Genomic DNA, 196,208 nt, shown 5'->3' on the forward strand with positions numbered 1-196,208 from the left:
TCCCCAATCCCCGCCTCAAGGCGCCTCGCCCCGTGCCTGCGCACGCGCATTGGCGATCAAGGCCTTGAGCAAGACGCGATCGGTGTGACGGGAGATGGCGATGGCACCGAGCGCGATGGCTTCGGTGCGTAGCGGTGCGGGCACGTCGTAGTGCGCGCCGCTGAGTTTGTTCTGGAAGGCGCGGCGGGGAATGCCCAGCCGCGCCGCCATTGCATGCAGCTCGTCCAGCGTATCGCCGAGCAGATGCGCCCAGCGCTGCTCGCGCCACAGATGCACCGCATCGTCGACGTAGACGGCCACCGGCAGACCCTCAGGCCTTCTTGGTCTTCTTTTTCTTGCTGCCGTCGCTTGCGTCGTCGGCATCGCCCTGCGGCGCGTCGTCTGCGGTTTCGGCAGCGGCGTCTGCGTCGCTGGCGTCGGCGTCGGCGTCAGCATCTGCCTGGGCATCGCTTGCCTCGGCATCTGCGTCTTCGGCTTCGCCGTCGTCGCCTTCGGCGTCGCTGTTCTCGAACTCGGACACCAGCGTGGTCAGGTATTCCTCGGCGGTCTTGCCGTCTTCGGCGGCCAGGTCGTCGATCATCTGCTGCAGCTGGGTGGAGTATTCCAGCGAGATGGTCTTGCCTTCCTTCTCCTGCAGATTGGCCAGGTGCTTGAGCATGGCCAGCATCGGCACCGGATTGTCGGCGCTGCCCATGGTCTGGCCGCCGATCGACAGCAGCCATTCGCTGTCGTTCTGCAAGCCAATCGCCGCGACCACGCGGCCATCGGCATCCTGCAGCACGGCATGGTTGGCGATCTGCGGCGCCTGGCCCAGACGGACGATCGGGCGCTTGGGTTGGGACTTCTTGCGCTTGTCGCGCTTGGCCTTGGAATTGCGGGACACGGTGTTCTCGACGCTGGGAATGGCCGACCATTCTAGGCGCTTGTGCGCAGCCCGGCTCGGGTACCGCCATCGGGCCGGTGAACGCCCGCCGCGCCAGTCCACGCTCCTGTGGGGCCCTCCAGCGTGTCGAAGGCGCCGACGCCGGTATTTCGGACAGGCTGCAGCGGCCGACACCACGCCTGTGCCCGAGCACGAGCGCGCCGCTGCTGGTCGGGACCGGAATGCAGCCGGAGCGGCCGGCCGCAGGATGCTGGAATTCGGCATGCACCTCAGTCAGGTCTGCACGACAACCTGCCGCCTCCAGCTTTACAGCCGTCAGCAACCGCTAGCCGCCGCCAGGCAACCGCCAGGCAACCGCCAGGCAACCGCCAGGCAATCACCAGGCCAGATGCCCTCAGCCGCCGTCAGCGCCGCTGGGGCGCTTCGCCGACGGCAGTGCGCGGCGCCGCCACGGCAGCTTCGGCAGCCTTGGCCAGGGCCGTGGCCGAGGCCAGCTGGGTGCGCGTGGAGACGCGCGGCGCGGCCGGCGCGGTGCTGCCGACCGTGGTGGTTGCCGCGGGCGGTTTGGCGTTCTCAGCAGCTGCAGGTCCGCCCGCCGCCGCGGTGGGCCCTGCCGCAGGCAGCGCGGCCGGTGTCCCCACCGCCGTGGTGGCCGCAGTCGCCGCGGCACTCAGGTCCGGCACATGGGTGTCGGCATCGTGGGTGGGCTTGCCCAGCGCAATGCCCTGGCCGGCGCCGGCCAGCGCGGCCTGTTCGGCATCCTGGGTCATCACCACGATGCTGATGCGGCGGTTGATCGGGTTCTGCGGGTTGGTCTTGTCGAACAGCACCGACGAGGACAGCCCCACCACGCGCGTCACCTTGGCATCGTCCATGCCGCCGCCCACCAGCGCGCGGCGCGCGGCGTTGGCGCGGTCGGCGCTGAGTTCCCAGTTGGTGTAGCCGGCATCGCTGCTGTAGGCGGTGGTGTCGGTGTGGCCGGTGATGCTGATGTGGTTGGGCACCTGGTTGATGAAGCTGGACAGCTCGCGCAGGATCGCCACGGTATACGGCTTGAGCTGGTCGCGGCCCATGTCGAACATCGGCCGGTTCTGTTTGTCCACGATCTGGATCCGCAGGCCGTCCGGGGTGAGGTCGAGCAGCAACTGGTCCTTGAACGGCTCCAGCGCCTGGCTCTTGTCGATGGCTTCTTTCAGGTCCTGCATCAGCGCTTCCAGGCGCTTCTTGTCCTTGGCGCGGCTGTCCTGGTTGGTGTCGGCGGCGTTGTCGCGCTTGCGGCCCATTTCGTCCTTCTGCCCCTTGGCCATGTCGGCGGTGCCGCCGAGCTTGATCATCGAGGTGCTGGCGCCGCCGGGGCCGTTCATGCCCGGCGAGGGCGCCGGCGATTTGCCCGACAGCGGGCTGGGATTGCGGAAGTATTCCGAAATCGCCGCGCGCTGCTCCTTGGTGGTGGCGGCCATCAGCCACAGCACCAGGAAGAACGCCATCATCGCGGTCACGAAGTCGGCAAACGCCACCTTCCAGGCGCCGCCGTGATGGCCGCCGCCCTGCACCTTCTTGACCCGTCGGATGACGACGGTGGATTTGCCCTCGGCCATGACCGCGGCCCTACTTGATCGTCTTCAGGTGCGTTTCGAAATCCGCAAAGCTCGGACGCACGTTGGAGGGCAGTGTCTTGCGCGCGAATTCCAGCGCAATCTTCGGGTTGTAGCCGCGCAGGCAGGCCAGCAGCGCGGTCTTGACCGCCTCGTACATGCGCCCGTCCTGCTCGGCGCGCGCTTCCATCGCCGCGGCCAGCGGCGCGACGAAGCCATAGGCCAGCAGGATGCCCAGGAAGGTGCCGACCAGGGCGGCGCCGACGTGGTGGCCGATCTCCTCGATCGGCCCGCCGATCGAGCCCATGGTGATCACGATGCCGAGCACGGCCGCCACGATGCCGAAGCCGGGCAGGCCGTCGGACACCTTGCTCAACGCATGCGAGGGCGCCAGCGCCTCGTGGTGATGTTTTTCCAGCTCCAGCTCGAGTAGCGGCTCCAGCTCGTGCGGCTCGATGTTGCTGCCGATCATCAGGCGCAGGCAGTCGGTGATGAAGTCCAGCAGGTGATGGTCGGCAACCACCTTGGGGTAGTTGCCGAAGATGGTGCTGTCCTGCGGTTTTTCGACGTGGTCTTCCAGCGCCATGAAGCCGTCGCGGCGCGCCTTGTTGAGCAGCTCGTAGATCAGGCTCAGCGTGTCCTTGTAGTCGTCGGACTTGTACTGCGGGCCCTTGAACACGCCCATGATGCTGCTGAAGGTTTCCTTGACGATCTTGCCGGGCGTACTGACCAGAAACGCGCCGAACGCCGCGCCACCGATGATCATCAGCTCGTACGGCTGCCAGAGCGCGCCCAGCTTGCCATGCGACAGCACATAGCCGCCCAGGACACTGACGATGACGACGATGAAGCCGATGATGATGAGCATGGCGCAGCCAGAAGCAAACAGGGTTGCTGTTGTTTCGGCTTGCGCGGCAGATTCTTGAAGCGCACGGCGTGAAGGTGTGCGGTGTAGCTGAACGATCAACTGGCGCGGCGGATCTTCACACGGGAAATGGGCGGCAACAGCGCTGCACGCGCCAGGTGGCCCGCGGGCCGCTTCAGCCGGGGATCACGGGGTTCCGCGGTGCAACCGCCCATGCCAAGCAGTCTCTGCAACACGCGTCCTGACGCAACCCGGCTCAGGCGAGTCGCGCCGGGTGGCCGGAATGGATCAACGCCTCGTCGCGTACCGCATGCGTTGGCGATGCGGCAGCGCCTGCCGGTGTGTGCATGCGGGGCGCAGGTGTGCGCCACGGCGTCCGGCACGAAGTCCCTGCGTGCCGGACGGCACGCGTCGGCTCAGGCCGGTTGCGCCTCGGCGCCTTCGCGCTGCAAGGGGTTGGGCAGCGCCTGGCCGTTTTCGGTAAACCCCAGCGAGACCGAGTTCAGGCAGTGGCGTTCGCCGGTCGGCGGCGGGCCGTCGGGGAAGACGTGGCCCAGGTGGCTGTCGCAGCGCGCGCAGACGATCTCGGTGCGGATCATGCCGTAGCTGATGTCGCGGATCTCGCGCACATGGGCGGCGTCGTAGGGCGCGAAGAAGCTCGGCCAGCCGGTACCGGATTCGAACTTGGCGCTGGAGCGGAACAACGGCAAGCCGCACAGGCGGCAGGTGTAGACGCCGTCGAGCTTGTTATCCAGGAACACCCCGCAGAATGGCGCTTCGGTGCCATGGTGCAGCAGCACGCGCTGTTCCTCGTCGCTGAGCCCGGCGATCAGGGCGTCGCGCTGGGCGGGGGAGGGAGGGGTCAGATCGAACTGGCTCATGGGGCTCTCGCATGCGCGCGCTGGCAGGGGTGCCGCGCCTGCACCCGTGATGTGGGCGTTGTCGGCGTGGTTCAAGCGTGCGGGTGACCAAGCCCCTCTTCCGCCGGGGCGCCGAGCGAGGTTGGGCTGAGGGTACGGCGGCGAGGCCATGGCCCCGTACTGATTGCCAGGCGTTGCACGCACCCTCATCCGGCGCTGCGCGCCACCTTCTCCCGCTGGGAGAAGGATGCTTTCGCGCCGCGATCACCTCGCGAACGCGTTCATCCCGCAGCCAATCTCCCGCATTGCCGCAGTACATCGGCGCCCCCATCCAGTCGGTACTCCTCGATCAAGCACGGTGTCCGTCATGGCGATTCCTTCTTCGATGCGCGGCCTGCTGCTGTGTGGTCTGTTGCTTGCCGCAGGCGCGGCAACGGCGCAATCGGCCACCAGCACACGCGCGTCCAATACCTTGCAACCGATCACCAGCCCCACGCCCGCCCAGCCCACGCTGACCGCACCGCGCGCCGTGCAGCCTGCGCCGGGCACGGCTCCGGTGCCCTCGCAGCTCGGCCAGCGCCCGTCCGCGCCCACCATTCCGACCCGTGGCCCGGCACAGACGCCGGTGGCCCCGGCCGGCAGCCAGGTTGCGCCGGCCAGCGCGCCGATGGTCTACGACCGCAATGGCCGCTTGCTGCAGGGCATGCAGCCGGCCGGCGCCAACCGGGTGCTGGATACCAAGACCGGGCGCTATTACGACGCGGTCCCGGCCGGCGACGGCATGCGCGTGGTGCGCTGACCCACGCTGTCACGAATCCCGAATCCCAGCCATCGGCCATCAGCCCTCGATCGGCAACGCCAGGGTCTCCTTGACCTCTTCCATCACGATGTAGCTCTTGGATTCGCGCACATGCGGCATGGTCAGCAAGGTACTGCCGAGCAGCTTGCGATACGACGCCATCTCGCTGATGCGCGCCTTGAGCAGGTAGTCGAAATCGCCCGACACCAGATGGCATTCCAGCACGTTGGGCAGCTTGAGCGCGGCGCGGCGGAACTCCTCGAAGATGTCGCCGGACTTGTAGGCCAGGCTGATCTCGACGAACACCAGCAGGCTGGCCTTGAGATAGTGCGGGTCCAGCCGCGCGTAGTAACCGGTGATGGCGCCATCGCGCTCCAGCCGGCGTACGCGCTCGGTGCAGGGGGTGGTCGACAGACCCACCCGCTCGCCCAGTTCGGTAAAGGAAATCCGCCCCTCCTGCTGCAGGATGCGCAGGATCTTGCGGTCGATCTTGTCCAGCTCGCGCGTGCGGGTCGTCATCGGGTCTGCTTCCACAAGTTTTGACAGGAGGATTCACTGCCAAGGTGCGCTGATTCCAGAAATGGCACTGCCTGGCTCGCAATATACTGCGTCTAACTATCCCCCTCGGCGCATGGTTATGGGGGAATACCCTTTCCAGGAGAACGACATGCGGGTGCTCATTCTCGGTAGCGGCGTCATCGGAACCACCACGGCCTGGTATCTGGCGCAGGCCGGTTGCCAGGTCACCGTGGTCGACCGCCAGCCGGCGGCGGCGCTGGAGACCAGCTATGCCAACGCCGGCCAGCTGTCGTTCGGCTACACCTCGCCGTGGGCTGCGCCGGGTGTGCCCGGCAAGGCGATGAAGTGGCTGTTCGAGCAGCATGCACCGTTGTCGATCCGGCCCACCCGCGACCTGCGACAACTGGCCTGGCTCAGCCAGATGCTGCGCAACTGCACCGCCGAGCGCTATGCGGTGAACAAGGCGCGCATGGTGCGCATGTCCGACTACAGCCGTGATTGCCTGAACGCATTGCGTGCCAGCACCGGCATCGAATTCGAAGGCCGCCAGCTCGGCACCACCCAGCTGTTCCGCACCCAGCAGCAGCTGGATGCCGCCGCGCAGGACATCGAGGTGCTGGCCCAGTACGGCGTGCCCTACGAGCTGCTGACCCCGGCGCAGATCGCGCAGTTCGAACCGGGCCTGGCCGGCGGTGGCGCGCAGATGGCCGGTGCCTTGCGCCTGCCCGAAGACCAGACCGGCGACTGCCGGCTGTTCACCCAGCGCCTGGCCGAACTGGCCACGCAGGCCGGGGTGGAGTTCCGCTACGGGCAGCAGATCGAGCATCTGCAGCACGCAGGCGGGCGCGTCACCGGCGTGCAGATCGATGGCCGCATCGAAACCGCCGACCGCTACGTGCTGGCGTTGGGCAGCTATTCGGCCGACCTGCTGCTCTCGCTCGGCCTGCATCTGCCGGTGTATCCGCTCAAGGGCTACTCGCTGACCATTCCGATCGTGGACGCGCAGCGCGCGCCGACCTCCACGGTGCTGGACGAGAGCTACAAGATCGCGCTGACCCGCTTCGACGACCGTATCCGCGTCGGCGGCATGGCCGAGGTAGCCGGCTTCGACCTGTCGCTGAATCCGCGCCGCCGCGCCACGCTGGAGATGGTGGTCAACGACCTGTTTCCCGGGGCCGGCGATCTGGCCCAGGCCGAGTTCTGGACCGGCCTGCGCCCGGCCACGCCGGACGGCACGCCGGTGGTCGGCGCCACGCCGTATGCCAACCTGTTCCTCAATACCGGCCACGGCACCCTGGGCTGGACCATGGCCTGTGGGTCTGGCCGCTACTTGGCCGACCTGATGCAGGGCCGCACGCCCGACATCGATAGCGAAGGCCTGGACATCTTCCGTTACCTGTCGCCACGCAGCGCACGCGCGCAGCAGGAGGCCGCGTAGTGCGTCCTGCGCAAGCGTTGATCGACCTGGACGCACTGCGTCACAACTACCGCCTGGCCAGGCGGCTGGGCAACAGCAAGGCCCTGGCGGTGCTCAAGGCCGATGCCTACGGCCACGGCGCAGTGCGCTGCGCGCAGGCGCTGGACGGCGAGGCCGACGGCTTTGCGGTGGCCTGCATCGAAGAAGCGCTGGAGCTGCGCCAGGCCGGCATCCGCGCGCCGATCCTGCTGCTGGAAGGGTTCTTCGAACACGACGAACTGCGCCTGATTGCCGAGCACGATCTGTGGACGGTGGCGGCCACGCCGCAGCAGGTGCGCGCGCTGGCCGAGTTCCAGAGCCCGCGTCCGTTGCGGGTGTGGCTGAAGCTGGACAGCGGCATGCACCGGCTGGGCCTGTCGCCGGAAGATTTCCGTGCGGCGTGGCTGCGTCTGCGCGGGCTGCCGCAGATCGCCTCGCTGGTGCTGATGACCCATCTGGCGCGCGCCGACGAGCTGGAGTGCAGCCGCACCGACGAACAGGCGGTGGCGTTCGCGCTGACCGCCGGCGGCATGCCTGCGGAAACCAGCCTGCGCAATTCGCCCGGCCTGCTTGGCTGGCCGGCGCTGCGCAACGACTGGTCGCGTCCGGGGTTGATGCTGTACGGCGCAAACCCGTTCCCGCAGGACAGCGACATCACCGCGCAGCTGCGTCCGGTGATGACGCTGCGCTCGCGCATCATCTCGGTGCGCGAGCTGCCGGCCGGCGAGCCGGTGGGCTACGGCGCACGTTTCGTCGCCGAACGGCCGACCCGCGTCGGCGTGGTGGCGATGGGCTATGCCGACGGCTATCCGCAGTTCGCCCCCAACGGCACGCCGGTGCTGGTGGATGGACAGGTCTGCCCGCTGATCGGCCGCGTGTCGATGGACATGCTGACCGTGGATCTCACCGAGCATCCGCAGGCCGACATCGGTGCCAGCGTGCAGCTCTGGGGAGACGCGCCGCGCGTCAGTCCGCTCGCAACGCAGTGCAATGTCAGCGCGTATCAGTTGCTGTGCGGACTCAAGCGCGTGCCGCGGGTGTATGTGGGCGAGGCTGCAGTGGGCGAGGGCCTCACGCGGTGAGGTGTGTCCCTTCTCCCATCGGGAGAAGCTACCCCGAAGGGGAGGATGAGGAGACGTGCGAAGCCACAGGCACTTGGAACAACACGTGGGCTTCGCCCCGTACCCTCACCCCAACCCCTTTTCAGTCGGGAGAGGGGCTTTAGCGTGGCTCACAGCCCGGCCGTGCTCCGGTCGCCGCGGAACTGCTTGCGCACCCAGTCGTCGATCATCGCCTTCTCGAAGCGCAGCGGGTCGCTGTCGGTCAGGCGCGGCCCGCTCATCAGAAAGGCCGAATCCACCAGCTTGCGTTCGCCCTGGTCGATCACCTGGCCATCGGCGCCGGTCAGCGTGTAGTTGAAGCTCAGGCGCGGCGGGTAGATGTCCTTGACGATGCGCACGTCCTGCATGCGTGGCCCGCGCCAGGGCTCGTACTGGCCGGCGCGGCGGATGTCGGTGATGGTCACGCTCAGGCGCTGGCCGTCGGGGAGTTTGCGCGCGGCGCTCTGCTGGAAATAGCTCGCCAGCTGGGTGACCCAGTCGCCACGCTGTGCTTCCCAGCGGTTGCCGCTGAAGCGCACTTCGGAAAACTGTGCCGGATCGGTCCAGCGGACATCGACCTTGCCGTCGCCGCTCACCGCGCGCGGCGCCTGTGGATCGGTGACGTTACGTACACGTGCCTGCGCGCCGGTTGCCGCGAGCAGTCCTGCCAGCAACAGGCTGGCGCCGCAAAGGCTGGAACGTTTCATGGAAAGTCTCCAAGCGGAAGGTACGTGGAAGTACCGGGCGTTTCTGCAGTGTGGGGGCGCGTCTGCTTGCCGGCAACGCTTGCCGCGCAAGGCCTGGCAGGCCATTGCCACGCGGTTAATCCGCGGCGTCGGCACCATGACGGCGGGTTCACTGCGCCTGCGCCTGCGCTTCACGGCGCAGCCGGGAAGATCGCCAGCATGGACACCCACTCTTTCCGCACAAAATCAGCCTCTTCGGCGCCGGCACACATGCCGTCGGACGTGCGCCTGCAGTTCATCGACTGGGCGAAGCAGCACGGCCACAACCCCGCTACCGGGGCGGCCGCTTTCGTCGCCCTGCAAAGCGAGGTGGACCTGGACCTGGCAACGCGCACGCTGCGCCTGGCACCGGGGGCCTCGCCGCGCGATGCCTTGCGCGAGCACCTGGCCGCACTGGCGCGCCAGGGCGATGTGGCGGTGCAGTTCCCGCCGGTCTATGCCTACACCGCTGCCAACGGGCTGGAGTATCGCTACTCGCTGATGCTGGTGATTGCCGAGGATTGCGTTGAGTGGACCGGGCGGGTGTGGCAGGACCTGGATTACCAGGGAATGCTCACCGGCCGGGGCCAGGGTCCGCGTGCCAACTACACCCAACTGGCGCGGATGGCGCTGGAACACGAGCTTGATCAGGAGCGTCCCCGTTATGTCCAGGCATGAACTCGAACTGCAGCTGCCGCTGGGCGCACAGGTCGCCACCGGCGAAGATGGTTTCAGCGAGCGCTGCCGCAGCGAATGCGCCAGGCTCGGCCTGTCGCGGGTGAGGCTGCTGTTGCTCGATGCCGAGTACGCGCGCTCCACCGCCTGGCGCGAAGAAGCGCAGTGCTGGATGGACGAGCAATTGCGCCGCGAAGGCGAGTGGGTGTTCCGCGGCGTGATCGCCGGGATCGTGGTGCTGGCGGCATGCATCGCGCTGTGCGCGGCGCTGTTGTGGTGATCGCCGGGGAACGGGCTGGATGCGTGTGAACCGGGTCGGCTGGCTGTGCACCCGCTGACGACACCGTGCGTGCTTTCATCTGCCCGTCATCCGCCCTGGCATCACCCCTGGATCCCGATTTGAGCACCTCGACCACCCGCCCCGATCTGGCCACCGGCCTCCCGGCAGCATCCGCCGAGCCCTTCCTCGACCCGGGGATGTACCACGAGATCTTCCATAACCTGGATGCGGGGTTTTGCGTCATCGACATGGTGTTCGACGGCGACCAGGCCGTCGATTACGTGTTCCGCATGACCAATGACGCGTTCGAGCGTTACACCGGTCTGTCTGACGTAGTGAACGTGTCCATTCGCGGCATGCTGGCCGATCACGAACAGGAGTGGTTCGACCGCTACGGTCATGTCGCCCGCACCGGTAACCGCATCCACTTCGAAATGCAGGCCAAGGCGCTGCGCCGCTGGTATTCGGTGGATGCGTTCCGGGTCGGTCAGCCGGAGCAGGCGCGGGTGGCGGTGTTGTTCATGGACATCACCGAGCGCAAGCGGGTGGAGCGCGAGCTGGCCGAAAGCGAAGCCCGCTTCAGCGCGCTGGCCGACGGCCTGCCGATGCCGGTCTGGGTGCTGGACGCGCAGGGCGTGGTGCGCTTCGTCAACAGTGCGTATGGCGAATTCTTCGGCATCGACATTTCCAGCGGCACGGTCTCGGCCTGGAGCGAGTTGCTGCATCCGGACGACCTGTCGATCTTCCAGTTCGAACTCGCCGCCGCGCTGGACGAACAGCGCGGCCTGCACGCGCTGGTGCGTGCGCGTCGCCATGACGGGCAGTGGCGCTGGATCGAGATGACCGCCACGCCGCGCTACTCGGCCGACGGGCGCTTCATCGGCCTGGCCGGCAGCAGCCCGGACGTGACCGAACAGCGCGAGATCGAACTGGCGCGCGAGCAACTGCTCGAATCCGAGCGCAGTGCGCGCAACGAAGCCGAGAGCATGGCGCGGCTGAAGGACGAATTCCTGGCCACCTTGTCGCACGAATTGCGCACGCCGCTGACCACCATCCTGGGGTGGAGCGAGCTGTTGCTGCAGCGGGTCGAGGAAGGCCATCCCAACTACAAGGGCCTGTCGGTGATCGCCAGCAGCGCCCGTGCGCAGAAACGCCTGATCTCGGACATGCTCGATCTCAGCAGCATGTTGCTGGGCAAGGTGCAGCTGGAGGTCGAGTCGCTGGACCTGGCCGAGCAGGTGCGCGAAGCCTTGAACACCCAAGAGCTGGCGGCCGAGGGCAAGGACCAGGTGCTGGAGGTGCATGCCCCGTCCACGCCGTGCCTGGTGCTGGGCGATGCCACGCGGCTGCAGCAGGTGTTGTGGAATCTGCTGTCCAATGCGATCAAGTTCACTCCGGCGCATGGCCGCATCGACGTCACCATCGAGCGCGACGACGGCCACGTGCTGGTGTCGGTGCGCGATTCGGGCGACGGCATTGCTGCCGAATTCCTGCCGCATCTGTTCGGCCGGTTCCGCCAGGCCGACGGCACCACCACGCGCCAGCACGGCGGCCTGGGCCTGGGCCTGGCGATCGTGCAGCAGCTGGTGGAAATGCATGGCGGCCAGGTCAGCGCCACCAGTGGCGGGCGCGGCAAGGGCGCCACGTTCACGGTGCGCCTGCCCGAGCATGTTCCCGACCAGGCCAGGCGTCCGCGGCGCGAGCTGCGCCGGCGGCTGATGTCCGAGCAGATCATCGAAGCGCGTGCGCTCAACGGCCTGCGCCTGCTGGCGGTGGAAGACCAGCCGGACATGCTCGACTACCTGCGCCGCCTGCTGGAAGAGCAGGGCGCCGAAGTGGTCACCGCCGGCAGCGCCACCGATGCGCTGGCGTTGATTGATCATCGCGGCCACGCACGCTTCGATCTGATGCTGACCGACATCGGCATGCCGGGCATGGACGGCTACGGGCTGATCCGCACCGTGCGCGACAACCTGGGGCTGGACGCGACAGCACTGCCGGCGGTGGCCGTTACCGCACTGGCACGCGACGACGATCGCAAGCGCGCGCTGGACTCCGGTTTCCAGGAGCATCTGGCCAAGCCCTACAGCGTCGCCCAGCTGGTCACCGCGGTACGCGCCGCGCGCGAATCGGTGGAGTGAGGCCGAAGGCGGGTCTGATGCCGCGCCGTCGCGGCGACAGATCCGCAACCGGCCGAAGGGGGCTGTTTGCTGCCTCTTTCACAGCGTGTGGCCTAGCGTGATGCACTCCCTCGATGGAGATGACGCCATGTCCAGATACGCCCCGCACGTCTATTCGGAACAAGTGCAGATCGCCACGCTCGAACATTGGGTCTCGCTGCTCGGTGGCCAGGAGCGCGTCCGCGTCGAACTCGACGACGGCAGCATGATCAGCGGCACCGTCGCGGTGCGCCCGAGCATCCAGACCTACCTGGACGACCAGCAGCGCGAAGGGCTCAACGGCCAGCTGCGCATCGACCAGCTGGACGCCGCACAGGAGCCGCACTGGATCTGGATGGACCGCATCGTGGCCGTGCATCCGTTGCCATTGGGCAGTGATCCGCAAGCCGCGCCCTGAACGATGCATTGACGATGTGTTTACTTCTCGTCGTGACGGTGACGGCATGATGGCCGATTGTCGCAACTGTTCAGGATTGCCCGCGCAATGAATGCTCCCGCGTTGAAGCTTGCCCGCTGGCCGCTGTCGTTACTGACCGTCGCCGTCCTCGCCGCCTGCGGCGACACCGCCACGCTTGCCATCGAACAGGGGACCGGGCCGAACCCGCAATTGCCCGAGCCGGTCAAACGCCTGATCCCCACCGTCAAGGTGGCGCCGGTCAAGCGCTGGACCGAGAACGCCAAGCCGATCGCCGCCGACGACCTGCAGGTTGCCGCGTTCGCGCGTGATCTGGACCACCCGCGCTGGATCTATGTGCTGCCGAACGGTGACGTGCTGGTGGCCGAAACCGCCGAGCCGCCAAAACCGGACAGCGCCGAAGGCGGTGGCATTCGCAAGAAGGTGCAGGGCGCGATGATGAGCAAGGCCGGTGCCGTGGTGCCCAGCGCCAACCGCATCACCTTGCTGCGCGATGCCGATGGCGATGGCGTGGCCGAAGTGCGTACCCAGTTCATCAGCGGCCTGTTCTCGCCATTCGGCATGGCCCTGGTCGGCGATCGTTTCTACGTGGCCAATGCCGATGCGCTGGTGAGCTTCCCGTACAAGCCCGGCGAGACGCATATCACCGCCAAACCGACCTTCGTGGCCAATCTGCCTGGCGGGCTGAATCACCACTGGACCAAGTCGCTGCTGGCCAGTGCCGATGGCAGCAAGCTGTACGTCGGCGTCGGCTCCAACAGCAATGTGGCCGAAAACGGCATGGAGGCCGAACTCAACCGTGCGGCGATCCTGGAGATCGACCCGGCCACCGGCAGCAGCCGCGTGTTTGCCAGCGGCTTGCGCAATCCAGTCGGCACCGCCTGGGAGCCGCAGAGCAAGTCGCTGTGGGTCGTGGTCAACGAGCGCGACGAGATCGGCAGCGATCTGGTGCCCGACTACCTCACGTCGGTGCGCGATGGCGGCTTTTATGGCTGGCCGTACAGCTACTACGGCCAGCACGTGGACGAGCGGGTCAAGCCGCAAAACCCCGAGCTGGTGTCCAAGGCGCTCAAGCCCGATTACGCGTTGGGCCCGCATACCGCCTCGCTTGGTCTGAGCTTTGCCAGCGGAAGCCTGCTGCCGGAGCGCTTCCGGCAGGGCGCCTTCATCGGCCAGCACGGCTCGTGGAATCGCGATCCGCCCAGCGGCTATAAGGTGTTGTTCGTGCCGTTTGCCGACGGCAAGCCCAGCGGCACGCCGATCACCGTGCTGGATGGTTTCCTGGACGCCGAGGGCAATGCACAGGGGCGCCCGGTGGGCGTGAGCCCGGACAATACCGGCGCGCTGCTGGTGGCCGACGATGTCGGGAACGTGATCTGGCGGGTGACACCGAAGACGCGCTGATCCAGACCGTCAAACAGGAAAAACCGGGCCCAGGCCCGGTTTTTTCATGCGCGTTCTGCTATCGCGCGTGCTGTCGCGCTGGTGCGCTCAGCGCGGCGATTCGGGCGACGCGCTGAAACGTCGTGCATAGCCGCGCTCCTCGGTGATCCGGCTGATGTCTTCATCGGCCATCTCCGGTGCGCCATAGACCGCATACGCCACGCTGCCGTCATCGCGCTCGCCGACCTGGTGCAGGCGATAACGCGGCCGGCCCGCGCCGGTGTTTTCGGGGTAATGCATCGGTGGCGGGGTGTCATCCAGATCCATTTCGCTGTTGTCGACCACTCCACCTACGAACAGGGCTCGCATCGCGTCTCTCCGGTATTGGTGTGATTCCAGCCTAGGTGGGCGGATGTTGCGTGCGCATCAATAGTCCGTATAGACATTGGAAGGGCCGCGGTCTGCAGGTCACGCAATCGAACGCCCGTTCAAGCCAGCACCAGGGCGGGGGGACAGGCAGTGCTCCCTTACAATGGCTGCCTGTTCCTGACCCGATGATCCGATGGCTGGCCCGCACGATGCCCCGCTTCAAGCCCTGTTTCTGCCCTTCGCCCAGGGCGTGCTGCCGTGGCCCAGCGGCCCGGTGCTGTTCCTGCGCGCGCGCGACGGCTTTCCGCTGCGCGCTCATGCGGCGGCCGATGCACTGACCTGCGAGCAGAGCTTTCGCCCGTTCGCCGAAGCGCTGGAGCGCAATGGCTGGAGCGTGCGCGAAGAGAGCCAGATCGAGGCCGACAGCACCCGTTACGCCCTGGTGCTGGTGCTGCCGCCGCGGCAACGCGAGGAAGCGCGTGCCTTGTTTGCGCGCGCGGTCGCGCTGGCTGCGCCGGGCGGCCGCGTGGTGGCCTGCCAGTCCAACAACGAGGGCGCGCGCTCGGGCGAGGCCGATCTGCGTCAGCTCACCGGCCTCGCCGGCAGCCTGACCAAGCACCATTGCCGCACCTACTGGAGCCCGCCGCTGCCCGCCGACACCGATGCGGCGCTGCAGGCGCGCTGGGCCGCGCTGGATGCGCCGCGCCCGATCCTGAACGGGCGCTTCGTCAGCCGCCCCGGTGTGTTCGCCTGGGACCGCATCGATCCTGCCTCGGCGCTGTTGGTCGAGCATCTGCCGGGCACGCTGGCCGGGCACGGTGCCGACCTGGGCGCGGGCTTCGGCTATCTGTCGGCCGAGGTGCTGGCGCGTTGCCCCAAGGTCACCGGACTGGATCTGTACGAGGCCGAGGCGCGTGCACTCACCCTGGCGCAGCGCAATCTGCAGGCCATCGCGCATCCGGCGCAGCTGCAGTACCACTGGCGCGACGTCACCGCCGGCCTGGCGGCGCAGTACGATTTCATCGTCAGCAACCCGCCGTTCCACACGCCTTCGCGCGCCGACCGCCCGGATATCGGTCAGCGCTTCATCGCCGTGGCCGCGCAGGCGCTGCGCCCGGGTGGGCAGCTGCTGCTGGTCGCCAACCGGCATCTGCCCTACGAATACGTGCTCAACGAAAGCTTCGGGCAGGTGCGCGTGGCCGCCGAACGCGACGGGTTCAAGCTGATTTCCGCCATCCGCGGCCGCGGAGCGCGCGCATGAAGCTGGTCAAGCACATCGCCAATCTCGGCTACGGCAGCCGCAAGCAGGTGACCCAGCTGTTTCGCCAGGGCGCGGTCACCGATGCCGCCGGCGAGGTGCTGTATGCCGACGACCAGGTGGAGCACGATGCGATCCGCATCGATGGCGAGCCGCTGGATCCGCCACCGGGTCTGAGCCTGTTGCTGCACAAGCCCGGCGGCTACACCTGCTCGACCAAGGACACCGGCCGGCTGATCTACGAACTGCTGCCGCCGCGCTTCCGCTCGCGCGCACCGGTGCTGGCGCCGGTGGGGCGGCTGGACCGCGAGACCAGCGGCCTGTTGCTGATGACCGACGACGGCGCGCTGCTGCACCGGATCATTTCGCCCAAGTCGGCGCTGGACAAGGTCTACGACGTCACCCTGGCCGAGGACCTGCGCGGCGACGAAGCGGCGCTGTTTGCCAGCGGCACGCTCCTGCTGGAAGGCGAAACCAAACCGCTGCTGCCGGCCGAACTGGACGTGCTCGGCCCATGCCAGGCACGCCTGACCTTGCACGAAGGCCGCTATCACCAGGTGCGGCGCATGTTCGCCGCCGCTGGCAACCACGTGGTGGCCTTGCACCGCAGCCGCATCGGTGGCTTGTCGCTGGATGGCCTGCCGTCCGGGCAATGGCGCGCGTTGGCGGCGGAGGATCTTGCGGTGTTGTTCGGCCGCGGTGCGCAGGCCTGAGCCGCCGCGGCCGTTGAGTGTGCATGCGCCGATCCTGGCATGCGCGGCACTCCCTAGACGTACTGCATCTTGCGCGACATGCCGCCATCGATGATGAAGTCCTGCCCGGTCACAAAGCCCGACAGCTGCGGCGACAGCAGATAGACCGCCAGTTGCGCGATGTCGTCCGGCGTGCCAACGCGTCCGGCCGGATGCTGGGCATGGTCGCGTCGCGACAATTTCGGTGCGCGCCGGCGCTGCGGCGCGCGCCAGGCGTCGGTGCTGATCCAGCCCGGGCTGATGCTGTTGACGCGTACCTGCGGGCCTTCGCTCAGCGCCAAGGCGTGGGTGAAGGCCACCAGCCCGCCCTTGGCGGCGGCATAGGCCTCGCTATGCGGCTCCGATTGCCAGGCGCGGGTGGAGGCGATATTGACGATCGCGCCGCCGCCCGGGGCCTGCGCCAAGGCGGGCAAGGCCTGCTTGCTGCACAGGAATGCGCCGTGCAGGCTGGCCAGCCTGCGATTCCACTCCTGCCAGTCCAGTTGCGGCAAGGGCGCCACATGCGGATCGGCCACGCCTGCGTTGTTGACCAGGCCATCGAGCCGCCCGAAGCGCCTGAGCGCGGTGGCGATCAGGCGCGCTGCCTGCGGTTCGCGCGCGGCATCGCAGCGCACGAAGGCACTGCGCCGCGGCAACGCCCACTCCTGCAGGCAGGCCTTGCCGGCATCGGCATCCAGGTCGCCGATCACCACGCTGCCGCCGGCGCCCAGCACCGCCTGCGCGATGCCACGGCCGATGCCCTGGGCACCACCGGTGATCACCACCACGCGGTCCTGCAACGGGGAGGGGTTCCATGCGGAGACGGCGGGAGTCAGCGGCATCGGGCGCACCATGGCAGTGAGGTCGCGCGCACTGTAACGCGGGCGCCGTGGTGGCCGTAGCAACGCGATTCCCGCGTGCGGCCCGGGCATGCTGGCGCCTCCTGGTGCCTTACCGCGCCGTCATCGGGGCGCCGAGCTAGGGCGCGCCGGCACGGCGCCACGTGTCTCCGACGCGGCCGTCCGGCACCGCTGGTGCCGCCGCACGCGCTGTGGCGGTCAGTGCTGCGATGCGCTCAACAACCGTTCCCAGCCGTCCTGGCCCAGGCGTTCCAGCGTCTGGATATTGCGTTCGACGATCACGTCCGGGTCCGGGAACGTGGCCACCGCGCGCTCCACGCTGTCTTCGCGCAGCAGGTGCAAGGTGGGGAAGGGCGAGCGGTTGGTGAAGTTGGCCACGTCATCCACCGCCGCGCCTGCGAACTGATAGTCCGGATGGAAGCTGGCCATCTGCAGCACGCCGTCCAGATCCAGTGCGTCCACCGCCGCATCGGCGTTGTCGAGGAAGTCGTTGTAGTCCAGGAAATCGGTGAGCACGTCCGGATGCACGATCAAGGTGGTGTCGATCTGCTCGGCCGGCGTGTCGCGCAGCAGCACCAGCTCCTCGGCCAGTTGTTCGAGCAGCGCCTCGGGCGTGCTGGCATCGCTGAGCACCAGCCGCACCTGCTCCTTGACGTAGACCGCCTTGGCGAACGGGCACAGGTTCAGGCCGATCACCGCGCGCTCGATCCACTGGCGGGTGGCGGTCAACGGATCAAGCGTGGCAGGGGTGGGCGTCATCGTGGCGGCGGCGTGATGGTGGGCCAGTGTATGCGATCGCCGCCGGCGCGGCCGCCCGTGCCGCTGCGGCGCCGCGCCGAGCAGGCGCGGCCGACACGGCGAGCGGAGTGCGGGGAAAACCCGCGGCAGTTGCAGCGCTCACGCGACCCGGCGTCAGCGACGTGCGCCATTGAGGCCGACATGCGCGCGCAAGAATGCAATCGAGGCCCGCGCAACCGTATCGGCGTGCGGGGTCTTGTGCGGCGAGCCGATCGCATGCGCGCCGGTGTCGAAGGCCATCGCGCAGGTGTGTGCCGGCGCGCTGCCGAGCGCGGCGAACATGGCCAGCATCGCCGGCACCGAGGCGGTTGGATCCTCCTCGCCGTTGGCAGCGCGGTAATAGCCCAGAAACACCGGGCAGCGCACGCGTGGCCACGGTGGATCGGCGGCAACCGCGTCGAACAGGCTGCGCAGCGCGCGGAAGCCGTCCGGGTGGATGGTGCTCGACCAGAACGCCAGGGACGCGGCGGTGCGCGGGCGTGGGTCGGTCAATGGCGTTTGCGCGGCGCAGACCTGATCCAGCAGCGCCGGGTCGGCCGGCCGGATGCCCGGTGACCAGGCAATCACTGCGGCCACCGCATCGGGCCGTTGCGCCGCCAGCCACAAGCCCAGCGTGGCGCCCATGGACGAGCCGACGATCGCCACGCGCGCGCCCATGCGCTGCGCCTGCGCCAGCGCATCCAGTGCCGAGGCCTGCAACACCGCCGGCGTCAGCCCCTGCATCGCGTCGGCCGCGCTGCGGCCATGCCCTGGCCACCGGTGCACGTACAGGTTGGCAGCCAGCGCATCGGCGATCTGCTCGGGCAGGTCGCCGGCTTCTCCCGGGCTGGCGGTGAACCCGTGCAGATACAGCAGCGCCAGCGGTGTGCGCGTCTGCGCGCCGGCATGCCAGTGCTGGCGCGCCGCGTTGCCCGGTTTCAGGTCAGCCGGTTGCATGGGGGGCCTGCGCGCCCAGGATGGCCAGCAACTCGTGCGCGTTGATCGGCTTGGACAGATAGCCGGCAACGCCGGCGGCGGTGGCCTCGCGCATCGAATCGGTGCGGGTGTCGGCGGTCAGCACGATGATCGGCGGCAGGGCGGCGATCGCCTCGCGCGCCTCGCGCAGCGCGTCCCAGCCCGAGGTGCCGGGCATGTGCAGGTCGAGGAACACCAGGTCCGGCGCCGCTTCGCGGATGCGCTGCACCGCGTTGCTGCCATCGCTGTGAAAGCTCACCCGATGCCCGGCGCGGGAGAGCAGGTTGCCGATCACCAGCCGATTGGTGTCCAAGTCCTCGAACACCAGGCAATGCAGCGGCGGCACCGTCGCGGCATGCTGCTGCAGGGCCTCGCGCAGCGCCGGCGGTCGGCTGCGGTGCGCCGCGGCGGCAGCCAGTTCGAAGGTCCAGCGAAACACGCTGCCGCCGCCGGGATTGTCGCGCACGCTCAGGCTGCCGCCCATCGCGTCGGACACCGACAGCGCAATGTACAAACCCAGGCCGACCCCGCCCTCGGTGCGGTTGAAGCCGGTGCTGAGCTGGGTGAAGGGGGTGAAGATGTAGGCCTTCTGGTCGTCGGCAATGCCGATGCCGGTGTCGGTCACGGTCACCGAAATCGCCCAGCGCTGCTGCACCTGCGTGGTGGCGAGCAGCACATCGACCGACCCACCGGCCGGGGTGAACTTGATCGCATTGATGACCAAGTTGGTGATGACCTGTTCGATACGCCCCTCGTCGCCGATGAGGTCAGGCGTCTGCGCCGCATCGCTGCGCAGTTCCAGCGCCACGCCCTTGGTGGACGCGGCACTCGCACACACCGCTTTGACCGTGGCCAGCACATCGAGCAGGCTCAGCGGCTTGCTGTGCAGCTGCAGCCGGCCACCGTCGATGCTGGCGACGTCGATCACTTCGTTCACGCGGTGGCGCAGCGCGATCGCATTGACCGTCATCGCCTGCATCAGTTCGCGTTGTTGTGCCGACAAGGTGTCGCCATCGATCAGCTGCGCGCAGTTGATGACCGCGTTCAACGGTGTGCGCAGTTCGTGATTCATGGTGCTGATGAAGCGGCTCTGCGCATCGCGCGAGGCCAGCGCCTGCAGGGCGATCTCCTGCATCGCGCTGACGATGCGCGCCACCAGCAGCGGCAGTACCACGCTCAGCGCCACCGCATACACGAAGTACGCAGGGCGCGAGAGCCAGTAGCCGGCCGGCGCGGTCAACAGCATCAGCACGAAGGTGCTGAGCAGCACCGGCAGCGTCGCCTTCTGCCCGTAGCGCGCCACCGCGGCGATGGTGATGAAGGGCAGGAAGGCATTCAGCGACATCAGCAGGATGAAGGCCAGATAGGTCTGGATGCCGATGAACAGCAGGTTCATCGCAAACCCGACCGCATCCAGCCACTCGCCCGGCGGGATGAGCCTGCGTCGCACCAGCACCATCCAGACCACCGCCAGCCCCCACAGCATCGCCGCGGTGGGGAACACCGCCTGCGCATCCCTGACCAGCACCGGCTGCGGCCCGTACAGCCAGCCGAAGCACCACAGGGCCACGATGGTCTGCACGATCACCCGGCCGACGCAGGCGCGGTATTCCAGGAACGATTCGAACAGTCGCACGAGCCGGTCGTTGCGCAGTTGCCGGGCGGCCAGAATCAGGCCGGGCGCTGCACGGTTGGATCCACTACGCATCGGGGCCGGTGTCGTCGTTGGGGAGGGTGCGTCGGTAATTCTTGACCAGCAGGCCGGCCGCGGTCGCAATCGCGGTGTAGCGCTGCGCAAGCGCGCACCCGAGTTCGCCGCAGTCGACATCGCCGCGCAACTGGTCGCAGGCGTTCAGCAGTTCGGCAGAGCCGGTCAGCGAGAGCGTGTTCTTGAGCGAATGGATCTGCTCCAGTGCCTGCGCCTGGGTGGTGCTAGCCCGGCCGAGCGTGCAGCTGGCGATGGCGCGCTGCACTTCCGCCGCAAACGCATCGGCAAAGGTCGCAGCCGCCACCGGGTCCAGCCCGGCCAGCGTGTGCAGCGTCGAGCCGGTTTCGATGCGCGGCTGTGCGTGCGTCATGGCGCACGCCGTCCCGGCAGCGGGCGGCGCCTGCGGCACCGTGGCCAGGTGCGCGCGTTGCAACAGGCTGGAGAGCAGGGCACGCATGCTTGCATCAGCTCCGTAACGCGCTGGCGCGCGCGTGGCCGATGCCTGGGTAACGGGCGGCCGACACACCGCGCTGCGCGGCCCGCCTGCACAGCGCGGCACAACAAGGCGCCGTGTCAGCCACAACGCGTGCTCAGTCGCGGAAGTTGTCGAACTGCAACGGCAGCTCGAAATCGGCCTTCTTCAGCAGCGCCATCGCATCCTGCAGGTCGTCGCGCTTCTTGCCGCTCACGCGCAGCTTGTCGCCATTGATCTGCGCCTCGACCTTGAGCTTGGCCTCCTTGAGCTTGGCGACCAGCTGCTTGGCCTGTTTCTGCTCGATGCCCTGCTTGACGGTGACCTTCTGGCGCGCACCGGCCAGGTTGGTCTCCATGTCGCCGAACTCCAGGCAGCGCACGTCGATGCCGCGTGCCAGCAGGCGCGCGCGCAGGATGTCGGTCATCTGCTTGACCTGGAAGTCGCTGGGCGCGGACTGGTTGATCGCCTTGCCGTCCTCCAGCTCGAACCTGGCTTCCACGCCCTTGAAATCGAAGCGTGTATCCAGCTCGCGATTGGCCTGGTCCACCGCATTGGTCAGTTCGTGCTTGTCGACTTCGGACACCACGTCGAAGGAAGGCATGCAAAGCTCCTGCTCTCTATAAACAGCCGCCATTCTAGGGCATCGCGTCGTCGCCCCGGTCCACACGCGGTTGGCAGTCTGCGCGCAAGCGCAGCGATAATGGCCCATGCCCACCACCCGCTCTCCGCTTCCCGCCATCACCTGGATGATGGCCGCCGTGGCCTGCTTCTCGCTGATGGACGCGGGAATGAAGCTGCTGTCGGCGCATTACCCGCCGCTGCAGGTCACCTTGCTGCGCGGCGCCGCCTCGCTGCCGTTCGTGCTGGTGTGGGTGCTGGCCACCGCGGGCCCGCGCTCGATCGTGCCGGTGCGCTGGGGCCTGCACCTGCTGCGCGGGGTACTGGGCATGGTGATGATCGGCTGCTTCGTCTACGGCCTGAAACGCATGCCGCTGTCCACCGCCTACACGCTGTATTTCGTCGCCCCGTTGCTGGTGGCGGCGCTGTCGGTGCCGTTGCTGGGCGAGCGGGTCGGGCCACGCCGCTGGACGGCGATCGGGATTGGCCTGGTCGGGGTGATCGTGGTGTTGCGCCCGGGCGTGGACGGGCTGATCTCGCTGCCCGGCCTGATGGTGCTGCTGGCGGCCACCGCCTATGCCATCGCCGCCATCAGCGTGAGTCTGCTGACCCGCACCGACACCCCGCAGGCGATGGTGGTGTCGTTCCTGCTGTTCATGGCGGTCGGCGCCGGCCTGCTGGCCATTCCCGACTGGGTGCCGTTGCGGGGCGAGCACGCCTGGCTGATCGCCGGCATGGGCCTGGCTGGCGCACTGGGGCAGATTGCGCTGACCCAGGCCTTCCTGCGCGGCGAGGCCTCGATGATCGCGCCGCTGGAATACACCGGCCTGGTCTGGGTGATCGGCTTGGACTGGCTGCTGTGGCAGACCCTGCCCGATGGCTGGACCTGGACCGGCGCCGGCATCATCGTCGCCAGCGGGCTGTATTTGCTGCGGCGGGAGCGGATACGGCAGGCGGATCGCCCGGCGGCGTTGGATAGGCCGTGATTCTGAAGTCGGGATTGGGGATTGGGGAGTCGGAATTCGCAAAAGTCAGGGCGCCTTGCGGTTGCTCTAACGAATCCCCAATCCCGACTCCCGAATCCCCATGGTTAGAACCTAATGGAATATCGTCCGCAAACATTGACTGGTAGGCTTCACGGCCCCCCAATCGGCCACGCGCGGTGATCCAGTTTCAGCGCCTGCACAAGTCTTATTCCGTTGACGGTCGCCAGGTCGTGGCGCTGCATCCCCTCGACCTGCGGATCGGCCCCGGCGAGGTGTTCGGCATTATCGGCCACTCCGGTGCCGGCAAATCGACGCTGATCCGGCTGATCAACCGGCTGGAAGAACCCAGCGGCGGGCGGCTGCTGATCGGCGAGGAGGACGTCACCGCGCTGGACAGCCAGGGCCTGCGCGCGCTGCGCCGGCGTGTCGGGATGATCTTCCAGCACTTCAACCTGCTGTCCTCGCGCACCGTGGCCGGCAATGTGGCGTTTCCGCTGGAACTGGCCGGTACCCCGCGCGCCGAGGTCGATGCGCGCGTGGCCGAGCTGCTGGCGCGGGTCGGGCTGGAGCAGCACGCCGGCAAGTATCCGGCGCAGTTGTCCGGCGGGCAGAAGCAGCGCGTGGGCATTGCGCGCGCGCTGGCCACCCGGCCGCAGATCCTGCTGTGCGACGAAGCCACCAGCGCGCTGGACCCGCAGACCACCGCCTCGGTGCTGCAGCTGCTGGCCCAGATCAACCGCGAGCTGGGCCTGACCATCGTGCTGATCACCCACGAGATGGACGTGATCCGCCGGGTCTGCGACCGCGTCGCGGTGCTCGATGCCGGCAAGCTGGTGGAAACCGGCCCGGTGACCGAGGTGTTCCTGCATCCGCAGCACCCCACCACCCGGCGCTTCGTGTCCGAGGCCGAACACGTGGACGAGGCCGAGCTGCATCGCGACTTCGCTGCGGTGGGCGGGAGCATCGTGCGGCTGACCTTCCTGGGCAACGGCACCTATGAACCGGTGCTCGGCCGCATCGCCCGCGAGACCGGGGTGGACTACAACATCCTGTCCGGGCGCGTGGACCGCATCAAGGACACCCCGTATGGGCAGCTCATCGTCGCCCTGACCGGCGGCGACCATAACGCGGCACGCGCCGGCTTCGTCGCCGCCGGCGTGCATGTGGAGGATCTGCGCGCATGACCCTGTCGATCGCGACAACCAGCGGGTTTTTCCGCAATCTCGACGCCGGCAAGTGGGGCGACATCGGCCAGGCCACCCTGGACACCCTGCTGATGCTCGCCGGCGCACTGCCGCTGACGCTGTTGATCGGCCTGCCGCTGGGGGTGGCGCTGTTCCTGTGCGGCGCCCCGCAGCTGCGCCGCCGACCGGTGCTGTACGGCGTGCTCGCGGCAGTGATCAACCTGCTGCGCTCGGTGCCCTTCATCATCCTGATGATCGCGATGATTCCGCTCACGCTGACGCTGATGGGCACCTCGCTGGGTGTGCGCGGCGCAATCCTGCCGCTGGTGGTCGGTGCCGCGCCGTTCTATGCGCGGCTGGTGGAAACCGCCTTGCGCGAAGTGGACCGCGGGATCATCGAGGCCAGCCAGGCGATGGGCGCCACCACCCGCCAGCTGGTGCTGCGCGTGCTGCTGCCCGAAGCCCGCCCGGGCCTGATCGCCGGTGCCACCGTGACCACCATCGCGCTGATCGGTTTCACCGCGATGGGCGGTGCGATCGGCTCCGGCGGGCTGGGCGATGTCGCGTACCGCGAGGGTTATCTGCGCTCGCATTCGGACGTCGCGCTGATCACCGTGATCGCCCTGCTGGTGCTGGTGCAGCTGCTGCAGATGCTGGGCGACTGGCTGGTGGCGCGCTACAGCCGGCGCTGAGGTCTGCCGCGACCGGGTGCCGCGTGGCGCGGAGGGCCGCGCATGCGGCATGCGCTTGCGAATCGCCGCTGCACCCGCGGTCTGCTAGGTTTACCTCTTGCGGCAGTGCCGCATTCCTCCTCCCACGGACCCCTACATGAGCACATTCGCGTTTCGTTCCCTCCTGGCTGCGGCCACGCTGGTCCTGGCTTCCTGTGGCGGTAGCGGCGGCAGTAGCGGCGGCGACACGCTGACGGTGGCCGCCACCGCAGTGCCACACGCCGAGATCCTGGAGGTGGTCGAACCGCTACTGGCCAAGCAGGGCGTCAAGCTGGACGTGCGCGTGTTCAACGACTACGTGCAGCCCAACGACCAGGTCGTGCAGAAGCAGATCGACGTCAATTACTTCCAGACCGAGCCGTATCTGGATGCCTACAACCGCGACCGCAAGAGCCAGCTGGTGACCGTGGTCGGCGTGCATATCGAACCGTTCGGCGCGTATTCGCGCCGGTTCAAGGCATTGGCCGAACTGCCCAACGGTGCCGACGTGGTGATTCCCAACGACCCGAGCAACAACAGCCGCGCGCTGATCCTGCTGGACAAGGCGGGCGTGATCAAACTCAAGGATCCGAGCAACGCCCTGTCCAGCCAGCGCGACATCGTCGAGAACCCCAAGCAGCTGAAGTTCCGCGAACTCGACTCGGCGATGCTGCCGCGCGTGCTCGACCAGGTCGACCTGGCGCTGATCAACACCAACTACGCGCTCGACGCCGGCCTCAACCCGACCCGCGACGCGCTGGCGATCGAGAGCAAGGATTCGCCGTACGTGAACTTCCTGGTCTCGCGCCCGGACAACAAGGACGATCCGCGCGTGCAGAAGCTGGCCAAGGCCTTGACCAGCCCGGAAGTGAAGGCGTTCATCGAGCAGAAGTACAAAGGCGCGGTGTTGCCGGCGTTCTGAGAGCGGCTAACGAACCGACCGCGCTGTCCACGTCCACCTGACGGCCGCGCGCTACGTCGTGCTGGTCACTCCTTGCCGCCACCGAGTATCCGATGCCACTTCTCCTCGCCATTCCGCTGGCCGTGATCATCGCCCTGGCGGTACTCGCGGTGCTGCTGCCGTTGTCGCTGGTGCAGCGCTTCCGTGTCGGTACCGCGCGGCGGCAGGCGCGTGGCTGGCTGTTGATGATCAATCTGGTCTCGGCCGGCCTGTCCACCGTGTTGTTCGTGATCTTCGTACTGATCGCTGCCGCGTTCTGGCCGGGCGCGATCAGCCACGCCGCCTTCGGCTGGGCCTGCGGGCTGGCGCTGGGCTTGCTGGCGTTGCGCCTGACCCGCTTCGAGCGCACCCAGCAGGGCCTGTTCTACCGGCCCAACCTGTGGCTGGTGCTGGCCCTGACCGCGCTGGTGGTGGTGCGCGTGATCGCGGGCATGGTGCAGGGGTGGCGCAGCACCTGGCAGGGAGCGGCCTGGCCCACGGAAGGGTGGCTCAGCCACGCCAGCCTGTTGGGCGCGGCCGGCGTCTTGCTCGGCTACGCGCTGGCCTATGCCACCTTGCTGTGGTGGCGCTGGCGCAGTGCGCGCCTGCGCGGCAGCGTCTACTGGCGGTGAGCTGGCGCGCGTACGTAGCGAATGGCGGTGCTTCACTGGCACTGGCACCACCGTTATCACCCGCACCGGCAATCGCAATTGCACTGGTATGGAAGGGCACGGACGCGGGCGGGCTACCCGTCGCACGCAGCGTTCCCACGCAGATCGCGTGCGAGATTCAGCGCTTCGCAATCGATGCAGCACCGCGCTTTCCACACGCATAAAAAAACGGGCCTTGCGGCCCGTTTTTGTTCGACTGAAACGTCGCTTGCCTGCGCGTGCTTAGAAGCGCGCGCCGACGCCGAAGCCGACGGTCCACGGATCCAGTTCCAGCTCGCTGCCGGTGCCCTGGCCGCCCACGCGCAGTTCCGGACGCGAACGCATGTAGCGGGCGTCGGCACGTGCGAACCAGGTGGAGTTGATGTTCATGTCCACGCCGACGGTGCCGATGACACCCTTGGCGGTGTCCAGGCCCACGTGCTGGCCGGTGGCCGACGCCGCGTCGATCTTCTCGTTGCTGAAGTTCGATTCGTAGTAACCCACACCCACGAACGGACGGAACACGTTATCGGCCTGGCCGAAGTGGTACTGGCCGCTGATGGCGATCGGCTGCTGCTCGACGGTGCCGATCTTGCCCACGCCATCGGCGTTGACACGGTGGTTGAACTTGTCGGCGGCGCCCCACAGCTCAACGGCCCAGTTGTCGTTGATGTAGTAGCTGGCGCTCAGCGTCGGCGCCGGGCCGCCATCGACGTCCAGGCCCGGGGCCGGATCGTTCTTCGGCTTGATCAGGGCAACACCGCCGACCACTGCCCAATGCTTTCCGGAGGCGCTGTCGGCGCTGGCGGAAGCCGAGGAGGTGTCGCCGGTGTAGGTGGTGTCTTGTGCAAATGCAGACGGGGCAAACGCAAGTGCGGATACGGCAGCCAGGCTCAGGATGGAAATGGCACGCATTGGGGGTCTCCTCAGTATTCTTGTTGGGCCCGTGGAGTGGGCCGCGCCAAAGCTATTCCTGAAAATCTGAATCCACGCCCACCCGTGGCTCGCTAAAATTTCGTTTGTTCAGCAAGTTTCCGGAGAAGGCCGTGGCTGCAATGGGCAAGCTGAAAAAGGCATTCACGCAGATGCGACCGTTGTGATGAAAACCGACATCTTGCAGGGCCTTCCAGCGCACATTCCTAACGATTGCCGTGTCCTGGTACTCGGCTCGATGCCCGGCAACGCCTCGTTGCAGGCATCGATGTACTACGCCCATCCGCGCAACCGTTTCTGGCCGCTGATGCAGGCATTGCTGGGCATCGATGCCGGCTTGGCGTATCCGGCCCGGCTGCAGGCGCTGGCCGGCTGCGGGATCGGCCTGTGGGATGTGATCGGCCAATGCGCGCGGCGCGGCAGCCTGGACACGGCCATCGTCGCCAGCAGCATCGTGGTCAACCCGCTGGCGGCGCGGCTGGCCACGCTGCCGCAGCTGCGCGCAGTGGCCTGCAATGGCGCGGCCGCCGCGCAGGCATGGCGCCGGCATGTGTGGCCGCTGCTGCCGGGTGCGCTGCATGCAGTGCCGATGTGGGCGTTGCCATCCACCAGCCCGGCCAATGCGGCTTGGTCGCTGCCACGGCTGTGCGACGCCTGGCAGCCGCTGCGCGACGCGCTGGATTAACGAGGTTGCATCGCCACCCAGCCACTCCACGATCGAGGCATCCGTGGGGCGAAGGGCGCCGTTGGCGCCAGCTGCCCGCATGCAGCCGGTCCAGCCAGCACGTGTGAGCACCGCAGTGCCGGCCGTGCTGGCGACGGCGCAGCCAGCGGCCGGAAGTCATGCCAGCCTCCGGCACGGGCAAGTGCGCCTCCTGCGCAGGCATGCTGCCCTCAACGCATAACGGAAACGACCAGATGGCGATCAAGCACGCACGACCGAGGGCAGCGGGCCTGCTGCTGGGCCTGCTGGTCGCCGGACAGGCCGCCAGCGCCGACGATCTGCACTGCAACGTCAGCAGCGACTACGACCTCACGCTCAACCCGCGCAGCGTGATCCTGGTCCGCACCCCGGGTACCTCGGACACGTCGGACACGTCGGGCGCGCCGCAGCGGCTGGTGCTGCGTCAGGGCGCGTTGTTCGTCGACGACCGCTGGGTCGCATTGAGCGCGGACGATCGCGCCCGGTTGATCCAGTTCGAGCGGCAGACCCGCGAGGTAGTGCCGCTGGCGCAGGAGGTCGGGCGCGAAGCGGCCGATATCGCCGTCACCGCGCTGGGCGAGGTGGCGGCCGGCTTCAGCCGCAGCCCCGAGGCCACGCGCGTGCAACTGGCGGCCGTGCGCGAAAAGATCGACACGCGCCTGAAGCAGAGCTTCGGGAAAAGCCAGCTGACCTCGATCGATATCGATGACGACATCGGCGCGATGGTGGCCGAGCTGCTGCCGCAGCTGATCGGCGATGTCGTCGCCGGCGCGGTGCAGTCGGCACTGACCGGAAACGATCTGCAGCTGCGGTCGCTGGAGGGGGGGGAACGCGCATCGAGCGCCTGATCGAGCCGCAGGCGCGTGCACTGCGACCACGCGCGCAACAACTGTGCGCACGGGTCGAAGCGCTCGACGGCCTGGACAATGCGCTGGCGTATCGTTTGCCCTCGGGCGAGCCATTGCAACTGTTGCGGGTCGATCGCCACGCGTCGAAATGATCCGGCGCCTGCGCCTGCGAACGCTGCGTCCCGCCCGATGCGCGACTTTTTCCACGGCAATGGTTGGCGCTGCGGGCCGCAGCCGGCCACAATAGGGGTTTCCCCATTCTGTTGCCGGAGTTCCCCGTATGGCCGAAATCAAGGAAGCACTTGTCCCCGATATCGGTGACTACAGCGATGTCCCGGTAATCGAGGTGCTGGTGTCGGTCGGCGATACGGTCAGCAAGGACCAGAGCCTGGTCACGCTGGAATCGGACAAGGCCACGATGGAAGTGCCTTCGTCGGTGGCCGGCGTGGTCAAGGAGATCAAGGTCAAGGTCGGCGATTCGCTGTCGCAGGGCGCGCTGGTCGCGCTGATCGAAGTGGCCGACGCCGGCGCCGAAACCGCCGCGGCACCTGCACCGGCCGCCGCTCCCGCCGCCCCGGCCAAGGCCGCTGCCGCGCCGGCGCCTGCCGCCAAGGCCGAGCCGGCCGCGCCCGCCGCGTCTTCGGACGGCGGCCTGGTCGAGGCCCGCGTGCCCGATATCGGCGACTACACCGACATCCCGGTGATCGAGGTGCTGGTCGCCGTCGGCGATACCGTCGCCAAGGACCAGAGCCTGGTCACGCTGGAATCGGACAAGGCCACGATGGAAGTGCCGTCCTCGGCCGCCGGCGTGGTCAAGGAACTCAAGGTCAAGGTCGGCGACACGCTCTCGCAGGGCAACGTGGTGGCGATCATCGCTGCCAGCGATGGCGGCGCCGGTGCGGCGCAGTCCCCGGCCAAGCCCAGCACCGACACCGCCGAAACCGCCGGCAAGGTCGAGCCGGTCGCGGTGTCCGCGGTGCCGGACAAGCTGGCCCAGCGCGAGATCGCACAGGTGCAGGGCGCTCGCTCCAGCGAGGCCGCGCAGCCTGCGCAGGGCGGCCAGCCGTCCGCCGGCAGCCCGTCCAGCCCGCCGGTGACCTTCGACGCCGACAGCGTGCTGCCGTCCAAGGTGGCCTACGCCAGCCCGGTGGTGCGCGTGTTCGCACGCGAGCTCGGCGTGGACCTGAACCAGCTCAAGGGCAGCGAAAAGGGCGGCCGCATCACCCGTGAGGACGTGCAGCGCTTCGTCAAGGCCGCACTCAGCGGCGGCGCGCCTGCCGCAGCCGGTGCTGCGCCGGCCGGTGGCGGCAATGGTCTGAGCCTGCTGGCCTGGCCGAAGGTGGACTTCAGCAAGTTCGGCGAGACCGAGACCCAGCCGCTGTCGCGCATCAAGAAGATTTCCGGTGCCAACCTGGCGCGTAACTGGGCGATGATTCCGCACGTCACCCAGTTCGAATCGGCCGACATCACCGACCTGGAAGCCCTGCGCGTGGCGCTGAACAAGGAAAACGAGAAGGCCGGCATCAAGCTGACCATGCTCGCCTTCCTGGTCAAGGCCAGTGCCGCGGCGTTGAAGAAGTTCCCCGAGTTCAATGCCTCGCTGGATGCGGCCGGCGAAAACCTGACGTTGAAGAAGTACATCAACGTCGGCTTCGCCGCCGATACGCCGAACGGCCTGGTCGTGCCGGTGATCCGCGACGTCGACAAGAAGGGCGTGCTGCAGATCGCGCAGGAAAGCGGCGAGCTGGCCAAGAAGGCGCGCGACGGCAAGCTCGGCCCGGCCGACATGAGCGGCGGCTGCTTCTCGATCAGCTCGCTCGGCGGCATCGGTGGTACCGCGTTCACGCCGATCATCAATGCGCCGGAAGTGGCGATCCTGGGCGTGTCCAAGTCGGCGATGCAGCCGGTGTGGAACGGCAAGGAGTTCGCACCCAAGCTGATGCTGCCGTTGTCGTTGAGCTACGACCACCGCGTCATCGACGGCGCGCTGGCCGCACGCTTCACCACCTACCTCAGCCAGGTGCTGGCCGACATGCGCCGCGTCCTGCTGTGAGAGCAGCGCTGCTGACGCTTGCCCTGCTGGGCGTGTTGCCGTGGACATCGGCGGCGGCACGCCAGTGCGAGAGCACGCTCGGGCGCGGCTGGCCGCCGGCGGTGGGCAACTACGGCACCGCGGTGACCACGCTGCTCGACGCCGGTACCAGGCCGAACCTGGCGTTGCTGACGCTGCCTACCCGCGGCGTGGAAAGCGGGGTGTCGCTGGTGCCGGGCAAGGATGGTGCCGACTGGACCCTGCGGCATAGCCGCGCCGATGAGCGCGTCTACAGCTGGGTCAGCCAGAGCGACCGCGGCAGCGTGCAGTTCCGCACCGAGCAGACCCCGGAAACGGTGGAGATCCCGATCCCGGCGGCATTGGCAGAGCGTCTTGTCAGCCACTGGAGTGGCGCACTGATGCAATTGGCGCCAGCCGGCCGCAGCGCGCCGGTAAGCGAGGGCGAGGTGCTGTCGTTCCAGGTCGATGGCGTGCGTTACAGCGGCACCCGCCCCAGCTGCGGCGCCGGCGAGCTGCTGCTGCAGCAGGCCGCGTTGCTGATCGAAGCCAGCGAAAGCAAGCAAAACAAGCGCGACAAGCGCTGGACCCAAATCGAATCGTCGCTGGATGAACTCCAGCAGACGCTTGCCGGCACGGCCGGTTGAGCCACAGGAGAAGCAAATGGCGGTCATTGAAATCAAGGTTCCCGACATCGGCGATTACAGCGATGTCCCCGTCATCGAAGTGCTGGTCGCCGTCGGCGACAGCGTGGTCAAGGACCAGGGCCTGGTGACGCTGGAGTCGGACAAGGCCACGCTGGAAGTGCCGTCCTCGGCCGCCGGCGTGGTCAAGGAGCTCAAGGTCAAGGTGGGCGACACCCTGTCCGAAGGTGCGCTGGTGCTGCTCCTGGAAGCCGAAGGCGAGGCCGCTGCCGCACCCGCCGAGACCAAGGCCGAGACCAAGGCCGCTGCGCCTGCTGCGGCCCCCGCCGCTGCCGCGCCCGGCAGCAAGCCGCCGGTGACGCCGTCGCATCGCGCCCCGGCCGAACCGGCGCCGTCCAAGCCGGCACTGGCCAGCGGCAAGCCGGCCGATATCGAATGCAAGATGGTGGTGCTCGGCGCCGGCCCCGGCGGCTACACCGCCGCGTTCCGTGCCGCCGACCTGGGCCTGGACACGGTGCTGATCGAGCGCTACGCCAGCCTGGGCGGGGTCTGCCTCAACGTCGGCTGCATCCCGTCCAAGGCGCTGCTGCATGCCGCCGCGGTGATCGACGAAGTGGCGCATGCCGGCGACTTTGGCGTGGACTTCGGCCAGCCCCAGATCACCCTGGACAAGCTGCGTGAGTATAAGGAAAAGGTGGTCGGCAAGCTCACCGGCGGCCTGGCCAGCATGGCCAAGCAGCGCAAGGTGCGTACCGTCACCGGCGTGGCGTCATTCGTGTCGCCCAACGAGCTGGAGATCGTCGGCGACGACGGCAAGACCCAGCTGCTGCGCTTCGAGCACTGCATCATCGCCGCCGGTTCGCAGGCGGTGAAGCTGCCCAACTTCCCGTGGGACGACAAGCGCGTGATGGATTCCACCGACGCGCTGGAACTGCATGACATCCCCAAGACCCTGCTGGTGGTCGGCGGCGGCATCATCGGCCTGGAAATGGCCACGGTGTACAGCGCGCTCGGCAGCAAGGTCACCGTGGTCGAGTTCATGGACCAGCTGATGCCAGGTGCCGACAAGGACCTGGTCAAGCCGCTGGCCGATCGGCTGAAGAAGCAGGGCGTGGAGGTCCATCTCAAGACCAAGGCCACCGACGTCAAGGCCGACGCCAGCGGCATCACGGTGTCGTTCGAAGCGGCCAGCGAAGGCGACAAGCCCGGCCTGCAGGCCACTGCGTTCGACCGCGTGCTGGTGGCCGTGGGCCGCTCGCCCAATGGCAAGAAGATCGGCGCGGAAAAGGCCGGCGTTACCGTCACCGATCGCGGCTTCATTCCGGTCGATCGGCAGATGCGCACCAACGTGCCGCATATCTTCGCCATCGGCGACATCGTCGGTAACCCGATGCTGGCGCACAAGGCCACCCACGAAGGCAAGCTGGCCGCCGAAGTGGCTGCCGGCGAGAAGAAGGAGTGGGTGGCGCGGGTGATCCCGTCGGTGGCCTACACCAACCCGGAAATCGCCTGGGTCGGCGTCACCGAGACCGAGGCCAAAGCCAAGGGCCTGAAGGTCGGCGTGGCCAAGTTCCCATGGGCGGCCAGCGGCCGTGCGATCGGCATCGGCCGTACCGAGGGCTTCACCAAGCTGATCTTCGACGAAGACACCCATCGCATCATCGGTGGTGCCATCGTCGGCGTGCATGCCGGCGACCTGCTGGCCGAGATCGGGTTGGCGATCGAGATGGGCGCCGAAGCCGAAGACATCGGCCACACCATCCATGCGCATCCGACCCTGAGCGAGTCGGTCGGCATGGCCGCCGAGGTCTACGACGGCACCATCACCGACCTGTACATCCCGAAGAAGAAGTAGGCGCCGTTCCGCACGGCCTTGCCGCCGCGTGTGGTGCGGTCGCCGCGGTGGGTGAGTCGACGCATGGAGGTTCGTGATGGGGCAGGGCGATCTGTGTCCTGAACTGCAGGCGCTGCTGCAGCGCGAACTGGCCAGCGGCAACCGGATCGCCGAGCCGCCGCGGCGGACCGACTGGCCACATCCGGGCTCGGTGTTCGTCTCGCTGAAGCGCGACTTGCGCAGCGACGTGGCGTCGCTGCCGGCAACGGTGCAGCATGCAATCTGCACCGATCCGCACTACGGTTGGCACGACGAGTGCTACTGCACCACGCACCAGCATCTGTTGGTAGCGGGTGCGACCAAGCCGCCCTGAGCGTGTGTCCGCTGCTGCCCTGGGTTGCAGCCGCGTCGGTTACTTGCCACGCATCCGTTAAACGACAGAACCCCGCATCGCTGCGGGGTTCTGCATGAAGCTGCTTTTTCGGGTCCCGGGTCCCGGGGCCCGAAACAATCAGAACGCGAACGTCACGCCGGCCACCGGGCCCTTGAACTCCTGCTTCAGGCCGATCAGGCCGTCGCTGCCGCGCTGGTCGACGTCGAGCTTGAACCAGTCGTAGCCGGCGAAGATGCCGAAGTTCTTGGTGAAGCGGTATTCGGCCATCGCGTTGGCACGGCTCAGGTCGCCCGAATAGTCGCCGAAGTCGCCCCAGCTGGTGTTGAGGTACTGGCCCTGCACGTTGAACAGCCAATGCTCGCTCGGACGTGCGGTGAAGCGGATACCGACCACCGGCGCCACGCCGTCTTCGCTTTCGTCCAGCACGTCGCCGGTGAACACGTCGCCCAGGTCGGCATAGGCATTCGCCTCGACCTTGGCGTATTCGGCACCGATCTGCAGGCCCAGGCTGAATTCCGGGGTGTCGACCACGGAGTAGTCATACACCAGGCTCGCCACCTGATACTTGAGCTCGCCCTTGATGAAGCTGCCGCTCGGCACGGTGAAGCCACCGGCGCTGACGTCTTCACCCAGGGTCTCGCGGCGATCCTTGTCGTACTTGAAGTAGTCGAAGATCAAGCGCTGACGGGTGCTCATGCGGAACACACCATCAATGCGCGGCTCCCACTCCTTGCCACCGAAATCGAAATCCTGGTCCAGCGCGATTTCGTTGCCGGCCACCACGGTGTTGCCACGCAAGGTGTTGTCGTTGTCGATGTTCATCGCGCCCAGACGGATCTGGAAGCGGTCATCGGTATCTTCGGCGTGCGCCGGCGCGGCATAGGCGGCAGCCAATACGCACGGGATGGCCAATGCGAGGAGGTGTTTCATGGGGAGCTCCGATTCTTGGAATGGTCAGGCGATTTGGCCTGTGCCGCGCATCTTCGATAAGACGGCGTCTTCCATAAGTGAAGGAGCTGTCGCATACGCGTGAAGGGCAAGATAGCAATCGGACAAAACGGTCCGCTGCCGCAGGCGCTCCGATATTAGTCGTGCGCTGCGCAATTAGGGCGCCAACGGTGACGCGATACTACCGGCGTCGCGCGGCGACTGCTCTGATTGGACCGCCGATGGGAAGGTTGCGGGGTGCGACAAAATGCGTAAAAAAGCAGGAGCCCCGGTGGCCCGGGGCTCCCATACGCGACCTGCGGCGGAACCTTTCGACGAGGATGTGCAGGCCTCGGCGGTTATGACCGCCAGTTTGTGGCAAAGTTCCCACCCGCTGTGGCGCCCCCTGTCTGGTGCGCCGCAGCAACGGATGACCTCTGCCGGTTGTCTCGCAATTTGTCCCATTGCTATACTTTCGCGGCTCGACGAGGCGCATCTGCGCTTCCCACTCATTCACACGTAAGGTAACCGTAGTGCTGAACTCCGTTGACGCGGGTCGGCGGTTGATGCTGCGCGCTGCGGTATATCCGCTTGCCGCCGTAGCTATAACCAGTCTGGGGTTGCTGTTGGTCGGTCCCCGTTACTCTGCCGGTCTGGCATTGACCGGGTTTGCGACGGTGCTGGGCGGTTGGGTGGCAGCACGTACCGCGCTAGGTGGCGGTATCCAGGCAGCCGGCATTGCCATGGTCCGGCTGATCCTGGCGATGGTGTTGAAGTGGGTGTTGGTTTTCGTGGCGCTGGCGCTTGGCTTCGGCCTGTGGCGGCTGCCTCCTCTGGCCTTGCTGGCGGGTATCGCCATCGGGCTGATTTTTCAGGTTCTGGCTCTGGCCAGGCGTTGATTCGAACTTAAAGGGCTCCGGACACATGGCGGGCGAGGCAGCAACACCTACCTCCTATATCCAGCATCACTTGCAGAACCTGATCTATCCGGTTCGCGAGGGTGGCGGCACGTTTTGGACCATCCACGTCGACACCCTGGTCATGGCGGTGCTGATGGGCCTGGTGATGGTCTTCGCGTTCTGGACGGCGACCCGCAATGCCACCGCCGGCGTGCCGGGCAAGTGGCAGGCGTTTGTCGAAATCTGCCTCGAGTTTGTCGACCGCCAGGCCAAGGACACCTATCACGGCAGCAGCAAGCTGGTGACGCCGATCGCGATCACCATCTTCTTCTGGATCCTGTTGATGAACCTCATCAAGATGATCCCGGCCGATTTCATCGCCATCCCGCTGGGCTGGGCCGGCATCCACGCCTGGAAGCCGGTGCCCACCGCCGACGTCAATGCCACCCTGGGCATGTCGATCAGCGTGTTCTTCCTGATGATCGTCTTCTCGCTGCGCTCCAAGGGCGTAGGCGGCATGACCAAGGAATTCCTGACGGCGCCGTTCGGCAAGTGGATGATGCCGTTCAACCTGCTTTTGAACATCGTCGAGTGGCTGAGCAAGCCGATTTCGCTGGCGATGCGACTGTTCGGCAACATGTTCGGCGGCGAGATCGTCTTCCTGCTGATCTGGGTGCTGGGCGGTGCGGGCATCGCCGGCATGGTCGCTGGCGGCGTATTCGGCCTCGGCTGGATGCTGTTCCACCTGTTGGTGATTCCGCTGCAGGCCTTCATTTTCATGATGCTGTCGATCGTGTATCTGAGCCTTGCCGAAGACAGTCACTGAGTTTCGCTGCACCCTTCATACGCTTCATCCCGATTCATCCATCACCCTTAGAAACTTTCGTTCGGAGATCACCATGTACCTCGCCGTCCTGACCAACCTCGCTCAAGTCCAGAGCTCCACCGTCCTCGCCGTCGGCATCATGATCGGCCTGGCCGCGCTGGGTGCCGGCCTCGGTCTGGCCATCATGGCTGGCAAGTTCCTGGAATCGGCTGCGCGCCAGCCGGAACTGATCCCGGTGCTGCAGGTCCGCATGTTCATCACCGCCGGCCTGATCGACGCCGCGTTCATCATCAGCGTCGCCGTCGGCCTGCTGTTCGCCTTCGCCAACCCGCTGGCCCAGGTGTTCATCGAGCGTCTGTCGCAGGCTGCCGGCTGATCCAGCGGTAGCAGGATGTGGAGGCAACCGTGCGCGGTTGCGTCCGCGGATGAAGGTCGGAAAGCGTCGCCATGCGGTGGCGCTTTCACCCCTAAACAGCGATTGAGCGACCCATGGATATCACCCTTACCATCTTTGCCCAGGCGCTGGCCTTCGCCGGTCTGATCTGGATCGTCGCGACCAAGATCTGGCCGCCGCTGCTGCAGGCGATCGAAGAGCGTCAGCAAAAGATCGCTGAAGGTCTGGCTGCGGCCGATCGCAGTCAGAAGGATCTGGCGCAGGCGCAGGAAAAGGTCAACGAAGCACTGAAGGACGCACGCACCAAGGCCAACGAGATCATTGATCAGGCCCATGCGCGCGCCAACCAGATCATCGAAGCGGCCAAGCACGAGGCAATTGCCGAAGCCAACCGTCAGAAGGATCTGGCGCAGACCGAGATCGACGCGTCCGCCACGCGTGCCCGCGAGGAACTGCGCAAGCAGGTGTCCGTGCTGGCCGTCAGCGGTGCCGAAAAGCTGCTCAAGCGCGAAATCGATGCCAACGCCCACAAGGCGCTGCTCGACGAGCTGGCGGCGGAGATTTAATCGATGAGTCAGGCCCTCACACTTGCCCGTCCGTACGGCCGCGCCGCGTTTGCGATCGCGCGTGAGGGCGGCAACTTCGCGCCCTGGTCCGATGCGCTGGCGTTTTCGGCGCAGGTGGCCGGCGACCCGCGCGTGGCCGCGCTGCTGCTCAACCCGGCCCTGGGCCAGGATCAGGCAGTGACGTTGCTGGCGCCGCCACAGGCGAGCGAAGACTATCTGCGTTTCCTCGGCCTGCTGGCCGACGCGCAGCGGCTGTCGCTGCTGCCGGAAGTGGCAGGACTGTACGAACAACTGCGGGCCGAAGCCGAACACGTCGTCAAGGCGACGGTGACCTCGGCGGCTGCAATGAGCCAGGCGGAACTGGACACGATCGCTGCTGCGCTGAAGAAGCGTTTCGGCCGCGAGGTGGACATCACCACCGCGGTGGATGCTTCGTTGATCGGCGGCGCGGTGATCGACACCGGCGACGTGGTCATCGACGGCTCGCTGAAGGGCAAGCTTGCGCGTCTGCAAAGCTCGCTCGCCCACTGAATTCACATAAACGCATGGCCCTCGCGGCCGGCACCTAGGACTGAACGATGGCAACCACGCTCAACCCCTCCGAAATCAGCGACCTGATCAAGACCCGCATCGAGGCGGTCAAGCTGTCCGCAGAGTCGCGCAACGAAGGCTCCGTGACCAGCGTGTCCGACGGCATCGTGCGCATCTTCGGCCTGGCCGACGTGATGCAGGGCGAAATGATCGAACTGCCGAACAACACCTTCGCGCTCGCACTGAACCTGGAGCGCGATTCGGTCGGCGCCGTGGTGCTGGGCGATTACGAGAACCTGCGCGAAGGCGACGTGGCCAAGACCACCGGCCGCATCCTGGAAGTGCCGGTCGGTCCGGAACTGCTCGGTCGCGTGGTCAACGCGCTGGGCGAGCCGATCGACGGCAAGGGCCCGCTGGGCGCCACCCAGACCGCACCGGTGGAGCGCGTTGCGCCCGGCGTGATCTGGCGCAAGTCGGTCGACCAGCCGGTGCAGACCGGCTACAAGTCGGTCGATGCGATGATCCCGATCGGCCGCGGCCAGCGCGAGCTGGTCATCGGTGACCGCCAGACCGGCAAGACCGCGCTGGCGATCGATGCGGTGATCAACCAGAAGGGCACCGGCATCAAGTGCGTGTACGTGGCGATTGGCCAGAAGGCCTCGACCGTTGCCAACATCGTGCGCAAGCTCGAAGAGAACGGCGCGCTGGCGCACACCGTGGTGGTGGCTGCGACCGCGTCCGAGTCGGCCGCGATGCAGTACATCAGCCCGTATGCCGGCTGCACCATGGGCGAGTACTTCATGGACCGCGGCGAAGACGCGCTGATCGTGTACGACGATCTGTCCAAGCAGGCCGTGGCCTACCGCCAGATCTCGCTGCTGCTCAAGCGCCCGCCGGGCCGCGAAGCCTATCCGGGCGACGTGTTCTATCTGCACTCCCGCCTGCTCGAGCGCGCTGCGCGCGTGTCCGAGGAATACGTGGAGAAGTTCACCAACGGTGCAGTGACCGGCAAGACCGGTTCGCTGACCGCGCTGCCGATCATCGAAACGCAGGCCGGCGACGTGTCCGCGTTCGTGCCGACCAACGTGATCTCGATCACCGACGGCCAGATCTTCCTGGAAACCGACCTGTTCAACGCCGGCATCCGCCCGGCCGTGAATGCCGGTATCTCGGTGTCGCGCGTCGGTGGTGCGGCCCAGACCAAGATCATCAAGAAGCTGTCCGGCGGCATCCGTATCTCGCTGGCGCAGTACCGTGAGCTGGCCGCGTTCGCGCAGTTCGCCTCGGACCTGGACGAAGCCACCCGCAAGCAGCTCGAGCGCGGTCAGCGCGTCACCGAGCTGATGAAGCAGAAGCAGTACGCGCCGATGTCCATCGCCAACCAGGCGCTGTCGATCTATGCCGTCAACGAGGGCTACCTCGACGAAGTGCCGGTCAACAAGCTGCTGGCGTTCGAAGAAGGCCTGCACGCGCACTTCGCCAACACCCAGGGTGAGCTGGTCTCCAAGATCAACAGCACCGGCGGCTGGGACAACGACATCGAAGCTGCCTTCAAGAAGGGCATCGAAGAGTTCAAGACCACGGGCACCTGGTAAGGGCGCCGGGATTCGGGATTGGGCATTCGGGATTCGTAAGAGCAGTGATTCGGGGATTGGCTAATGCCGAATCCTCGCTCTCAAATCCCAGAAGTTAGGCATCCGGGGTTCTCGGAAGCGGTGAGGCGGGGGGGCTTTTGCCAATCCCGACTCCCGACTCCCGAATCCCACTAAGCGAGCGAAGCGAGCGAGTATGGCAGGCGGACGCGAAATCAAAACCAAGATCAAGAGCGTGCAGAACACCCGCAAGGTGACGCGCGCGCTCGAAATGGTCTCGGCCTCCAAGATCCGCAAGGCGCAGGACCGTATGAAGACCTCGCGTCCGTACGCGCAGGCGATGAAGCAGGTGATCGGGCATCTGGCGCAGGCCAGCACCGATTACCAGCATCCGTTCCTGGTCGAGCGCGAGCAGGTCAAGCGGGTCGGTTACATCGTGATCTCTTCCGACCGCGGCCTGGCCGGCGGCCTGAACAACAACCTGTTCCGCAGGATGCTGGGCGAAGTGCGCCCGTGGCAGGACAAGGGTGCCGAGATCGACGTGGTGACCATCGGCCAGAAGGCTTCGGCGTTCTTCCGTCGTATCAAGGTCAACATGGTCGGCAGCGTCACCCATCTGGGCGACAGTCCGCAGATCGAGCAGTTGATCGGTGTGATCAAGGTGATGCTGGATGCCTTCGTCGAGGGCAGGGTGGACCGCGTGTATCTGGTCTACAACCGCTTCGTGAACACGATGACGCAGAAGGCCAGCTTCGATCAGCTGCTGCCGCTGCCGGCCGCCGAGCACAAGGTGGCGCACCACGATTGGGATTACCTGTACGAACCCGATGCCGCGACCGTGCTGGAGCACGTGATGACGCGTTACATCGAGTCGCTGGTGTACCAGGCCGTGCTGGAAAACGTGGCCTCCGAACATGCTGCGCGCATGGTGGCGATGAAGGCCGCCAGCGACAACGCCAACAAGATGATCGGCACCTTGCAACTGGTCTACAACAAGGCGCGTCAGGCGGCGATCACCCAGGAAATTTCGGAAATCGTCAGCGGCGCGGCCGCCGTATAGCCGGGAATAGGGAATGGAGAATCGGGAATGGTCGAAGCAGCAGCACTTGATCTTCCCATTCCCGACTCCCGTTTCCCTATTCCCGACACAAGAATCGAACAGACATTAGTGGAGTTATCCAAATGAGTCAGGGCAAGATCGTTCAGATCATCGGCGCGGTCGTCGACGTCGAATTCCAGCGCAATGAAGTGCCGAAGGTCTATCACGCGTTGAAGGTCGAAGGCACCGAAATCACCCTGGAAGTGCAGCAGCAGCTCGGCGATGGCGTGGTGCGCACGATTGCGCTCGGCTCCACCGACGGCCTGAAGCGCAACCTGCTGGCCACCAACACCGAGCGCGCGATTTCGGTGCCGGTCGGTGCCGGGACGCTGGGCCGCATCATGGACGTGCTGGGTCGTCCGATCGACGAGGCCGGCGACGTGCAGGCTTCGGACCATTGGGAAATCCATCGCGCTGCGCCGTCGTATGAAGACCAGTCCTCCAGCACCGAGCTGCTGGAAACCGGCATCAAGGTCATCGACCTGATGTGCCCGTTCGCCAAGGGCGGCAAGGTCGGCCTGTTCGGCGGCGCCGGCGTCGGCAAGACCGTCAACATGATGGAACTGATCAACAACATCGCCAAGGCGCACTCGGGTCTGTCCGTGTTTGCCGGCGTGGGCGAGCGTACCCGTGAGGGCAACGATTTCTACCACGAGATGAAAGACTCCAACGTGCTGGACAAGGTCGCGATGGTGTACGGCCAGATGAACGAGCCGCCGGGCAACCGTCTGCGCGTTGCGCTGACCGGCCTGACCATGGCTGAGTACTTCCGCGACGAGAAGGACGAGAACGGCAAGGGCAAGGACGTGCTGCTGTTCGTGGACAACATCTACCGCTACACGCTGGCCGGTACCGAAGTGTCCGCGCTGCTCGGCCGCATGCCGTCGGCAGTGGGTTACCAGCCGACCCTGGCCGAGGAAATGGGCGTGTTGCAGGAGCGCATCACCTCGACCAAGAGCGGTTCGATCACCTCGATCCAGGCCGTGTACGTGCCTGCGGACGACCTGACCGACCCGTCGCCGGCGACCACCTTCGCCCACCTGGACTCCACCGTCACGCTGAGCCGTAACATCGCTTCGCTGGGTATCTACCCGGCGGTGGATCCGCTGGATTCCACCAGCCGCCAGATGGACCCGCTGGTGATCGGCACCGAGCATTACGACACCGCCCAGCGTGTCCAGCAGACCTTGCAGAAGTACAAGGAACTGAAGGACATCATCGCGATCCTGGGCATGGACGAGCTGAGCGAAGAAGACAAGCAGTCGGTGTCGCGCGCACGCAAGATCGAGCGCTTCTTCAGCCAGCCCTTCCACGTGGCCGAAGTGTTCACCGGCTCGCCGGGCAAGTACGTCTCGCTGAAGGACACCATCCGCGGCTTCAAGGCGATCTGTGACGGCGAGTACGACCACCTGCCGGAGCAGGCGTTCTACATGGTCGGCAGCATCGAAGAAGCCGTCGAGAAAGCCAACAAGATGAGCGCCAAGGCGTAACAGCCGGGATTTGGCATTCGGGATTCGGGATTTGGTACGGCGGTGAGCGGGGTGCGGAGACGAGGTGAGTGGCCACAGTGAAAGCTGCGGTTGCCAATCCCGAATCCCCAATCCCCAATCCCCGCCTCACAACGTGAGGCACCATGAGCACTATCCGTTGCGACATCGTCAGCGCCGAGAAGGAAATCTTCCACGGTGAGGCGACGCTGGTCGTGGCCACCGGCGAGCTGGGTGAGCTGGGCATCGCGCCCAAGCACGCGCCGCTGATCACGCGCCTGAAGCCGGGCAAGGTGGTGGTCACCACCGCCAATGGCGAACACCTGGACTTCGCCATTTCCGGCGGCATCCTGGAAGTGCAGCCGCAGGTGGTGACCGTGCTGGTCGACACCGCAGTGCGTGCCCAGGACATCGACGAAGCCGCCGTGCGCAAGGTCAAGGAAGAGGCCGAGCGTCTGCTGGCCAACCGTGGCGACACCGTGGACGTGGCCGATGCGCAGCGTCGGCTGGCCGAAGCGACCGTGCAGCTGCAGGCACTGGAACGGCTGCGTCGCACCCTCAAGCACTAAGCACGCGGGCTCGCGCCCGTGTGCTCGTTACGCGATACCTGCTGCACCGCCACACCCAGGTGTGGAGTGAAACGCCGACCCTCGTGTCGGCGTTTTCGTTTCTGGCGCTGCGCATGCGTGGGGCGGCTTGCAGGCTCGGGGACTGCAGGCACACTGCGTGGCTTGTGCTGTGCTGCCGGCGGCGCGGCATCTCACCTGCATATCGAGGAACACCCGATGACCCGGACGATCAATGACTTTCGTGGCTACGCGCTGAGCGGCCTGCTGGCCGTGGCGTTGCTGGGGTGCGCGCTGCCGGCACGCAGCCAGCCGCCGCTGGATCCGTTGCTGGACCGCATCGTGCACCGCAACGCCATCGGCGATGCGGTGGCGCTGAGCAAGTGGGACAGCGGCAAGCCGGTGCTGGACCAGACCCGCGAGGCGGCGGTGCTGCAGAGCGTGCGCGAGCAGGCGCCTGCGCACGGGCTGGATGCCGACGATGCGGCGCGCTTCTTCGCTGCGCAGATCGAGGCCAACAAGTCGGTGCAGTACGCACTGCTGAACCACTGGCGCGAACGTGGGCGCGCGCCGGACACGGCGCGTCCGGATCTGGCGGGCCTGCGCACGCGTCTGGATCAGCTGCAAGGCGAACTGCTCGACGCACTGGCCGATGTCGCGCCGGCACGTGCAGCGCCGCAATGCCCGGCCAATACCGCGCATGCCGCCGCCCGGTATGCGGCGCAATGGCAGCTGGACGCGCTGCATCGCGCGGCGCTGGTCCGCAGCCTGGGCGATTTCTGCCACTGATTCGCGTGGTGTCCAAGGCGCGCCATGCACGGCGCAGGCCTCGGCGGTGCGGGTGACGGCAACGCGGATCGTGTTTTCTGTCAGTCCAATGCAGCACCGTTGTCGGCGACTGCGCTGACGTCAGCGCGCTCGCTAGCGATACACCACGTGCCGGCCCAGGAAAAACGACACGATCGCCAGGCCACCTTCCACCAGCGGTTTGGCCAGCCAGGCTTGACGCAGGCCGACTAGGTCCACTGTCGCCGACAACAGCCATGTGCTGATGAGGGTCAGTGCCAGCCACATCAGCGCAAAGCGACGGAAACGCGGCCAGCCCAGGCGTGCACCGCCGTCCTGGGCGAAGGTGTAGCGGCCGTTGAGCCAGAAGCCCAGCACCGCGCCGCTGATCCGCCCGAGCAGATTGGCCGGCACGGCAGGCATGCCGGCCGCGGTGGCGGCGATGAAGATGCCGCAATCCACCGCCAGCTGCAGGGCGCCAATGATCATGAATTGGCTGCCTTGGCGGAACAGACTCATGCAGGCCGGGTCATCGTGGAGGGGCGCTCATGCTAACGGCAGCGGCGCTTGAAAAGTGTCATCGTCGCGCGTGCTGCAGGCGGGACACGACGCATTGCCGGGACAGCGACTAGAATTTAGCGCTCCCACGTTCTGGAACGCTTCGATGACTCTGCCCCTGCACGTCGTGATCCTGGCCGCGGGCGAGGGCAAGCGCATGCGCTCGTCCCTGCCCAAGGTGCTGCAGCCGCTGGCGGGCCAGCCGATGCTGGCACATGTGATCGCCACGGCGCGGCAGCTGCAGCCGGCAGCGATCCATGTGGTGCACGGGCACGGCGGCGAGCAGGTGCAGGCGGCGTTTGCCGCGCAGGGCGATCTGCGCTGGGCCGAGCAACGGCAGCAACTGGGCACCGGGCATGCAGTGCAGCAGGCGATGGATGCGATTCCGGATGCGGCCACGGTGCTGGTGCTGTACGGCGATGTGCCGCTGATCCAGTCCCAGGACCTGCTGCAGCTGCTGCACGCACCCGGGCGCATGGCGGTGCTGGTGGCCGATGTGCCCAATCCCACCGGTTATGGCCGCATCCTGCGCGATGCCGAGGGCAAGGTCGCCGCGATCGTCGAGCAGAAGGATGCCAACGACGAGCAGCGCCGCATCCGCACCATCAACACCGGCATCCTCACTGCCGAGTCCACGGCGCTGCGCCGCTGGCTGGCCGGCCTGTCAAACGAGAATGCGCAGGGCGAGTTCTACCTCACCGACGTGTTTGCCAGCGCCGCCGCCGATTTCACCCCGGCCGACATGGTGCATGTGGCCGACGTGCAGGATGTGGAAGGCGCCAACGACCCCTGGCAACTGGCGCAGCTGGAACGCGCCTGGCAGCTGCGTGCCGCCCGTGCGCTCTGCCTGCAGGGCGTGCGCCTGGCCGACCCGGCGCGCGTGGAGCAGCGCGGCACGGTGACGGTGGGCAGCGACGTGCAGCTGGATATCGACGTGATCCTGGAAGGCGATGTGACGCTGGGCGATGGCGTGGTGGTCGGTCCGTTCGTGCGCCTGCGCGATGTGACGCTCGGCGCCGGTACGCAGGTACGCGCACATTGCGATCTGGAAGGCGTGGTGACGGAAGGGGCGGTGCAGATCGGTCCGTTCGCGCGGCTGCGTCCTGGCACCGTGCTGGCCGATGGCGTGCATATCGGCAACTTTGTCGAGACCAAGAAGGTCACGATGGGCGTGGGCAGCAAGGCCAACCATCTGACCTACCTGGGCGATGCGGTGATCGGCAGCAAGGTCAACATCGGTGCCGGCACCATCACCTGCAACTACGATGGAGTGAACAAGTCGCAGACCAGCATCGGCGATGGCGCCTTTGTCGGTTCCAACAGCGCACTGGTGGCACCGATCGAGATCGGCGCCATGGCCACCATCGGTGCGGGCTCGGTGATCACGCGCGATGCGCCGGCCGGCCAGCTCAGCGTGGCGCGCCCGCGGCAGACGGTGATCGAAGGTTGGGAACGCCCGACCAAGAAATAGCGTGTTTTCCAGGCGTGTGGCGTGGCTGCACGTCGCTGCAAGGGGCGGGCCGCCGCTGTGCAGCGGTGCCGTGCACAGGCCACGCCCGCCACGACCGATCACGAGGTGCACGATGCAAACGTCACGTTGCGCGTTGCGGGTGACATTACTGCTGACATTGGCGGCACTGCTGCCCATGTCAGCCCATGCGCAGACCTACCGGCTGTATCTGGCGCCGGACGGCAACGATGCGGCGGCAGGTACCAGCGCAACGACCGCGTTGCGGAGTCTGGCGGCCGCCCAGCAGCGGTTATTGGAGCAGCGGCCCAGCGGTGCGGTGGACGTGGTGATCGCTGCAGGCACGTATCTGCGGCAGTCGGTGCAATGGACGTTCACCAACGGGGCGCCCATTCGCTTCATCGCCGTGCCCGACGCTGCCACGCCACCGTGGTTCGACGGGCGCGGTGGCGCGACCTGGTTCACGCTGAAGGGCGGCGGCGATGTAGCCACCCGGCTGACCTTCACCGGGTTGAAGGTCAGCAATTACTGGATGGCGATGGACCTGGGCAGCAGCAAGCGCAGCGCGGACGGCAACAGCGGCAACATCATCCGCAACATGACCTTCGAGCGGATCGGCGGGGTCCACGGCAGCAGCAGTGAGGCCGCCTATTCGTTCGCGGCGATCCGCCTGCAGAACTCGCGCGACAACCGCATCGAACGCAATCGCTTCGTGTCGATCGAAAACGACACCCGGACCTCGGGTTTCGTGCACGCGATCTACCTGGCGCGCCACTCGTCCGGCAACCGTATCGAAGGCAATATCTTCACCGACGTCAACGGCGATGCCGTGCGTACCCGCGATGCCTCCGACAACACCTACGTGGCGTCCAACCGTTTCGTCCGGGCCGGCAAGTACGCGGCGTTTTCGGACTGGATCAAGCCCGATGGCGAATGTCCGTCGCAAGGCGGGCAGTTCGTCGACAACACCGTGGGAGCCGGCTATTACGGCGCCATCGCCGCCACCCGCACCAGCGGTGCCGACGATGCCTGCGGTGCGTTGAAACAACCGCGGATCCAAGAGCGCGGAACGATGCGCGGCAACTAGCCGGCTGCCGCAGCCGGCAGCAGCAAGGTGACGCACAACCCGCCGTGTTCGCGGTTATGCAGCGAGATGCGCCCGCCGTGTGCTTCGGCGATCTCGCGGGTGAGCGCAAGCCCGAGCCCGGTGCCATTGCGCTTGGTCGAGTAGAACGGCATCAGTGCGTTATGCAGCACGGCCTCGTTCATGCCGTTGCCGCGGTCCAGCACTTCGATCCGCAGCCATTGCGGCACGCGCGTGACGCGCACGGCGACATCGCTGTTGGGCGGCTGTGCTTCGCTGCAGGCTTCGTGCGCGTTCTTGAGCAGGTTGAGCAGCGCCTGCTCGATCTGCGCGGCATCGATGCGGCTGGAGACATCGTTCAGTGCGCCCTGCAGCTGAAACGGAATCTGCTGCCGCAAACGCTCCAGGAACGGTGCCCATTCGATGGTCTGCAACTGTGGCTGCGGCAACTTGGCAAAGCGGGCGTAGCCGCGGATGAAGCCTTCCAGATGACGTGCGCGTTCTTCGATGGTCTCGAACACCGTGCCGAGCCGGTCGGTGCGTTCGCGGCGCAGCAACTCGGCACCGGAATGCGCCAGCGAGGCGATCGGCGCGAGCGAGTTGTTCAATTCATGGCTGATCACCCGGATGACCTTCTTCCAGGTCTGCACTTCCTGGCGCCGCAGTTCGGTGGTGAGGGTGCGGATCAGCAGCAGCTCGTGACCGCGTCCGTTGAGATGGAAACTGCGGCGTGACAGGTGATAGATCTGCTCGTCGTCTTCGTCATCGCCGTCCTCGCGGACCGCAAACAGGCAATCGCCGCCGCGGGCCAGCGCATCGCGCAGTTCGCCGGGCATGCGCGCCAGCACGTCGTCCAGGTGCTGGCCTTCGAGCTTGCGGCCATCGTGCAGCAGCTTGCGTGCGGCGTTGTTGGAAAAGCCGATGCGGCGCACGCCATCGCCACCGGCCACCACCAGCAGCATCGCCACCGGGGTGTTCTGCAGCATGGTGTCGAGCATCAGTTCGCGCTGCACCAGGTTGCGCCGTTGCGCGCGCAGCACCTCGCCCAGTTCCGCGTGCGCCTGCACCAGCTGCGCCAGCTCGTCGTTGCCGCGCCAGTACACGCCGAAGTTGTATTCGCCATCGCGGTAGCTGCTGGTGGTGCCGGCCAGGGCACGGAACAGCGAGCGCATTGGCGCAGTGGCGCGGCTGAGGCTGAACCACATGGCCGACAGCAGCACGACTACCGACACCGCGGCCACTTGCCAGCCACGGTCCATCCAGTACGCCATGAACCAGGGCAGCGCGGCGGCCAGCGCCAGCACCGGCAACAGCCGCAGGAACAGAGAGAACGTGAAGGAACGTTGCCACATGTCGGGAATCACTCCGAAGTGATGCCGTAGCGGTCCATGCGCCGGTACAGCGCCTGCCGGCTCAGCCCCAGCTCGGCAGCGGCCTGGGCGATGACGCCCTGCGCGCGCGCCAGTGCCTGCTCGATACGGGCGCGATCCGGCTCGCCGGTTGCCGGCGCGGCCGGGCGCGACGCGGCTGCGCGCGGCAGGTTCAGATCGCCGGCCTCGATGCGCACGCCTTGCGCAAGCAGCGACGCGCGTTGCAGCACATTGCGCAGCTCGCGCACGTTGCCGGGCCAGGCGTGCCGCTGCAAGGCATCACGCGCCTGCTTGGACAAGGGTTTTTCGCCGGCCAAGAAGTGCTCGGCCAACGGCCCGATATCGCCGGGGCGTTCGGCCAGGGCGGGCAGCGCGATTTCCACCGTGTTGAGGCGGTAGTACAGGTCTTCGCGGAAGCTGCCATCGCGAATCATGGCCTGCAGGTCGGCATTGGTGGCGCTGATCACCCGCACCTTGGCGTGGCGTTCGCGGTTGGAGCCCAGGCGCTCGTAGCGGCCGGTTTCCAGCACGCGCAGCAGCTTCATCTGCCCGGCCAGCGGCAGGTTGCCGATTTCGTCCAGAAACAGCGTGCCGCCATCGGCGGCTTCGAACTTGCCTTCGCGCGCTTTGTTGGCGCCGGTATACGCGCCGGCTTCGGCGCCGAACAGCTCGGCTTCGATCAATTCGCCCGGCAATGCGCCGCAATTGAGCGCAATGAAGGGGCCGTGTTTGGCGGGAGAGTTGGCCTGGATGATCTCGGCGATCTTCTCCTTGCCGCTGCCGTTGGGGCCGGTGATCAGCACCGGCAGATCCGAGCGTGCGACCTGGCAGGCGAGCGCGATCGCGCGTTCGCTGGCGGGGTCGGCGAACACCGCGCCACGCAGGTCGTAACGTTGGGTCAGCTGCTCGCGACCGCGCCGCTCGCGCTCGCGCCGACGTTCCAGCTCGCGGCGCGCTTCGGACAGCTCCAGCAGGTTGTTGACCGTGGTCAGCAGCTTGGTGTCGTCCCAGGGCTTGGCGATGTAGTCGGCCGCACCGGCCTTGACCAGGCCCACCGCGCTGCCCAGGTGGGTCCAGGCAGTGAGCAGGATCACTGGCAGGTCCGGGTGGCGCTGACGGATCTGGGTGAACAGCGCTTCGCCTTCCTCGCCGGAGGTGGTGTCGGCGGTGAAGTTCATGTCCTGGATCACCAGGTCGAACCCCTGCTCGTCCAGCAGCGCCAACCCGGCCTGCGGCGAGTGCGCATGCCGCGCCTCGATATCGTGCAGCGAGAACAGCACCTCCAGCGCAGTGGCCACAGCGGTGTTGTCGTCGATGATCAGGATCTGCGGCATCGCGATGCTCGGTGAAAGGCGCGGGAGGGAAGGGCTATCAGAACAGGATTCGGCGCGTGGCGGAACTGTGCGAGCAATAGGGAGGGCGTGCGACTGACAGGCCTTTGCCAGACGGAGCTGATTCCGGCAATGCAGTGATGGTCTGATCGGTGCGACGAGGCTGGCAGCGGGCGTGCGTCGATGCCGAGCTCAAGCGAAGGTCCCGGCGCAACGCTGGATATCAGCACGGGGCAGGCGCCTGCGACACAGGCGCCTTGGTAGACAGGGCGGTGGTGACGGAATCGGCATTGCCCAGGCCGCCGACGGCAAAGTCGCTTGTAGCGATGCTGCCATCGCGCAGATCTGCGCAACATGGCCGTGTGCCGTGTGCCGTGTGCCGTGTGCCGTGTGCCGCGTACCGCGTACCGCGTACCGCGTACCGCGTACCGCGTGTCAGCGGGTCGACAGCGACCGCTGACGCGCAGCGTGCGCATTACGCGCTGCGCGTGGCCACCGCCGGCGGCACCATCGCGGCGCGCCGTGCGGGCCAGTACACGGCGATCTGACCCAGCGCCCAGAGCAATAGTGCGCCGATCGGCAGATACAGCACCGGCAGGCGCGGCAATTCGTAGCGGGCCATCAGCCAGACATTGATCGAGTACGCCAGCAACATGCCGAGCACGATGCCGACTGAGGCCAGCAGAAAATTCTCGATCTGGAAGTAACGCAGGATCTGGCCACGTGTGGCACCCAGTGCACGGCGGATGCCGATCTGCTTGGTGCGCTGCTGCACCCAGAAGCTGGCCAGGCCGATGATGCCCAGCGCGGTGACGATCAGCAGCGCGATGCTCATGGTGATCAGCAGCCAGGCCATGGAGCGATCCTGTCGATAGAAATTGCGCCGCATCTGCTCGAACACCTTCGGTTTTTCGATGATGCGGCTTGCGCTGTTCTTTTCCAGCGCTGCCACTGCCTGACGCAGCACCTCGTCACGACGCGCCGGATCGGTGCGTAGCAGATAGCGGCCGCCGTCCTTGTAGGTCATCTTGATCGGGGTCAGCATCGAATCGTCGTAAACAGCTGCGCCGCCATAGTCGTTGACGCGCGCCAGATGCTCCACGATGCCGACGATCTTCATGGGCGTGTCGCCGCGATAGATCGACTTCCCCAGGGCTGACTGGCCGGGGAACAGCTTGTCGGCTGCACTTCTGGTCAGGATGGCACTTGGGACGTTGGCCGTCTTGTCATCGGACCAGGTGAATTCGCCTTCCGTGAAACGGCGCCCCTGTACCAGCGTCAGGCCCATCGTATCCAGGGTCTGACTGTCCCCGGTGTAGTCGTTGACGTTGATCGTGGAGTTCTTCTGGTCAGCCGTCAGTTTCAGGCCGCTGACCCACATATTGTCGCCATAAGGAATCTGGCTGACGCTGGAGGCATATTTGACGCCGGGAATGCTACGCAGTGCAGCCAGGTCTGTCTCAGTGAGTGCGCGTGCGTCTTCATCGCGCCCGATACCGCTGATGCTGAGCGTCACCAGTTCGTTCTCTGCCAGACCGCTGGGGCGTTGTGTGCGCTCCAGGCGATCGCCGATCAGGAACAAGGCATTGGAGATGATGGCGCAACTGAGTGCCACCTCGAGCACGATCAGGGCAGCCGCCGTTTTGTGGCGCCGCAGGGTGGACAGAATGGGACGGATTTCCATGGGCGATTCCTTGAGAGGGGCTGGCGAAACGCTGCGAGAGGGCGCGCGGTTCGGAGGTCAGCTCACTGCGCTTTGAGTTGGATGGCCGGTGGCACGGTGCATGCGCGCCATGCGGGCAGCAGCCCGGCCACGATGCTGGCCACCAGCGCGAGGGCAAACGTTGCCAGCAACATTGCCGGATCCAGCCTTGCCAGGTCGGCATATTGAGCGGGTTGTTGACGCACCCCCCACAGCCCCAACGCGGCAAGACCGAGCCCCAGGATGCCGCCGACCAGACCGATGGTTCCTGCCTCGACCAGGGACTGCGCGAAGATGCTGCGCTTGGTTGCGCCCAGTGCCCGGCGCACGCCGATCTCTCCACTGCGTCGCATGAACTTGGCCAGCAACAGGCCGACGGTATTGACCAGGCACACCAGCAGGAACCCGAACGCCAGCCAGGTCTGCAGGCGCACATCGCTGGGAACGACCTTCTTGAAGTCCAGCCACTCCATCACGCTGCGCAGCTGGACGTTCGTGGGTTGCTCGAAGCGCCCGGCCCGTCGCTGTTGATCCGAATAGTTCTCCAGGTACTGACGGTACGTGATGACCTTCTGCGGAGTATCCAGTTGCACCCAGTACTGGACCCAGGAACAGGCTGCGTTGATATCTTCCGGCGAACTGCTTTCGCCCCAGCACGAACGCTGTCCACTGTTTGAGAGTTTCAGTTCCATTGCGGTACTGAACGGCAGGAAGACCTGCTCGGACTTGTCGTAGGCCTGGCCACCCAGGTTGTAGAACGCTGGGGTCAACCGCCATTCGCGAACAACACCCACAACCCGCATGATGTTGCGATTGACGTTCACCGTGCGGCCGACGCTGTCCTCACCATGGAAGAGCTTCTTGTTCAGTGCTTCGGAGATCACCACCACCCGTGCACGGCTGCCATCATCATTCACCGTCCAAGGGCCGCCATAAAGGAAGGGCACATTGAACATGGGGAAGAAATCAACGGACGTGTAACGCGCGTCCAGCATCATTGGCCGCAACGTGGTGTTGTCCGGTTCCAGCGGAACGGTGCCTGCGGTCATCATGACCTGACGGTCTCCACGCTTTTCCCGTAGCAGCGCCTCGGCATCGAAGCGGGTCAACTGATCCAGTGCATCGTCTTCTTGGTAGCCCAACGAACGCGCATCGAGCTGCGGATGAAACAGCGTGCCGCTTTTCCCCGGCAACGGATCGCCAGACAGGATGTAGAACACCGTCAGGGTGGTCATGCTGGCGCCGATGCCGAGCGCGATGGCCAGCACCATCAGCGCGGTGAGCACCTTGTTGCGGCGGAAGCTGCGTAAGGCAAGATTGAAGTAGTAGCCGAACATGGATGTGCCTCTTACTCGGCCAGGGTGGGGGCGCTGTGGCGCGCGCGCATCAGGGTGGGGTTGCGTTCCAGGTCGGTGGCCTGGCCGTCGACGATATGCACGTTGCGCTGCGCGCGTGCGGCCAGTTCCGGGTCGTGGGTGACCATGACGATGGTGGTGCCCTGGCTGTTGATCTCTTCCAGCAGTTCCATCACCCCGCGTGCCATCTGCGAGTCGAGGTTGCCGGTGGGTTCGTCGGCCAGCAGCAGGCGCGGGCTGCCGGCCAATGCGCGGGCGATGGCGGCACGTTGCTGCTGGCCGCCCGAAAGTTCGGTGGGGTAGTGCTTCAGGCGCGAGCCCAGGCCGACCTTGGTCAAGGCTTCTTCGATGCGCTGCTTGCGCTCGGCCGCGGCCATGCCGCGATAGCGCAGCGGCACATCGACGTTGTCGAACAGGTTGAGATCGGGAATCAGATTGAAGCCCTGAAAGATGAAACCGATCTTGCGGTTGCGCAGGCGCGAACGCGCGTCGTCGGACAGGTGGCTGACGTCTTCGCCGTCGAGCAGGTACTGCCCGCTGGTGAAGGTCTCCAGCAGCCCGGCCAGGTTGAGGAAGGTGGTCTTGCCCGAGCCGGAGGGGCCGGTGACCGCAACGAATTCGCCTTCGCGCACATGCAGGTCCAGCGAGCGCAGTGCGTGCGTTTCCACCTGTTCGGTGCGGAAGACCTTGGAGACCGATTGCATCTTGAGCATTGCCGATTCCTTTACGAATGAGGTGTGTGCGAAAGAGATTGAGAGTGGCTGACAAACCGTGGCGAGCAGCCTGACGGCTGCGCAGCAGGTGCTGGCCGCCTTTAGTGAACGGTGACGCGCGGTGCATCCCCGAAGTTGTCTGCACCGGAGACCACCACGCGGTCGCCGACCTGCAGCCCGGACAGCACCTGCACCTCGCCCAGGCTGCTGACACCCATGCGCACCGGACGGCGCACCGCGGTGTTGCCATCCATCACATAGGCGTAGCTGCCGCCGGACTGTTCGACGAACGGGCCGCGCTCGACCTTGAGCACGTTGCGGCGCGTGTCCATCACCACGCGTGCGCTCATGCGTTGGCTCTGGCGCAGGCCCGGCGGCTGCTTGTCGGCAAAGCGGATGCGCGCGGTGACTTCGCCATTGACCACTTCCGGCGACACCGCCGAGATCGCGCCAGGGAATGGCTCGCCACTGCCGCTGGTGAGCTGCGCCGGCATGCCGATTGCCAGATCGCGCGCAAAACTTTCCGGCACCTTGATCTCCACTTCGAACTTGGACAGGTCCACCACGCCCAGGATCGGCGCGTTCGCCGCGACCTGGGTGTGCTGCACCGCCTGCACCTGGCCGACCTGGCCATCGAACGGCGACAGCAGCGTGAGCGCATCGACCTGGCGCTGCACCTCGGCCACCACCGCGCGCTGGCGGTCGGCGAGCAGGCGCTTGTTGCGCGAATCCAGGTCCGCGCCCTGGCTCTTCAGCGACGCATCCCGCTGGGCGTGCTGCAGGTCGATGTCGGTCTTCTTCAAGGTGTCCTGCGCCTTGGCCAGCTCCACCTGCGGCACCGCGCCGCCATCGTAGCCGCGCTGGTAGCGCTCCAGGTCGCGCGCGGCGGCCTGCTTGTCGATCTTGGCCTGGTCGGTGAGCTTGCTGGCCGTGGCGCGGGCCAGGGTGGCATCCAGGGCGGCGCGGCTGGACTCGGCTTCCAGCCCGGCCAGCGTGGCCTGCTCCTGCGCCAGCTTGCTGCGCAGCTCCGGGCTGTCGATACGGGCCAGCTCCTGGCCCTGCTTGACCACGTCGCCGGCCACAACGCTCAGCGTCACCGTGCCGGCCGAGATGGCGTACAGCACCGGGCTGTTGGCGGCGATGACGCGCCCGTCGGCGGCGATGTCGCGCACCAGGTCGCCCTGGCTGACCGTGGCGATCCGCACCCGGCTGGCATCGAACGAGCGGCTGCCGGCGCTCCACGCGGTGACTGCCCAGCCGATGCCGGCCAATACCGCGACCACCGCGATGCCGGGCCATAGCCAGCGGCGCCAGGGCGCGCTCTGGGCGGGTGTACGGAGAACCTGGTCCTGGGCGGAGGTATCGCGAATCATGGGCGGCTGGCTCGGTGGCGTCACTGCGATAAAGCAGGACGTGTGCCAACCTCCAAGTCATTGAATGCATTCGCTTTTAGATGTTTGCGGCCAGTGTCCGCAATGTCCGCGGACACTGCTGCGGACACGCTGTCCGGGCACGGTCATGCAGCGGACAAGAGCGGACACGCTAAAATGCCCGGCTTCGTCCTCAAGGGTTGTCCTATGTGCGGCATTGTCGGAGCGATCGCCGGGCGCGATGTGGTCCCGGTCCTGATCGAAGGACTCAAGCGCCTTGAGTACCGCGGCTACGATTCCTCCGGCATCGCCGTGCTCGATGGCGCGCAGGTACGCCGCGTGCGCCGCACCGGGCGCGTGGCGGAGATGGCGCAGGCGGCGCAGGCCGAGCGGTTCGGCGCGACGCTGGGCATCGGCCACACCCGCTGGGCCACCCATGGCGGCGTCACCGAGGCCAATGCGCACCCGCACATCAGTGACGGCGTGGCACTGGTGCACAACGGCATCATCGAAAACCACGAACAGCAGCGCGAGAAGCTGCGCGCGCTCGGCTACACCTTCGAGTCGCAGACCGATACCGAAGTGATCGCGCACCTGATCCATCACCATCTGGGCAGCGCAGGCGACCTGTTGACCGCGCTGCAGCGCACCGTCAAGGAGCTCACTGGTGCCTATGCGCTGGCGGTGATGAGCCAGGCCGAACCGGAGCGCTTCGTCTGCGCGCGCATGGGCTGCCCGCTGCTGATCGGCGTGGGCGAGGGCGAGAACTTCGTCGCCTCCGATGTCTCGGCCATCGTGCAGGCCACCCGCCAGGTGATCTTCCTGGAAGAGGGCGACACCGCCGACCTGCGCCGCGATGGCGTGCGCATCTTCGATGGCAACGACGCGCCGGTCGAGCGCCCGCTGCACCTGTCGGATGTGTCGCTGGCATCGCTGGAACTGGGCCCGTTCCGCCATTTCATGCAGAAGGAAATCCACGAGCAGCCGCGTGCGCTGGCCGATACCATCGAAGCGGCGATCGATGCCAAGGGCTTCCCTGCGTCCCTGTTCGGCCCGACTGCCGAAGCGGTGTTGCGCGACATCGAAGGCGTGCAGATCCTGGCCTGCGGCACCAGCTATTACGCCGGCATGACCGCGCGCTACTGGATCGAGGCGATCGCCGGGCTGCCGTGCAGCGTGGAGATCGCCAGCGAGTACCGCTATCGCGCCGCCTACGCCAACCCGAAACATCTGATCGTCACCATCTCCCAATCCGGTGAAACGCTGGACACGATGGAGGCGCTGAAATACGCCAAGTCGCTGGGGCATCTGCACACGCTGTCGATCTGCAACGTGCCCGAAAGCGCCATCCCGCGCGCCAGCGAACTGGTCTGCTACACGCGTGCCGGTGCCGAGATCGGCGTCGCCTCGACCAAGGCATTCACCACCCAGCTGGCGGTGCTGTTCCAGCTGACCATGGTGCTGGGCAAATTGCAGGGGCGCATCGGCGACGCCGAAGAGGCGGACTATCTGGAGCAGCTGCGTTTCCTGCCCGGCAGCGTGCAGCACGCGCTGAATCTGGAGCCGCAGATCATGGCCTGGGCCGAGCGTTTCTCGGTCAAGGAAAACGCACTGTTTCTCGGCCGCGGCCTGCATTACCCGATCGCGCTGGAAGGCGCGCTCAAGCTCAAGGAAATCTCCTATATCCACGCCGAAGCGTATCCGGCCGGCGAGTTGAAGCACGGCCCGCTGGCGCTGGTGGACGCGGCGATGCCGGTGGTGGTGATCGCACCCAATGACCGCCTGCTGGAGAAGGTCAAATCCAACATGCAGGAAGTGCGTGCACGCGGCGGCGAGCTGTTCGTGTTCGCCGACCAGGACAGCCACTTCAGCGAATCCGAAGGCGTGCACGTGATCCGCACCCCGCGCCATGCCGGCGTGCTGTCGCCGGTGATCCACACCATCCCGGTGCAGCTGCTGGCATATCACACCGCACTGGCGCGCGGCACCGATGTGGACAAGCCGCGCAACCTGGCCAAGTCGGTGACGGTGGAGTAGGTAGGCGCAGCTGATCGAAGGGCTGCGCTCGGTGCAACGCGAGCGCAGTTGCTGCCAGCTAAAGAATCCACCCGCGTGCATGGCGGTTCTCCACCTCACCTGCAGACGACTGCCCGCCGCGTCTGGCCAGCCTCCCCTTGGTTGCGCCCTGGTATCGGGCGACGGTGCGGCGGCATGCGTCGCCATGACCCACAGGTTGAGGGTCATCGGGTCGCGCCAGCGGGCGCAGGACGCTATCGGTGCGGCAGCGATGGAAGATTGGCAGACGACCGGTCCGGCTGCCAACGCGATGGCCCAGGTTATGCATACGCTTGCTGCGAGGGTCCCATCACGCAGGAGGACGTATGCACGAGTCTTTCAAACAGGGCGCGCCGGCCGAGTTGTGGCAGGCGTTGGTACGTGAGGCCGGGCAGCGGATCGCACATCCGCTGGACGAATCGCGCGAGCACTATCTGGTGTTCGTGCTGCTGCGCCTGCAGCGCGATGCGCAGCTGGTCTCGCGCACCCAGGCGCTGGCCTGGCTGCACGCGCAGGACCAGACCGGCAGTCTGCGGGCGGATGCATTGCGCGACATCGGAGATCAATGCCTGCTGATTGCAGGCCTGTTTCCCGGGATCGCGCAGCGCCGCCGGCTCAGCGTCGACTACTTCATCGAACTGGGCCGCGGCGCATATTTCGAAGTGGCCGACACCCGCTACAGCGATGCAGGCCTGTTTGCACAGTTGGCCGGGACCTACCGCGAACTGGTCCGCACGCTTGCCGCACTGCGCCCGCCGCGCCAGTGGCAGCGCAGTCACGGCGGACTGCTGCATGCGTAGCTAAGCGCCACTTCCGGGGCGGTCCCGACAGATGTGGGGACCGCCCCGACTGCCAAGTGCGCACGATGCGCTCACACTCAGCCCGCAACTGAGCGTTCTAGCCGACTGCGGACCGTTGTCTGATGGACCAAAGCACTGTGCGGTTGATCGCTGTCCGCGCGATCTGACAGTGCCATGTCGCATTGCGTGGGGGACACGCAATGCGACGCTGTTTCCAGGGGAAGGAATCCATGAAAGCGTTTATTGCGGTGGCGGCCTCGGCGCTGAGCGGCGCCGCAATGGCTGGCGATGTCCCGCCCGGCGTCGTGGCGCACGATGGCACCCGCATCTGGGTGCATGGCGCGCGGACACATGCGTGGGCGGTGGTCTCCGCTGGCGCAGCCTGTTCGCGCGCGGCGTTTGGTGGCAAGTGCCGGTAGCGTAATGCTTGAAATCGTCGGTGCCCGGGAACTCCGGGCACCTTGCCATGCGGCGTTATGCGTTACGCCAGCGGCGTATTGGAGATGATCTCCACCCAGTAGCCGTCCGGGTCCTTGATGAAGGCCAGGTGCTTCATGCGGCCGTCTTCCAGGCGTTTCTGGTACGGCACGTTGAGGCTGTCGAAACGCGCGCAGGCGGCGTGGATGTCCGGTACCGAGATGCAGATGTGGCCGAAGCCGCGTGGGTCGCTGTTGCCGTCGTGGTAGACCGGGCCGTCCTGGGTTTCGGTGCCGTGGTTGTGGGTGAGTTCGAGCACGCCGGGGATGCCGGCCATCCACAGCCGACGCGCGGCATCGTCGTCGGGGATCGCGGTGCCGTCGGGCAGCAGGGCCAGGAAGTACAGGCTGAACTGCGCATCGGCAAAATGGCGCGCATCCAGCAGGCGGAAGCCCAGCACGCGCGTATAGAAATCCAGCGAACGCTGCGCATCCTTGATGCGCAGCATGGTGTGGTTGAACACGAAGCCGGCGGTGTCGGCAGGTGCGGCGCTGGCGCCGGGGACGTGTTGCAGGTCGGTCAAGGGCATTGTGGTCTCCTCGGTGGAATGTGGTGGCAGGTCGGGCTGCGCTGGGTGCCGATGGTAGCGGGGCAGGGGTTGTCGGTATGTCTGCAGGGTGCGCATCGGTGATCTGGCGTCGCGCTCCGATCGATCGCGCGCGACAGCACGACTTGCGCTGGTCAAGCGCGTGGCATGGGCCTGCATTGGAATCCCAATGGCCAGGCCCATGCGCACACCGGCTGTCTCAGAACCAGATGCGCACGCCGGCGACGAACCGGCTGTCGCGTGCAGGCTCATCGTCGATCGCAGCGCGGCGGGCGGTGTCGCCGAAGCTGCGGCTGTGCACCCAGCCGATATAGGGCGCGAAGCGGCGGGTGATCTCGTAGCGCAGCCGCAGGCCGACCTCGACCTGCTCCAGGCCGCTGTCGACGCCGCGCCGGTCATCATCGGTGAGGGCGATGCTGGCTTCCACACGCGGTTGCAGGATCAGCCGGTTGGTGAGCAGCACCTCGTACTCGCCCTCCAGCCGCAAGGCGGCGCGGCTGCCACTGCCGACGTAGAGCGTGGCTTCGGTCTCGAACTTGTAGGGTGCCAGTCCCTGCACGCCGAAGGCGGCCCAGCTGCGATGCTCGCCCGCCCCAATGTCCTGGCGTGCACCGACCAGCAGATCCCACCATGGCGAGATGGCGTGGCCATAGAACGCCTCCACCGATGCGGCCTGCGTGCGCCCGTCCTGCCGCTCACCTTCGCTGCGCAACCAGAGCCGGTCGATATCGCCACCGATCCAGGCGCGTGCTTCCCAGTCCTGGCCACTGCCACGCGTGGTGTCGAAGGCTTCCAGCCGATCGAGCAGGACGTAGTGATTGATGCCTGGCGCGTGCATCGCATGGTGCTGCAGGGGTGCGAATGCCGCAGCGATTTCCTCGGCCGTGGGCTCGGGGATCGGCATGCGTGGCACTGCGCTGGCGGTGGGTGATGCCGGTGTTTGCGTGGTTGCTTCGGGATGCGGCGCGTGTTCCATCGCGGCGTGATCCATCGCCCCGTGCTGCGCCTGTCCATGTTGCATCGACGCATGCTCCATGGACGCGCGCTCCATCGACGCGTGCTCCATCGCGTCGTGGTCGCTGTCTACCTGTGATTGCAGGGTGGGGTCCAGGTGTGGATCGGCGGAGGTCTGGTGTACGGCATGCTGGACATCGGCGTGCTGCATGCCGGCGTGGTGCGTCGATGTCGGCACTGCCGAAACGTCGGCGTGTACCGCGCGTTGCGCAGGCGTGCCGTCAGCAGCGGTTGTCGATGCCGATGCCGATGCCGATGTGGTGCTGGAGTGCTGCACGTGGTGCAGATGCGCATGATCCATCTGCATTGCATCTGCGCTCACCTGCGCGGATGACGGCGATGTCTCTGTCGCGATGGATGTCTGCGGCTGGGAACCCGTTGCCTGCTCAGCCATCTGCATTGCATGCGCGTCATCGGCATGCGCGGATGACGCCATCGCTGCATGCTGATGCTCCTGTGCAGCAGCCGATGCGCTCAGCAGTAGTGCGAGCAGCGCCACGTGTTGCGTATGCAGTGCGCTCATGCCTCCACCCGCACTTCGCGCATCATGCCCGCTTCCATGTGGTACAGCAGATGGCAATGGTAGGCCCAGCGGCCCAGCGCATCGGCGCGCACGCGATAGCTGCGGCGCGTGCCGGGCGGCATGTCGATGGTGTGCTTGCGCACCTGGAAGTTGCCGTCGGCGTCTTCCAGATCGCTCCACATGCCGTGCAGGTGGATGGGGTGCTGCATCATGGTGTCGTTGACCAGCACGATGCGCAGCCGCTCGCCGTACTGCAGCCGCAAGGGCTCTGCCGAGGCGAAGGCGATGCCGTCGAACGACCAGGCGAATTTCTCCATATGCCCGGTCAGATGCAGTTCGATCTCGCGCCCGGGCTCACGGCCGTCCGGATCCTCGAACAGGCTGTGCAGGTCGGCGTAGCACAGCACCCGGCGGCCGTTGTCGCGCAGGCCAACGCCGGGGTCGTCCAGGCGCGGCGCGGTGGCATTGCTGCGCATGTCGATCAAGGGATTGCCCTGTTCGCTGGCATGGTGGTGCGGTGTCTTGCTTTGCGCATCGCCGCTTGCATGCCCGTGCATCTGCGCGGTCGGCATCGGCATCGCCATCGCGTGCGCTGCATGCGGGTCGCTGTGCGTCGTGTCGGCATCGTGCATGGCGTGACCTGCATGCGCCATGCCATCGCCGTGCCCCATGTCCTGCATGGTGAGGATCGCGCGCGGATCCAGCGCCGGTATCGGCGCCTGCAATCCCTGCCGCACCGCCAGCGTGCCGCAGGCGAAACCGGTGCGGCCCATGTCCTGCGCGAACAACGTAAACGCATCCTGGCCGATGGGTTCGACCAGCACGTCGAAGGTTTCGGCGGCGGCGATGCGCAGCTCGTCAACGCTGACCGGATGCACGTACTGGCCGTCGGCGGCCACCACGGTCATGCGCAGGCCGGGGATGCGGATGTCGAAGTAGGTCATCGACGAGCCGTTGATGAAACGCAGCAGCACCTTCTCGCCGGGGGTGAACAGTCCGGTCCAGTTGCCTGCCGGGGCGACGCCATTGAGCAGGTAGGTATAGGTGTTGGCGTTGACGTCGGACAGGTCGGTCGGGGTCATGCGCATGCGCCCCCACATGCCGCGATCGGCCAGTGTCGCGCGCAGGCCTTCTTCGCGCGCATCGCGCAGGAAATCGCCCACCGTGCGCTGCGCGTAGTTGTCGTGGCTGGGCATCTGCTTGAGCCGCCGGAACAGCGCGGCCGGGTCCAGGTCGGTCCAGTCCGAGAGCAGCACCACATGCTCGCGGTCGTGCCGATACGGCGGCGGCGCCAGCGGGTCGATGACGATGGCGCCATACAAGCCAGCCTGCTCCTGGAACATCGAATGGCTGTGATACCAGTAAGTGCCGGACTGGCGCAGCGCGAAGCGGTAGTGATACTCCTGGCCCGGCGCGATGCCGTCGAAACTCATCCCCGGCACGCCATCCATGTTGGCCGGCAGCAACAGGCCGTGCCAGTGCACCGAGGCGGGTTGGTCGGCCAGCGCATTGCGCACGCGCACGCTGACCGTGTCGCCCTCGCGCCAGCGCAGCGTGGGCGCCGGCAGGCTCTGGTTGACGGTGATGGCGCGGCGCGTGCGCCCGGTGAGGTTGACCGGCATGCGGCCGATCTGCAGCGATTGGTTGCTGCCGCGCAACTCGGGCGTCGCCGGGGGCGCGGCACGTGCAGCGCCGCGCCACAGCCCGCCGGTGGCGGCAACGCCGCCCAGGGCAAGGCCTTGCACGAAGCGGCGTCGGCTCAGGCCCCCATTGGAGGGTGGATCGAAAGAAGTTGGATCGAAAGACATGGCATCTCCACTGCGGCCCACCCACGAAGGCGGGCGCATGCATCGCTGGGAAACCCACGCAACACGCGCGGGACCGAGGACGGCCAAGGCCGTCGGCGCTCAGGCGATGGGAGGTCGAACCGGTTGCTCGGGCACCGGGCTGCCGCGCCCTTCGGCCAGGGTGGCAGGCAGCGTATGGCGGCCAGGCAGGCCGGCGGGCACCGCAGGCAGGGTCAGCAGGGCGAGGCTGCAGTGCTGCAGGCAATCGCAGCTGCCCAGCTTGCAGCAATCGGCCGCGTGCGCGTGCTTGGCCTGGTCCGGGGTATGCGCCGCAACGGGTGGCTGCGTGTCCTCATGGCACGGCAACGCGGCCGGCATCGCCGCGTGCGCCATCGCTGCGGCCGACGCCGTCCCGGCCGAGGCCATGGCCGGCAGCGCCATGCCCACCGACGCCCAGGCGCCGGTGGCCGTATTGGCAACCAGGCACAGGCACAGCAGCAGGCGGAGCAGGCAACGCAGCACGGGCAGTCAGGGCGGCGGACAGGTGCGGCCAGCATAGCACCGGCGCCCAGCTGTCCGCCCGATGACCCGCCCGCCGTGGCCGCGCGCCAGGCAGCGGTAGAATTGGCGCTTCCTTCGCCGCACAGTCCTGCCATGTCGCAGCGCCAGTGGGTGGCCGCCGCCATCCAGAAGATCGAGGCCGATTTCAACCGTTCGGCCGACACCCACCTGATTCCGATGGACCTGCCGGGCTTTCCGGGCATCGACCTGTATTTCAAGGACGAGTCCAGCCACCCGACCGGCAGCCTCAAGCACCGGCTGGCGCGCTCGCTGTTTTTGTATGCGCTGACCAACGGCTGGCTGCGTGCGGGGCGGCCGGTGATCGAGGCGTCCAGTGGCTCGACCGCCATTTCCGAGGCCTATTTCGCGCGGCTGCTGGGTGTGCCCTTCATCGCGGTGATGCCGGCGTCGACCTCGCCGGAAAAGATCGCCGCGATCCAGTTCCAGGGCGGCCGCTGCCATCTGGTCGAACGTGCCTGCGATCTGGACAGTGCCTCGCACCAGCTCGCACGCGAGACCGGTGGCCATTTCATGGACCAGTTCACCTACGCCGAGCGCGCCACCGACTGGCGCGCCAACAACAACATCGCCGAATCGATCTTCAAGCAGCTGGCCGAGGAGCCGCATCCGATTCCCGACTGGATCGTCTGCAGCCCCGGCACCGGCGGCACCAGCGCCACGCTGGGCCGCTATGCGCGCTATCGGCGCCACGCCACCCGCATCCTGTGCGCCGACCCGGAAGTGTCGGTGTTCTTCGACGGTTATTGCCGCGCGGTGGACGGGCAGTGCCCCAAGGAGCTGGCCATCACCGGCGGCTCGCGCATCGAAGGCATCGGCCGCCCGCGGGTGGAGTCCAGCTTCATCGCCAGCTGCGTGGACATGATGATCAAGGTGCCCGACGCCCTGAGCCTGGCGGCGATGCGCCATGTCAGCGCCACGCTCGGCCGCCGCGTCGGTGGTTCCACCGGCACCAACTTCGTCGGCGTGCTGCAGGCCGCCCAGCGCATGCGCCAGGCCGGCCGCAGCGGCTCCATCGTCACCATCCTGTGCGATGCCGGCGAGCGCTACGCGCACAGCTACTACGACCCGGCCTGGTACGCGGCGCGCGAGATCGACGTCACCGACAGTGATGCGGCCATTGCCATCGCCGTCAACGGCGGCGACTTGCCGGCGCTGCCTTGTGCAGCGCTGGAATGACCGCCATATCCTGCACGCCGCTGGCAAAACCGTTGCGTATCGCAACCTCTGCCAGCACCTCATCCTGATTCCTGATCCAGTCCACTGCCGGAGCGCCCCATGACCAACCCGCTGCTCGACCTGTCCGGACTGCCGTCCTTCGATGCGATCCGCCCCGAGCACGTGGGCCCAGCGATCGATCAACTGCTGGCCGACGCCGAGGCCGCAGTGAAAGCGGCCGAGCAGGTCAGCCCGGTCAGCTGGGACAGCTTCGTGGTGCCGCTGGACGATGCCACCGAGCGGCTGTGGCGCGCCTGGGGCCAGGTCGGCCATCTGCAGGCGGTGGTCAACACGCCGGAGCTGCGCGAGGCCTACAACAGCAACCTGCCCAAGCTCAGCCGCTTCGGCAGTGCGCTGGCGCAGAACCTGGCGCTGTACGCGCAGTACAAGGCGCTGGCCGACGCGCCGGAAGCGGCGCACTACGACGCCGCGCGGCGCAAGGTGCTGGAAAACGCGCTGCGCGATTTCCGCCTCGGCGGTGCCGAGCTGGATGACGCGTCCAAGGCCCGGTTTGCGCAGGTCCAGGAAGAACTGTCCGCGCTGGCCGCCAAGTTTTCGCAGAACGTGCTCGATGCCACCGATGCATGGTCGTACGTGAGCGAAGACGAAAGCGAGCTGTCCGGCCTGCCGGCCGAAGTGGTCGCCGCGGCACGCGCCGCCGCCGAAAAGGACGGCGTGCCGGGCTGGAAGCTCACCTTGCAGATGCCGTGCTACCTGCCGGTGCAGACCGATGCGGACAATCGCGAACTGCGCGCGCGGCTGTATCGCGCCAACGCCGAGCGCGCCTCTGAGTTCGGCGATGCGGCGCTGGACAACAGCGCCAATATCGATCGTATTCTGGCCCTGCGCGCCGAGCTGGCGCAGCTGCTCGGGTTTGCCAGTTACGCGGAGTATTCGGTCGCCACCAAGATGGCGCAAAGCCCGGACGAAGTGATGGGCTTCCTGCGCGATCTGGCGGTGCGCGCCAAGCCGTATGCGCAACGCGATCGCGCCGAACTCGAAACCTTTGCACGCGATGCGCTGGGCCTGGACGAACTGCAGGCCTGGGATCTGGCCTACGCCAGCGAAAAACTCAAGCAGGCGCGCTACAGCTTCTCCGAGCAGGAGGTGAAGCAGTACTTCACCGAGCCGAAGGTGCTGGCCGGCCTGTTCGATGTGATCCACAGCCTGTATGGCCTGACCGTCAAGCTCGATCGTGCGCCGGTCTGGCATGAGGACGTGCGCTTCTATCGCCTGGAAGATGCGCAGGGCGCGCTGGTCGGCCAGTTCTATCTGGACCTGTACGCGCGCGAAGGCAAGCGGGGCGGTGCGTGGATGGACGATTGCCGCAACCGCCGCGACACCGCCAATGGCGTGCAGACGCCGCTGGTGTATCTGGTGTGCAACTTCGGCCGCGGCAGTGGCGATGCCCCGGCCACGTTCCGGCATGGCGAAGTCACCACGCTGTTCCATGAAATGGGCCACGGCCTGCATCAGTTGCTCACGCGCATCGGCGAACTGGGCGTGGCCGGCATCAACGGCGTGGAATGGGACGCGGTGGAGCTGCCCAGCCAGTTCATGGAGAACTTCTGCTGGGAATGGGAGCGCGTGCAGGCGATGACCGCGCACGTGCAGACCGGCGAGCCGCTGCCGCGCAACCTGTTCGATCGGCTGCTGGCCGCGCGTAATTTCCAGAGCGGCATGTTCACCGTGCGCCAGTTGGAGTTCGCGTTGTTCGACATGCAGCTGCACAGCAGCTTCGACCCGACCCAGGACAACGTGCTGCAGCTGATCGAGCGCGTGCGCGACGAGGTGGCGGTCAACCGCCCGCCGGCATGGAATCGCTTCCCGCACCAGTTCAGCCACATCTTCGCTGGCGGATACGCGGCCGGTTACTACAGCTACAAGTGGGCCGAGGTGCTCAGCGCCGATGCCTACGCTGCCTTCGAGGAAGCGCCCGAGCAGGTGGCCGACACCGGCGCGCGTTTTCGCCATGAAGTGTTGTCGCGTGGCGGCAGCCGCAGCGCGGCCGACAACTTCCGCGCTTTCCGTGGGCGCGCGCCGAGCATCGATGCGCTGTTGCGGCATAACGGCATGGCCGGCTGAGCCGGGATTGGGGGATCGGGAGCGGGGAGTGCCAAGCGTGCGCTCTCGGCACACCGCCCCCAATTTCCGGTTCCGCGCGGCGCCTTGCGCCGTGCCACTACAACCGGCCGAACACCAGCGCCGCGTTGGTGCCGCCGAAGCCGAAGCTGTTGGACATCACCGTATTCAACGTGGCGTCCCGGGTCTGCCGCAGGATCGGGAAGCCTTCGGCGCGCGGGTCGAGTTCGTCGATATGCGCCGAGCCGGCCATGAAGCCGTCACGCAGCATCAGCAGGCTGTAGATCGCCTCGTGCACGCTGGCGGCGCCCAGCGAGTGGCCGGACAGTGCCTTGGTCGAGGACAGCGGCGGCACGTTGTCGCCGAACACCTCGCGCACCGCGCCCAGTTCGGTGACATCGCCCAGTGGCGTGGAGGTGCCGTGGGTGTTGAGGTAGTCGATCGGCTGCGTCAGGCCGTGCATGGCCATGTGCATGCAGCGCACCGCACCTTCGCCGCTGGGCGCGACCATGTCGGCGCCATCGGAGGTCACGCCATAACCGAGCAATTCGGCATGGATGTGCGCGCCGCGCGCGATGGCGTGGTCGTAGTCCTCCAGCACCAGCATGCCACCGCCGCTGCCGATGACGAAGCCATCGCGCTGCGCATCGTAGGGGCGCGAGGCCACCGCCGGGCGGTCGTTGAAGCCGGTGGACAACGCGCCCATCGCATCGAACATCACGCTCATGGTCCAGTGCAGTTCTTCGCCGCCGCCGGCGAACATCACATCCTGCGCGCCATGCCGGATCAGATCGGCGGCCGCACCAATGCAATGCGCCGAGGTCGCGCAGGCCGCCGACAGCGAATAGCTCAGGCCGCGGATCTTGAACGCGGTTGCCAACGAGGCGGAGACCGACGAGCACATCGTGCGCGGCACCATGTACGGGCCGACCTTGCGCACGCCGCGGTTGCGCAGCAGATCGGCGGTTTCCACCTGCCACTGGCTGGACCCGCCACCGGAGCCGGCAATCAGGCCGGTGCGCAGGGCGCTGACCTGCTCGGCATCCAGTCCGGCATCGGTGATCGCATCGCGCATGGCCAGATAGGCGTAGGCCGAGGCATCGCCCATGAAGCGTTTGAGCTTGCGGTCGATCAGGCTGTCCAGATCCAGCGCCACCGCGCCGCCCACCTGGCTGCGCAGGCCGGCCTCGGCATGATCGGGCAATGCGGTGATGCCCGAGCGGCTCTCGCGCAAGGCGCTGGAGACGGTGTCCAGATCATTGCCCAGACAGGACGTGATGCCCATTCCGGTGACGACGACACGACGCATCAGAAATTCTCCGTTGAGGTGAACATGCCCACGCGCAGATCGTTGGCCGTGTAGATTTCGCGCCCGTCCACCAACATGCGTGCATCGCTCTGCGCCATCACCAGCTTGCGGTTGATCACGCGGCTGACATCGATTTCGTAACTGACCAGTTTGGCGCTGGGCAACACCTGGCCGGTGAACTTGACCTCGCCGCAGCCCAGTGCGCGGCCGCGGCCTGCGGCACCGATCCAGGTGAGGAAGAAGCCGGTCAGCTGCCACATCGCGTCCAGGCCCAGGCAGCCGGGCATCACCGGGTCGTCGATGAAATGGCAGCCGAAGAACCACAGGTCCGGGCGCACGTCGAGTTCGGCGCGGATCACCCCCTTGCCGTGCGCGCCGCCGCTGTCGCTGATCTCGGTGATGCGGTCGAACATCAGCATCGGATCGTTGGGCAGGCGGGCACTGTCGGGCCCGAACAATTCCCCGCGCGCGCTGGCCAGCAGCTGGTCGCGCGAGTACGCACTTTGACGAGTCATGACGAACGTTTCCTGCAAGAAGCGAAAGGCGAGGCGGGCAAGGGTGCATGAGGGCGCGCGGTTCAATCAAACGTTTTATCCGTACGCATGCGTGCTGTTTTCAGCCGCGCGCGCAGTGCGGCAAGCGCGTTGTGCCGACAATAGCGAGCGCAGGCGACGGCCTTCGGCCAAGCGCGGCCAGGCGTGCGTACTCGGGGCGGGACGCTGGGAAAAAAAGACGCAGTGGCGCGTCCTGCCGACGCTTGCGTCCGTTCGCGCCCGGGCTGCCTGAGCCGGCGCAAGGCGTGAGACGCGGCTGATTTATCATTGCCGGTACGCTTTCGGAGAGATGCCAGCTTGATGCGCAAGATCGTGCACGTGGACATGGATGCGTTCTACGCGTCCGTGGAGCAACGTGACGACCCATCGCTGCGTGGCAAGCCGGTGGTGGTGGCCTGGCGCGGTGCGCGCTCGGTGGTGTGCGCGGCCTCGTACGAAGCGCGCACCTATGGCATCCGTTCGGCCATGCCGGCGCTGCGTGCCGAGCGCCTGTGTCCGGATGCCGTATTCGTGCCGCCGGATTTCGCGCGCTACAAGGCGGTGTCGCGGCATGTGCGCGAGATCTTTCATCGCCACACCGATCTGGTCGAGCCGCTGTCCCTGGACGAGGCCTATCTGGACGTCACGCAGGCCAAGACCGGCATGCAGCTGGCCACCGAAATCGCGCAGCTGATCCGCACCCAGATCCGCGAGGAAACCCGGCTCACTGCATCGGCCGGCATCGCACCGAACAAGTTCCTGGCCAAGATCGCCTCGGACTGGCGCAAGCCCGATGGGCAGTTCGTCATCGCGCCCAGTCGCGTGGATGCGTTCCTGCTGCCGCTGCCGGTCAACCGCATTCCCGGCGTGGGCAAGGTGATGGATGGCAAGCTGGCGGCGTTGGGCATCGTCACCGTGGCCGATCTGCGGCTGCGCCCCCTGGAAGAACTGCAGGCCCATTTCGGCAGCTTCGGGCAGAGCCTGTACCGGCGCGCGCGCGGCATCGACGAACGCCCGGTCGAGCCGGATCAGGAGGTGCAGTCGGTGTCCTCGGAAGATACCTTCAGCGAGGACATCGCATTGGAGGCACTGGATCCGCACATCCTGCGCCTGGCCGAGAAGACCTGGCTGGCCACGCGCCGCACCGAGCGTATCGGGCGCACCGTGGTGCTCAAGTTGAAGACCTCCAACTTTCGCATCCTGACCCGTTCCTACACGCCGGATCAGCCACCGGCCTCGCTGGAGGCATTGGCGGAGATCGCGCTGGCGCTGACCCGGCGCGTGGAGTTGCCCGACGACACGCGCTATCGCCTGGTCGGTGTGGGCTTGAGCGGTTTCAGCGACGCGGAAGCGGGCGCGGTGCAGGGCGAGTTGTTCGGCGAGATGCCGCAGGCACAGTGAGTGCGCGTGCCGTACCCGCGTTGCTGCGTACGTGGCGTGCAGCGTGCAGCGATGACGGCAACCACGCGCGCCTGCGCACCTGCATCGGCGCCTGCATTGAGCATCCGCAGTGCGCCACGGTGACGCGCCCTGAATCCCGTCGCTCGTACACTGCAGGCCGCTCCCCCAACGAGACTGTGCGCATGTTTCCGTATCCGCTGGTGATCTTCGACCTGGATGGCACGCTGGTGGACAGCGCACCCAATATCGCCGAAGCGCTCAATGCCACCTTGCAGGAACTCGGGCTGCAGCAGTTCAGCGAGGCGACGATCCGCAGCTGGATCGGTGAAGGAGTGCACGTGCTGCTCGCCACCGCCTTGCGCGAAGCCGGCGGCACGCACGATGCCGATACCGAGATGCCGGTGATGATGCGTCACTACCAGGCCAGCCTGCTGCACAACCCGCAGCTCTATCCCGGTGTTGCCGAGGCATTGGTTGGCCTGCGCCAGGCCGGTGCCACGCTGGCGTTGTGCACCAACAAGCCCGCGCGCTTCATCGCGGCGCTGCTGGAGCATCTTGGCATCGCTGCGCATTTCAGCAGCGTGCTCGGTGGCGATTCGCTGCCGCAGCGCAAACCCGATGCGGCGCCGCTGCTGCACCTAGCCAGCCAGTTCCGGCTCACCCCGCAGCAGTGCCTGATGGTCGGCGATTCGGCCACCGATGCGGCGGCGGCAAACGCCGCGGCGATGCCGCTGGCGATGGTGCGTTACGGCTATCTGCGCGGCTTCGATGTGCACAGCGCCGGGGCGGTGGCGATCATGGATGACATGCGCGAGCTGCTTGCCTTGAAGCAGAACGCGCAAGGGGATCGACACCGGGTGTAGGCAGCGTCCAGCATGGCTTGCAGCAGCAATGCCGCACTCGGCTCGCCGCCCTGGATCAACGTCGCAGGCATGAAACCGGCAGCGTAAGCCAGCCGGCATGCGCACCTGTCTGCAGTGGTGCGCAGCGCCTTGCGACAAAGCGCTGCTCTGGTTCCGCCAGTGCCGCATGCCGCTCCGCTAGCGCGTTCGTTCCATTTGAGAATGAATCGCATCCGTGTAGAATGTGCGGACAATTTTGACTGCGTCAGCGCCTGGCAAGCACATCATGCGCCTGCTGCACGCAGCTTCCCCACGTATCACCTCAAGCCGTCGCCAGAGGTCCATCGCCTGTCGAGAGGTTTGAGAATGTCCGCATCACGCCGGTCATGGATGTCTGCGTCTGCACGTCGGCCCGTGTTGTCCCACCGTCAGCTGGTGCTGGCCATTGCGCTCGGCTGTGGCAGCGGCATCTGCAGCGCATCGGCCGAAGACGCCGCGGCCGAGCCGCAGTCGCTGGACACCGTGCACGTCACCGCCGCGCAGATCGCCCGCCAGGCCCTGGGGTCATCGGTCATCACCGCCGAGGACATCGAACGGCGTCCGCCGGTCAACGATCTGTCGCAGTTGCTGCGCACCATGCCGGGCGTCAACCTCACCGGCAACAGTGCCTCCGGCCAGTACGGCAACAATCGCCAGATCGATCTGCGCGGCATGGGCCCGGAAAACACGCTGATTCTAGTCGATGGCAAACCGGTGGGATCGCGCGATGCGGTGCGCATGGGCCGCAGCGGCGAGCGCAATACGCGCGGCGACACCAACTGGGTACCGGCCGAAGCGGTGGAGCGTATCGAAGTGCTGCGCGGCCCGGCGGCGGCACGTTATGGCTCCGGTGCCTCCGGCGGCGTGGTCAACATCATCACCAAGAAGCCCACCGGCGATCTGACCGGCTCGATGAGCATGTTCGGCCTGGTGCCGCAGCACAGTGCCGAAGGCGGCGGCCAGCGTGCCGGCTTCCAGCTCAGCGGACCGCTGAGCGATACGTTCTCCTTCCGCCTGTATGGAAACCTCAACAAGACCGATCCGGATTCGCTGGAGCTCAATCGCCGCTTTGCCAGCAGTGCCGCCGCGGTGCCGCCGGCCGGGCGCGAGGGCGTGCGCAACAAGGACATCAACGGCCTGCTGCGCTGGGATCCGGTCGAAGGCCAGGTGATCGAACTCGATGCCGGCGTCAGCCGCCAGGGCAATCTGTATGCCGGCGATCGTGCGGTCAGCGCCGATGGCCTGGCCGGTGCCGACCTGGGCGCCTTGTTCGGCAGCGAAACCAACACCATGATCCGCCGCACCGCCTCGCTGACCCATCGCGGCACCTGGGCGCTCGGCACCTCGCGCCTCACCGCCGCCTATGAAGGCACCGACAACACCCGCCTCAACGAAGGCCTGGCCGGCGGGCCGGAAGGCTCCATTGCCGCCAGCCTGCTCAACTCCACCGCCACGCTCGACAATCTCAACATCGACGGCGAGTTCAACCTGCCGCTGCAGGCCTGGGCCGAGCAGGTGCTGACGCTGGGCTTCGAGCGCCGCCAGAGCCGCCTCAGCGATGCGTATTCGATGTCGCAGACGGTGAGCGCCGGCGGCGGCTTTCCCGGTCTTGCCAATGGCACGCGCAGCCCGCGCAGCGAGGCCACGCTCAGCGCGGTGTATCTGGAAGACAACATCTACGCCAGCGAGCGGCTAACGCTGACCCCGGGTGTGCGGCTGGATCACCACAGCCAGTTCGGCAACAACCTCAGCCCCAGCCTCAACGTGCAGTACAAACTCAGCGAAGACTGGTTGCTCAAGGGCGGCATCGCGCGCGCCTTCAAGGCACCCAACCTGTACCAGTCCAACGCCAATTATCTGTATTACACGCGCGGCAATGGCTGCCCGGTGCTGTTCCCCAATCTCGGCTCGGGCTGCTATATCCAGGGCAACGACGATCTCGATCCGGAGACCAGCATCAACAAGGAAATCGGCATCGAGTGGGCGCCGCAGACCGGTCACCATGCCTCGCTGACGTATTTCCACAATGCCTACGACGACAAGATCGTCGCCGGAATGGTGCCGGTCGGGGTCACGGTCGACCGGCGCGGGCAGGTGTTCCAGTGGACCAACGCATCGGAAGCGATCGTGCAGGGGGTGGAAGGCAATCTCACCCTGCCGCTGCTGGGCGAGCAGGGCCGCGTGTTGAAGTGGAATACCAATGTCACCTACATGATCGAGAACAAGAACACCGCCACCGATCAGCCGCTGTCGGTGATCCCGGAATACACGGTCAACACCACGCTGGATTGGCAACCGACCCAGGCCTTGTCGTTGCTGCTCACCGGCACCTTCTACGGCAAACAGGAATCGGCCACGCAATCGAGCACCAGCGGCGGCGCCATCGCCCCCGACTCGCGCGACCCCTACGATCTGTGGGGCGTCAGTGCGCGTTACCGCATCACCCGCAAGGTCAGCGTGGGCGTCGGTGTGGACAACCTGTTCGACACCCGTCTGTTCCGCGAAGGCACCAACAACACCAGCGGTGCAGCGGGTGCAGCTACCCACAACGAGCCCGGTCGCGCGTATTGGGCGAGCCTGAGTTTCGGTTTCTGACAGCAATGCGGCAGCGCGCGCGAACGTGGGCGCACGACGAGGAGAACATGCAGTGACGCGACATGATTCCTGGTGGCTTGCCTGTGCCGGCGTGCTGACGTGGATCGTCGGCACGGTGCCGGCTTTCGCACAGCCGGACCTGAGCCGCACGATCGGCAGCACTGTCGCCGATCGCCCCAGTGCCTCGTATGTCTTCAGCGCAGTGCGCCTGGATTCGGCCGATGGCCAACGCCATTACCGCGTGCGCATTGCCACCCCCAAAGCGGCGCCACCGCCGGCGGGATATCCGGTGGTGTATCTGCTGGATGGCAATGCGGCATTGATGGAACTGGATGAGCGCCTGCTCGACAGCCTGTCCACCCACGGCGATGCGCCGGTGCTGGTGTTCATCGCCGACGACAGCGCATTGCGCATCGATGCGGTGGGGCGCAGCCTGGACTACACGCCTGCGCGCTACGACGACGGGCGGGTGGAAACCGATCCGCTGAATCCACAGCGCAGGACCGGCGGTGCGGCGGCATTCACGCAGCTGATCGCCACACGTATTCGCCCGCAGGTGGAAGCGCGCGTGGCGGTGGATCGTCAGCGGCAGACGCTCTGGGGCCATTCGTATGGCGGGCTGTTCGTGCTGCAGGTAGTGCTGACGCAGCCGCAGCTGTTCCAGCACTATGTCGCGGTCGATCCGTCGCTGTGGTGGGGCGATGGGTTTATCGTGCAGCAGGCGCAGCGAGTGGTCGAGCAAGCCTGGGACGCCTCGGCAGACATACAGCAAGCCACGCGTCGTCTGACGCTGCTGGCAGGCGAGGGCGGAGCACCGGCGAACCCTGCAAGACCGGATCGTCCGGGGCGGCCGCGTGCAGATCCACGTGCCGCACAACACCTCGTAGCGCTGCTGTCGGCGTTACCGGGCCTCACCGCCGAGTACCGACCGCTGCCCGGCCTCAGCCATGGCCAGACGCTGGGTGCATCGCTGGCACCGACGTTGCGCGATGCAGCGGCGCGTTGACGACACTCCATCAAGCAGGCGATCGAAGCGACGCCGCGCTGGGCATCAACAGGTGCGCTCTCGCCGATCGCAGCGCTGGCGACGCACGCATGCGGCGGCGGCCACCCGGCACAGGCGCTCAGTCGTCGTGCGTCTGGCCCAGGTCCGCAGCGTCGTCGGCAGCCTCGATCAGGTCGCCATGTGTGTCGTCGTTATCGGCACGTGCGTAGTGCACGGTTTCCACCGGCCCGGCGACCGCGCGGCCGCGCACCGGCAACAGCGCGCTCGCCGCTTCGTATTCGGCCAGCAAGGCATGCCGGCGCGCTTCCGGCACGTCCTGCCAATGGCAGTCGGTCAACGCGCCTTCCAGCGAATACAGCAGGTTGAGACTGGGCTTGAAGCCGGCGCGGCGCACCTTGACGAATGCGCCCACCGCGCCTACCGCCTGCAGATCCTGCTGCGTGCGCAGGCCGACCTGGCGCAGCCACGCTGCACTTTTCGGGCCGATGTTGCGCAGCCGTTCGGTGGTCACGTCAGCGCGCCGACAAAGACCTGCGCAATGGCTTCCAGGCCGCGCTGATCGTCGGCGTCGAAGCGATCCAGCTCCGGGCTGTCCAGATCCAGCACGCCGATCAGCACATCGCCCTTGACCAGCGGGATCACCAGCTCCGAGCGCGAGGCCGAATCGCAGGCGATATGCCCGGGGAAGGCATCCACGTCGGCAATACGCTGACTCTGCCGGGTGCTGGCGGCCGCGCCGCACACGCCCTTGTCCAGCGGAATGCGCACGCAGGCCGGCAAGCCCTGGAACGGCCCCACCACCAGCTCGCGGCCGTCGTAGAAATAGAAGCCCGCCCAGTTGAGCGACGGTAGCGAATTGAAGATCAGCGCAGCCAGGTTGGCGGCATTGGCGATCCGATCCGGCTCGCCGTGCACCAGTGCCTGGGCCTGGGCGGTGAGCTGGGCGTATTGTTCCGGCTTGCTGCCGGTCAGCGAAGAGGTGGCGAACATGGCCGAAGTTTAGCAGCGGCCGTCCGCAGCGGCATTGCGACTCAGCCGCGCGTTCGGATCCGCACGCTATGCTGCGCGCCCCCACGGCAACCGCGGCGCGGCCGCAGGAACAGACGCATGCAGCTTCCGGCGTTGTATGTCACCGGCACCGACACCGGCATCGGCAAGACCATGGCCAGCACCGCGCTGCTGCACGCACTGCGCGCGCAAGGCCGCACGGCGGTGGGCATGAAGCCGGTGGCCAGCGGTTGCGAAAACACACCGCAGGGCTGGCGCAACGAGGACGCGCTGGCGCTGCAGGCCGCCAGTGCCCCGCAACCCCACTACGCCACCCTCAATCCCTATGCCTTGCCGGCACCGCTGGCACCGGAACTGGCTGCCGCCGATGTCGGTGTGACCCTGGCGCTGGAGCCGATCGCCCAGGCCTTCGCGCAACTGCGTGCGCAGGCCGAGGTGGTGGTGGTGGAAGGTGTCGGCGGCTGGGCTGCGCCGTTGAGTGCCGAGCTGGACCAGGCCGACCTGGTGCGCGCGCTCACGCTGCCCGTGGTGCTGGTGGTCGGCATCCGGCTGGGCTGCATCAATCACGCGCGCCTGACCGCTGCGGCGATCGCCGCCGACGGGCTGGACTGCATCGGCTGGATCGCCAACGAGATCGACCCGCAGATGGAGCGCATCGAGGAGAACATCGGCATGCTGCACCAGCGCCTGGCGATGCCGTGCTGGGGCCGGATCCGCTGGGCACCCGATGCCGACGCCGCCCGCCAGGCGCAAGGACTGCAGCTGCCAGCCTAGTTAGAGGCGGTCATTGCATGTTCTGCTGTTGCGGACAGGCTCTTCATCGGCCCGGGCTGCGGCCCGCGCGCGCGCTGTCGCAGAGATCAGGGCCGTGCTTCAGCTCGCCGCGCCTGCACTTCCGGCAAATGGGCGGTACGCCGTCGTTCCCGTGCACCCGGCTCCGGTACGCTGACTGCGGCGGCCCGCATGCCGGCGCTGGATCGAAGACGCCCGCACAGAAAGCAATAAAAAAGCCCGACAGAGGGAGGGATCTGTCGGGCCGGATTGCATGGGGGGAGGGACCCATGCAAAGACGCTGAATGTTGGCGGCCGTTACCTGCGCCGGTTCTTGCCTGTTGCGCCGGCCTGTTCGCTGCCGGTGTCGAACTGCTGCTTTGCAAACTGTCCAAGCTCGCTGGACATCTTCAATCCCATCCCAACCACTTCCTGATTGGCCGAAGCCAGGCGTTCCAGGTTGTCGCGGGCCAGCTGCAGGCCTTTTGGCCAGAGCGTCTGGTAGGCACCCAGGTCGCGTGCCTGCGCAAACTCACCGAAAAACGTGGTGGTTGCGTTGACGTTCTGCTCCAGCGTGTCCAATGCCAACTGGTTGGCACGTGCTGCGACAGAGGCGAACTGACTGGTGAAGCTGTTTTCGAACTGCGCCGACATTGCGAACCCCTCGGGGAAAGCCGTGACCGTTTGTTGCGTTGCAGCATACGCGGATATTGCTGCGATGCAACACGTTTGCTGAAAATTTCCGAAATCGCCCGGAAAATCGCGTGGAATCAATCAATTATCCGTGCCGCAGAAATGGCAAGGCCGCCCGGGAGGCGGCCTTGGGTCGCAGACTGCGCTACGTGATCAGCCGCGATAGCGGCAGCCGGAGGTGCAGGTTTCGTGCACCACGATTTCGCTCAACTGCGGCAGCGCCGGCTTGAGCTGGTTCCAGATCCAGATCGCCAGCCGCTCGCTGGTCGGGTTTTCCAGCCCCTCGATGTCGTTGAGGTAATGGTGGTCCAGGCGGTCGTAGATCGGTTGGAAGGCGGCCTTGATGTCGCCGAAATCCATGATCCAGCCGGTCTCGGCACCGGGTTCGCCGCTGACATGCAGCTCGACCCGGAACGAATGCCCGTGCAAACGGGCGCACTTGTGGCCGGGCGGCACATTGGGAAGCCGATGCGCGGCCTCGAGCGTGAAGACTTTGAAGATATCCATGCGCGCCATTGTAAGTGCGCTGGTGCCTGCCGGCTGCTCCGATCGCGGCGACACAGCGCCACGGTGCATCGACCTTGCGTGAACCAGAGCAGGCGTTGGCCGCGTCACGCCTGAGCGCCACGCCCGATCCATGCGCTCACATGCGGTCCGGCGCGCCTACCGTTTCGGACCGCCGGCGTGTGTCACCGCGCGTCATATCTCTATGCAGATCTGTAATTTTTGTTAATCGATTGCGCGTGGCCCACTGCAGCACCCCCATTCATGGAGGCCGTGCGTGAAGCGCCCGATGCCTTATCTGCTGTCCGCTGCCGTTCTGTCCGCGCTGATTCCCCTCGCCCATGCCGATGACGCGACACCTGGCGCGGGCAAGACCCTGGCCACCGTCAGCGTCACCGGCTCCAACATCAAGCGCACCGATAGCGAAGGCCCGAACCCGGTGCAGGTGATCGACCGCCAGCAGCTGGAGCAGTCCGGCAAGGTCACCGTTGCCGACGCGCTGCGCGCGATTTCGGCCAACACCGGAAACGCCACCAACGAAACCACCAACAACGGGTGGGCCTCCGGCTCGGCGGGCATCGGCCTGCGCGGGCTGTCGCAGAAGAACACGCTGGTGCTGCTCAACGGACGCCGCCTGGCCAACTACGGCTTTCCTGCCAATGGCCTGGGCGACACCTTCGTCAACCTCAATGCGCTGCCGCTGGTGGCGGTGGAACGCATCGAGGTGCTCAAGGACGGCGCCTCCGCCGTATACGGCTCCGATGCGGTGGCCGGCGTGGTCAACATCATCACCCGGCAGGATTTCCAGGGTGTCGAGCTGGGCGTGAGCGGCGGCAGCTCCGATCAGGGCGGCATGGACACCCAGCGTGCCAAGTTCATCGGCGGCATCGGCGATCTTGACCGCGACGGCTACAACATCCTTTTCAGTTTCGACGCCTACAACCGCGACCGGCTGGATCAGGACCAGCGCGCGCTGACCCGCTCGGGCATCTACACCGACCTGCCCGGCGGGCGCTGGAACGGCTGGTCGGCCAAGGGCGCCCGTTACCTGGTCGGTGGCCGCTCGGTGCCGATGCTGGATCCGCAAGGCAACTGCCCCGCCGGGACGGTATTGACCGCCAGCGCACCGATCGACGGCCTGGCCGGCGACACCTGCGGCTTCAACCAGGCCCCGTTCACCACGCTGATCCCCTCGACCAAGCGCTATCAGGCCTACACCAACGCCACCTTCCGCCTCAGCGACACCGTCGAAGCCTTCGGCGAGGCGCTCTACAGCGAGGTCAAGGGCGTGTCGATCTTCGGCTCCAGCCCGTACTTCACCCTGGAGGGCGGCCGCTTTGCGTTGAACGCCAGCAGCGGGCTGGCCGAGCCGGTGTCCAACCTGCTGCCGGCCTCCAGCCCGTACAACCCGTACGGCAGCGCGGTGCCGATCGAATACACCTTCTTCGACCTGGGCCAGACGGTCAAAACCAATCGCTCGCAGTCCTACCGCTTTCTCGGCGGCGTGCGCGGCAAGACCGAGCGCTGGGATTGGGAAGCGGCGGCGTTCGCCGCGCGCAGCACCGAGCATGAGACCGTCTCCGGCGGTTTCGCCAATCGCTTCACCCTGGCGCAGGCGCTGGCCGACGGCAGCTACAACCTGTTCGATCCATCGGCCACGCCGCAGTCGGTGATCGACGGCATCAACCTCAGCACCTTGCGCCCGGCGCAATCGACGCTGCGCGGCGTCGATGCCAAGGTGTCCGGCAACCTGTTCGAGCTGCCGGCCGGCAGCGTCGGGTTCGCCGCCGGCGCCGAGTGGCGGCAGGAGGAACTGGTCTCGCGCAATCCCTGGCAGATCGATCAGGGCCTGCAGATCCGCCCTGCCATTGCCGCGGTGGATGGCGAGCGCAGGGTGTCGGCGCTGTATGCCGAGGTCAACCTGCCGCTGCTGCAGTCGCTGGAACTGCAGCTTGCCGGGCGCGGCGATCATTACAGCGATTTCGGCGAGGCGTTTTCGCCCAAGGCCAGCCTGCGCTGGCAACCGCTGGACGCCGTGCTGGTGCGCGCGGCCGCCTCGCGCGGATTTCGCGCACCTTCGCTGTCGGAGAATGCAGCCAGCACGAATATCTCCTACGGCTCGGTGGTCGACCCGTTCGATCCGGACGTGCCGGGCTCGCGCCAGAACCCGACCTTCTTCACCGTCGGCAACACCGCGCTCGAGCCCGAGCGCACGCGCAGCTACAACCTCGGCGTGGTGCTGTCGCCATGGGCCGACACCAGCCTGAGCGTGGACTGGTACAAGATCGAGCTGGAGAATCTGGTCGGCACCGGCAACAACGCCACCATCGTGCAGAACAACGACCCGGCCGACGTCATCCGCGACGCGCGCGGCACGCTGGTGGCGGTGTACAACCGCTACCAGAACCTCAGCGAACTGACGACCTCGGGCATCGATGTGGAACTGCGCCAGCGCTGGCGCACCGAAGCAGCTGGCGACTTTGGCCTCAACACCGCCTATACCCACGTGCGCGATTACCGTCGCCCCACCGTGGTCGGTGGCCAGTTGCAGGATTACGCCGGCAGCAATCTCGGCCCGTCGCTGCCACGCAACAAGGCCACCACCACGCTGGACTGGAACCTGGGCACCGTCAGCGCCGCACTGACCTGGTACTACACCGGCGGCTACGACCAGAAGGCCAGCGCGGCGGCCAGTGCGGTGCAGTCGCGCGTGGGCGACTACAACCAGTTCGACCTGTATCTGGGATACACCGGGATCGACAAGCTCACCCTGTATGCCAAGGTCGAGAACCTGGCCGACACGCAGCCGCCGGTCGATGCCTCGTTCCCGGGCATTCGCGCCCCTTACGACTTCACCCAGTACGACCTGCGTGGGCGCTACTTCACCGTGGGCCTGGACTATCGATTCTGATCGGCACACGCACGGCCCATGCACGCCCGTGCGATGGTGCGTGCTCCAGCGTGCTGTCTCAACCCAATCGCCGTTCGCCCCCGGACACTCTTCAAGGAACTCCGATGACGTCTTCGCAGCATGCCTGGCTGCTCGCCCTGGCCTTTGTCGCACCTTCCCTCGCCGCCCAACCTGCGGCCCAACCCGCTGCGCTGCCGGGTTACGACACCGCCGCCGCACAGGCGCAGCGCGCGCTGGAAGCGCGTTTCGATAGCGGCCTGAAGGACGCCGATTATCGTGGCTGGTTGAAGCAATGGGCGTCGGCGCCGAACCATGTGGGCGCGCCGCACAACCTGGAGAACGCCCGCGATCTGCAAAACCGCTTGCGCGGCTACGGGTGGGATGCGCGCATCGAAACCTTCCAGGTGCTGTGGCCCTCGCCCAGGAGCTCGCAGCTGGAACTGCTCGGTCCCAAACCGTATGTCGCGCGTTTGAAGGAGCCGCCGCTGCCAGGCGACAGCACCTCCACTCAAACCGAGAACGTCTTGCCGCCCTACGTCATCTACGGCGGCAATGGCGATGTCACCGGCGACCTGGTCTACGTCAATTACGGCATCGCCGAAGACTACGAAGCGCTGGCGCGCAACGGCGTGGATGTGCGGGGCAAGATCGTCATCGCCCGCTACGGCAAGGGCTGGCGCGGGCTCAAGCCGCGGCTGGCGCAGGAGCATGGCGCGATCGGCGCGATCATCTATTCCGATCCGCGCGACGACGGGTATTTCCAGGATCGGGCCTATCCGGATGGCCCGGCGCGCAATCAGTGGAGCGTGCAACGCGGCTCGGTCGCCAATTTCGCCATCTATCCCGGCGATCCGCTCACTCCGGGCATCGGCGCCAGCAAGGGCGCCAAACGCCTGAAGATCGACCAGGCCGGCAGCGTGTTGAAGATTCCGACCCTGCCGATCAGTTGGGGCGACGCGCAGCCCTTGCTGGCCGCGCTGGGCGGGCCGGTGGCACCGGAGGACTGGCGCGGCGCGCTGCCGATCACCTACCGCATCGGCGGCGACGACACCGCGCGCGTGCATCTCAAGGTGGATGCGGAGTGGGGTAGCAAGACCATCTACAACGTCATCGCCACCCTGCGCGGCAGCGAGTATCCGGACCAGTGGGTGGTGCGCGGCAATCACCGCGACGGCTGGGTGTTCGGTGCGGCCGATCCACTCTCGGGCACCACCGCCTTGCTGGCCGAAGCCAAGGCGATCGGCGAGCTGGCCAGGCAGGGGCAGCGCCCCAAGCGCACGCTCGTCTATGCCAGTTGGGATGGCGAGGAGGCCGGACTGCTCGGCTCCACCGAATGGGCCGAACAACACGCCGACGAACTGCGCCGCAAGGCGGTGCTGTACGTCAACACCGACGGCAACGGGCGCGGCTTTCTCAATGCCGGCGGCAGCCATGCGCTGCAGCGTCTGGTCAACGGCGTGGCGGCGGACCTGCGCGATCCCGACAGCGGCGTGAGCGTGCTCGAACGGCAACGCGCCCGCGCCCGTATCGATGCGCTGGCGGCCACCGCCAAGCCGGCGCAGAAGGACATCGCCAGGCAGGTCGCGGCCGGCGGCGACGTGCCGCTCAAGGCGCTGGGCTCGGGCAGCGACTACAGCCCGTTCCTGCAGCATCTGGGGCTGACCACGCTGGATCTGGGCTATGGCGGGCAGGGTGGCGGCAGCGGTGTCTATCACTCGCTGTACGACTCCTACGATTACTTCGCGCGCTACATCGATCCGGATTTCAGCTATCTGCCGCTGTTGTCGCAGACGGTCGGCCGCACGGTGCTGCGCGTGGCCAACGCGCCGGTGTTGCCGCAGCGCTTCGGCGACTTCGCCGATGCGGTGGCCGGCTATGCGCAGGAACTCAAGCAGCAGGCCGACAGCGACCGCACTGCCGCACGCACCCAGGCCGAGTTGTTGCAGGCCGGCGCCTATGCGGCTGTCGACAACCCGAACCGGCCGCAACGCGCACCGGAGCCGAAAGCCGCGGTGCCGCAGATCGACTTCGCTGCACTGGAGCAGGCGATTGCCCGCCTGCAGGCCAGCGCCAAGCGCTATGACGATGCACTGGCATCGGGCGGCGGCGCGTTGGATGCACGCGCGCGCGGCAAGCTCAATGCCTCGCTGCAGCGCATCGACCAGACCCTGCTGGCCGAAGGCGGTCTGCCGGGCCGGCCGTGGTACCGCAACCTGATCTACGCCCCCGGCCTGGCCACCGGTTACGAGGTCAAGACCCTGCCCGGCATCCGCGAAGCGCTGGAAGACCGGCGCTGGGAGGATCTGAGCGCCTACATCGTGCAGACCGCCGCGGTGCTGGATCGGTATCGCGAGGCGATCGATCGCAATACGGCGTTGATCGAGGGTTAGGGACGTGACGGACTGCGTCGGGTGTCTACGCGCAGTCCTGTTCGCACCGCATCGCCTGCGCCGTGCCCACAAAAAAAGCCGCCCCGAGGGGCGGCTTTTTCAGTGCAACGCAGACCTGGGCGCCGGTCGTGCCGGCGCACGGGATTTTCAGCGCGTGCCGCCCGGACGCTGACCGCCACGGCCGCCATCGCGACGGCCTGCGCCGGCACCGGCAGCAACACCGGCCTGACGCGGACCGCTGCTACGCTGGCCACCGGGCTTCTTCGGGCCGGCATGCGCATGCGCCTGACGCGGTGCATCGCCATGCGGACGACGGGCGTGGCTCTTGCGCGGCGCGCGATCGCCGCCCGGCTGCTCGGCACGCCCCGGCGCGCTATTGCCCCAACGGATCGGGGTCTGCGGCTCGTAGCCCGGCACGTCGCGGATTTCCACATCGCGGCCCAGCATGCGCACGATCTGGCGCAGCAGCTTGGCTTCGTCCTGCGCCACCAGCGAGATCGCCTCGCCGGTGGAGCCGTTACGGCCGGTGCGGCCGATGCGGTGCACATAATCCTCGGCCACCATCGGCAGGTCGTAGTTGATGACCTTGGGCAGCTGGTCGATGTCGATGCCGCGCGCGGCGATATCGGTGGCCACCAGCACGGTCACGCGGCCGGCCTTGAAGTCGCTCAGCGCACGCATGCGCTGGCCCTGGCTCTTGTTGCCGTGGATCGCCGCGGTCTTGATGCCGGACTTTTCCAGGAACAGCGCCAGCTTGTCGCTGCCATGCTTGGTGCGGGCGAACACCAGGGTCTGCTCGCGGCTGTCCTGCGCCAGCAGGTGCAGCAGCAGGTCGCGCTTGCGCGCGCCATCGACCGGGTGCACGCGGTGGGTGATGCTCTCGGCCACGGTGTTGCTCGGGGTGACCTGGATCTGCATCGGGTTGCGCATGAACTCCAGCGCCAGCTGCTTGATGTTCTCTTCGAAGGTGGCCGAGAACAGCAGGGTCTGGCGGTCCTGGCGCGGCAGCTTGGTCAGGATGCGCTTGATCGAGGGCAAAAAGCCCATGTCGAGCATGCGATCGGCTTCGTCCAGGATCAGCACTTCGATGCCGGACAGGTCCACGCTGCGACGCTCGATATGGTCGATCAGCCGGCCCGGGCAGGCGATCAGCAGGTCCACGCCACGACGCAGCGTGTCCAGCTGGTTGCCCATGCCCACGCCGCCGTAGATCACCGCGCTCGGGATGCGCAGGTACTTGCTGTAGCCGCGCAGGCTGTCGTGCACCTGGGTGGCCAGCTCGCGGGTGGGGGTCAGGATCAGCGCGCGCGGCTTGCGCGGGCCGTTGACCGGCTGCGGCGAGGTGCCCAGGTGCTGCAGCAGCGGCAGGCCGAACGCGGCGGTCTTGCCGGTACCGGTCTGTGCGCCGGCCAGCAGGTCATGGCCTGCCAGCACCAGCGGGATCGCCTGCTGCTGGATCGCAGTGGGGGTTTCGTAGCCCTGCTCGGCCAACGCGCGCAGCAGGAAGGGCGCCAGGCCCAGGGATTCAAAAGACATCAGGAAGCTCCAAGTAAAGCGTCGCCACCAGGACAGGCCCGGAGCGCAAACGCATTGCAGATGCAAAAAGGTGAGGCTCGGAGCGTTCCCGTGAACCGCGCTGCGAGATGGTGGAACAACCCAATCAAGGAACGATGGGTTTGTCGGCACCACGAAAGGCGTCGGGTGGGGCGGGCGAGCGGATCGATCGATCCTGGCCTCGCCGGCTGTCCCTAAGGGAAACGGACGGCCGCATGCAGACCGGGCCAGTGTACGCGCGTTTGGCGCGCTGCACAAAAGGTCAGTTCCCCGGTTGGGCTACGGGTCAGTTGTTTCAGGTGCAACCACCCTTGTGGCAGGCCGTACAATCGACCGATCAGCCACAGCAATGGACGGTCATGAAGCTAGGTTCCCTGAAGGAAGGCGGCCGCGATGGCAGCCTGATCGTGGTCGCGCGCGACCTGCGCACCGCGGTTCGCGCCACCGGCATCGCGCCCACGCTGCAACGCGCGCTGGAAGACTGGAGCAATGTCGCGCCGCGCCTGAATGCCTTGTCGGCCTCGCTCAACGAGGGCAGCGCCGATGGCGTGTTCGACCTGGATCTGCAGGCGCTGGCCGCACCGTTGCCGCGCGCCTACGAATTCGTCGATGGCAGCGCCTACCTGCCGCACGTGGAGCGCGTGCGCCGCGCGCGCAATGCCGAGGTGCCGGAGAGCTTCTACACCGACCCGCTGATGTACCAGGCCACCAGCGCCGGGTTCTACGGCCCGCGCGATGCGATCAAGGTGATCAGCGAAGACCACGGCATCGACCTGGAGGCCGAAATCGTGGTGATCACCGACGATGTGCCAATGGGCGCCTCGCCCGAGCAGGCCGCCGCGCATATCCAGCTGGTCGGCCTGGTCAACGACGTGTCGCTGCGCAACCTGATTCCGGCCGAGCTCGCCAAGGGCTTTGGTTTTCTGCAATCCAAGCCGCGCTCGGCGCTGTCGCCGGTGTTCGTCACCGTCGATGAGCTGGACGAGGCCTGGCGCGACAACAAGGTGCACCTGCCGCTGGTCACCCACGTCAATGGCGCCTGGTTCGGCGCGCCGGAGGCCGGCAACGACATGCAGTTCGACTTCGCCCAGCTGATCGCCCACGCCGCCAGGACCCGGCCGCTGTCGGCCGGCACCATCGTCGGCTCCGGCACCATCGCCAACCAGGACACCACGCTGGGCGCCTCGTGCTTTGCCGAACAGCGCGTGGTGGAAACCCTGCGCGACGGTGCACCGCGCACGCCGTTCCTGTCCTTCGGCGACGTGGTGCGGATCGAGATGGTCGCCGCCGATGGCGCCAGCATCTTCGGTGCGATCGAACAACGCGTCGAACGTCAGCCGCTGCCATGACATCGGCGCGTGTGCACGCACAACAGCGCATGCGGGGCCGGGCATGAGTGCGCCACTGGAATTGTTCTCGTACTGGCGCTCCAGCGCCGCGTACCGCGTGCGCATCGGCCTGCACCTGAAGGCGCTAGCCTACCTCGCGCATCCGGTGCATCTGGTCCGCGATGGCGGCGAGCAACACGCCCCGGCGTATGCGCAGCTCAACCCGCAGGAATTGGTGCCGACGCTGCGCCATGGCGGCGTGGTGATCGCGCAGTCGCTGGCGATCCTGGAGTATCTGGAAGAGGCGTTCGCGGACACCATGGCCCTGCTGCCGGCTGCGCCGGCCGAGCGCGCCCGCGTGCGCGCCCTGGCGCAGCTCATCGCCTGCGATGTGCATCCGCTCAACAATCTGCGTGTCACCCAGCTGCTGGAGCGCGCGTTCGCGCTGGACGTCGCGCAACGTCAGCACTGGACCCGGCACTGGATGCAGCGCGGGTTCGCCGCGCTGGAAACGCAACTGGCGCGCGATGCGCACACCGGGCGCTTCTGCCATGGCGATACGCCAGGCCTGGCCGATTGCGTGTTGATTCCGCAGCTGTACAACGCGCATCGCTTCGAGGTCGATCTGGCGCCGTATCCGACCTTGCAACGCATCGAGCAGGCCTGCCTGGCGCTGCCGGCCTTCGATGCGGCACGGCCGGAAATGCAGGTGGATGCGGTGGCGTGAGGGCAGGGTATCAAGCCCTTATCCGCCCTGCGGGCACCTTCTCCCGCAGCGCGGGAGAAGGGTATGCCAGGAACCGATGCGCTAGCTTCTGTCCAGGTATTCCCGGAACTGGCTCGCCGCTGGCGCATCAAGCCCCTCATCCGCCCTGCGGGCACCTTCTCCCGCCGTGCGGGAGAAGGGTATGCCGGGGAGCCGACGCGTCAGCTTCCGGCCAGGCATTCCGGGCGAATGACGCGCCGTTTTGGGCGACCGCCGATCCTGGTGTCGCCATCAATTGAGAGGAGAGGCTCGAAACGCCGGTCCAGGTGCTTCGGAGAGTGCGGAGTGGGGGCCTTGGAGAAACGCAGGATGCGCTCTGCAGAAGCGGATGACGTGCTTCGGAGCAGGTGAGGCGCTCTGGAGAAGCCGGATGATGTGCTTCGAAGTAGGTGAGGCGCTTTGGACAAGCCGGATAATGTGCTTTGGTGCAGGTGAGGCGCTCTGGAAAAGCCGGATGATGCGCTTCGGAGCAGGTGAAGCGCTCTGGAGAAGCCGGATGACGTGCTTTGGAACAGGTGACGCTCTAGAGAAGGCAGGTGATGTGCTTTCGAGCGGGTGATGTGCCTGGAGAAGGCAGCGGCGCTAGAAAAGGTGCCGCCGACCGCGATGGTGCCCGCCCTGAGCCCTTGGGTGACGTTCCGTGTTATCGGCGTCTTTCTCCTTCTCCCGCGCGCGGGAGAAGGTGGCGCGCAGCGCCGGATGAGGGTGCCTGCGGCAGCGCCAGCACGCCGGAAACCCAGCGCCGGCAGCCGTGATCCATCAGTGCTGCCGCATGCCGCGTCTCGCTACCGAATCCATCAGATAAAGCCGTGGCTGATCTTCGGTGCCGCTGCCGTTTCGTAGTCCGCATACGGGTCGTGCTCGCCGGAGCCGCCCTCGGACAGGCGGAACTTCAGCGCCAGCCCGTCGCGCGAGTCGGCCGCGCGCAGCGCTTCCTCCTGCTCGATTTCGCCGGACTTGACCATGCGGAACAGGCATTGGTCGAAGGTCTGCATGCCTTCTTCCAGCGATTCTTCCATCGCCTGCTTGACCTCGTGCACCTGGCCGCGGCGCAGCAGGTCGCGGATCATCGGCGTGTTGAGCAGTACCTCGGTCGCCGGCCGGCGGCGTCCGTCCACGCCCTTGACCAGGCGCAGCGACACCACGGCGCGCAGATTCAGCGCCAGGTTCATCAGCACGTTCTTGTGCGCGCTCTCGGGAAAGAAATTGAGGATGCGCTCGATGGTCTGGTCGGCATTGTTGGAGTGCAGCGTCGCCAGGCACAGGTGGCCGGTCTCGGCGAAGGCGATCGCCGCCTCCATGGTCTCGGCGTCCAGGATCTCGCCGATCAGGATCACGTCCGGCGCCTCGCGCATCGCGTTCTTCAGCGCACTCTGGAAGGCATGCGTGTCCAGGCCCACCTCGCGCTGGTTCACGATCGACATCTTGTGCTTGTGCAGATATTCGATCGGGTCCTCGATGGTGAGGATGTGCCCGGTGGTGGTGCTGTTGCGGTGGTCGATCATCGAGGCCAGCGAGGTCGACTTGCCCGAGCCGGTCGAGCCGACCACCAGCACCAGCCCGCGCGGGGTCATGATGACGTCCTTGAGCACCTGCGGCAGGTTCAGCTCTTCGATGCTGGGAATCCGGCTGCGGATGGCGCGGATCACCATGCCCACCTCGCCACGCTGCTTGAACACGTTCACGCGGAACCGGCCGGCGTCTTGCAGGGCGATGGCCATGTTGAGTTCCAGCTCGCGCTCGAACTGCGGCACCTGGCCTTCGTCCATCAGCGAGTAGGCGATTTTCTTGACCATTCCCGGCGGCAACCCCGTATTGCCGAGCGGGTAGAGCTTGCCTTCGATCTTGATGTACACCGGCGCGCCGGTGGTCAAGAACATGTCCGAGGCATTCTTCTCGGTCATCAGCTTCAGGAAGTAGCCGATATCCATGCGCAATGGTTCCCCAACAAACAGCAGCGTCTCGTTGCAAGTACGCCGCAGGCTTCCGACAATGGCCGTGCTCGAGACTTCTCGCTACGGCTCCCCTAATGACGGCTAGCTTCGCATACTTGCGGCGATCCCTGTATGGCATCGCCTGTTTCATGGTTCTTTCCTCTCCTGCTGCTGCCCAGGTGGCACCGGAGCTCACCGCCGCCGAACAGGCCGTGCAACGCGCCACCCAGGCCGATGCCGACCAATACGCCCCCGACCTGGTCAACCTGGCCCGCCAGGAACTGATGCAGGCCCAGCAGGCGCAACTGGACAAACGCCAGCGCAAGCAGGTGCCACAGATCGCCTTGCGCGCAGCGGCCGACGCCGACCTGGCCAAGGCGCGCAGCGAAGAGGCGGTGGTCACCGCCCAGCTGGAACAGCGCCGCAAGGAAGTGGCGCAGCTGCAGAACAGCCTCAATACCGGGGAGGCCGGCCGATGAAACTGCGTCCGCTTCTCTATCTCAGTGTGCTGAGCCTGGCCACGCTGCCGCCGCTGGCGATGGCAGCCAAGGACGACCCGCAGGCCGATGCGCTCAACCGGCGCCTGGCCGCGCTGCAGAACGACCCGCAGACCAACGACCTGGCCCGCTACGAGCGGCTGCAGGCGCAGCAAAGCGTGGTGGCGCTGGCCGAGGCCAAGCGCCGCGACCGCGACGAACTGGTGTTCCTGGCCGACCGCCGGGTCGAAATCGCCGAACTCACCGCCCGCACTGCGCTGGCCCGGCGCGAACTGGATCGGCTGGAGGGCACCCGCAACGACCTGCTGATCGAAGCCAGCCGCCGTGACGCCTCGCGTGCGCGCCAGGAGGCCGAGCGTCTGCGCGTGCAGGCGCAGATCCAGGCCGAGGAGGCCGAGCGCATGCGGCAGGCGGCCGAGCAGGAGACCCTGGCCCGCCAGGACGCCGAGCTGGCGCTGACCAGCGTGGCCGGCAAGCAGACCGCCAAGCTCAATGCGGCCCAGCAAAAGGCCGTGCAACTGGCGCATGAAGAAGCCGAGCTGGTGGCCGGGGCCAAGTTGCCATCCGCCAGGTTCGACAGCCGCGGCGAAGTGTTTTCGCTGGGCAGTGGCGCGTTTGGTGGCAAGGCGGCGCTGTCCGGCGATGCCGCAGGGCAGGCCAAGGCGCTGGCCGAATACCTGAACATCGGCAAGAAGGGCCGGGTCAGCATCGTCGGCTACGACAGCGATGCGGCCACGGCCAAGAAGCGGGCCGAAGCGCTGCGCGACGCGTTGGTGGCTGCCGGCGTTGCCAGTGCGCGTCTGCAGGTCAATGGCACCAAGGCCGCTGCCAGCAAGACGCGCGCTGCCGAGGTCGTTGTCTCGCCGTGATGCAAGTGGTTGGAAGTTAAGGTCTTTTAACCCGGGCATGACGCCCGGTTGAACCGCGGTCACTGATTGGCACAGGGAACGGCAAAAGCGGCCGTTCCGGCCTTGAACCCCCTCCGCGACCGGCGTAGGGTCGTACTCCCGGGCAGCACTCCGCTGCCTGGACGTACGGAGGGCCGGGCCAGTGACGCAAGGGCACGCATCAACGCAATTCGGCAGACAGCATGTGGGTTCCGCCAGTGCGCCTGCCATTGTGATCCGTGAGTCTTCCATCCCCAAGCAGCGCCCCGTGCCGCCCGCGGCCGGGGCGTTCTTGTTTTAAGTGTTTCAAGTGAAGGAGGTAACGCCATGTTCGAAGGGCAACCGCAGACCGAAATCGACGCATTGGTCAAGTCCGATCCCGAGTTCAAGCAGCTGTACCAACGCCACAAGCTCTTGAACAAGAAATGCATGGATGCCGAACTCGGGGTGCTCCCCATCGACGACGTGACCTTGGGCCAGATGAAGCGCGAGAAGTTGCAGGCGAAAGAGAAGCTCACCCGGATGTACGACCAGCTCACCCACTGATCCTTCCCCACCGTTAGAACAAGTTCACCGTCGCGGGCGGTGGCGGCCTCCTCGTCGGCTTGCCACCGTCCGCGTCTTTCTATGCGCAACCCGTGTCACGCGGCTAGCAAGATGGTGCGAACGCCTGCCTGACGGCCTTGTAGTCAGGTCGTCGGTCGTCGTTGTAGTGCTTGTTGAGCCCGCTCGTTCATGGGCAGGCGCGATCGGGTCCAGTCTGAATGAGCATTCCCCAGCCGTTCGTCGGATAATGGGCGGCCAAGCCCCGCGCGACGCAGTGACGATATTCCGATGGCGATCCATTCCTCCGTACTCGAACTGATCGGCAACACGCCGATCGTCAAGGCACAGCACCTGGACACCGGCGTCTGCGAGCTGTTCCTCAAGCTGGAGGCGGCCAACCCCGGCGGATCGATCAAGGACCGCATCGGCCTGTCGATGATCGAAGCGGCCGAACAGCGCGGCGACCTCAGCCCTGGTGCGACCCTGGTCGAAGGCACTGCCGGCAACACCGGCCTGGGTCTGGCACTGGTCGCCCAGCAGAAGGGCTACACGCTGATCCTGGTGGTGCCGGACAAGATGAGCCGCGAGAAGATCTTCAACCTCAAGGCCATGGGCGCCCAGGTGGTGCTCACCCGTTCGGACGTGGCCAAGGGCCACCCGGAGTACTACCAGGACCTGGCCGCCAAGATCGCCGCCGAGACCCCGGGCGCCTACTTCATCAACCAGTTCGGCAACCCGGACAACCCGGCCGCGCACGAATTCGGCACCGGCCCGGAAATCCTGGCGCAGATGGACGGCAAGCTGGACGCGATCGTGTTCGGCTGCGGCAGTTCCGGCACCATGACCGGCCTGTCGCGCGCGTTCGCCACCGCATCGCCGCAGACCGAGCTGGTACTGGCCGACCCGGCCGGCTCCATCCTGACCCAGTACATCGAAGAGGGCACGGTCAGCGAGAAATCCGGCAGCTGGCTGGTCGAAGGCATCGGCGAGGACTTCCTGCCGGATATCTCCGACTTCTCGCGGGTCAAGAAGGCCTATTCGATCACCGACGCGGAAAGCTTCCACACCGCGCGCGAGCTGCTGGCCAAGGAGGGCATCCTGGGCGGCTCGTCCACCGGCACCCTGCTGGCCGCCGCGCTGAAGTACTGCCGCGAGCAGACCACGCCCAAGCGCGTGCTGGTGTTCGTCTGCGATACCGGCAACAAGTACCTGTCCAAGATGTACAACGACTACTGGATGCTGGACAACGGCTTCCTGGAGCGTCCGCAGCACGGCGACCTGCGCGACCTGATCCTGCGCCCGTACAACAAGCGCGACACCGTGGTGGTCGGGCCGAAGGACCTGTTGACCACCGCCTACCAGCGCATGAAGCTGTACGACGTCTCACAGCTGCCGGTCATCGATGACGGTGAGCTGGTCGGCATCGTCGACGAGAGCGACGTGCTGTTGCATGTGTACGGTGACGAGGCGCGCTTCCGCGACCCGATCTCCACCGCCATGGTCAGCAAGCTCGATCGCCTGGATGTCGCCTCGCCGATCGAAGCGCTGCTGCCGGTGTTCGACCGCGGCCAGGTCGCCATCGTCATGGACGGCAACCAGTTCCTCGGCCTGATCACCCGTATCGACCTGCTGAACTACCTGCGCCGCCGCGTGCAGTGATCGCAGGCAGGGTCGGGTAGCGCCGCGCGCCCGGATGAGACGCGCGGCACCGGCCATTCAGACCTGCTTGCTACAATCCGCCACTTTTTCCGGGAACCTCCATGTCCAATCGCACCCCACCCAGCCACGATGGCGAGCGCGCACTGTCGCTGGCGACGCTGGCGATCCATGGAGGGCAGTCGCCGGATCCCAGCACCGGGGCGGTGATGCCGCCGATCTATGCGACGTCCACCTATGCGCAGTCCAGCCCGGGCGAGCATCAGGGCTTTGAATACTCGCGCACCCACAACCCCACGCGCTTTGCCTATGAGCGCTGCGTCGCGTCGCTGGAAGGCGGCACGCGCGCGTTCGCGTTCGCCTCCGGCATGGCTGCCACCTCCACGGTGATGGAGCTGCTGGATGCCGGTAGCCACGTGGTGGCGATGGACGACCTGTACGGCGGCACCTTCCGCCTGTTCGAGCGCGTGCGTCGCCGCACCGCCGGCCTGGATTTCAGCTTCGTCGACCTGACCGATGCGGCCGCCTTCGAAGCCGCGATCCGCCCCGAGACCAGGATGGTGTGGATCGAGACCCCGACCAACCCGATGCTCAAGCTGGTCGACATCGCCGCCATTGCCGCGATCGCACGCAAGCACGGCCTGCTGATCGTGGTCGACAACACCTTCGCCTCGCCGATGCTGCAACGCCCGCTCAGCCTGGGCGCCGACATCGTCGTGCACTCGGCCACCAAGTACCTCAATGGCCACTCGGACATGGTCGGCGGCATCGCGGTGGTCGGCGACAACGCCGAGCTGGCCGAGCAACTGGCCTTCCTGCAGAACTCCATCGGCGGCGTGCAGGGGCCCTTCGACAGTTTCCTCGCCCTGCGCGGCCTCAAGACCCTGCCGCTGCGCATGCGCGCGCATTGCGACAACGCGCTGGCGCTTGCGCAGTGGCTGGACACCCACCCCGCGATCGAAAAGGTGATCTACCCCGGCCTGGCCTCGCACCCGCAGCACGCCCTGGCCCAGCGCCAGATGTCCGGCTTCGGCGGCATCGTCTCGATCGTCCTCAAGGGCGGCTTCGACGCGGCCAAGCGTTTCTGCGAGAAGACCGAGCTGTTCACCCTGGCCGAATCCCTGGGCGGTGTGGAAAGCCTGGTAAACCATCCCGCCGTCATGACCCATGCCTCCATCCCGGTGGCCCGCCGCGACCAGCTCGGCATCAGCGACGCGCTGGTGCGGTTGAGCGTGGGGGTTGAGGATGTGGGGGATTTGCGCGGGGATCTGGAACGTGCCCTTGAGGCGTCTCGTTCTTCATGACTGCTTCGCCGCAACGACAGGACGTGTTCGCGTATTGGCGGAGTGGGCTGGCCGGCCTTCGCCTGCAGTCGTGGGTACGCCAACAGTCCTGGTTGCAGCGTATCTATCGCATTTTCCCGCAGCGTTGGCGCGACCGCGTTTCTTCCACGCTGTCCGCCCGCTCTTTGGTTCAAACGCGGTTTCAGCGCACCGCCGCCTGGGAGCTGTGCGCGAAAGGCGCTGAGGCTTCCTTGCCGATGGACGCTGATATCTCCGTCACCCGGATTCCATCGGTGGGGATCAACATTGTCGGCTATCTCCGCGGCGAATTCGGGCTGGCGGAGAGCGCAAGGATGTATGCGCGTGCGCTGATCAGCGCGCGCGTTCCCGTGTCGTTGTATGACCTGGACATGGGACTTGCGCACTCCTGGGACGACCGGAGTCTGGATGGTCTCATCGACCAGCGCATGCCGCACCAGGTCACCGTCGTCTTCGTCAACCCCGACTACCTCCAAGCCGCGTTCGAGAAGATCGGCCGGGCCCGCATGGACGGGCATTACGTCATTGCGTGCTGGTTCTGGGAACTTGAAGTGATTCCGCCAAGTTGGCTGAGTGCCATTGCGCTGGTGGACGAGATCATGGTGGCCTCACGATTCATCGAGGATGCGTTCCGCAGCGTGACCGACAAACCGATCATGCGACTTCCGCTGCCGCTCTCTGACCAGCCTGATAGCGGTTTGCAGAGGCAGGACTTCGGGCTGGACCCGGAAACCTTCGTCTTTCTTTTCACGTTTGATTTCCACTCCTTCGTGGCCAGGAAAAATCCCCAGGCCGTGGTCAATGCATTCAGGCATGCGTTTCCCGTCGATCGCAACGATGTGCGTCTGGTCGTGAAGTCAAGCAATGGGCATATGTACCCCGAACAGATGGCGGAACTCCTGAGCCTGGTCGCGGCTGACAAGCGGATCCTGCTGCGGGACGAGGTGATCGACAGGATGCATGTGCGCGCGCTGCAGCGATGCTGTGACGTGTATGTATCGCTGCATCGGGCCGAAGGCTTCGGGTTGGGGCTTGCCGAGTGCATGTCACTCGGTAAGCCGGTCATTGCAACGGGCTGGTCCGGCAACATGGAGTTCATGACGGACAGCAACTCCTGCCTCGTAGACTACGACCTGGTGCCGGTTGCGGGCCGATATCCGGAGTCGGATGGCGCGCGCTGGGCAGAGCCGCGCATCGCATCTGCCGCAGCTGCGATGCGTCGGCTTGCGGACGACACGTTACAGGCGCGGCGGCTGGGCGAAGCAGCCAGGGACGATATCTGCGCAAGGCTTGCTCCCCGAAGCGTAGCGGAGCACCTGCTGGCAAGGGCTGCGAAGGTGGTCGCGTCAGCGCACTGACGGTGGCTGGTTTTGTCGACCCTGTGATGTAGCGATCTGGTTACCCCGCTTCACCAAAGTAGTGAACACTTTCAGAGGTAGCAACGTTGGACATGATCCGGTCCGTATGGGCCTTCCGATACTTCATCCTGTCGTCGATCAGGAATGACCTGCGTCTGCGCTTCCTGCGCAGCAAACTCGGCGCATTGTGGATGATCATTCACCCGCTCATGCAGGTGCTGATCTTTGCGACGATTCTTTCCGAGGTGCTGGCCGCGAAGCTGCCAGGCGTCAATAACAAGTTTGCTTACGCCCTGTATCTGATGGCCGGAACGCTTTGCTGGACCCTGTTTGCCGAATGCATTGGCAAGTGTGTTTCATTGTTCGTGGATAACGGCAATCTGATGAAGAAGCAGGCCTTCCCGCGGATATGTCTCCCACTCATTGCCGGCGGCACCGTCATGGTGAACAACCTGCTGCTGTTCCTGGCAATCATCATCGTGTTCGCGATTCTGGGGCACACCTTGGGGCCGCAGGCAGCCTGGCTGCCGCTGCTGATGCTGCTGACATTGGCTTTCGCGATGTCGATCGGATTGCTGCTCGGCGTCTTCAATGTCTTCGTGCGTGACATTGGGCAGGTCGTGCCGGTTGTTCTGCAGGCAATGTTCTGGGTGACGCCTATCGTTTACACCATCGATATCCTTCCCGCGCAGACCCAGGAACTCTTCAAGCTCAATCCGCTGTTCCCGCTTGTCAGCGCTTATCAGGGAGTACTTCTTTACGGGCGTTCCCCGGCGTGGATCGAGCTTGTCCCGCTCATGCTGGCGACCCTCGTCCTGTGTGTCCTGTCGTTGGTCGTTTTTCGCCGCGCGAGTGCCGAAATGGTGGATGCCCTATGAGCCCTGTGTTGATGGTTGAGGGGCTGGGGAAGTCCTACCGTGTCTGGGGTAGCGAGTGGCTACGCGCCGCCAGCTGGTTCGGGTTGAAGGTCAAGCCGCGAGAAGAGCACTGGGTTCTGCGGAATGTCGGGTTTTCGGTCGCTCCGGGTGAGTCGATCGGGATCATGGGGCGCAATGGCGCCGGAAAGAGCACATTGCTCAAGCTGATCACCGGTACCTCGCAACCTACCGAAGGACGCATCATCCGGCATGGCCGTATCGCCGCGATTCTCGAGCTCGGCATGGGTTTCAATCCGGACCTGAGTGGCAGGGAGAATGCCAGACATTCTGCCGGGCTGATGGGTTACACATTGGAACAAATCGACAAGGTGTTGCCCGAGATACAGGAGTTTGCCGAGATCGGAGAGTACTTCGATGAGCCGGTACGCACCTACTCAAGCGGTATGCAGGTGCGCGTCGCGTTTGCGGTGGCCACCGCATTTCGGCCCGATGTACTCATCGTCGACGAAGCATTGTCGGTGGGCGATGCGTATTTTCAGGCGAAGTGCTTCAAGCGCATCCAGTCTTACAAGGACGAGGGCATGACGCTCATCCTCGTCAGTCACGCGGTCGGAGATGTTGTCAAACACTGCGATCGTGCCATTTTGATCAAGGACGGTAGCGTGCATGCCGATGGGCCCTCGCGTGAGGTCTCCAACCTTTATCTGGACGAGTTGTTCGGCAAGAAGCCTGCATCGCTTCAGGCACAGGCCGATGATGCGCCAGGCCAGATGCACGCTGGCGATGAGGATATCTTTCATACGCGCCCTTACTACAATGCCGGTGAACATCGCTGGGGGCAGGGCGGTGCGCGAATACTCGATTATGTCGTTGTCAGCGGCGGGGAAGAGTTTCCTGCTCGCGTAGAGAGCGGTACCAGGACGGTATTTTACGTCAAGATCGCCTTCGATCAGGATTTTGACAGTGTAGTGCCCGGGTTTTTGATTAAAACCCTCGAGGGTCTATTCCTCTACGGCACCAACTCCTTCCTTTCCAGTGAGGGGCGGTCCGGGATTTCGGTAAAAGCGGGACAGGTCATCGTCTGCAAGTTCAGCATGCCTCTCGACCTCAATGAAGCGAACTATCTGGTCTCGCTCGGCATTTCCAGTGGTGACCCGCTTGTGGAATTGACGCCGCTGGATCGTCGTTACGACGCCATCGTGCTGAACGTCGCAAGAGGGATGCAATTCTGGGGGATGATGGACCTCAAGGCCGATTTCGAAATCGTAGAAGCGTTGTCATGACGGCGTCAGGATCTACCATCACATCAGAGAACATCAGTCATGACTGAAACAATGCATATTGGCGCGCGCGTGGCCGCTCTGCCTGAGAAATATCAGCCGATTTTCGGACACCCCGAGCTTTCGGAAGGAAGTTCGCGCGGCTGCGAAGACAGGTTTGTGCTGATTCGCGAATGTGCGCAAAGGCTCCAGGGAGAGCTTGGTCGCCCACTGCGGGTGCTGGATCTCGGCTGCGCCCAGGGATTTTTTTCATTGAGCCTGGCGGCCGGGGGGCATCAAGTCCACGGTGTGGATTTTCTGGACCTCAATGTCGATGTGTGCCAGGCGTTGGCCCAGGAGCACCCGACGTTCGCTGCGTCATTCGAGCACGGCACCGTGGAAGACGTCATCGCGCGGCTTGATCCAGACCAGTACGACCTTGTCCTGGGGCTGAGTGTCTTCCATCATCTGGTGCATTCCCAGGGAATTGCGCGCGTGGCGGGATTATGCCGCAAGCTCTCCGAGGTCACCGACGCCGGGATCTTCGAGCTGGCATTGCGTGAGGAGCCGCTGTACTGGGGGCCTTCTCTGCCGCACGACCCTGCGGAGTTGTTGACCGATTATGCCTTCACCAGATTGTTGTCGAGGCAGGCAACCCATCTGTCTTCGATTTCCAGGCCGCTGTACTTCGCCAGCAGCAAGTTCTGGTACGTGGGCGAGGCTGTCGGCAGGTTCAGTTCCTGGTCGGGCGAGGCGCATGCCTATGGGCGCGGAACGCATCAGTACAGCAGGCGCTATTATTTCGGCGACAAGGTGTTCGTCAAGAAGATGACGATGGGCATCGGTGGGCGCGCCGAAATCAACTGGCAGGAATTCAATAACGAGGTCGAGTTTCTCAGAAATCCTCCTGCATCGTATCCCGTACCACGGCTGATTGCGGCCTTGGACGATGCATCGGATTTGTTCCTCGTCAGGGAGATGTCCGGCGGACGCCTGCTTTCGGAGTTGATCGATGACGGCTCGCCCTACGATCCGGACAAAGTAGTCTCCGAATTGCTTGAGCAATTGGTAATGCTCGAGCGCGTGGGTCTCTATCACAATGATGTGCGTTGCTGGAATGTTCTGATGTCGCAGGAAGGCAAGGCCATTCTGATCGACTACGGCGCCATTTCTGCCGAAGCCACCGATTGCTCCTGGCTGGGCGACTTGTTGCTGTCCTTCCTGATTACGGTCAAGGAGATCCTGCAACGTCGCATTGTTCCGGCCAGTCCCGGTCGGGAACCGGCTTTGGACTTCATGACGCTTCCTCCTCGTTATCGCAATGCCTTCATCCAGGCATTTGGGGGAGACCAGGCACGCTGGACGTTTGCAGAGCTGCAAGAGTGCCTGGCGCGCTCTGAACCGGCTGCATTGCATGAGCCTGAGTGGACATCGCTTTACAGCCACATGCAACAGGCGTTGCTGAGCTACAACACACGCCTTGGCGCCCTCTATACGCAGAACGAGCATGACCGTGTTGAACTTGCGGCACGCGCATCCTTGATTGAGCGCCTGCAGGTAGGTGCTCAGCAGGCCCAGGACAAGCTTGCAACCCTTCAGCTGGAAGCAGAAACGGCCGATAACCGTTACCGCGATCTGGAAAAGGTGAGTAGCGAACTGCAGGAGTGGGCAAAAGATCTGGAAAAGCGCACTGCCGAAGCCGAGGACAGGGAGAAACAGCTCAACAAGGGCCTGGCGGATCGGGAGGCCGAGAATGCAAGGCTCGTCTCGCAGATTTCGGTGCTCGAGTCCGAGCTGGAAGAGCGTCAACGCGTTCGTGAACTGTCGGAACTGCTTGCCGCTGACCTCAGTCGACTGGTCGAAGAGCGCGATGGCATGCAGGTCAGCATGTCGGAGATGGAGCGCGTCAACACGCAGCAGCAGTCAACCATCGATGAACTGCAGGCGAAAATTGTTTCGCTGGTTCAGCGCGTCAATAGGTCGGAGACTGCCGGCGCCGCGGACGCACGCAGGGTGAAGGAGCTGCAGCTGGATCTGTCCCATCGCTTGCAGGCCCTCGAGGACGCACGTAGCCGCATTCGTGAACTTGAGTTGGCAGTGGATATGCTGGAGGGCCAGATCGGAGAGCTTCATACGAGCCGCTCATGGCGTGTGACAGCACCTTTGAGATGGGTCACCATGAAGGTGACCAAGCGTGGCGGACCTCTCGTGGTTCATGCGCCGCAGCGGCTGGAGCGCACAGAGCCTGTGCTTGCGGAGGATGAGGTGGCAACGCCCGCCGATGTGGCCATCGACAAGCAGCTGGCAGCGCTGGATCAGTTGGGTAGCCGGATCAGGAAATCGAAGAATTAAGGACAGGGATTGCCATGTACCGGCAAGGACATCATGAAGGGGAATGTAGGTGAAGAGAGTTATTGTGCTTGGCGCGCAAGTGCCTTTTGTCAGAGGCGGTGCGGAGCTGCTCAACGAAGAGCTTGTCAAGCAGATCAATCTGTGGGGAAAGCAGCGCCAGGTCGTCGCAGAACTGGTGCAGCTACCCTATAAGTGGTATCCAGAAACAGAAATTCTGTCTTCCATGCTGGCATGGAGGTTATTGAATTTGAACGAAAGCAATGGGCAGAAAATCGATCTGTGCATTTGCACCAAGTACCCGACGTACGCGGCCTCGCATGCCAACAAGGCGCTTTGGCTCGTGCATCAGCATCGAGTGCTTTATGACCTGGAACGTACGCGCTTCGATCAGCCCCACCTGACCGCGAAGGATTCGGCGGTGCGTGATGCCCTGCGGGCGTCCGATCGGGAGCTGCTGGCGGAGATCGAGCCTCGGTATACCATTTCTCAAACAGTTACCGATCGGCTGCAGCAATACAGCGGTCTGGGCTCGGAGGTTCTCTATCCGCCGTCCAAGCTGGCGCCATTCATTACCTCGGGAGACTACGGCGACTACGTGCTGTGTATCGGTCGTCTTGAGTCGATGAAGCGTCCCGATCTGCTGATCCGGGCTGCAAAGCATGTCCCTCATGCAAAGGTGGTCATCGCCGGAACCGGTGCCAGCGAGTATGCCCACTCGCTGGCACCGCTGATCCGGGAGCTGGGCCTGGCGGATCGCGTCCAGCTTGCAGGTTTTGTGGAAGACGAGAAGCTGCTTGAGCTGATTGCCAACTGCCGTGCGGTCTTCTACTCGCCGGTGGATGAGGATTACGGATTCGCGACGTTGGAAAGCTTCGCCGCCTACAAGCCGGTCATTACGGTGGACGATAGCGGTGAGGTTGGCAGGATCGTCGAGTCCACCGGCAGCGGTTGGGTCACAAGTCCCACGCCAGAAGCGATCGCTGAAAGCCTGCTCGATTGTTATGCGAAAGAACCTGCGCAACTGCGTGCATTGGCCGAGGCTGGTCAGCACATGAGTACCTCCATTACCTGGGATCGCGTGATAAGCAATCTGGTGGAGAGCCGGCTTTGAGTACGCCGTTTCGCGTCGCGATGGTCGGGCCGCATCCTCCGGAGCGCTCAGGCATTGCAGAGTACACGGCAGGCCTGTCGGATTTGCTGCGAGACCAAGGCCTGCAGGTCGATGCGTTTACTCTGGACGATCTCACTCGATCCGGCGTGAACGTCGTCGTCGGCAGATTGCTAGACGCCGATGCGATCGTGTACCAGATGGGGAACCATCCAGCCTTCCACGGCTGGATGCTGCCCCTGATGGCAGCAGCGCCGGGAATCGTGCACCTGCACGACCTTGTCCTGCATCACATGGCTGCCGGAGTGCTTAACGACGAAGGCCGTCTACTGAATGGCGACTATCTGGGTCTGCTGGAAAAGTGGTGTTCGGTCACCGATGTCAGGAGCGCGAGTCTAGCGCTTCGCACTGGATCGCCTGTATGGAATCGGGAAGACGTGGTGCGTTTTCCGCTGCATCAAGTGGCCACTAAGCTGGCCACCGAGGTAGTGGTGCATTCACAGTATGCGGCCGATCGCGTCACCAGGGATTTCCCTTGGCTTCCCGTCACGGTAGTGCCGCAACTGTATCCAGTCGTTGCTCCGCGCCGCGTCCGCGATGGCCTTCGCACCATCGCACTGTTGGGCGGCGGACAGGCCAATCGCCGCTTTGACTGGGTCGTACAGGCATTGGCGATGATCGACGCCGATCTGGATGAACCGATCACGCTGGAGATTGCCGGCCAGGTGGAGGAGTCCGTACTTTTACAGCTGGAAGCCCTTGCCGACCTGCGTAACGTGCGGCTGGTCAACCACGGTCATGTTGACGATGATCAGTTCTGGAAGGTCTTCGAGCGCGCGGATCTGATGATCGCGTTGCGCCAACCGACGATGGGCGAGGCTTCGGCAGTCGTGTGCAAGGCGATGCAAGCTGGCCTTCCGAGCGTCGTCTCCGATCACGGGTGGTATGCAGAGCTACCCGCTTCGGTCAAGAAGCTCGCGCCGGACACGGAGTGCCCGCAAGCCCTGGCCGCCTTGCTGCGCCAACTGGCGCTTGACCCGGCAGCGTATGTCGCATGGGCCGAGGAATGCTCTGACGCAGCGAGGCGGCCGGCGCTGGATCCGTATGTCGCCACCGAACAGTATGCGCGTCTGCTGAGACGGCATCGTGTCGTCTCCGACTTCAGGGACCAGGTTGCTGACGCAGTCGTGAGCCTGAAAGTCGAAATCGACTCGCCGCTAGTCGAAGAGCTGCATCGAATCGACGTGTTGAGCAGCCTGCGGGGGGATCGCTGGGTGAATCCCGCCCTGGCAGCGTTGAAGGATCAGGAACTGGATTCGAATGCGCGTGTGGTAGGTGCAACGGTAGGACCCTATCCATACAGTCAGCCGTTGCCGGAAGACGCCTTTCAAGGCAACGCTGCCGTTCCCGAGCAGGAGATGCTGGTTGCCCAACCATCCAGCATGGTCTCCTTGCGCGTCGAGTTGACCAACAATAGTGCGTACTCATGGTTCAGTCCGCTCGGTCACGCACTGCGGCCGTTCGGTATTTACCTCGGACACTTCTGGATTCATGCCGAAACACCGACGGCAGTAGCCGAACAGCCTCGTCATTTTATTTACGATGCGGTCGCGCCAATGTCTTCTGCAGTTTACGATCTCACCGTCCGCGCTCCGGCAGTTGCAGGCGACTATTACCTGGAGGTTGATCTAGTCCAGGAGTCGGTTTGCTGGTTCAAAAGCCGTGGCTTCTCACCGGCCCGGCTTCTCATTCGGGTAGAAGCCGCTCAATAATGAGCGACGTACTCATCCACCACAGGTCCTTATCCATGAAAAACATTATGAAATCTCCGGTTTCCTTCGGTTCCGTTGCCGTACTGGCGACGGTGATCGCGTTTACTGGTTGCTCAAAGGCCCCGGAGGCAGAACAGCCAGTGAAGGCAGAGCCGCAGCAGGCTGCGCAGACCACCGAAGCGGGCGGCATGTCGACTCCGTTGACGCAAGAGCAGGTTGGCGCACGCTACGCCATTGCCTCGGAGCCGGTACTGGTCAACAACGGCGAACTGGTACGGCTTGCAGTGTCGGTCACCAACTCGGGCAAGGTCGCGATTAACTCCAAGGGCACACTGCCGGTCAATCTCGCCATTTCCCTGGTGGATAATTCCGGCAATTTCTCAAATCGGGACTTCCTGCGCGCACCGCTTCCTGCCGAGGGAATTCCGGCGGGTGGTTCCGCTGAAGTGATCGCAGATGTGCCCAGCCAGGCAGTGATTGGCAAAACACTGCGACTCGGTCTCGTCCAAGAATCGGTAGCGTGGTACAGCGACTTCAAGGTGGATTCGCTCGATTATGGCCCCCTGACTTCGTGCCAGGACCAGGGCAAGGAAACGGTTTGTGGTGCGGGCGGAAAGCCTTTGGCCACGCGCTGAGACTCAATGATCATCGGAACGAGCCGCGTTCAATCCCGGCTCGATTCCGTAACTTATAAGTAACCAAGAGAGGGATGATGAAAACTGCGTTGATTACCGGCATTTCCGGCCAAGACGGTGCCTACCTGGCCCAGCTGTTGTTGGATAAGGGCTACCGCGTGTTCGGCACATACCGCCGTACCAGTTCGGTCAATTTCTGGCGGATCGAAGAGGTGGGAATTGCAAATCACCCTAATTTGCACCTGATCGAGTACGACCTGACCGACCTCGGTTCGAGTATCCGCATGCTCGAGAGCACGGGCGCCACCGAGGTTTACAACCTGGCGGCCCAAAGTTTCGTGGGCGTATCGTTCGACCAGCCGACGACGACCGCGCACATCACCGGCATCGGCCCGGTCCACCTGCTGGAAGCCATTCGGCAGGTGAACAAGGACATCCGGTTTTACCAGGCCTCGACATCGGAAATGTTCGGCAAGGTGCAGGCGGTCCCGCAGATCGAAAGCACGCCGTTCTATCCTCGCAGCCCTTATGGCGTTGCCAAGCTGTACGCGCATTGGATGACGGTCAATTACCGTGAGAGCTATGGCATCTTCGGCTCCAGCGGAATTCTGTTCAATCATGAAAGCCCGCTGCGCGGCCGCGAATTTGTGACGCGCAAGATCACTGACTCGGTGGCCAAGATCAAACTTGGACGCTTGGAATGCCTGGAGCTGGGCAATCTGGATGCCAAGCGCGATTGGGGTTTTGCGCGCGAGTACGTGGAAGGGATGTGGCGCATGCTTCAGGCCGATGAGCCGGATACCTTTGTTCTGGCGACAAATCGCACTGAAACCGTCCGTGATTTTGTCAGCATGGCCTTCAAGGGGGCCGGAATCGACGTCGAATTCCGCGGCAAGGATGCAGATGAAACTGCAGTGGATGTCGCTACCGGCAAGGTGGTGATGCGCATCAATGCGAAATTCCACCGTCCTGCAGAAGTGGATCTGTTGATCGGCGATCCCGAGAAGGCAACGCGCGTCCTCGGCTGGAAGCCTGAAACCACGCTGGAGCAGCTCTGCCAGATGATGGTCGAGGCCGATCTCAAGAGGAACGCGCATGGCTTCTCGTTCTGATCTGAACGGCAAGCGCGTTCTGGTCAGCGGAGCGTCCGGGTTCACCGGGCGCTATCTGACCCAGGAACTCAAAGAGCAGGGCTGCACCGTGATCGGAGTGGGAACCCGTGCGGAAAGCGCGGGTTCGGCGACTACAGATGAGTTTCTCCCGATGGACCTGCGCGACGCAGCGGATGTTGCACGCGTCGTTGCAAAGGTGGACGCCGAATACGTCGTCCATTTGGCTGCGGTGGCCTTTGTCGGACATGGCGAAGCCGACGATTTCTATCGTGTCAATCTGATCGGTACGCGAAACCTGTTGCAGGCACTGGCCTCGGCCCGACGCCGTCCAGAGAGAGTGCTGATTGCCAGCAGTGCAAATGTCTACGGTAATGCGACGGAGGGCATCATCGAGGAATCGGTGGAGCCGGCGCCGGCGAACGATTACGCGGTAAGCAAGCTCGCCATGGAATACGTGGTAAGGCTGTGGCACGAGCGTCTTCCATTGGTGATCACTCGCCCGTTCAACTACACCGGCGTCGGTCAATCAGCCAATTTCCTGGTGCCGAAGATTGTTTCGCACTTCGCGTCACGGGCTCCTGCAATAGAGCTCGGCAATACCGAAGTGTGGCGTGATTTCGGCGACGTCAGGTCGCTCGTGCTTGCCTATCGGCAGCTTTTGCAGACACCCGATGCCGATGGACAGACCGTCAATGTCTGTTCCGGGGTTGCCAGCTCGCTGGGCGACATCATCAGGATCTGTTCGGAAATCACCGGCCATCAGATCGACGTGCAGGTTAACCCTGCCTTTGTCCGTCAGAACGAAGTCAAGAAGCTGCTTGGCAGCAATGCCAAACTGCAGCGCCTGATCGGCGACTGGCGCTGCCCTCCATTGGAGGAAACGTTGCGGTGGATGCTTGAAGACGCTGTCCGCACGCACTGAGCGTATGGACAGTGGCAGGTCATGGCGGGGCGTACCGCACGCGAGCTACCTTGCCATCGCTAGGATGGCAGGTGTCCTGATCGGCTCGCCATCGTCTGAAAAAAGAGGCGCCGACTGCCCTGCAGACGCGCGCCTCCGAGTTCATTTAGCGCATGCACCCGTGCATAGCTCGAAGTTGGTCAAGCCGAAGGCGAGAGGCCGCTGATCGCTGGAAACGCCGATCTGCGCGGGGGACACCGGTACCTCGTAGCTCAAAACGACGCGTATTACCTCGCCTGGCTGGCGTGTGGAGACAGGAATCCTGAGCTCCAATGGCGACGGCTGCCCGGCAGTGACGCGGGTATCCAGGGCTTGGACGCCGTTGACTTTGGCACGGATACGCAGCGTTCGCTGGGAGCCCGCGAGAAAGGGATTGCCACGCAGAATCAACGTTGTCCTGCCAGTGGTTGCAGCGCCGACGCGGTAGCGCAATGAAGATGTCATGCCTACTGACCAGACTCCCCAGGCCTCATCCGTCGACCAGCCTTCCGCCAGAAAATTGCGCAGTGAGGGCAGTGCAATCGTGGTGTTTGCTGCAGGCTCGCCGATCAGGCCCTCCCTGGCAGCTTCGGCGCTCGAGGGTTTTGTACCGCCAGGCAGGCGAAAGACGACGACGGCACCATCTTCACGAACCATCGTCGGCGGCGTACCGAGCGCTTGTTCCCACTCGGCGACGACCCCGGCACCTTGGTCGACATACCCTCTTTTATCGATATAGACGGCGTCGAACCCGTAGCGACGAAGCGCATCGAGTTGCGCATTGGCAGGTCGTGTTTCGAGATTCCGATAAAACAGGTCGCCTTCGCGCCCCTTCATGCCGCCATAGCTCCATTTGAGCTGCCGAGAATGCACGAATCCAACAACATGGTCATACGCATTCAACCCGTTCTTCGGTGGCACTTCCGGGAAAGGCATGTACGGCAGCTGGTAGATCGCAGCACCGGCGGGCAGGGACGCTTCGATGCTGCCGATGAAGCGCTTGTCTCGCTCATACGCACCGCGTGCTCCAGCCTGGCACTCGCCACACACCGCTGGGGTCTGGTCCCATACGCCAAAGATCAACATGACAACGGCTGCGACCGAGGCAATGGTGACGCCGTGCCGACGTCCCAGCTTGTCGGAAAGCGTCTGTACCGCGATTGCCACCGCCGCAAGGGTACTGAACGTCAGGAAGATGCTGGCCCGATTCCAGCCGCGGATGGACGGTGAAACGACGTGTGCGAAGAGTGATCCAAGACCACCGATGGTCATGAAGGCGAGCAGCACGCCGGAAAGGATAGCAAGCAGCGCGATGCGCTCTTCAGCATGGCGCTCGGCCAAGCGTGCAAACATCACCAACGCAAGAATGGCCAGGCCGAGGGAGCCTATCAGGCCAAGGGAGGCAGTCCTGTTTTCATTGACCAAGGGCGTGCTGGCCATGTACTGGGCGGTCACATTGGACAGTTTTGCAGACCGATGTTCCGGCTGGGGCAGGATCAACTGCATGAATTTCACCCCGTACAGCTCAGACTCTGCGGGTGTACGTGCGGCAACTTCCGGGTTGCTACCATTAATCCGTTCGTTGATCACGTTTGGTGCAATGTTCGCCAGCGTTCCAAGGGCAAGGAAAAAGATCGCAGGTGCCGCTATACGTGCAATCGACGTCCAATTCCTCTGGTAAAGCGCGATCAGGCAGCTGGTTCCGATCAGGATCAGGCCAAAAACCGTGTAGTAAACGCCGAAACAGCTCAAAACAAGATAAAGCATGGTAAGGGCGATCTTGCGCGCAGGCCGCGCACGCAGGAAATCCAGCGAAGCATCCGAGCGTGCGATACGCACGGCGATCATGAAATAGATCGGGATGCTGAAGTAGCAGGTGTAAAAAATGTGCCGAAGTCGGAGGAAATGAAAAGGCGCCAGCGTAAAAAGTATGGCGGTAGCGAAGGACAATGATCGGCCGACTCGCAGCCAGCGCATCACCCAGTACGCAGCCAGAAAATTCGCAGCGAAGCCTGCGAGGAAAAACAGGTTATGCGCCGCAGCGTTGCTGCTGGTCAGTATGCCAGCAAGCTTCAGGAAGAGAAAACTGCCGGCATCGGCCCCAGGATAGTCAAGAAAGGATGCGCCGAAAGGAAAGCCGCTCCGATCATTCTCGAAGATCCATCCTTCCATGGCGCGCTGCGTCAGCCAGAGACTGCTCAGGGAGTCGTCGCTGTATGAAAAAGGGTAGGCAAGAATCGAAGACAGGCCGGCACGCCAGCCGACGACCAGGACGCTGCCGGCGATGACTGACAGCACTGCGCCGAATAGTAAGGCCAGCCAATCCGTCTTCAGGAGGAGGCCGGGCCGCGTCATTTGAGAAAGTGGGGTGCTCATGTAATCAATAAGTAGGAATGGGGTGCTGCTCGGTCATGCGGCGGATCGCTTTTGGCCGGTTGACTGGACTCAATTGCGTGCCGCACGTTGTTTGTCGCCCTGTAGCAGCAGTTTGCTCAGAACGAATGACACGGGCAGGGTCACTGCAATGGAAATCAGCGGTCCGATTGCTGCAGGCACCCCGAGATGCCCGACGGTGAGCTTCAATGCCAACGCCCCGAGTGCATAAGTCACGGCATAGATAAGCGGGAACGCCGCAAATTTCAGCCAGCTATGTGTAGCGCGGAAGACGTAGCGGGTATTTATGAGGTAGCTGAGCAGGATGCCGGCGCAAAAACTCCCCAGATACGCCCATTGGTAATGAACGAAGCGCAACAACACCCAGTACAGAACAAGGGTAACGCCCGTATTGAGCGCTCCGCCTACCAGAAAACGAAGCGCAACAACGACCCACGACCGGTCCCGTCCCCGTTGGACGGAGCCGGCGGCCTTCAGCTCATCCGGCCGCATTCGCCAGACTCTTGAAGTCCGCGTAGTCGCGAATGTATTCGTCCGAGTCGTAGGGCTCGGAAGCAAATACCAGGAGAACGGCGTCCTTCGAGTACTTGTATTGTGTTCCCCAGATCATCGGCGGCAGGTGGATGCCCTGGTTCGGCGAGTTGAGTTCGACGTCGATGCGGCGGGTGCCGTCATCCGCAAGGACTCTGACCGAGCCGGAGACACAGATCAGGAACTGATGGCAGCGCTTGTGCGCGTGTTCGCCACGGGTCTCCTGGGTGGGGACGCCGTAAACCAGGAAATACCGTCTTGCATTGAAAGGTAGGAAACTATCGAAATCTCCCACGGAGAGCGAGCCACGCATGTCGGCGAAACTGGGCATCCGGTACAGCTTGACGCCCGGAACGGCAGTGTCGGTGATTCCCTGATCAACCGGCAATGCGGCAGGCTGGTTTGCGTCCTTGTCGGAAACGTAGCCGACAATGCGTGCGGGATTGCCAACCACAATGGCATTGGGCGGCACAGAGCGCGTAACGACTGCGCCAGCGCCGATCATCGCACCACTGCCGATGGTGGTGCCGGCCAGGATGGTTGCATTGGCGCCAATCGAGGCACCCGACTCGACCACGGTGCCGAGGAATTTCTCGGGATACACCCTGCTGCGCGGGAACAGGTCGTTGGTGAAGGTTGCGTTCGGCCCTACGAAAACGTCGTCGCCCAAACGCACGCCGTCCCACAGTTGCACGCCGCATTTGACGGTGACGCGGTCACCTACGATGACATCGGATTCAACGAACACGCCGTCGCAGATATTGCAGTCGCGGCCTAGGCGCGCTCCGGGAAGCACGTGCGCGAATGCCCAGACGCGGGTGCCCTCGCCGATGTTCTCGCTCTCGCAAAGGGCATTGGGATGCACGAAATAACTCACGGTTTATCCTTTTTGAAGTTTTCGACCGACTGAATGATCGACAGCGGACGTGCCTTGGTATTTTCGAACGCATGCCAGGCGTAGGTACCCACGATACCCAGGCCCAGTGAATTGAGCGCGCCGAAAAAGAGAATGGTCAGGATGGTCAGGGTATAGCCCGGCACTGCGACGAGTCCGGAAAACTTCGCGGCCAGCACCAGTGCACCGAGCAGCGTGGTAAATGCCAGCGCGATCAGGCCCAGCGCCGTCAGCATGCGGACCGGCAGGTCGGTGAAAGCAAAGACGCTGTCGGACAGATACCGCAGTTTCTTGTTGAGGGTCCAGGCGCTCTTGCCGTGCTGCCGCTCGCGCCGCTGGTAGCTGACGAATTCGCGCTTGCCGCCCAGCCAGAACAGCTGCGCAAGCAGGCTGGAATGGGCTTCGTTCAACAGCAACAGCCGCTCGAGGAAACCACGGCTGACAGCGAAGATATCCACGCCACCCTTGGGAATGTCCTTGATGACCATGCGCCGGTAGGTTGCCCAGAACAAGGTCGACGCCAGCTTCGAGGCCGCCGGATCGCTGCGCGCTTCGCGCACGCCGAAGGCCACGTCATAGCGCTCGCTGGCGTAGCGTTGCCAGAAGTCGATGACCAGCGTTGGGGGTTCCTGCAGATCGGCGGCCATGACCGCCGTCAGCTCCCCGGAGCTGAGCTGCAGCCCGGTACGGATCGCCGGAAATGCGCCGAAGTTGCGGGTCAGCGTTGCCAGTTGCGAGCGGAACGCGCAGCCAGGCAACTTTTCGCGCAGCAGGGCGTAGCTGCGGTCAGGGCTGCCGTCCACCACGAAAACCGCTTCGAAATCCCCACCCACGCTCCGTGCGATGAAGTCGACGGCCTGTAGCAGTTCATCGATCGAACCCTCGTTGCCATAGATCGGAACGACGAGGCTGAGAGAAGGCAATTGCACGTCGCTCAGAACCGGTTGCATGCTTCGATGACCCGGTCGACTTCCGCGTCGGTCAGCTCGGGGAAGCAGGGCAGTGTGGTGACGCGCGCCGCATCGGCTTCCGTGTTTGGCAGTACCACTGAATCAAATGCACCCGCATGGCAGGGCTGACGGTGGTCACACAACGGGTAATGGACTTCCGTCTGCACACCGGCGGCCTGCAAGTGTGCACGCAGTTGCTCACGGTCATCGCAACGCACGACGTACAGATGCGCCACGTTGTCAGCGCCCACCTGGCCGGCTGCTTCGATCCTGGGGTTGGACAGCCCCTGGGCGTAGCGGTTGGCGATCTCCCTGCGACGCTGGTTCCAGCCATCCAGCAGGGGAAGCATGTACCGCAGCATGGCGGCCTGCAGCTCGTCGAGACGACTGTTGCGGCCACCCCGCAAGCTGTTGGTGTACTTGGCTGTCCATCCGTACTGACGCAGTTGCGCAGCTCTGGCGGCCAGCTCGTCGTCGTTTGTCACGATCGCGCCACCATCGCCCAGTGCACCCAGATTCTTGGTCGGATAAAAGCTGAAGCAAGCGATATCGCCGAAGCTGCCTGCGCGATGGCCATTTCGCTCCGCGCCGTGGGCCTGGGCGCAGTCTTCCAGGACCTTGATGCCACGCGGTTGGCAAAGCGCGACGATCGCTTCGATGTCGGCAAGTTGGCCATACAGGTGGGTCACGATGACGGCTGCTGGCGCACTGCCGCCAGCGAGCATTGCTTCCAGCGCAGGTACGGACATCAGCCCAGTGCCCGCACCTGTATCGACAAACGCAGGCGAAGCGCCACATGCCAGGACTGCGCTGGTGCCATACATCGCGGCATTCGCAACAACGGCCACCGTATCACCGGGACCGACGCCCAAGGCCTTCAGGGAGAGCTCTAGGGCGTCGGTTCCATTGGCGACGCTGACGCAATGACGGACGCCGCAATAGTTGGCGAACTCCTGCTCAAAGGCCTTCACGTTCGGACCGAGCACATAGTAGCCACTTGCGACGATAGTGCTTGCGATCTGAGACAGGGCATCCTGTACGGGCGCGATGTGGCGGGACAACGAGTTGACGGGAATCAGAGCGTCCATGGAATCCGAGGTATCAAGTGATGTGTGGATGGAGTTGAAATGCTGCGGCAGCGATGCACGGCCGAGGAATCTTTGAGCAGAAGGATATCGCGTTCGACCGCTGGTCAGCGGGCAGGCCTGGCCCAGGGGGACGATTGGGGGAGCCAACATGGCTTGTTTGGTATGGCGCCGGACTTTCGGTGCAGCGCAGGAGGTTTGAACGAACACAAGCGTCGGCCCCGCAATCGATGCCGGCAGTGCATGGGCAGCGCTGGCTGCCAGATCCGCCTCCTTGCAGCGCGGGCTATCGCGTATCCGTCTTCATTCGCAGCACCGGGACTTGTCGACGCACCGGTTCCGGCGACGAGGGGCGACACGGAGCTGACGACCTTCAACCCACGTGTGGCCGGAACCTCGAAGCTCAAGGGCATCTACGGTATCCCGATAAGTGACGCCAATTATAACGACACGTGCTGTTGTGGCGGACAGTTTGTCGGCCGCCCCCGCGATCCTGACCGGCGCCGCGCAGCCGATTGGCCACGCGGCGCGCATCGCCGTATCAGCTCAACGCCTGTTCCAGCTCCGGCAACAGCGTGAACAAATCCCCCACCAACCCGATATCGGCAATCTCGAAGATCGGCGACTCCGGGTCCTTGTTGATCGCCACGATCGTGCCGGCGTCCTTGATGCCGGTCAGATGCTGGATCGCCCCGCTGATGCCGATCGCCACGTACAGCTCGGGGGCGATGATCTTGCCGGTCTGGCCGACCTGCAGTTCGTTGGGCACGTAGCCGGCGTCCACGGCGGCACGCGAGGCGCCCACGGCGGCGCCGAGCTTGTCGGCCAGGCTATAGATGTGCTGGAAGTTCTCGGCCGAGCCGACGCCGCGGCCGCCGGAGACCACGCGCTTGGCGCTCTGCAGGTCGGGGCGGTCTGAGCTGCCTGCGGCCAGCCCGATGAAGCGGGTGTGGGTCGGCAGCGCGGCATCCACAGCGACGGACTCGATCGTTGCGCTGCCACCGGCTGCCGCTTCCGGCCAGGAGGCGCTGCGCACGGTTGCGACCACGACCTGGTCGGCCGGTGCCTTCACCGTGATGATCGCATTGCCGGCGTAGATCGGGCGCTTGAAGGTGTAGGCATCTTCGACCGCCATCAGGTCCGAGACCTGGTTGACGCCCAGCAGCGCGGCCACCACCGGCATCAGGTCCTTGCCGAAGGTGGTCGAGGGGCCGAACACGTGGGTGTAGCCCTGGCCGGCGAGCTGGGCGATCTGCGGCCCCAGGACCTGCGCGATGGCATGTTCGTTGGCGGCGTTTGCCACCGTCAGGACGCGGGCAACACCCGCCAGGTGCGCGGCCTGCGCCGCAACCGCGGCTGGGTTGGCCGCCAGCACGACGACGTCGATGGCCTCGGCCGACACGGCCAGCGCGGCGCTCAGGGTCTTGGCGGTGGCCGCGTTGAGCTGGCCGTTGAGATGTTCGGCAACGATGAGAACCTTGGCCATTACAGCAACCCCTTCTGCTTGAGTGCGGCCACCAGTTCGGCGGCATCCTTGACCATCACCCCGCGGCTACGCTTGGACGGCGGCGCATAGTGGGTGGTGCTGAGGCTGTCGTGCGCAGCGACGCCGAGATCGGCAAAGGCCAGCGTTTCCAGCGGCTTGCTCTTGGCTTTCATGATGTCCGGCAGCTTGATGAAGCGCGGCTCGTTCAGGCGCAGATCGGTGGTGATCACCGCCGGCAGGTCCACTTCCAGCGTTTCCAGGCCTGCGTCCACCTCGCGGGTCACCGTGGCCTTGCCATCGGCGACCACCAGCTTGCCGGCGAAGGTCGCCTGTGGGCGCCCCCACAACGTAGCGAGCATCTGACCGGTCTGGTTGGCGTCGTCGTCGATCGCCTGCTTGCCCAGGATGACCAGGTCCGGCTGTTCCTTTCCGACCAGCTTGAGCAGGGCGCGCGCGGCGGTCAGCGGCTGGATCGCCGCGTCGGTGACCACGTGGATGGCGCGGTTGGCGCCCATGGCAAGCCCGTTGCGCAGATGCGCGGCCGCATCGGCCGGCGCCAGGGTGGCGACCACCACCTCGGTGGCGATACCGGCGTCGCGCAGGCGCAGCGCCTCTTCCAGGGCGATTTCGTCGAACGGGTTCGGCGAGAGCTTGACGCCGTCGGTGACCACACCGGAGCCATCGGGCTTGACCTGAATGCGGACGTTGTAGTCCACCACGCGCTTGTAGGCGACGAGGATTTTCATCGTGTACGAGATCCTTCAGCTGTTGCGGGAAGGCCCGGCCGCGGCGGCAGGCTCGGGAGTGGGGCCATTCTAACCGGGCAAGCAGTACCATGCGATGGCGTATGGGTGCTGCGGCGCAACAGCTTCGCGCAGTTGTTCGGGCAATGCTTAGGCCCGGTATTGCCCGGACCGTATATCCTGTGTGGTTTGAAAATGCGGCGCCGCGCGCGCGCGACCAGGAGGGGTAGACAGTGGCGACTTGGCTAGTAACCGGCGGGGCCGGTTTTATCGGCGGAAATTTTGTTCTTGAGGCAGTCGCGCGCGGGGTCCGCGTGATCAATCTCGACGCGCTCACCTATGCGGGGAACCTGAACACGCTGGCGTCGCTGGAGGGCAATGCCGACCATGTCTTCGTCAAGGGCGACATCGGCGACGGCGCGCTGGTGACCCGGCTGCTGCAGGAACATCAGCCGGATGCGGTGCTGAACTTCGCTGCCGAAAGCCATGTGGATCGCTCGATCGAAGGCCCCGGCGCGTTCATCCAGACCAACGTGGTCGGCACCCTGGCCTTGCTCGAGGCCGTGCGCGATTACTGGAAAGCGCTGCCGGACGCGCGCCGCGAGGCCTTTCGGTTCCTGCATGTGTCCACCGACGAGGTCTATGGCACGCTGGGCGAGACCGGCAAGTTCACCGAAACCACGCCGTATGCACCCAATTCCCCGTATTCGGCATCCAAGGCGGCCTCCGATCACCTGGTGCGCGCGTTCCACCACACCTACGGGCTGCCGGTGCTGACCACCAACTGCTCGAACAACTACGGCCCCTACCATTTCCCGGAAAAGCTCATTCCGCTGGTGATCGCCAAGGCGCTGGCCGGCGAGCCGTTGCCGGTGTACGGCGATGGCAAGCAGGTGCGCGACTGGTTGTTCGTCAGCGACCACTGCGAGGCGATCCGCACCGTGCTGGCCAAGGGCAGGGTCGGCGAGACCTACAACGTGGGCGGCAACTCCGAGCGCCAGAACATCGGGGTCGTGCAGGCGATCTGTGCGCTGCTGGATCAGCATCGCCCGCGTGCGGACGGCAAGCCACGCGCAAGCCAGATCACCCATGTCACCGATCGCCCCGGACACGATCGTCGCTACGCGATCGATGCCTCCAAGCTGAAGAACGAGCTGGGTTGGGAGCCGGCGTATACCTTCGAGCAGGGCATCGCGCAGACGGTGGCGTGGTACCTGACCAACCAGGCCTGGGTTCAGGGCGTGCTGGATGGCAGCTACCGGCTCGAACGGATCGGCGCCGCGGCCTGACGCGACCCCCTAGCAAGCGCCCGCGCATGTCTGCGTGTGCGGGCCTCAACAGGACACCCTGATGACACAACGTAAAGGCATCATTCTGGCGGGCGGCTCCGGCACGCGCCTGTACCCGATCACCAAGGGCGTCAGTAAGCAGCTGTTGCCGGTGTACGACAAGCCGATGATCTACTACCCGCTGAGCGTGCTGATGCTCGCGGGCATCCGCGACATCCTGATCATCAACACCCCACACGAGCAGGCGCTGTTCCAGTCGCTGCTGGGCGACGGTTCCCAGTGGGGCGTCAATCTCCAGTATGCCGTGCAACCCAGCCCTGACGGCCTGGCGCAGGCCTATCTGATCGGTCGCGAGTTCATCGACGGCAAGCCGAGCTGCCTGGTGCTGGGCGACAACATCTTCCATGGGCACGGCCTGACCGACACCTTGCGCCGCGCGGATGCGCGTGAGCAGGGAGCGACCGTCTTCGGTTACTGGGTCAACGATCCCGAACGCTACGGCGTTGCCGAATTCGATCAGCAAGGCAAGGTCATCGACATTGCCGAAAAGCCGGCAAAGCCCCGTTCCAACTACGCGGTCACCGGCTTGTATTTCTATGACGGCCAGGCCAGCGACTACGCGGCTGCATTGAAGCCCTCGCCGCGCGGCGAGCTGGAGATCACCGATCTCAATCGCTGCTATCTCGAAGCCGGCAACCTGCACCTGGAGCCACTAGGGCGCGGGTATGCATGGCTGGATACCGGGACGCACCAGTCATTGCATGAAGCGGCCAATTTCATCGAGACCATCCAGATGCGGCAGGGTCTGCAGGTGTGCTGCCCGGAGGAAATCGCATTTGGCCAGGGCTGGATCGATGCCGAGCAGCTGGAGCGCCTGGCGGCGCCGTTGTTGAAGAATGACTACGGCAAGTATCTAACTGCATTAGCCAAGCGTGGGGTCGTCCATTGAAAGTGATCGAAACGACGTTGCCCGGCTGCGTCGTCATCGAGCCTGCGGTCTTCGGCGATGAGCGCGGTCAGTTCTTCGAAACATGGAATGCAGAGCGCTTCGCGCAGCATGGGCTGCCGACGAGTTTTGTGCAAAGTAACGTCTCCACGTCCACCAGGGGCGTGCTGCGCGGTCTGCATTACCAGTGGCCTCGGCCACAGGGCAAGCTGGTGAGCGTGCTCGAAGGTGAGGTCTATGACGTTGCGGTGGATATCCGCGCCGGCTCTCCCCACTTCGGGCGTTGGACCGCCGTTTTACTGAGCGCAGAAAACCGGCGCCAGGTCTGGATACCTGAAGGCTTTGCACATGGCTTTGCAGTGCTTTCAGAGAAAGCGTTGTTCAGTTATTTGTGCACCGACGTGTACGTCAAGGAAGCAGATGCAGGCGTGCGTTGGAACGATGCGGCGATCGGTATCGATTGGCCGATCAGCGATCCATTGCTGTCGGCCAAGGACGCCAAGGCGCCGTTTCTGGATGAGGTGCCAGCCGACCGACTGCCGGTGTATATGCCGTGACCACGTTGGTGTTTGGTGCGAACGGGCAGGTGGGTGCGGAACTGTTGCGCGCATTGGCCGCCGATGGCTCGGTGCAGGCAACGACACGCAGTGGTCAGCTGCCTGACGGCAGCGCCTGCGAGACGGCGGACTTCGACGCACCGCAAACGCTAACTGCCTTGCTGGACCGGGTTTCCCCGTCGCATGTGGTCAATGCCGCCGCCTATACCGCGGTGGACCGCGCCGAGCAGGATCGCGCCAGCGCATTGCGTGTCAACGCAACCTCGCCTGGTGTCATCGCCGCCTGGTGCGCATCCCGTGACGTACCGCTGGTGCACTACTCGACCGACTACGTCTTCGACGGTCGGGGCACAGAACCGTATCCGGAAGACGCGCCGACCTCGCCGCTGGGCGTGTATGGCGAGACCAAGCTTGCGGGTGAGCAGGCCATCCGTGCTTCCGGCGCGCAGCATCTGATCCTGCGGACGGCATGGGTGTATGCCTCGCATGGCGCGAATTTCCTGCGCACCATGTTGCGTGTGGGTGCCGAGCGCGATGAGCTGCGGGTAGTGGCCGACCAGGTCGGAACACCGACGCCCGCGGCCCTGATCGCCGATGTCACCGCGCAGTTGCTGCGTCAACGCAGACCAGGCACCTCTGGCACATGGCACCTCACGGCAGCAGGGCAAACCAGCTGGCATGGCTTTGCCGAGGCGTTCTTCCAGGAGGCGGTCAGCGCAGGCCTGTTGTCGCGCGCGCCGCGTGTGGTGCCCATCACGACCGCCGACTACCCGACGCCCGCACAGCGGCCGGCATACTCGCGGCTGTCGATCGACAAACTGCAGCGCGATTTCGACATCGTGTTGCCGGACTGGCAAGTCGGCCTGCAGCGCGTGATTGCCGAAATCGCCGCTGCCAGGCACTAGATACGCGACTCTGGCCGGTGGCGATATTTCCGCCGACGCATTCAAGCCGCAAACGCAAACAGCCGGGAATCCCCGGCTGTTTGCTTATGTACTGCAGAATCCCGAAAGCGACCGATCAGGTACGCCCGTAGGTATCTTCGAAACGCACGATGTCGTCTTCGCCCAGATAGCTGCCGGACTGCACTTCGATCAGTTCCAGCGGCAATTTGCCCGGATTGCGCAGGCGATGGGTCACGCCAAGCGGAATATAGGTACTCTGATTCTCGGTGAGCAGCAGCACCTCTTCGCCACGCGTGACTTCTGCGGTGCCGCTGACGACGATCCAGTGTTCGGCGCGGTGGTGATGCATCTGCAGGCTGAGCACGGCACCGGGCTTGACGGTGATGCGCTTGACCTGGTGACGGTGACCCATGTCGATCGAATCGTAAGCACCCCACGGACGATAGACCTTGCGATGCCAGGTCGCCTCGGAGCGACCGTCGGCTTTGATCCGGCCGACCACATCCTTCACTTCCTGGATGCGATCGCGGTGACCGACCAGAACGGCGTCTGGCGTTTCCACCACAACCACGTCTTCCAGGCCGACCATGGCGATCAGGCGCGAGCCATACGCATAGGTGTTCTTGCAGTCCAGCTTGATGACATCGCCGTGGTGCGCATTGCCCTGGCCGTCCTGTTCGGAGACGTCCAGCAGCGACGACCACGAACCGACATCGTTCCAGCCGGCATCCAGCGGCACCACCACTGCATCGGCGGTCTTTTCCATCACCGCATAGTCGATCGAATCCGATGGGCTGGAGGCGAACGCATCCTTGTCCAGACGGGTGAAGTCGGCATCGCGCTTGCCGCCTTCCCACGCCTTCTGGCAGGCATCGGCAATGGCCGGCTGGAACTTGCGCAATTCTTCCAGGTAGCGCGAGGCACGGAACAGGAACATGCCGCTGTTCCAGTAATACTCGCCGCTGGCCAGATACCCCTGCGCGGTGGCCAGGTCGGGCTTTTCGACGAAGCGTTCGACCGCAGTGGCGCCGGTGCCGGCACCGGCCTTGATGTAGCCATAGCCGGTTTCAGGCGCGGTCGGCTTGATGCCGAAGGTGACCAGCTTGCCCTGCTCTGCGGCGGCGGCTGCGACGGTGACTGCCGCCTGGAAAGCAGCCTCGTCACGAATGACATGGTCCGAAGGAAGCACCAGCAGCAGCGGATCACCACCGTTACGGGTGGCTTCCAGCGCAGCGACGGCAATTGCCGGGGCAGTATTGCGGCCCTTGGGCTCGAGCAGGATGGCCGACGGCTTCACGCCCAGCTGCTGCAACTGCTCGGCGGCCATGAAGCGATGCTCCTCGTTGGCCACCACGATGGGGGCATGTGCCGCCACCGGAGCAGAGCGCAACCAGGTAGCCTGCAGCATGCTGTGCTCGCCGACCAGCGGCAGGAACTGCTTAGGATAGGATTCGCGCGACAACGGCCAAAGGCGCGTGCCGGAACCGCCGGACAGAATAATCGGAAGGACATCGCTCATGAGCGGGGGAAACTCCAATGCGTCAAAGTGGGGGACGATGTTAAATCAGCCGCGCAGCAGGTTGGAAATTTCCTGCGTACGCGTTTCCAGCAGTGCGGCGTCGCCGCGCGTTTCCACGTTCAGACGCAGCAGCGGCTCGGTATTGGAGCTGCGCAGGTTGAAGCGCCATTGGCCGAAATCGGCACTGATGCCGTCGGTGTAGTCCAGTTCCGGCGACTGGTCGCCGTAGTGCTCCATCACGCGGGCAACCGCCGCCTTGGCATCGTCCACCTTGAAGTTGATCTCGCCGCTGCAGGGGAATTTCTGCATGCGCGCTTCGACCAGATCCGCCAGCGAGCGACCCGACTGCGACACCAGCTCGGCGATCAACAGCCACGGAATCATGCCGGAGTCGGCATAGGCGAACTCACGGAAATAATGGTGCGCGCTCATCTCGCCGCCATAGACGGCATTTTCGCTGCGCATCTTTTCCTTGATGAAGGCGTGGCCGCTCTTGCACAGCACCGGAATGCCGCCGGCGTCCTCGACCATCTCGACGGTGTTCCAGGTCAGGCGCGGGTCGTGCACCACCTTGCCGCCGGGCTGCTTGGCCAGGATCGCCTGCGCCAGCAGGCCGACCAGGTAATAGCCTTCGATGAAGCGGCCGGTGTGATCGAAGAAGAAGCAGCGATCGAAGTCACCATCCCAGGCGATACCGAAATCGGCGCCGTGTTCCTTGACCGCCCTGGCTGTGGCGTCGCGGTTTTCCGGCAACAATGGGTTGGGAATGCCATTGGGGAAGTTGCCATCGGGTTCGTGGAAGACGCGGACGAACTCGAACGGCAGCTGCGGTGCAAGCAGGTCGACGATCAGGCCGGCGCCGCCGTTGCCGGCGTTGACCACCAACTTGAGCGGCTTGAGCGTGCTGCGGTCCACGTAGCTGAGCAGGTGCTCCAGATATGCGGTCTTGTCGGTGCGGCTGTGCTCGCTTGCCGTGGGCTCGCCGGGGGCGGCGGTGTCGGCAGCGACGGTGTCGCGAATCGCGAACAGGCCGGTGTCGGAACTGATCGGCCGCGCCTGCTCGCGCACCAGCTTCATGCCGTTGTAGTCCATCGGGTTATGGCTGGCGGTGACCATCACGCCGCCGGCTGCCTTGAGGTGATCGGTCTGGAAATAGACCTCCTCGGTGCCGCACAGGCCGATGTCGATCACTTCGCGGCCGCTGGCGCGCAGGCCGGCCGAGAGCGCTTCCTGCAGGCCGGGGCTGGCCAGGCGCACGTCGTGGCCCAGGACCACCGGCCCTTGCTCCAGCTGCGCCGCCAATGCCACGCCGATGCGGCGCGCCAAGTCCTCGTTGAGTTCATCCGGCACACGGCCGCGAATGTCGTAGGCCTTGAAGGCGGGTAGCGTCATGGGCAATTCCTGGGGTGGGGGAAATCCCGAGTTTAGCGGCTGCGCCGTGTCTTGGGTGTGGCGGAATTGCGATCGGGGACAGGGAACAGTCAGCGGCTAGAATGGCCGCTTCACATCAGCGAGGCGAGGGCGGTGATGAGCAATGGTGGGCGTGGTGCGGCAAGCGGCAAACGCTATGCCGATGCCGGGGCGGCGCTGGATGGGGTGCTGGCCGATGGCCAGACCCTGGCGGTCGGCGGCTTTGGCCTGTGCGGAATTCCGGAGGCGCTGATTGCAGCGGTGCGCGAGAGCGGGGTCGGCGGGCTGACCGTGATTTCCAACAACGCCGGCGTCGATGGATTCGGGCTGGGCCAATTATTGGCCACCCGGCAGATCCGCAAGATGATTTCGTCCTACGTGGGCGAAAACAAGGAATTCGAGCGGCAGTATCTGGCCGGCGAACTCGAGCTGGAGTTCAACCCGCAAGGCACGCTGGCCGAGCGTCTGCGCGCGGGCGGTGCGGGAATCCCCGCGTTCTACACCGCAACCGGCTACGGCACCATCGTGGCCCAGGGCAAGGAAACCCGCGAATTCGACGGCAAACAGTACGTGATGGAAACCGCGCTGCAGGCCGATGTCGCGCTGGTCAAGGCCTGGCGTGCGGACACGGCCGGCAATCTGGTGTTCCGCAAGACCGCGCGCAACTTCAACCCGGCCTGTGCCATGGCCGGTCGCGTCTGCGTTGCCGAGGTCGAGGAGATCGTCGAGGTGGGCGCGATCGATCCGGACCAGGTGCATCTGCCCGGCATCTATGTCGACCGGCTGGTGCTCAACGCCACGCCGGAAAAACGCATCGAACAGCGCACCGTGCGCGAAGGACAGCACTGATGGCCTGGACCAGGGACCAGATGGCCGCACGTGCGGCGCGCGAATTGACTGATGGCGCCTACGTCAACCTGGGCATCGGCCTGCCGACGCTGGTGGCCAATCACATTCCCGATGGCATGGACGTCTGGCTGCAATCGGAAAACGGCCTGCTCGGCATTGGCCCGTTTCCCACCGAGGACGAGGTGGATGCGGACCTGATCAATGCCGGCAAGCAGACGGTGACCGCGCGTGCCGGTGCCAGTTATTTCGGCAGCCACGACTCGTTTGCGATGATCCGCGGCGGGCACATCGATCTGGCGATTCTCGGGGCGATGCAGGTCACCGACCGAGGCGACCTGGCCAACTGGATGGTGCCCGGCAAGATGGTCAAGGGCATGGGCGGCGCAATGGACCTGGTGGCCGGCGTCAAGCGCGTTGTCGTGCTGATGGAACACGTCGCCAAGGACGGCAGCCACAAGATCCTGCCCGAATGCGATCTGCCATTGACCGGCGTCGGCGTGGTGGATCGCATCATCACCGACCTGGCGGTATTGGATGTCACCGATGGCGGGCTGGTGCTGGTGGAGGCGGCCGATGGGGTAGAACTGGAGGAGTTGCGCCAGAAGACCGGCGTGGCACTTCTGACGCCTCAACCGTGAGGCCAGGCCGGATGACCGTCAGGTCATCCGGCCCGAACCGATCCGCGTCCGGTGAAACGGTCGTCGAGTTGCAGATCCGCCAGCCACGGCGCCTGCCAGCGTCCGGAGCCGACGCACTGCAACGGGATCTGGACCGCGGCTCGATCGAAGTCCAGCAGGTAGCTTTCGTCCTGCGCAACCTTGCAAACGTCTGCAATGAACGCCAATGCACCTTCGTGCACCTGGGCGATCGTCGCCCATTGCGCTGGCGACAGCTCCGCACTGGCGTAGACCGCAGTCGGAACGTTGGTGGCGTCTGCAAAATAGGAAAACTGCGGCGAAGGAGCGGTGAGAAGTGTCTCCAGAAGCAGGTCATGGCGCAGGATCGTCGACTGCTCCGGAGCACCTTCGGTACGGCCATCAAAATAGCGGGCGGCGGCCCAGCTCTGGGCAGCGATCTTCGTGGCGCGCCCGTTCAGTGCAAAATACGCGCCACCCAGCGGCTGCCCGGTCACTCGCGCGAGGTTGGCCTGGATGGTGCCGGAGTACCCTATGTCGGCCACCATGGCGGCACTGTCGCCTGCGGTCGCCGTCCAGTAACGCAGGTAGGCCGTCCTTTCAGTTTCGGCAAGCGCCAGCAGGTCATTGATCGCTGGGGCAATGAGTTGCAGCAGCTCGGCATGCATCTCCGGCAGGTAGACATCGCGTTGCATGACCGGGCGCCCCAGGCGACGTTCCAGAACAGCTGCGGCAGCATCTCCCAGGCGCGCCTGTATCAGGCCGCTCAACGTGCCGGTGTAGGTGCTGTCCAGCAGCAATGCAAGATCATCCGGCGCATGCAGCGAGGGTGTTCCGGTTCCACGCCGAGATGCCAGCAGATACTTGCCCTGAAGCTGCTGCAGCAAAGGCGAGGTTTGCCTTACTAGCCGAAAACCCTGCTCCAGCAGGTGGCCTTCTCGGCTCAAAAACAGGATTTTTTCGATATTGGCTTGCTTCGCCATGCGGATCAGCCAGGCGAGATAATCGAAGATCAGCGGGCCGATGACCAAGTAGCCGAGAGATGCCGGTGAAAGAATCGGCAGCGGCATCAAGGTTTCCGGGTGCCGGTCGGCAAGATCGGCGAACCGGTTGGCCAATAGGCCAAGCCACAACTGGTCCTGCCACCGCGTTGCGTCACCCGACGGCGGTCTGAGCGGGCGCAATGCGGGGACCACCTCAAACAGCGCGGATGGGCGAAGCACATGCACCGGCGTCAACAGCTTGTGCATCTGTGGACGCTGGACATCTGCATGTTCGTTGTCGCCGACATGCAGCCAGTGCGATGTCTCGATGTTTTCGATGCCTGGCAGTTCCTTCCAGGCGCTGTCAGCATCCTTGCGCCAGCCCGTCTCGCACGACACATACCAGGCAGCTGGCAACGCGCTGACGTCGGCCGGCAGGACCTGCTGCAGCAACGTGCTATCCAGATACATGTCCGAAAGCGCAACCAGGCGGGTGCCACGTTGTTGCAGGTGCGCCGCCGCTGCGATCACGCCTCGCCGTGGTTGCAGCAATCTGGCCTCCAGCGCCACTTCCAGTGCCTGCAAGGCACCGATGGGAAGTCCTCCCGCACCGGGCAGGCCAGACAGCGTGGTGTAGATGCTTGATAGATCGACATCGGCGCCACGTTGATGGCGTGCCTTTGCCTCGGCAAGCTCGCGGAGTTCGAGAAAATTTCCGACCCCGAATCGGTCCGCGACCAGATGGGCAAGATAGGCGCGCGCACCCGCTGGAAACAGGAACGGCCTCACTACCAAGGTATCGAAGATATCCAGCGACACCAGCCGAGCTTGAAGAGAGGACAGGGTCAACCGCGTGGCGATCGGTGTTTCGAACGCCGCCTGCCAGTTGCGTCCACCTTCGCCGCTGAGTGCCAGCGTGCCATCTTGCGGCAATATGCCAATCCGATACTGCTGGTGGCGCACAACAGCGCCGAAGATGCGCTCCACTGCGTGGTGCAGGGTGCCATCGATCTGACCGTGTTCTTCCGGAAAATCCTTGAGTTCCAGATCCAGCGCGTACAACGGCCGCAATGCATCCACCTTTGCCCAGAACATCGATCCGGCAGGAAAATCGATGTACTCCGAGGGACTGATGTCGAATCCGAGTCGCTGGGCAAGCGCGCGACACACGCTGAAATTGCTGAGCCAGGTATGCGCCCACAGCAACACCCGCTCGTAACTCTCGGGATAGAGCATGCCAAGCCGCGGCTCGGCCTGAAACATTCCCAGTTGCCAGGCGATGCGCTCCGGGCTCCCCATCAGGGATGACACCAGGTAACGGCGCCATTGGCCTTGCTCGCTGCCTGTATACAGCGACTTTTTCGTGTGCAGATGGCCAACGACATCCAATGCCAGGACCTGTTCGCGAAATGTCACCAATAGCGGCGCGATGTCACGGCCACGGTTGGGCACGATGCGGATATCGAGCTTGTCCACCCGCGGCAACCTTGAAAAACGGTCTCGCACCTGGACGGCGGCGGCTTCATCCATCACCGATACCAGCAGGTCGTAACCCACCGGCATGTGCTGAAGTGACCGTGCGAATTCGTCGATCAGGTCGGGATAGAAGACGTGCAGCATCACGCCAGTCTTGAGCCGCAGCTGCGACAGCGGCGCAGGCGCGAGGAAAGGTTCCTGGTCAGACAGGTGATGGACCGCCGGCTGCGTACGCCCGGCCAGTTGCAGCCGCCCCAGCAGGCCGCGTATGCCCAGGGCGCGGATGACCTTGAAGGCCCGTATTGCGACCGTGGCTACGCCGGCGAAACCGCCGCCATGGAGCTCTACCGAGCGACGTGCCGCGGCCAGGAGTTTGGAGAGACTGCCGCTCACGCGGTATGCCGACCGTTGCTCACAGATTCTGGTAGTTCGGGCCCGAACCACCCTCCGGCGTGACCCAGGTGATGATCTCGTACGGGTCCTTGATGTCGCAGGTCTTGCAGTGCACGCAGTTGGCGGCGTTGATCTGCAGGCGCTTGCCGGACGGGCTGCCGGCGTCTGCGACCATTTCGTAGACGTTGGCCGGGCAGAAGCGGGTGCAGGGATTGTCGTATTCCTGCACGCAGCGGGTAGCGCACACGTCGGTATCGAGTACCTTCAGATGCACGGGCTGGTCTTCGTCGTGCTCGGTGGCAGCGAAGTACACCGCCTGCAGCCGGTCGCGCGGAGCGAGCTCGCGCGTGCCGTAGTGGCGCGTGGGTTGCTCGTACTCGCCGATCTTGTGCAATGCCGACCAGTCGGGCTTGTTCTTCAGTGTCCATGGTGAGGCGCCCTTGAGCGCAGTTTCCCAGGCGGCGTTGAGCAGGCCGAACCACAGGCCCTTCTTGAAGCCCGGTTTGATGTTGCGCACCTGCTTGAGCTCGGCCATCGCATCGGAGGCGCGCAACTTGGCGTCGAAGCCTTGCGGCGCCAGCTGCGATTGCACCAGATGCTCGGCCGCCAGCATGCCGCTGCGGATCGCCTGGTGGGTGCCCTTGATCTTGGGCACGTTGAGCAGGCCGGCAGTGTCGCCGATCAACAGGGCGCCCGGCATTTCCACCTTCGGCAGCGACTGCCAGCCGCCGGTGACGATGGCGCGCGCGCCGGCCGAGAGGATGCTGCCGCCTTCCAGCAACGGCTTGATCAGCGCGTGGTTCTTCCATTGCTGGAAGGCTTCCCATGGCTGGTATTGCGGGTCGCTGTAGTCCAGCCCGCTCACATAACCGAGCGCGATCTGGTTGTTGTCCAGGTGATACAGGAAGCTGCCGCCGTAGGTGCGGTTGTCGGCCGGCCAGCCCAGCGTATGCACGATCTTGCCGGGGCTGACGCGCCCCTCCGGTACCTGCCACAGTTCCTTGATGCCGATCGAGTAGCCCTGCGGGTCGGCGTCGGCGGTGAGGTCGAAGCGCTTGAGCAAGCGCTTGGTCAGGTGCCCGCGTGCGCCTTCGGCCAGCACGGTGACCTTGGCACGGATGTCGATGCCGGCGGTGTAACCGGGCTTGTGCGATCCATCCTTGGCCACGCCCATGTCGCCGATACGTACGCCGATGACCTGGTCGTTGGCGTCGTGCAGCGTTTCGGCAGCGGCAAAGCCCGGATAGATCTCCACGCCCAATGCTTCGGCCTGCGGCGCCAGCCAGGCGCACATCGCGCCCAGGCTGACGATGAAGTTGCCGTGGTTGCGCATGCCCGGCGGCACCACCGGGAACTTGCGCGCGCTGTCCTTGCCGAGGAACCAGAACTCGTCGTCGGTGGCGGCCACGCAGATCGGCGGCGGGTTGTCGCGCCAGCCCGGCAGCAAGGCATCCAGCGGGCCCGGCTCGATCACCGCGCCGGACAGGATATGCGCACCGATGGTGCTGGATTTTTCGATCACGCAGACGCTGATGGCCGGATCCAGCTGCTTGAGCCGGATCGCAAAAGCCAGCCCGGCCGGGCCGGCGCCGACGGTGACGACGTCGTACTCCATCACGTCGCGCTCGACCGTCTCTGGCGCACTTGCGCCGACTCCTGCTTCCGACATTGCTCCGCTCCCGTTGGCTCGATGGCTACCGCGCATTTTCCGGGATTCGATGTGACGGCGGCAAATCGGATCGATTCATCCGTGGCGCCCAGCCTCCACGCAGCCGGAGCGTGCTAGCGTTTGAAACATGAAGATTCGGGTTGCCTTGCCGCATGCAGAGATCGCCTGGTGCCGCGGCTGGTTGCCGCGCGCGCAGGCCGATGCGCTGCTGCAGGTGCTGCTGACGCAGGTGCAGTGGGAGGTGCATCGCATCCGCATGTTCGGGCGGACGGTGGATTCGCCGCGTCTGAGCAGTTGGATCGGCGATGCTGAGGCAAGTTACCGCTACTCGGGCACGCAGTTCGCGCCGCAGCCGTGGCTGGAGGTATTGCAGCCTCTACGCGCGCGCCTGCAGGCCGAGACCGGGGCGCCATTCAACAGCGTGCTGGCCAACCGTTACCGCAGCGGCAACGATGCGATGGGCTGGCACAGCGACGACGAGCCGGAGTTGGGCGCGCAGCCGTTGATCGCTTCGGTGAGCCTGGGTGCGACGCGGCGCTTTGCCTTCAGGCATCGCGAGGATGCGGCGTTGAAGCAGGCGCTGGAACTGGGGCACGGCGATTTGCTGCTGATGGGAGGCGATACCCAGCGCCACTACAAGCATGCGTTGCCGCGCACCGCAAAACCGGTCGGCGAGCGCATCAATCTGACGTTTCGCCAGATTGATGCGCGTGGCCCCAAGCGCTAGTCCGGCTGTCGCGGTGACAGCGGACGCGGCAAGCGCTGGCTATCCTGCTGGCCATTGAGCAGGGTCCAGCCGACCAGTTCGGTGGTGACCTGCGTCATCGCCTGTTCGAATGCCGCTGCCACTGCCGCCGTGTCGGTGCCGCTGGACGGGCGTGCCACCAGGAAGGTGCGCGAGGCCACCACGCGCTGGTCGGCGGCGTGCAGCAGCTTGGCATTGAGTTCGATGGTGGCCGAGGGCAGCGCCTGGCCGGCGTAATCGGACTCGAAGCGGCGCAGGTCGATCGCCAGCTTGTAGTCGGAGCGGATGCCGGTGCCGATGCGGGCGACCGCGGCGATCTTGCCGGAGTCCTCGAATGCGCGCACCACGCTGTCTTCCAGCATATCGGTGGCCGGCTGCGCCCAGCCTGCGCCGTGGTAGACCTGCAATTCGCTCGGGGTCGGGCGCACGTTGATGCGCGGGCTGTCGATGATGCGCGCCGCGCTCGGCTTGGCCACCGCCAGTTGCCAGGTCACCTGCGGCCAGGACGGATTGGGCGTCACCCGCACGGTCGGCGCGTAGATGGTGGCCGGCTTCTGGTCGCCGCCGGTCAGCAGCGAGCAGCCGCCCAGCGCCAGCAGGGAGACGCACAACACGGGACGCAACAGGCGCATGGCAGTCATTTCGGTTCGAACTCCTTGGGTGCGTCGCGGCCGAGCAGGTAGCGCGCAGGGTTGTTGTCCAGTTTGTCGCTGACCCGGCGCAGGTCGCGGATCAGGCCGCGCAATTCGGTCAGCGTGGGCCCGAGCTGGCCCAGCCCGTCATTGGCAAAGCTGTTGATGGCCGCGCGGTTCTCGCCAAGGATGTTGTCGGCGTTGCCGGCAGCCGAATCCAGCTTGACCAGGGTGGCATCGAGCTTCTCCAGGATGCCCGGCAGCTGCTGCACCAGGTTCTGGTCCAGCCGCTTGATGGTGCCGTTGGTGGTTGTCAGGGTGGTGTCCAGATTGCGTGCGGCATCGCGCGCGCTGACGATCAGCGCCTGCATGCCTTCGTCGCGATCGGCGATGCCGCCGCTGATCTTTTCCAGGTTCTGCAAGGTGGCAGTGATGCTGGCCACGTTCTTGTCCGATAGCATCTGGTCCATGCGCTCGACGATGCGGTTGGCGGTATCGGTGATGTTCTGCAGCGCCGACGGCGTGGTCTGGATGATCGGCGCGTCGCTCTTGTCGATGGTGGTCAGCGACGGTGCCTCGGGTGTGCCGCCGGAGAGCTGGATGATCGACGGGCCGGTCAGGCTGGTGATGGCCAGCTTGGCACGCGTATCGCTCTTGATCGGCGTGGTGGAGTTCACCCGCACGTGCGCGACCACCTGGCGCGGGTCGTTCGGCGCCAGCGTCAGCTCGGTGATCGAGCCGACCGCGATGCCGTTGTACTGCACCGGGCTGCCGACCGACAGGCCGGTCACCGCCTCGCGGAACACCACCCGGTACTGCTGCCAGGTGCGGTCGGAGGAATACTTTGCGGCCCATAGCCCGAACAGCAGCAGGGCCAGGCCTGCCACGATGGTGAAGGCGCCGATCAGGACGTAATTGGCTTTGGTTTCCATGCTCAGGCGGTCTCGGTGGAGTCGGTCTTGGCCGCGCGCGCGGCGCGGGCGCGCGGACCGTGGAAGTATTCCTGGATCCAGGGGTGGTCGACCTGTTCGATCTCGGCCAGCGGCGCGTTGGCAATCACCTTGTGATCGGCCAGCACCGCGATGCGGTCGCAGATGGCGTACAGCGTATCCAGGTCATGGGTAATCAGGAACACGGTCAGGCCCAATGCCTGCTGCAAGGTGCGGATCAGGCGGTCGAAGGCGGCCGCGCCGATCGGGTCCAGCCCGGCAGTGGGCTCGTCCAGGAACAGCAGCGGCGGATCCAGCGCCAGCGCCCGCGCCAGGCCGGCGCGCTTGCGCATGCCGCCGGACAGCTGCGAGGGCAGTTTGTCCAGCGCATCGGCCGGCAGGCCGGCCAGCTTGATCTTCAGCAGCGCCAGCTCGAAATACCAGCGCTCCGGAAACTCGCCGTGATGCTCCTTCAGCGGCACCTGCACGTTTTCGCCGACGGTCATCGACGAGAACAGCGCGCCGTCCTGGAACAGCACGCCGGTATTGCGGGTGATGTGCTGGCGGTCGGCGAAGCGGCCCGAGCGCGCATCCGCCCCCAATACCTGGATGCTGCCGGCATCCGGCTCGCGCAGGCCCAGGATGCTGCGCATCAGCACCGACTTGCCGGTGCCCGAGCCGCCGACCACGCCCAGGATCTCGCCGCGCCGCACGTCCAGATCCAGGTCCTCGTGCACGACCTGGCTGCCGAAACGGTTGGTCAGCCCGCGCACGGAAATCGCCAGCTGGTCGTCGTCGGCCTCGGCCTCTGTGCCGGGATTGGGGAGTGGGGATTCGGGATTGGTCACAGCACAGCTCTCCCGGGTGTCAGGGCGCCAGCTGCGCTTCTGCCTTGCACGCATCCCGAATCCCGAATGTCCAATCCCGGCTCCATCACCACCCCATCTTCATGAACCACAGCGCGGCGACCGCGTCGAGGATGATGACCAAGGAAATCGTCTGCACCACCGAGGAGGTGGTGCGCTCGCCCACCGATTGCGCGGTGCCGCTGACCTTCAGGCCTTCCAGGCAGCCGATCAGGCCGATCACCAGCGCAAACAGCGGCGCCTTGGACAGCCCGACCAGGAAATGCCGCAACTGGATGGTGTCGTGCATGCGCGCCAGGTACATCTGCGGCGGAATGTCCAGGTCGAACGCGCCCACGGTGACGCCGCCGGCCAGGCCGGCGATCATCGCGATGAAGGTCAGCAGCGGCAGGGTGAAGATCAGCGCGAGCAGGCGCGGGATCACCAGCAGGTCGATCGGGTCCAGGCCCAGGGTGCGGATCGCGTCCACTTCCTCGCGTGATTTCATCGCGCCGATCTGCGCGGTGAAGGCGCTGGCAGTGCGCCCGGCCAGCACGATGGCGGTCAGCAGCACCGCGAACTCGCGCAGGAAGGCGATGGACACCAGCTCCACCACATAAATTTCCGCGCCGAAGTCGCGCAGGATGGTCGAGCCCAGGAACGCGATCACCGCGCCAACCAGATACGACAGCAGCACCACCAGCGGCACCGCATCCAGGCCGACCTGCTCCATGTGGTGCACGGTGGCGGTCAGGCGGAAGCGGCGCGGCTCGTGGATCAGCCGCCCGATCTTGACCAGGTTCTCGCCCAGAAAACTGTTCAGTTCCAGGATGCCCTGGCCGACGCCATGGGTGGTGCGGCCCAGACGGTCCAGCGCGGCGACAAAGCCGTAGTCGCGTTTGGGCTTGGGGCGTTCGTCGTTGAGTTCCTCGATGGTGCACACCAGGGCCTGGTGCTCATCGCGGAAATCGATCGCATCTTCCTTCAGGCCCATGCGGCCGGCAAAGCGCAGCAACTGCAGCACGCCGGCCGAATCCAGTTGGCCGATGCCGCGCGCGTCGATGCGGCGCACCCCGTCGGGCACGGCCTGCAGCTGTTCTGCCTGGGACAGGGCGGTTGCCAGCACCCAACTGCCGGCGAGGCGGAGCTGGGTCTGATCCTGCGAGTCTTGGTCGATGCGGGGAGGTTGCGGTTTGATCATGGGTGGCCTGTCCGTGGCGCCAGCATACCGCGCCCGGCGTGAGCGAATGATGGGGACGCTTCGCACTTGCGGTCCCGGCACAGACGATCGGCACGCCGGCCAGGGGCGCTGCGGCATACACTGGCGGCCTCGCCAGACGGCGTTTCTCCGATCCGACCCGCCACGCATGTCCGCTGCCACCGTCGTCCAACCGTCCGCCAGCGCCACCTATGCCCAGCGCGTCGCCTTTGTTTCGGAAATCGCCGGACGCCTGCATTCCTACGGCACCACCGCGCAGCGCCTGGAGGCCGCCGTGGTCGGACTGTCGCAGAAGCTGGGCCTGGACTGCGAGCCCTGGTCCAATCCCACCGGGATCATCTTGAGCTTCAGCGATCCGACCAAGGCCATCGGCTCCAGCGACATCACCCGGGTGATCCGGCTGGCCCCGGGCGAGAATGACCTGTACAAGCTCAGCGTGGCCGATTACGTGGCCGACAGCGTGGCCAACGGGCGCATGAGCATCGCGCAGGGCCACACCGCGCTGCGGCGGCTGGACCGCGAGGTCGATCGGCGCGGCAAGACCATGCAGGTGCTGGCATTCGGGCTGGCCGCCGCCGGCGTGGCAGGGCTGTGGAAACTGCCCTGGCTGGACATCGCCACCGCCGGTGCGATCGGCATGTCGATCGGCCTGCTGACCCAGTACACCGACAAGCGGCCGGCGACCAAGGAGGCCGGCGAGGCGCTGGCCGGGCTGTTGGCCGGGGTCGTGGCTGCGGTGGTGGCGTCGCTGCTCGGGCCGCTGAACCTCAATACGGTGATCATCGCCTCGCTGGTGGTGCTGCTGCCCGGCATGTCGTTGACCAATGCCTTCAACGAGCTGGCCAGCCAGCACTGGGTCTCGGGCACGGCGCGGCTGGCCGGTGCGGTGACCACGGTGCTCAAGCTCACCGTCGGTGCGGTGATTGCGGTGACGCTGACCCAGGTGGTCGGCCTGCATCCGCAGGTGGCCGCATTGCGCCCGCAGGCCAGCTGGGTGGAATGGGCCTCGCTGCTGGTGGCCGCTTATGCATTTGCGGTGTTGTTCAAGGCCAATCGGCGCGATTATTTATGGATCATGGCAGCGGCCATGTCCGGGTATGTCATTGCGCGTTATGCCGGACATGCCTGGGGTGGTCCGGCCGGTGTCTTTGCATCGGCGATGGCATTGACCGCCGCCGGTAATCTGTTCGGGCGGGTGGTGCAAAAACCCGGTGCATTGATCCGTTTGCCCGGCATCATCATGCTGGTTCCGGGCAGTGTCAGCTTGCGTGGCTTTCTGACCCTGGTACAGCAACAGGATGTCAGTGTCGGGCAGGCCGCACTATTGGCGGTGACCAATATCGTGATGGCCTTGATGGCCGGGTTGCTGTTCGGCAATCTGTTGATTCCGGCCCGCAAGAATTTATGACAGATAAAAACGCGCAATAAAAACCCCGGCAATGCCGGGGGTTTTATTGCGGTGAATCAGGCGGCCTTGGACTTCTTGGGCGCGCGCTTGGTGGCGGCCTTGCGCGGGGCGGCCTTCTTGGCCGGAGTCTTCTTGGTGCTGACCTTGCTGATCAGAAAGTCTTCGACTTTCTTGCCGGCGGCGGTCAGTTCGGCCAGCCAGCGCGGCTGCTTGCCGCGGCCGGTCCAGGCTTCCTGGGGATTGGCGGGGTTGCGATACTTGGGCGGAACCTTGCCCAGCTTGCGGCCGGCGCGCGGGCCCGGCTTGGCAGCGGCAGCAGGACGACCCGGGCCGGCGCTGGTGCCAAACAATTCTTCGATGGAATAACCCTGGGCTTTTGCCGCGCGGGTCAGTTGCGTGCGGACCTTGGCAATCGGAGCACGCTTGGCAACCACGGTCTGCTGCTTCTTCGCGTTTTTGATCAGGGCACCCAACTGCTTGGCCGACAGGCCGCTAAGATCGATCGACATCACTACTCCGGAGGATGAGAGAGAAAAGAATGCCGGTCCGTGGCAGCGCTGGCCATCATAATGTCAGAAAACCCGGGTGACAAATGCGCCGAAATAATTCGGCGCCTTGTGTTCATCCAATCCAAGTAGTTTCGGCTGATTTGATCAACAACCCAGGCGGGAGAATAACCCGGCCTTATCCAGGTTTTCTGCTGCCTCTGCAGTGCGGGCACGATATTCAAATGTGCCGGCGGCCAATCCGCGTTCGGAGACCACCACCCGATGCGGAATGCCCAGCAGTTCCATATCGGCAAACATGGCGCCCGGGCGCAGGCCGCGATCGTCCAGCACCGCGTCGATCCCCGCGGCGATCAATTCGTCCAGCAATGCCTGGGCGGCGGCAACCACCTGTGCATCCTGCTTGGGGTTGATGATGCAGATCGCCACCTGCCACGGTGCCATCGGTGCGGGCCAGACAATGCCGGCATCGTCATGGTTCTGCTCGATCGCCGCAGCCACGATGCGCGAAATGCCGATGCCGTAGCAGCCCATCTTCATCACCGCGGGCTTGCCGTTCTCGTCGATCACGGTGGCCTGCAGTGCCTGCGCATACTGGTCGCCGAGCTGGAACACATGGCCCACCTCGATCCCGCGCGCCAGACGCAGTTCGCCGCCATCGGCCGCGCGTTCGCCGTCGATGACGTTGCGCACATCGGCAACGGTGTCAGGTTCGGGCAGGTCGCGGCCCCAGTTGACCCCTGCCAGGTGTTCGCCGGGCACGTTGGCACCGACCACGAAATCGGCCATCGCCGCGACATCGCGGTCGGCCACCACGCGCACCGGGCGGGCGGTGTTCACCGGGCCCAGGAAGCCCGGCTCGCAGCCGAGGTGGTCGCGGATCTCGGTCTCGTTGGCCAGGCGGTAGCCGGCCAGGCCGGCGACCTTGCCGAGCTTGATCTCGTTGACGGCGTGATCGCCGCGCACCAGCACCAGCACGAAGCCGGCCTCGGTCATCACCGCCACCGACTTGACCGTGCGCTGTAGCGTGATGCCCAGCAACCCGGCGACGTCTTCGCAGGTCTTCTGGGTGGGCGTTGCGACCTGGCGCATCGCCTCATCAGCCTCGGCGCGCGGGGCGGGCAGGGCGGCGCTGGCGGTTTCCACGTTGGCGGCGTAATCGGAGCCGGTGGAGAATGCCAGCGAGTCTTCGCCGGAAGCGGCAATGACGTGGAATTCCTGCGAGGCATCGCCGCCGATCGCGCCGGAGTCGGCCTGCACGGCGCGGAATTCCAGCCCCAGCCGGGTGAAGATGCGGGTGTACGCCGCGCGCATGTTGTCGTATTCGCGCGCCATGTCGGCATCGGTGAGATGGAAGGAGTAGGCGTCCTTCATCAGGAATTCGCGCGCGCGCATCACGCCGAAGCGTGGACGGATCTCATCGCGGAACTTGGTCTGGATCTGGAAGAAGTTCAGCGGCAACTGCTTGTAGCTGTTGATTTCCTGGCGCGCGAATTCGGCCGCGGCCTCTTCGGCGGTCGGGCTGTAGCAGAACTCCTGTTCCTTGCGATCCTTGATCTTGAGCAACTGCCCGCCGAACTTTTCCCAACGACCGGTGGCATCCCACAGTTCGCGCGGCTGGATGGTGGGGAACAGCACTTCCACCGCCCCGGCGCGGTTCATTTCCTCGCGCACGATGGCCTCGACCTTGCGCAGCACGCGCAGACCCAGTGGCGACCAGGTGTACAGCCCGGAGGCCAACTTGCGGATCATGCCCGCGCGCAGCATCAGACGGTGGCTGACCAACTCGGCGTCGGCCGGGGTTTCCTTGGTGGTGTGCAGGTGGAACTGGGAAAGACGCATCGGGCTTCGCTTGGGCGGAAAGCCCATAGTTTGCCAGTCTCGCGCCCTGCCGGTCAGTGGCGCCAGCCGATCGGCCGGACGCATGGGCCGGTAGGTGGCCGCTCCCGGGCCGGCTCAGGAGGCCGGAGTGCCGCTCGCTGCCGGCTTGCAATAGGCCTTGGCGGCCGCTTCGGCGAGGTTGCGTTGCGCCGCGCGGGCATCCGGGTCCAGCGGGGTGCCGGGCTTGCCATCGGCGCCGGCACCCATGGTGACCTCGCCCTTGCCACTGAGCAGTTCCAGGTTGCGGCGTGCGGTCAGGCAGTCGGCCGATTCGGGCGTGGTGGTGTCCGGCGCGGCGATGGCGGCGGTGCCGCTGCGTGCATCGATCCGGCGCGCTTCGTAGCGCTGGCCGGACGGTGGCGGGGTTTCGGTGTAGTGGGTGACGCCCTTGGCGTCCTTCCATTTGTACAGATCGGTCGCGCCGGCGGCGGCGCTGACCAGCATCAACAGGGCGCAAAGCCCGGACGACAGGTGCATGTGGCTTCCCCTGGATGATTCCCGCGGCGATTGCAGCATCCGCGGCCGGCGCTGGCAAGTGAGGCTGCACGCCGCCGGCGCGCTACCGCCGGATGGACCTCAGGCCCTACACTTGCCGGATGGATGAGATGAGACCGCCCCCGCGCTCGCGCACGATCTACCTGCTGCCGAACCTGTTCACCACCGCCGGGCTGTTTTCCGGTTTCTACGCCATCATCGCCGCCGCCAACGGGCAATTCGTCCAGGCCGCCATGGCGGTGTTCGTGGCCGCGGTGATGGACGGGCTGGACGGCCGGGTCGCGCGCCTGACCAATACCAGCAGCGAGTTCGGCGTGCAGTACGACTCGCTGGCCGATCTGGTCAGCTTCGGCATGGCCCCGGCGCTGGTGATGTATCACTGGTCGCTGTCGGCGCTGAAGTACGACAGCAACGTGATGGGCCGGGTCGGCTGGTCGGCCGCGTTTCTGTATGCGGCCTGCGCGGCACTGCGCCTGGCGCGCTTCAACACGCAAGTGGGGGTGGTCGACAAGCGCTGGTTCATCGGCCTGGCCAGCCCGGCGGCCGCCGGCTTGATGATGTCCTTCGTCTGGGCGTTTGCCGACGACAGCCTGGGCTTCGATGGCGAGCAGCTGCGTTACCTGGCGCTGGCGGTCACGGTGGTATCGGCCTTGCTGATGGTCAGCCGGATCCGGTTCTGGAGTTTCAAGGGCGGCGCCCGTGGTCCGCGTGCCGACCGTGTGCCGTTCCTGGCGCTGGCGATCGCCACGGTGGTGATCGCGCTGCTGGTGATCGATCTGGCCCGTTCGCTGCTGGTGATCGGCGTGCTGTATGCACTGTCCGGGCCGGTGATGTGGCTGTGGCGGCGCTGGCGGCGCACGCCCGAGCTGCCATGAGCCAGATGCCATGAGTCAATTGGCCTCCGAGCCGATGTGGTCCGATCTGCAGGTGTCGTATCTGCAGGCGTTGGGACACACCGTCTATCTGGACCGCGACACCGTGGACGCGGCGGCGGTGCCTGAGGAGACGATCGAGCGTGCGCCGGCGGCTGCACCGCCGCGCGTGGAGCGCACGCCACCAATGCCGGCGCCAGCGGTAGCGCCGGCGGTCCGCCGCAGCGCACCGGTGGCGCCGGCCCACGCGCCGGATGCAGTCACGACTGCGCCGGCAGCGCCGCCGCGGCGCAGCCGGGTCGGCATGCCCGATCGCCTGCAGATGGCGTTGCTGCGCGCCTCCGGCTGCAACCCCGGCGATCCGAATACGCAAGCCTTGATGGCGTCCTGGCCGCTGGCCGAGCTGCGCGGCAACCCGGCCGCCAAGCGCGCGCTGTGGCCGCAACTGCGCGCGCTGCGGCGGCGTCGGAACCCGGCATGAGCGCCTTGAACGCGCCACTGCCCACCTCGCTGCGCGCCATGCGCGAGAGCGATCTGGATGTGGTGATGGACATCGAACATCGGGCCTATCCGTTCCCGTGGACGCGCAGCATCTTTCGCGACTGCCTGCAGGCCGGCTATCCGGGCTGGGTGATGGAGCAGGGCGGGCAGGTCATTGGCTACGGAGTGATCAGCATCGCTGCCGACGAGGCGCACGTGCTCAATGTCTGCATCGCACCGGAGGCGCAATCCCGCGGGCATGGCCGCGTGCTGTTGCGCGCGCTGATCAAGGGTGCCTGCGATCGCGGCGCGCGGCGCGCGTTTCTGGAAGTACGCCCGTCCAATCCGTCGGCGATTGCGCTGTATCACTCCGAAGGCTTCAATGAGATCGGGCGGCGCCCACGCTACTACCCCTCCAACACCGGCCGCGAAGATGCGCTGGTGATGGCGATCGAGTTGTCCTTCGAAGGGTTCTCCTGAGCCTCATCGGCCGAGGCTGATGGAAGCGTTCTCCCGCGTCCGGCTGGTTCTGCCCCGACGCACCTGATACGCGTCGCGCGGTTGCATCGGTGAGGCACGCGTCACGACCCGAGACACCAGGCCGGCTCCTGCATAGCCGCCAGGCGACCGTGCTGGCGCCTTGCTGTTTCGCCCCGAAGCGGCGTTGTGGTGATGCACCACGATCAGGTCATCAAGCAACGCACCCGCTGTGCGCCGAGCTGTTGCGCATCGCTGCAATCGATCGCAACAGGGTGAATGTTTTTCCCATTTGCATCGCCCGAGGTGTCGCCTGCGCGGCGCCATCCGGCAGGACGCACCGGCAGCCGCGACGGTGATCATGCCGCCACGTGCCACCCGTGTTTTCCAGCAGCGCCAATCGACTGTGTCCATGTGCCAGGCGCACTGCGATAGCGATGCAATTGCCGTGCGCGCCGAAAAAAAACACGCATGCATGTGATGGCGGCGGCACACCGTGCTGGAGCTGTGTCGGTCTGCGTTGCGCTGCAGAGCATGCTGCGCTGCAGTGTCCTCATGCCTGTCTCCGCGTGTCTTGATTACAGCGTTTTGTCTTCTCCTGGATGTCCCGCAACCGTTTGCGTGACTGCGCGTGCACATCGATACATCGGCTAGATACAAGCCATTGCGATGCTCCTAGTATCGGCGTCGCGGAACTGAACATTACAGAGATGAAAAGTATGTTCCGCGCCTGCTAGACGAGGGGTGTGCCGCCGCGCGGCGCATCGAACCTATCCGAGGGAGAGATCAAGATGAAGCCGAAATTTTCAACGGCGGCCGCCGCGTCGCTGTTTGTCGGGTCGTTGCTGGTTGTTGGCGTTGCCTGCGCCGATCCTGCACTGGAAGTTGCAACCACTGGTTGGGCAACACAGAACGGAGGGACCAAAGGCGGTTCCAAAGCGGCCGCAGCCAATATCTACACGGTCAAGACTGCCGCCGAGCTGAAGAGCGCGCTGAAAGCCAGCGTGGGCAGCAACGGGCGCATCATCAAGATCAGCGGCATCATCGATATCAGCGAAGGCAAGCCGTACACCACGACCTCGGATATGAAGAGCCGCGCGCGGTTGGACATCCCCACCAAGACCACGCTGATCGGCATCACCAGCAATGCGGAGATCCGCGAAGGCTATTTCTACGTCAAGGCCAACGACGTCATCATCCGCAATCTCACCATCGAAAATCCGTGGGATCCGCAGCCGGTCTGGGACCCGGATGACGGCAGCGCCGGCAACTGGAATGCCGAGTACGACGGCCTGACGGTCGAGGGCGCAACCAATGTGTGGGTGGACCATGTCACCTTCACCGACGGTCGTCGTACCGACGATCAGAACGGCACCGCCAACGGCCGTCCCAAGCAGCATCACGATGGCGCGATGGACGTCAAGAAGGGCGCCAACTTCGTCACCATTTCTTACTCGGCGTTCAAGTCGCACGAGAAGAACGACCTGATCGGTTCCAGCGACAGCGCCTCCAGCACCGACAGCGGCAAGCTCAAGGTGACCATCCACAACACCTTGTTCGAGAACATCTCCGCACGCGCACCGCGGGTGCGCTTCGGGCAGGTGCATCTGTACAACAACTACCACGTCGGCAGCACCACCCATCCGGTCTACAAGTTCTCGCACGCGCATGGCGTGGGCAAGGAGTCGAAGATCTTCTCCGAGCGCAACGTGTTCGACATCAGTGGAGTGAGCAGCTGCGACAAGATTGCGGCCGACTACGGCGGCAGCGTCTATCGCGATCAAGGCTCACTGCTCAACGGCAAGGCGCTGACGTGCTCGTGGAACAGCAACATCGGCTGGACCCCGCCGTACACCTATAGCCTGCTGTCGGCCGACAAGGTCGCTACGGACGTCAAGGCGAAGGCCGGCGCCGGAAAGCTGTAAGCCTTATCAATGCACCACGCAAATGCAGTGCCCGCAAGACGGGTACTGCAAATGCGTTCGACATCGGTGGTGTGAGCAGCTGCGACAAGATCGCCGGCGACTACAAGGGCAGCGTGTATCGTGACCAGGGTTCGCTGATCAACGGCAAGGCGCTGAATTGCTCGTGGAACAGCAACATCGGCTGGAAGCCGCCGTATACCTACAGCCTGCTGGCCGCCACCAAGGTGGCGGCAGACGTCAAGGCAAAGGCCGGGGCGGGCAAGCTGTAAGGCCCCTGCGGTACGCAACGCCGCGATGCGTGCAGCGTTGCACGTCTTTTCATAACGCCCGCAGCACTGTGGGCGTTGTGCGTTTGCGTAATGTCCTTATCGATGTCTCATTGTCCGGCGACATACGCTGTTTCGACGCCTGGCGCGTGCGCGCAGCATCACGCGTCTTCAGTTCTCTGCGCAGCCGGGCGCAGGATCCATGCAGGGCCCTTGCCCGCCCACCATTACTCGGCATCGATGCCGCGTAAGGTCCCGCGACGGTGGGCGGGCAAGGACCAGTCGAGATGATCGGTGTGCATGGTTTTCAGTAAAGCAGCCGACCAACTGTCTGGCGCGGTGTCTTGCCGGTTGCGGGACCGTGTGGCGGCATGGATGCCGCCACCGAGCCCCCAGGGACGGGTTCACGGCGTGTCCCGCAAGCGGTGAGGGCACCGCGGCCTCGACGCTGCGAGTTTGCTGCGCGGCCCTTGCCCGCCCACCATCGCAGGACACGCCGCAAGTACGTCCTTGTAGGCTCTGGCGCGGCATCCATGCCGCTCAAGGTCCCGCGACGGTGAGCGGGCAAGGACCAGTCGAGATGGTCGGTACGTAACGTAGAGCAGTGCTGGGTGCGCCTTGTTCGATCGTGAAGCATCGCCTCTACGTCTGATGCGCACCGCGCGACAGACAGCTTTTCAGATGAGCGCCGACCAATTGTCTGGTGCGGTGTCCTTGTCCGTTGCGGGACCGTGTGGCGGCATGGATGCCGCCACCGAGCTCCCAGGGGCGGGTTCACGGCGTGTCGCGCACGCGGTGAGGGCACCGCGCCCTCGACTAACCAGGCTGTTGACCCCGTCCCGGCCAACAGTGATTGGCGGTCCTAGAGCTTGGCGCGTTGCTCGCGCAGGCCGGTCAGCTGCGTGGTCCAGTCGTTCAGGCGCGCGCGTTCCTGCTCGACCACCACGGCCGGTGCGTTCTGCACAAACGTGGCGTTGCCCAGCTTGCCATTGCACTTGCCGATCTCGGCTTCCACGCGTTTGATTTCCTTGTCCAGGCGCGTGCGTTCGGCATCCATGTCGACCAGGCCTTCCAGCGGCACCAGCAGGGTGAGCTCGCCGACGATGGCCGTGGCCGACGGAGGTGTGTCCTGGCCGGCGTCGAGCCAGTCGATCGCTTCGAGCTTGAGCAGGAACGACAGCTGCGAGGCGAAGCGGCCGACACGGGCGCGATCGTCGGCAGTGCCGGCCTGCAGCAGCAGACGTACCTGCTTGGACGGCGGTACGTTCAACTCGCTGCGCACACGACGCAGTGCCGACACCATCGACTTCAGCCATTCGACATCCGCCTCTGCGCTGGTGTAGCCCGCAGTGTCGACATCGCCGGCCTGCGGGAATGCCTGCAACGAGATCGTGGCGGCGCTGATGCCCAGGCGCGGTGCAACCTGCTGCCACAGTTCCTCGGTGACGAACGGGGTGAGTGGGTGCAGCAGGCGCAGCAGCGCTTCGAGCACGTACAGCAGTGTGTGGCGCGTGCTGGCGGCTGCCTCGCTGTCCTGGCCGTTGAGCGCGGGCTTGGCCAGTTCGACGAACCAGTCGCAGAACGCATTCCATGCGAATTCGTACAGCGATTGCGTCAGCAGATCGAAGCGGTAGCTGGCGTAGTGTGCGTGGGTTTCTGCAGTCACCTTGTCCAGGCGCGCCAGAATCCATTGCTCGGCTTCGGTACGCGGCTGCGGCACGCCGGCAAAGCGTGCGCCTTCGGTGTTCATCAGCACAAAGCGCGTGGCGTTCCACAGCTTGTTGCAGAAGTTCTTGTAGCCTTCGGCGCGGCCCAGATCGAACTTGATGTCGCGGCCATGCGTGGCGAGTGCGGCGATGGTGAAGCGCAACGCGTCGGCACCATGGGCGATGATGCCGTCCGGAAACTCCTTGCGCGTGGCTTTTTCGATCTTCTCGGCCATGCGTGGCTGCATCAGCCCGGTAGTGCGCTTGGCAACCAGGTCTTCGATGCTGATGCCGTCGATGATGTCCAGCGGGTCGAGCACGTTGCCCTTGGACTTGGACATCTTCTGGCCCTGCGCATCGCGGATCAGGCCGGTGATATAGACATCGCGGAACGGCACCTGGCCGGTGAAGCTGTCGGTGGCCATGATCATGCGCGCCACCCAGAAGAAGATGATGTCGAAGCCGGTGACCAGCACCGACGATGGCAGATAGCGCGCGAAACCGCGCTCGGCCATCGCGTTCGCGTCCGGCCAGCCCAGCGTGGAGAACGGCCACAGTTGCGAGGAGAACCAGGTTTCCAGCACGTCGCTGTCCTGGTGCAGTGCGACGTCGGCACCCAGGCCGTGCTTCGCGCGCACCTCGGCTTCGTCATGGCCGACATAGCACTTGCCTGCCTCGTCGAACCACGCCGGAATGCGATGCCCCCACCACAGCTGACGGCTGATGCACCAATCCTGGATGTTCTCCATCCAGTGGCGATAGGTGTTGATCCAGTTCGGCGGGACGAACTTGACCTGGCCGCTTTCGACCAGCTCCAGGCCGCGCTTGGCCAGCGCGTCCATCTTCACGAACCACTGGTCGGTGAGATACGGCTCGATCACCTGGCCGGTACGGTCGCCGCGCGGCACCTGCAGCTTGTGTGGCTTGGTTTCGACCAAGACGCCCAGGTCTTCCAGTTCGGACAGCACCAGCTTGCGTGCGTCGTAACGATCCAGACCGCGGTACCGCTCCGGCGCATTCTCGTTGATGGTGGCGGTGACGGTGAACAGGTTGATCAGCGGCAACTCATGCCGCACACCCACCTGGTAATCGTTGAAGTCATGCGCAGGCGTGACCTTGACCACGCCGGTGCCGAAGGCGCGGTCGACATAGTCGTCGGTGATCACCGGCACTTGCCGGCCGGTCAGCGGCAGCACGATGCGGGCGCCGTGCAGCGTGGCATAGCGTGGGTCTTCCGGATGCACCATCACTGCGGTATCGCCCAGCATGGTCTCCGGGCGCGTGGTGGCGACCACCAGGTAATCGCGGGTCTCGCGCAGCGTCTCGGCGCCGTCGGCATCGTGCTCGACGTGCTCGTAGGTCACGCCATCGGCCAGCGGATAGCGGATCGACCACAGGAAGCCGTCTTCCTCGACGTTTTCCACCTCCAGGTCGGAGATCGCGGTCTTCAGCACCGGGTCCCAGTTGACCAGGCGCTGGCCGCGATAGATCAGGCCCTGCTCGTACCAGAGCACGAACGCTTCGTTGACCGCGGCCGACGGCTGCGGGTCCATGGTGAAGGTGCTGCGCGACCAGTCGCTGGAGGTGCCCAGGCGGCGCATCTGGCGCTCGATGGTGTCGCCGGATTCGGCCTTCCACTCCCACACCTTGGCGATGAAGCCCTCGCGCCCCAGCGAGTCGCGCGTTTCGCCCTTGCCTTCCAGCGCCAGGTTGCGCGACACCACCATCTCGGTGGCGATGCCGGCATGGTCGGTGCCCACCTGCCACAGCGTGTCGAAGCCGCGCATGCGGTGATAGCGCACCAACGCATCCATCAGCGTCTGCTGGAACGCATGGCCCATGTGCAGCGTACCGGTCACATTCGGCGGCGGCAGCAGGACCGTATACGGCTCACCCTGGCCGGACGGCACGAAATACCCGGCAGCCTCCCACTGCGCGTACAGGCGCGATTCGAAGGAAGAGGGGTCGTAGCTGGAGGCGAGGGTGGTCATAGTGGGGCGGGGATTCGTTGTTCGGGATTCGGGATTGGTTGCGTCATGGGGCCGGCGAGAAGCACTGGCAATCCACTCATCAACGTCAGCAGTGGTGGTGTGGAGCGAAGATCGGCTACTTGGAATGCGTGGCTGGATGCAGCCTAGGGACGCGCAAAAAATCTGCTTTTACGAATCCCCAATCCCAACTCCCAAATCCCCGCCCCTCTCACATGTCGTACTTGGTCAGTTCCAGGCCCAGGGCCTTGTACTGCTTCCAGCGTTCGCGCAGCGGTTCGCGGGCCGCCGGGTCGGCGGGGACGACTTCCAGCACGCGGTCGCAGGCGCCCAGATAGGGATCGTCGCGCAGGTTGATCACCAGCGGGCGCGAAGGAGCATCGAACTCCGGGGAGGCGATCAGTACCGGTGCCAGCTCGTCTTCCTCGTCGGTGCCGGCAATCTGGTGCGGGATGTAGGCCTCGTCGTCGAATGCCCACAGCAGGTCGTCCAATGCCTCGGCCTGCGCGGCGTCGCGCGCCAGGATCAGCGTAGGCAGGTTGGCGTCGTTGGCCTTGCGCGCCAGCTCGCAGACCAGCCGCAGCGGTTCGTTGAGGAAGCGCGGTTTGGCGATCAGGTAGAAGTCGGCACGGGGCATCAGGGCAGGGATTCGTTGAGGGGGATTCGGGATTGGCGACAGCGGGTCACTGTCTGCCTGCAGGTGGCTAAGGACGGCGGGATGCGTGCGCTCGCACGAATCCCGAATCTCCACTCCCCAATCACGCCGCGCCGCTGGCGGCGCGGTCCAGCAACCACTGCGTCAACAGCCCCACCGGGCGTCCGGTGGCCATGCCGCGCTTGCCTTCGTCGCTGGCGACGCCGGCGATGTCCAGATGCGCCCAGCGCTGGTTCTCGGTGAAGCGCGACAGGAAGCAGCCGGCGGTGATCGCGCCGCCCCAGCGGCCGCCGATGTTGTAGACGTCGGCGAAGGTGGAATCCAGCAGGCCCTGGTACTCGTCCCACAGCGGCAGGCGCCAGGCGCGGTCGAACACGTGCTCACCGGCGGCCAGCAGTTCGTTGGCCAGGTCGTCGTGCTTGCTCATCAGGCCGGCGGTCTGGTGGCCCAGCGCCACCATGCAGGCGCCGGTCAGCGTGGCCACGTCCACCAGGGCTTCGGGGTTGAAGCGCTCGGCGTAGGTCAGCGCATCGCACAGGATCAGGCGGCCTTCGGCGTCGGTATTGCCGACCTCGATGGTCTTGCCGGACATGCTGGTGATCACGTCGGAGGGGCGATAGGCATTGCCGTCGATGGCGTTCTCCACCGCCGGCACCACCACCACCAGGTTGATCGGCAGCTCGGCCTTGACCGTGGCCACGAAGGTGCCGATGACGTTGGCGCCGCCGCACATGTCGTACTTCATTTCCTCGATGCCGCCCTGCGTCTTGAGGTTGACGCCGCCGGTGTCGAAGGTGATGCCCTTGCCGACCAGCACGTAGGGGCGCGCGTCGCCGCCGCCGTTCCACTTCAGCACGATCAGCCGCGGGCGGTTGGCCGAGCCACGCGCCACCGACAGCAGCGAGCCCATGCCCAGCGACTCCATCTGCGTCTCGTCCAGGATCTCGGCCTCGGCGCCGGGGAACTTGCCGGCGAAGGCGGCCGCGGTCTCGGCCAGGTAGGCCGGGGTGCAATAGTTCGGCGGCAGGTTGCCCAGCTCGCGGGCGAATTCCACGCCCTCGGCGGTGGCCACGCCCACGGCCAGGGCACGGGCGTCGTCGCCGGCGATCGCCAGCGTGGTCAGGCCGGTCTCGTCGACCTTCTTCTTGCCCAGCGTGGCGGTGTAGCGGTAGGCGGCATGGTCGCTGACGATGATCGCCTGGCGGATGTTCCAGGCGCTGTCGCGCGCCTTGACCGGCAATTCGGTCAGGGTGAGCAGGGCGGTGCCGACCGGGCCGGTCTTCAGCGCGCGGGTCGCATCGCCCACCGCCTTGAGGTACGGCGCCACGCCGAACTTGCCGGCCTCGCCCAGGCCCACCACCAGCACGCGCGGGGCGGCAACGCCCGGCAGGTCGTGCAGCAGGCTGGTGCTGCCGGTCTTGGCAGCCACGTCGCCACGTGCCACCAGGGCCGTCAGACGGCCCTGGCTGGCACTGTCCAGCGCCTGGGCGGCGGGCGACAGGGTCTTGTCGGCGAACACGCCAACCACGATGCAGTCGACGGCGGCGCTTGCCGGCGCGTCTTGGTTCAGGGTGAATTGCAGGGCCATTGATCAGATTCCGTAGGCAAATCCGTACAATCGCGGGCTGTTTACGCCAACCGGACTAGGCTGGCGCCGCCGCGAACGAATCCGAGAGTTTAAAACAAGCCCACCCCATGCCGAAGCTCGATCGATACCTGCTTAGCGATTTCACCCAGAGCTTCCTGGCCACCTTGATCGTGCTGCTGGTCGTCAGCGTGGGCGGTGTGCTGGTGGATATCCTCGGCAATATCGCCGATGGCCGCATCCCTGCTCGCTTGCTGCTGTCCCAGGTGGGCCTGCAATTCGTGGCGTACCTGCCGATCATCCTGCCGCTGGCGCTGATGCTGGGGCTGTTATTGGCACTGGCGCGGCTGTACCGCGATTCAGAAATGGCGGTCATCACCGCCATCGGCGTGGGCCCGCGGCGCATGTTGCGGCCGATGTTGATGCTGGTGGTGCCGGTCGTGGTGGTGATCGGGTTGTGCTCGCTGTGGCTGGGCCCCTGGGCCAGCCGCACCGCCGAGACCATGCTGGAGGACGCCAACCGCAGCATCGTGATGGCCGGCCTGGAATCGGGCAAGTTCACGCCGCTGTCCGGCGGCGGGGTGGTCTACCTGACCACGATCTCGGCCGACGGCAAGGGCCTGGGCAAGGTGTTCCTGCAGCGCCAGAAGGACGACCGCATCGACGTGGTCACCGCCGACCGCGGCGCGATGTTCTTCGAAGGCAAGGCCGACCGTTACCTGCGCCTGGAGGACGGCTACCGCATCGAAGGCCCGGCCGCCGGCAACACCCTGGACTACCGTTTGATGAAGTTCGCCAGCAACGACGTGGCCTTGCCCGACCGGGCCCAGGTGCACGATGCCAACGATCCGGAAGTGATGTGGACCACGCAGCTGCTCTCGGACCAGCGTCCGGCGGCGCGCGCGCAGCTGCATGAGCGCCTGGCGCCGCCGTTGCTGGCGTTGGCCTTCGCGCTGCTGACCCTGCCGCTGTCGCGCAGCGCGCCGCGGCAGCAGCGTTACGGCCGGATCATGCTGGCCTTCCTGGCCTACATGGTGGGTACCAATCTGATGATCGTCGGCACCCAGTGGATCGCCAATGGCAAGACCCCGGCTGCGCTCGGTCTGTGGTGGCTGACCTTGCCGCTGCTGGCGGTGGCGATCTGGGCGTATGCGCGCGATGGCCGCGTGCGGCGGCCGAGGGTGCGCGCATGAGGCTGATGCCGCGGGTGCATGACTGGTACGTCGGGCGTGCGGTGCTGTTCACCGTGCTGCTCACCTGGGCGGTGCTGCTGGGCCTGGATCTGGTCAATGCCTTTGCCAGCGAGGCCAAGAACATCGGCCAGGGTGCCTACACCTTTGGACACGCGATCGCGTATGTGGCCTACACGGTGCCGCGCCGGGCCTACACCTTGTTTCCGACCGCTGCGGTGATCGGCGCCTTGATGGGCCTGGGCCAGCTGGCGGCGACGTCCGAACTCACCGCGCTGCGTGCACTCGGCGTGTCGCGCAAGCGCATGTCGGCTTCGGTGGTGGCGGCCATGGCGCTGCTGACCGCCACCATGGTGATCAGCGGCGAGACCGTGGGGCCGTGGGCACAGAACCAGGCCGATACCCTGAAAACCAGCGCCCGCTACAACAGCGACATGGCAATGGCGCGCTATTCCGGCCTGTGGGCGCGCGAGGGCGACACCTTCCTCAATGCGCTGAGCGGCGAAGAGAAGCTGCTCGACGGCGGCGGCACCGCATTGGATCTGCACGATGTGCGGCTGTATCACCTCGATGCCGGCGGCCGTCTGGCGCAGCTGACCTACGCGGCGTTGGCCGAGAATCGCAACGGGACCTGGACGCTGCGCCAGGTGCGCCGCGATACCTTCCAGGAACGCTCGGTGCAGCGCGAAACCTTCCCCGAGCTGGCATGGCAGTCGCAGCTCAGCCCGGCAGCGCTGGCGGCCGGGCTGGCCAAGCCGCGCAACCTGTCTGCGCGCGATCTGCAGCAGAGCATCGAATACCGCCGCCGCAACGGCCTGGATGCGCGCGACTACGAAGATCAGTACTGGAGCCGCTGGTTCTACCCGCTCAACGTGCTGGCGCTGTGCATGGCGGCGATCCCGTTCTCGTTCGGTTCGCTGCGCAGCGGCGGGCTGGGCAAGCGCCTGTTCCTGGGCATCCTGTTCGCGCTGGGGTTCTGGCTGCTGCAGCTGTTCTTCGGCCGCATGGCCGGTGCCCTCAAGCTGGACTACCGCATCGCCTATGCGCTGCCACCGATGGTGATGCTGGGCGTGTCGGTGTGGTTGTTCCGACGGCGCAGTAGCTGACGCGGCTGCGCCGGTTCAGCGTCTTCGGAACCGTGCGCTGCCTGCGCTAAACGGTGGTACCGGTTTGCGCGTGTGGCTGCCAGGGCTTTGCACGGCGGCCGCATTCCAGCACTGCCTGCCGGGGAGGTCGGCAAGCTGCCGGCCCAGGCGTTTCAGCGCTTGGGCGTGCGCTGCAGCCGGGTGCCGCTGGCACGGTCGTGCCAGGCCAGCCGATCGCGGTCCAGCCAGGCCCACCAGAATCCCGCGCCAGCCAGGGCCAGCGACAGCGTACCGACGGCATAGCGGATCCATAGTGCGCGCCACGAGGCTTGCGGCCCGACCAGCGACAAGCGCCACGGGCGCATGCCCAGGGTCTGGCCACCACGTCGCCAGCTGACGGTGGCGTAGACCCCGGCCGCGATCCAGCAGCACAGCCACAACAGCCATTGCCAGCCGCTGAAGGGGGCAATGTTCTCGCGGGCCGGATGCCCGGCAAGCGTAAATCCCAGCGTGAACGCGGCGGAGATCAGCATCCACAGCGCGAGCACCGGCCAGGCGTCGTAGCACATGGCCAGCAGTCGCCAGACCACCAGGGCAGGTGCGCGCGCGCTGCGCGCTGAGGGGGGCGAAGTCATGCCGCGAGCATAGCCGGCGCAGGCGAGCGAGCAACGTCGCGCTGCGGCAATCCGTGCCAGGCGGGGCCTGGGTGTCGCGCTGAGAGCCACGTGGTGTGTGGCCGATCGAGGCAGTCTGCGTTGCAAAATCCCGCTCCTGGCTGACATGGCGCGCCGCAAAACGCATGCCACGCTCTATGCTGTTGCGATGTCAGCCAGCAGTCCTGCCGAACGCCGCCAACTGGCGCAACACCTGCCGCCGGTGCAGGCCGCCGATGCCGCCGCCATCGAACGCTTTCTGGACCGGTTGTGGGCCGAGCAGGGCGTGGCGCGGCAGACTCTGGACAGTTACCGGCGCGACCTGGAAGGGCTGGCGCGTTGGCGCGACGGTGCCGGCGGCGGCTTGCTGGGTGTCGATCGGGCGGTGTTGTTCGACTATCTGCGCTGGCGCACCGAGGCGCGCTATTCGCCGCGCAGCAATGCCCGGCTGTTGTCGACCCTGCGTGCGTTCTACGGCCTGTGTCTGCGCGACGGCGTGCGCGGCGACGACCCCACCGCATTGCTGGACCCGCCACGCCTGCCGCGCTCGCTGCCCAAGGCGCTGACCGAGACGCAGATCGAGGCGCTGCTGGCTGCGCCCGATATCGCCACGCCGCTGGGCCTGCGCGACCGCGCGATGCTCGAGCTGATGTATGCGGCCGGCCTGCGCGTCAGTGAACTGGTCAACCTGCCGGCGGTGGGGGTCAACCTGCGCCAGGGCGTGCTGCGGGTCACCGGCAAGGGCAGCAAGGAGCGCCTGGTGCCGTTGGGCGAGGAATCCCAGCACTGGCTGGAGCGCTATCTGAGCCAGGCGCGCCCGCTGCTGGCCAGCCACAAGGCGGTGGCAGCGGTGGACGGGCAGGTGCCGTTGTTCATCGATGCGGCGCGGCAGCCGCCCAGCCGCCAGCAGTTCTGGGCGGTGGTCAAACGCTATGCGGCGGTGGCCGGGATCGACCCCGCCACGGTCAGCCCGCACGGGCTGCGGCACAGCTTTGCCACCCATCTGCTCAATCACGGCGCGGACCTGCGCGCGCTGCAGATGCTGCTCGGTCACAGTTCGCTGTCCACCACCCAGATCTATACGCTGGTCGCGCGTCAGCACCTGCAGAAGCTGCATGCCGCCCACCACCCGCGCGGGTGATGGCGGGTGCGCCGCAGGCGAGGCAACGGTCCAGAGAAAGAAGAAAGCGTTTCAGCCGCTGTCTGGCTTCATCTGCGCTGTGCGAGAATCCAGACACCCCATTCCACTGGATGCGTGAATGTATCGTCTTGCCATCGCCGCGCTGCTGGGCGCACTCAGCCTCACCGCCTGCGCGCAATCCTCGCAGCCTGCGGCAAGCAACGCCGGCGCCAAGCCAGCCGCTGCTGCCGCCCCCGCCGCCGCGGGCAACGTGGACCAGCGTGTGAGCGTTGCGCTCAAGGCGCTGGATCCGGATTTCAAGCCGGACTACATCGGCGCAGCGCCGTTCCCCGGTTTCCGCGAAGTGGTGGTCGGCGGGCAGGTGCTGTACGTCAGCGACGACGGCCGTTACCTGATCCAGGCGCAGCCGTTCGACATCCAGAACAAGCAGTTTGCTGCCAGCCCGGGCCTGCTGGCCTACCGCCGCAAGCAGCTGGAGACCGTGCCCAAGGCCGACCGCATCGTGTTTGCGCCGGCAAACCCCAAGTACACCGTGACGGTGTTCACCGACGTGGAATGCGGCTACTGCCGCAAGCTGCACAGCGAGATCGGCGAGCTCAACAAGCAGGGCATCGCGGTGGAATACCTGGCGTTTCCGCGTATGGGCCTGGGCAGCCAGGACCACAAGGAAATGATCGCGGTGTGGTGCGCCGCCGACCGCAAGCAGGCGCTGACCGCCGCCAAGTCCGGGCAGCCGGTCAATGCCAAGGACTGCAAGAACCCGGTGTCGATGGAATACACGCTGGGCCAGCGCCTGGGCGTCAACGGCACCCCGGCGATCTTCGCCCCGGACGGCACCCAGCTCGGTGGCTACCTGCCGCCGGCGCAGCTGCGTGAAGCGCTGGAAAAGCGCGCGGTCACCACCGCCGGTGGCAGCCGCTGACGTGTTCGACGGCAGCGCCGTGATGCTGCGCTGACGCTGACGCTGGCCGCCGCGACGGTCGGCGTGATCGATCAACAGGCCGGGATGCGCATGCATTCCGGCCTGTTGCGTTTCAGGACCGGCTGGCCGCAGGGTTTGGCAGCACGGTTTGTCGGGTGAGAGCGGCGATGGACCGGCGTGGTGGCCAGCGCTGCGGACATCGCCCCCGCGCGCAGATCCGGCCCAAGGCAGGTGCGCGCGCGAATCCGGGTCGGCATCGCCATCCGCCGCTGCCGCTGCCGCTGCCGCATCTGGCCGGAACGTGCCGAATCCGCGCCGGGCGGTGCGAGTCACCACCGCACAGATCGCTGGCCGCCACATCCCGGGTCCGGCGCCGATGCATCAGCTCCGTTACAATCTGCAGCCCCGTTTCTGACACGGTTCCCCGGACATGATGGTCCTCGAGGGCGCTTCCGCCCTTTCGCCGTTCCGCCGCGCTCGGCTCGAAACCCGCCTGCAAACCCTCGTTCCCGCGCTGCGCATCACCGGCGCCTGGCACGTCTATTTCATCCGCGCCGAGGCCGGGCAAGCGCCCGACCAGGCCACCTTGCAGCGGATCCTGCAGGCCGAAGCCGCCCCCGCGCCGCGGGCCGAGGAGGCTTCCTCGCGTTACGTGGTGCCGCGCCTGGGCACGCTGTCGCCATGGTCGAGCAAGGCCACCGAACTGGTGCGCGGGGCCGGGCAGCCGATCCAGCGCGTGGAGCGCGGCACCCGCATCGATCTGGCCGGCTGGCCGGCCGACGACGCGACGCAGGCCGCCGTGGCCAAGCTGCTGCACGACCCGATGACGCAGTCGCTGCTTGGCTCGGCCGCGGCCGCCGAGGCGCTGTTCAACGTGCCCGATCGCGGGCAGTTGCAGCGCGTGCCGCTGGCGGCGCTGGAGCAGGCCAACCGCGACCTGGGCCTGGCCCTGGCGCAGGACGAGATCGACTACCTGCGCGAACGCTTCGCCGAGCTGGGCCGCGACCCGGCCGATGTCGAGCTGATGATGTTCGCCCAGGCCAACTCCGAGCACTGCCGGCACAAGATCTTCAACGCCAGCTGGACCATCGACGGCAAGCCGCAGGAACGCTCGCTGTTCCGCATGATCAAGCACACCCACCAGCAGACCCCGCAGCACACCCTGTCGGCCTACAGCGACAACGCCGCGGTGGTGGAAGGCGTGCCGGCCGCGCGCTATCGGCCGGATCCGGCCAGCGGCGAGTACCGCGCCGAGGCGGTGCTGCCGTCGGCGTTTGCGATCAAGGTGGAAACGCATAACCACCCGACCGCGATCGCGCCATTCCCCGGCGCCGCCACCGGTGCCGGCGGCGAGATCCGCGACGAGGGCGCCACCGGCCGCGGCGGCAAGCCCAAGGCCGGCCTGACCGGGTTCACGGTCTCGCACCTGCGCATCCCGACCCTGCCGCAGCCGTGGGAGGCGCCGCGCGCGCTGAACCCGCGCATGGCCCCGGCGCTGGACATCATGCTCGACGGCCCGCTCGGCGGCGCCGCGTTCAACAACGAATTCGGCCGGCCGAACCTGCTCGGCTATTTCCGCAGCTTCGAGCTTGCCGAAGGGCAGGGCCTGACCCGTGCCTACGACAAGCCGATCATGCTGGCCGGTGGCCTGGGCGCGATCGATCGCAACCAGGTCGAGAAGCTGCGCCTGCAGCCCGGCGATGCGGTGATCGTGCTGGGCGGCCCGGCGATGCTGATCGGCCTGGGCGGCGGTGCGGCCAGTTCGGTGGCCGCCGGCGACAGCGCCGAGGCACTGGATTTCGCCAGCGTGCAGCGTGAGAACCCGGAGATGGAGCGCCGCTGCCAGGAGGTCATCGACCGCTGCGTGGCGCTGGGCACCGACAACCCGATCCGCTGGTTCCATGACGTGGGCGCGGGCGGCCTGTCCAACGCCATTCCCGAGTTGCTGCACGATTCGGGCGTGGGCGGCATCATCGACCTGGGCCGCGTGCTCACCGACGACCCCTCGCTGTCGCCGCTGGAACTGTGGTGCAACGAATCGCAGGAGCGCTACGTGCTGGGCGTACCGCAGGCGCGCCTGGACGAATTCGCCGCCATCTGCGCGCGCGAGCGCTGCCCGTTTGCCGCCGTCGGCGTGGCCACGGCCGAGGAGCGGCTGGTGGTCGGCTATGGCGTGTTTGGGGACGGGATTGGGGAGTCGGGATTCGAGATTCGCAAAAGCGATTCGTCAGTTACCGCGTCTGCCGTTGCTTTCAACCAATCCCCAATCCCCAATCCCGAATCCCAGCTGCCGATCGATCTGCCGATGGACGTGCTCTTCGGCAAAGCGCCGAAGATGCATCGCGATGCGGTGCATCCGCCGGCGCCGCAATGGCCGGTGCTGCAGACCGCCGCGCTGGATCTGCAGCAGGCCGGCCTGCGCGTGCTGGCGCATCCCACGGTGGCGTCCAAGAGCTTTCTGGTCACCATCGGCGACCGCAGCGTGGGCGGCCTGACCGCGCGCGAGCAGATGATCGGGCCGTGGCAGCTGCCGCTGGCCGATTGTGCGATCACCCTGGCCGGCTTCGATACCTTCGCTGGCGAGGCGATGTCGATCGGCGAGCGCACCCCGCTGGCGTTGTTGAACGCCGCCGCGTCGGCACGCATGGCGGTGGGCGAGGCGATCACCAACCTGTGCGCCGCCCCGGTGCAGACGCTGGACAGCATCAAGCTCTCGGCCAACTGGATGGCCGCGGCCGGTCATGCCGGCGAAGACGCCTTGCTGTACGACGCGGTGCGTGCGATCGGCATGGAGCTGTGCCCGGCGCTCGAACTGAGCGTACCGGTGGGCAAGGACTCGCTGTCGATGCAGGCGCAGTGGGTTGTCGGGAATGGGGAATCGGGAATCGGGAATGGCGAAACGCCGCAGCCCGCCGCTTCCACCATTCCCGATTCCCCACTCCCCATTCCCGGTGGAACGCACAAGAGCGTTTCACCCGTCTCGCTGATCATCAGTGCGTTCGCGCCTGTCGCCGATGTGCGCACACAGTTGACGCCGCTGTTGCGTAGCGACGAAGAGAGCGAGCTGTGGTTGATCGGGTTGGGCGGCGGCAAGCAGCGTCTGGGTGGCTCGGTGCTGGCGCAGGTGTATGCCGACGATGCCGCGCTGCCGGCATTCGGCGGCGAGGTGCCGGATCTGGACGATGCGCAGCGCCTGCGCAGTTTCTTTGAACTGATCCGCGCCGCGCGCGAGAGCGGCCTGTTGCTGGCGTACCACGACCGCAGCGATGGCGGTGCGTTTGCGGCACTGTGCGAAATGGCGTTCGCCTCGCGCCAGGGCCTGGATATCACACTCGATGCCTGGGGCGACGACGCGTTCCGCAGCCTGTTCAACGAAGAACTGGGCGCGGTGGTGCAGATCGCCAACGAGGATCGCGCCGCGTTCGCCGATCTGGTCGAGCGGCATGCCTTGACCGAATGCGCGCAGCGCATCGCACGTCCCACCGGCGCGCCGCGCATCCGCGTGAGCGGGCAGGGCCGCGTGCTGGCCGAGTGGCGTTGGGAAGCCTTGTTCGATGCCTGGTGGTCGGTGAGCCACGCCATGCAGAAGTTGCGCGACAACCCGGAAACCGCCGACGAAGAGCGCGCGCAGGCGCGCGACTTCCAGGCGCCGGGATTGCGTCCGAAGCTGGTGTTCGATCCGTCCGAAGACGTGGCCGCGCCCTTCGTGGCGACCGGTGCGCGGCCCAAGGTGGCGATCCTGCGCGAGCAGGGCGTCAACGGGCAAATCGAGATGGCCTACAACTTCGAGCGCGCCGGTTTCCGTGCGTTCGACGTGCACATGAGCGACCTGATCGAAGGCCGGGTGGATCTGGCGCAGTTCTCCGGGTTTGCGGCCTGCGGCGGCTTCAGCTACGGCGACGTGCTGGGTGCCGGCCGCGGTTGGGCCACCTCGATCCTGGAACGGTCGGCCTTGCGCGATGCGTTCGCCGCGTTCTTCGCACGCAGCGACACCTTCGCGCTGGGTGTGTGCAACGGCTGCCAGATGCTCAGCCAGCTCAAGGACATCATTCCCGGTGCCGAGCATTGGCCGCGGTTCCTGCGCAATCGCAGCGAGCAGTTCGAAGCGCGCACCGCCTTGCTGGAAGTGGTGGAGTCGCCGTCGATCTTCCTGCGCGGCATGGCCGGCTCGCGGATTCCGGTGGCGGTGGCGCATGGCGAAGGCCGCGCCGAGTTCGACACCGTGGTGGATCAGGCCGCTGCACGTGTGGCCCTGCGCTTCATCGATGGCGATGGCGCGGTGGCCTCGCAGTACCCGCTCAATCCGAACGGCTCGCCGGACGGCATCACCGGGCTGACCAGCACCGACGGTCGCGCCACCATTCTGATGCCGCATCCGGAGCGCACCCCGCGCACGGCAAACCTGAGCTGGCACCCGGCCGACTGGGGTGAGGACTCGCCGTGGCTGCGCATGTTCCGCAATGCGCGGGTCTGGTGCGGTTGATGATGTGGCGCGGTACGGCATGAGCTGAAGCGCCGTACCAACGGTGCCATTGGACGGCCGTGTGCAGCGATGCACACGGCCGTTGTCGTTTCCGGTCCTGCAAGAAAGTAAGTAATCAACGCTGGGACATGGTTTACTTCAGGTCACTATAAAAACTACTAGTTATTTACTTGCAGTATACGGTGATGCTGCTTGTGTGATGTCAATCCCAATTGAATCTTTGGTTTTTCAATAGATTCAGACCACGTTTTGAATCATCGATTCATGGCGTTTCTGCAGCACTTTATGTTGCGATTCGTGGGTTCTTTTGCGCGGGTAATCTCCGGCGCAGACGCAGTGCCAGTGCATTTTAGATAAACCTCAGGGGGACCGTGCGATGCAATCGCGCGGTGGTCGGTTTTTACATGCCAGACCAATGGGGAGTAAGTCGTCGATGAAACCAATGTACTTGGATGGCGGCGGTGGGCAGCATGCACATTGCCGAACGGGCAGGCTTGCCTGCGATGTGGGGAATCAGCGGTTGAATCGATCGCCGGTGCACGCGCGCGGCAGGCTGGCGGCAGCGATGCTGCTGGCACTTGCCGGCGTGGCCGCAGCTGCCCAGGCCACCACGCATGCCGATGCGCTTGCGCATTGCACGGTGGTCGAGGGCCAGCAACGTTGCGACACCGATGCGGCGACCCGCAACGACGTAGTGCCTGCAACCGCGAGCGCGCAGGTGACCGCAACGCCTGCGGCCGATACCGATGCACCGGGGTTTGCGGATGGGCAGGATGCGTTGGCACTGGGCAATGCAAGCAATGCGCTGGGCGATGGCACCAGTGCGTTCGGTGGCGGAAGCCTGGCGCTGGAGCGCGACGCCACCGCGATCGGGCACAACGTGTCGGCCGCCGGGGAATCGGCAACCGCCATTGGCGGCGTGGCAACGGTCTACGACTACGACGCATTCGGTTTTGTCATCGGGCAACGCGAACAGGCCACGCAAGCGTCCGGGGTGGGGGCGACGGCCATCGGCGGTGGTGCACTGGCCGGCGATCCGTTTTCCAGCGCCCTGGGCAGCGGCGCCAGCGCCATCGGCGTGCAGGGCACGGCGGTGGGGTATCGCGCGCAGACCGGCAACGACGGCGCCACCGCGGTGGGCGGTCTGTCCACGGCCAGTGGTTTTCTCTCCACCGCCGGCGGCTACAGTTCGCGTGCCAGCGGAGATACGTCCACCGCCTTCGGTTACCGGGCGCGCAGCGAAGGCAGTAGCAGTATTGCAGTGGGCGATACCGCACTGGCCAGCGGGGTGCAAAGTGTGGTGGTGGGTGGCATCAGCAACTTCGGCTCGATCACCGCCGCCACCGGAACAGGCGGCATCGCGCTCGGCGCAGGTGCGCAGAGCCAGTCCGACTATGCGATTGCCATTGGCTACGATTCCAACATCTTTCCGAATCGGCCTGGCAATACCGATTCCGTGGCGATCGGCCACAGCGCCGGTTCGTTCGCGCCACGCACGGTATCGCTGGGTGGTTTTGCATTGACGATGGGCGATGGCGGCATCGCGATCGGTCACGACAGCACGGCCTACCTGGAAAACAGTATCGCCTTGGGCGCGCGCGCCGCCACCTCGTGGTTCAACGGCAACAACACCGCGATCGGTGCAGATTCCCAGACCAATGGCATCGATGCGCTGGCGATCGGCTATGGCGCGCGCGTGGGCGATTTTGTCGACGATGCCTGGAACCGTTCGGCATCCAGTGCCGTCGCACTGGGCGCACATTCCTACGCGTACCGCAGCAACACGGTGTCGGTGGGCGATGTGCAGGCGGGTTTGGTGCGGCAGATCACCAGCGTGGCGGCCGGCACCGAAGCCAACGATGCGGTCAATTTGGCCCAACTCGACAGCGTGCGTGCGATCACCAATCGGCTCGACAGCACGCTGGCCATTGGCAAGACCGATACGGACGAAGCCGCTGCCCATGTCGACGGACTCAATGCGCTGGCCTTGGGGAGCGCCAGCAACGCCATCGGCGACGGCGCCAATGCGCTGGGCTCGGGCAGCCTGGCGCTGGGGCGCGATACCGTGGCTGTCGGCCGCAACGCCAGCGCGGCCGATGCCTCGGCCGTTGCAGTGGGCGGCGTGGCGTCCGTGCCGGTGTTCGATGCGGCGGGCTCGATCGTCGGCGCGCAGGAACAGGGTGCCTCGGCCCAGGCGCGCGGCGCGGTGGCGCTGGGCAGCGCGGCCATTGCCCAGCGCAGCTTCGCCACTGCGGTCGGCACGGGGGCCGCGGCCAGTGGCGAGCAATCGATGGCGGCCGGATTCAGCGCCCGTGCGCAGGATGATGTGGCCACTGCGGTGGGCGCCTTTTCGAGCGCCCGCAGTGCGGCGGCGTCGGCCTTCGGCTTCGGTGCGCTGGCCAACGCGAGCATGACCACGGCGGTGGGCTTCAACGCCTCCAGTCTTGGCGAGGGCAGTGTGGCCGTGGGCAGTCTGGCGGTTGCCGCTGGCGAGCGCAGCGTGACGCTTGGCGGAATGTCACTGATCAGCTCCACGCTTAGGTCGGCAGGTGCCTTCCGGGTCGGTGGCGTTGCCATCGGCGCCGGCGCGCGAAGCGACGGCGATTACGCCGTTGCGCTGGGCTACAACGCCAATGTGTTCTCCAACGACACCAACGCCGATGCGGTGGCGATCGGCCATAGTGCAGCGTCGTTCGCGCCGCGTACGGTGGCGCTGGGGGCGCTGGCATCTGCCGAGGGCGTTGAGGGGATCAGCATCGGCTACGACGCGCGCGCCACCTCCAGCAGGAGCATTGCGATCGGCAGCGGCGCCAATACGTCGATCCTCCATGGCGACAATATCGCCCTGGGAACCAACGCCAGGGCGGATGCGCCCGACGCGATCGCGATCGGGCGCAATGCCAGCGTCGGCGTGTTCGTCGGTGAGGCGGGCAGCGCGGCGATGGCACTGGGCGTGCAATCCAATGCGCTGGGCAACAACAGTCTGGCGATGGGCTACAACGCCTTTACTCGGCAAGGGGGCAGTAACGCCGTCGCACTCGGTGCCGATGCCGGTGCCAGTGGTGCCGATTCGGTGGCACTGGGCGCGGGCTCGCGCAGCTACGAGGCCAACGTGGTGTCGGTGGGCAACGGCAATGGCCGCGGCGGCCCGGCCACGCGTCGCATCGTCAATGTCGGCAGCGGCGCGATTGCCAGTGCCAGTACCGATGCGATCAACGGCGGCCAGTTGTTCCAGTCGTTGAGCAACGCTGCCAGCTTCCTCGGCGGTGGCGCGGCGATCGGTGCGCAAGGGGTGTTCGTGGCACCGACCTACGTGATCCAGGGCAGCAGTTACCGCAATGTGGGCGAGGCGCTGACTGCGCTGGACAGCAAGGTCAGCGAGCTGGATGCGCGAGGTGGAGCGGCCACCTCCGGCACTGCCGCACGTTCAAGCGCTGCGCGTGTGGCAGCGGCGCCTTCACCAGTTGCGGACGCCTCGACTGTCGCCACCACGGCGGATGCGACAGACGATGGCCTGCAGGCAACAGCGCTGGCCACCGACGGCATGCCAGAAAGTTCGGCGTCGTCGGTTGCTGCAACGGCGAGCGCGCTGGATGCAGGCAACGCGGTGCAGGGCACGCCGACCGCAGCGGTGGTCGGCAGCATCACCCCGGCCGCAACGTCCACCGCCGTCGGCACGGCGGCAGTGGCCAACCACGTGACCGGCACGGCGATCGGCGGCAGCGCGTATGCGCATGGCCCCAACGACACTGCGATTGGCAGCAACGCACGCGTCAATGCCGATGGCAGCACCGCGGTCGGCGCCAATACGCAGATTGCCGCGGTGGCGACCAATGCGGTGGCCATGGGCGAAGGCGCGCAGGTCAGCGCGGCCTCCGGCACGGCGATCGGCCAGGGTGCACGGGCAAGCGCACAAGGTGCGGTGGCCCTGGGTCAGGGGTCGGTGGCCGATCGCGCCAACACGGTGTCGGTGGGCAGCGTCGGCGGCGAGCGTCAGGTGGCCAACGTGGCCGCCGGCACGCGTGCCACCGATGCGGTCAACAAGGGCCAGCTGGACAACGGCGTCGCCGCGGCCAACAGCTATACCGACAGCCGCTACAGCGCGATGGCCGACAGCTTCGAAACCTACCAGGGCGACATCGAGGACCGTCTGCGTCGGCAGAACCGTCGCCTGGATCGGCAGGGTGCGATGAGCTCGGCGATGTTGAACATGGCCGCCAGCGTCGGTGGCATCGCCACGCAGAACCGCGTCGGTGCCGGCGTCGGTTTCCAGAACGGCGAATCGGCGTTGTCGGTGGGCTACCAGCGTGCGATCAGCCCGCGCGCCACGCTGACGGTGGGCGGCGCGCTCAGTGGTGACGACAGGTCGATCGGCCTGGGCGCCGGCTTCGGCTGGTAACGCAGGCCTTGCCGTTGCAGCGGCGCGCGTATGGCCGCTGCGTGCTCACTCATTTGCTTTGCATTTCATCTTGAAGAGGACGTCATCGTGATTCAGACCCATCGTTCCCGAACGCTCGCCATCGCCTGCAGTGCCGTCCTGTCGCTCGCCAGCGGCATCGCCACTGCGGCCACGCCGGATTCCGGCGTGCGCACTGCGCAACGTCAGCAGGCCATGCGCGACGCCCCGGTCGACAGCATCATCGTCAACTATCGCAGTGGCCGGGTGAGCGCGCGCAGTGTCGGCACTGCGTCGGTGGCCACGATCGCCGCGGCGGCATCGCGCGCGGCGGTGCGCCTGGTGCCGGCCGCGCGCAGCGGCACGCAAGCCGCGCTGACGCATGTGCGTACGCTGGCGGTGGGCAGTGAGTTGATCAGGTTGCCCGCACAGCTCAGCCGCAGTGACGCCGACCGCCTGGTGCGCGAACTGCAGGCCGATCCTGCAGTGGAGTACGCGCAGATCGACACGCGCATGTATCCGTTGCAGAACAGCGGTGGCAGCCTGCCCGACGACCCGCTGCTGGCGGGCAATCAATGGCATCTCACCGATCCGGTTGGCGGCATCGATGCGCCGGCAGCCTGGGCCACCGCCCAGGGCGAAGGCGTGGTCGTGGCGGTGATCGATACCGGCATCTTGCCGGGGCACCCGGATCTGGCCGGCAACCTGCTGCAGGGCTACGACTTCATCACCAACGCCGACAGATCGCGACGCGCCACCGACGCACGTGCGCCGGGCGCGCTGGATTACGGGGATTGGGAAGCAACGGACGGCGAATGCGGCATTTTTTCAGCGGCCCGCGACAGTTCCTGGCACGGCACGCATGTGGCCGGCACGATTGCCGAAGCCACCGGCAACGGCATTGGCGGTGCCGGTGTGGCCTACAAGGCCAAGGTGCTGCCGGTACGCGTGCTGGGTCATTGCGGCGGTTCGTCCTCGGACATCACCGATGCCATCGTGTGGGCGTCGGGTGGCCATGTGGATGGCGTGCCGGACAATCGCAACCCGGCGGAAATCATCAACATGAGCCTGGGCGGCGTTGGCCCCTGCGATTCGGTCACGCAGGCGGCGATCAACGCTGCGGTGTCGCGTGGCACCACCGTGGTGGTGGCGGCCGGCAATGATGGCGCGGACGTGTCCAGTGCCGTGCCGGCCAACTGCGCCAATGTGGTATCGGTGGCGGCCACCCGCCTGACCGGCGGGTTGGCGTACTACAGCAATTTCGGCAGCTTGATCGATCTGGCTGCGCCCGGCGGCGGCGCGCGCGATCTGGAAACCGACACCTTGTACGACGGCCCGATCGGCAGCTGGATCTGGCAGACCGGCTACACCGGCAAGACCACGCCCACGTCCGGCCAATTCGCCTATCTCGGGCCTGGCTTTGCCGGAACCTCGATGGCCACGCCGCATGTGGCGGGGACGGCCGCGCTGGTGCAGAGCGCCCTGATCGCCGACGGCAAGCCGCCGCTGACACCCGCGGCGCTGGAGCGCCTGCTCAAGCGCAGTGCGCGCGCGTTCCCCGTGCAGTTGCCGTTGAGCACGCCGGCCGGTAGCGGCATCGTGGATGCCGGCGCGGCCATCGATCGGGCACTGCGCCGTTGCGCCAGCGGCGACCTGGGCTGCCAGCTGGACGCGCAGACGCTGCGCAACAGCGTGCCCGAGCGCGGTCTGTCCAATGTGGCCGGCGATGCCGGCGTCTTCGCCTTCGAAGCGAATGCGGGTGCGGTGCTGAGCTTCGTCAGCTTCGGCGGCAGCGGGCAGGCGGCGCTGTATGTCGCCATGGGCCGCGCGCCGACCGCAACCGACAACGACGGCATGTCCAGCCGCAGCGGGACCAGCCAGACGGTGCGCTTCACCGCACCGCGTGCCGGAACCTATTTCATCCGGCTCGATGGCAGCAGCTTCGATGGGGTGAGCCTGTTGGCGCGCCAGTGATCCGACACGCGGTGGCGCCAGAGGGCGCTGCCGCCGGTTTCTTGGCGCGATGATGCGGATGAGAGCGGCCTCATTGCGAGGCGTCGTGGCCTGAAGCGTCGGCGCGGGTCGCGCTGGCGCGGTTCCTGACCTGTTTCGCGCGCGGTTTTGCGCAACCAAGCCTGCTGGCGTCCTGCCAGCGGGCTTTTTTGTCTGCTGCAGACATCCGTATTCAGCTTTCAAATGTCTCGCGGGACATGATCTAGATCGCTGTTTTCCAAAGAATTATCAAAAAACTAATAAACGCAAGCCGAAGTGTGATGAAAAGCACGCTCAGCTTCGCTTTCTGTCAAAAACTTGACGCCCGATTTGACCGCTGTTAACACTTCGCTCAGTTCTATGGTTGGGTAGCGTTCACTTTTTGACTATCCAGGGTGCCGCTTTCCGCGCACCGCCAGTTGGCCCATGGCGCCAATCACCACGGGGATCGCAGTGGCTGACGGCCTCGCGACGGTGGGTGTTTGTCAAAAAAACCAGTCCCAACATTCAGGAGCAGGGCGTCGATGAATCGGATTTATCGCAAGGTCTGGAACAAATCGTTAGGCGTGTGGGCCGTGGCATCGGAGTTGGCCAGCGGCGACAGCCCGGGCGCAGTGAGCACCGCCGCATTCATCGACCGCCGCCAGAGCCGTTGCCTGGTTGCCGCGATCGCCCTGGCGCTGGGTAGCGCCGGCATCGCCATCCCCCTTTCCGCAGTGGCGCAATCGGTCGAAGTCGGTCGCGGTGCGTCGGCACCTGCCGCCAACGCCACCGCCATCGGCGCCGGGAGTCGCGCCAGCGCGACCGGCGCGCTCGCCACCGGTGCCGACAGCAGCGCCAGCGGCGTCAACAGCAGCGCGATCGGCCGCCAGACCAATGCGATCGGCGAGAACGCGGTGGCCATCGGCTACAACAGCTTCGTGCGCCAGAGCGGCGAAAACGGCGTGGCGCTGGGCGCCAACGCCGGCGTGACCGGTGCCAACTCGGTGGCGCTGGGCGCAGGCTCGCGCACCCACGAGGACGATGTGGTGTCGGTCGGCAGCGGCAATGGCCGCGGTGGCCCGGCCACGCGCCGCATCACCAACGTCAGCGCCGGCGTCAACGCCACCGACGCGGTCAACGTGGCGCAGTTGCGCGACGTGGCCGACGTGGCCGAAGACACCGCCACGTTCTTCAAGGCGACCCCGGGCGAAGACAGCGTCGGCGCCTATGTCGATGGCGACAGCGCGCTGGCTGCCGGCGATGCCGCCAATGCCACGGGCACGGCGACCACTGCGCTGGGAACCGGTGCCAATGCGGTGGCCGACAATGCCACCGCGGTCGGTGCCAATGCGCTCGCCTCCGGGCAGAACAGCGCGGCATTCGGCCATAACGCGCAGGCCAACGGCCCCGGCAGCGTGGCTGTCGGCGGCGCTGCGGTGGACGAAGACGGCGAGCCGTTGGTCACCAACGGCGGCGTGCCGGTCACCACCGGTGCCACCAGTGCCGGCGTCGGCGGAACCGCGGTCGGCGCCAGCGCCAATGCCGATGGCTTCGCGGCCTCGTCGTTCGGCGTCGGCGCGTATGCGGCCGGTGCGCAGTCGTCCGCGTTCGGTGCGGTTGCCAATGCGGCAGGCGATTACGCCACCGCCGTGGGCACGCAGACCAGCGCCAGCGGCACCAGCAGCACCGCAGTCGGTGGTCCGGTCGATTACGTCCCGGGTCTGGGTTTCTTCGTGCAGACCCAGGCCAGCGGCGAAGCGTCCACTGCGCTCGGCGCCGGGGCGATCGCATCGGGCACCTACACCACCGCCGTTGGCGTGCTCAGTGAAGCCTCCGGCACCGAAGCCACCGCGGTGGGTTACTTCGCCTATGCACCCGGCGAAGGTGCCACGGCAGTCGGCCCGGAATCCTGGGCCAGCGGCGAGCTGAGCACGGCGCTGGGTTACTACAGCACCGCACGCGGCGCCAACTCGGTTGCGTTGGGCGCCAATTCGATTGCCACGCGCGCCAACACCGTGTCCGTTGGCGCGGCCGGCGATGAGCGCCAGATCACCAATGTCGCCGCCGGTACCGAAGGCAGCGATGCGGTCAATCTCGACCAGCTCACCGCCGTGTCCGACGTTGCTTCCACCACCGCGCGCACGTTCGTGGCCACCGGCGATGGCACCGCGATTGCTGAAGGCATCGACAGTGTTGCGGCCGGTTCCAACGCATCGGCAACGGGTGACTACAGCGCTGCATTCGGTTCGACCAGCCAGGCATCCGCGCAGGGCAGCACCGCGCTCGGCAGCGGCGCCATCGCGACCGGCGAGAATGCAAGCGCGCTCGGTTTCAACAGCAATGCAGTCGCCGACAACGCCACTGCGCTTGGTGCCACCAGCAGCGCGTCGGGCGAGTCCAGCACCGCAGTGGGCGGCGCAAGCCAGGCCACCGCCAGCGGCGCGACCGCACTGGGTTACGAGAGCATTGCCAACGCCGCCGACTCCACTGCGCTGGGGGCGGGCAGTGTGGCCTTCGGCGACACCAGTACGGCCGTGGGCGGTGCAAGCGTCGCGTTCGGCGATGACAGCGCCGCTTTCGGCGCCAATGCCGCCGCCGGCGGTAGCGCATCCACTGCGATCGGCGCAAACAGCAGTGCCTTCGGCGAGCGCACCGTTGCGCTGGGTGGCGCCAGTAACGCGTCGGGCGACGACAGCATTGCGCTCGGTGCGAGCAGCCAGGCCTCCGCGCTGGGCACGACGGCGGTCGGCAGCAATGCCAATGCCAGCATCGCCAATGCCACGGCGGTGGGCTTCAATAGCAGCGCCGGTGACGACTACGCCACCGCGCTCGGCGGCGACAGCAATGCATCGGGATATTTCAGCACCGCCGTCGGCGGCAACAGCATCTCCAACGGACGCTACTCAACAGCGATCGGCTATGAAAGCATCGCCAACGGCGGCTCGGCCACTGCGCTGGGCCGGGCCAGCGTCGCCTGGGGCGATGGCAGCACCGCGATCGGCATCGAAAGTTCGGCCTATGGCTACGACAGCACCGCAGTGGGCCCCAATGCCTTCGCCGCCGACACCGCCTCGGTGGCGATGGGTGCATTCGCCAACGGATGGGGCGCGCGTGCCATTGCACTTGGCAGCGAATCTGCCGCGGTAGGCGATGAAAGCGCTGCGCTGGGCTGGGAAGCGCAGGCCGATGGCGCGCAGAGCGTGGCCATCGGTAGCAACGCGCTTGCGTCCGCGCAAAACAGCGTAGCGCTGGGCGCCGGCGCAGTTGCCGATCGCGCCAACACGGTGTCGGTGGGCAGCCTCGGTGGCGAGCGCCAGGTCACCAATGTCGCCGCCGGTACCGAAGGCACCGACGCGGTGAACCTGGACCAGCTCAACGCGGTCGGCGAGACCGCCGAAGCCACTGCGCGCCTGTTTACCGGTACCGGCACCGGCACCGCCGATGCGCAGGGCGAGGAGGCCATCGCGGCCGGGTCCAACGCCACCGCCGATGGCGATTACAGCAGCGCCTTCGGCTCCAGCAGCCAGGCCACCGCGATCGGCGCGGTCGCCATCGGCAGCGGTGCCAGCGCCACCGCGCAGTACGCCAATGCGGCCGGCTACAACGCCGCCGCCAGCGGCTACGGCAGTGTGGCCAGCGGCGCCTTCAGCCAGGCCAGCGGTGATTATGCCGTGGCCGTAGGTGGCGAAAGCGAAGCCGCCGGCGCGCAGAGCACCGCGCTGGGTGCGGCGGCAGGCGCCTATGGCGACGGGTCGCTGGCGGCCGGCACGCTGAGCGTGGCCGATGGCAGCGAAACCACCGCAGTGGGCTATTTCGCCAGCGCCAGTGGCGATTCGGCCACCGCGGTCGGCGCAGAAAGCGTGGCCGATGGCACCAGCGCGGCGGCGTTCGGCTTCGGCGCCGAGGCCACCTCCAACTACTCCACCGCCCTGGGCGGCTATTCCAGCGCGACCGGGTTCAACAGCACCGCGCTGGGCAATTTCAGCACCGCCAGCGGCTCAAGTACCGTAGCCGTGGGTGGCGATGCCACCGCAACCGGCGACTACAGCGTTGCGGCCGGCCAGGGCAGCGTGGCCAGCGGCTACAACAGCGTGTCGGTCGGTGGTGCCTTGCTCGGCCTGCTGCCGACCGAAGCCTCCGGCGACTTCTCCACCGCGCTCGGCGGCGCTGCATGGGCGCCTGGCCTCAACAGCACCGCACTCGGCAATTTCGCCGAATCCACCGGCGAAAGCAGCGTGGCGCTGGGCGCCGATTCGGTGGCCGATCGCGATTTTGCGGTCTCGGTGGGCAGCGCCGGTAACGAGCGTCAGATCACCAACGTGGCCGCCGGTACGCAGGGCACCGATGCGGTGAATCTGGACCAGCTCAACGCCGTGGCCGAAACCGCGCAATCCACCAGCAAGTACTTCCAGGCCAGCGGCAGCGCCGACAGCGATGCCGGCGCCTATGTGGATGGCGACAACGCGCTGGCTGCAGGCGAGGGCGCCAATGCCACCGGCACCGGCACCACGGCGTTGGGCGCAGGCGCGCAGGCGGTCGTCGATAACGCAACGGCGGTCGGCGTGAGCGCACTGGCCAGCGGCATCGGCGCGGCGGCGATGGGCAACAATGCCCAGGCCACCGGCGAAAACAGCAGCGCGGTCGGCAGCAATGCCCTGGCCAGCGATGTCGGCGCCACCGCAAACGGTGCCGGCGCGCAAGCGGTTTCGACCTATACCACCGCGCTCGGCAGCGAGGCAGTGGCATCGGACAACCAGGCCACGGCGGCCGGGTTCCGCAGCACCGCCTCCAATGTCGGCAGCGCCGCCTTCGGTGGCTACAGCGAATCCAGCGGCCGGCTGTCGTCGGCGCTGGGTTACGGCGCGGTGGCCTCGAGCGACTACAGCACCGCGGTCGGTGCCGCATCGCTGGCCTCCGGTGCAAGCGCGGTCGCCGTGGGCGAGTTCAGCGAAGCCACCGGCGACGAAAGCGTGGCGGTGGGCGGCAGCACGTTCTTCGGCTTCATCCCGGCGCGTGCCACCGGCACCGGCGCTGCCGCATTCGGTGCAGGTGCCTGGGCCACGGCCGACTACACCACCGCGATCGGCTGGAATTCCTATGCCGACGGCGTCAATGCCACCGCGCTGGGTCAGAGCGCTGCGGCACTTGCCGACAATACGCTGGCCCTGGGTGGCGGCAGCCGCGCCGATGCGGTCGGTGCCAGCGTGGTTGGCGTGGATGCATCGGCGACCGGCATCAACAGCACCGGCGTCGGCCGACAGGTCAACGTGATTGGCGAGAACGCGGTGTCGGTGGGCTACAACTCGTTCGTGCGCCAGAGCGCGGTCAACGGTGTGGCCCTGGGTGCCAATGCCGGTGCGACCGGTGCCGATTCGGTGGCGCTGGGCTCGGGCTCGCGCAGCGACGAAGCCGGCACGGTGTCGATCGGCAGCGGCAATGGCCGCGGCGGTCCGGCCACCCGTCGTATCGTCAATGTCAGCGACGGCCAGGCGGCGACCGATGCGGTCAACAAGGGCCAGCTGGATGCGCTGGCGGCCGATGTGCAGACCACCACCGGCATGGTGCAGACCACCGGCGAAGGGGTGGCCACCGCGACCGGTGATCGCGCCACCGCCGCAGGTGCCGGCGCAACCGCCAGCGGCGCACGCAGCGTGGCGATCGCCTCCGGCAGCCGCGCTTCGGCCACCGGCGCCAGCGCCATGGGCGTGGACAGCAGCGCCAGCGGCGTGAACAGCACTGCGATGGGCCGGCAGACCAATTCCATCGGCGAAAACGGCGTGGCACTGGGCTACAACTCCTTCGTGCGCCAGAGCGGTGCCAATGCGGTGGCGCTGGGTGCCAATGCCGGTGCCAGCGGTGCGGACTCGGTGGCGCTGGGCTCGGGCTCGCGCACCTATGACGCCAACGTGGTGTCGGTCGGTAGCGGCGATGGCCGCGGCGGCCCGGCCACCCGTCGCATCGTCAATGTCGGCAGCGGCGCGATTGCCAGTGCCAGCACCGATGCGGTCAACGGCGGCCAGTTGTTCCAGTCGTTGAGCAACGCTGCCAGCTTCCTCGGCGGTGGTGCGGCGATCGGTGCGCAAGGCGTGTTCGTCGCGCCGACCTACGTGATCCAGGGTGCCAGCTACAACAACGTCGGTGCGGCATTGACCGCGTTGGACAGCAAGGTCACCGAGCTGGACGCACGTGGCGGTACTGCAACGGCCAGCACTGCGGCACGCACGCTGTCGCTGCGCACCGCAGCGGTGCCGGCTGTTGCCACCAGTGCGGTGACTGCATCGAGCAACGCTGTCACCGATACCGGCGCCAGCGTGCAGGGCACGCCGACCGCAGCGGTAGTCGGCAGCATCACCCCGGCCGCAACGTCCACCGCCGTCGGCACGGCAGCAGTGGCCAACCACGTGACCGGCACGGCGATCGGCGGCAGCGCGTATGCGCATGGCCCCAACGACACCGCGATCGGCAGCAATGCACGCGTCAATGCCGACGGCAGCACCGCGGTCGGCGCCAATACGCAGATCGCTGCGGTGGCGACCAATGCGGTGGCCATGGGCGAAGGCGCGCAGGTCAGCGCGGCCTCCGGTACGGCGATCGGCCAGGGTGCACGGGCAAGCGCACAAGGTGCGGTCGCGCTGGGTCAGGGGTCGGTTGCAGATCGCGCCAACACGGTGTCGGTGGGCAGCGTCGGCGGCGAGCGTCAGGTGGCCAACGTGGCCGCCGGCACACGTGCCACCGATGCGGTCAACAAGGGACAGCTGGACAACGGCGTTGCCGCGGCCAACAGCTATACCGACAGCCGCTACAACGCGATGGCCGACAGCTTCGAAACCTACCAGGGCGACATCGAGGACCGTCTGCGTCGGCAGAACCGTCGCCTGGATCGGCAGGGTGCGATGAGCTCGGCGATGTTGAACATGGCCGCCAGCGTCGGTGGCATCGCCACGCAGAACCGCGTCGGTGCCGGCGTCGGTTTCCAGAACGGCGAATCGGCGTTGTCGGTGGGCTACCAGCGTGCGATCAGCCCGCGCGCCACGCTGACGGTGGGCGGCGCGCTCAGTGGTGACGACAGTTCGATCGGTGTGGGCGCCGGCTTCGGCTGGTAACCCGCTGGGTGCATGACACGCGGCGGCGCCGGTGTGCGCCGCCGCGCCAGAGCAAGGCCCGAGGGGGCGGGCAAGGACCGTGGCTGGGCCGGCCAACGGATTCGATGGAGTGATGGCCTTACCAGGAGTGGCTGATCAAACGCAGCGAGCTGCACCGCAGTTGCGCAGCAGTTTCGAAAGCCGCTCCCAGCTGATCGACGAAAAACACGAAGAGGACTTCACCGTGATCGACAAGAATTTCCGTCTCTCCCCGCTGACCGGCGCCATCTTGATGATGGCGCTCGGTGCATCGGGCACGCTCGCTGCTGCCCCGCAACTGCTGGTCAAGGAACCGACCCAGGCAGCATCGGCCGGCGCTGCGTTCAGTAGCCGCCTGATCGTGCGCTACAAGGACAACACCGCCGCCGCGACCGATCGCGCCAGCAAGCTGAGCGCGGTGCAGGCCGCCGTCGGCCGTGTCGGTGCGAGCACCGGCGCACGCAGCAGCGCAGCCGCCGCCAAGGCGACGTATGTGCGCAAGCTCGGCATCGGCTCGGACCTGATCAAGCTGTCCAGCACGCTGACCACCGCACAGGTGGACAAGGTCGTGGTCGAGCTCAAGAACGACCCGTCCGTGGCCGACGTGCAGATCGACCGCATGCTGCGCCCGGTCGAGATCAAGAAGAGCCTCGCCGCCACCGACGTGAGCCCGCAGCTGGTGCCCAATGACCCGCTGTACGCGCAGTACCAGTGGCATCTGAGCAACCCCAACGGCGGCATCAATGCGCCGGCCGCATGGGATCTGTCGCAGGGCGCCGGCGTGGTGGTGGCAGTGCTGGATACCGGCATCCTGCCGGGCCATCCGGATTTTGCCGGCAACCTGCTGCAGGGTTACGACTTCATTACCGATGCCGAAGTCTCGCGTCGTCCCACCGATGCCCGCGTACCGGGCGCGCTGGATTACGGCGACTGGGAAGAGGCCGACAACGTCTGCTATGACGGCTCGGTGGCACAGGAAAGCTCCTGGCACGGCACCCATGTTTCGGGCACCGTGGCCGAGGCGACCAATAACGGCGTCGGCATGGCCGGCGTGGCACCGAAGGCGACCATCCTGCCAGTGCGCGTGCTCGGCCGTTGCGGTGGCTACACCTCCGACATCGCCGATGCGATCGTCTGGGCCTCCGGCGGTACGGTTGCTGGCGTGCCCGCCAACACCAACCCGGCCGAGGTCATCAACATGAGCCTGGGCGGCGGCGAGCCGTGCGATTCGGCCACCCAGCTGGCAATCAACGGCGCCGTCTCGCGCGGCACCACCGTGGTGGTGGCGGCCGGCAACAGCGGCGAAGACGCGGCCAACCATTCGCCGGCCAGCTGCAACAACACCATCACCGTGGGTGCCACGCGCATCACCGGCGGCATCACCTACTACTCCAACTACGGCAGCAAGGTGGACCTGTCCGGTCCGGGCGGCGGTGGCAGCGTGGACGGCAATCCGGGCGGCTACATCTGGCAGGCCGGTTATACCGGTGCGACCACGCCGACCTCGGGCACCTATACCTATATGGGACTAGGTGGCACCTCGATGGCATCGCCGCACGTGGCCGGTGTCGTCGCCCTGGTGCAGAGCGCGGCGATCGGCCTGGGCGATGGCCCGCTGACTCCGGCCGCAGTGGAAGCCCTGCTCAAGCAGACCAGCCGCCGCTTCCCGGTGACGCCGCCGGCCAGCACCCCGATCGGCAGCGGCATCGTCGATGCCAAGGCCGCGCTGGAAGCGGTGCTGGTGGAGCCCTGCGATCCGGCCACCGAAAGCTGCGCGCCGACCGCCATTGCCTTGACCAACAAGGCCCCGCTGACCGGCCTGAGTGGTACCGCGGGCAGCGCCACGCTGTACAGCTTCGAAGCCAAGGCCGGGGCCGTACTCAGCTTCATGACCTACGGTGGCACCGGCGATGTGTCGGTGTACGTCAGCCATGAAGCCGAACCCAGCGCGACCAGTTACGACGCCAAGTCGACCCGCCCGGGCAATAGCGAAACCGTGCGGTTCACTGCTCCCAAGGCAGGCACCTACTACATCAAGCTGGTGGGCGCGGGCGACTACGCGAAGCTGACGCTCGTTGCACGACAGTAAGTAGATAGATAGTGTGACCGATGCCCCCGGCCAATCACCGGGGGCATCGTTTTTCAGGGCGATTCAGATGCGTGCGGTTGATCGTCGCGGCAAACTGCTACAGTCGGCGCCGGACCAGTGGAGACGAGTGTGAACGCGGTTGCCGTCGATCCAATTGAGCATCGCAGTGCGGAGACGCGCATCGTCGAGGCGCTGCTCGAACGCCGTCGCCTGAAAGACACCGATCTGCTGCGCGCGCGCCAGTTGCAGACCGAATCCGGCATGGGCCTGCTGGCCTTGCTCGGCCGTCTGGGCCTGGTGTCCGAACGCGATCATGCCGAGACCTGCGCCGATGTGCTGGGTCTGCCGCTGGTGGATGCCCGCCAGCTCGGCGATACCCCGCCGGAGATGCTGCCGGAAGTGCAGGGGCTGTCGCTGCGCTTCCTCAAGCAATTCCATCTGTGCCCGGTCGGCGAACGCGATGGCCGGCTGGAGCTGTGGATCGCCGATCCCTACGACGATTACGCGATCGACGCGGTGCGGCTTGCCACCGGCTGTGCGCTGTTCCTGCAGGTTGGCCTGCGCTCGGAAATCGACGATCTGATCGAGCGCTGGTACGGCCAGGGCCGCAGCGCGATGGGCACCATCGTGGAAACCGCCGATGGCGATGCCAACAGTAGCGACGATATCGAAGCGCTGCGCGACCTGGCGTCCGAGGCGCCGGTGATTCGCCTGGTGAACCTGGTGATCCAGCACGCGGTGGAGCTGCGCGCCTCGGACATCCATATCGAACCGTTCGAAAGCCGGCTCAAGGTGCGTTACCGCGTGGACGGTGTGCTGGTGGAAGGCGAAAGCCCGCCGGCCAAGCTCACCGCCGCGGTCATCAGCCGCATCAAGATCATGGCCAAGCTCAACATCGCCGAACGCCGGCTGCCGCAGGACGGCCGCATCATGCTGCGCGTGCAGGGCAAGGAGCTGGACCTGCGTGTCAGCACCGTGCCCACCGCGCACGGCGAGAGCGTGGTGATGCGTCTGCTCGATCGCGAGACGGTGGTGTTCGACTTCTACAAGCTCGGCTTCACCGAAGAGTTTCTGCCGCAGTTCCGCAAGGTGCTGGAGCAACCGCACGGCATCATGCTGGTGACCGGCCCGACCGGCTCGGGCAAGACCACCACGCTGTACACCGCATTGAGCCAGCTCAATACCTCCGACGTGAAGATCATCACCGTCGAAGACCCGGTGGAATACCAGATCGAAGGCATCAACCAGATCCAGGCCAAACCGCAGATCGGGCTGGATTTCGCCAACGCGCTGCGCAGCATCGTGCGCCAGGATCCGGACATCATCATGATCGGTGAAATGCGCGATCTGGAAACCGCACGCATCGCGATCCAGTCCGCGCTCACCGGCCATCTGGTGCTGTCCACGCTGCACACCAACAATGCGGCCGGCGGCATCACCCGCCTGCTCGACATGGGCGTGGAGGATTATCTGCTCACCTCCACCATCAACGGCATCCTGGCGCAGCGCCTGGTGCGCAAGCTCGACCTGGCCAACGCCGAGCGCTATCCGGCATCGCCGGAAGAAATCGAACGCTTCAACCTGCGCCGGTTGCAGCCGGACGGGGAGATCTACCTGTATCGCCCGCGCGCCTCTGCCGCCGCGCCGACCGGTTACCTCGGCCGCACCACCATCGTCGAATTCCTGGTCATGAACGACGAGTTGCGGCGTGCGGTGATGCGTCGCGCCGGCATGGGCGAGATCGAGCAACTGGCCCGCAAGGCCGGCATGCGCACCATGTACGAAGACGGCCTGTCCAAGGCCTTGCGCGGCGAAACCACCATCGAAGAAGTGCTGCGCGTGACGGAGGATGCGTGAGAGTCAACGGAGCCACAACGAGCATCGGATGCTCAGGATCGGAAGATAAGCAGGGCAAGGTCCCGGCAACGCGTCGCGCACGCGCACAGCTGCGCCCGGTGGCGCGAACGCAGCGCAGGATCCTGCGTTTCCCGATTCCCGATTCCCAATTCCCGAATCCCGGCCTTCCAGCCTGATGCCCCTGTACCGCTACAAGGCGCTCGACGCCCACGGCGAAATGCTCGATGGCCAGATGGAAGCGGCCAGCGACGCCGACGTGGCCCTGCGCCTGCAGGAGCAGGGCCACCTGCCGGTGGAAACACGCCTGGCCACCGGCGAAAACGACTCGCCGTCGCTGCGCATGCTGTTGCGCAAGAAGCCGTTCGACAACGCCGCGCTGGTGCAGTTCACCCAGCAGTTGTCCACGCTGATCGGTGCCGGCCAGCCGCTGGATCGCGCGTTGTCGATCCTGATGGATCTGCCCGAAGACGACAAAAGCCGGCGCGTGATCGGCGATGTGCGCGACACCGTGCGTGGCGGCGCGCCGCTGTCCTCGGCGCTGGAACGCCAGCACGGGCTGTTTTCCAAGCTCTACATCAACATGGTGCGCGCCGGCGAAGCCGGCGGCAGCATGCAGGACACGCTGCAACGCCTGGCCGACTACCTGGAGCGCAGCCGCGCGCTGCGCGGCAAGGTGATCAACGCGTTGATCTATCCGGCGATCCTGCTGGCGGTGGTCGGCTGCGCGCTGCTGTTCCTGCTCGGCTATGTGGTGCCGCAGTTCGCGCAGATGTACGAAAGCCTGGATGTGGCCTTGCCGTGGTTCACCCAGGCGGTGTTGAGCGTGGGCCTGCTGGTGCGCGACTGGTGGGTGGTGTTGATCGTGGTGCCGGGCGTACTGGGGCTGTGGCTGGATCGCAAACGCCGCAATGCCGCCTTCCGTGCCGCGCTGGACGAATGGTTGCTGCGGCAGAAAGTGGTCGGCAGCCTGATCGCGCGCCTGGAAACCGCACGGCTGACGCGTACCCTGGGCACCTTGTTGCGCAACGGCGTGCCGCTGCTGGCGGCGATCGGCATTGCGCGCAACGTGATGTCCAACCTGGCATTGGTCGAGGATGTCGATGCCGCCGCCGACGACGTCAAGAACGGCCATGGCCTGGCGATGGCGCTGGCACGCGGTAAGCGCTTCCCGCGGCTGGCCCTGCAGATGATCCAGGTCGGCGAAGAATCGGGCGCGCTGGATACGATGCTGCTCAAGACCGCCGACACCTTCGAGCTGGAAACCGCGCAGGCCATCGACCGCGCGCTGGCCGCGCTGGTGCCGCTGATCACGCTGGTGCTGGCCTCGGTGGTGGGGCTTGTCATCATCTCGGTGCTGGTACCGCTGTATGACCTGACCAATGCCATCGGATAACGTGGCGGTGGATTCACAACAACGTTCCGGTGACCGCGCGACACCCATGCGGGAACCATTGCAATGGCCGCTGTGTCATCTTCTGGCGGCAGCATCTTTCATCGACGTGCAAGGAAATCGTTCATGATCAAGCGCTCCATCACCCGTAGCCCATCGCGTGCAGGCCAGGCCGGCATGAGCCTGCTGGAAATCATCATCGTCATCGTCCTGATCGGCGCGGTGCTGACCCTGGTCGGCAGCCGTGTGCTCGGTGGTGCCGATCGCGGCAAGGCCAATCTGGCCAAGTCGCAGATCCAGACCCTGGCCGGCAAGATCGAGAATTTCCAGCTGGACACCGGCAAGTTGCCGAGCAAGCTCGATGACCTGGTGACCCAGCCCGGCGGCAGCAGCGGCTGGCTCGGCCCGTACGCCAAGCCGGCCGAACTCAACGACCCGTGGGGCCACACCATCGAATACCGCGCGCCCGGCGATGGCCAGCCGTTCGATCTGATCAGCCTGGGCAAGGACGGCCGCCCCGGTGGCAGCAGTTACGACGCGGACATCAAGTACCAATAAGCCGTTCGCCATGCGCGTTGCGTGTCAGCCGTTGCGTCATCCGCATGGAGTGGTCGGCCCTGGTCGCACACGCACGCGTGGCAGTTCGTTGCTGGAGATGCTGCTGGTCATCGCCCTGATCGCGATGGCCGGCGTGCTGGCCGCCGCAGCGCTCAACGGCGGGATCGACGGCATGCGCCTGCGCACCGCCGGCAAGGCGATCGCCTCGCAGCTGCGCTATACGCGCACGCAGGCGATCGCCACCGGCACGCCGCAGCGCTTTCTGATCGACCCGCAGCAGCGCCGCTGGGAAGCACCCGGCGGCCATCACGGCGATCTGCCGGCGTCGCTGGAGGTGCGTTTCACCGGCGCGCGCCAGGTGCAGTCGCGGCAGGATCAGGGCGCCATCCAGTTCTTCCCCGATGGCGCCTCCACCGGCGGGCGCATCGATCTGCGCGTCAAGGACGCCACCTGGCGCGTGGACGTGGGCTGGATCACCGGCGAAGTGCGTTCCGGGCAGTTGCGGACGCCGGCGCCATGAAGCGCCAGCGCGGTTACACGCTGATCGAGGTGATCGTCGCCTTTGCGTTGCTGGCGCTGGCATTGAGCCTGTTGCTGGGATCGCTGTCCGGTGCCGCGCGTCAGGTGCGCGCGGCCGACGAGAGCACGCGCGCCACCTTGCATGCGCAATCGTTGCTGGCGGCCCAGGGCATGGACAAACCGCTGGTGCCCGAGCAGCAGCAAGGCACGTTCGAGGACGGGCATTTCCGCTGGTCGATGGATGTGCGCCCGTACGACGAGCCGCGGCGCAATCCGCAGGCGCCGGTGTCCCCCGGCGCACACACGCTGCTGCAGCTGACCCTGGTGGTGCGCTGGGGCGAGCAACCCAACCAGGTGTTGCAGTGGCGCACCTTGCGGCTGGTCGCGGCGGCGCAACCGGCCAGCGCGCCATGAGTCGGCCGCGTAGTGCCGGGTTCACCTTGATCGAAGTGTTGCTGGCGACGATGTTGCTGGTGGGCGGGCTGGCATTGGCGTTTGCCACCTTGCGCTCGGCCAGCGCGGTGAGCCAGCGCGGCGAGGCGATTGCCCAGCGCAGCGAGCGCGTGCGTGCGGTGGAGGAATTCCTGCGCCGGCGGCTGGCGGCGGCACTGCCGATCGCGATGGGTATCGACCCGCAGAGTCAGCAGCCGATGCTGTTCATCGGCGAGGCGCAGCGCATGCGGTTTGCCGCCGATGTGCCGGATTACCTGGGCCGCGGCGGGCCGTACCTGCATGATCTGTCGGTGGCCGGCGATGGCGAGCAGCGCACGCTGCGGATCGCATTGACCATGCTGCAATCGGGCAAGCCGATTGAGGAGGGCACCACGCTGCCGCCGGAAACACTTGCCGACGACGTGCAGCAGGTGAGCTTCCGGTATCGCGGCATGGATCCGCAGAGCGGACGCCTCAGCGCGTGGTTGCCGCAGTGGGAATGGCACGACCGTCTGCCGTTGCTGGTGCGCATCGAGATCCGTAGTGGCGGTGCCGCCTGGCCGCCGCTGGTGGTGGCTCTGCCGCAATCCAGCAACCCGGGAGCGGGGCAATGAGCGCGATGCGCGGTGCCGCGCTGGTGTTGGTGCTATGGCTGATTGCGCTGCTCACCGCGATGATCGGCGCATTCGCGCTGACCGCGCGGGTGGAAGCGCTGCAGGGCAGCATGCTGCGCAACGGCGCGCAGGCGCAGGAATACGCGCGCTCCGGACTGGAATACGCATTGTCCCGCCTGCAGAGCACCGACACCCAGGCACGCTGGCTTGCAGACGGCCGGCGCTATCGTTGGCAGATGGACGATGCCACGGTGGAGATCCGCATCACCGACGAAAGCGGCAAGGTGGACTTGAACATGGCCGAGCCCGCGCTGCTGGCCGGCCTGGTGCGCGCGGTCGGTGCCGAACAGGGCCGCGATACGCGCATTGCCGGCGCCATCGTCGACTGGCGCGACGGCGACTCGCTGAGCCAGCCCGGCGGTGGCGCAGAAGATCGCGATTACGCCGATGCCGGGTTGCCGTACGGTGCCAAGGATGGCCCGTTCGAAACGCTGGGCGAGTTGCGCCTGGTGCTGGGCATGGATGGCGAGCTGTATCGCAAGCTGTTGCCCAACCTCACCCTGTACAGCGGCCGCTCGCGTCCCGAGGCGCGCTTTGCGCCCGGGCCGGTGCTGACCGCGATGGGCCTGGATGCGCGGCAACTGCTGGCCCAGCGTGACGCGCCGCCGGGTTTGCCGGGCAGCGAGGCGACGGTCGGTGGGTCGGACACTTATAGTATCGAGAGCCGGGCGCGACTGAGTCAGGGACGCGAGGCCGTGTTGCGGGCAGTCGTCTCCACCAGTGCGTCCGCATTACCTGGGTCGGCGTATACCGTGTTGCGTTGGGAAGAGGGAGCAGCAGTGCAATGACCGCATGGCGGGATACCTTGGGTCGTATCGGCGTACGCGCCATGCCGGGCGCCGGAGGCTTCTGGCGTTGGTGGCAGCAATCGCTGCTGGCCTGGCTGCCGCAGCGCTGGCAATGGCAGTTGGGCCTGTCGCCGTCGCGGCTGTTGTTGCAGCCCGATGGGCAGGCGTTGCAGTTGCTGCGTCAGCGCGATCACAGCAGCGAGGCCATCGCCAGCCTGCCATGGCCGGTGCAGCCGCAGGAGGTCAATGCCTTGCTGCCCACCGCGCTGGAGGGCCTGCCGCGGCATTGGCTGCTGCCGGCCGCGCATGCCTTGCGTCGCCCGTTGCGCCTGCCTGCTGCGGCAGCCGCGCGCCTGCAGGACGTGGCGCGCTTCGAGATCGACCGGCAAACCCCGTTCACCGCCGACCAGGTGTACTTCGATGCGCGCGTGCTGGACGTACGCGAAGACGGCCAGCTCGATGCCGAACTGGTGGTGGTGCCGCGACGCATGATCGATGGCCCCGACGGCGTGCCCGACGCATGGACCAGCGCCTTGTCCGGCATCGATGTTGCCGACGCGCAGGGCCTGCCATTGGGTGTGAACCTGCTGCCACCGGCGCGCCGGCTGCGGCGCAGCGACCCGATGCAGCGCTGGAATCTGTTGCTCGCGGCCGCCGCACTGGTGTTGCTGGCTGTGGCCGGCTGGCTGCTGCTGGACAACCGCCGCCAGGCCGCCGACGACCTGCGTGCCAAGGTGCAGGCCAACGCCGCGCGTGCGCGCCAGGTTGCCGCCGAACGCCAGCAATTGCTGGATCTGGTCGAAGGTGCAAACTTCTTCCAGCAGCAGCGCGCCACCCGCCCGACCTCGGTGGAAATCTGGGACGAGCTGAGCCGGCGCCTGCCCGGTGGGACCTATCTGGAAAAATTCTCGGTCGAAGGCGGGCAATTGCAGTTGATCGGTCTGAGCAACGAAGCCTCTTCGCTGGTGCGGCGTCTGGAAGGCTCGCCGCTGTGGCGCACGCCCTCGCTGACCGGCGTGCTGCAGAGCGATGCCGGTCGCAACGTCGACCGCTTCACCATCACCGCCGAACTGGCCGGCCCCGATGCCAAGGAGGCGGCCGATGCCACGCAACGTTAAGCGCGATCGCTGGATCGCTTTGGGCCTGCTGCTGCTGGTGATCGGCGTGGCCTATCTGGTGCTGGTGCACCCCTGGTTCACCCAGCCGATGATCGCCGTGCAGGACGAGCTGCAGGCGCTGCGCGAACGCGAGCTGCGCGTGCGCGTGCAGCTGCAGCAGGCGCCGGAAGTCAGCAAGCGGCTGCGCCAGGCGCGCCAGACCCTGGAGAGCCGTCCGGGCTTCCTGCCGGAAACCTCGGCCGAACTGGCCTCGGCCGGCCTGGTGCAGCGGCTGGAACGCGCCGTGGTGGAAGCCAGCCCCGGCAACCGCAGCTGTGCGATCAGCAACCGCTCGCCGCTGCAGCCGGAAAGCAAGGACCGCTTCACCCGCGTTGCGGTGCAGGTGCGCCTGCGCTGTGGCACGCCGGAGCTGGCCTCGGTGCTGTACAGCCTGGAAAACGGTACCCCGCGCCTGTTCGTGGACAATCTCAACGTGATGGCGCAGCGCTATCAACTCTCGCCCAACGAAAGCGGCAACGGCCTGGATATCGCCTTCGAACTGGCCGGCTATCTGCGCCCGGGCGCCAGCGCCGCGCCGTTGAACACCGACGCGGCGCCCGCCGCCCCCGACGCTGCGGAGGCCGGCAATGCGCCTTGACATGATCGGCCTGCGCACCTGGCTGCTGGCCACCGTGGTCGGCTGGGCGCTGCTGGTATGCGTGCTGGCCGTGGCCGGGCTGGGCAAGCGCGTGGAGTTGCTGCCGGACGACCCGGCCCTGGTGCAGCGCCTGCCCACGCTGCCGGCACCGGCCCCGGAACGGCTGGGCGCATTCGAAAAGTACTCGGAGATCGCCGCGCATCCGGCCTTCGCCGAAGACCGCCTGCCGCATCCGTTCTTCCTGTCCGGCAACGACGGCAGCGGTGCTGCCTCGACAGTGCGCCTGACCGGCGTGCTGCTGACGGACAACTTCAAGATGGCCACGCTGACGCTGGACCCGCAGGATTCGGTGCGTGTGCAACTGGGCGGCGAGGCGGTCAAGGGCTGGCGCCTGCTCGCCCTGCAGCCGCGCAGCGCAACCATCGAAGGCCCCGGCGGCACCCAGACACTGGAGTTGCATGTGTTCAACGGCCTGGGCGGGCAGCCACCCACCGCCAATGCGGGCGCGCGCGCCGCTGCCGGCGCCATCCCGCCGTTACCCTCGCCCGATGCCGCCGCCGTTGCGCCGACGCAACCGCCGCAGACCCAGCCCGCCGCGCAGCCACAGCAGCCCGGCGGGCAGACACCGCCGACGGTGCCGCCGCAGCGCAGCGATGGCGCCCAGGAAGCCCCACGCCCCTCCGACGATCAGATGCGCGCCATCCGCGAACGTATCGAAGCCCGACGCCGCCAGCTGCAACAGCAGCGCCAGAGCGGCTCTACCCCCGGTCAGACCCAATGAGTGAACGCATGACGCAGCGCCTGTTTCCCGTGTCCCTGCTGATCGGCCTGCTGGCCGGTTGCGCCTCCACGCCGCCGCCGGAGGTGCGCCGCGACGCGCGCCTGGACCCGCAAGTCGGCGCTGCCGGCGCCACCCAGACCAGCGCCGAGCAACGCGCCGAGGGCAATGCCAGCGCCAAGCCCACCCCGGTGATCCGGCGTGGCAGCGGCACCATGATCAACCAGAGCGCCGCCGCCGCGCCGTCGCCCTCGCTGGGCATGGCCAGCAGCGGCAGCGCCACCTTCAATTTCGAAGGCGAATCGGTGCAGGCGGTGGTCAAGGCGATCCTGGGCGACATGCTCGGGCAGAACTACGTCATCGCCCCCGGCGTGCAGGGCACCGTGACCCTGGCCACGCCCAATCCGGTCTCGCCGGCGCAGGCCTTGAACCTGCTGGAAATGGTGCTGGGCTGGAACAACGCGCGCATGGTGTTCAGCGGGGGCCGTTACAACATCGTGCCGGCCGACCAGGCGCTGGCCGGCACCGTCGCGCCCAGCACCGCATCGCCGTCCGCTGCGCGCGGTTTCGAAGTGCGCGTGGTGCCGTTGAAATTCATCTCCGCCAGCGAAATGAAGAAGGTGCTGGAGCCGTACGCGCGCCCGAACGCCATCGTCGGTACCGACCCCTCGCGCAACGTGATCACGCTGGGCGGCACCCGCGCCGAGCTGGAAAACTATCTGCGCACCGTGCAGATCTTCGACGTGGACTGGCTGTCGGGCATGTCGGTGGGCGTGTTTCCGATCCAGTCCGGCAAGGCCGAAAAGGTCTCGGCCGATCTGGAAAAGGTCTTCGGCGAACAGAGCAAGACGCCCAGTGCCGGCATGTTCCGCTTCATGCCGCTGGAGAACGCCAACGCGGTGCTGGTGATCACCCCGCAGCCGCGCTACCTGGACCAGATCCAGCAGTGGCTGGACCGCATCGACAGCGCCGGTGGCGGCGTGCGGCTGTTCTCGTATGAGTTGAAATACATCAAGGCCAAGGACCTGGCCGACCGCCTGTCGGAAGTGTTCGGCGGCCGCGGCAACAACGGCGACTCCAATGCTTCGCTGGCGCCGGGCGCGGAGACCAGCGTGCTGGGTGGGCAGCTGGGCAATCGCGACAGCAGCATGGGCGGCAGCTCCGGCATGACCGGCGGCAGCGTCGGCGAGAGTAGCGATGGCAGCTCCTCCGGCAGCAGCTTCGGTGGCAGCAGCGGCAGTGGCAGCAGCAGCGGTGGGCTGGGCAACGGCAGCCTGCAGCTGTCGCCGCGCAGCAACGGCAATGGCGCGGTGACGCTGGAGGTGGAAGGCGACAAGGTCGGCGTGTCGGCGGTGGCCGAAACCAATACCTTGCTGGTGCGTTCCACCCCGCAGGCGTGGTCCTCCATCCGCGACGTCATTGAAAAGCTCGACGTGATGCCGATGCAGGTGCATATCGAGGCGCAGGTGGCTGAGGTGAATTTGACGGGCCAGCTGAGCTACGGTGTGAACTGGTATTTCGAGAATGCAGTGACCCGGCCGTTCGATGCCAATGGAAATGGTGGGCCTGCATTGCCGCCGGCCGCCGGCCGAAATATCTGGGGCGATATCGCCGGAAGTATCACCAACAACGGTGTGGGCTGGACGTTCTTGGGCAAGAATGCAGCCGCGGTCATCAGTGCGCTCGATCAGGTCACCAATATTCGCTTGCTGCAGACGCCATCGGTCTTTGTGCGAAACAACGCCGAAGCCACGCTCAATGTGGGTTCGCGCATTCCGATCAATTCCACATCGATCAACACCGGGCTGGGCAGCGACAGCAGCTTCTCGTCGGTGCAATACATCGATACCGGTGTGATCCTGAAAGTGCGTCCGCGCGTCACCAAGGACGGCATGGTGTTCCTGGATATCGTGCAGGAAATCAGTACGCCTGGTGCGCGTCCTGCTGCGTGTACGGCCGCGACCACCACAACCGTCAATAGCGCCGCCTGCAATGTCGACATCAACACGCGCCGTGTCAAAACCGAAGCCGCGGTGCAGAGTGGCGACACCATGATGTTGGCCGGGCTGATCGACGACAGCACTAGCGATGGAAGTTCCGGGGTGCCGTTCCTCAGCAAGTTGCCGGTTGTCGGTGCGTTGTTCGGTCAGAAGACCAGAGATACGACTCGTCGCGAAGTCATCGTGCTGATCACCCCGTCGATCGTGCGCAACCCGCAGGAAGCGCGCAATCTCACCGACGAATACGGCCAGAAGTTCAAGGCCATGGAGCCGCTGAAGCCCAGCCAGAAGCCGCAATGAGTGCGGCACTGCCCGTCGTGCTGGTGCCGGTCGGCACCGACGACGAGGCCCTGGATGCGTGCCTGGGCGCACTGGATGCCGCCACGCCCGCCGGCACGCGGGTGTGGCTGGCCGACGACGCCCAGGCCGGCCCGCGCGGCCGTGCGGTGATCGCGCACTGGCTGGCGCGCACGCGGCTGCAGGCGCATCACACACGGCGCCAGCGCATGCTCGGCGAGGTGGCCCATCTGGACGAAATGCTCAGCGCCTGCGGCGATGCCGACGTGGTGGTGCTGGGCGTGGACGCCTGCCCGCTGCCGGGTTGGTTGAATCAGCTCGATGCCTGTTTTGCGCGCGATGCGGCGATTGCCACCGCCACCCCGTGGAGCAATGTGGGCGAAGCCTGTGCCTGGCCACGCCTGGGCGAACTCAACCCGATGCCCGAGGCGCGGGAGCGGCTCGCCGCTGCGTGTGCGGCGATGCCGCCGCTGCATCCGGAACTGCCATCGGCGATCGGCCACGCGGTGCTGCTGCGCGGCAGCGCACGGCGCAAGGCCGGCGGCCTGGATGCCAGCAGCTACGGCTCCTGGTATGCGGCACTGGTGGACCTGAGCCTGCGCATGGCGGGGCTGGGATGGCGCAACGTGCTGTGCGACACCGCCTTTGTCGCCTCGCCACACGAAGGCCGCCCGGCCGATGGCGACATGGATGCACTGGCCACGCGCTGGCCGGCCTGGCACGCCCGCCTGGCCAACTTCCTGATGCACGACCCGCTGCGTGCGCAGCGCGATCAACTCGCGCAGCTGCTCGCCGACCTGCCGCCGCCGGATCCACAACGCAGGCTATTTGACGCGTAGAACAGCTGCCAAAGCGGCATGCTCACCGTCAGGCGGGCGCAGCCGGTGTTCGGTGGACTTGTGCAGTGCAGTTCTTGAGCGCTGTCCTATGCAGCCTGACGACTGCTTGCCGTGCGGTGAGTGCAGTGGCTTGTCGGCCGTATGCTGGTAGATGCTATCGGGAGTCCAGGTCAAACGCCGAGGGGGGTCGAGGGCGCGGTGCCCTCACCGCTCGCGGGACACGCCGTGAACCCGTCCCTGGGGGCTCGGTGGCGGCATCCATGCCGCCACACGGTCCCGCAATCGGCGAGGACACCGCACCGGAGAGTGAGTCGGTTGCTTTGTTGAAAACATGCACACCGACCATCTCGACTGGTCCTTGCCCGCCCACCGTCGCGGGACCTTACGCGGCATGGATGCCGCGTAAGAGCCTCCATGGACGGATTCACGGCGTGTCCCGCGATGGTGGGCGGGCAAGGGCCCTGCAGCCAGGCCGCAGTGCAATGACTGACGTGACGTCGTCTTGTTAGCCGCTCAAGAAGCCGACCGCATCGGCGCCTCGGTCCGCACCACCACTTCCAGCGCGTCGTGGCGCCAGGATTCGATATCCAGCTCCACCGCGCGGCCGTCTTCGGCGTAGCTGATCCGCTGCAGCCGGAAGCAGGGCGTGCCGGTGGTGGACTGCAGCAACAGGGCTTGCGCGGCGTCCAGCCCGGCCGGATGCATCGACAACTGCGCGCGGCTCAGGAACAGCCCGAGTTTCCGGTTGAACACGCTCGACAGCGAACCGGCCAGGTCGTGCTCCAGCAGGCCCGGCGCCCAGGCAGCCAGCACAACGTTGGTTTCCAGCAGCACCGCGCGGCGGTCGATCCAGCGCCGGCGCTGCAGCACGAAGACCTCTTCGTAGGGCGTCTGCAGCCGTAGCGCCGCCGCGTAGGCAGCGCCCGCCGCCTGGCGGGTGGCACTCAACAGTTCGGTGCGCGGTTTACGCCCCTGCGCCGCCACATACTGCATGAAACCGGCGATGCTGGTGGGGTCGTAGCGCACGCGCGGTGCGCTGACGAACCAGCCGCGCCGGTTCTCGCGGTAGATGCGTCCCTGCGCTTCCAGTTGCTGCAAGGCCTCACGCAAGGTGATGCGGGTGCAGCCAAAGCGTTCGGCAAGCGCGCGCTCGACCGGCAGGCGCTGGTCCGGACCCCATTCGCCGGCGGCGATCTGCGCGGAGACGATTTCGGTGATGGCGTGCTGGCGCGGTGCGCTCATGCGGCGATCCGCCGGTGGTGGCTGCAGCGCCTGTGCAAGACAGTTGGGTGAGAGAGGTACATGCGGCGATGGTAAAGAAGAACGCGCCCGCAAACCGCAGGTGGCTCAGGCAACGCCTGCCGGGTTCTGCTGCTGTTGGGCTTTCCAGCTACGCCATCCATACACCGCAAGCCCCACGAAACCGGCGTAGAGCAGGGCGGTGGGGTATAGCCCTTTGCTCAGGAACACGCCTACGTAAATGCAATCGAGCACGATCCAGAGCACCCAGTTGGCGATGCGTTTGCGCGCGGCCCACACGCTGGCGACCAGGCTGAAACTGGCCAGCGCCGCATCCAGCCACGGCAGCGTGGCATCGGTGCGGTGATGCATGTAGGCACCGAGCGCAGCAGCGAACGCCGCGCCGATGCACAGCGATAGCCACAGTTCCGCAGCCGGCATCGGCAGCGGGCGAATCCGCGTTTCTGCAGAGGCACCACGTTGCCAGTGCCACCATCCGTACAGCTGGGTCAGCACATAGACCCCTTGCAGCAGCATGTCCGAATACAGTTTCCACTGATAGAACAGCCAGGCATACAGCGCCACCGCCACGATGCCGACCGGCCAGCACCAGCGAATGCGCCGCGCGGTCAGCCACACGCCCAGCAGGTTGATCACGACGGCGGTGGATTCGAGCAATGACATGCAATGCCTGATGGAAAGTGGACAGCGGTGGGAGAGGTGCAAGCCGTGCAAAACAGCGGTGCGGTCGGACGTGGATGCTGCGCGGTGCCCCGAATCTGCATGCGATGGAAACGCGATAGCGCTCTCACCGCTGAGTCCCTGCCTTCAACTGGTGCCTGCTGTTTTCAGCCATTGCCTCAAACACGCACAAGCACGGCTGACTCGCTTCGACGTCCTTCTCCCGCCTGCGGGGGAAGCTGCCCGAAGGGCGGATGGGGGCAGCAGGCCTCAAAAATCCACCTGCACCGTCAGCCGCGCCGTGCGCGGCGCGCCCGGGAACAGATAGGCATCACCCTGGTATTCGCCGCTATCGCGCCAGTAGCGCTTGTCGAACACGTTGTCCACGTTCAAGCGCCAGGTGGTGGCCACCCCGCCCAGTGCGGTGGCATAGCGCGCGCCCAGGTTGGCCACGGTGTAGGCCAGCACGCTGGCGTTGCCGAGCCGGTCGGCGAACTTGCGACCGCTGTATTGCAGGCCTGCCAGCAGCGCCAGGCCGTCGATGCCGGGCACGCTGTAGTCGGCCTGCAGGCTGGCACGCAGCTTGGGTACGTTGATGGCCTGATGGCCTTCGTAGTCGGCAATCCCGGTGTCTTCGGCGCGCGCGCGGATCGCCGCGATGCTGGCGAACAGGCGCAGCTGTTCGGTTGCCGCCCCGTCGGCCGATAGTTCCAGCCCACGGTTGTGCAGGCGGCCCTGTTGCACATAGCGCAAGCCTCCATCGGCCTGCGGCTGGGTGAACTGGTAGGCCTGCCGGATATCGAACAGCGCCGCGCCCAGGCGCAGGCCGTCGAAATCGAATTTTGCACCGGTTTCCAGCTGGTAGGCATTGGTCGGCGGCAGGATCTCATCGGCGTTGTCGGCAAACCACGGCGCGGTGCCGCCGGCGGCCAGGCTCTTGGCGTAGCTGGCATACAGCGACACGTTCTGTTGCGGCTTGAACAGCAGTGCGGCCTGCGGCAGCAGCGTGTCCTTGCGCGTGCGGCGCTCCAGGACGCCATCGCGATCGAAGCTGCGCTCGTCCAGGCGCACATGGCGCGCACCCAGCGACAGCTCCCATTGCCGACCCAGTCCGATCCGGTCGGCGACCACCAGGGCGCGTTGACGGCTGTCCAGGCGGCGCTCTTTCGGGTCCAGGGCGACGTCGGTTTGTGCAAACACCTGCGGGTCGCGGTCGATGCTGCCGCTGCCGACGAATTCGTTGACCGAGCCGAAACGATCGATGGTGCGGCGCAGCCAGTCGCCGCCGATGCTCAGGTGATGATCCAGTGCGCCGGTGAGCACGCGGCCTTCCAGCGTGGCGCGCAGTTGATCGTGCACGCGGGTGTCGTCGGGGTTGCGGTAGTCGTAGACGTCGTACTCGCCTTGCGCACTGAAGAAATTCGGGGTGACGCTGTCGGCGCAACTGGCCGCGCCGTAACAGCCCCAGGCGAACGCGGAGAAGTCGTTGATCACCGAGCGGCTGCGCGCCGCCTCGGCAGTGGCGCGCCAGTCGTCGTTGAACTGGTAGGCGTAACGCAGCTGCGCATTGAGCGCATCCATCTCCACCGGCCGCGACCACGGCTGGTAGCCGAGCAGGCGATGCACATCGATGGCGCGCGGCACCTGGGTGCCGCCCAGCAGTTGATAACCCGGCACCGAGCGTTGCTGGCGATGCTGGTATTCCACGTCCAGCTGCAGCAGCGATTGCTGGGTGATCTTCCAGTCGCCGGCCAGCGACAGGAAATTGCGGTAGCCGTCGGCGTGGTCGACATAGCTGTCGATGTCTTCGCGTGCGGCATTGACGCGCAGGCCCAGGCTGCGTTCAGCGCCGAACCAGTCGCCCAGGTCGGCGGCGACATAGCGCGAACCTTGTTCGTCGGTCCCCAGGGTCACGCTACGCACGTGCTCGGGCCGCTTGGTGCGGTAGTCGATCAACCCGGCCGGTTCGTTGACACCCGATTGCAGCCCGGCCAGACCCTTGAGGAGCTGCACCTGCTGCTTGTTTTCCAGCGCGATGGATTGCTCGCCTACTGCGCTCAGGCCGTTGATGCGGTAGCTGTTGGCGGCGTTGAGCGAATAGCCGCGCACGACGAAATTTTCGTAGTAGCCGATCGGTGCGTAGGCCTCGCCCGTGGAGGCATCGGCACGCAATACCTCGCTGAGCACGCGTGCCTGGCGGTCGAGCACTTGCTGGCGATCGATCACCGCGATCGAGGCCGGGGCATCCAGCAGCCGCGTGGCGCCGAAGCCGGTCAACGCGGTGCTGGCCTCGGCGCGTTCGCCACGCACGTTGACCGCATCCAGTTCCACCGCCTCGGCGCCGGGGTCTTGCTGCGCGAGTGCAGGCGTGGCCACGCACAGCGCGAGTGCAAGCGCGAGCGGGCGGCGGTGGGGCAGGGAGACGGGCAGGTACATGCGCAGGACTCGAAAAGGAGAAGAAAGAGCGCTCATGGCAACCGGCGCGCGTGCGCGTGCAGGTGGTCGAGCAGACGCTGGCCATCGGCACTGGCAAACCAGTCCGCATGGCCGAGCAGGTAGCGGTGATAGGCGATGTCGGCGTTGTCGGCCGAGCGGGTGATGCCGGCGAAGTAGTCGATCTCGCTCAGGGCGAAGTCGGCATGCACGATCGGCAGCAAGGCGACCAGCTGCCGCAGCTGCACCGCGCCCAGCGTGCAGTACCGGCTGTAGCCGTCCAGCAAGGCGTCGAGTTGCTCCAGCTGTGGCTGCGCACGTTGCCCTGCGTCCAGGTTCAACCATGGGATCAGGTTGCGTTCGATCGCCGTGGCCAGGTCGAACATCGCAAAGTTGCGGTCGCACAGGCCGAAGTCGAACACCGCGCCGACCTCGGTGTCGCCATCGTCGTGCGTGCGCCACAGCAGGTTGGAGGCATGCCAGTCGCCGTGCGTCCACAGCGGCGGCAATGCGCCGGGCACCGACAACACCGGCCATGCCCGGGCGTGCCAGGGCAGCAGATGGTCGGCCAGGTCGCGGCGCCAGGGCCGGCCCTGGAAATCGGCGGCCAGGCCGGGGCGCGACAGCAATGCCTGTTCCACCGCCCGCAGCGGGTCGGCCTGCGCGAACAGCGCCAGGTTGGCGACCAGGACGCTGCTTCGACGTGGCGGCGCATCGAATCCCTGCGCTGCCAGATGCAGGCGTGCCAGCGCGGAGCCTGCCGCCAACGCATGCGCGGTGCTGGTAAAGGGCGTCCACGACAAGGCGTCCCGATACAGGTCCTGGCCGAGGCCTGCGCGCTGTACTTCATAGACCCAGTGCGCATCGGCCAGGGCGGTGTGGCCGGCGGCATCGTGCAGCACCTCGACCACCGGCGCGCCGGCCCAGCGCAGATGCGCCATGAAGCCATGTTCTTGGCGCAAGTCGGCGATGCTGCGCACGCTGCGGTGATGCCGCTTGACGATGAGCGTGCCGGTGGCAGTGTCCACGCAGGCGGCAGCGGAAAACGGGCGTGCGCTATGCCAGCGAATCCGTGCGCCATCGCCGGCAGCGCAAACGTGCTGCAGCACGCGATGGATTTCCTCGGCGGTCAACACCGGCCAGTCCGGCAGTGCCAACTCCAGGCTCATGCCGTGCACCTGATGCGAGGTGCTCATGCGCGTAGCTCCGGTGCGGCGCACGCCAGTGGTATAGACCAGCCAATCGATGCCGTTGTAGCGGACCCGGCGCGCGCACCGGCGATAACACGGACGGCGCTGCCGGGCCGTCGTTGCAGCGCGCGCGCCATCAGGCGGTTGCGCTGCAGGGAATGAAAAGGCAGCGCAACACCGAAAGGTCGCTGGCCGTCATCTCGACACTGAAGAATGTGGGGTGCGCCGTGGGCGGCGCCTGCAGAAGACCGCTGGGCGGCTCCGGGCGCGCAGTATGCCTGCTGGCGCTGCCAGCCGTCATGTGCGGGCCGGCATCGGCGTGATGGCGTTGCGCGGCCCCGGCACCGGATAATGGACCGATGACTCCTGTCCAGATCGCCGCCGTCGTCGTCACCTACCAGAGCAGCAGCACCATCGATGCGTGCCTGTCGCGGCTGCGCGTGGCCGAGGGCATCAGCGAGATCCGGGTGGTCGACAACGCCTCCAGCGACGACACCCTGGAAGTCGTGCAGCGGCATGCCCTGGCCGATGCGCGCCTGCACTTCATCGCCAACCCGGACAACCCCGGCTTTGCGACGGCCTGCAACCAGGGCGCGCGCGACTCGCAGGCGCCCTGGCTGGTGTTCATCAATCCGGACCTGATGGTCGAGCGCGACACATTGGCGCAGCTGTGCGCACGCGCGGCGGGGCATGCGGCAGTGTTGTTGGGCGTGGAGCAGGTGGACGAGCAGGGGCAGCCGGATGCGGCAGTGCGCCGCCGCGATCCGGATTTTGCCGCGATGCTGCGTGCACCGCGCGCTGCCGCGCAGCTGGCGGTGCCGGCCGATCCTTCTGCGACGTTGCAGGTGGTGGACGCGATCTCCGGCGCCTTGATGCTGATGCAGCGCAGCCTGTTCGACCGGCTCGACGGCTGGGACGGTGCCTACCGCCTGCATGCCGAAGACCTGGACCTGTGCCGGCGGGCGCGTCAGGCCGGCGCGCTGGTGGCGGTGGCCAACGATCTGCAGGTCGTGCACGTGCGTGGCGTGTCCAGCCGGTCGCGGCCATTCTTCGTGGAGTGGCACAAACACTGCGGGCTGTGGCGCTATTTCCGCAAGTTCGAGGCGGGCCGGCGCGGGCCGGTCACCCGGCTCGGCGTATGGCTGGCGATCTGGACCCATGCCGCTGCCCAGGTGCCGAAATTGTTGCGAAAGAGATGAGTTCGCTAGCGTTAAATTTGTGATAAATCAGTGATGGGTGGCGGGGCGTAACTGTGATACGTTTCGCTTCGAAGTGTGATCAATCACTAGCTTCCTGTCCCTTTCGGGTCCCCCATCAGGAATCGTGCAAATGTCCTTACAGAACGACCCGCAATTGCGGGTACGTCAGCCGTGCGCCGCTGCGCTGCAGTCCCGTCCGGTTGTCTCGCCTCCTTCTCTTGCATCCAGCACCCGCCGCGTGCCGGCAGCCGCGCTATCGGCGCTTGCGCTGAGCTGTGTGATGGCCGCCGTGCCGGGCACCGCCGTGGCCGGTGCCTGGACCCAGCCGCAGGGCGACACCCTGGTGATCGTCAAGGCGCTGCATAGCGATGGCCGCGGCTGGTTCGACGACAGCCATCACCGCACGACGTTTGGCGACGGCCAACAATTCGACGGAAACGGGCGTAGCCGCCAGGACCAGTTGAATGTCTACGTCGAGCATGGGCTGACCGACAAGCTGAGCTTCATCGGCAATTTCTATTTCACCGAAGTGGGTTTCAGCAATTACGGCGGTGATGGCCGGACCCGCACCAGCACGACTGGTCTTGCCGATCAGGAAGTTGGCTTGCGCTATGCGCTGCCAAGCGCGCAAGAGGACGTCTGGCGCAGCTCGGTGCAGGCATTGGTCAGCATTCCGGCCTATGGCCGCAGCAAGACCTACCATCCGAACAATCCCAGTGCGAATACCGATCCTGCGCTGGGCCTGGGCGACTATGGCCTAGAGCTGCGTTACAGCCGTGGGCGTGGTTACACGCTGGGCGGGCGCAACGGCTACGTTGATCTGGGGGGTGCAGTACGCTTGCGCGGCAGTGCGGCCTCCGACGAACTGCGCGTGGACGCGTCTACCGGTCTGAGCCTGACCCCGAGCTGGTTGCTGCTTGGCGAAGTCAACGTGATCCAGGGTCTGGGCAACGGGCGCAACAATTTTGACGTCCCAGGCTCTGCTGGGGGCGTCGGCTTCGTTGCCACCGGCACCAACTACGACCTCACGAAGCTGCAGTTGTCCACGCTGTACACCGCGCCGGGCGGCAGCCAGTGGCAGGTGGGGTATCAGCAGCCAGTGATGGGCCGCAACACCGCTGCTGCAGGTGGGCCATTCGTGGCTGCCTGGTGGCGGTTCTAAGGACGCCACGACAATGACGGTCACCTGCGAAATGGACGCGCTGGGACGGGCACCGGACATCGGCCGCGAACGCGGTCTGTTGGGCCGTGCGCTGGTCACGGCAGGCGTCATCACCGACGAACAACTGCGCTCGGCGCTGGCGTTGCAGCAACGCTGGAACTCGCGCCTGGGCGATGTGATCCTGGCCCAGCGCGGCGTGCCGGCGCAGCGGTTCTACGCCATCGTCGCCGCGCACTTCGGCCTGGAGTTCGTCGACCTGGTGCAGCAGCCGCCGGATCCGGAACTGCTCACCTCCGGCGATCTGGAAAGTTATGCGCAGCGTCTGCTGCTGCCGTGGCGCCGCGAAGACGGCGTGCTGGTGCTGGCCGTGGCCGACCCCGACCCGGCGGTGTTCGCCTGGGCGCGTGCGCACTATGGCGAAGACGTGCGGTTTGTCGGCACCGCCAAGTTCGACATCATCTGGAGCCTGCAGCGCTACGCCGACGAACAGCTCACCGACAACGCGCTGAACCTGCTCGCATCGCATGCGCCGACCTACTCGGCGCGCCAGGTGGTGACACGGGGGCAGAAGCTCACGCTGTGGGCAATTGCCGCGGTGCTGGTGATCGCGATGGTGCTGTTCCCGGTGCCGGCCCTGATCACCGTCAACGTGCTGGTGGCGCTGGGCTTTCTGGCGACCTTCGGACTGAAGCTGTTGCTGGTGTGGTTCGGCTCGCGCCACCGCATCGACATCAAGGTCACCGAGGACGAAGTGGCCGCACTGCGCGATGACGACCTGCCGGTCTATACCGTGCTGGTGCCGATGTACAAGGAGCCGGAAGTCCTGCCGATCCTGGCCAATGCGCTGCGCAAGCTGGATTACCCGATCAGCAAGCTCGACGTGAAGCTGGTACTGGAAGCGGACGATTTCGACACCATCGACGCCGCCAAGAAACTCGGCCTGGAAGCGTTCTTCGAAATCATCCGGGTGCCGCCGTCGCAGCCCAAGACCAAGCCCAAGGCCTGCAACTACGCGCTGCATTTTGCGCGCGGCGAACTGCTCACCATCTACGACGCCGAAGACAAGCCCGAGCCGGATCAGCTCAAGCGCGTGGTGGCGGCATTCCGCAAGGCGGACAAGGATGTGGTGTGTATCCAGGCGCGCCTGAACTACTACAACGCCGACGAAAACTGGCTGACGCGGATGTTCACGCTGGAGTACACGCTCTGGTTCGACTTCTACCTGCCGGCGCTGGAATACCTGCGCATTCCGATTCCGTTGGGCGGCACCTCCAACCACTTCCGTCTGGATGTGTTGCGCCAGGTGCGCGCGTGGGACCCGTACAACGTCACCGAAGACGCCGATCTGGGCGTGCGGCTGATCCAGAACGGCTACCGCGTCAACGTGGTCAACTCCACCACGTTCGAAGAAGCCAACGTCAGCATTCCCAACTGGATCCGGCAGCGTTCGCGCTGGCTCAAGGGCTATATGCAGACCTGGCTGGTGCACATGCGCGACCCGGTGCATCTGTATCGCAGCACCGGGTTCAAGGGCTTCTGGGGCTTTCAGTTCTTCATCGGCGGCGGCTTCTTCACCGCGTTGGGCGTGCCGGTGCTGTGGGCGCTGTACGTGGTCTGGGCAGTCACCGGGACAAGCGCGTTCGAACGGTTCTTCCCGCCGTGGCTGGCCACCATTTCGCTGGTCAATCTGTTGTTGGCCAATGCGTTCTTCATCTACATCACGCTGGTGGCCGCGTTCAAACGCGACTACTTCAAGCTGGCGCCCTACGCGCTGACCGTGCCGTTGTACTGGGCGCTGCAGTCGATCGCCGCCTACAAGGGCCTCTGGCAGCTGATCCACAATCCGTTCTATTGGGAGAAGACCACTCATGGCATCAGCAAGCATTCGGAAAACGAGCGCCGCGCCGCACTCGAAGAGTGAGTCGGCAGTTCCGCGCCGGCACAGCGGGCTGCCGGCGTTTCTGGTCGCCGTGGTGGCGCTGTCGCTGCTGAGTCAGCCGTTGCTGCTGCAGTCGGCCGGCTCCGCCGCACCGGCCATCGCACCAGCAGCCGGCCTGCCGGCAACCGGCGTGTTGGCGTGGGCGATCAATCTGGGGCTGGACAGCTGGAATCTGCCGTTCCAGGTCTGGCCGTTCCTGGCGGTCGCCGCCAACGCGCTGTTCCTGTCGCTGCTGTGGCGCGATCTGGCCGGCGTGTTCGGACGTGGCTGGGCCAGTGGGCTGACGGTGCTGGTGGGCTGCAATCCGCTGTTCCTGCTGCCAATCGCCGCGGGCGGAAGCCAGGCGCTGGGCCTGCTGGCGTTCTACGGCCTATGCCGCACCTTGCGCCGCCTGCAGACACCGGTGGAGGCCTTCACCTATCTGCGTATCGCCGGCTGGTTGTGCATCCTGCTGTGCCTGGATCTGCAGACCCTGGCGCTGTCGACGATGGTGGCGCCGTGGCTGCTGCTGGTGATGCCGCCGCAGATGCTGCGCAAGGCGCCGGGCTCGTTCTACCTGGTGTGCTACCTGCCGTTCGCGTTTCTGGTCGGCATGTGGGCCTACGTCAACCTGACCGTGTTCAACGCACCATGGCCGACGCTGTCCAGCATCGGGCAGGGCGCGCATCCGCTGCCGCTGCCGTTGGCCGAGCATGCGCAAGGCTGGTTGCCGGCGGTACGCTGGGGCGTGGCGGCGGTTGTCTGCTTCCCGGTCCTGGCCTTGCTGGCCCGCAGCCGCAGCAGCGCGCTCACGCGCGGTGTGGTGGCCAGTGCCGGCACCGTCCTCTGTGCGGCGGCGTTGGCGTTCGCCTTCGGCTGGGCCGGGTTCGACGCCTTGCTGCTGCTGTGGGTGCCGGCCGCGTTGCTGCTGCGCGCACTGCATGCCGATCAGCGCACCCAGGCCGCCGGCCTGCTGTTGCTGGGCCTGATCGGGGCGGCCTGGGTACAGCCGCAGGGCTGGGGCAGCTGGATGCGTGCGGCGCCTGCCGACGCGCAGTCCCTGCTGCAGGGCGAGGCGGTGGTGATGACCGCGCCGGTGTCGTTGCCGACCAGTGGCCCGGCGACGCCGGCAGCGGACGCGGCGCAGTTGCCGCCCACCGCGGCGACCGCCGTGGGCGATGCCGTGGCCACGCAGGGTGCTGCCGGCGCCAGTGCGCCCGCTGCGGCTGCCACTGCGGCGATGGTGCAGCCGGGCAAGAACACCGCGGCCATTGGTGCAATGGACTGTGCGCGGAGCACCGCAGCGTCCACCACCGAGGCATCTGCCACATGTTCAAACGCGTTCTGAGCACCGCGTTGCTGGTCGGGGCGTGCATGCTGGCCAACGGCTGCAATGCGGATGCATCGACGTGGATGGGCGCCAACGTCAAGGTCTCGGCCAATGCGCCGTGGCAAAGCGAGGCTGCGGGGCAGTCGCTGGATGCGCTGGCCAAGACCGGCGCCAGCAAGGCGCTGCTGGTGGCGTTTGTGTGGCAGGCCAGCCCGCAGTCGAACGACCCGGTATTGGGTAGCGACAGCAGCGTGGAGGACATGCGCGCCGCGTTGCGGCAGAGCCACCACGCCGGCCTGCAGGCCACGCTCAAGGTGCATGTGTGGATTCCCGGGCATTGGGCCGGCGACACCGCGCCCACCGATCAGGCAGCCTGGTTTGCCGCGTATCAGAACGCGGTGTTGCCATTGGCCAGGCTGGCCGAAGACGAGCACGCCGAAGCACTGGTGATCGGCACCGAACTGCGCAAGCTGCAGGACGCGCCGCAGTGGCCCGGCCTGGTGGCGGAGGTGCGCAAGGTCTACCGCGGCAAGCTGCTGTACGTGGCCGACGGCATGGAGCATGCCGAAAGCTTCCGCTACTGGTCGTTGTTCGATGCGGTGGGCACCAGCCTGTATCCGCGCCTGTCCGAAGCGGCCGCCGCCCGCACGGCCGAGATGAACGCCGCCGCGCAGCGCCTGCAGCAACTGGGCCAGCGTGTGGGCAAGCCGGTGTGGGTTGCGGAGCTGGGCCTGAGGTCTGCACGCGGCAGCCTGGCCGCACCCTGGGAAAGCCCGGAACAACGCGCCGCCGCCGTCGACACCCGCCTGCAGCTGCAGGTGTTGCAGCAGTGGCGCAAGGTGTTGCAGGCGCACGGGGTGGAAGGCATCGCGCTGTGGTGCTGGTACACCGATCCCAAGGCCGGCGGGCCGGGCGACAGCGACTTCACCGTGCAGGGCAAACCGGCGCAGCAGGTGCTGGCGCGCTGAGCGATGGCGCTGGGCATCGTCCAGGGACATTGCCCAGCGCCATTGCCGAGGTATCGCCAAGGTGATGGCCCGGCGCACTGCCGCCAGCTTGCGTGCCGCCGCCCCCGCGCATCGACCGGCTTGCACGCGGCACGCCCACCGCTGCGGGCATAATCCGGCGGCATGATCATCCATTCGCTGCTCGACACCGACCTGTACAAATTCACCATGATGCAGGCGGTGCTGCATCAGCATCCGGCCGCGCAGGTCGAGTACCGCTTCAAATGCCGCACGCCCGGCGTGGATCTGGCGCAGTTCATCGACGAGATCTCGGGTGAGATCGACGCGCTGTGCCGGCTGCGGCTGCACGAGGACGAGGTGGCCTATCTGCGCGGCCTGCGCTTCATCAAGCCGGATTTCGCCGACTTCCTGGCACTGTTCCATCTGGACCGCAAATACCTGCAGCTGTCGGCATCGACCACCCATCCGGGCGAGATCGAGCTGACCCTCCGCGGCCCGTGGCTGCACACCATCCTGTTCGAAGTGCCATTGCTGGCGATCATCAACGAGGTGTGGTTCCGCAACACCTCCGAGCCGGATTTCGAGGAAGGCCGCAGCCGCCTGCGCGAGAAGGTGAGCAGCCTGCGCAGCATGCCGGCCGGCTGCAAGATTGCCGATTACGGCACCCGGCGGCGCTATTCGCGGCATTGGCACGGCGAGTTGCTGCCGTTGCTGCGCGACGGCCTGGGCGCGCAGTTCGTCGGCACCAGCAATGTGTATTTCGCCAAGCATTACGGCCTGACCCCGCTGGGCACGATGGCGCACGAATATCTGCAGGCGTTCCAGGCACTGGGGCCGCGGTTGCGCGACTCGCAGGTGGCCGCGCTGGAATCGTGGGCGCGCGAGTACCGCGGCGACCTGGGCATCGCCCTGTCCGATGTGGTGGGGCTGGACGCGTTCCTGCGCGACTTCGACCTGTATTTCTGCAAGCTGTTCGACGGCATGCGCCATGATTCGGGCGACCCGTTCGAATGGGGTGAGCGTGTCATCGCTCACCTGCAGGCACACCGCATCGACCCCGCGACCAAGGTGCTGGTGTTCAGCGATGGTCTCAACATCGACAAGGTGATGCGGCTGTACGCGCACTTCCACACGCGCTGCCGGCTGGCGTTCGGCGTTGGCACCAGCCTGACCAACGACCTGGGGCCGACGCCGCTGCAGATCGTGATCAAGATGGTCCGCTGCAACGGGCAGCCGGTGGCCAAGCTCAGCGACTCGCCGGGCAAGAGCATGTGCGAGGACGCCGGTTACCTGCGCTATCTGCGCGATGTGTTCGGCCTGCCGCCGGTACCGGACGCGGGTGACCACGCGCGGCAGTGACTGACGTGCAGCGGCGCATCGAGAACCGTTGCCGCTCATAGCAGGCAGCAGCAACCTTGCGGCGCATCGCTCAATCGCAGCGGGGAGCGAGCTCCGTGCGGGAATGGCAGACGCTGAAGCGAAATCGCGACGCCTGCGTTGGCAGGCAGCCGATCCGCTTGCGTTGAATAGGGTGATTGCAGATAAACGAACGGCGCCTGACGGCGCCGTTCGCATTACACGCAGTGAATCTTGCGGATTACGGGCGCACCTTGGTGGCACAGACAAATACCGCCGCCTGTTGAGTGCGGCTGATCGCCCCCTGGTTCTGCAACTCGCGCGCGTGCTCGTCCATGCAGGTCAGGTAACCCAGGCGGTTGCCGGCGTTCTGCGCCTTGCACAGGCTGTTTTCGGCCGAGATGTTCGCGCCGGGAATTAGCCCGCCGGTCTCCAGCGTCGGCACCAGCGTATTGCAGCTGCCCAGCTTGGCCAGCCCGCGATTGAGCGTCCAGCCGATATCGGCAAACAGCGCCGGGGTCAGGTCGATGTTCAGATGCGCCTGCACTTCCGGCGTATCGAACGGTTCCATCAACGCGTTGGGCTGCAGGTCGGTATCGAAGTGCGAGAACGTCGAACCACCGGCCACCACGCTGGGCGCGTACAAGCGCGTGCGTCCCGCGCTGTCGGTGCCCTGCAGCAGCTCGGGGTCTTCGTACAACGCCGCCACCACTCCGGCGCTGCCCTTCAGCCGCGCGCCATCGGCCTGCGAGACCATGATGGCGGGGATGGTGATGTCGGTGATCGGCGGGGCGGCATTGCCCATCGTCTGCACGCCGGATGCGTTATTGGCCACGATCACGCCCACCGCACCGTTGAGCTGTGCGTTCTTGACCTTGATCGCGAACGCGCAGGTGCCGCGGTCGATCAGCGCCACCTTGCCGGCCACCTCGGCCGCATTGACGAACGGCGTTTCGCAGCCATCGCTGGCCGACGCGGCAGCCACCCCGTCATTGACCGTCACCACTGCGCGTGCCGGGAAATTGGCCGCCGTGGCCAGCGGCCCGAAGCTGGCAAAGCCCACCTCGAACTTGCCGGCCGCGCTGGCCGGTGCGCTCACCTGCAACAGGGTGCGCGGATCCAGGATCAGCGCCGCCTCGCGGTTGACGCGCGTGCCGGCCCAGACCGTACGGCCGGGCGTGCGCATCGCTTCGGCACGCAGCGCGTTGGTCATGGCCGGATCGTCGAAGCGCTTGTTCTGCACGTTGTCGAAGGCCTGCGCGGTGTAGACGTCGGTCAGGCCGCTGCCCGAGCCGAGCACGCCGGTGGTCTTGTTGAGGAAGCCCGCCGCTCCCAGGCCGTGGCCGATCTCATGCATCACCACGTTGAGGAAGTTGATCTGGCCTTCTGGCGTCTTGCCGTCCAGGCCCAGGTACCAGCCCGAGCCGGCCAGGCAGTCGTCCTTGCCCAGGTCGCCGTTGAATTGCGAAAACACGTCGGCCGGATCGCTGGGATCGGGGACCAGGTCCTGCCCGGCGATCGCATCGCCCAGCGCGGACGGATACAGCGTATTGGGCTTGGAACCGGGGAAGTCGTTGACGATCCAGTTCGGGCCGGCCTGGCCCAGCGTGCCGCCGGTGGCGGTGCAGGTCAGCCGTGCGAACGAGGCATACACCTTGATCTCGACATTGCTCTGCAGCACCGCGCCCCACAGGTCCATCGCGTACTGGTAGGCGATGCGACGCTGCTCGCCGACCGAGCGCCCCGGGTTGCCGCCCAATGGCGCAGCGCTGGTGGGGTCGTTCAAGCCGACGCTGGTGCCGGCGTCGCCATTGATCAGCGTGACGTTGGCGGCGCTGGCGTGCAGCGGCGCGATGGCGGCAGCCACGGCCAGGGACAGCAGCAACAAGGGCTTATTCATGCGGCAGCGCTCCGTGCTCGGCGTGGGCGGGTTGGGTGGCGGCGTCTTCGCCGTGCTCGATGACGATGCGGCCATCGGCCTGGCGCGTCGCCATCAGTGAGCTCATCTGCGTGGCCGGCAACTTGCGCGCCACGGTGCCGTTGGGCAGGCGTCGCTCGGTCGCGCGTGCGGCAGATTCGGTCTGCGGCACCGCAGTGCGGGCAGCGCTGCTGCGGGCGGCCGAGGCGGCCTGCTGGTCCAGCGCCGCGCTCTCGGCGTCGGTCAGCGGGCGCAGCTTGCCGGTGGCGGGGTCGATGCCGACCTTGGAACTGCTGGTTGCTGCCTCCTGCGCGACGGCCATGGCCGGCAGGCAAACGACGCACAACACACCGGACAGCATCCATCCGGGCTTACGAAAGCTCATCATCGTTGGGGTTTCCTTGGGTCCAGCAGGGAAAAGGGACGCCGTGCAGACACCAGCGTCGGGGGAATCCTTCCGTTTCAGTCTGTTCATGACTGAATCATGAATCCGTGATGTGTGTCAATCTTTTGACATGTAGGGTGCTGAATGCGAAACGAGCGCCTGAAACAGTTACCTGCGCACTTGCGTCGAGGGATTTTCGGGGTCGCGCAACAGCGATTGGCGAGCGGACTGGCCAGCGTTTTGACGCGAACTGTCCGGGCCGGAGGCCGTCTTGTCCGCCAGTAGCCGGATCACGTCTCCCTTCTCCCCCTTGGGAGAAGGTGCCCCGAAGGGCGGATGAGGGCACGCGCGGAGCCCGGCGGAGCTTGAGTACAGCATCGGTCTATCTGCATTTCGGCCCGTACCCTCACCCCAACCCCTCTCCCGAGGGGAGAGGGGCCGTAGTCCGCCCAGGCCGGCGGCAGGGCCTGTGCAGGCAGCGCGGATGCACCAACGTGCGCAAGCCGTGCACTGGCGCCTGCTGGCGAGATGCTGATGCCGGATGCTGATGCCGGCATCGGCATCGGCATCGGCGCGCTGCGCTGGTTGCGCATGCCATTCCATCGCAGCGATTTATAGTGTCAGCAACCCCGCGCACCAGGCTTCCATGCACGCCGTCATCTATCACAACCCCGACTGCGGAACCTCCCGCAACACCCTTGCCCTGATCCGTCATACCGGCATCGAGCCGCAGATAGTCGACTACCTGCAACACCCGCCCACACGCGAAACACTGCAGTCCCTGATCGCTGCCGCCGGCATCCCGGTCCGGGAGGCCATGCGTCAGAAAGGCACCCCGTATCTGGAACTCGGGCTCGACGATCCCGCGCTGGACGACGCAGCGCTGCTGAGTGCCATGCTCATGCATCCGATCCTGATCAACCGACCCTTCGTGCAAACCGCGCTGGGGACGCGCTTGTGCCGCCCTTCCGAACGGGTGCTGGACCTGCTGCCGCCGGCGACGCACGGCTTCGTCAAGGAAGACGGCGAACGCGTGCTGGACGATGCCGGGCAACGCGTAACGGGCTGATAGACAGATACCCGGAACACGCAGTCATCCCACATCAAGCGCAGTCGCCCTAATTCCCATTCCCGACTCCCGACTCCCGACTCCCGACTCCCGATC

At 66.0% G+C, this 196,208-nt stretch carries 163 protein-coding genes and 2 pseudogenes; 102 read left to right on the forward strand and 63 right to left on the reverse strand.

What is annotated here, in order from left to right; all coding sequences use genetic code 11:
* Window positions 1-15: 15 nt before the first annotated feature.
* The 5 genes from EO170_RS17675 to msrB form a co-directional block, all read right to left on the reverse strand.
* Window positions 16-300 carry a DUF4031 domain-containing protein gene (locus tag EO170_RS17675; protein WP_104583214.1) on the reverse strand — a complete coding sequence of 95 codons (285 nt, stop codon included), beginning with the start codon at window positions 298-300 and terminating at the stop codon, window positions 16-18.
* A gap of 10 nt (window positions 301-310) precedes the next feature.
* Window positions 311-985, reverse strand: coding sequence for a hypothetical protein (locus tag EO170_RS17680; protein WP_241239470.1), 675 nt, complete (start codon window positions 983-985; stop codon window positions 311-313).
* A 302-nt stretch (window positions 986-1,287) separates the two neighbouring features.
* Window positions 1,288-2,481 carry a flagellar motor protein MotB gene (gene motB / locus EO170_RS17685; RefSeq protein ID WP_104583216.1) on the reverse strand — a complete coding sequence of 398 codons (1,194 nt, stop codon included), beginning with the start codon at window positions 2,479-2,481 and terminating at the stop codon, window positions 1,288-1,290.
* Window positions 2,482-2,491: 10 nt separating this feature from the next.
* Window positions 2,492-3,346, reverse strand: a complete 855-nt coding sequence (gene motA / locus EO170_RS17690) for a flagellar motor stator protein MotA (RefSeq protein ID WP_104583217.1) — start codon at window positions 3,344-3,346, stop codon at window positions 2,492-2,494.
* A 413-nt stretch (window positions 3,347-3,759) separates the two neighbouring features.
* Window positions 3,760-4,224: a peptide-methionine (R)-S-oxide reductase MsrB gene (gene msrB, locus EO170_RS17695; protein ID WP_104649337.1), complete on the reverse strand. Its 465-nt coding sequence runs from the start codon at window positions 4,222-4,224 to the stop codon at window positions 3,760-3,762.
* Window positions 4,225-4,570: 346 nt separating this feature from the next.
* Between msrB and EO170_RS17700 the strand changes: the two genes are divergently transcribed.
* Window positions 4,571-5,002 (forward strand): hypothetical protein, encoded by a 432-nt coding sequence (locus tag EO170_RS17700; protein ID WP_104649338.1) that lies wholly within the window; start codon window positions 4,571-4,573, stop codon window positions 5,000-5,002.
* Between the two features lie 39 nt (window positions 5,003-5,041).
* Here the strand turns inward: EO170_RS17700 and EO170_RS17705 are convergent, their stop codons facing one another.
* Window positions 5,042-5,521, reverse strand: coding sequence for an Lrp/AsnC ligand binding domain-containing protein (locus tag EO170_RS17705; protein ID WP_024940284.1), 480 nt, complete (start codon window positions 5,519-5,521; stop codon window positions 5,042-5,044).
* Window positions 5,522-5,669: 148 nt separating this feature from the next.
* Between EO170_RS17705 and EO170_RS17710 the strand changes: the two genes are divergently transcribed.
* Window positions 5,670-6,959 carry a D-amino acid dehydrogenase gene (locus EO170_RS17710; RefSeq protein ID WP_104649339.1) on the forward strand — a complete coding sequence of 430 codons (1,290 nt, stop codon included), beginning with the start codon at window positions 5,670-5,672 and terminating at the stop codon, window positions 6,957-6,959.
* Window positions 6,959-8,059 carry an alanine racemase gene (gene alr / locus EO170_RS17715; protein ID WP_126947000.1) on the forward strand — a complete coding sequence of 367 codons (1,101 nt, stop codon included), beginning with the start codon at window positions 6,959-6,961 and terminating at the stop codon, window positions 8,057-8,059. The genes EO170_RS17710 and alr overlap by 1 nt, the downstream gene beginning before the upstream one ends.
* Before the next feature lie 149 nt (window positions 8,060-8,208).
* Here the strand turns inward: alr and EO170_RS17720 are convergent, their stop codons facing one another.
* A complete protein-coding gene (locus tag EO170_RS17720; protein ID WP_104649341.1) occupies window positions 8,209-8,784 on the reverse strand; it encodes a DUF3016 domain-containing protein in 576 nt (191 codons plus the stop codon).
* Window positions 8,785-9,033: 249 nt separating this feature from the next.
* On the opposite strand from EO170_RS17720, the gene EO170_RS17725 reads away from it, so the two are divergent.
* The 5 genes from EO170_RS17725 to EO170_RS17745 all read left to right on the forward strand — a co-directional run bounded on the left by EO170_RS17725 (window position 9,034) and on the right by EO170_RS17745 (window position 13,756).
* Window positions 9,034-9,480: a hypothetical protein gene (locus tag EO170_RS17725; protein WP_164741092.1), complete on the forward strand. Its 447-nt coding sequence runs from the start codon at window positions 9,034-9,036 to the stop codon at window positions 9,478-9,480.
* Window positions 9,467-9,757 (forward strand): hypothetical protein, encoded by a 291-nt coding sequence (locus EO170_RS17730; protein ID WP_126947006.1) that lies wholly within the window; start codon window positions 9,467-9,469, stop codon window positions 9,755-9,757. Before EO170_RS17725 ends, EO170_RS17730 begins: the two co-directional genes overlap by 14 nt.
* A gap of 107 nt (window positions 9,758-9,864) precedes the next feature.
* The gene (locus EO170_RS17735) at window positions 9,865-11,898 is read left to right on the forward strand and encodes a PAS domain-containing sensor histidine kinase (protein WP_164741094.1); all 2,034 of its coding nucleotides are present in this window, start codon (window positions 9,865-9,867) and stop codon (window positions 11,896-11,898) included.
* 127 nt (window positions 11,899-12,025) lie between these two features.
* Complete coding sequence (locus tag EO170_RS17740; protein WP_016903450.1) at window positions 12,026-12,334, forward strand: DUF3247 family protein; 309 nt, start codon at window positions 12,026-12,028, stop codon at window positions 12,332-12,334.
* A gap of 87 nt (window positions 12,335-12,421) precedes the next feature.
* A complete protein-coding gene (locus EO170_RS17745) occupies window positions 12,422-13,756 on the forward strand; it encodes a sorbosone dehydrogenase family protein (RefSeq protein ID WP_126947009.1) in 1,335 nt (444 codons plus the stop codon).
* A gap of 87 nt (window positions 13,757-13,843) precedes the next feature.
* On the opposite strand, the gene EO170_RS17750 is transcribed toward EO170_RS17745, so the two are convergent.
* Entirely contained in the window at window positions 13,844-14,104 is a 261-nt protein-coding gene (locus EO170_RS17750; RefSeq protein WP_104583227.1) for a hypothetical protein, read from the reverse strand.
* A gap of 193 nt (window positions 14,105-14,297) precedes the next feature.
* On the opposite strand from EO170_RS17750, the gene EO170_RS17755 reads away from it, so the two are divergent.
* Complete coding sequence (locus tag EO170_RS17755) at window positions 14,298-15,365, forward strand: class I SAM-dependent methyltransferase (RefSeq protein WP_115677854.1); 1,068 nt, start codon at window positions 14,298-14,300, stop codon at window positions 15,363-15,365.
* The gene (locus EO170_RS17760) at window positions 15,362-16,075 is read left to right on the forward strand and encodes a pseudouridine synthase (protein WP_126947012.1); all 714 of its coding nucleotides are present in this window, start codon (window positions 15,362-15,364) and stop codon (window positions 16,073-16,075) included. Before EO170_RS17755 ends, EO170_RS17760 begins: the two co-directional genes overlap by 4 nt.
* 53 nt (window positions 16,076-16,128) lie before the next feature.
* Here EO170_RS17760 and EO170_RS17765 read toward each other — a convergent pair whose 3' ends face one another.
* The 6 genes from EO170_RS17765 to EO170_RS17790 form a co-directional block, all read right to left on the reverse strand.
* Window positions 16,129-16,935: an SDR family oxidoreductase gene (locus EO170_RS17765; RefSeq protein ID WP_126947015.1), complete on the reverse strand. Its 807-nt coding sequence runs from the start codon at window positions 16,933-16,935 to the stop codon at window positions 16,129-16,131.
* 216 nt (window positions 16,936-17,151) lie between these two features.
* A complete protein-coding gene (locus tag EO170_RS17770; protein ID WP_126947018.1) occupies window positions 17,152-17,712 on the reverse strand; it encodes a DUF1415 domain-containing protein in 561 nt (186 codons plus the stop codon).
* Between the two features lie 153 nt (window positions 17,713-17,865).
* A complete protein-coding gene (locus EO170_RS17775; RefSeq protein WP_126947021.1) occupies window positions 17,866-18,687 on the reverse strand; it encodes an alpha/beta fold hydrolase in 822 nt (273 codons plus the stop codon).
* The gene (locus EO170_RS17780) at window positions 18,674-20,413 is read right to left on the reverse strand and encodes an ATP-binding protein (protein ID WP_126947025.1); all 1,740 of its coding nucleotides are present in this window, start codon (window positions 20,411-20,413) and stop codon (window positions 18,674-18,676) included. Before EO170_RS17780 ends, EO170_RS17775 begins: the two co-directional genes overlap by 14 nt.
* Complete coding sequence (locus EO170_RS17785) at window positions 20,406-20,870, reverse strand: hypothetical protein (RefSeq protein WP_126947028.1); 465 nt, start codon at window positions 20,868-20,870, stop codon at window positions 20,406-20,408. The genes EO170_RS17780 and EO170_RS17785 overlap by 8 nt, the downstream gene beginning before the upstream one ends.
* Before the next feature lie 133 nt (window positions 20,871-21,003).
* Window positions 21,004-21,489, reverse strand: coding sequence for a YajQ family cyclic di-GMP-binding protein (locus EO170_RS17790; protein WP_016903460.1), 486 nt, complete (start codon window positions 21,487-21,489; stop codon window positions 21,004-21,006).
* A 106-nt stretch (window positions 21,490-21,595) separates the two neighbouring features.
* Here EO170_RS17790 and EO170_RS17795 point away from each other — a divergent pair, with 106 nt between their 5' ends.
* The 5 genes from EO170_RS17795 to EO170_RS17815 all read left to right on the forward strand — a co-directional run bounded on the left by EO170_RS17795 (window position 21,596) and on the right by EO170_RS17815 (window position 25,958).
* A complete protein-coding gene (locus EO170_RS17795; RefSeq protein WP_126947031.1) occupies window positions 21,596-22,492 on the forward strand; it encodes a DMT family transporter in 897 nt (298 codons plus the stop codon).
* A gap of 176 nt (window positions 22,493-22,668) precedes the next feature.
* Window positions 22,669-23,676 (forward strand): methionine ABC transporter ATP-binding protein, encoded by a 1,008-nt coding sequence (locus EO170_RS17800; RefSeq protein ID WP_104583235.1) that lies wholly within the window; start codon window positions 22,669-22,671, stop codon window positions 23,674-23,676.
* On the forward strand, window positions 23,673-24,368 hold the full coding sequence (locus EO170_RS17805) for a methionine ABC transporter permease (RefSeq protein WP_104583236.1): 696 nt from the start codon (window positions 23,673-23,675) through the stop codon (window positions 24,366-24,368). Before EO170_RS17800 ends, EO170_RS17805 begins: the two co-directional genes overlap by 4 nt.
* A gap of 136 nt (window positions 24,369-24,504) precedes the next feature.
* On the forward strand, window positions 24,505-25,308 hold the full coding sequence (locus tag EO170_RS17810) for a MetQ/NlpA family ABC transporter substrate-binding protein (RefSeq protein ID WP_126947034.1): 804 nt from the start codon (window positions 24,505-24,507) through the stop codon (window positions 25,306-25,308).
* Between the two features lie 92 nt (window positions 25,309-25,400).
* Entirely contained in the window at window positions 25,401-25,958 is a 558-nt protein-coding gene (locus tag EO170_RS17815; RefSeq protein ID WP_104583237.1) for a DUF1453 family protein, read from the forward strand.
* A gap of 261 nt (window positions 25,959-26,219) precedes the next feature.
* Here EO170_RS17815 and EO170_RS17820 read toward each other — a convergent pair whose 3' ends face one another.
* Window positions 26,220-26,891, reverse strand: a complete 672-nt coding sequence (locus tag EO170_RS17820; RefSeq protein ID WP_126947037.1) for an OmpW family outer membrane protein — start codon at window positions 26,889-26,891, stop codon at window positions 26,220-26,222.
* A gap of 184 nt (window positions 26,892-27,075) precedes the next feature.
* On the opposite strand from EO170_RS17820, the gene EO170_RS17825 reads away from it, so the two are divergent.
* The 6 genes and pseudogenes from EO170_RS17825 to EO170_RS17850 all read left to right on the forward strand — a co-directional run bounded on the left by EO170_RS17825 (window position 27,076) and on the right by EO170_RS17850 (window position 33,361).
* Window positions 27,076-27,594: a DNA-deoxyinosine glycosylase gene (locus EO170_RS17825; RefSeq protein WP_126942518.1), complete on the forward strand. Its 519-nt coding sequence runs from the start codon at window positions 27,076-27,078 to the stop codon at window positions 27,592-27,594.
* 233 nt (window positions 27,595-27,827) lie between these two features.
* Window positions 27,828-28,612, forward strand: a pseudogene (locus tag EO170_RS17830) (DUF2884 family protein).
* Window positions 28,613-28,740: 128 nt separating this feature from the next.
* Window positions 28,741-30,513 carry a dihydrolipoyllysine-residue acetyltransferase gene (locus EO170_RS17835; RefSeq protein WP_126947040.1) on the forward strand — a complete coding sequence of 591 codons (1,773 nt, stop codon included), beginning with the start codon at window positions 28,741-28,743 and terminating at the stop codon, window positions 30,511-30,513.
* Window positions 30,510-31,157, forward strand: a complete 648-nt coding sequence (locus EO170_RS17840; RefSeq protein WP_126947043.1) for a hypothetical protein — start codon at window positions 30,510-30,512, stop codon at window positions 31,155-31,157. The genes EO170_RS17835 and EO170_RS17840 overlap by 4 nt, the downstream gene beginning before the upstream one ends.
* A 16-nt stretch (window positions 31,158-31,173) precedes the next feature.
* A complete protein-coding gene (gene lpdA, locus EO170_RS17845; RefSeq protein WP_126947046.1) occupies window positions 31,174-33,009 on the forward strand; it encodes a dihydrolipoyl dehydrogenase in 1,836 nt (611 codons plus the stop codon).
* A gap of 76 nt (window positions 33,010-33,085) precedes the next feature.
* Window positions 33,086-33,361, forward strand: coding sequence for a hypothetical protein (locus EO170_RS17850; protein WP_126947049.1), 276 nt, complete (start codon window positions 33,086-33,088; stop codon window positions 33,359-33,361).
* A 138-nt stretch (window positions 33,362-33,499) separates the two neighbouring features.
* Here the strand turns inward: EO170_RS17850 and EO170_RS17855 are convergent, their stop codons facing one another.
* Window positions 33,500-34,312 carry a hypothetical protein gene (locus EO170_RS17855; RefSeq protein WP_042594608.1) on the reverse strand — a complete coding sequence of 271 codons (813 nt, stop codon included), beginning with the start codon at window positions 34,310-34,312 and terminating at the stop codon, window positions 33,500-33,502.
* Between the two features lie 530 nt (window positions 34,313-34,842).
* On the opposite strand from EO170_RS17855, the gene EO170_RS17860 reads away from it, so the two are divergent.
* The 10 genes from EO170_RS17860 (at window position 34,843) to EO170_RS17905 (ending at window position 43,058) form a co-directional block, all read left to right on the forward strand.
* On the forward strand, window positions 34,843-35,208 hold the full coding sequence (locus EO170_RS17860; RefSeq protein ID WP_016901016.1) for a hypothetical protein: 366 nt from the start codon (window positions 34,843-34,845) through the stop codon (window positions 35,206-35,208).
* Window positions 35,209-35,233: 25 nt separating this feature from the next.
* Entirely contained in the window at window positions 35,234-36,034 is an 801-nt protein-coding gene (gene atpB, locus EO170_RS17865) for a F0F1 ATP synthase subunit A (protein ID WP_016901015.1), read from the forward strand.
* Window positions 36,035-36,107: 73 nt separating this feature from the next.
* Window positions 36,108-36,410, forward strand: coding sequence for a F0F1 ATP synthase subunit C (atpE, locus tag EO170_RS17870; RefSeq protein WP_002814105.1), 303 nt, complete (start codon window positions 36,108-36,110; stop codon window positions 36,408-36,410).
* 113 nt (window positions 36,411-36,523) lie between these two features.
* On the forward strand, window positions 36,524-36,994 hold the full coding sequence (locus tag EO170_RS17875; RefSeq protein WP_016901014.1) for a F0F1 ATP synthase subunit B: 471 nt from the start codon (window positions 36,524-36,526) through the stop codon (window positions 36,992-36,994).
* A gap of 3 nt (window positions 36,995-36,997) precedes the next feature.
* Window positions 36,998-37,525 (forward strand): F0F1 ATP synthase subunit delta, encoded by a 528-nt coding sequence (locus EO170_RS17880; RefSeq protein WP_016901013.1) that lies wholly within the window; start codon window positions 36,998-37,000, stop codon window positions 37,523-37,525.
* A gap of 47 nt (window positions 37,526-37,572) precedes the next feature.
* Complete coding sequence (gene atpA, locus EO170_RS17885; protein WP_104567944.1) at window positions 37,573-39,120, forward strand: F0F1 ATP synthase subunit alpha; 1,548 nt, start codon at window positions 37,573-37,575, stop codon at window positions 39,118-39,120.
* 193 nt (window positions 39,121-39,313) lie between these two features.
* Window positions 39,314-40,177, forward strand: a complete 864-nt coding sequence (gene atpG / locus EO170_RS17890) for a F0F1 ATP synthase subunit gamma (protein WP_047129381.1) — start codon at window positions 39,314-39,316, stop codon at window positions 40,175-40,177.
* A 122-nt stretch (window positions 40,178-40,299) separates the two neighbouring features.
* Entirely contained in the window at window positions 40,300-41,706 is a 1,407-nt protein-coding gene (atpD, locus tag EO170_RS17895) for a F0F1 ATP synthase subunit beta (RefSeq protein ID WP_016901010.1), read from the forward strand.
* A 143-nt stretch (window positions 41,707-41,849) separates the two neighbouring features.
* The gene (locus EO170_RS17900) at window positions 41,850-42,272 is read left to right on the forward strand and encodes a F0F1 ATP synthase subunit epsilon (protein WP_104583248.1); all 423 of its coding nucleotides are present in this window, start codon (window positions 41,850-41,852) and stop codon (window positions 42,270-42,272) included.
* A gap of 216 nt (window positions 42,273-42,488) precedes the next feature.
* Complete coding sequence (locus EO170_RS17905) at window positions 42,489-43,058, forward strand: chorismate mutase (protein WP_126947052.1); 570 nt, start codon at window positions 42,489-42,491, stop codon at window positions 43,056-43,058.
* 132 nt (window positions 43,059-43,190) lie between these two features.
* On the opposite strand, the gene EO170_RS17910 is transcribed toward EO170_RS17905, so the two are convergent.
* Complete coding sequence (locus EO170_RS17910; RefSeq protein WP_104583250.1) at window positions 43,191-43,574, reverse strand: GtrA family protein; 384 nt, start codon at window positions 43,572-43,574, stop codon at window positions 43,191-43,193.
* 145 nt (window positions 43,575-43,719) lie between these two features.
* On the opposite strand from EO170_RS17910, the gene glmU reads away from it, so the two are divergent.
* The gene (gene glmU, locus EO170_RS17915) at window positions 43,720-45,084 is read left to right on the forward strand and encodes a bifunctional UDP-N-acetylglucosamine diphosphorylase/glucosamine-1-phosphate N-acetyltransferase GlmU (RefSeq protein ID WP_126947055.1); all 1,365 of its coding nucleotides are present in this window, start codon (window positions 43,720-43,722) and stop codon (window positions 45,082-45,084) included.
* A 112-nt stretch (window positions 45,085-45,196) separates the two neighbouring features.
* Entirely contained in the window at window positions 45,197-46,168 is a 972-nt protein-coding gene (locus EO170_RS17920; protein ID WP_126947057.1) for a right-handed parallel beta-helix repeat-containing protein, read from the forward strand.
* Here EO170_RS17920 and EO170_RS17925 read toward each other — a convergent pair.
* The 6 genes from EO170_RS17925 to EO170_RS17950 all read right to left on the reverse strand — a co-directional run bounded on the left by EO170_RS17925 (window position 46,165) and on the right by EO170_RS17950 (window position 54,009).
* Complete coding sequence (locus tag EO170_RS17925; RefSeq protein ID WP_046344461.1) at window positions 46,165-47,517, reverse strand: HAMP domain-containing sensor histidine kinase; 1,353 nt, start codon at window positions 47,515-47,517, stop codon at window positions 46,165-46,167. The genes EO170_RS17920 and EO170_RS17925 overlap by 4 nt on opposite strands.
* A gap of 8 nt (window positions 47,518-47,525) precedes the next feature.
* Window positions 47,526-48,869, reverse strand: coding sequence for a sigma-54 dependent transcriptional regulator (locus EO170_RS17930; protein WP_126947060.1), 1,344 nt, complete (start codon window positions 48,867-48,869; stop codon window positions 47,526-47,528).
* Window positions 48,870-49,341: 472 nt separating this feature from the next.
* On the reverse strand, window positions 49,342-50,550 hold the full coding sequence (locus tag EO170_RS17935; RefSeq protein ID WP_126947063.1) for an FtsX-like permease family protein: 1,209 nt from the start codon (window positions 50,548-50,550) through the stop codon (window positions 49,342-49,344).
* 62 nt (window positions 50,551-50,612) lie between these two features.
* Window positions 50,613-51,905 carry an ABC transporter permease gene (locus EO170_RS17940; protein ID WP_126947066.1) on the reverse strand — a complete coding sequence of 431 codons (1,293 nt, stop codon included), beginning with the start codon at window positions 51,903-51,905 and terminating at the stop codon, window positions 50,613-50,615.
* 11 nt (window positions 51,906-51,916) lie between these two features.
* Entirely contained in the window at window positions 51,917-52,636 is a 720-nt protein-coding gene (locus EO170_RS17945) for an ABC transporter ATP-binding protein (protein WP_126947069.1), read from the reverse strand.
* A gap of 101 nt (window positions 52,637-52,737) precedes the next feature.
* Complete coding sequence (locus EO170_RS17950; protein ID WP_039814569.1) at window positions 52,738-54,009, reverse strand: efflux RND transporter periplasmic adaptor subunit; 1,272 nt, start codon at window positions 54,007-54,009, stop codon at window positions 52,738-52,740.
* A 204-nt stretch (window positions 54,010-54,213) separates the two neighbouring features.
* Here EO170_RS17950 and glmS point away from each other — a divergent pair, with 204 nt between their 5' ends.
* The 3 genes from glmS to EO170_RS17965 all read left to right on the forward strand — a co-directional run bounded on the left by glmS (window position 54,214) and on the right by EO170_RS17965 (window position 57,280).
* Window positions 54,214-56,043 (forward strand): glutamine--fructose-6-phosphate transaminase (isomerizing), encoded by a 1,830-nt coding sequence (gene glmS, locus EO170_RS17955; protein ID WP_126947234.1) that lies wholly within the window; start codon window positions 54,214-54,216, stop codon window positions 56,041-56,043.
* Window positions 56,044-56,387: 344 nt separating this feature from the next.
* On the forward strand, window positions 56,388-56,861 hold the full coding sequence (locus EO170_RS17960) for a hypothetical protein (protein ID WP_104649366.1): 474 nt from the start codon (window positions 56,388-56,390) through the stop codon (window positions 56,859-56,861).
* A 230-nt stretch (window positions 56,862-57,091) separates the two neighbouring features.
* Entirely contained in the window at window positions 57,092-57,280 is a 189-nt protein-coding gene (locus tag EO170_RS17965) for a hypothetical protein (protein WP_126947072.1), read from the forward strand.
* Between the two features lie 62 nt (window positions 57,281-57,342).
* On the opposite strand, the gene gloA is transcribed toward EO170_RS17965, so the two are convergent.
* From gloA to EO170_RS17985, 4 genes are all read right to left on the reverse strand, one after another.
* Window positions 57,343-57,867, reverse strand: coding sequence for a lactoylglutathione lyase (gene gloA, locus EO170_RS17970; RefSeq protein ID WP_104583264.1), 525 nt, complete (start codon window positions 57,865-57,867; stop codon window positions 57,343-57,345).
* 217 nt (window positions 57,868-58,084) lie between these two features.
* On the reverse strand, window positions 58,085-59,422 hold the full coding sequence (locus EO170_RS17975; protein ID WP_126947075.1) for a copper resistance protein B: 1,338 nt from the start codon (window positions 59,420-59,422) through the stop codon (window positions 58,085-58,087).
* Window positions 59,419-61,251 (reverse strand): copper resistance system multicopper oxidase, encoded by a 1,833-nt coding sequence (locus tag EO170_RS17980; protein WP_206514037.1) that lies wholly within the window; start codon window positions 61,249-61,251, stop codon window positions 59,419-59,421. The genes EO170_RS17975 and EO170_RS17980 overlap by 4 nt, the downstream gene beginning before the upstream one ends.
* A 78-nt stretch (window positions 61,252-61,329) precedes the next feature.
* On the reverse strand, window positions 61,330-61,731 hold the full coding sequence (locus tag EO170_RS17985; RefSeq protein WP_126947081.1) for a CopL family metal-binding regulatory protein: 402 nt from the start codon (window positions 61,729-61,731) through the stop codon (window positions 61,330-61,332).
* Between the two features lie 132 nt (window positions 61,732-61,863).
* On the opposite strand from EO170_RS17985, the gene EO170_RS17990 reads away from it, so the two are divergent.
* Window positions 61,864-62,967, forward strand: a complete 1,104-nt coding sequence (locus EO170_RS17990) for a PLP-dependent cysteine synthase family protein (protein WP_126947084.1) — start codon at window positions 61,864-61,866, stop codon at window positions 62,965-62,967.
* Window positions 62,968-63,066: 99 nt separating this feature from the next.
* Window positions 63,067-65,091: a M3 family metallopeptidase gene (locus tag EO170_RS17995; RefSeq protein ID WP_115677882.1), complete on the forward strand. Its 2,025-nt coding sequence runs from the start codon at window positions 63,067-63,069 to the stop codon at window positions 65,089-65,091.
* Between the two features lie 97 nt (window positions 65,092-65,188).
* Here the strand turns inward: EO170_RS17995 and fabB are convergent, their stop codons facing one another.
* Together fabB and fabA are read right to left on the reverse strand one after the other, a co-directional pair.
* Window positions 65,189-66,397: a beta-ketoacyl-ACP synthase I gene (fabB, locus tag EO170_RS18000; protein ID WP_126947087.1), complete on the reverse strand. Its 1,209-nt coding sequence runs from the start codon at window positions 66,395-66,397 to the stop codon at window positions 65,189-65,191.
* Window positions 66,397-66,912: a 3-hydroxyacyl-[acyl-carrier-protein] dehydratase FabA gene (gene fabA / locus EO170_RS18005; protein WP_104649437.1), complete on the reverse strand. Its 516-nt coding sequence runs from the start codon at window positions 66,910-66,912 to the stop codon at window positions 66,397-66,399. The genes fabB and fabA overlap by 1 nt, the downstream gene beginning before the upstream one ends.
* Before the next feature lie 339 nt (window positions 66,913-67,251).
* Here fabA and dinB point away from each other — a divergent pair, with 339 nt between their 5' ends.
* From dinB to EO170_RS18030, 4 genes are all read left to right on the forward strand, one after another.
* Entirely contained in the window at window positions 67,252-68,331 is a 1,080-nt protein-coding gene (gene dinB, locus EO170_RS18015) for a DNA polymerase IV (protein ID WP_126947094.1), read from the forward strand.
* 182 nt (window positions 68,332-68,513) lie between these two features.
* Window positions 68,514-69,194 carry a phosphoglycolate phosphatase gene (locus EO170_RS18020; protein ID WP_126947097.1) on the forward strand — a complete coding sequence of 227 codons (681 nt, stop codon included), beginning with the start codon at window positions 68,514-68,516 and terminating at the stop codon, window positions 69,192-69,194.
* Window positions 69,195-69,563: 369 nt separating this feature from the next.
* Window positions 69,564-71,807 (forward strand): TonB-dependent siderophore receptor, encoded by a 2,244-nt coding sequence (locus EO170_RS18025; protein WP_126947100.1) that lies wholly within the window; start codon window positions 69,564-69,566, stop codon window positions 71,805-71,807.
* A 91-nt stretch (window positions 71,808-71,898) separates the two neighbouring features.
* Window positions 71,899-72,813: an alpha/beta hydrolase-fold protein gene (locus tag EO170_RS18030; protein WP_126947237.1), complete on the forward strand. Its 915-nt coding sequence runs from the start codon at window positions 71,899-71,901 to the stop codon at window positions 72,811-72,813.
* A gap of 118 nt (window positions 72,814-72,931) precedes the next feature.
* Here the strand turns inward: EO170_RS18030 and EO170_RS18035 are convergent, their stop codons facing one another.
* Both EO170_RS18035 and EO170_RS18040 read right to left on the reverse strand, forming a co-directional pair.
* Window positions 72,932-73,324, reverse strand: a complete 393-nt coding sequence (locus EO170_RS18035) for a TfoX/Sxy family protein (protein WP_104583274.1) — start codon at window positions 73,322-73,324, stop codon at window positions 72,932-72,934.
* Window positions 73,321-73,803, reverse strand: coding sequence for a GAF domain-containing protein (locus EO170_RS18040; RefSeq protein WP_126947103.1), 483 nt, complete (start codon window positions 73,801-73,803; stop codon window positions 73,321-73,323). The genes EO170_RS18035 and EO170_RS18040 overlap by 4 nt, the downstream gene beginning before the upstream one ends.
* A 117-nt stretch (window positions 73,804-73,920) precedes the next feature.
* On the opposite strand from EO170_RS18040, the gene bioD reads away from it, so the two are divergent.
* Window positions 73,921-74,595: a dethiobiotin synthase gene (gene bioD / locus EO170_RS18045; protein ID WP_126947106.1), complete on the forward strand. Its 675-nt coding sequence runs from the start codon at window positions 73,921-73,923 to the stop codon at window positions 74,593-74,595.
* Window positions 74,596-74,910: 315 nt separating this feature from the next.
* Here the strand turns inward: bioD and EO170_RS18050 are convergent, their stop codons facing one another.
* Together EO170_RS18050 and queD are read right to left on the reverse strand one after the other, a co-directional pair.
* Window positions 74,911-75,246 (reverse strand): phasin family protein, encoded by a 336-nt coding sequence (locus EO170_RS18050; RefSeq protein ID WP_104583276.1) that lies wholly within the window; start codon window positions 75,244-75,246, stop codon window positions 74,911-74,913.
* Between the two features lie 192 nt (window positions 75,247-75,438).
* Window positions 75,439-75,792, reverse strand: coding sequence for a 6-carboxytetrahydropterin synthase QueD (gene queD / locus EO170_RS18055; RefSeq protein ID WP_039529685.1), 354 nt, complete (start codon window positions 75,790-75,792; stop codon window positions 75,439-75,441).
* Window positions 75,793-76,078: 286 nt separating this feature from the next.
* On the opposite strand from queD, the gene EO170_RS18065 reads away from it, so the two are divergent.
* The gene (locus EO170_RS18065) at window positions 76,079-78,700 is read left to right on the forward strand and encodes a TonB-dependent receptor (RefSeq protein ID WP_126947109.1); all 2,622 of its coding nucleotides are present in this window, start codon (window positions 76,079-76,081) and stop codon (window positions 78,698-78,700) included.
* A gap of 104 nt (window positions 78,701-78,804) precedes the next feature.
* On the forward strand, window positions 78,805-81,090 hold the full coding sequence (locus EO170_RS18070; RefSeq protein ID WP_126947118.1) for a transferrin receptor-like dimerization domain-containing protein: 2,286 nt from the start codon (window positions 78,805-78,807) through the stop codon (window positions 81,088-81,090).
* Window positions 81,091-81,237: 147 nt separating this feature from the next.
* Here EO170_RS18070 and EO170_RS18075 read toward each other — a convergent pair whose 3' ends face one another.
* Window positions 81,238-82,626, reverse strand: a complete 1,389-nt coding sequence (locus EO170_RS18075) for a DEAD/DEAH box helicase (RefSeq protein ID WP_104649381.1) — start codon at window positions 82,624-82,626, stop codon at window positions 81,238-81,240.
* A 308-nt stretch (window positions 82,627-82,934) separates the two neighbouring features.
* Between EO170_RS18075 and EO170_RS18085 the strand changes: the two genes are divergently transcribed.
* On the forward strand, window positions 82,935-83,993 hold the full coding sequence (locus tag EO170_RS18085) for a fumarylacetoacetate hydrolase family protein (RefSeq protein ID WP_206514036.1): 1,059 nt from the start codon (window positions 82,935-82,937) through the stop codon (window positions 83,991-83,993).
* Between the two features lie 43 nt (window positions 83,994-84,036).
* Complete coding sequence (gene maiA / locus EO170_RS18090) at window positions 84,037-84,699, forward strand: maleylacetoacetate isomerase (RefSeq protein WP_126947121.1); 663 nt, start codon at window positions 84,037-84,039, stop codon at window positions 84,697-84,699.
* An 836-nt stretch (window positions 84,700-85,535) separates the two neighbouring features.
* On the opposite strand, the gene EO170_RS18095 is transcribed toward maiA, so the two are convergent.
* The gene (locus tag EO170_RS18095; RefSeq protein WP_104583280.1) at window positions 85,536-86,669 is read right to left on the reverse strand and encodes a PilT/PilU family type 4a pilus ATPase; all 1,134 of its coding nucleotides are present in this window, start codon (window positions 86,667-86,669) and stop codon (window positions 85,536-85,538) included.
* A 98-nt stretch (window positions 86,670-86,767) separates the two neighbouring features.
* On the opposite strand from EO170_RS18095, the gene EO170_RS18100 reads away from it, so the two are divergent.
* The 14 genes from EO170_RS18100 to EO170_RS18165 all read left to right on the forward strand — a co-directional run bounded on the left by EO170_RS18100 (window position 86,768) and on the right by EO170_RS18165 (window position 102,976).
* Window positions 86,768-87,151: a DUF4398 domain-containing protein gene (locus tag EO170_RS18100; protein WP_039525328.1), complete on the forward strand. Its 384-nt coding sequence runs from the start codon at window positions 86,768-86,770 to the stop codon at window positions 87,149-87,151.
* The gene (locus tag EO170_RS18105) at window positions 87,148-88,038 is read left to right on the forward strand and encodes a hypothetical protein (protein WP_126947124.1); all 891 of its coding nucleotides are present in this window, start codon (window positions 87,148-87,150) and stop codon (window positions 88,036-88,038) included. The genes EO170_RS18100 and EO170_RS18105 overlap by 4 nt, the downstream gene beginning before the upstream one ends.
* Window positions 88,039-88,383: 345 nt before the next feature.
* Complete coding sequence (locus tag EO170_RS18110) at window positions 88,384-88,602, forward strand: YdcH family protein (protein ID WP_002814034.1); 219 nt, start codon at window positions 88,384-88,386, stop codon at window positions 88,600-88,602.
* 288 nt (window positions 88,603-88,890) lie between these two features.
* A complete protein-coding gene (locus EO170_RS18115; RefSeq protein WP_126947127.1) occupies window positions 88,891-90,261 on the forward strand; it encodes a pyridoxal-phosphate dependent enzyme in 1,371 nt (456 codons plus the stop codon).
* Between the two features lie 101 nt (window positions 90,262-90,362).
* Window positions 90,363-91,562, forward strand: a complete 1,200-nt coding sequence (locus tag EO170_RS18120) for a cystathionine gamma-synthase (protein ID WP_104583284.1) — start codon at window positions 90,363-90,365, stop codon at window positions 91,560-91,562.
* The gene (locus tag EO170_RS18125) at window positions 91,559-92,938 is read left to right on the forward strand and encodes a glycosyltransferase family 4 protein (RefSeq protein WP_126947130.1); all 1,380 of its coding nucleotides are present in this window, start codon (window positions 91,559-91,561) and stop codon (window positions 92,936-92,938) included. The genes EO170_RS18120 and EO170_RS18125 overlap by 4 nt, the downstream gene beginning before the upstream one ends.
* A 92-nt stretch (window positions 92,939-93,030) precedes the next feature.
* Window positions 93,031-93,816 (forward strand): ABC transporter permease, encoded by a 786-nt coding sequence (locus EO170_RS18130; protein WP_042827951.1) that lies wholly within the window; start codon window positions 93,031-93,033, stop codon window positions 93,814-93,816.
* A complete protein-coding gene (locus EO170_RS18135) occupies window positions 93,813-95,099 on the forward strand; it encodes an ABC transporter ATP-binding protein (RefSeq protein WP_102580569.1) in 1,287 nt (428 codons plus the stop codon). Before EO170_RS18130 ends, EO170_RS18135 begins: the two co-directional genes overlap by 4 nt.
* Window positions 95,100-95,138: 39 nt before the next feature.
* Entirely contained in the window at window positions 95,139-97,427 is a 2,289-nt protein-coding gene (locus EO170_RS18140) for a methyltransferase domain-containing protein (protein WP_241239471.1), read from the forward strand.
* Between the two features lie 49 nt (window positions 97,428-97,476).
* A complete protein-coding gene (locus tag EO170_RS18145; protein WP_126947133.1) occupies window positions 97,477-98,538 on the forward strand; it encodes a glycosyltransferase family 4 protein in 1,062 nt (353 codons plus the stop codon).
* 20 nt (window positions 98,539-98,558) lie between these two features.
* On the forward strand, window positions 98,559-100,307 hold the full coding sequence (locus tag EO170_RS18150; protein ID WP_126947243.1) for a glycosyltransferase: 1,749 nt from the start codon (window positions 98,559-98,561) through the stop codon (window positions 100,305-100,307).
* Window positions 100,307-100,942, forward strand: a complete 636-nt coding sequence (locus EO170_RS18155; RefSeq protein ID WP_241239472.1) for a glycosyltransferase — start codon at window positions 100,307-100,309, stop codon at window positions 100,940-100,942. The genes EO170_RS18150 and EO170_RS18155 overlap by 1 nt, the downstream gene beginning before the upstream one ends.
* A gap of 77 nt (window positions 100,943-101,019) precedes the next feature.
* Window positions 101,020-102,054 (forward strand): GDP-mannose 4,6-dehydratase, encoded by a 1,035-nt coding sequence (gene gmd / locus EO170_RS18160; protein ID WP_012439287.1) that lies wholly within the window; start codon window positions 101,020-101,022, stop codon window positions 102,052-102,054.
* Window positions 102,038-102,976, forward strand: a complete 939-nt coding sequence (locus tag EO170_RS18165; RefSeq protein WP_126947136.1) for a GDP-mannose 4,6-dehydratase — start codon at window positions 102,038-102,040, stop codon at window positions 102,974-102,976. Before gmd ends, EO170_RS18165 begins: the two co-directional genes overlap by 17 nt.
* Before the next feature lie 141 nt (window positions 102,977-103,117).
* Here EO170_RS18165 and EO170_RS18170 read toward each other — a convergent pair whose 3' ends face one another.
* The 7 genes from EO170_RS18170 to EO170_RS18200 form a co-directional block, all read right to left on the reverse strand.
* Entirely contained in the window at window positions 103,118-105,370 is a 2,253-nt protein-coding gene (locus tag EO170_RS18170) for a sugar translocase (RefSeq protein ID WP_126947139.1), read from the reverse strand.
* A 69-nt stretch (window positions 105,371-105,439) separates the two neighbouring features.
* The gene (locus EO170_RS18175; protein ID WP_126947142.1) at window positions 105,440-105,880 is read right to left on the reverse strand and encodes a GtrA family protein; all 441 of its coding nucleotides are present in this window, start codon (window positions 105,878-105,880) and stop codon (window positions 105,440-105,442) included.
* Window positions 105,867-106,796 (reverse strand): WxcM-like domain-containing protein, encoded by a 930-nt coding sequence (locus tag EO170_RS18180; RefSeq protein ID WP_014506561.1) that lies wholly within the window; start codon window positions 106,794-106,796, stop codon window positions 105,867-105,869. Before EO170_RS18180 ends, EO170_RS18175 begins: the two co-directional genes overlap by 14 nt.
* Window positions 106,793-107,764 (reverse strand): glycosyltransferase family 2 protein, encoded by a 972-nt coding sequence (locus EO170_RS18185; RefSeq protein ID WP_126947145.1) that lies wholly within the window; start codon window positions 107,762-107,764, stop codon window positions 106,793-106,795. Before EO170_RS18185 ends, EO170_RS18180 begins: the two co-directional genes overlap by 4 nt.
* Window positions 107,749-108,852, reverse strand: a complete 1,104-nt coding sequence (locus EO170_RS18190) for a DegT/DnrJ/EryC1/StrS family aminotransferase (protein ID WP_076039707.1) — start codon at window positions 108,850-108,852, stop codon at window positions 107,749-107,751. The genes EO170_RS18185 and EO170_RS18190 overlap by 16 nt, the downstream gene beginning before the upstream one ends.
* A gap of 538 nt (window positions 108,853-109,390) precedes the next feature.
* Window positions 109,391-110,335 carry an electron transfer flavoprotein subunit alpha/FixB family protein gene (locus tag EO170_RS18195; protein WP_126947148.1) on the reverse strand — a complete coding sequence of 315 codons (945 nt, stop codon included), beginning with the start codon at window positions 110,333-110,335 and terminating at the stop codon, window positions 109,391-109,393.
* Complete coding sequence (locus tag EO170_RS18200; RefSeq protein WP_126947151.1) at window positions 110,335-111,081, reverse strand: electron transfer flavoprotein subunit beta/FixA family protein; 747 nt, start codon at window positions 111,079-111,081, stop codon at window positions 110,335-110,337. Before EO170_RS18200 ends, EO170_RS18195 begins: the two co-directional genes overlap by 1 nt.
* A 230-nt stretch (window positions 111,082-111,311) precedes the next feature.
* On the opposite strand from EO170_RS18200, the gene rfbB reads away from it, so the two are divergent.
* The 4 genes from rfbB (at window position 111,312) to rfbD (ending at window position 114,775) form a co-directional block, all read left to right on the forward strand.
* Window positions 111,312-112,367 carry a dTDP-glucose 4,6-dehydratase gene (gene rfbB / locus EO170_RS18205; protein ID WP_126947154.1) on the forward strand — a complete coding sequence of 352 codons (1,056 nt, stop codon included), beginning with the start codon at window positions 111,312-111,314 and terminating at the stop codon, window positions 112,365-112,367.
* Between the two features lie 61 nt (window positions 112,368-112,428).
* Complete coding sequence (rfbA, locus tag EO170_RS18210) at window positions 112,429-113,316, forward strand: glucose-1-phosphate thymidylyltransferase RfbA (protein WP_104583292.1); 888 nt, start codon at window positions 112,429-112,431, stop codon at window positions 113,314-113,316.
* Window positions 113,313-113,870 carry a dTDP-4-dehydrorhamnose 3,5-epimerase gene (gene rfbC / locus EO170_RS18215; RefSeq protein WP_126947157.1) on the forward strand — a complete coding sequence of 186 codons (558 nt, stop codon included), beginning with the start codon at window positions 113,313-113,315 and terminating at the stop codon, window positions 113,868-113,870. Before rfbA ends, rfbC begins: the two co-directional genes overlap by 4 nt.
* The gene (gene rfbD, locus EO170_RS18220; protein ID WP_126947160.1) at window positions 113,867-114,775 is read left to right on the forward strand and encodes a dTDP-4-dehydrorhamnose reductase; all 909 of its coding nucleotides are present in this window, start codon (window positions 113,867-113,869) and stop codon (window positions 114,773-114,775) included. Before rfbC ends, rfbD begins: the two co-directional genes overlap by 4 nt.
* Before the next feature lie 115 nt (window positions 114,776-114,890).
* Here the strand turns inward: rfbD and EO170_RS18225 are convergent, their stop codons facing one another.
* A complete protein-coding gene (locus EO170_RS18225) occupies window positions 114,891-116,294 on the reverse strand; it encodes a mannose-1-phosphate guanylyltransferase/mannose-6-phosphate isomerase (RefSeq protein WP_126947162.1) in 1,404 nt (467 codons plus the stop codon).
* Between the two features lie 45 nt (window positions 116,295-116,339).
* Entirely contained in the window at window positions 116,340-117,686 is a 1,347-nt protein-coding gene (locus EO170_RS18230) for a phosphomannomutase (protein ID WP_104583295.1), read from the reverse strand.
* A gap of 135 nt (window positions 117,687-117,821) precedes the next feature.
* Between EO170_RS18230 and EO170_RS18235 the strand changes: the two genes are divergently transcribed.
* A complete protein-coding gene (locus EO170_RS18235; protein WP_104583296.1) occupies window positions 117,822-118,553 on the forward strand; it encodes a CoA transferase subunit A in 732 nt (243 codons plus the stop codon).
* A complete protein-coding gene (locus EO170_RS18240; RefSeq protein ID WP_126942634.1) occupies window positions 118,553-119,191 on the forward strand; it encodes a CoA transferase subunit B in 639 nt (212 codons plus the stop codon). Before EO170_RS18235 ends, EO170_RS18240 begins: the two co-directional genes overlap by 1 nt.
* Window positions 119,192-119,214: 23 nt before the next feature.
* Here EO170_RS18240 and EO170_RS18245 read toward each other — a convergent pair whose 3' ends face one another.
* Window positions 119,215-121,950 (reverse strand): rhamnan synthesis F family protein, encoded by a 2,736-nt coding sequence (locus EO170_RS18245; RefSeq protein ID WP_126947249.1) that lies wholly within the window; start codon window positions 121,948-121,950, stop codon window positions 119,215-119,217.
* A 109-nt stretch (window positions 121,951-122,059) separates the two neighbouring features.
* Window positions 122,060-123,709, reverse strand: coding sequence for an electron transfer flavoprotein-ubiquinone oxidoreductase (locus EO170_RS18250; RefSeq protein WP_104583298.1), 1,650 nt, complete (start codon window positions 123,707-123,709; stop codon window positions 122,060-122,062).
* Between the two features lie 127 nt (window positions 123,710-123,836).
* Here EO170_RS18250 and EO170_RS18255 point away from each other — a divergent pair, with 127 nt between their 5' ends.
* Window positions 123,837-124,436, forward strand: coding sequence for an alpha-ketoglutarate-dependent dioxygenase AlkB (locus tag EO170_RS18255; protein WP_126947165.1), 600 nt, complete (start codon window positions 123,837-123,839; stop codon window positions 124,434-124,436).
* On the opposite strand, the gene EO170_RS18260 is transcribed toward EO170_RS18255, so the two are convergent.
* The 4 genes from EO170_RS18260 to EO170_RS18275 all read right to left on the reverse strand — a co-directional run bounded on the left by EO170_RS18260 (window position 124,433) and on the right by EO170_RS18275 (window position 128,178).
* The gene (locus EO170_RS18260) at window positions 124,433-125,095 is read right to left on the reverse strand and encodes an ABC-type transport auxiliary lipoprotein family protein (protein WP_104583300.1); all 663 of its coding nucleotides are present in this window, start codon (window positions 125,093-125,095) and stop codon (window positions 124,433-124,435) included. The genes EO170_RS18255 and EO170_RS18260 overlap by 4 nt on opposite strands.
* Window positions 125,092-126,018 (reverse strand): MlaD family protein, encoded by a 927-nt coding sequence (locus tag EO170_RS18265; RefSeq protein ID WP_011035876.1) that lies wholly within the window; start codon window positions 126,016-126,018, stop codon window positions 125,092-125,094. Before EO170_RS18265 ends, EO170_RS18260 begins: the two co-directional genes overlap by 4 nt.
* A gap of 2 nt (window positions 126,019-126,020) precedes the next feature.
* The gene (locus tag EO170_RS18270; RefSeq protein WP_104583301.1) at window positions 126,021-126,863 is read right to left on the reverse strand and encodes an ABC transporter ATP-binding protein; all 843 of its coding nucleotides are present in this window, start codon (window positions 126,861-126,863) and stop codon (window positions 126,021-126,023) included.
* 85 nt (window positions 126,864-126,948) lie between these two features.
* On the reverse strand, window positions 126,949-128,178 hold the full coding sequence (locus EO170_RS18275; RefSeq protein WP_180496775.1) for an ABC transporter permease: 1,230 nt from the start codon (window positions 128,176-128,178) through the stop codon (window positions 126,949-126,951).
* Window positions 128,179-128,227: 49 nt separating this feature from the next.
* On the opposite strand from EO170_RS18275, the gene EO170_RS18280 reads away from it, so the two are divergent.
* A complete protein-coding gene (locus EO170_RS18280) occupies window positions 128,228-129,487 on the forward strand; it encodes a threonine/serine exporter family protein (protein WP_104583303.1) in 1,260 nt (419 codons plus the stop codon).
* A gap of 56 nt (window positions 129,488-129,543) precedes the next feature.
* Here EO170_RS18280 and EO170_RS18285 read toward each other — a convergent pair whose 3' ends face one another.
* From EO170_RS18285 to EO170_RS18295, 3 genes are all read right to left on the reverse strand, one after another.
* Window positions 129,544-129,996 (reverse strand): H-NS family nucleoid-associated regulatory protein, encoded by a 453-nt coding sequence (locus EO170_RS18285; RefSeq protein ID WP_104583304.1) that lies wholly within the window; start codon window positions 129,994-129,996, stop codon window positions 129,544-129,546.
* A 144-nt stretch (window positions 129,997-130,140) separates the two neighbouring features.
* On the reverse strand, window positions 130,141-131,835 hold the full coding sequence (locus EO170_RS18290; RefSeq protein WP_126947168.1) for a proline--tRNA ligase: 1,695 nt from the start codon (window positions 131,833-131,835) through the stop codon (window positions 130,141-130,143).
* A gap of 114 nt (window positions 131,836-131,949) precedes the next feature.
* A complete protein-coding gene (locus tag EO170_RS18295) occupies window positions 131,950-132,351 on the reverse strand; it encodes a DUF4124 domain-containing protein (protein WP_104583306.1) in 402 nt (133 codons plus the stop codon).
* Between the two features lie 119 nt (window positions 132,352-132,470).
* On the opposite strand from EO170_RS18295, the gene pssA reads away from it, so the two are divergent.
* The 5 genes and pseudogenes from pssA to EO170_RS18320 form a co-directional block, all read left to right on the forward strand.
* Window positions 132,471-133,244, forward strand: a complete 774-nt coding sequence (gene pssA, locus EO170_RS18300; protein WP_104583307.1) for a CDP-diacylglycerol--serine O-phosphatidyltransferase — start codon at window positions 132,471-132,473, stop codon at window positions 133,242-133,244.
* 10 nt (window positions 133,245-133,254) lie between these two features.
* Window positions 133,255-133,722, forward strand: coding sequence for an alanine acetyltransferase (locus EO170_RS18305; RefSeq protein WP_115677909.1), 468 nt, complete (start codon window positions 133,255-133,257; stop codon window positions 133,720-133,722).
* On the forward strand, window positions 133,719-134,201 hold the full coding sequence (gene rimI, locus EO170_RS18310) for a ribosomal protein S18-alanine N-acetyltransferase (protein ID WP_164739833.1): 483 nt from the start codon (window positions 133,719-133,721) through the stop codon (window positions 134,199-134,201). The genes EO170_RS18305 and rimI overlap by 4 nt, the downstream gene beginning before the upstream one ends.
* 788 nt (window positions 134,202-134,989) lie before the next feature.
* Window positions 134,990-136,123, forward strand: a complete 1,134-nt coding sequence (locus EO170_RS18315; RefSeq protein WP_126947171.1) for a pectate lyase — start codon at window positions 134,990-134,992, stop codon at window positions 136,121-136,123.
* Window positions 136,124-136,179: 56 nt separating this feature from the next.
* Window positions 136,180-136,392: pseudogene (locus EO170_RS18320) on the forward strand (pectate lyase); the annotation flags it as partial.
* An 859-nt stretch (window positions 136,393-137,251) separates the two neighbouring features.
* Here the strand turns inward: EO170_RS18320 and EO170_RS18335 are convergent.
* The 3 genes from EO170_RS18335 to EO170_RS18345 form a co-directional block, all read right to left on the reverse strand.
* Window positions 137,252-140,086 (reverse strand): valine--tRNA ligase, encoded by a 2,835-nt coding sequence (locus EO170_RS18335; protein ID WP_126947174.1) that lies wholly within the window; start codon window positions 140,084-140,086, stop codon window positions 137,252-137,254.
* Between the two features lie 208 nt (window positions 140,087-140,294).
* The gene (locus EO170_RS18340) at window positions 140,295-140,720 is read right to left on the reverse strand and encodes a DNA polymerase III subunit chi (RefSeq protein ID WP_104535058.1); all 426 of its coding nucleotides are present in this window, start codon (window positions 140,718-140,720) and stop codon (window positions 140,295-140,297) included.
* A 121-nt stretch (window positions 140,721-140,841) separates the two neighbouring features.
* The gene (locus tag EO170_RS18345; protein ID WP_104560061.1) at window positions 140,842-142,326 is read right to left on the reverse strand and encodes a leucyl aminopeptidase; all 1,485 of its coding nucleotides are present in this window, start codon (window positions 142,324-142,326) and stop codon (window positions 140,842-140,844) included.
* 107 nt (window positions 142,327-142,433) lie between these two features.
* Here EO170_RS18345 and lptF point away from each other — a divergent pair, with 107 nt between their 5' ends.
* Together lptF and lptG are read left to right on the forward strand one after the other, a co-directional pair.
* A complete protein-coding gene (gene lptF, locus EO170_RS18350; protein ID WP_104585974.1) occupies window positions 142,434-143,516 on the forward strand; it encodes an LPS export ABC transporter permease LptF in 1,083 nt (360 codons plus the stop codon).
* Window positions 143,513-144,619: an LPS export ABC transporter permease LptG gene (gene lptG / locus EO170_RS18355; protein ID WP_104585972.1), complete on the forward strand. Its 1,107-nt coding sequence runs from the start codon at window positions 143,513-143,515 to the stop codon at window positions 144,617-144,619. The genes lptF and lptG overlap by 4 nt, the downstream gene beginning before the upstream one ends.
* A 152-nt stretch (window positions 144,620-144,771) precedes the next feature.
* Here lptG and EO170_RS18360 read toward each other — a convergent pair whose 3' ends face one another.
* Complete coding sequence (locus EO170_RS18360; protein ID WP_126947177.1) at window positions 144,772-145,233, reverse strand: RDD family protein; 462 nt, start codon at window positions 145,231-145,233, stop codon at window positions 144,772-144,774.
* 187 nt (window positions 145,234-145,420) lie between these two features.
* On the opposite strand from EO170_RS18360, the gene xerD reads away from it, so the two are divergent.
* The 19 genes from xerD to EO170_RS18455 all read left to right on the forward strand — a co-directional run bounded on the left by xerD (window position 145,421) and on the right by EO170_RS18455 (window position 179,264).
* Window positions 145,421-146,392 carry a site-specific tyrosine recombinase XerD gene (gene xerD, locus EO170_RS18365; RefSeq protein ID WP_126947180.1) on the forward strand — a complete coding sequence of 324 codons (972 nt, stop codon included), beginning with the start codon at window positions 145,421-145,423 and terminating at the stop codon, window positions 146,390-146,392.
* Between the two features lie 118 nt (window positions 146,393-146,510).
* Window positions 146,511-147,314 carry a DsbC family protein gene (locus tag EO170_RS18370; RefSeq protein WP_104585968.1) on the forward strand — a complete coding sequence of 268 codons (804 nt, stop codon included), beginning with the start codon at window positions 146,511-146,513 and terminating at the stop codon, window positions 147,312-147,314.
* Window positions 147,315-147,744: 430 nt separating this feature from the next.
* On the forward strand, window positions 147,745-151,797 hold the full coding sequence (gene purL / locus EO170_RS18375; RefSeq protein WP_126947183.1) for a phosphoribosylformylglycinamidine synthase: 4,053 nt from the start codon (window positions 147,745-147,747) through the stop codon (window positions 151,795-151,797).
* 433 nt (window positions 151,798-152,230) lie between these two features.
* The gene (locus tag EO170_RS18380) at window positions 152,231-156,196 is read left to right on the forward strand and encodes a YadA-like family protein (protein ID WP_126947186.1); all 3,966 of its coding nucleotides are present in this window, start codon (window positions 152,231-152,233) and stop codon (window positions 156,194-156,196) included.
* An 87-nt stretch (window positions 156,197-156,283) separates the two neighbouring features.
* Entirely contained in the window at window positions 156,284-158,167 is a 1,884-nt protein-coding gene (locus EO170_RS18385) for a S8 family peptidase (protein ID WP_126947189.1), read from the forward strand.
* A gap of 542 nt (window positions 158,168-158,709) precedes the next feature.
* Window positions 158,710-165,270: an ESPR-type extended signal peptide-containing protein gene (locus EO170_RS18390; protein WP_126947192.1), complete on the forward strand. Its 6,561-nt coding sequence runs from the start codon at window positions 158,710-158,712 to the stop codon at window positions 165,268-165,270.
* Window positions 165,271-165,493: 223 nt separating this feature from the next.
* Window positions 165,494-167,377: a diffusible signal factor-reguated S8 family serine peptidase gene (locus EO170_RS18395; RefSeq protein WP_104585978.1), complete on the forward strand. Its 1,884-nt coding sequence runs from the start codon at window positions 165,494-165,496 to the stop codon at window positions 167,375-167,377.
* 129 nt (window positions 167,378-167,506) lie between these two features.
* Window positions 167,507-169,234, forward strand: coding sequence for a type II secretion system ATPase GspE (gene gspE, locus EO170_RS18400; protein ID WP_164741093.1), 1,728 nt, complete (start codon window positions 167,507-167,509; stop codon window positions 169,232-169,234).
* 175 nt (window positions 169,235-169,409) lie between these two features.
* The gene (locus EO170_RS18405; protein ID WP_104585582.1) at window positions 169,410-170,627 is read left to right on the forward strand and encodes a type II secretion system F family protein; all 1,218 of its coding nucleotides are present in this window, start codon (window positions 169,410-169,412) and stop codon (window positions 170,625-170,627) included.
* A gap of 123 nt (window positions 170,628-170,750) precedes the next feature.
* The gene (gspG, locus tag EO170_RS18410) at window positions 170,751-171,182 is read left to right on the forward strand and encodes a type II secretion system major pseudopilin GspG (protein WP_024939118.1); all 432 of its coding nucleotides are present in this window, start codon (window positions 170,751-170,753) and stop codon (window positions 171,180-171,182) included.
* 10 nt (window positions 171,183-171,192) lie between these two features.
* Complete coding sequence (locus EO170_RS18415) at window positions 171,193-171,702, forward strand: GspH/FimT family pseudopilin (protein WP_119131815.1); 510 nt, start codon at window positions 171,193-171,195, stop codon at window positions 171,700-171,702.
* On the forward strand, window positions 171,699-172,115 hold the full coding sequence (locus EO170_RS18420; protein WP_126947195.1) for a prepilin-type N-terminal cleavage/methylation domain-containing protein: 417 nt from the start codon (window positions 171,699-171,701) through the stop codon (window positions 172,113-172,115). Before EO170_RS18415 ends, EO170_RS18420 begins: the two co-directional genes overlap by 4 nt.
* Window positions 172,112-172,747: a type II secretion system protein J gene (locus tag EO170_RS18425; protein ID WP_104585580.1), complete on the forward strand. Its 636-nt coding sequence runs from the start codon at window positions 172,112-172,114 to the stop codon at window positions 172,745-172,747. The genes EO170_RS18420 and EO170_RS18425 overlap by 4 nt, the downstream gene beginning before the upstream one ends.
* Window positions 172,744-173,595, forward strand: coding sequence for a type II secretion system protein GspK (locus EO170_RS18430; protein WP_104649414.1), 852 nt, complete (start codon window positions 172,744-172,746; stop codon window positions 173,593-173,595). Before EO170_RS18425 ends, EO170_RS18430 begins: the two co-directional genes overlap by 4 nt.
* Complete coding sequence (locus tag EO170_RS18435; protein ID WP_115677920.1) at window positions 173,592-174,713, forward strand: PilN domain-containing protein; 1,122 nt, start codon at window positions 173,592-173,594, stop codon at window positions 174,711-174,713. Before EO170_RS18430 ends, EO170_RS18435 begins: the two co-directional genes overlap by 4 nt.
* Window positions 174,697-175,350, forward strand: a complete 654-nt coding sequence (gene gspM, locus EO170_RS18440; protein ID WP_104585577.1) for a type II secretion system protein GspM — start codon at window positions 174,697-174,699, stop codon at window positions 175,348-175,350. Before EO170_RS18435 ends, gspM begins: the two co-directional genes overlap by 17 nt.
* Entirely contained in the window at window positions 175,340-176,131 is a 792-nt protein-coding gene (gene xpsN, locus EO170_RS18445; protein WP_126947198.1) for a type II secretion system protein XpsN, read from the forward strand. Before gspM ends, xpsN begins: the two co-directional genes overlap by 11 nt.
* Entirely contained in the window at window positions 176,128-178,428 is a 2,301-nt protein-coding gene (gene gspD, locus EO170_RS18450) for a type II secretion system secretin GspD (protein ID WP_126947201.1), read from the forward strand. Before xpsN ends, gspD begins: the two co-directional genes overlap by 4 nt.
* A complete protein-coding gene (locus EO170_RS18455) occupies window positions 178,425-179,264 on the forward strand; it encodes a glycosyltransferase (protein ID WP_126947204.1) in 840 nt (279 codons plus the stop codon). The genes gspD and EO170_RS18455 overlap by 4 nt, the downstream gene beginning before the upstream one ends.
* A gap of 513 nt (window positions 179,265-179,777) precedes the next feature.
* On the opposite strand, the gene EO170_RS18460 is transcribed toward EO170_RS18455, so the two are convergent.
* From EO170_RS18460 to EO170_RS18475, 4 genes are all read right to left on the reverse strand, one after another.
* The gene (locus EO170_RS18460; RefSeq protein WP_126947207.1) at window positions 179,778-180,506 is read right to left on the reverse strand and encodes a UTRA domain-containing protein; all 729 of its coding nucleotides are present in this window, start codon (window positions 180,504-180,506) and stop codon (window positions 179,778-179,780) included.
* 105 nt (window positions 180,507-180,611) lie between these two features.
* Window positions 180,612-181,187, reverse strand: coding sequence for a nicotinamide riboside transporter PnuC (pnuC, locus tag EO170_RS18465; protein WP_126947210.1), 576 nt, complete (start codon window positions 181,185-181,187; stop codon window positions 180,612-180,614).
* Window positions 181,188-181,454: 267 nt separating this feature from the next.
* Entirely contained in the window at window positions 181,455-183,620 is a 2,166-nt protein-coding gene (locus EO170_RS18470; RefSeq protein WP_126947213.1) for a TonB-dependent receptor, read from the reverse strand.
* A 32-nt stretch (window positions 183,621-183,652) separates the two neighbouring features.
* Window positions 183,653-184,813, reverse strand: a complete 1,161-nt coding sequence (locus EO170_RS18475; RefSeq protein ID WP_126947216.1) for a phosphotransferase — start codon at window positions 184,811-184,813, stop codon at window positions 183,653-183,655.
* A gap of 353 nt (window positions 184,814-185,166) precedes the next feature.
* On the opposite strand from EO170_RS18475, the gene EO170_RS18480 reads away from it, so the two are divergent.
* From EO170_RS18480 to pncB, 6 genes are all read left to right on the forward strand, one after another.
* The gene (locus EO170_RS18480) at window positions 185,167-186,006 is read left to right on the forward strand and encodes a glycosyltransferase family 2 protein (RefSeq protein ID WP_126947219.1); all 840 of its coding nucleotides are present in this window, start codon (window positions 185,167-185,169) and stop codon (window positions 186,004-186,006) included.
* Between the two features lie 130 nt (window positions 186,007-186,136).
* Window positions 186,137-187,168 carry a transporter gene (locus tag EO170_RS18485; protein ID WP_164739835.1) on the forward strand — a complete coding sequence of 344 codons (1,032 nt, stop codon included), beginning with the start codon at window positions 186,137-186,139 and terminating at the stop codon, window positions 187,166-187,168.
* Window positions 187,169-187,181: 13 nt separating this feature from the next.
* The gene (locus EO170_RS18490) at window positions 187,182-189,089 is read left to right on the forward strand and encodes a glycosyltransferase family 2 protein (RefSeq protein WP_126947222.1); all 1,908 of its coding nucleotides are present in this window, start codon (window positions 187,182-187,184) and stop codon (window positions 189,087-189,089) included.
* Window positions 189,090-189,138: 49 nt separating this feature from the next.
* Window positions 189,139-190,434: a hypothetical protein gene (locus EO170_RS18495; RefSeq protein ID WP_164741097.1), complete on the forward strand. Its 1,296-nt coding sequence runs from the start codon at window positions 189,139-189,141 to the stop codon at window positions 190,432-190,434.
* Window positions 190,416-191,384 carry a glycosidase-like protein gene (locus EO170_RS18500; protein ID WP_119131826.1) on the forward strand — a complete coding sequence of 323 codons (969 nt, stop codon included), beginning with the start codon at window positions 190,416-190,418 and terminating at the stop codon, window positions 191,382-191,384. The genes EO170_RS18495 and EO170_RS18500 overlap by 19 nt, the downstream gene beginning before the upstream one ends.
* Before the next feature lie 162 nt (window positions 191,385-191,546).
* Window positions 191,547-192,743 (forward strand): nicotinate phosphoribosyltransferase, encoded by a 1,197-nt coding sequence (gene pncB, locus EO170_RS18505; protein WP_115677932.1) that lies wholly within the window; start codon window positions 191,547-191,549, stop codon window positions 192,741-192,743.
* A gap of 238 nt (window positions 192,744-192,981) precedes the next feature.
* Here the strand turns inward: pncB and EO170_RS18510 are convergent, their stop codons facing one another.
* Entirely contained in the window at window positions 192,982-194,640 is a 1,659-nt protein-coding gene (locus EO170_RS18510; protein ID WP_126947228.1) for a PA domain-containing protein, read from the reverse strand.
* A complete protein-coding gene (locus tag EO170_RS18515) occupies window positions 194,633-195,046 on the reverse strand; it encodes a hypothetical protein (RefSeq protein ID WP_104585548.1) in 414 nt (137 codons plus the stop codon). Before EO170_RS18515 ends, EO170_RS18510 begins: the two co-directional genes overlap by 8 nt.
* 643 nt (window positions 195,047-195,689) lie before the next feature.
* Between EO170_RS18515 and arsC the strand changes: the two genes are divergently transcribed.
* A complete protein-coding gene (gene arsC, locus EO170_RS18520) occupies window positions 195,690-196,112 on the forward strand; it encodes an arsenate reductase (glutaredoxin) (RefSeq protein WP_104585587.1) in 423 nt (140 codons plus the stop codon).
* The last annotated feature ends 96 nt before the right edge of the window (window positions 196,113-196,208 follow it).

Origin of the sequence: Xanthomonas sp. BRIP62409 (assembly GCF_003992965.1) — a bacterium.
Classification (GTDB): Bacteria; Pseudomonadota; Gammaproteobacteria; order Xanthomonadales; family Xanthomonadaceae; genus Xanthomonas; species Xanthomonas euroxanthea.

Bases quoted from the DNA above. Each gene is read 5' to 3' on its own strand.
- motB (WP_104583216.1), bottom strand. From the start codon at position 2,481: ATGGCCGAGGGCAAATCCACCGTCGTCATCCGACGGGTCAAGAAGGTG.
- motA (WP_104583217.1), bottom strand. From the start codon at position 3,346: ATGCTCATCATCATCGGCTTCATCGTCGTCATCGTCAGTGTCCTGGGC.
- msrB (WP_104649337.1), bottom strand. From the start codon at position 4,224: ATGAGCCAGTTCGATCTGACCCCTCCCTCCCCCGCCCAGCGCGACGCC.
- EO170_RS17700 (WP_104649338.1), top strand. From the start codon at position 4,571: ATGGCGATTCCTTCTTCGATGCGCGGCCTGCTGCTGTGTGGTCTGTTG.
- EO170_RS17705 (WP_024940284.1), bottom strand. From the start codon at position 5,521: ATGACGACCCGCACGCGCGAGCTGGACAAGATCGACCGCAAGATCCTG.
- EO170_RS17710 (WP_104649339.1), top strand. From the start codon at position 5,670: ATGCGGGTGCTCATTCTCGGTAGCGGCGTCATCGGAACCACCACGGCC.
- EO170_RS17720 (WP_104649341.1), bottom strand. From the start codon at position 8,784: ATGAAACGTTCCAGCCTTTGCGGCGCCAGCCTGTTGCTGGCAGGACTG.
- EO170_RS17725 (WP_164741092.1), top strand. From the start codon at position 9,034: ATGCCGTCGGACGTGCGCCTGCAGTTCATCGACTGGGCGAAGCAGCAC.
- EO170_RS17730 (WP_126947006.1), top strand. From the start codon at position 9,467: ATGTCCAGGCATGAACTCGAACTGCAGCTGCCGCTGGGCGCACAGGTC.
- EO170_RS17740 (WP_016903450.1), top strand. From the start codon at position 12,026: ATGTCCAGATACGCCCCGCACGTCTATTCGGAACAAGTGCAGATCGCC.
- EO170_RS17745 (WP_126947009.1), top strand. From the start codon at position 12,422: ATGAATGCTCCCGCGTTGAAGCTTGCCCGCTGGCCGCTGTCGTTACTG.
- EO170_RS17750 (WP_104583227.1), bottom strand. From the start codon at position 14,104: ATGCGAGCCCTGTTCGTAGGTGGAGTGGTCGACAACAGCGAAATGGAT.
- EO170_RS17755 (WP_115677854.1), top strand. From the start codon at position 14,298: ATGGCTGGCCCGCACGATGCCCCGCTTCAAGCCCTGTTTCTGCCCTTC.
- EO170_RS17760 (WP_126947012.1), top strand. From the start codon at position 15,362: ATGAAGCTGGTCAAGCACATCGCCAATCTCGGCTACGGCAGCCGCAAG.
- EO170_RS17765 (WP_126947015.1), bottom strand. From the start codon at position 16,935: ATGCCGCTGACTCCCGCCGTCTCCGCATGGAACCCCTCCCCGTTGCAG.
- EO170_RS17770 (WP_126947018.1), bottom strand. From the start codon at position 17,712: ATGACGCCCACCCCTGCCACGCTTGATCCGTTGACCGCCACCCGCCAG.
- EO170_RS17775 (WP_126947021.1), bottom strand. From the start codon at position 18,687: ATGCAACCGGCTGACCTGAAACCGGGCAACGCGGCGCGCCAGCACTGG.
- EO170_RS17780 (WP_126947025.1), bottom strand. From the start codon at position 20,413: ATGCGTAGTGGATCCAACCGTGCAGCGCCCGGCCTGATTCTGGCCGCC.
- EO170_RS17785 (WP_126947028.1), bottom strand. From the start codon at position 20,870: ATGCGTGCCCTGCTCTCCAGCCTGTTGCAACGCGCGCACCTGGCCACG.
- EO170_RS17790 (WP_016903460.1), bottom strand. From the start codon at position 21,489: ATGCCTTCCTTCGACGTGGTGTCCGAAGTCGACAAGCACGAACTGACC.
- EO170_RS17795 (WP_126947031.1), top strand. From the start codon at position 21,596: ATGCCCACCACCCGCTCTCCGCTTCCCGCCATCACCTGGATGATGGCC.
- EO170_RS17805 (WP_104583236.1), top strand. From the start codon at position 23,673: ATGACCCTGTCGATCGCGACAACCAGCGGGTTTTTCCGCAATCTCGAC.
- EO170_RS17810 (WP_126947034.1), top strand. From the start codon at position 24,505: ATGAGCACATTCGCGTTTCGTTCCCTCCTGGCTGCGGCCACGCTGGTC.
- EO170_RS17815 (WP_104583237.1), top strand. From the start codon at position 25,401: ATGCCACTTCTCCTCGCCATTCCGCTGGCCGTGATCATCGCCCTGGCG.
- EO170_RS17820 (WP_126947037.1), bottom strand. From the start codon at position 26,891: ATGCGTGCCATTTCCATCCTGAGCCTGGCTGCCGTATCCGCACTTGCG.
- EO170_RS17825 (WP_126942518.1), top strand. From the start codon at position 27,076: ATGAAAACCGACATCTTGCAGGGCCTTCCAGCGCACATTCCTAACGAT.
- EO170_RS17835 (WP_126947040.1), top strand. From the start codon at position 28,741: ATGGCCGAAATCAAGGAAGCACTTGTCCCCGATATCGGTGACTACAGC.
- lpdA (WP_126947046.1), top strand. From the start codon at position 31,174: ATGGCGGTCATTGAAATCAAGGTTCCCGACATCGGCGATTACAGCGAT.
- EO170_RS17850 (WP_126947049.1), top strand. From the start codon at position 33,086: ATGGGGCAGGGCGATCTGTGTCCTGAACTGCAGGCGCTGCTGCAGCGC.
- EO170_RS17855 (WP_042594608.1), bottom strand. From the start codon at position 34,312: ATGAAACACCTCCTCGCATTGGCCATCCCGTGCGTATTGGCTGCCGCC.
- atpB (WP_016901015.1), top strand. From the start codon at position 35,234: ATGGCGGGCGAGGCAGCAACACCTACCTCCTATATCCAGCATCACTTG.
- atpE (WP_002814105.1), top strand. From the start codon at position 36,108: ATGTACCTCGCCGTCCTGACCAACCTCGCTCAAGTCCAGAGCTCCACC.
- EO170_RS17875 (WP_016901014.1), top strand. From the start codon at position 36,524: ATGGATATCACCCTTACCATCTTTGCCCAGGCGCTGGCCTTCGCCGGT.
- EO170_RS17880 (WP_016901013.1), top strand. From the start codon at position 36,998: ATGAGTCAGGCCCTCACACTTGCCCGTCCGTACGGCCGCGCCGCGTTT.
- atpA (WP_104567944.1), top strand. From the start codon at position 37,573: ATGGCAACCACGCTCAACCCCTCCGAAATCAGCGACCTGATCAAGACC.
- atpG (WP_047129381.1), top strand. From the start codon at position 39,314: ATGGCAGGCGGACGCGAAATCAAAACCAAGATCAAGAGCGTGCAGAAC.
- atpD (WP_016901010.1), top strand. From the start codon at position 40,300: ATGAGTCAGGGCAAGATCGTTCAGATCATCGGCGCGGTCGTCGACGTC.
- EO170_RS17900 (WP_104583248.1), top strand. From the start codon at position 41,850: ATGAGCACTATCCGTTGCGACATCGTCAGCGCCGAGAAGGAAATCTTC.
- EO170_RS17905 (WP_126947052.1), top strand. From the start codon at position 42,489: ATGACCCGGACGATCAATGACTTTCGTGGCTACGCGCTGAGCGGCCTG.
- EO170_RS17910 (WP_104583250.1), bottom strand. From the start codon at position 43,574: ATGAGTCTGTTCCGCCAAGGCAGCCAATTCATGATCATTGGCGCCCTG.
- glmU (WP_126947055.1), top strand. From the start codon at position 43,720: ATGACTCTGCCCCTGCACGTCGTGATCCTGGCCGCGGGCGAGGGCAAG.
- EO170_RS17920 (WP_126947057.1), top strand. From the start codon at position 45,197: ATGCAAACGTCACGTTGCGCGTTGCGGGTGACATTACTGCTGACATTG.
- EO170_RS17925 (WP_046344461.1), bottom strand. From the start codon at position 47,517: ATGTGGCAACGTTCCTTCACGTTCTCTCTGTTCCTGCGGCTGTTGCCG.
- EO170_RS17930 (WP_126947060.1), bottom strand. From the start codon at position 48,869: ATGCCGCAGATCCTGATCATCGACGACAACACCGCTGTGGCCACTGCG.
- EO170_RS17935 (WP_126947063.1), bottom strand. From the start codon at position 50,550: ATGGAAATCCGTCCCATTCTGTCCACCCTGCGGCGCCACAAAACGGCG.
- EO170_RS17940 (WP_126947066.1), bottom strand. From the start codon at position 51,905: ATGTTCGGCTACTACTTCAATCTTGCCTTACGCAGCTTCCGCCGCAAC.
- EO170_RS17945 (WP_126947069.1), bottom strand. From the start codon at position 52,636: ATGCTCAAGATGCAATCGGTCTCCAAGGTCTTCCGCACCGAACAGGTG.
- EO170_RS17950 (WP_039814569.1), bottom strand. From the start codon at position 54,009: ATGATTCGCGATACCTCCGCCCAGGACCAGGTTCTCCGTACACCCGCC.
- glmS (WP_126947234.1), top strand. From the start codon at position 54,214: ATGTGCGGCATTGTCGGAGCGATCGCCGGGCGCGATGTGGTCCCGGTC.
- EO170_RS17960 (WP_104649366.1), top strand. From the start codon at position 56,388: ATGCACGAGTCTTTCAAACAGGGCGCGCCGGCCGAGTTGTGGCAGGCG.
- EO170_RS17965 (WP_126947072.1), top strand. From the start codon at position 57,092: ATGAAAGCGTTTATTGCGGTGGCGGCCTCGGCGCTGAGCGGCGCCGCA.
- gloA (WP_104583264.1), bottom strand. From the start codon at position 57,867: ATGCCCTTGACCGACCTGCAACACGTCCCCGGCGCCAGCGCCGCACCT.
- EO170_RS17975 (WP_126947075.1), bottom strand. From the start codon at position 59,422: ATGAGCGCACTGCATACGCAACACGTGGCGCTGCTCGCACTACTGCTG.
- EO170_RS17990 (WP_126947084.1), top strand. From the start codon at position 61,864: ATGTCGCAGCGCCAGTGGGTGGCCGCCGCCATCCAGAAGATCGAGGCC.
- EO170_RS17995 (WP_115677882.1), top strand. From the start codon at position 63,067: ATGACCAACCCGCTGCTCGACCTGTCCGGACTGCCGTCCTTCGATGCG.
- fabB (WP_126947087.1), bottom strand. From the start codon at position 66,397: ATGCGTCGTGTCGTCGTCACCGGAATGGGCATCACGTCCTGTCTGGGC.
- fabA (WP_104649437.1), bottom strand. From the start codon at position 66,912: ATGACTCGTCAAAGTGCGTACTCGCGCGACCAGCTGCTGGCCAGCGCG.
- dinB (WP_126947094.1), top strand. From the start codon at position 67,252: ATGCGCAAGATCGTGCACGTGGACATGGATGCGTTCTACGCGTCCGTG.
- EO170_RS18020 (WP_126947097.1), top strand. From the start codon at position 68,514: ATGTTTCCGTATCCGCTGGTGATCTTCGACCTGGATGGCACGCTGGTG.
- EO170_RS18025 (WP_126947100.1), top strand. From the start codon at position 69,564: ATGTCTGCGTCTGCACGTCGGCCCGTGTTGTCCCACCGTCAGCTGGTG.
- EO170_RS18040 (WP_126947103.1), bottom strand. From the start codon at position 73,803: ATGTTCGCCACCTCTTCGCTGACCGGCAGCAAGCCGGAACAATACGCC.
- bioD (WP_126947106.1), top strand. From the start codon at position 73,921: ATGCAGCTTCCGGCGTTGTATGTCACCGGCACCGACACCGGCATCGGC.
- EO170_RS18050 (WP_104583276.1), bottom strand. From the start codon at position 75,246: ATGTCGGCGCAGTTCGAAAACAGCTTCACCAGTCAGTTCGCCTCTGTC.
- queD (WP_039529685.1), bottom strand. From the start codon at position 75,792: ATGGATATCTTCAAAGTCTTCACGCTCGAGGCCGCGCATCGGCTTCCC.
- EO170_RS18065 (WP_126947109.1), top strand. From the start codon at position 76,079: ATGCCTTATCTGCTGTCCGCTGCCGTTCTGTCCGCGCTGATTCCCCTC.
- EO170_RS18070 (WP_126947118.1), top strand. From the start codon at position 78,805: ATGACGTCTTCGCAGCATGCCTGGCTGCTCGCCCTGGCCTTTGTCGCA.
- EO170_RS18075 (WP_104649381.1), bottom strand. From the start codon at position 82,626: ATGTCTTTTGAATCCCTGGGCCTGGCGCCCTTCCTGCTGCGCGCGTTG.
- maiA (WP_126947121.1), top strand. From the start codon at position 84,037: ATGAGTGCGCCACTGGAATTGTTCTCGTACTGGCGCTCCAGCGCCGCG.
- EO170_RS18095 (WP_104583280.1), bottom strand. From the start codon at position 86,669: ATGGATATCGGCTACTTCCTGAAGCTGATGACCGAGAAGAATGCCTCG.
- EO170_RS18100 (WP_039525328.1), top strand. From the start codon at position 86,768: ATGACGGCTAGCTTCGCATACTTGCGGCGATCCCTGTATGGCATCGCC.
- EO170_RS18105 (WP_126947124.1), top strand. From the start codon at position 87,148: ATGAAACTGCGTCCGCTTCTCTATCTCAGTGTGCTGAGCCTGGCCACG.
- EO170_RS18110 (WP_002814034.1), top strand. From the start codon at position 88,384: ATGTTCGAAGGGCAACCGCAGACCGAAATCGACGCATTGGTCAAGTCC.
- EO170_RS18115 (WP_126947127.1), top strand. From the start codon at position 88,891: ATGGCGATCCATTCCTCCGTACTCGAACTGATCGGCAACACGCCGATC.
- EO170_RS18120 (WP_104583284.1), top strand. From the start codon at position 90,363: ATGTCCAATCGCACCCCACCCAGCCACGATGGCGAGCGCGCACTGTCG.
- EO170_RS18125 (WP_126947130.1), top strand. From the start codon at position 91,559: ATGACTGCTTCGCCGCAACGACAGGACGTGTTCGCGTATTGGCGGAGT.
- EO170_RS18130 (WP_042827951.1), top strand. From the start codon at position 93,031: ATGATCCGGTCCGTATGGGCCTTCCGATACTTCATCCTGTCGTCGATC.
- EO170_RS18135 (WP_102580569.1), top strand. From the start codon at position 93,813: ATGAGCCCTGTGTTGATGGTTGAGGGGCTGGGGAAGTCCTACCGTGTC.
- EO170_RS18140 (WP_241239471.1), top strand. From the start codon at position 95,139: ATGACTGAAACAATGCATATTGGCGCGCGCGTGGCCGCTCTGCCTGAG.
- EO170_RS18150 (WP_126947243.1), top strand. From the start codon at position 98,559: ATGGTCGGGCCGCATCCTCCGGAGCGCTCAGGCATTGCAGAGTACACG.
- EO170_RS18155 (WP_241239472.1), top strand. From the start codon at position 100,307: ATGAGCGACGTACTCATCCACCACAGGTCCTTATCCATGAAAAACATT.
- gmd (WP_012439287.1), top strand. From the start codon at position 101,020: ATGAAAACTGCGTTGATTACCGGCATTTCCGGCCAAGACGGTGCCTAC.
- EO170_RS18165 (WP_126947136.1), top strand. From the start codon at position 102,038: ATGGCTTCTCGTTCTGATCTGAACGGCAAGCGCGTTCTGGTCAGCGGA.
- EO170_RS18170 (WP_126947139.1), bottom strand. From the start codon at position 105,370: ATGAGCACCCCACTTTCTCAAATGACGCGGCCCGGCCTCCTCCTGAAG.
- EO170_RS18175 (WP_126947142.1), bottom strand. From the start codon at position 105,880: ATGCGGCCGGATGAGCTGAAGGCCGCCGGCTCCGTCCAACGGGGACGG.
- EO170_RS18185 (WP_126947145.1), bottom strand. From the start codon at position 107,764: ATGCAACCGGTTCTGAGCGACGTGCAATTGCCTTCTCTCAGCCTCGTC.
- EO170_RS18190 (WP_076039707.1), bottom strand. From the start codon at position 108,852: ATGGACGCTCTGATTCCCGTCAACTCGTTGTCCCGCCACATCGCGCCC.
- EO170_RS18195 (WP_126947148.1), bottom strand. From the start codon at position 110,335: ATGGCCAAGGTTCTCATCGTTGCCGAACATCTCAACGGCCAGCTCAAC.
- EO170_RS18200 (WP_126947151.1), bottom strand. From the start codon at position 111,081: ATGAAAATCCTCGTCGCCTACAAGCGCGTGGTGGACTACAACGTCCGC.
- rfbA (WP_104583292.1), top strand. From the start codon at position 112,429: ATGACACAACGTAAAGGCATCATTCTGGCGGGCGGCTCCGGCACGCGC.
- EO170_RS18225 (WP_126947162.1), bottom strand. From the start codon at position 116,294: ATGAGCGATGTCCTTCCGATTATTCTGTCCGGCGGTTCCGGCACGCGC.
- EO170_RS18230 (WP_104583295.1), bottom strand. From the start codon at position 117,686: ATGACGCTACCCGCCTTCAAGGCCTACGACATTCGCGGCCGTGTGCCG.
- EO170_RS18235 (WP_104583296.1), top strand. From the start codon at position 117,822: ATGAGCAATGGTGGGCGTGGTGCGGCAAGCGGCAAACGCTATGCCGAT.
- EO170_RS18240 (WP_126942634.1), top strand. From the start codon at position 118,553: ATGGCCTGGACCAGGGACCAGATGGCCGCACGTGCGGCGCGCGAATTG.
- EO170_RS18250 (WP_104583298.1), bottom strand. From the start codon at position 123,709: ATGTCGGAAGCAGGAGTCGGCGCAAGTGCGCCAGAGACGGTCGAGCGC.
- EO170_RS18255 (WP_126947165.1), top strand. From the start codon at position 123,837: ATGAAGATTCGGGTTGCCTTGCCGCATGCAGAGATCGCCTGGTGCCGC.
- EO170_RS18260 (WP_104583300.1), bottom strand. From the start codon at position 125,095: ATGACTGCCATGCGCCTGTTGCGTCCCGTGTTGTGCGTCTCCCTGCTG.
- EO170_RS18265 (WP_011035876.1), bottom strand. From the start codon at position 126,018: ATGGAAACCAAAGCCAATTACGTCCTGATCGGCGCCTTCACCATCGTG.
- EO170_RS18275 (WP_180496775.1), bottom strand. From the start codon at position 128,178: ATGCCGCAGCGCCCCTGGCCGGCGTGCCGATCGTCTGTGCCGGGACCG.
- EO170_RS18280 (WP_104583303.1), top strand. From the start codon at position 128,228: ATGTCCGCTGCCACCGTCGTCCAACCGTCCGCCAGCGCCACCTATGCC.
- EO170_RS18285 (WP_104583304.1), bottom strand. From the start codon at position 129,996: ATGTCGATCGATCTTAGCGGCCTGTCGGCCAAGCAGTTGGGTGCCCTG.
- EO170_RS18290 (WP_126947168.1), bottom strand. From the start codon at position 131,835: ATGCGTCTTTCCCAGTTCCACCTGCACACCACCAAGGAAACCCCGGCC.
- EO170_RS18295 (WP_104583306.1), bottom strand. From the start codon at position 132,351: ATGCACCTGTCGTCCGGGCTTTGCGCCCTGTTGATGCTGGTCAGCGCC.
- pssA (WP_104583307.1), top strand. From the start codon at position 132,471: ATGGATGAGATGAGACCGCCCCCGCGCTCGCGCACGATCTACCTGCTG.
- EO170_RS18305 (WP_115677909.1), top strand. From the start codon at position 133,255: ATGAGTCAATTGGCCTCCGAGCCGATGTGGTCCGATCTGCAGGTGTCG.
- rimI (WP_164739833.1), top strand. From the start codon at position 133,719: ATGAGCGCCTTGAACGCGCCACTGCCCACCTCGCTGCGCGCCATGCGC.
- EO170_RS18315 (WP_126947171.1), top strand. From the start codon at position 134,990: ATGAAGCCGAAATTTTCAACGGCGGCCGCCGCGTCGCTGTTTGTCGGG.
- EO170_RS18335 (WP_126947174.1), bottom strand. From the start codon at position 140,086: ATGACCACCCTCGCCTCCAGCTACGACCCCTCTTCCTTCGAATCGCGC.
- EO170_RS18340 (WP_104535058.1), bottom strand. From the start codon at position 140,720: ATGCCCCGTGCCGACTTCTACCTGATCGCCAAACCGCGCTTCCTCAAC.
- EO170_RS18345 (WP_104560061.1), bottom strand. From the start codon at position 142,326: ATGGCCCTGCAATTCACCCTGAACCAAGACGCGCCGGCAAGCGCCGCC.
- lptF (WP_104585974.1), top strand. From the start codon at position 142,434: ATGCCGAAGCTCGATCGATACCTGCTTAGCGATTTCACCCAGAGCTTC.
- lptG (WP_104585972.1), top strand. From the start codon at position 143,513: ATGAGGCTGATGCCGCGGGTGCATGACTGGTACGTCGGGCGTGCGGTG.
- EO170_RS18360 (WP_126947177.1), bottom strand. From the start codon at position 145,233: ATGACTTCGCCCCCCTCAGCGCGCAGCGCGCGCGCACCTGCCCTGGTG.
- xerD (WP_126947180.1), top strand. From the start codon at position 145,421: ATGTCAGCCAGCAGTCCTGCCGAACGCCGCCAACTGGCGCAACACCTG.
- EO170_RS18370 (WP_104585968.1), top strand. From the start codon at position 146,511: ATGTATCGTCTTGCCATCGCCGCGCTGCTGGGCGCACTCAGCCTCACC.
- purL (WP_126947183.1), top strand. From the start codon at position 147,745: ATGATGGTCCTCGAGGGCGCTTCCGCCCTTTCGCCGTTCCGCCGCGCT.
- EO170_RS18380 (WP_126947186.1), top strand. From the start codon at position 152,231: ATGAAACCAATGTACTTGGATGGCGGCGGTGGGCAGCATGCACATTGC.
- EO170_RS18390 (WP_126947192.1), top strand. From the start codon at position 158,710: ATGAATCGGATTTATCGCAAGGTCTGGAACAAATCGTTAGGCGTGTGG.
- EO170_RS18405 (WP_104585582.1), top strand. From the start codon at position 169,410: ATGCCCCTGTACCGCTACAAGGCGCTCGACGCCCACGGCGAAATGCTC.
- gspG (WP_024939118.1), top strand. From the start codon at position 170,751: ATGATCAAGCGCTCCATCACCCGTAGCCCATCGCGTGCAGGCCAGGCC.
- EO170_RS18415 (WP_119131815.1), top strand. From the start codon at position 171,193: ATGCGCGTTGCGTGTCAGCCGTTGCGTCATCCGCATGGAGTGGTCGGC.
- EO170_RS18420 (WP_126947195.1), top strand. From the start codon at position 171,699: ATGAAGCGCCAGCGCGGTTACACGCTGATCGAGGTGATCGTCGCCTTT.
- EO170_RS18425 (WP_104585580.1), top strand. From the start codon at position 172,112: ATGAGTCGGCCGCGTAGTGCCGGGTTCACCTTGATCGAAGTGTTGCTG.
- EO170_RS18430 (WP_104649414.1), top strand. From the start codon at position 172,744: ATGAGCGCGATGCGCGGTGCCGCGCTGGTGTTGGTGCTATGGCTGATT.
- EO170_RS18435 (WP_115677920.1), top strand. From the start codon at position 173,592: ATGACCGCATGGCGGGATACCTTGGGTCGTATCGGCGTACGCGCCATG.
- gspM (WP_104585577.1), top strand. From the start codon at position 174,697: ATGCCACGCAACGTTAAGCGCGATCGCTGGATCGCTTTGGGCCTGCTG.
- xpsN (WP_126947198.1), top strand. From the start codon at position 175,340: ATGCGCCTTGACATGATCGGCCTGCGCACCTGGCTGCTGGCCACCGTG.
- gspD (WP_126947201.1), top strand. From the start codon at position 176,128: ATGAGTGAACGCATGACGCAGCGCCTGTTTCCCGTGTCCCTGCTGATC.
- EO170_RS18455 (WP_126947204.1), top strand. From the start codon at position 178,425: ATGAGTGCGGCACTGCCCGTCGTGCTGGTGCCGGTCGGCACCGACGAC.
- EO170_RS18460 (WP_126947207.1), bottom strand. From the start codon at position 180,506: ATGAGCGCACCGCGCCAGCACGCCATCACCGAAATCGTCTCCGCGCAG.
- pnuC (WP_126947210.1), bottom strand. From the start codon at position 181,187: ATGTCATTGCTCGAATCCACCGCCGTCGTGATCAACCTGCTGGGCGTG.
- EO170_RS18470 (WP_126947213.1), bottom strand. From the start codon at position 183,620: ATGTACCTGCCCGTCTCCCTGCCCCACCGCCGCCCGCTCGCGCTTGCA.
- EO170_RS18475 (WP_126947216.1), bottom strand. From the start codon at position 184,813: ATGAGCACCTCGCATCAGGTGCACGGCATGAGCCTGGAGTTGGCACTG.
- EO170_RS18480 (WP_126947219.1), top strand. From the start codon at position 185,167: ATGACTCCTGTCCAGATCGCCGCCGTCGTCGTCACCTACCAGAGCAGC.
- EO170_RS18485 (WP_164739835.1), top strand. From the start codon at position 186,137: ATGTCCTTACAGAACGACCCGCAATTGCGGGTACGTCAGCCGTGCGCC.
- EO170_RS18490 (WP_126947222.1), top strand. From the start codon at position 187,182: ATGACGGTCACCTGCGAAATGGACGCGCTGGGACGGGCACCGGACATC.
- EO170_RS18500 (WP_119131826.1), top strand. From the start codon at position 190,416: ATGTTCAAACGCGTTCTGAGCACCGCGTTGCTGGTCGGGGCGTGCATG.
- pncB (WP_115677932.1), top strand. From the start codon at position 191,547: ATGATCATCCATTCGCTGCTCGACACCGACCTGTACAAATTCACCATG.
- EO170_RS18510 (WP_126947228.1), bottom strand. From the start codon at position 194,640: ATGAATAAGCCCTTGTTGCTGCTGTCCCTGGCCGTGGCTGCCGCCATC.
- EO170_RS18515 (WP_104585548.1), bottom strand. From the start codon at position 195,046: ATGATGAGCTTTCGTAAGCCCGGATGGATGCTGTCCGGTGTGTTGTGC.
- arsC (WP_104585587.1), top strand. From the start codon at position 195,690: ATGCACGCCGTCATCTATCACAACCCCGACTGCGGAACCTCCCGCAAC.